This window comes from Geobacillus thermocatenulatus (genome assembly GCF_002217655.1).
GTDB classification, from domain to species: domain Bacteria; phylum Bacillota; class Bacilli; order Bacillales; family Anoxybacillaceae; genus Geobacillus; species Geobacillus thermocatenulatus.
This window is the reverse complement of record NZ_NEWK01000002.1, coordinates 1,376,361-1,607,046: the sequence shown is the minus strand read 5'-3', so window position 1 is coordinate 1,607,046 and position 230,686 is coordinate 1,376,361. Positions and strand designations below refer to the sequence as shown.

Here is a 230,686-nt window from a genome sequence, read left to right as displayed (position 1 = left end):
AAAGCAGTGATCAGCTTGGCTAAGCGGCGGATTGTTCCTGGACAGACGATCGGCATGATCGGTGGGGGCCAGCTTGGGCGGATGATGGCTTTGGCGGCGCGCGAGATGGGGTTTCGCATCGCCGTGCTTGATCCGACGCCTGATTCCCCGTGCGGGCAAGTGGCAGATGTCGAAATCACGGCGGCGTACGATGATTTGAATGCCGTTGAGGAGCTGGCGCAGGTGAGCGATGTCATTACGTACGAGTTTGAAAACATTGATGCGCGGGCGCTTGCATGGCTGGAGGCAAACGCCTATGTCCCGCAAGGAAGCCGGCTGCTGGCGGTGACGCAAGACCGGGCGCTGGAGAAAGCGGCGATTGTCGAAGCCGGGCTGCCGGTGGCGCCGTATAGGGAAGTGGACGGATGGGATGAGTTGGAACAGGCCGTTGCCATGATCGGCTTTCCGTGCGTATTGAAAACGCGGCGCGGCGGCTACGATGGAAAAGGGCAATATGTGCTGCGCGTCGAAGGCGATCTGGCCAAAGCGGCTGATTTGCTTGGGCTTGGCCCATGCATTTTGGAAGGCTGGGTGCCGTTTGTGAAGGAAATGTCGGTCATTGTCGCCCGCAACCTCGATGGTGAGACGGCTGTTTTTCCAGTGGCGGAAAATATTCATATTGAGAACATTTTGCATCAAACGATCGTTCCGGCCCGAATTCCGGAAAGCGTGCAAGAGCGGGCCATTCGCTACGCGGAAGTGTTGGCCGCATCGTTTTCGCTCGTTGGGACGCTGGCAGTGGAAATGTTTTTGACGGCGGACGGGGATATTTATATTAATGAGCTGGCCCCTAGACCGCACAACTCGGGTCATTATACAATCAATGCATGCGCGACGTCGCAGTTCGCCCAGCACATCCGCGCCGTCTGCAATTGGCCGCTCGGATCGACGGAGTTGTTGAAGCCGGCTGTGATGGTCAATATTTTAGGCGAGCACGTCGAGCCGGTCATTCGGCATATTGGTGCGTTCGACGGGGGGGCCTACGTCCATCTGTACGGCAAACACGAAGCGAAGCCGAAGCGGAAAATGGGGCATGTGACGGTACTGGCAGACGATGTCGAGGCGGCGTTGGCGCGAATCGAATCGTGGCAAATTTGGCAAGATCGGAGGCTGGAACGAAGATGATTGAACGCTACACGAGACCGGAAATGGGAGCCATTTGGACGGAGGAAAACCGCTTTAAGGCGTGGCTTGAGGTGGAACTGCTCGCGTGCGAGGCGTGGGCCGAGCTTGGCGTCATCCCAAAAGAAGATGTCCGCCGCCTGCGGGAAAACGCGTCGTTTGACGTCCACCGCATTAAGGAAATCGAAGAAGAAACGCGCCATGATGTCGTAGCGTTTACGCGGGCGGTTTCGGAGACGCTCGGCGAGGAACGGAAATGGGTGCATTATGGTCTCACGTCGACCGATGTCGTCGATACGGCGCTCGGCTACTTGTTAAAGCAGGCGAACGCGATTTTGCGGCGCGATTTGGAAAACTTCATTCAAGTATTGAAAGAGAAAGCGCGCGAACATAAATATACGGTCATGATGGGGCGCACGCACGGCGTCCATGCCGAACCGACGACGTTCGGGCTGAAGCTGGCGCTTTGGTATGCCGAAATGCTCCGGAATTTGGAGCGGTTTGAACAAGCAGCCAAGATGGTGGAAGTCGGGAAAATTTCCGGAGCGGTCGGCACGTATGCCAACATTGACCCGTTTGTCGAGCAATATGTGTGCGAGAAGCTCGGACTGACGCCGGCGCCGATTTCGACGCAGACGCTGCAGCGCGACCGCCACGCTTACTATATGGCGACGCTCGCGCTCATCGCGACATCGATTGAAAAGTTCGCCGTTGAGATTCGCGGCTTGCAAAAAAGCGAAGTCCGCGAAGTCGAAGAGTTTTTTGCCAAAGGACAAAAAGGCTCATCAGCGATGCCGCATAAGCGCAATCCGATCGGTTCGGAAAATATGACCGGCATGGCGCGCGTCATCCGCGGCTATATGGTGACAGCGTACGAAAACGTGCCGCTTTGGCATGAGCGCGACATTTCCCATTCGTCGGCTGAGCGCATCATTTTGCCGGATGCGACGATTGCGTTGAACTATATGTTGAATCGGTTCGCGAACATTGTGAAACACTTGCTCGTCTATCCGGAAAATATGAAGAAAAATATGGAGCGCACGTTCGGGCTTATTTACTCGCAACGCGTTTTGCTCGCCTTGATCGACAAGGGAATGACGCGCGAGGAGGCGTACGATTTGGTGCAGCCGAAAGCGATGGAAGCGTGGGAGCGGCAAGTGCCGTTCCGCTCGCTGCTTGAGGCGGATGAGCGGATTACAAGCCGGCTCACCAAAGAGGAACTCGATGATTGTTTTGATTATCGCCATCATTTGAAACACGTCGATACGATTTTTGCCCGCTTAGGATTAGAGTAAGTGGAAGCCGGCTGGCCCTCATGCTGGCCGGTTACACAAAAAATTTTCAATCTTCTGGATAACGGAGGCGTTCATCATGCCGACAAAACAACAGCTGCTGTACGAAGGGAAAGCGAAAAAGATTTACGCGACCGATGCACCGGGCGTGCTTTGGGTCGAGTACAAAGACAGCGCGACCGCATTTAACGGCGGGAAAAAGGCGACGATCGCCGGCAAGGGGCGGCTCAATAACGAGATTTCCAGCTTGTTGTTTTTGAAGCTGCGCGAAGCCGGGATCGCCAATCATTTTCTTGAAAAGCTGTCGCCGACCGAGCAGCTCGTCCAACAGGTGACGATCATCCCGCTTGAGGTGGTCGTGCGCAATGTTGTAGCGGGCAGCTTAGCGAAACGCATCGGCTTGGCGGAGGGAACGCCGCTTGAGGCGCCGCTTGTCGAGTTTTACTACAAAAACGATGATCTTGGCGACCCGCTGCTCGTGGAAGACCATATTGCGATTTTAAAACTTGCCAGCCGCGAGGAGATTGACCAGTTGAAACGCGAAGCGCTCAAGGTGAACGACGTGCTGGGCGCCCATTTTGCGGAACGAAAGGTGAGATTAATTGATTTTAAGCTGGAGTTCGGCCGCACGGCGGACGGGGCGATTGTTTTAGCCGACGAGATTTCGCCCGATACGTGCCGGCTGTGGGACGCTGACACGAACGCGAAGCTCGATAAAGACGTGTTTCGCCGCGATCTCGGCAGCTTGACGGACGCATACGAAGTCATTTTACAACGATTAGGGGGAGAATCGGCATGTACAAGGTAAAAGTATATGTGACGCTGCGCGAAAGTGTGTTGGATCCGCAAGGGACCGCGGTGAAAGGGGCGCTGCACAGCTTGTCATATACGGAAGTGAAAGATGTACGAATCGGGAAGTTCATGGAGCTTGTGATGGAAGAGAGCGGCCGCGACATCAACGAGCTCGTTCGCGAGATGTGCGAAAAGCTGCTCGCCAATCCGGTGATTGAAGACTACCGCTATGAGATTGAGGAGGCCGTCGCCCGATGAAGTTTGCCGTCATTGTGTTTCCGGGATCGAATTGCGACGTCGACATGTACCATGCGATCGCCGATGAACTTGGCGAAGAGGTCGAATACGTTTGGCATGACGAGGACGATCTAGACCGTTTTGACGCTATTTTGCTTCCAGGGGGGTTTTCGTACGGCGATTACTTGCGTTCCGGAGCCATTGCTCGTTTCTCCAAGGTGATGGCTGCTGTAAAAAAAGCCGCCGAAGCGGGAAAACCGGTGCTTGGGGTGTGCAATGGGTTTCAAATTTTGCTCGAAGCCGGCTTGCTTCCTGGGGCGATGCGCCGCAATCAAGGGTTGAAATTCATCTGCCGGCCGGTGCAGCTTGCGGTGGAAAACAATGAGACGATGTTTACGTCTGCCTACGAAAAAGGCGAAGTCATTACGATTCCGATCGCCCATGGCGAAGGGAATTATTATTGCGATGAACAGACGCTCGAGCGCTTAGTGGAAAACAAGCAAATCGTGTTCCGCTACCATGGGGAAAACCCGAACGGCAGCCTCATGGATATTGCTGGCATCGTCAATGAGCGGGGCAATGTGCTCGGCATGATGCCGCATCCGGAGCGGGCGGTCGACGCCTTGCTCGGCAGCGCGGACGGGCTGAAACTATTCCGATCGATCGTCAACTATTGGAGGGAGACGCATGTCGTTACTGCTTGAGCCGAGCGCGGCGATGATCAAAGAACAAAAATTGTACCGCGAGATGGGGTTAACTGATGAAGAGTTTGCGCGCATTGAAGCGATTTTGGGGAGACTGCCGAACTACACGGAAACCGGCATTTTTTCGGTGATGTGGTCGGAGCATTGCAGCTATAAAAACTCCAAGCCGGTGCTGAAAAAATTCCCGACTGATGGTCCGCACGTGCTGCAAGGGCCGGGTGAGGGTGCGGGCATTGTCGATATTGGCGACGGGCTGGCGGTGGCGTTTAAAATCGAAAGCCATAATCATCCGTCAGCGATCGAGCCGTACCAAGGAGCGGCGACCGGGGTCGGCGGCATCATCCGCGACGTCTTTTCGATGGGGGCGCGGCCGATTGCGCTGCTGAACTCGCTTCGATTTGGCGAATTGACGTCGCCGCGCGTCAAATATTTGTTTGAGCAGGTCGTCGCCGGCATTGCTGGGTACGGCAACTGCGTCGGCATCCCGACCGTCGGCGGCGAGGTGCAATTCGACCCGGCGTATGAAGGCAACCCATTGGTCAACGCCATGTGTGTCGGGATCATCCGCCATGAGGACATTCAGCGCGGCATTGCGACCGGGGTCGGCAACACGGTCATGTACGTCGGGGCGAAAACGGGCCGCGACGGCATCCATGGGGCGACGTTTGCTTCGGAAGAGTTGAGCGAACAGTCGGAAGCAAAGCGTCCGGCTGTGCAAGTCGGCGACCCGTTTATGGAAAAACTGCTGCTTGAGGCGTGTCTTGAAGCAGTCAAGTCCGATGCGTTAGTCGGCATTCAAGATATGGGGGCGGCAGGACTCACGAGTTCATCCGCCGAGATGGCAAGCAAAGGCGGATTTGGCATTGAAATGAATTTGGATCTCGTCCCGCAGCGTGAGGCAGGCATGACGCCGTACGAAATGATGCTCTCGGAATCACAGGAACGGATGTTGCTTGTCGTCAAGCAAGGGCGGGAAGACGAAATCGCCGCAATTTTTGCCAAATACGGCCTTGAGGCCAAAGCAATCGGCAAAGTGACCGATGACAAAATGCTTCGCCTCTTGTTCCGCGGCGAGGTGGCGGCAGAAATTCCGGTTGACGCGCTGGCAAAAGACGCGCCGGTTTACTATAAGCCGTCGAAAGAGCCGGCCTATTACCGCGAATTTCAGATGATGGCGCCGTACATTCCGGTGATCGAAGACTACAACGCCACATTGCTTGGGCTACTCGCCCAGCCGACGATTGCGAGCAAAGAATGGGTGTACGACCAATATGACTACATGGTTCGGACAAACACGGTCGTCGCCCCCGGATCGGATGCGGCGGTCGTGCGCATCCGCGGCACGAACAAGGCGCTTGCGCTGACGACGGATTGCAATTCACGCTACTTGTATTTGGATCCGGAAGTGGGCGGGAAAATCGCCGTCGCCGAGGCGGCGCGCAACGTCGTCTGCTCTGGAGCGAAGCCGCTCGCCATCACGGACTGCCTCAACTTTGGCAGCCCGGAAAAACCGGAGATTTTCTGGCAGCTCGAAAAAGCGGTCGACGGGATGAGCGAAGCGTGCCGGGCGCTCGGGACGCCGGTGGTGAGCGGCAACGTGTCACTGTACAATGAAACGAACGGTGTGGCCGTCTACCCGACACCAGTCGTCGGCATGGTCGGGCTCATTGAAGACCTTTCGCATATTACCACCCAAACATTTAAGCAAGCGGGCGACTTGATTTATGTCATTGGCGAGGCGAAGCCGGAGTTTGGCGGCAGCGAGTTGCAAAAATGGCTGGAAGGCTACATTTTCGGCAAAGCGCCGGAGCTCGATTTGGCGGTCGAAGCGAGACGCCAACGCCAGCTGATGGCGGCGATCCGCGCCGGGGTCGTGGCGTCGGCGCATGATGTGGCGGAAGGCGGGTTGGCGGTCGCGTTGGCGGAGTGCCTGATGGGAGCTTTAGGGCTTGGCGCCAAGGTGACGATCGGCGGTGACCTCGTCAGTGAACTGTTCAGCGAAACACAATCACGCTTTGTTGTCTCGGTGAAAAAAGAGCAAAAAGAGGCGTTTGAGCAACTGGTTGAAGCGAAACAAATCGGCGAAGTGACAGGCGACGGCATCTTGACAGTGAACGGGGGACAGGGCGAGACAATCATCCGCCTTTCGGTTGACGAGATGCGAAACGTCTGGAAAGGGGCTATTCCATGCTTGCTGAAATCAAAGGATTGAACGAGGAGTGCGGCATTTTCGGCATTTGGGGGCATGAAGACGCCGCCCGGCTCACATACTACGGGCTTCACAGCCTGCAGCACCGTGGGCAGGAAGGGGCCGGCATCGTTGTCGCGCATAACGGGAGCTTATCCGGTCATAAAGGGCTGGGGCTGGTGACCGATGTGTTTCAAAGCGGTACGCTCGATGCGCTCAAAGGGGCGGCCGCCATCGGTCATGTCCGCTATTCGACGGCGGGCGGGGGCGGCTATGAAAACGTTCAGCCGCTCTTGTTCCGCTCGCAAACCGGCGCGATGGCGCTCGCCCATAACGGCAACTTGACAAACGCCATCGAGTTGAAGCTCGCGCTTGAAGGGCAAGGAAGCATTTTTCAGACGACATCGGATACGGAAGTGTTCGCCCATCTCATCCGCCGCAGCCAAGCGCCGACGTTTGTCGAGCAAATGAAAGAGGCGCTCAGTCAGATCCAAGGGGCGTTTGCGTTTTTGCTGCTGACGGAAAAGGCGCTCTATGCGGCGCTTGATCCGCACGGGTTTCGGCCGCTGTCGCTCGGCCGGCTCGGTTCGGCGTATGTCGTGGCGTCGGAAACGTGCGCGTTTGATGTCATCGGCGCCACATACGAGCGGGAAGTGGCGCCTGGGGAATTGCTCATCATCAGCCGCGAAGGGGTGCGTTCAGAACGGTTCGCTTCTAGGCAGCCGCGGTCGATTTGCAGCATGGAGTACATTTATTTCGCTCGTCCGGACAGCCATGTCGACGGCATCAATGTCCATACGGCCCGAAAAAACTTAGGAAAGCGGCTGGCCTTGGAAGCGCCGGCAGAGGCCGACATCGTCACCGGCGTGCCGGATTCAAGCATCTCTGTTGCCATCGGCTACGCTGAGGCGAGCGGCATTCCATACGAATTGGGGTTGATTAAAAACCGATATGTCGGGCGGACGTTCATCCAGCCGTCGCAGGCGTTGCGCGAGCAAGGAGTGAAAATGAAGCTGTCGCCGGTGCGCGGGGTTGTGGCCGGCAAACGTGTTGTGATGGTGGATGATTCGATCGTGCGCGGGACGACGAGCCGGCGCATCGTCTCGATGCTCCGCGAAGCGGGAGCGGTCGAAGTGCACGTGCGCATCAGCGCGCCGCCGATCACCCATCCGTGCTTTTACGGCATTGATACGTCGTCAAAGGAAGAATTGATCGCGGCGAATCGCACTGTTGAAGAGATTCGGCGCTTGATTGGCGCTGATTCCCTCGCCTTTATCAGCAAAGAAGGGCTGCTTGAGGCCATCGGGCGTCCGGATGTCTCGCCGCAGCGTGGGCAATGTTTGGCGTGTTTCACTGGCCAATATCCGACCCGCCTCGGTCAAGCGGCGCGGCCATGTCTGACGATGAAATGATGGAGGAAGTATAACCGGTGCAGCTGACGAGTGTGGCAGCTCGTTTCCGCGAGAGAAACGCTGCGCAACATGAGGTCGCCTGGCGTCCTGAACGTGATGGGCGGCGAAAAGGAGGAGTTGACGTGGCAAAGGCATACAAACAAGCAGGGGTCGACATCGAGGCTGGTTATCAGGCCGTCGCCCTCATGAAAGAGCACGTGCAAAAAACGATGCGTCCCGAAGTGCTGGGCGGGATCGGCGGGTTTGGCGGCTTGTTTGATCTATCCGCGCTTGGTTACCGCCAGCCGGTGCTTGTCTCCGGCACGGACGGTGTCGGAACGAAGTTGAAACTAGCGTTTTTGCTTGACCGGCATGATACGATCGGCATTGACTGTGTCGCTATGTGTGTCAACGATATTCTTGTCCAAGGAGCGGAGCCGCTCTTTTTCCTTGACTATATCGCCTGCGGCAAGGCGGTGCCGGAGAAAATCGCCGCCATCGTCAAAGGGGTGGCTGACGGCTGCGTGGAGGCCGGCTGCGCCTTGATCGGCGGGGAAACAGCGGAAATGCCGGGGATGTATGATGAAAATGAGTATGATTTGGCAGGGTTTGCGGTCGGCGTTGCGGAAAAAGACCGATTGGTGACCGGGCAAACGATTCAAGCAGGCGATGCGCTTGTCGGCCTGCCTTCAAGCGGTCTTCACAGCAACGGCTACTCGCTCGTGCGCCGCATCGTGTTTGAACAGGCGAAATTGTCGCTTGATGAGATTTACGAGCCGCTTGCTGTTCCGCTCGGCGAAGAGTTATTGAAGCCGACGCGCATTTATGCGAAACTGTTGCGCTCTGTACGCGAGCGGTTTACGATCAAAGGGATGGCGCATATTACCGGCGGTGGATTGATCGAAAACATTCCGCGCATGCTGCCTTCTGGGCTTGGTGCGCGCATTGAGCGCGGCTCATGGCCAGTGTTGCCGATTTTTGACTTGTTGCGCCAAAACGGGGGGCTTGAGGAAGAAGAGATGTTTTCCGTCTTTAATATGGGCATCGGCCTTGTGATGGCGGTCAGTCCGGAAACGGCGGCGCCTCTTGTTGAGTGGCTTTCGGAACGAGGCGAACCGGCGTACATCATCGGCGAAGTGGCCGAAGGAGCAGGCGTGTCGTTTGTCAGGGGGAGCGGCGCATGAAACGGCTCGCGGTCTTTGCGTCCGGAAGCGGCACGAATTTTCAAGCGATCGTGGACGCGACCAAACGCGGCGATTTGCCGGCTCGTGTGGCGCTTTTGGTGTGCGACCGCCCGGGGGCGAAAGTCATTGAACGGGCGGCGCGCGAAAACGTGCCGGCGTTCGTGTTTTCGCCGAAAGAGTATCCATCGAAGGCGGCGTTTGAAAGCGAAATTTTGCGCGAGCTGAAGGAGCGGCGCATCGACTGGATTGCGCTCGCCGGCTATATGCGTTTGATCGGGCCGACGTTGCTTTCCGCCTATGAAGGGAAAATCGTCAACATTCATCCGTCGCTGCTGCCGGCGTTTCCGGGCAAAGATGCGATCGGCCAGGCGTACCGGGCGGGCGTTTTGGAAACAGGCGTCACCGTCCATTATGTTGATGAAGGGATGGATACCGGTCCGGTCATCGCCCAGCGCGCCGTCCCGATCGTGCCCGGCGAGCCGATCGAGGCGCTTGAGGCGCGCATCCATCAAGTTGAACATGAGCTGTATCCAGCGGTGTTGCGCATGCTGTTAGCCGAAGATGAGGTACAACAAGAAGAAAGGATCGAGAATGATGGCAGTGAAACGAGCATTGATCAGCGTGTCCAATAAGGAAGGCATCATTCCGTTTGCGAAGCAGCTGGCGGAACTTGGCATTGATATCATTTCGACCGGCGGGACGAAACGGGCGCTTGAAGAGGCCGGCGTTCCGGTCATTTCGATCTCCGATGTCACCGGGTTTCCGGAAATTTTGGACGGGCGCGTCAAAACATTGCATCCAGCCATCCATGGCGGCATTTTGGCGGTGCGCAGCGATGAGCGCCACCAAGCAGCGCTTGAGGAGCATGGCATTCGCCCGATCGATTTGGTCGTCGTCAATTTGTATCCGTTCCAGCAAACGATCGCCAAACCGAACGTGACGCTCGCGGAGGCGATTGAAAACATCGATATCGGCGGCCCGACGATGGTGCGGGCGGCGGCGAAAAACTATGCTGATGTCGCGATTGTCGTTGATCCAGCCGACTATCCAATGGTGATCGAAGAGCTGAAAACAACCGGTTCGATCCAAGCAAAGACACGGCAGCAGCTGGCGGCGAAAGCGTTCCGCCATACGGCGGCGTATGATGCGATGATCGCCGAATATTTGACCGGTCTCACCGGCGAGGAGTACCCGGAAACGCTCACCGTCACCTACACGAAAAAACAGTCGTTGCGCTATGGTGAAAATCCGCATCAATCGGCGGCGTTTTACGCCAAACCGCTCGGTGCGGCGTTCTCGATTGCCAAAGCGGCACAGCTGCACGGAAAAGAGCTGTCGTACAACAACATCAACGACGCCAATGCGGCCATCAACCTCATTCGCGAATTTCAAGAGCCAGCCGCAGCGGCGATCAAACATATGAACCCGTGCGGCGTCGGGGTCGGTGCAACGCTTCTTGAGGCATTTACGAAAGCGTACGAGGCCGATCCGGTCTCGATTTTCGGCGGCATTATCGCCGTCAACCGGGAAGTGGACAAAGAAACAGCCGAACGGATGCATGACATCTTTTTGGAAATCGTCATCGCCCCATCGTTCAGCGACGAGGCGCTCGCCATTTTGACGAAAAAGAAAAACATCCGCTTGTTGACGCTTGATTTTGCTGCGCCGGACGTTAAGGAAAAAACGCTCGTTTCCGTCAATGGCGGCTTGCTTGTGCAAGAGGCCGATAGGTATACGCTTGAAGACGCCGAATGGAAGGTCGTCACGAAACGCGAGCCGACCGAGGCGGAGCGCGAACAGCTTCGATTTGCTTGGAAGGTTGTCAAACATGTGAAATCGAATGCGATTGTACTCGCCAAAAACGGGATGACGGTCGGCGTTGGCGCCGGGCAAATGAACCGAGTCGGCGCGGCCAACATTGCCATTGAACAAGCCGGGGAGCAGGCGATTGGCGCTGTGTTGGCGTCCGATGCGTTCTTCCCGATGGACGACACGGTTGAAGCAGCAGCAAAAGCTGGCATTACCGCAATCATTCAGCCGGGCGGCTCGATTCGCGACGCCGATTCGATCCGCAAAGCGGATGAATACGGCATCGCCATGGTCTTCACCGGCGTGCGCCACTTTAAACATTAAGCGTGGCAAAGGAGAGGGAGACGATGAATGTACTGGTCATCGGACGAGGCGGGCGCGAGCACGCCATCGCCTGGAAAGCGGCGCAAAGCCCGCTTGTGGGCAAGCTGTATGCGGCACCGGGCAATCCGGGCATCGGGGAAGTGGCGGAACTCGTCGACATCGATGAGCTCGATATCGACGCGCTTGTGCGGTTTGCCAAGCAACACGCGATCGGTTTGACGATCGTCGGACCGGAAGCGCCGCTTGCCGCCGGCATCGTCGATCGGTTTCTGGCCGAGGGGCTGCCTATTTTCGGTCCGAGTCAAGCAGCGGCGCTGATTGAAGGAAGCAAAGCGTTTGCGAAGGAACTAATGAAGAAATACGGAATCCCAACGGCGGACCATGTGACCTTTACGTCGTACGAAGAGGCGAAAGCGTACATTGAACAAAAAGGCGCGCCGATCGTCGTGAAAGCGGACGGATTGGCCGCTGGAAAAGGCGTCACCGTCGCCCAAACGGTGGAAGACGCGCTGGCCGCGGCGAAGGCGGCGCTTGTCGACGGACAATTCGGCACAGCCGGCCGTCAAGTCGTGATCGAGGAGTATTTAGAAGGGGAAGAATTTTCGTTTATGGCGTTCGTCAACGGCGAGAAGGTGTATCCGCTCGCCATCGCTCAAGACCATAAGCGGGCGTATGACGGGGATGAGGGGCCCAACACCGGCGGGATGGGAGCGTATTCGCCAGTGCCGCAGCTGTCGGCGGGGACGGTCGAAACGGCGCTGGAGGTGATTTTGCGCCCGGCCGCCAAAGCGTTGGTGGCTGAAGGCCGGCCGTTTACCGGCGTGCTGTATGCCGGGCTGATCGAAACGGCAGCCGGGCCGAAAGTGATCGAATTCAACGCCCGTTTTGGCGATCCGGAAGCGCAAGTCGTGCTGCCGCGTCTGAAGACCGATTTGGTGGAAGCGATCTTGGCGGTGATGGATGGAAAAGAGTTGGCGCTTGAATGGACGGACGAGGCGGTGCTCGGTGTCGTGCTGGCAGCGAAAGGTTACCCCGGGGCTTACGAGCGCGGGGCCGAAATCCGCGGGTTGGACCGAATCTCCCCTGATGCGTTGTTGTTCCATGCTGGCACCAAACGAGAAGGCGGCGCATGGTACACCAATGGCGGACGCGTTCTCCTGTTAGCAGCCAAAGGGGAGACGCTCGCAAAAGCGAAGGAAAGAGCGTACGAGCAGTTGGCCGCGATCGACTGCGACGGGTTATTTTACCGGCGCGACATCGGTCGGCGCGCTATCGAACGCGCCTCCGCCGCATATACACGTATGAAAGGGCGATAATGCCGCCGATTAACGAGGCCAATACGAACGACATATCGGTCATATACTCGAGCAGCATGGTGGTTCACTCCTTTGTAGTCGAAGGTGTCCCAAGTATGGGACACCTTTTTTGATGATGTTTGGCTAGTCCACAATGCCAAGCCGCGAATCATGTTGCTTTCTTCTCTTTCGTTGACAGTTGGCACTCTTCATTGGCCGCTTCGATACCGCAACAGCACGCATCACTCACGATGCGAAAAATGTTGCCGAATGACGGTGGAATGGAAGACATCAGCAAAAGCGGTGTGCAACGTCGGACGGATGTCCTCCCTCATGTCGGATTGACGACCGCTTCCTTTTCCTCTTCAAGCAGCTGTCGGCGCTGCATATTGTCAAACAGGGCGGTCATCGGACAAAAACGGGTGATCCCTTCTCCGACTTTCATCGCCCCAAGCAAAGCGGCCCACAAATAGGATGTGCACCAAGGCCGCCGAGCTAGGCGGGCGGTGGCCCAGGCGATGAGAGTCAGGCCAACCGTGATGCGAATGAATGCGTTCACAATGCCGATATTCGCCATCGGTCTGTCCCCTCCTTATATTTTTTATTGTGAAAGTCGCTTTTGTGCGTTAGAATGGTTGTATGGAACGATTAGGAAACAAGGGACGGGGTGTCAATGGGCGAACAACGTTACCGATGGAAAGGCAGTGAGCTGCGGGAACAAGCAGCCATCATCGACGGCAAACAATCACCGACAAAAGTATTAGTGAACGCGACGTATTTGCATTCGTATTTTCGTGAATGGGTAAAAGGAAACATATGGATCCATGGCGATCGCATCGTGTATGCCGGAGAGCATCTTCCTGATCAGGTCGACGAGGCGTGTGAAATCGTCGACTGCCGTGGATATGTGCTCGTTCCCGGCTACATCGAGCCGCATGTCCATCCATTTCAATTATATAATCCCCATTCATTTGCCCGTTATGCAGCGGCGCACGGAACAACAACGCTCCTCAACGATAACTTGTTTTTGCTTTTGCAGCTCGATGATGAAGAGGCGCTTTTCCTTTTACAAGAAATGAATGCGCTTCCAACATCGATGTATTGGTGGTGCCGGTTTGATGGGCAGACGGAGCTCGAGCGCGAAGAGGAACAAGTGTCCAATGCTCGGATCAAGCGCTGGCTTGACCAAGAGGCGGTGCTTCAAGGCGGTGAGTTGACCTCATGGCCAAAAGTGGCGAGCGGCGATGACATCATCTTGTATTGGATGCAAGAAGCGCATCGGCGGCGCCGCAAAATTGAAGGGCATTTTCCGGGGGCGTCGGAAAAGACGCTTGTCAAGATGGCGCTCTTTGGCGCAGATGGCGATCATGAGGCCATGACGGGAAAGGAAGTGCACATGCGCCTTTGGCACGGCTATACCGTCGCGCTTCGGCATTCCTCGATTCGCCCCGATTTGCCGGTGCTGCTTGAAGAGATGAAAGCGCTTGGCATCCGGCATTATGATAAATGCTTGTTGACGACGGATGGCTCGCCGCCGGCGTTTTATGAGAATGGGGTGATCGATTGGCTGATCCGCATCGCGATCGAGCATGGCGTGCCGGTGATCGACGCCTATGCGATGGCGACAATCAACGCCGCTCGCCACTACGGCATCGAGCATCTTCACGGCAGCATTGCCACCGGCCGCATCGCTCATATCAACTTTTTGCGCTCGGCTCACGATCCGACGCCGGCGCAAGTGCTCGCCAAAGGTGAATGGGTGAAGCGTGATGGAGAAGCGCCGCCTCTCTGGCCGACGCCAGAATGGTCTCGGTTCGGCATTCGGCCGCTGTCGTTGTCGTGGGAGCTTGACTGGGATGATTTGCAATTTTCGATGCCGATGGGGCTGCGCATGGAAAACGCCGTCATTTTAAAACCGTATTCCGTGTCGATTGATACGTCGCGCGATCGTTTAGGTCATGATCATGATGAATGTTTTTTAGTGCTGCTTGACCGAAACGGGCGCTGGCGCGTCAATACGATGTTAAAAGGTTTTTCATCGGCGCTTGGCGGGCTGGCGAGCTCTTACTCGAACACTGGAGATTTGATTTTGATCGGCAAGCATAAGGAAGATATGATGCTTGCCTTCCGACGGATGAACGAGATCGGCGGCGGCATTGTTCTTGCTGAAGGAGGGGACGTTTTGTTTGAACTTCCGCTTCCGTTGGGCGGCATGATGTCCTCTGTGGAGATGAACGAACTGATGAAGGAAGAAAAAACGTTCGTCCGTTTGCTGCGCGAGCGCGGATATCCATTCGAAGACCCAGTGTATTCGCTGCTTTTTTTGCAGTCAACCCACCTGCCGTATGTGCGCGTTACGCAACGCGGGATTTATGATGTCATGCACAAAACGGTACTCTTTCCTTCGATAATGCGGTAAAATAAAAAAGAAAAGGTTGTGTGTCCATTGAAACATTGGCTGTTCGCTGTCAGTTGCGCGGCATTGTTGTTAGGCGGCTGCACGACCAAAAGCGAGCCGAAGCAGGCCGAACCGGCTCCTCGGCAGGAGCAGCCGTCCAAGCCTCCGGCGGAGGAAAAACAAACATTCCCGCTGACGGGGCTGCCGGCGAAAGGGAACATCCATCAACGGGTTGTCGGCGTGATGATCAACAACCACCCGAAGGCGCGCCCACAGTCGGGATTAAGCAAGGCGGATATCGTGTATGAGGTGCTCGCCGAGGGCGATATCACCCGCTTTTTGGCGCTTTACCAAAGCGAACGGCCGGAGCGGGTCGGACCGGTGCGAAGCGCGCGTGATTACTATATTGACTTGAGTGAAGGCTACCATGCCCTGTATGTATGCCACGGCTGGAGTCCGGAGGCGAAAGTGCGTCTTGAGGGAGGCGGAATCGACTATTTGAACGGATTGTTTTACGACGGCACGCTGTTTCAGCGTGTCTCGTTCCGCAGGGCGCCGCACAACTCATACATTTCATTCGCCAACATCGAAAAAGGAGCGAAACAAAACGGGTATGCTTGGACGGACAACGTTGCCCCGCTATCGTTTCGCACCGATGAGCCGAGAGGCAAGAAGGTCGAGACGGTTCACATCGCCTATTCGCATCGCGCCTATGCCCAGGTCGAATACCAATATGTTTCGGAACAAAAGGGGTATTACCGGTACAGCGGCGGCGAGCAGACGATCGATTACGATACGGGCGATCCGGTTGTCGTGCAAAACGTCATGATCATCGCCACCCGCCATCAAGTGATCGACAGCCACGGGCGGCGCGACATTGACCTTACGTCCGGCGGTCAAGGCTACTTGTTGCAAAACGGCGTCATCCAGCCGATTGAATGGAAAAACGTCGACGGCCGGCTGTTGCCGTACCATAACGGGGCTCCGATCGGATTTGTGCCGGGCAAGACCTGGATCAATATCGTGCCCAACTTGGAGATCGTTCAATGGAAATAGCGTCCCTCTGCTTTGTCCGTTGCAAGGCAAGGGGCGGTGGATTCGCAGATTGGTTGGCTACAACATTTTCCCGCCAAAACGCAAGGAGGAAGCAGCTATGCAAATTGACAAACTGCGCGGCAGAGAGTTGGATCAATTATTTAAAGCGATTTTATCGCTGCGCGATTTAGAAGAGTGTTATCGTTTTTTTGATGATTTATGCACCGTGAATGAAATCCAGGCGCTCGCCCAGCGGCTTGAGGTTGCCCGCATGTTGCGCGAAGGATATACGTACCATAAAATCGAAACGGAAACGGGGGCGAGCACGGCGACGATTTCGCGCGTCAAGCGCTGCCTCAACTACGGCAATGATGCTTACGCCATGGCGCTCGATCGCATTAAAGAGGAGCAACAGCAAGAAGAGAAAGAAGCCAACGAAGCGGTCACAGACTGATGCGGCAAGGAGATTCCTTCCATTTGCAAAGGAACTCCTTTTCTTTTTGCGGATTTGTTATAATGGAACAATGGAGAAATGAGTGGAGGGTTACCGCTATGGAGGAGATTCGCGCTTGGCGCCATGTGTTTAAACTCGACCCGAATAAATCGATCGATGATGAGCGCCTTGAGCGCCTTTGCGAGTCGGGAACGGATGCCGTCATCGTCGGCGGAACCGACGGGGTGACCATCGACAACGTGCTGGATTTATTGGCTCGCATCCGCCGTTTTTCGGTGCCATGCGCGCTCGAAGTCACCGACGTCGAAGCGCTGACGCCGGGATTTGACGTATATTTGGTTCCGATCGTGTTAAACAGCCGGCAGGCGGAGTGGATCATCGGCCGTCATCACGAGGCGGTGAAACAATACGGCGATGTCATGAACTGGGATGAGATTTTCGCTGAAGGGTATTGCATTTTAAACCCGGAATGCAAGGCGGCGAAGCTCACCGAAGCCGACGCCGGACTGAGTGAAGATGACGTTGTGGCCTACGTCCGCCTCGCTCAACATTTGTACAAGCTGCCGATCTTTTATCTTGAATACAGCGGCATATACGGCGACCCCGCCTTGGTGGAAAAAGTGAAGCAGGCGCTCAGCGAGACGCAGCTGTTTTACGGCGGCGGCATCACCACACCGGAGCAGGCAGCCGAGATGGCGCGCTGGGCGGATACTGTTGTCGTCGGCAACGCGATTTACGAATCGTTTGAACAGGCGCTGCTGACCGTGGACGCCGTAAAGCGGGCGAATGAGGCGAAATAGAACATATGGTGTATTGGTGGTGAAAACAATGAACTTTTTATCGGAACAGCTGCTCGCCCATTTAAACAAAGAGCAGCAAGAAGCCGTTAAAACGACAGAAGGCCCATTGCTCATCATGGCGGGAGCGGGCAGCGGAAAAACGCGCGTGCTGACGCACCGGATTGCCTATTTGATGGCGGAAAAACAGGTGGCGCCGTGGAATATTTTAGCCATTACGTTTACGAACAAAGCGGCGCGTGAGATGAGGGAGCGGGTGCAGGCGCTCTTAGGCGGGGCGGCGGAAGACGTGTGGATTTCAACGTTCCATTCGATGTGCGTCCGCATATTGCGCCGCGACATTGACCGCATCGGCATCAATCGCAATTTTTCCATCCTTGACCCGACGGATCAGCTTTCGGTCATCAAAGCGATTTTGAAAGACAAAAATATCGATCCAAAAAAATTTGAGCCGCGGACGATTTTAGCGACGATCAGCGGGGCGAAAAACGATTTGCTCACGCCCGAGCAATTCGCGAAGCGGGCATCGACGTACTACGAAAAGATCGTTGGCGACGTGTATCAAGAGTATCAACAGCGTCTTCTCCGCAATCATTCGCTCGATTTCGACGATTTGATCATGACGACGATCCACTTGTTTGACCGCGTGCCGGATGTGCTTCAATATTACCAGTATAAGTTCCAGTACATCCATATCGATGAGTACCAGGATACGAACCGCGCTCAATATACGCTGGTGAAAAAGCTCACAGAGCGGTTCCAAAATATTTGCGCCGTCGGCGATGCCGACCAGTCGATTTACCGGTGGCGCGGGGCGGACATTCGCAACATTTTATCGTTTGAGCGCGACTACCCGAACGCGAAAGTCATTTTGCTTGAACAGAACTACCGCTCGACGAAACGCATTTTGCAGGCGGCCAATGAAGTCATTGCGCATAATGTCAATCGAAAGCCAAAGCGGTTGTGGACGGAAAACCCGGAAGGGAAGCCGATCGTCTATTATGAAGCGATGAACGAGGTGGACGAAGCGCAATTTGTCGCCCGCCGCATTCAAGAGGCGGTTGAGAGCGGGGAGCGCCGCTACCGCGATTTTGCCGTGCTTTATCGGACGAACGCCCAGTCGCGCGTCATCGAGGAAATGTTTTTAAAAGCGAACATTCCGTACCAAATCGTCGGCGGCTTAAAGTTCTATGACCGAAAAGAAATTAAAGACATTCTTGCTTACTTGCGCGTCATCGCCAACCCCGATGACGATTTGAGCTTGCTTCGCATCATCAACGTGCCAAAGCGCGGCATCGGCGCTTCGACGATCGACAAATTGGTCCGCTATGCGGCCGAGCATGAGCTGTCCTTGTTTGAGGCGCTCGGCGAGCTGGAGATGGTCGGTTTCAGTGCGAAAACGGCCGGTGCGCTCGCCGCGTTTCGCGGACAACTTGAACAATGGACGCAGCTGCAAGAATACGTTTCGGTGACGGAACTGGTGGAAGAGGTGCTCGACCAATCGGGCTACCGCGAGATGCTCAAGGCGGAGCGGACGATTGAAGCGCAAAGCCGGCTCGAGAACTTGGACGAGTTTTTGTCGGTGACAAAGCATTTTGAAAATGTGAGCGACGATAAATCGCTCATCGCCTTTTTAACCGATTTGGCGCTCATTTCTGATTTGGACGAGCTGAACGGGACGGAACAGGCCGCTGAAGGAGATGCCGTCATGTTGATGACGTTGCATGCCGCCAAAGGGCTCGAGTTTCCAGTCGTGTTTTTGATCGGCATGGAGGAAGGCATTTTCCCGCACAACCGCTCTCTCGAGGATGATGATGAGATGGAAGAAGAACGGCGCCTGGCGTACGTTGGCATCACCCGCGCGGAGGAAGAACTTGTGCTGACGAGCGCACAAATGCGGACGCTGTTTGGCAACATCCAAATGAACCCGCCGTCGCGCTTTTTAGAGGAGATTCCCGCGCATTTGCTGGAGACAGCCTCGCGCCGCCAAGCGGCCGCCTCCCGTCCGGCCGTTTCGCGTCCGCAGGCAAGCGGCGCCGTTGGACCGTGGAAAGTCGGCGACCGGGCGAACCACCGGAAATGGGGAATCGGTACGGTTGTCAGTGTCCGCGGCGAAGGCAACGACCAAGAACTCGATATCGCCTTCCCGAGCCCGATCGGCATTAAACGTCTGCTCGCTAAATTTGCGCCGATTGAGAAAGTGTAAGAAAGGAGAACGGGTGAACGTATGGATCGCCAACAAGCCGAACGGCGCGCGGCCGAGCTGCGCGAACTGTTGAACCGCTACGGGTACGAATATTATGTGCTTGACCGCCCGTCTGTTCCGGATGCCGAGTATGACCGGCTTATGCAAGAGCTCATCGCCATTGAGGAACAGTATCCGGAGCTCAAAACGAGCGATTCGCCGACTCAGCGCATCGGCGGCCCGCCGCTTGAGGCGTTTCGCAAAGTGACGCATCGCGTTCCGATGATGAGTCTCGCGAACGCGTTTGGCGAAGGCGACTTGCGCGATTTTGACCGCCGCGTCCGCCAGGAAGTCGGCGAAGCGGCGTACGTATGCGAGTTGAAAATCGACGGCCTCGCCGTCTCGGTCCGCTATGAAGACGGCTATTTCGTGCAAGGAGCGACGCGCGGCGACGGAACGACGGGCGAGGACATTACAGAAAATTTGAAAACGATCCGCTCGCTGCCTCTCCGTCTGAAAGAACCGGTGTCGCTGGAGGCGCGAGGCGAAGCGTTTATGCCGAAAGCGTCGTTTTTGCGCTTGAATGAGGAGCGAAAAGCCCGCGGCGAGGAGCTGTTTGCCAACCCGCGCAACGCGGCGGCTGGCTCGCTCCGCCAGCTCGACCCGAAAGTGGCGGCGTCGCGCCAGCTCGATTTGTTCGTTTATGGTTTGGCCAATGCCGAAGAGCTTGGCATCGCGTCGCACAGCGAGGCGCTCGACTACCTACAGGAGCTTGGGTTTAAAGTGAATCCCGAGCGGCGGCGCTGCGCCAATATCGATGAGGTGATCGCCTTTATCAGTGAGTGGCACGAAAAACGGCCGCAGCTGCCGTATGAGATCGACGGCATCGTCATCAAGGTTGATTCGTTCGCCCAACAGCGGGAACTTGGCGCAACGGCGAAAAGCCCGCGCTGGGCGATTGCCTGCAAGTTCCCAGCCGAGGAAGTGGTGACGACGCTCATCGGCATTGAGGTGAACGTCGGACGCACGGGTGTCGTGACGCCGACCGCGATCCTAGAGCCGGTCCGCGTCGCTGGCACGACCGTGCAGCGCGCCACTCTTCACAATGAAGATTTTATACGGGAAAAAGACATTCGCATCGGCGATGCGGTCATCATTAAAAAAGCGGGCGACATCATCCCGGAAGTGGTCGGCGTCGTCGCCGACCGGCGCGACGGGGATGAAACGCCGTTTGTCATGCCGACGCATTGTCCGGAATGCGAAAGCGAACTCGTCCGCTTGGACGGAGAAGTGGCGCTCCGTTGCTTAAACCCGAACTGCCCGGCCCAGCTGCGTGAACGGCTCATTCATTTCGCCTCAAGGGCGGCGATGAACATTGAAGGGTTGGGCGAAAAAGTCGTCACCCAACTGTTTAACGCCGGCCTTGTCCACGATGTCGCCGATTTATATCGGCTGACGAAAGAACAGCTCATCGGTTTGGAACGGATGGGCGAAAAGTCGGCCGCCAACCTGCTTGCGGCCATTGAAGCGTCGAAGCAAAACTCGCTCGAGCGGTTGTTGTTCGGTCTTGGCATCCGCTACGTCGGAGCGAAGGCGGCTCAACTGCTCGCCGAACATTTTGAAACGATGGAGCGGCTCGAACGGGCGACGAAAGAGGAGTTGGTGGCCGTGCCGGAAATTGGCGAGAAAATGGCGGACTCGATCATCGCTTTCTTTTCCCAGCCAGAAGCGGCCGAGCTGCTTCAGGAGCTGCGGCTTTATGGCGTCAACATGGCATACAAAGGGCCGAAGCGGGTGGCTGAAGCGCCTGCTGACTCCGCCTTCGCCGGCAAAACGGTCGTCTTGACCGGCAAACTCGCGTCGATGTCGCGCAATGAGGCAAAAGAAGAGATTGAACGGCTCGGAGGGCGCGTCACCGGCAGCGTCAGCCGCAGCACCGACATCGTCATCGCCGGTGAGGACGCCGGATCGAAGCTGGAGAAAGCCCAGCAGCTTGGCATTGAGATTTGGGACGAATCACAATTTTTGCAAGAGATCAACAGGGGGAAACGATGAAACAAATCTCACTACTTCGCAGTTTGGTTGCCTGCCGTTGGACGAATCGGGCCCGAAAGCGGTTGGCCGCTGTCGGCCTCGCTTCGATTTGTTTGTTGTCTGCGTGCGCGCCGAAGTTTGACAAAAATGAGGAAGTCGTGCAAGACAAAGGCAGCAAACAGCAAGAAGCCGTCATTCCGAAATACAACATTGCCGACTCGTATTACCGCGTCATCCTTCCGTTCAAACCGTCCGGGGCCCGTGGGGAGGTCGTCAATGATGTAAATACGCGCCTTGATGTCGACGAATTTGAGACGGGGCTCATGCGCTTGGCCACTGAGCAGTTTCCGTCGGATGAGTACTTGTTCCAAGAAGGGCAATATTTAGACAGCGAGACAGTCGGAAAATGGCTCGCTCGCAAGAAGACGGATCGCCAGCTGAAGGAAGAGAAAATGAAGCCGGAAGACAATCTCGGCTTAAACCCACCGATTGGCGACACGGGAACAAATGAACAAAAAAACAAACAAAGCCCGATTTATTTGGCTAGCATTTTGGAACATGATTATTTGGTCAAAGTCGACAACGACAAAGTAAAGCTCGGCGGCATTGCCATCGGCCTGGCGTTAAACTCCGTCCACTATTATTCGACCGAGCAAGGCTATCCGCGCGAGGTCAAAATCAAAGACGATGTCATCGAACGGGAAGGAAAGCGGATCGCCGCCGAGGTGTTGAAGCGGCTGCGAAATATCAAAGGGCTCGGCAATGTGCCGATCACGATCGCCTTGTACAAACAGGCGCCGCGCTCGTCCGTGATTCCGGGCCACTTTTTCGCGGTCACCCATGTTGACGAAGGAAGCGCCACGATCGATGATTGGGAAGCGGTGAACGAGGAATATTATTTATTCCCGTCCGATGAGGCGGAAAAGAACCATCGCGATGACTGGCTCAAATTCAATAATTTTAAATCAGACGTTGAAGACTTTTTCCCGAACTACACCGGCATCGTCGGCAGAGGATTGTACGTCAACGATCAGCTTCAGAAGTTAACGATCAACATTACAATGCCGTTTTACGGCAAAGCGGAAGTAATCGGCTTTACCCAATACGTGACCGGCTTGGTGATGGAAAAATTCCCGGACTACATCACCGTTAATGTCTACATCGCCTCAGCCGGCCAGCCGGAAAGCCTCATCGTGCGCCAGGCGAAAGCAGACGAGCCGTTTGTGCATATTTATCAATAAGGTCGGCATCATCGCGTTATTTGGGATACGGCGAACGGAGTGATCCGAACATTTGATTCTCCAAAAATGAAGGAAGCGGAAAGGGCTGCAGCAGCGGCCCTTTTTTGCGCGAAAAGGCCGTCCGAACGATGGTGGAAAGAACAGGAAGAGCATTGTATAATGACGGTAGGAAAATGAGCGCAGCACTCGAAAACGGATGCAAAACGAGCAACAGGTTATGGCAGGAGGCGGGTGTGAGACTTGAAGGCGATTTGCGTGTTTTGCGGATCAAGCAATGGAAACGATGGGAGATATAAGGAAGCGGCGAAAGCGCTCGGAACGTTTTTAGCCCGAAGCGGCATTACGCTCATTTACGGCGGAGGGACACGGGGCTTGATGGGAGAGGTTGCTGAGGCGGCGCTGCGTCATCAAGGGCGCGTGGTTGGGATCATTCCGCAATTTTTGAAGGAACGGGAAGTGGCGCATAATCGGTTGAGCGAACTGTTGGTCGTCGATACAATGCATACCCGCAAAGCGAAAATGTATGAGTCGGCCGACGGGTTTATCGCCCTGCCAGGAGGGTACGGGACGTATGAAGAGCTGTTTGAAGTGCTCTCATGGTCGCGCGTCGGCCTCCACCAAAAACCGATCGGCCTGCTCAACGTGGACGGGTTTTTCGACCCCCTTCTTCATTTGCTTCGGCATACGGTCGAAAACGGATTTGCCGCGCCGGAAGACCTCAAGCTAATTGTCAGCGCCGAAGACGTTCTGACGCTGTATGAGCGGATGAGCCTGTTCCGTCATCATCGTCAACGGCGATGACAGGAGGTCTTTTTATGCGATCATGACGGTGCATTTGATCGTTCATGGCCAATCCAAACGATGGTGCCGGTTGCCAGTGGTTCGTCAAGCCTGTGCATTGTTCACTTCATGGGCGACGCGAATGCCGGATTCAATGGCGCCTTGAATCCAACCGTGGTGGGTGGAAGCATGTTCCCCGGCAAAATGCACTCGTCCCTCAGGAGACGCAATGTATGGCGACAGCTCTGTCACTTGATTCGGCTTCATCATCGTGAAGGCGCCGCCGGAGTACGGATAGCGCACCCAACTATGGCTTGTTCCGGTTTCAAATTCACGGTACACTTGCTCTCCATGGAGGATCGCTAAATTTTTCAGCGTATATTCCAGTCGCTCTTCATCACCCAAGCTGTCCCAAGGAATGGTGTCATCTTCCCACGTATAGCTCGCCAGTACGACGCCTGGCCCCGTGGTGCCAATGCCTTGGCTCGGATATTGTGTATACGTAATCGGCAGATCGGAAACGGTTCTGCCCCCAAACATGCCTTCCTTTTCCCAAAACCGCGTTTTAAACTGGATGCCCGTTTTCGTCGAACCGGCATAATGAAGTTCACGAATGGCTTTCCATTTGTTTTCGGAAAATGAATGGCGGGGTTCGATGTCGACAAACTGCAAAATCGAAAATGGGATGGTGACGATTGCTCGATCGGCGGTGACTTGAAACGGTTGAAGAATTTTGGTGTGCGTGGCATGGATGGTGACGCCGTTGGGATCCTGGACGATTTTTTGCACTTTGTGGCTGAAAAGGATATCATCTTTCAGCTGCGGCAAAAAGGCTTTTGGAAGCCGGTCGTTTCCGCCGACGATTTCGTAAAAACGGATGTTCGGGGTAAACAGCACCATCAATTCACGCAGCATTTCCAAAAACGACAGTTCTGGCAATCCTCCGAGCGAAAGAACGGCTTTGATCATATCGATGGCGCCGACGGACAACGACAGGCCGAACGGGTTGTAACGCAAATACGAGTCAAGCGAGTAGCGGTCGAGTTGTTCGATGACGATCGGCCAATGTTGTTCCGGATTTTGCTCAATGAATTGAACGACCGGACGAATCGCCATTTGCAATAATTGGGAAGCGGTTTTGCCCTGTTCGTGCGGGGCGACCGGAAAGCCAAAGAGGCCGGGATGCCGCTCATATTCACCAAGACGCGCCTTCACGCCGCGGAAATATAGAATGTCGCGCTGGGTGCTGTTGATAAACGGATGAAGCGGCAAGTTGAATTTTTTGATGTATTCCAACGTCAATGGATGGGTGTGGGGAATGCGCATCGCGCCGGCTTCGAGATACTGGTCGTCGCGAAAGTTGGAGCGGAGCGTGTAGATGCGGCCGCCGACCCGCTCAGCTGCTTCTAAAATGGTGACGCGATGGCCCGCCTGCTTTAGCAATGACGCCGCGACAAGCCCGGCCATCCCGGCGCCGATGATGATGATATGTTGAGGCGCCGCGGTTTTCTTTAAGCCGTGGCGAATAATTGAGATCATCGTTTCCATTGAAAGTTTTGGAGAAACATACGGATGGGACACGGTTGGACTCCCCCTTTGCCGTTTTCACCGCGCGAGGATAAAGGTGCGGTTATTCCATCTTATTCCGCGGCAAAGGGGAGTATGTGAGAATACATTCGCCAAGGGCTGGCGCGGCGCCTAGCGCGAGGGGCGCACAGTATGTGGGAATACAATGGCCGTCAAGGGCCAGATATGATGTACGCGGCGCCCTCGATTTCGATGCGGCGCTGCTCCTGCACGCCCACAAGCCGGCACGAAAACGGGCGCGTCGATGGATGACGGCGGTCAGCCTCATAGAACCGAATCGCAATGCCGCCGACAGCGAGCTCCGCGTATGCTCCCGCCTCATCGCGCCCGACATCGGGTTCGGGCAAGTCAAACAGCCGGCGATAGCCGTTGGCCGCCCGCTGCAGATCGAGGGTGTAGAGGCTAATTGACGAGAGCGAAACAGAGCCAATCGGGTGTCTCATGAGCGGCGCCAGCTCGTTCATCCGTACATCATCACGGTCACCCCACTGAATGAAAAACGGATAGCGAAACGCGCCGTCTGTGTCGTCTTCGATAAACTTTCATCATCATTCAATTATGAAGAAAACGGCTCGCTTTCATCCCACCCCTCAAGGAGTGGGCTTTCTCGCTCGCTGATCTGTAAATGATTCGTTCGTTGTCGACGGTGCGGTGGGCGATGAAATTCAAGTCGAGCTTGATGTCTTCGATTTGGGCGGACAATTGTTCGTAACGGGAGTCCATTTTTTGTTCGAGGCGGTCCACCGTTTGTTTCAATGAGGAAAATTCCCGGTGAAGCTGGTGGACGTCAGCGGCGAGAGCTTCCAGTTTGGCGTCTGTTTCATCTTGCCGGTGGAGGAGAGCAGCCACGATGCCGTTCAATTCCGTTTGCCCAGCGCGAAGCGAATCTTGTTCTTGACGCAGACGCTGTTGTTCCAAACGGATTTCCTGTTGTTCTTTTCGGATTTCTTGCTGTTCTTTTCGGATTTCTTGCTGTTCTCTCCGAATTTCTTGTTGCTCTTTTCGAATTTCTTCTTGTTCTTGACGAATGGCGATTTGTTCCCGCTCGAGCCGCTCTTGGCCTTCTACGAGCTTTTGCAGTGTGCCGTCCATGGTGTTCAGACGATCAAGCACTTGGGCGAGCAAAGCGTCACTCATCGTCATGATACCCCCTTTTTCGTCTGTTATGGCCATTATAGTACATATGTTCGTTACTGTCAATCGAGAAAATTTGAACATCCATGGCGGACAAACTCCTTCACATTCCTTGTTTGTCAACGGTTTATTCCATATCGATGCCCAACAATCCTCTTGATTTTTGTCAGAAACATCCAAAATATGAGATGTTCACATGGAAGCAAATACTTTTGGCAATGAGATGAAGAGCTTGGGAAAAATATGAGGGTAAATCGTTTCATCTTTATAGTGCACTTGCACTTGGTGAAACTTTTGATCTTGCAACGCATATTTTTCGACGGTCTCATGAACCGGATCGACAATCCAGTATTCTCTGACACCGGCTTGTTCGTACTTGTGAAATTTCGTAATGCGGTCGTGTTTGGCGGTAGATGGAGAAAGAATTTCTACGATAAGATCAGGCGCCCCATAAATTCGCTCATCACCAATTTTTTGTTTGTCACAAACAACAATTAAATCGGGAATATACCAATCTTTAATGTCATGAAGAGGAGTATCTTTTGTTGCGAATAAACATACATCGATCGGTGCGACAAATACTTCACACGAGGAATGTTGTAGAAAGTCGAAAAACTGTGCTGACAAAGCTGTCACGATACGTTGATGTCTTGGTGTAGGTGAAGGAGTCATAAATAGGATGCCGTCAGTTCCCTCATATCGTTTTTCCTCAGGGAAGTTTACGTAATCTGCATACGTCCATGGATGATTTTGATTTGGCAGCGACATGCAATTTCCCTCCTTGTGCTTTCATTTTATCGTATTTCTTTGAATAAAAAAAGGCGTCACGAGCGATTCCTTCCTGTGTCTAAAATAGGAGCTCGTCCTTTTCCTCCCATCAACCGTTTACTCATGCGTGTGCCATCCCATCGTGCGCTGTTCAGGAAAACGAAATATTCCTACATCAAACATCAAATCCTCCCGGTTTCACGCCTGCCTTCGCTATTGGGAGATGTTATGGAACGTTGTATTCATTTGCATCGTGAATATATAGATTGATTCTCGCCCAGAACACGTGGCAACGGTTGCTTCATTGGATAAAAGTTTGGTATCATCATGGTATTGTGATAGGTCGAACTCGTTGGAGGTGAAACTATGTCGCGAATTTCCATTGACCAAGTGAAACATGTCGCCGATTTGGCGCGGTTGGCGATTACGGATGAAGAGGCCGAGATGTTTACGAAACAGCTCGATGCGATTATTACGTTTGCTGAGCAGCTGAATGAATTGGATACGGAGAACGTTCCGCCGACTTCGCACGTGCTTGATATGAGAAACGTGATGCGCGAGGATATTCCAGAACCGGGGCTGCCGCGCGAAGAAGTGTTGAAAAACGCGCCAGATCAGCAAGACGGCCAGTTCCGTGTGCCGGCCATTTTAGAGTAAGGAGGGGGATTTATGTCGCTTTTTGACCATTCCGTGTCAGAATTACATACGTTGCTGAAGAAAAAAGAAGTGTCGATTTCCGATTTAGTCGACGAATCGTACCGCCGCATCGATGAAGTGGAAGAGAAAGTGCAAGCGTTTTTAACATTAAATGAAGAACAGGCGCGGGCGAAAGCGAAAGAGTTGGATAACCAGCTCGCCAAAGGCGAAGAAACGAACCCGCTGTTCGGCTTGCCGATCGGCATTAAAGACAACATCGTCACAAAAGGGCTGCGTACGACATGCGCCAGCAAAATTTTGTACAACTTTGACCCGATTTACGACGCCACTGTCATGGAGCGGTTGAATGCCGCAGGGACGATCACGATCGGGAAGTTGAACATGGACGAGTTCGCCATGGGCTCGTCGACGGAAAACTCCGGGTTTCAGCTGACGCGCAACCCGTGGGACTTAGAGCGCGTTCCGGGCGGCTCGAGCGGCGGTTCGGCGGCGGCGGTGGCGGCCGGCGAAGTGCCGTTTGCTTTAGGTTCTGATACGGGCGGTTCGATCCGCCAGCCGGCAGCGTTTTGCGGGGTTGTTGGCTTGAAGCCGACGTACGGACGCGTCTCGCGCTTTGGCCTCGTCGCGTTTGCCTCGTCGCTTGACCAAATCGGCCCGATTACGCGCACGGTCGAAGACAACGCGTATGTATTGCAAGCGATCGCGGGCGTCGACCCGATGGATTCGACTTCAGCGAACATTCCAGTGCCGAACTATGTGGAGGCGTTAACGGGCGATATCAAAGGGTTGAAAATCGCTGTGCCGAAAGAATATTTAGGTGAAGGCGTCGATGAAGGCGTGCGCCAGTCAGTGCTTGCGGCGCTTGCCGTGCTTGAGAAGCTTGGCGCGGCGTGGGAAGAAGTGTCGCTGCCGCATTCAAAATACGCCTTGGCGACGTACTATTTGCTCGCTTCGTCCGAGGCATCAGCGAACTTGGCTCGCTTTGACGGCGTCCGCTACGGCTATCGGACGGACAACGCGAAAAACTTGATCGATATGTATAAACTGACGCGAAGCGAAGGGTTTGGGGCGGAGGTCAAGCGCCGCATTATGCTCGGGACGTTCGCGTTAAGCTCGGGCTATTACGATGCGTATTACAAAAAAGCGCAAAAAGTTCGGACGTTGATCAAGCGCGACTTCGAAAACGTATTTGAACGATATGACGTCATCATCGGCCCGACAACGCCGACGCCGGCGTTTAAAATCGGCGAGAAAACGAGTGATCCGCTGACGATGTACATGAACGACATTTTAACGATTCCAGTCAACCTTGCGGGTGTACCGGCGATTTCTGTGCCGTGCGGCTTTGTTGATGGCTTGCCGGTCGGCTTGCAAATTATCGGCAAGCACTTTGATGAAAGCACCGTCTACCGCGTCGCCCACGCTTTTGAACAAGCGACCGACTACCATAAGCAAAAACCGGTGTTGTAAGGGAGGTTAGGTGATGAACTTTGAAACGGTCATCGGACTTGAGGTGCACGTCGAGCTGAAAACGAAATCGAAAATTTTCTCCAGCAGCCCGAACGCGTTCGGCGCGCCCCCGAACACGCAAACGAACGTCATTGACTTAGGGTATCCAGGCGTGCTGCCGGTGTTGAACCGACAGGCGGTCGAGTTTGCGATGAAAGCGGCGATGGCGTTAAACTGCGAAATCGCGACCGAGACGAAATTCGACCGCAAAAACTACTTTTATCCGGACAACCCGAAAGCGTACCAAATTTCGCAATACGATCAGCCGCTTGGCCGAAATGGCTGGATTGAAATTGAAGTAAACGGAAAAAAGAAAAAAATCGGCATCACCCGCATCCATCTCGAAGAAGACGCCGGCAAGCTGACGCATACGGGCGACGGCTATTCGCTCGTGGATTTTAACCGTCAAGGGACGCCGCTCATTGAGATCGTCTCCGAGCCAGACATCCGCTCGCCGGAAGAAGCGTACGCCTACTTGGAAAAATTAAAAGCGATCATCCAATATACCGGCGTTTCCGACTGCAAAATGGAAGAAGGGTCGCTTCGCTGCGACGCCAATATTTCGCTTCGCCCGCTCGGTTCGGACAAGTTCGGCACAAAAACGGAATTGAAAAACCTCAACTCGTTCAACTTCGTCCGCATGGGGTTGGAATACGAAGCGAAGCGGCAGGAGAAAATTTTGCTTTCAGGCGGCGTCATCCGCCAAGAAACGCGGCGCTTTGACGAAGCGACGAAAACGACCGTCCTCATGCGCGTCAAAGAAGGATCGGAAGACTACCGCTACTTCCCGGAGCCGGACTTGGTCATGCTCTATATTGACGACGAATGGAAAGAGCGTGTCCGCGCCTCGATTCCGGAGCTGCCTGACGCCCGCCGGAAGCGGTATATCGAGGAGTGGGGCTTGCCGGAATACGACGCCAAAGTGCTGACGCTGACCAAAGAAATGGCGGATTTCTTCGAAGCAACGGTCGCAAACGGCGCCGATCCGAAACTGGCGTCGAACTGGCTCATGGTCGAAGTATCCGGGTACTTAAACGCCGAGCAAAAAGAGCTCCATGACATCGCGTTGACGCCGGAAAGTTTGGCTGGGATGATCAAACTCATCCAAAACGGCACGATTTCGTCGAAAATCGCGAAAAAAGTGTTCAAAGAACTCGTCGAACACGGCGGCGACCCAGAGAAAATCGTCAAAGAAAAAGGGCTCGTGCAAATTTCCGACGAAGGAGCGTTGCGCAAAATTGTGCTCGAAGTGCTCGACGCCAACCCGCAGTCGGTCGAAGACTATAAAAACGGCAAAGACCGCGCGCTCGGCTTCCTTGTCGGCCAAGTGATGAAAGCGACGAAAGGACAAGCGAATCCGCCGCTTGTCAATAAGCTGTTAGTAGAGGAAATTGGAAAACGATAATGAAACAATAGGAGGCCTGCCCACCGGCAGGCTCTGTTTTCAATAAAAATTTTTGCACTATTAAAAAAATACAATTGACAAACGTTGTGATCGAATGATAGATTTTTTATAAGAAAAAACCAATTGATTTAGTAGGATATGAAATCTCGAAGGGTCAAAGAGGGGAGAGGAAACGATGAGCAATGAACAAACTTTCCGCCCGGAGACGCTCGCCATCCACGCCGGGCAAAAACCGGATGCGGAAACGGGCGCGCGGGCGGTGCCGATTTACCAAACAAGCTCGTATGTATTCCGCGACAGCGAGCATGCGGCCAATTTGTTTGGCTTGAAAGAGGAAGGGTTTATTTACACGCGCATTATGAACCCGACAAACGATGTCTTGGAAAAACGGATCGCGGCGCTTGAAGGCGGCATTGGAGCGCTTGCGCTGTCATCGGGGCAGGCGGCGGTGTTTTATTCGATCATCAACATCGCCTCGGCGGGCGATGAAATCGTCTCGTCGTCGTCCATTTACGGCGGAACGTACAACTTGTTCGCCCATACGCTGCGCAAGTTCGGCATTACGGTGAAGTTTGTCGATCCGTCCGATCCGGAAAACTTTGAGCGGGCGATCACCGACAAAACGAAAGCGTTGTTTGCGGAAACGATCGGCAACCCGAAAAACGATGTGCTCGACATCGAAGCGGTGGCCGACATCGCCCATCGCCATGCCATTCCGCTCATCGTCGACAACACGGTGGCCAGTCCATACTTATTGCGGCCGATTGAATTCGGCGCCGATATCGTCGTCCACTCAGCGACGAAGTTCATCGGCGGGCACGGCAATTCGATCGGCGGTGTGATTGTGGACAGCGGCAAGTTCGACTGGAAAGGGAGCGGCAAGTTTCCGGAGTTCACCGAGCCAGACCCAAGCTACCACGGGTTGGTGTATGTGGACGCCGTCGGCGAAGCGGCGTACATCACGAAAGCACGCATTCAGCTCTTGCGCGACTTAGGAGCGGCACTGTCGCCGTTTAATGCGTTTTTGCTTTTGCAAGGATTAGAGACGCTTCACTTGCGGATGCAGCGTCATAGCGAAAATGCGCTCGCTGTTGCTAAGTTTTTAGAAGAGGAAGAAGCCGTCGAATCGGTCAACTACCCAGGGCTTCCGAGCCATCCGTCGCATGAACTGGCGAAAAAGTATTTGCCGAATGGGCAGGGCGCGATCGTCACGTTTGAAATCAAAGGCGGCGTCGAAGCCGGGAAAAAATTGATCGACTCGGTGAAGCTGTTCTCGCATTTGGCCAACATCGGCGATTCGAAATCGCTCATCATCCACCCAGCCAGCACGACGCATGAGCAGCTGACCCCGGAAGAACAGCTGTCCGCCGGCGTCACCCCAGGCCTTGTGCGTCTGTCTGTCGGCACCGAAGCGATCGACGATATTTTGGACGACTTGCGCCAAGCCATTCGCCAAAGCCAGACGGTGGGGGTGAAGTAGAAGTAGCGAAGCGGATATAGGAAACATTTAGAAAATATAAAGAGTGTCCTAAGCGAAAAAACAGGGCGCTCTTTTTTGATTTGCGGAGCAAACCGTTCTTCTCCTTCCCATTGTTCACGGCTTTCACTTTTGCGCAATTCCGGCACGCAAAGCAGCATCCTGAGAGCTGGCTGGCAACGATCGTGCGGAGGCCAGCGAATACACGACGGGCAGCGGGCATCACCCCCGCTTCCTTGATAGAAACCGCATCGCCTTGGCCCGAGATCTTTCTTACGCGTATGATAGCATTTAAGTTGCATATAGTGATGCTAGTTGAACGCAGCGTTCCACTAGCATCACGGGTCAATGATTTTGTATAAGCATGGATAAAATCTTCTGTTCGAAATTTTTGGCTCTTCACCACAAGTTGTACTTGAGATTTTAAGATAGGTATGCATAGAGAAAATAGAGGGTACAAAAAATGCGAATTTTCCTGTATGGTAAAGGTGACCAAGCCAACCCATTGGAGGAAAATTCGCATGTACGCTCAGTTTATCAAAGAACTCATCGATTTACCAGATGTTTTGATTCAAAAGGTGCGAAAAGAAGAAGAACGTTGGATTTTCGAACTTTCTCCCACCGAACAATGCCCGTTATGTCCTGTCTGCTTGAAGCGTACGATCAAAATGACAGGCAAAAAGAAGCAATGGATGCATGGGTATGCTCAACGGATCGGCATCTTTTGGGTGGAACTCCCTGTGGAGCGTAGACGTTGTGGCACGTGTGGCATGACATTCAGCACTTCTTATCCCGGAATTTCCCCTCGAAGTGTAGCGACGGATGCGTTTCAGCAATGGGCAGCGCAATGTTGCATCGGAACCTCCATTCAGGCGGTGGCTCGAATGCTCCAGCTTCCTTACACGACCGTTGAACGTTGGTTTTATACCCATGCCCCTTCCTTCCTATCGAATGACATCCAACCAAAGGCAGTTTGTGTCGATGAGTTTGCGTTTCGAAAAGGACATGACTACGGAGTGGCGGTCATGGATGCCGAAACGGGAGAAGTGTATGCCATTGAAGCAGGAAAGAACGAGGAAGCCATTGGACGTGCGTTGGCTCATGTGTCTGATTCTGTTCAGTATGTCGTGAGCGATTTGGCTCCAGCGATGAAAAAAGCCATTCAAGGGATGTGTCCGGAAGCGAAGCATGTGGTCGATGATTTTCATGTGATTCAGTTGTTTACAGAAGCGTTGGATCGATGCCGCAAATCCTTAGGAAAAGAGGGCAAGAAACATGGGCATGTTCGGTATGTTTGCCGCTTCTTGACCCAGTGCCCCGAGAAACTCACCGAGGAGGAACGCCAAACGGTGCAGAAGTGGCAGAACGCTTGGATTCATCGATACTTGTTTTGTCCTTGTTCCGCTGTTCGTGCCATCGCAAAAGCACTTGTCAAACGAACAGATGAAATCATTTCATGCATATTGTCTCCTTATTCGAATGGGAAGATGGAGGGAACGAATAACAAGATCAAGCTGATGAAACGTCGGGGATACGGATACCGAAATATCCAGCGTTTTGCACTGCGGGTTCGGCTAGAAACAGCTAACATACTTTCATGACAGGTGCAAGTACATCTTTTGGTGATGAACCAAATATATACCGGCACATTAGAAAAACCTTAGAATTTCAATCTATTCTAAATGTGAAAAAGGAGTTTTTCAGCTTGCTCATTAACTGCTTGGTGAAAAAAGATGGAATCTATGATGTCTTTATACATCTTTCATCAAGTAGTTAATGATAGATATCAACATATGGAAAGGAGGGAATGAAGAATGGCAAAGTTGGATGATTTCGATTTGGACATTGTTGTCAAAAAACAGGACAACATTGTACAACCTAATATTACAAGTAAATCTCTTTGTACCCCGGGTTGCATCACAGGAATCTTGATGTGCTTAACGCAAAATTCTTGTGTATCTTGTAACTCTTGCATTCGATGCTAATAACTTATAATTATTAATTGGAATATGGAAGAGTTGGAAAATTCTAGGATGATTGATCACAAGACAGCTTTCCAAGGAAAATAAAAGGGATTTAGTGCTTGGATCCACCCTTGATCGACACTCGTCAAGGGAGAAAAGGAGGACGATCCTGCGTTTTCAAAATTTATTAGGGGAGAGGGGATCGAATCATGAAGGAAAAACTTAAAATGGTTACTACTTTGCTTGCTTTTATCTCATTCATTGTGGTAGGGGGAGTCAGCGCCGCATCTTATGTTACGTATGCTGGGGTTCTCCCTCGTTTTCAAGGCGATACGGAATTAGCAAGCGCCAATAAAGCGACAAACAGTAAAAGTAAAGTGGAAAATTCGGTTGTGGGCGCCGATTATAAAGCAAACATGTGGATTCAGCAAGGTTCCACGAAAGTGTCGCCAACCGCGCTGAATGTAACCGATAATGACACGCGTTATTTCACTGTCGACCAAAGTGCTGTTGGCAAAAAAGTTTCATTAATGGCGGAAAATGCATCCTTCACTTACGTTACAGTTGACATCGCAGGCAAATTTTATCCCGACAATTGATCGATTTATAGGTATGTTCAGTCAACTTGGACAAGAAAGAGGTTTTCTTGGTCGGGGCGGTCTTCTTCAATATCACAAAGAAGACCGTCCTTAACAGAAGAATTAGGAGATGATAGTATGTATATAGAATTGATCAAACTTTTGAAAAATAGGAACTTTTACATCAGCGCAGCCTGCCTGTTGCTGCTTGTCATCGGCGCCGTCGTGTTGGGGGTGAAAGATTATCGTGAAAATGTGCAGTTGCTTGAACGAATTTACCACGACAATCCAAATGTTTTCGCCTTGGCATCGCCTCACCTTGAATGGGTTGGTCTAGGAGGCTTCCGCTTTAACGTATTTTCATCTCTATATTACTTCCTTTTTCCATTATTGTTGTCGATTCCATTGGTGGATTCGATTGATCGTGAGCGAAAGAGCGGAAATGTTCATTATCAATTGACACGGATGGGAAGAAGCGCTTATTACTGGGGGAAATTTTTGTTTTCTTATATCAGCGCGTTTTTCTTGTTTCTCCTTCCTCTTCTTTTTGGCGTCGTGCTCGTCAACCTTTTGACCAACCATTGGGATTATTCGAGCTTTTCCCAGGCATATCGGCAATTGGTCAATGGCACGTTGCCGTTGCCGGACAATTCGTTTGAAGGGGAAAAGAAAAGCCTTTTTTCTCCTTTATTGGAGATCTCCCCTTATTGGTATGTTCTCGCGTATTATATCATTGGCGGATTGTTTGCCAGCGGCTACGTCTGCCTTGGGTTAGGATTTTCCTTGTTGTTGAAAAATCGGTATTTGATTACTTTGATGCCACAAATCATTTATATGGTTTGTTGGGCGGCGCTGACTATCACCAACCAATTGGCTTGGGATCCGTTTAATTTCTTAATCCCTTCACAACCAGTGGAAGGATTGTCCTATTGGAAAATCGTCATCGTGTTTGTCCTCCAATTGTTGATTGCGGTAGCGGTATTTTCATATGGAGTGAAGAAAAGTGAAGATGTTCTCTAGACAGAACGTTTTTTTTGTTTGGCAAGATTTGCTGTTGCATCGAACCGTCATCAAAATGATTTTGGGCGTCATGGCTTTGTTGATGGTGGCGGGCATCTTGCCGCTAGGAATGGTGGTGGTGGGGAAGTGGCACAGCCTCAAAGATTTTATCTTGCTTTATCGGTATGAATTTTTTCATCTCCCTGCTTTTTTGTTTCTTTTAGGTTCCGCGCTTCAAACCAATGCGTGGGTGGTGCTAAGAAGATACCGCACGCGGAGGCAAATCGGTCTTCATAAAGCGTTGCTGGTCGTCGTTCTGGCGGGGGGCGTGTCTCTTTGGGTTGCCGCAGTAGGCGGATTATGTACAATGTTTGTGAAATACGTCATCTATCCTAATATGCCAAACGCCCATGCGGCTTTTTTGTACGTGCCGCATAGTGGGGATAAAAGCTCGTTTCTCTATTTTCTTGTCATGTACTTTTTCGTCACCGCGATATACGGATTGTTGTTTGTCGCATTCATTGATTTTGGGGGGAACCGCTTTTTCGCCTTCGCTGCCGTCATCATACTGGCTGTATTGGATATGTTCACTGTGCACATGCTCCCTTATTTGTTTTACATAAGTGAACAGACGGCTCCCGTTTGGACAATCTTAGTTCTCATTGCGATGATGCTGGTGCTGGTCTATACCATTTGCCTTTCGTCAAGCCAAAAAAACTACTATGTTCAGGATGATCTTTTATGAAACCGATGCATTTGGAGTTTACCCTGATCAAAATGGATGTCAAAAGAATTGTCATCACCTGCCTCCTGTTCCCACTGTTGGGCACTTTGATGTCCAGCTGGTCAGAGGCGTTTTCTTCCCAATGCCTATCGGAGTTGTTCTCCCGCTTATTCGGAGCGGTGACGATCTCGAATTGGATGTATTGGCTGATGATTTGCTTCGGCTATGTGGTGTTGCTCCAAATCGTTTGGAAAAAGCGGGATAAATATTTTGAACATAAACTGTTCATTTTGTTGAGGGATACGACGTCGTACACGATGGCTAGGCTGCTGGCAGGTGTTCTATTTACATTGGTGTATGTCTTGTCGGTGTTTTTGATCGCTGGCGGCTTCGGTCTCTTTGTGTCGCATATGGCGTTTTCGTTTGACCGTTCGCTCGTGCTCATGTTCGTGGGCATCGCCGTGAATTTGTATTGGCACGCCAGCGTGTGGATGTTGTTGAACGTGTATGCAACCCATCACTTGGCGAATGTTGTCATTCTCGCTTTGTTTTTTGTGGGTGTCAAGATGCCAACGCCTTTTATTCCTTTGTACTACAGCATGGCGGATCTCGTGCGGAGCAGCTCGATGTTCTGGTCGGCGTTGATGGTGGAGCTCTTGTCGATCGTTGCGTTCGGGTATTGGACGATCAAGAGAGTGAAGAACGCGGATTATATGTAGGAGGTTTTCAATTATGAAGGCGATCGTCTTATCCAATGTTTCCAAAACGATAAAAGCAAGGGAAGTTTTGCGCAATATCAACTTAGAGTTGGAAAGAGGAAAGATTTATGGATTTGTCGGGCCGAACGGGTCGGGAAAAACGATGTTATTCCGAGTCATCAGCGGACTTGTGAAGCCGTCCAGCGGCACGGTGGCGGTATTTGGCCAGACGTTGCACCAAGATGTATCATTTCCGAGCGATATTTCTGTTTTGTTGGAAAAACCAGGTTTCCTTGAACAATACTCAGGATTCGATAATTTGCATTTTTTAGCCATGATTCAGAACAAAATCGGCGAACGTGAGGTAAAAGAGGCGATCGAGCGAGTGGGGTTGAATCCGCATGATAAAAGGCCGGTGAAAGCGTACTCTCTTGGAATGAGACAAAGACTGGCCATCGCACAATGCATCATGGAGAAACCGCAGCTGATGTTGCTCGATGAACCGATGAATGCTTTGGATGAAAAATCGGTGGACCAAGTGTACCAAATTATTCGGGAGGAAAACAAAAGAGGCTGCACCATTTTGTTGACGTCTCACAACAAGGTGGACATTCAGTCATTATGCCATGAAGTATATTCGATGAATGAAGGGGTGATTACGGGTATGACCCATATTACGGCAGAATGACTGTCATGTGTGTAATGTCGAAATTCGCGAGGGGGTGGCCATCTTGAACAACCAACTGTGCGAAGGTGCCGCTTCCGTGTTCATGGGACAATCAAAAGTGAACCAATAGCTTCCTGCATCTGAGGAGGATGCTGGGAGCTTCAGTGCAGCAGCTCTTCTTCGTTGCGCCACTCCCCCATCCTACTCTTGAACAGGAGAGCCGCCATGGAAATGCCAAGATGTTGTGTGTTTTGCTTGGGTCAACAACTCTTTGAGGCAATCCCCATAGCCATCAAGTGAAGCCTTGGAGCGAGTAGCTCCAAGGCTTCACTCTTCATCTTTGGAGGCTGTGACCGTGAGAATATATAAAGATAGGCATGCCAAATACACCTTCCCGATAGAAGGTTTTTTTCATGGTATGAGGCGGGAATTTCTTACGACACCGGCATGATGACCAAACTCTCGATAATGTCTAAAGCGCTCTTTTTTGTATAACGCCTTGATTTTTTTCCGTGTTGAGCGATGGGTGGAGACGACCGGCATGCGTCCGATGGGCCACGCCGAGAGCGTGATGAGCCGGTTTGCGCATCGGGTGAAATCCCGCCGCAGCTGGAAAGACCAAGGGCTTCGGGCGTTTCTGAGGGCGATGGCGGCCCGAATCGACGGGATCGGGTGGAGAAAGGGACGGTGGGAGGAGCAAGAGCCCCAGTCGGCCGTCTCGGCCTCAACAAAGTCCAAGCGGATCGAACAGGCCAAACGGAAGGCAGGACGGTTGTGGGCGGATGTGATGCGACAAAACATCCCGTATCTTCAGCAGTCATCCGGGACGCCGATCCATCAAGCGTTGTCGGCGCTCCGGGATGGTGGTTGGGTGTAAAAAAATGGAATATCGTATCATCGCCTCAAGATAAGGGATGAGAGTCCGAAAGCGCTTACGATATTAATTCCTGAAAATGGTTCGCTAACTAGTGATTGACAACGCCCGTAGTGAACCGAAAAAATGTTCTCCACAAAGTCTTGACTGACTCTGTTTTCTTAACTTGATGGCTATGGAGGCAATCCCATATTATAATCACAATAAATTAAAGAAAATTATAAAAAATATATACCAATACATTAGAAAAATCTTAGAATTTCGATCTATTCTAAATGTGAAAAAGGAGCTTTTTAGCTTTACATTAACTGCTTGGTGAAAAAAGATGGAATCTATGATGTCTTTATACATCTTTCATCAAGTAGTTAATGATAAATATCAACATATGGAAAGGAGGGAATGAAGAATGGCGAAGTTGGATGATTTCGATTTGGACATTGTTGTCAAAAAACAGGACAACATTGTACAACCTAATATTACAAGTAAATCTCTTTTGTACCCCGGGTTGCATCACAGGCATCTTAATGTGCTTAACGCAAAATTCTTGTGTATCTTGTAACTCTTGCATTCGATGCTAATAACTTATAATTCTCAACATCCATATTGAACCATGGAAGAGTTGGAAAATTCCAAGAGAATTGATCACAAGACAACTTTCCAAAGAAAATAAAGGGGATTTAACGCTTGGATTCACCCTTGATCGACACTCGTCAAGGGAGAAAAGGAGTCAGTATAAGGGCAAGGGCGGGAAGAAGCCCTTGTCCATTATTCGCTTCGCCGAATTTGGCAGGTCTTTAGCTCAGCGAGCTTGGGAGGACAAAAAAGCTAAGCCGCTTCTTGTTGGAGAAACTCTTGCGTCAAAGGGACGGGGATTTGTCCGTCGGACCATCATATGCGGAAGATCGGCGAGTTTTAGGATGACGCCGGAACCCAGCCCTTGAGTGCGCTGTGCATGTGCAGGAAGTTGAAATACACCACAAGCTGAAAATGCTATATACATGCTCATTGAAAAGTTAACCTTCGCATAAGTGGTGCCCACTCCGGTTATACTGCTCCTAAGGAAAAGCATGGAAAAGGAGCGGAATCAGACATGAAACGGCTGAAAATCACCCATGATCACGGATGGACGCCTCGGAAACTCCGCAAGCAGGAACGGAAGATCAAAAACGCTCATCTCCGCCAACGTGTGATGGCAGTCCGCCTTGTCATGGAAGGCTATTTGGGCAGAGAGGTTGCTTCCATGGTCAATGTGTGCCGCCCAACCGTTTCCCATTATGTGTCGCTTTTTAACGAAGGCGGCCTTGAACTCCTGCTTCATCGGGATTTTGCCCCTGGTAGCCGTTTCTCACCGAAGAACAGCAGGAAGAGATCAAACACACCTCGTGTTGACCACGACACCTGTGGAGCTGGGCTGGGACATCGCTTCGGCGTGGAATACGAACATCCTTCAATCCTATAAGGCTGGTGAAAAACAAGTTTTTTGCTCAAACCAGCGGTATTTGATCAGCAAGGAGAACAGATCTGACAAAGTTTCTCTAATTGAAAAAGAGTTGGGATGAGTTGCCTTTTTCATTAATTCACCGGCCTTCTATGTGTACCACCATTACAGCATATCCATTTCCCGCGAAGCATTACGAAAGCTCTTGCATCGAAAAGGGCTTTCTTGGACCCGGACGACCTACACGTTGGCGAAAGGAGATCCGGACCGGCAAAAAAACTTCGAGAAACAAATGGACCTGATAAAAAAACTTAATGGATTCGGATTTCATCCTGTTGTACATCGAATGAAACGCATATCCGGTCGTATCATGTGTTGCGTACGACATTGTCAGAGGTTGGCCGTCAAAAGCAAGTGCCTACGTTCGGCCATCATGCTCACATATCGCTGTTTGGCGCGGTCAACGTCCACGATGGCGAAACGGTTCTTCATCAAGCAGGGGCAGCCAATGCCACAACGTTTTTAGATTTCCTGCGAGTTCTCAAAGAGCGTTACTCGGACCGACTCGTCGTCTTGGTGCTGGATAACGCTCGAATTCATCACACCAAAATGGTGAGAGAATTTTTGCGGGAAGAAGGATAGTGTTTTCACTTCATTTACTTTCCTCCGTATTCACCGCAACGGAACCCGATCGAACGCTTGTGGAAATGGCTGAAAGATACTGTCATTGCCAATGTGTTTCACAAAGATCGAAACGATATCGCCCAAGCCGTTTTTGCATGTTTCTCAATTTAAAAAATATCGCTGGAAAGCGGTATTTTCAGTTAAAACACCGGCTCTCTAGAATATCAAGTGAAGCTTGTGCTTAAGAACCCACTATATAAATGAAGAAATTGTAATAAATATCATAATTACTACTAGCAACCTAATAAGTGTTGAGGTGAGCGCAACATCATCAACTAAAGAATACGAATTCAGTCAATGTCAAAAAATCGAGAAACATTTTATCCGGCTGTAGGACAGTTAACATTCGGAAGAAATCACTCAAATCATGAATACAGGTCCCTCCATACCTACTTTGCAACGTGGTTCAGGACAAATTCAGCACTGTAATTGGGTGCAGATCTTGTAAAAAGAGTCACGCAATTTACGGAAGATTGAGAATCATTGAGTTGGAGGCTTGATTTATGAAAGATCTTATCTTTAAAAACATCGATACGTTTATGATTCGAACACCGGTTTTATCAGTAGACAACTATTTAAGATTTTTTGATCAAAAATTGACTGAGGGAGAAATGAAAGAGCGTCTGTTGGAAATTTGTCATAACCCTGTATTTAGAGAGAGTATCTTAGTAGCGAGTAAAAGTTTATATAATAAAATGATTGATTTTTGCAACGGCAAGGAAATAAAAAAATACGATTATTTTATCAAAGCCATTTATAAGTATTTGATAAGAATTAGCACGAGACCAACGCCATTTGGTCTTTTTGCAGGAGTAGACTTTGGTGAATACACGGATGAAAATACATCAATAAGATATGGAACGAATAAATATAAGAAATTTGCTAGGCCAGATTTAGAATGGCTGATGAAGATTGTAAAGAAATTGGAACAAGAACAATATGAGCAATTATGGTTCACGGTGAATGACAGTATATTTTTAAAAGGAGAACGGGCATATTTACTACATTCGACACGAAAAGACGATGACAAGCGAGTCAATGAAATCAGCGTCAGAGTCACCCTTCCTTTTAAAATCACGTGTGAATTAGCTCGTCACTTGATCCATTACCAAACATTAAAAAAAGAATTAATAAAACAATTTCCAAATACGAGTGAGGAAAAAATTGAACGTTTTCTCAAGCAACTAATAGAAAACGAATTTTTAATTTCCAATCTCCGCCCACCATTAACAGTAATGGATCAGCTTGATTATCTGATAAAGCGATTGAAAGAAAGCCATATAGAAGAGTGGAGTAACGAATTAATTGATATTCAACAAAAGATTCGCACATATACCATGACTCCGTTAGGAGAAGGGGAGCAAATATATAAAGAGTTACATAAAAAAATGAAAAAGTTAGCCGATACCAAAAATGTGTTACAAGTTGATATGAAGTTAAACTTACAAGAAAAGAAACTGAACAAGCAAGTGATAAAAGATGTAAATGAACTAATGCACATACTTCTACCTTTTTCGATGACCTATCAACAAACAGATTCTCCACTTTCGAGGTACAAGCAAGAATTTATCGAAAAATATGGGGTGGACAGAGAAGTTCCTTTACTAGAAATGCTTGATAATGATCTTGGTATAGGAGCACCTATGGATTATACAAACCCGAAAAACGCAAGACTCGCTGTAGGTGTACCCCATCAATTGATTGATGAGCAGTTAAGAGAATATTTTCTTCATAAATATATCGAGGCGGTTAAAGACAAAAAAAGTATAACAATAACAGAAGACGAGATAAAAGAATTGGGTCTAGATGATTATGATTACCAAAGCATCCCGGATTCATTAGACATTAACGTCATTATAAAATGTGACTCGGAACAAGATCTTGAGCACAATCATTTCAAATACTATATTGGTCCTAATTTAGGATCGACCCATGCGGGGAAAAGTTTTGGAAGGTTTTCTTATATGATGGAAGGGGAAGAGAAACTCTTCGAAACGTTAAATAAAGAAATGTTGAACTTGAATAATGATAGTGGCGAGTATGTAACTTGTGAGCTTGTTTATTTGCCAAATGAAACGAGACATGCCAATGTGACAAGAAATATTCATAACAGCGAATACGAACTTGCGTTGTTTACTAACAACAGCAAAGATGAATATCATCGATTGAGCTTAAATGATATTTTGATCGGCATAGAGAACGATATGTTTTATGCCAAAAGCAAAACACTAAATAAAAAGTTGATTATTACTATGAATAATATGTTGAATACCCAAAATGCCCCGAATGCGATTCGTTTTTTGTATGATATAAGCTTAGATGGCAAAAAAATTTGGTGTAATTTCCCTTGGGATACAATCTTTCAAGACTATGCTTACATACCGGCAATTGAATACAAAAATTTCGTCATAGCACCGCGAAAATGGGTGATCAATAAGATTATTAAAACAAACGACAAAATTAGTTTTACGGAATTTGAAAAACGCTTTAAAAAATTTTGTTCTGATTACGATGTGCCGAAATATGTTTATTTGACTTTTGCAGATAATCGGATTTTGTTGAATACAGAGGATGAAAATTGTTTAAGAATTCTTCATCACGAATTTAACAATAGATACGGAAACATTATTCTAAGTTCTTATGAAGAGGCTGATCTTCATTTAGTTAAAGATGATGCCGAAAAAGAGTATGTTTGTGAATTGGTCATTCCGCTAGTGAAAGTAAAACAAGAAAATCGTCAATGGTATGCCAAAGCGAAAAAATCAAATCATATCCCAAGTTTTTCAGATATAAGAGTCAAGTTGCCTTTTGAAAATTGGCTTTATTTAAAATTGTACGGGGTCCATTCTAGAGCGGATGATTTCATCGCCTTTTATCTTTCAGAATATTGTCGCGAAAAATTGGCTAAAGGAGAAATTGAAAAGTATTTCTTTATACGGTATGCCGACCCGGAGCAACATATAAGATTAAGGCTGAATGCCAGTGAAGAGAAACTTCTGCAGATTTATCCGGATATGAAACAATGGCTGCGAACGTTAATCGACAAAAGAGTGGTGAGTCGTTTTTCCATCGACTGCTATGAAAGAGAAATTGAGCGTTATGGTGGAACAGAATTGATCGATCTTGCAGAAAACTTATTTTTCTTCGATAGCATAGTAGTAGAGGACATATTAAAGTTAAAACGTTTGAAACATATTCAATTTAGCGATGAAGTGATCGGAATGGTTTCCATCATTCATTATATGGAACAGTTCGGCCTAAATTATGAAAGTCAATTGGATTTCTTGCAACAGCAAGTCAACAAACAAGACTATCGTGAAGATTTTCAAAAGAATCGATCTGTTTACATGAAAGTTTGTAATACGGATAATGATTGGCAAGGGTTAAGAGACACTGATGAGGGGATGTTATTATTAAACGTTTTGAACCAAAGAAACAGAAGCATAAAAGAGTATGCAAGCAAGATCCAGGACGGTCTCGAAGCTTCTTCTGAATTATCTATTTTAGACAGTGTGATTCATTTACACTGTAACAGGCTATTCGGCATTGATCGAGAATTTGAAAAGAAAATCCGTACATTAGTTGCCCATACGTTATATGCATTAAAGTATATTAAAGCTCATGGATTAGTGTTAAAAAATTAAAGATGTTATCCATTTGTCCAAGCATTGGGGAGACGATATATAATGGACCCACGACTTGGACTTTTTTCAACAAAAGCTCGACAAGCTCTCTTTTGTGTATTCAGGTGAAAAAACTTTTATGACGGGAAGAAGATCTCATTTTAGCATGCGGGGATTGAAAATGTTATGAATATAAAAGAGTATGATGATCACGTTACTATCAAAGATATTGTGAAATCAATAAGGATAGTTCCCAAGACGCTTGTTCTTATAAAGAACGTCGACAAACAAAGTTTTTTTATCATTATTTTCTTAAGCTTATTAATGGGAGGCGCACCGATTGTTACATTGCTCGGTTCGCAAAACTTGTTGAATGCAATCGGGTCCCAAAATATTCATATTATTATATCGGCATTGATCTTTTATATTTCTGCTGTTTTACTCAGCGAGATCATCAGCAGTTTCATGGAATATTACCAAAATAAGTTTCAAACTCTCATCAACTACAAACTTAATTTGCAAATCATGGACAAGTGTACAAGATTGTCTTTACAGCATTTTGAGGATGCCGAAGTTTATGATATGTTGCAAAGAGTACAGAATGAAACGCCGTATAAACCATTTGAAGTGTTTTTATCCATATTAGGTGCAATATCGGCGATTGTAACCTTTTTTTCATCGATGATGATTCTGATCCATTGGAAACCGTGGGTGTTGATTATATTAATCTTCATACCACTCGTTTTTTCTTTTTATTTTTTCAAGATTGGCCAAAGAGAGTTTAATGTTAGTTGGTTGCGTGCACCGGAAAAAAGGAAATCATGGTATTTGTCTTACCTAATGACAAGAGACAACACGTTCAAAGAAGTCAAAATATATAACTTGGCAGGCTATATTTTGAACAAATTTAAAGAAATCAACAAAACGTTCGTCGAGCAGGATATCCATCTTTTTAAAAGAAGAACGGTTTTTACATTTATTTTTGAGCTCGTTGAACAAATATGTATCAATACCGTACTTGTTATCATCATCATTTCGGCGTTGGCAGGTGAAATCCTTATAGGTCACGTCGTAGGGCTTATTCAGGCCTTGAACTTAATTTCTAGCAACTCTAAGAAAATATTGAATATCATCCATTCCCTGTATAAAAACAATTTATATATCAACCAACTGTTTGAATTTTTGGGGTTAGACGAAGAAGTATTGGACAAAGGAGATCGATTCGTATCAGGGATAGACAAAATCGAAAATATTAAGATAAGAAATTTAACGTTTCGTTATCCAACGAAACCAAAAGTAGTATTGAAAAATATTAACCTCGACATCAACAAAGGGGAAAGAATAGCCATCGTCGGTGCAAATGGATCAGGAAAAAGCACCCTTATAAAACTTTTATTGAAATTGTATGAACACGATGAGGATAGCATTTTTTATAATGGTGTGTCCATCAATGATTTGGATACGGAACAATTGAGAAAAAACATTGCCGTGTTGTTCCAAGATTTTGTGAAGTATGAATTGAAATTAAGGGAAAACGTGGGGTTTGGCGATATTACGCGCATTGATCGTGACGGAGAATTAAAACAAGCCATGGAGAGGGCGAGAGTAAATTTTATCGAGGATTTAGATACTCAGCTTGGTTTATGGTTTGTCGACGGTGTTCAGCTTTCGGGAGGACAGTGGCAAAAAGTAGCGATTGCTAGGGCGTTATTTCGGGATGCATCCGTATATATATTGGATGAACCTAGCTCGGCACTGGATCCCATTTCCGAGAAAGAAGTCATTGATATGTTTATCAATATGACAAAAGATAAAATTGGTATCTTTATCTCACATCGTCTATCAACAGCTAAGCTTGCCGATAAAATCGTAGTAATGAATGATGGTGAAATTGTCGGTATAGGTACGCATTGGGAATTGTTAGCTACGAATGAGTTATACAGAAGAATGTATGAATTGGAAGCTTTGAAAAACGAGGAGGAGTATGAGCATCTCAATGAAAGCGCTGGTTTGTAATCTTGCGAAAAAATTGTCGGATTATGAGAATATGAAGCGAATCGTCAATCACCCAAGTAATTATATTAAAATTGGAAACAAGACGATAAATCCGTTTAATGAGTTAAGTTTAAGCCATGGGTTACCAGCCTTATGTGCGCTGTACGGCGAATTGGGCGAACAATATCCGGATGAAGGTTGGGATTTATTAGGGCATCAATACATCAAAAAAATCGGTGAACAAATGAATCAACACGGCTTCCCTTCTTTATCCATGTTTACCGGATTGGCAGGGATCGGCCTTGCTGCAGTATGTTTATCCAAGGGAGGAAAAAGGTATCAAAACTTTATCTCAACGATTAATCAAGCCATCGAAGAAAGAATCGGAGAAATGATCGAGTATTTGAAACAGAAACCGTATCCGAATATGGACGATTACGATGCTATTTCGGGAGTAGCGGGTATAGCGAGCTACTGCCTATTATTTCCGCAAGAGATGAAAAAAAGTATTACGTTAATCTTAAAATACATTATAGATTTATCTCAAGATAAACAAATGGAGGATATCAACGTTCCTGGCTGGTATATTCCCCCAAAGAATGCTTTTTCAGACACTGAAAGGAGAAAATGGCCATCGGGTTTCTTTAACATTGGGTTGTCTCACGGTATACCTGCTTTACTCATTGTCTTGTGCAATGCTAAAAAACTGAATATTTACGTAGATGGGCAAGATGAATGCATTCAAAGAATAGCTGATTTTCTTATGAAGTTTCAAATTAAAGATGAAAATGGCTCTTATTGGGGGACTCATGTTTCTCTAGAGGAATACAAAAATGGCTCTGTCCTAAACAAAGATACAAGGGATGCCTGGTGTTATGGCACGCCTGGTGTTGCTTATTCGTTACTTATAGCAGGTAAAACTCTAAATAATCAATCATACATTGATTGTGCTGTCAGCGGAATGAAACTGGCAAGCAAACGGCTTTACAACATTTTTTCTCCTTCCTTCTGTCATGGTTTATCGGGAGTTGCGTATATATGCAACAGATTTTATGAAGAAACGAATATCAGCGATTTTAAGGAAGCCGCCTGCAAATTAGTCGATGATATAATAAAATTTTATAATGAGGAATTCCCTTTTGGCTTTAAAAATATTGAGGAGAGCGAAGGAAGCACGAAATATTATGATTATGTGGGACTAATCGATGGAACAGCGGGAATTTTATTGACGATATTAGCTATACAAAACTCGAAAAAAACGCCTTGGGATTGTGCATTTTTATTATCTGAAGTTTAAATGTTGTTTATATACAATGGAAAAGCCGACTGATCGATGGTTAGAGGCAAGCCGCAGAGGGGGCTCCATCATACCTTGGCGTACCGATCGGTCGAACAACTCCCTAAAAAGGGTGTTGTTCGATCAACCGGTCATCGATCAAATATGTTGGAAAAGGTTCATAGACAAGAGGTGTCTTTCACCCGGGCGTCACTCAAGACGTGCGCATTTTTTAGTAAAAAGCAACAAAGAGTAAAGCTTCACATTGCACCTATGAACAACGCAACGGTGTTATGAGATTACCCCATGATATGGGGATGGAATAGGTTAAAATGCGATTCAACTGTATGGGGGATCAAAAGATGAATAACAAGAAAATTTTGGTCGTTGATGATGATGAAGATATTTGCTGCACCATTAAACAATATTTGGAGCTTCATCATTATCAGGTAGAAACGGTCCACAGCGGTGTAGAAGCGTTGAAGATGATAAACGACGATTTTGATTTGATTGTGTTGGATATCATGATGGAAGGAATTGACGGAATGGAGCTGTGTACAATCATTCGTGATCGGGTTGATTACCCTATTGTATTTGTTAGTGCTAAAACGCTGGAGGAAGATAAGGTTCAAGCTCTGGCGATCGGTGGGGATGACTACATCACCAAGCCGTTCAGCTTAAAGGAGTTAAAGGCGAGAATTGATTCTCATTTAAGAAGGGAAGAACGGATTCGTTCAAACGAGAGATATCTTTTGAGTTCTAAAAATATTACGATTGATCTTTTGGCTAATGAAGTCTTTTGTAAAGGAAAGAAATTACCGTTAACAAAAAAAGAATATGAGATTGTGAAGTTGTTGATGCTCAATAAAAAGGTCGTTTTCTCCAAAGAAAGAATCTTTGAACGAGTATGGGGGATTGACTCCGACAGCCAGTTAGACACGGTTACAGAAAGCATCAAAAATATTCGAAAAAAAATCAAGGACGTCGATCCAGAAACCTCTTATATTCAAACATTATATGGGCTCGGCTATAAATGGGATGTGAGCAATGAAAAACGATAAAACAATCAAACGAGATTTTTACTTGTTGGTTGTGAAGGTAGTGTTGGCAACAGTGATCTCTTCGGCCGTTACCTATTTATGCGTAATCTATTTGATTATGACATTAACCACGAACGATGTGGTGAAACCGACCAATTATTTCGTGAAGGATTTGGATTTGATTGAAAAAAAGGTGAAAGAAAACGAAGAGGCGATTTTCAAGGGGAGATTAATTCCCATTCATCGTTACAGTGAAAAGATACAGGGAGAAGTTGTAGACATCAGCGGTAAGCATCTGTATGGTGATCGAGAAATTATAGACGATCAAGTGGATATTAGTCAATCGATCAACCGTGAGATTGTAAAAGGAAGCTATGTGTATCGGTTCATTCCCCTGAAGCATGATAACGCCATTCAGGCGGTATATGTGTTGAAAGCGCCTTTTGGGTTCATCATTAACAATCAAAATCGCTTCGAAGCCGTGTTGATTTATGCTGTGATGTTTATTTCTCCGTTGATCTTTTTTATTGTCTATTTGATTTTCTTTACATCTAGGCTGTACAAATCATTGTTTCATAATGTCAAATTGTTGCTCCAGGCTTCTGATCACATTGCAAGCGGGAATTTTGATTTTCAAGTCTCGGGGTTGAAAAGAAAAGAGTTTATCAAGATCCAGGATTCCTTTAATACCATGATCAGTGCACTGAAAGAAATGGTGGAACGTTTAGCAAAGACCGATGACGAACGAAAAATGATGGTATCATCGATCGCACATGATATCAGAACCCCGTTAACGGTCATCCAAGGACAAATTGATTTGATTCAAGATTTGAGAAAGTTGGACCACTTTGATGTCACTCCCCATTTAGAGATTATTCGCAAAAACTGTGGGAAGATGACCATGTTGACAGATAATTTGTCGTTGCTCTATAAAGTGGAGAATGACCACTTCTCATTGAATGGAAAAGAAGTGGATGTAAGGCAAATCCTTGAGGAGAAAAAACTAGAGATCTCAACAATGGTTTACCATCAAAAATCGATAAACATTTGCTTTGATGTGAATTTGCAAAAATCACGTTACATACTTGATGAAGCGATGTTAATGAGAGTGTTGGACAATATTTTATACAACAGCCTGAGGTTTACAAAAAGCGGAGAAATTAAGTTGGAAGTCTATGATGAAAAAGAGGGGAATGAGTGTAAAATCTATTTTCGCTGTTCAGATACAGGAACGGGGTTTAAAGAAAACGATACGTCTTTGTTGTTCCAGCCTTTTTACCAGGATAAGCAGTATAAAAATCATGTTGGATTAGGACTGTATATTGCTAAAAGAATTGTGAATCATCATGGCGGTGAAATTTGGGCCTACAACAATGAAAAAGGTGGAGCGACGGTTGAATTTTATATTAAGGAGCTATCTGATTAATCATCCAATCTTATGGGCTTTCCGCCGTTATCGAGAGTGGAGAATGCAGCTAGGGAGGAATTTCTCTTTCCCTAGCTGACAGTCTCTAAGCCTTTATTTTCTTTTAGCAATCAAAAATTGGTGGTTCACCGTAACAGCTACTTCTTCATCTGGGTTTACGCCTTTGATGCTGTATACCCAGCCAAAGTTCAAGTGAGTTCGTTTTTCATCCGTTTGATCGGGAATGACTTCGATCTTTCGCAGCTCTTTTTTACTCAAGATTTGATGATGCTCATTGATGGTAATCGTCTCCGCTACTTTCCCGATCGGTTTGTTCAATTGATTCCGATCGACTTTTGCTGCTTGAATCATGTACGTTCGGCCTTGATAGTGAATTTCTTGCAAATTTTCTTTGTTCAACTCGTATTTTGGTAATTTCCGATCGATCTCCATATTTTGTGTGGCTGTCTTTTTTAAGTTACTGACAAGTGAACAACCTGCTATAAAGAGGATTCCAATCAACATGAGGAGTAAGATAGAGTTTTTCATCGTTACTCTGAAACCTCCTTTTTTACCATCCCATTGAGAGGGAGCAGTGAACTTTCATTCATGTGGTTGATTTCCTTCCCAACGATGAAACCAGATCGAACCGATGATGGTGACGATGATGAAGCTTAGAAGGGCATAGGCTATTCCTTCCCATAATGATAGCGAAAAGGAACTTAATAACTGCGCCCCCAAGGTTTGCTTTACTTCGGGCATCATAAGAATCGGAAATTGTGAGAGACGAACAGCCCAAGCCCAAGGAATATAGCTCCATACGTGATCACCTAAGGAAGTTGCGCCAATCAGGGCAGAAATGAGAAATCCGCCGCTTCCTACTGCGATCGAGGCTCCCATTCCAAAGGCAAAGCTGATGAACAGATGCAAAGAAAAAAGGATGAGTGAGCCCACGATGGAGAGCATGGCTCCTTGCAAAAATAACTGATAATGAATGTGCGCCACTTTGAGTACGTATTTCATTCCAAAGAGCATGAGAATCGTCGCTAGCAAGATGTCCGCGCATGCAATAAAGATGAGCAGCGTGAGTTTGCCAACATACCATTGAACTTTGGATACAGGACCGGTCAAGATGTTCATGAAACTTCCTGCTTTTTCTTCTTGATAGGACATCAGCCCAGTCAGTAGGGAGATAATGATCGGTAAGGAAACGGCCATTACTTCAAAAAATCCTTGATAGATTTTCATCTGCCAAAACGTAGAGGTACGGTAGTGCGAAAAATACCATACCATAAAGAGAGAATAAATGATTGGCGTGATGATGACCATCATCCGAATCGCTGTGCGTTTTGTTTTTATCCATTCGGATGACAGAAGGCGAAGAAACGACATGTCAATACACTTCCTTTCGCGCAAACCAAACGGCGGTTAAAAAAGATAACAATAGAAACATGACAAGGGCGATCGCCAGGCCTATTGGAATGACAGAAGGATCCAATAGCGGACTCCCTTTTTCCAAAGGAACACCGTTCGGATGAACCCCGACGATCGGGCACATCATCCTCATTCCCCAGCTCCATGGGATGAACAGCCAATACGGTTGTGCGGCCATGACTACCCCTAAGGCGAGGCCAATGACACTGACAATGATCGAGACTACCATCCCGAACCGCTCGGCCACAAATAATCCGATCGGGATATAGGCTAAAGAGGTCAACCAAATGACCAAGCTGGCGAATACGGCGACCGTAGCTGATGAGAGGCTGTTGGGAAAAAGCCATTTCAATAAAACAAGTAAGATGATCAGCTCTATTGTTGAGAGCAACATGTAATAGGCGATGACGGTGATTTTGCTCCACCATAGACGCACGATGCTAATGTCGTGACAACGCAACACTTTATCGTTTCCTGACTTTTTCTCCCTTACCGTTGACAAGGAAGCGATCAAGGCTGTTCCAATCGGAACAAAAATCAATGGCCACCAATTAAATACGGCATATTCAAAATAATTGTGTGTGGAATTTATAGTTGGCATGGTGATGATGGCGTACAGGACAAAGAAAAGCGGAGCGATGAATACAAGTTTTTTCGCAAACGTCCGCTTATATTTTAAACGTTCTGACTCGAACATATTGAGCATGATTTCCATCCTCCTTCATTACTCGTTCACTACATCGACAAAGAGTTTTTCGAGATCTTGGCTTTCGTCTATTTTCCCTTCGTACCTGAGTTTTCCGTTTTGGATAATGCCAATATAATCGGCTAATTGCTTAACTTCGGACAAAATATGGCTCGATAGAATGACGGTGATCCCGTTTTCGGTAAACGATTGAATGAGTTTTCGCAAGTCCTGTATGCCTAATGGGTCCAAGCCGTTTGTTGGTTCGTCGAGAATGAGCAGCTTTGGATGGTTTAAAAGCGCTTTGGCAATTCCTAATCGCTGTTTCATTCCGAGGGAAAATTGAGATGCTTTCTTTTTCCCTGTATTTTCTAAGCCGACGATGTTCAAAACTTCTTGGATCCGCGACTCAGGCAAATGAAGCAATTTAGCGTGAACAAGCAAGTTTTCATGAGCCGTTAGATTGCCGTAAAGAGCAGGGGATTCGATCAGCACACCGATATCTTTTAAGTCTTTTCTGCTCCAAGGATGGCCGTTGATCATGATTTCCCCTTTCGTAGGACGCAAAAGCCCTGTCAGCATTTTTAAAAGGGTTGACTTTCCGGCTCCATTTGGTCCGAGCAATCCATAAACCGTCTGTTTCTTGACTTTAATGGATACATCATCTACGACGAGTTGTTTCCCAAACGCTTTGCTTACATGATGGGTCTCTAACATATACTCTCCCATGTTCATTCTCCTCCTATATATAGAAAATTGGGTGGTGATGTTGCTTTTAGCTGGCATTAGCGAAAGGAGCGATGGCGATATCCGTGCTGTGTTTCATATTAATGGCTCAATGTAATGTTTTTATAAGAAAATGAGCACATGGATGATGTTTTTTACAGATTGGGCTTCGTACCTTGGTTTATCGTTTGCTGTTGCCGTGATCAGCGTTCTTCATTGATCAGTGAATGAAAATGATTGGAAATATCGATGGATTTGAGCGGTTAAGCTGATGTCACATGTGGTGAGGAAACAGAATGGTCAAGGGGGATGTTGTAGTTCGTACATAGGGAGTGGGAGGCGGTTGACTAATGAACAAAACATATCATTTGTGGGGTGGGAATCACCCAACCCACAATGATTTTCAAATCTTATTTATGGCAGCAAAAACTGGACTGAACTTCCTCCGTTTTGTATCCTTACTCAAATAATCATTGACAAGCATTCATTTTGATTAATACGAACGTCAGGGGTTATATCTATATAAATATTCTCGCCCGCTCCGGGGCGAGTAAGCAGGGGAGAGTGGTGTTCAAATTCTTGTTGGGGTGGCGCCAAAGGGCTGATTACAGCCCCTTGGGCGTCACTTTCTTTTCCACTTTGCGCAGCAGCCAGTCAAACACAATCGCCAACATGGCGGCTGGGATGGCGCCGGCTAAAATTAAGTTTTTGTCGGCGATGCGCAGACCGCGGTCGATCAAGTCGCCAAGCCCGCCGGCGCCGATAAACGTCGCTAAGGCGGCGACGCCGATCGTCAGCACCGTCGCGGTGCGCACGCCGGCCATAATGACGGGAAGCGAGAGGGGAAGCTCGACCATCCATAAAATTTGCCGCGATGTCATCCCCATCCCTCGTCCGGCGTCAACGAGCGTCGGGTCAACGCCGAGAATGCCCGTGTACGTGTTACGCAAAATCGGCAATAGGGCATAAAGCGTCAAGGCGATAATCGCCGGCAGTTTGCCGATGCCGAAAATCGGCAGCATAAACCCAAGCAACGCCAAGCTCGGAATCGTTTGGATGATGGCGGCAATGCCGATAATCGGCTCGGCGAGTTTGCGATACCGCGTCAACACCACACCGAGCGGCACGGCTATGACGATCGCAATGCTCATAGCGATGGCGGATAAGAGCACATGTTCTTGAAAGGCGATCCAAATATCATTCTTTCGTTCGATAAACGTCTGCAATAATTCCATCGTATCCCTCCTTGGCGGAAAAGCGGCAGCGGGTGGCTGCCGCTTGGTCATGGGCTGAGACCGAAAACTTGAAAAGGTTTTGGTTCACTAGCGGAACGAATCCCATCGGCAAGCCCGCTTGGAGCGGCCTTGTCTTTTCAAAATGAGACGTGTGATTCAGGCGGGGCGACGGCCGCGGCAACGTTTCTGGCTAGATGACAAGAAACGGGGCGGCATCGTTTTTTCAAGCCCCCATTCGCCCGTCTTCGTTGGCATTAGGCATGTTGCTGGAACGTCCACTCCGCGAGTGCGCGCATCATGCTCGAGCGCGTGATCCCGCCGACGAGCCGGTCGCCGTCCAACACCGGAATGATGCGCACATCCGGGTCTTGGAACAGGGCGGCGACGTTGGTGACGTCCGCTTCTTTCGACAACGTCGTCACATCGTAGTCGGCGATGTCGGCGACTAATAAATGTTCTTCTTGGTAGCGCTGTTCGATTTGTTTTAAGGTGACGATGCCGAGAAAGACCTGCTTTTTATCGACGACGACCAAACTGTCGACCTTTTTCGCTTTCATCAATCGGAACGCTTCGGCCAAGCCGCGCCGCGGCGAGATCGTCGCGACGTCAGCCGACATTAAATCCTCCGCCGTCGGCACGGCCGTATGGCGGATCCGCAACCGGTCTTCACCAATAAACTCGCGGACAAAGGAGTTCGCCGGCCGCCGAAGCATTTGGTCCGGCGTCGCAAACTGGACGATTTCCCCGTCTTTCATGAGCGCAATCCGATCGGCGATTTTAATGGCTTCATCCATATCATGGGTGACAAAGACGATCGTTTTGTGAATCTCCTCTTGCAAGCGGACGATGTCATCTTGCAGCTGTTCGCGGCTGATCGGGTCAAGAGCGCTGAACGGCTCATCCATCAAAATGATATCCGGTTCTGCGGCCAACGCGCGAACGACGCCGACGCGCTGCTGTTGCCCGCCGCTGAGCTCCGACGGATAGCGATGCTTGAACGTCGCTGGATCCAATCCGACGAGCTCAAGCAATTCGTCAACCCGTTTTTCATAGGCGTGTTTTTCCCACTTTTTTAGTTTCGGCACAAGTGCGATGTTTTCTGCGATCGTCATATGCGGAAACAGCCCGATTTGCTGGATGACGTAGCCGATGTTGCGCCGCAGCTCAACCGGGTCAAGCTGGGAAATGTCTTGCCCATCGATGTACACTTTGCCTGATGTCGGCTCGATCAAGCGGTTGATCATCCGCATTGTCGTCGTTTTCCCGCAGCCGCTCGGCCCGATGAGGGCGACAAGCTCGCCTTTGCGAATTTCAAGATTGATATTTTTTAAGGCGACAAAGCCGTCCTCATACTGTTTCGTGACGTTTTCAAATCGAATCATCCAAATTCCTCGCTTTCTAGTCGATCAGTCCTTCCGCTTTTAAGAAGTCAATCGCCACTTCACGCGGCCGTTTTCCTTCCAAGTTCACTTCGCCGTTTAGTTCCATCATTTTTTCATCGGTCAAAATGTTGGCCAACTTGTTCAGTTTTTCTTCGAGATCCGGGTTGGCATCCAACACTTCCTGGCGGATGATCGGCACGGCGTGGTACGGCGGGAAGTACTGTTTGTCATCTTTCAATACGACCAAATCATATTTTTTTATCCGGGCATCGGTCGTGTAGGCGGTGATGACGTCAATCTCTCCATTTTTCGCTGCTTCGTATTGCAAGTCTGGGTCGATCGTCACTTTTTTCTTGAACTGAAACCCGTACGTATCAACAAGCCCGTCATAGCCGTCGCTTCGCTCAAAAAACTCGGCGTCTGACCCAAAGGTGAGGGAAGACGAATGTTTCGCCAAATCGGAGTACGTTTTTACCCCGAGCTTTTCCGCCAAGTCTCTGCGCATGGCCAAGGCGTAGGTGTTGTTAAACCCGAGTGGTTTGAGCCAAGCGATGTTGTATTTTTCCTTATATAATTTCTTTGTTTCGTTGTAAATTTGTTCGGGCGTCTTTTTAGGATCGTACGGCTGTTTTAAAATGTTTAAATACCCTGTCCCCGTGTACTCGACATACATGTCGACATCGCCATTTTCAATGGCCTGCTGGAGCATAAACGCGCCGCCTAGACTGTCCTTCACTTCCACGTCCAAATCGGTGTTGGCCTTCACATACTCCGCCAGTAAATGCGTCAAAATAACTTGCTCGGTAAACTTCTTCCCACTGATAACAATTTTTCCTTTCGCATCACTCGTTCCGCTGCAGGCCGCTAGTCCAAATACAAGCCCGACAGCGAGCAAAGTCATCATCCATTTTCGCAACACAATTCCTCCTTCTTTTTCAGCTGATATCATACAAATGAACGGGGATAAAAAAAGCAGCAAAAGGACGCGGAGGGAGGTGAAAAAGCGTCACAAACAAAGGATACCGTAATTTGGGTGCGGCTGGCAAATTTGGTATCGGCCGATATGTTTGCTTCTCGCTTGCTCTCGCGGCGATGAGCGTTCTCTCCTCCTTGATCCTGAAAAATGCTCGGGAATGCTTGCGAATCCTCCTAGATGCTCCGAATTCGAGATGTTTGCATAAGCCTCGTGTTCATCCATCGATGCGCCAGCCAGGCATGACCCGCGCCGTTCATCGAGAGTGCGGGGTGATGCTACCACTTGCCGCGAGAAGGCCGGCGCCTTGGCAAATGGTCAAGGTGAAGGCTAATCGATAAACACTCGAACAAAAAAGGCAGCTCACGGCTGCCTAGTGAAAAGGGAATAGGTGTTGAACATTTCTCTGTGGGGAACGTGTTACGCATAAACAAGGCGATGAAGGGCGCTTTCCGTTTTGAAGACGCGGGCGTTTAAAACAGAGAGTCCCGCTTCATGTTCGGCGAGGGCAGGCAGCACTTTGTCTTCAAGGATGGATGTGATACGGGTGAGGTCGCCTTTCATATGATGAAGGTCGTGCGCCATCGCCTCGTATTTGGCGGTCAGCACTTCTTGCCCATGGCGGAGCGCTTCAACGATCGCCTTCGTTTCGTTCGTGCGCTCATCAAGCAGGTCGATTCGCCGTGCAAGCGTGTTCGTCTGTTCGTTCAGTTGGGCGACTTGGTGTTCGACGGTGCCCATGCGTTCGTTCAGTTGGGCGACTTGGTGTTCGACGGTGCCCATGCGTTCGCTCAGTTGGGCGACTTGGTGTTCGAGGTTGCTTGTCCGCTCGTTCAGCTGAGTGAATTGTTGCTCAAGGGCGCTCGTCCGCTCATTGAGCTGGGCCATTTGCGCTTCGAGAGCGCCCGTTCGTTCATTAAGGTTGGCCGCCAGCACTTCAAGGGCACCCGTTCTTTCATTGAGATTGGCCACTTGTCCCTCCAAGGCGCCAACCCGCTGCTCGAGCGACTCGACCGCCGTGCGCGTCGCTTTCACTTCATGCAAAATTTCCCGCAGCAACGCTTCCATTCGTTTCACCTCCTTTTCCCCTCTATTTTACAAAAAACGCGCGCCGATGGCGAGAAAAAATAGGAAAACGGTTTTTGCTAGAAAAAGAGCGGAGAAAATCGTTACAATAAACATAGGAAAAAACCGAAGCAAAGGTGGACGGAGATGGACGCCACGTGGTTGAAGCCCATTGTCGAAACAAAATATTTATCGACGGAAAACGCGCACCGCTACCGGGCGATTTTGCGCTATTTCTACATTCAGCACGAGCGGATGCGGCAATATTTGTTTCCGGAAGAAGTGTACGCCTTTTTAAAGCAGCACGAGGAGTTTGCCGATTACACTGAGGAAGAGCTGCAGCAAGACCTCGACCAGCTCGTCAAATGGAACAACTTGATCGCCCGTCAAGAGACTTCTCACGTGCGGACGATTGAAGAGTTTAAGAAAAAGCGGTTCCGCTATCAATGCAGCCCGTACACGGTCGAAATCGAACGGATGATCCGCACGCTCGAGCAGCTTGGGGATTCATTTGGGGGGTCGCTCGAGAGAACGCGGTTTGACCGTTTGTATGCCTCTCTTTCTCGCATGGAAACGATCATCGCCTCTGATTTTCAAGAGCAGCCGGATGAAATGCATCAAGTATGGGAAGAGACGTTCGATTATTTCAAAAAAATCATCCAAAATTCCGCCGACTATATCGCTTATTTGCACGGTGAAAATTTGGAAGAGCGGATGACATCGGAGTCGTTTCTCGTTTATAAAGAGCAGTTTACTGCTTATTTGCGCGATTTTATCGTCGCCTTGCAAAAAACGTCGATGCAGATTGAGCAATTGCTTGAAGACTTGCCGGAAGACGGGGTTCGGCAGTTCATCGAGCATGTCGTCGACTATGAGAGGTCCATCCCTCGCTTTGCCGATGCGCTGCCGCCGCGCGCTGTCCAGATTGAAGAAAAATGGGAGACGTGGCGCAGCCTGTGCGAATGGTTTTTAGGCCGCGATGGGCGCGAGAGCGAGCTTTCGTTTTTGCAATACCAGACGAATGAGGCGATTCGCCGCCTGACGCGCGTCGTGCAACGGCTTGGCGAGCGGCATCACCATTTTCGCAGCCGCAAAGGCGACTACTTGCATTTGGCCCGTTGGTTTTCCCGCCTTGAATCGATTGAAGAGGCGCACTGCCTGTCAGCGGTCGTGTTCGGTTGCTTCCATACGAAACATCTCGTCGCCGATTTCGGGGCGACAGACAACATATACCGCGACGTATGGGACGAGCCGCCAGCCGAGTGGGTGACGAAACCGCGCGTCCGCCATTATGGGGAAAAGAAAAAGCCGCAGGCGATTGAAGACAAAGAACGGGAGAAAGAAGAAGCGCGTCTTCGCTATTTGGAAGAAAAAGCGCGCGAGGAAGCCGAGCTGAAGCAATTTGTGACCGACGGGAAAATCGTGCTTGCCGACCTTCCTGAGGTGACCCCATACGTACGGAAAACGCTGCTCGGCTGGATCGCCAAAGCGATGGGGCGCGAGGGGCAAGCAATGAAGACGGAAAACGGGTGGGTTGTCAACGTGGTGAACAAAGAGGGGACGATTTGCCTTCGCGCAGAAGATGGAGAACTCGTAATGCCGAACTACGAAATTCATGTGCTTTCGCGAGGTGAGTGAGGATGGAAACGGCGTTTGACGACAAGGCGAAAGAGGCGCTCGCCGCGCTGTTCGAACAATTTTGGATCATTCGCGACAAAGAGCCGGATTTGTATCAGCTCGTCCGTGAGCGCGAACATGTGTTGAAAAAGTATGTGGAGGAGAAGTTTGGCTATCGGCTCATCGTTCACCGCTATTTTGCCAAGCTCGAGAAAATTCCCGCCGAACCGGAGCCGTGGATGGGCATCGAGTCGTTTCAAGAGCCGCTTGACTATGCGTTGTTTTGCTGTTTGATGGCGTATTTGGAAGGAAAAGCAGTGGAAGAAAAGTTTTTGCTTTCTGACGTATGTGAAGAAATCCGCGCCATGTACCCGGGTGATCTACCGGTCGATTGGACGAACTATTCGCATCGGCGCGCGCTCATCCGCGTGTTGAAAACGGCGGAACAAATCGGACTCGTCCGCCGGATGGATGGGGAGATTGAGGCGTTCGCCCAGCATGTGGAGGAAGAGGCGTTGTACGAAGTGCCAGTGTTGGCTCGTTATTTTATGCGCACGTATCCGAAAGATTTGTTGCAATATGAATCGATCGACGAATTGCTCGCCGAGGAGTGGAAAGCATCACCGCAAGATTATCGGCGCCATCGCCTGTATCGAAAGCTGTTTTTATCCCCGGCGGTGCACCGGACGGAAGGGGACGAGCAAGACTTTTACTACTTGCGCAACTTCCGCCATCGGCTGCGGGATGATATCGAAGCGCATACGCCGTTTCGGTATGAATTGTACAAAAACGCCGCCATGTTGACGCTTCCCGAACGGCAGGCGCCGTACACCGTATTTCCTGATCAGAAAGGAACGTCGGAGGTCATCCTTCATTTTGCCGCCTTGGTGCGCGAGCGGCTTGGGGAATATCCGCCGGATGAATACGGCCGCATACGATTGACGCCTGAACAATTTTCCGCCTGGCTTGCCGATTGCCGGCGCCGCTACGGGGCTGGGTGGGGGAAAACGTACCGCGACATGTCGGCTGCCGAGCTTGTCCGCGAAGTGCTTTCGGCGCTCAACGAATGGCGCATGGCCGATGTGGAGCACGACACCGGAATGATCGTCCTTTATCCCCTCCTCGGGCGGATGTCGGGACGGTATCCGGATGATTTTGACGCGAAAGAGGGAGGAGAACATGGCGAATCCATGGGTGCTTCATCGTGCGGGGCTGATTAATTTTTGGTATTACGACGAGCAGTATTTTCATTTCGCTGACGGTAAGCTGCTCTTGCGGGGAAGCAACGGGGCGGGCAAGTCGGTGACGATGCAAAGCTTGATCCCGGTGCTTTTAGACGGCAAGAAGACGCCCGATCGCCTCGATCCGTTCGGTTCACGGGCGCGGCGCATGGAAGACTACTTGCTTGGGGAAAAAGATGTCGTCAATCGCGATGAGCGGACCGGGTATTTGTTTTTGGAATATAAACGGAAAGAATCCGACCAATACGTCACAACGGGCATCGGCCTGCGCGCGAAGCGGCAAAAAAGCCTCGATTTCTGGGGGTTTGTCCTCTTTGACAACCGCCGCATCGGCTATGACCTTCAGTTGTATAAACAAGAAAAAACAGGTGAAAAAATCCCGCTGACCAAGCGGGAGCTGGCCACAGCGCTCGGCGCGGGCGGGACGGTCGTCGAGACGCAAAAAGACTATATGGAGCTCGTCAATAAGCATGTGTTTCGCTTTGAATCGCTTGAGGCGTTTCAAGAATTGATCGAGCTGCTCATTCAACTGCGCAGCCCGAAGCTGTCCAAAGACTTTAAGCCGACCGTGATTTATGAAATTTTGGAAAGCTCGCTGCCTCCGTTGACCGACGACGAGCTCCGCCATTTATCGGACACGATCGAAAACATGGACCAGGCGAAGCAGCAGCTTGAGCAGCTCGAACGCGACGAGCGGGCGTTGAAGCGTCTTTGCGATCAATACCGCCTTTACAACGAATATATGATCGCCGAAAAGGCGACAGAATACGTAAAAGCGGTCAAGCAAGCCGAACAGCTCGCTGCTGCACAACACCGCCTTCACGATGAAGAAGAGCAGGCGCGAAAGACGCTTGATGAGCTTGATGAGTCCATCACCCGCCTCCGCCGTGAAGAAGACGTGCTGCGTTCACGCGAAATCGACTTGGCTGGCCACGAAGTGTTCCAGCAAGCGGAGAAGTATGAACAGTTGAAATCGGAGAGGGAGCGTCTGCAGGAGCGGTGGGAGCGGCACGAGCAGACGATCGCGGAAAAAGAACGGCTGGAACGCCAACATCGCCGCCGCCTCGATGAATCGGAAGCGCGGCTGGATGACCTTGAACGGAAACTTGAAGACGAGTTGGCGCAGCTGCGAGCGGATGCGGAAGAAGGAGCCTTTTCTTTGCATGAAACGAACGAAGACGATTTTCACCGCCATCGCCAAAAGCAACAAGAGTTTTCGTTTGCCGCTTGGAAACAGGAAGCTGACCGCCATATCGAGCAGCTCGAGGAGTTGGCGCGCCTTTGGCGCAGGCATGACGATGTGAAACGACGCTATGAAGAAGCGAGCACCGAAGCGGGCGAGCGGCGGCGGGAAATGGACGAATGGCGTCATCAGCAACAGAAATGGGAAGAGCTGCTCGAGCAGGAGAAAGAGCGGTTTGAACAAGCCGTGCTTGCCTGGGTCGAGCAAGGAGGAATCGACGTTTCCGAAGCGGACATTCAGGCGTTTTTGCGACAAATGGGCGCCCTCTATGAGCTGTATTCGCTCGATGATCTGAAGCGCCCGTTCGTTCAAGCGTATTACGATGCCGTCGGTAAGAAAAAGGATGAGAAATGGCGGCTCGAACATGACATCCGTCTGTTGGAAGAGAAACGGGCAGAACGTGAGGCCGAACTGCGTCAATGGCGGGAACAACGCGACCCTGAACCCGAACGGGATGAACAAACGACAGCCGCCCGCTTGGCATTGGAACGGGAAGGGATTCCGTTTGTCCCGTTTTATGCCGCGGTCGAATTTGTCGACGATGTGCCTGACGATGTGCGCGAGCGGATCGAATCGGCGCTTTCGCACGCTGGGTTGCTTGACGCCCTCATTGCGGCCCGCGATGTCGACGTCGACTGCGACCGTGTGCTCATCCCGAAACCGGTTCATATGGTGCATACGTTGGCCGATTATTTGCGCCCAGATGCGGATGCCCCTGTGTCGGCGGAGCGGATTGACGAAGTGCTCCGAAGCATCGTGATCACCGATGCGGAACAAAAAGGCGGCATGACGATCGACGAAACAGGACGCTATTCGCTCGGCCTTGTCCGTGGCCATGCGCCGCGGAGAGCGCGGGCGATGTTCATCGGCCGTGCGGCGCGGGAGCGGTGGCGGCTTGAGAACATCGCGGCGCTGGAAGCCGAGATCGCCGCTGTGGGACAAGAGATCGACCGTCTACGTCGTGAGCATCAGGCGGTGGGAGCGGCCATCCAAGCGCTTGCCGACTGGTTTGTGTCCTTCCCATCGGACCGCGATGTGCGCACCGCGTTTGAGGAAGGGCAAGAAGCCCGCCGCCAAGCCGAAAGCAAAGAACGGGAATGGAAGCGGCAAGAAGAAAAAGCCGCCCTCCTCGCGCGCGAATGGAAACAAATCAAACAACAGCTCCATGACGAGTCGGCCGAGCTTGATTTGGCTTTTACCTTGGACGGCTGCGAACAAGCCCAGCTCGCCATGAAATCGTACGTCCGCCATTTGCACGAACTCGAAGTGCTTTACCGCGAAACGCGCCATACCGAGGCCATGATCGCCCAACAGCGCGAGCGGCTCGCGGCGCTGGAAACGGAGATCGACGAAGCGAAAGGCGAACGAAATCGGATTCGGGATGAAAAAGAGCGGATCTCCTTGGAGATCGTTGAGATGGAACGGACGCTCGCCCAAATGGGAGCGGATGACATTCGCGCGGAAATCGCCCGCATCCAAGAACGATTGGCGTTTTTGCGCCAAGAAATTCCGCGCCTTGTCAACGAACGGGCGCGGACGGAACAGCGCCTCATGCGCTTAGTCGAAGAGCGGGAAAAAGGAGCGCAACGGGAAGAGTTCGCCTGCCAGCTGGCCGCCATGTGGGAGCGGTCGTTTGCCGATGAAGCGGCGCTTGGGCTCGTGGATCTTGATCGTTCACGTTCGCTTTTGGAGCAGGCCAGAGAAGCGAAACAACGGTATGAAACAGTGTTAAAAGAGACGCGTTCCTCGCTTTTGGCGCGGCTGAACACCGTCTTCTTCCAAGAGTCGTCCAACTTGACCGAATACCGGGCGACGTTCGAGCGGCTGGCGGAACAAAAGGAGTCCGAATGGATCGCCGCCGCCCCAGACGACGAGATGGCGATGAAAGCGGCCGATTGGCGGGAAAAACAAGAACGGCATGTCATTTATCTCGACTACAAAGGCCAGCGTGCCACGCCGTTTGCCGTGCTCGCCGAGGTGGAGCGCGACATCGCCTTGCAGCACGAGTATATGAAGGAGCAAGACCGCGAGCTGTATGAGGACGTCATTTTAAAATCAGTCGGCCGCATTTTGCGCAGCCGCATCCAGCGCGCCGAGCGGTGGGTGAGCGATATGAACAAACTGATGGGAGGTCTCGACACGTCATCAGGGCTCGTGCTGTCCATTCAATGGAAGCCGAAAACGGCGGAGACGGAAGCGGAGCTGGATACGAAAGAGTTGGTCCGTCTGTTGCGGATCGATTCGCGGCTGTTGAAAGAGGAAGATTTGCAGCGGGTGACGAACCATTTCCGCTCGAAAATCGCCCGCGCCCGCGAATTGCTTGAGGAGCGCGGCCAAGGCAACACACTCCATCAAATTATTAAAGAAGTGCTCGACTATCGGAAATGGTTTGCCTTCACCTTGTACTATGAAAAAACAAATGAGCCGAAACGCGAGCTGACGAACCACCGTTTTTACCAATTCAGCGGCGGGGAAAAGGCGATGGCGATGTACATTCCCCTTTTCGCCGCGGCGTATTCGCGCTACCAAGAAGCGGGCGATGACGCCCCGTACATCATTTCGCTCGACGAGGCGTTCGCCGGCGTTGACGAAAACAACATCCGCAACCTGTTTGGACTTGTCGAACAGCTCGGCTTTAACTACATCATGAACTCGCAGGCGCTTTGGGGCGACTACGACACCGTGCCCGCTTTGTCCATTTGCGAACTCGTCCGCCCGCGCAATGCGTCGTTTGTGACCGTCATTCATTACCGTTGGAACGGCCGCGTCAAACAGCTGATGGTCAATGATAAAGAATGGGAGACGATCGAGACGTGAGCACGGCCAAGGAGGCGGCTGCCTTTTTCCGCTCTGAACCGGGCTTCCGCCGTCTGTTTATCGAGATGAAGCACAAGTACGAGTCGCTCGGCCGCGTCGGCGGTGCGGTGTCTTTAGAGGCGTTCACCGATGAAGAGCGGGAGGCGGTGGCCGCCTTTTTCGGCAAAGACGTCTCCCGCGTCTCCCTTATCGCGTTTGAAAAACAGCTCGGACAGACGAGGTTTGCGGGCGTTGGGCTTGTCGAGCTGCTTGAACAGTACTTCGGCGCCCCGCTTGTCTCAAACAAAGAACGGCGCCAGGCGGAGGAAGAGGAACGGGATCGTTTTTTTGCGCGTCTGACCGAGGAGCATCATTGGGTTGAGTCGGTCCGCCCTCAGCGCTTCGTCCAAACGGCGTACGAAACCGACCGCCGCAGCCTGGAGGAGGCCCTCCGCCTTGTCAGCGCCGCTTTGGGCCGCCTCCCGCTCCCGTCATACATGCGCCTCCCGCTCTTTGCCCAGCAAGTGGCGGGCGACCCGCACGCGTTCGATTTGTCCACGCTACCGGGGAGATTGTTGCTTTCGGCGTTGCAAGCGACCGTGCCTGGGGACTGGGACATGGCATCTGTAGAGAGCGTCAACGAGTTGCTCCAGTCCGTCGGCTTGCTCCGTGAGGATATCCTGAACTTTGTCACATGCGCCAACATTCTTGCTGAAACCAAGGACGGACCGCATCCTGTTTTCTCCGCTGCCTGGGAGACGAACACGGCGCTGAACATGCCGCTTAGAGATGTGCTATCGCTTGTCCGCGCCCGCCCTGCCCATGGGGGGACGGTGTACATTGTCGAAAACGCGGGCGTCTTTTCGACGCTGCTTGACACCCGCGCCCCGCTTGTCAGCACGAACGGGCAAATGAACTTGGCGACGATGAAGCTGCTCGATTTGCTCGCGGCCTCTGGCGCCAAGCTGTATTATTCCGGCGACTTCGACCCAGAAGGATTGGCCATGGCAGAGCGGCTGCAGGAGCGGTATGGACAGGCCGTCACCCTTTGGCGCTTTTCCGTCGAGGATTATAGGGCCGCCAACCCTGTCGTCGACCTCACCCCCGAGCGCCTCGCCAAGCTCGCATCCGTAACGTCGACGCCGCTGCAGCCGCTGAAAGAGGAGATGGCGGAAACGAAAAAAGCGGGGTATCAAGAGGCAATTATCGGGAGGCTGACAGAGGATATCAACGGGTAGTCCATCCACGAGCCAGAGAAGGAGCCCGGAGCGATCGGGTCTCCTTCTCCAAAACGTGAAATGGATGAGAAGGAATTCCGCCGCGAAGAGCGAATATTATATCGTGAATTCAATGTCGCAAGGAGGGAAAACGTGGCCAAACAGCGAATCGATCACGACCGGTTGTTCAAAGAGCTGCTGTCGACGTTTTTCGAAGAGTTTTTGCTTCTTTTCTTTCCCCACGTGTACGAGCACATCGACGTTCACCACCTTTCTTTCCTCACAGAAGAACTGTTTACCGACGTGACGGCCGGAGAGAAGCACCGCGTCGATTTGTTGGTGGAAACGAAGATGAAAGGGGAAGATGGGCTCGTCATTGTTCATGTCGAACACCAAAGCTACGCACAGCGGACCTTCCCCGAGCGAATGTTCCTCTACTTCAGCCGCTTGTTTCAAAAATACCGCCGCCGTATTGTTCCGATCGCCATCTTCAGCTATGATGAACACCACGATGAACCTTCCTCATTGGTCGTCCAGTTTCCGTTTTTGACGGTTCTCGATTTTCGTTACTTGACGGTGGAGCTCTGCAAACTGCCGTGGCGCGCGTACATCCGCCATGACAATCCCGTCGCCGCTGCCTTGTTAAGCAAAATGGGGTATAATGAAGAAGAAAAGGTCGAAGTGAAAAAAGAGTTTTTGCGCATGCTCGTCCGCCTTGAGCTCGATGAGGCGAAACAGCGGCTGTTGTTCGGTTTTTTTGAAACGTATTTGCGGTTGTCCGAAGCGGAGGAAATCCAACTGCGAAACGAGGTGAGCCAAATGGAGACGAAGGAAGCGAAACAAGTGATGGAGCTCATCGTCTCGTACGAACAGCGGGGAATGGAAAAGGGAATCGAGAAGGGAATCGAACAAGGGGTCAAACAAGGGATCAAACAAGGTATTAAACAAGGGCGCCAACAAGGGATCGAGGAAGGGAAGCTCGACGTGGTGAAGAGAATGCTGGCGAAAGGGTATGATGTCGACACGATCCACGAACTGACCGGACTGCCGATGGAGAAGATTGAAAGGATGAAGGGGTGAGACGGCCCTTCGCCGTCGAGCCCCACATTGTCGTCGACCCCCAATCGTGCAAAAATCCCCGGGGATCGACGACAATGTTCTTTTGCGCCAAAATCCTACAGCCAACACGGCCGAGCCATATTGACAGAATTTTTTAAATGTGATATTTTGGAAACAGCCTAAAGAGAAAAGCTTGATTTGATGCGCGTGGTTTGGGGTTTGTATCGTAACCTATGAGAGATTGAAACATTGAAGCAATCACCCAAATCGGAAGGATGGCGCGGTTGTATCGTGCCTATGAGGGATTGAAACGTGAAATTTACAAGACCTACCTTGATCCGCGCATCGTTTTTATCGTACCTACAAGGGATGAAAACGGAGGAATAGACATGTATGTTACAATTACCTTTCAAAACGACGCTCCCTGGGGGATTCCGGTTAATTACAACCATCTCGTACAAGCGGCGATTTACCGCCACCTTAGTCCTGAATTTGCTGATTTTCTCCATAATCAAGGGTATATTGTAGATCACCGACGATTTACTCTCTTCTCATTCTCGCGTTTGATAGGACCCTATGATTATATCTCTGCCTCTAAAATGTTGGTTTTTTCAGATAAGGTCCAACTTGTTTTGTCTTCGCCCATTGAGCAGTTTATACGGGAAATCACCCAACTGTTGTTTATGGAGGGAATGCGCATCGGAAGCCATTGTTTGCGTGTTGCATCCATCCAAACCGAGATTTTTAAAGTTGATCAATCTGTGATTGAAATAGAGACACTTTCGCCAGTGGTCGCCTATTCCACGTTATTGCGGCCGGATGGACGAAAATACACGAAATACTTTCATCCTGATGAAAAAGATTTTCAACGGATCATTTCTGAAAACTTGGTGAGGAAAGCAAAACTGATATATGGGGCCAATCTGTCGTTCGCGCCGGTCTCTCTTAAGACAATTGGAGATTTTCACAAGCAGATCATTCTCTATAAAAACACAATTATTGAAGCGTACAGCGGACGATTTGTGCTTGAGGGGGATTCTCGTCTGTTGCAAGTTGCTGTTGATGCGGGCCTTGGCGGCAAAAATTCATGCGGATTCGGATGCATTCGCCCGATCCGCCGTTGACCAGGAGGTGTCCGTTTATGAATCTGCCGCAGTTGACAGCGCATCTCGGATCGTTAGTGCCTGCGGATTATGACCCGCTTGAATCGAAGGTGAAATCGCTTAAAACGAAGATCAAATCAGAAGAGAGGGCGTATGCCGTTTTTTTAACGTTCGACTTAGAGAGACGGCTCATTCGGATCGAAGACCCTATTCCGTATTCTCAAGATATACTGTATGAATATGGGTACTTTGGGAATAATGATGCCGCCACCTTGCAAAGTCATGTCGTGAGAGAAGTGGAATCACTACACTATCTCTTGACGAGTGTATGGAACGATTTGCAACTAGCTCTTCGGAAACAGCACATGGAAGGTTCTCAATTGTCGAAATGGATCGCAAAAATGGAAGCGGCTGAATTGATTGTCACAGGCAATAAAAAAGGGAACGGAAAGGTGCGCTTGGATCGCCTTCAACTCCCAGGCTCTCTTGAGGGACAATCCGTCACTTTGCAGAAGGAGAATCAAAAGATTTGCGTTGGCTCCAAAGAGTTTAAGTATGAGGATTTTGTTCGCGCCATGCTGGAGCATGGAAATAAGAAAGACCGATTTGTGTTAGTGATCTCCGCTGTATTTGACCAAGGAGATCGTATTGTCCTGTCACAGTATGAAGACTATCGGAAATTGGTGCGAAAAATCAACAATTTGGAGTTGCCAGATGAGCGGGAGGAAGATTCGCTATCGGGTGAGCAGCGAGTGTGCTATGTGTGTCAACAGTTGAAGTATTCAGTGAAGAGTGAGTATACGACAAAATTTAGCCGAACCGGAATCAATAAAGTATTTACTACCACTACAATCAATTCGGCCCGGTATAAGACAGCAGGTTACAGTTATGATGACACTTATGCCATATGCCTTGAGTGTTACCGACATTTGGTGAACGGTGAGGCGTTGATTGAGAAGAGGTTTAAGGGTTCAATTGCTAGAGAGAGTGCTTTTTTTCTCCCGGAAGGACTGCTGGATGCATTTTCTTATGATAACATTGGCCGTATTAAAGACCAGTTGGACTTCGCGTTTCAGTGTCCGGAAGCTGAAGAATGGCTGAAAATGGTTGAGGCTGATGTTGATTGGATGCAGCATCCCTACTTTACTATTCACATTATTGTTTATCGGACAGACGGCACTTCTTTCACTGTGTTGGAAACGTTCGAAGATGTTCCTGCTTTGCGATTTATGCAGATTATGAGGACGATCAGGCAAGTAAGTGGACAACTAAAGCCATTTCTGCAGGGGATGTCGCTTGGCAACATATACCGTATGGTGCCAGTTCGTGAAACGAAAAAGGGAGAGCAGGTGAATGTGGGACGGATTTTATCGCTTTATAAAGCCTTGTTCTCCGGCTACCGCATCCGTTCGGAAACCTTGTTTGATTATGCCTCTGAAGCCTTGGATAAAGGGATATCGCAATTATCCAAAGAAAAGATTGATAACTATCGCAACATGGGGTTGGGCGAGTATCATCCAGACAAGGTAGATTTTTTTATCCAGCGCATGGTGATGCAGTACTTGGCTTTAATTCGAGTTTTGCAGGAGTTATCCATATTGGACAGGCCTGTTTTTACACCACCATTCAGAATGGAGGAGCAGGACATGCAGTTATATGAATCCGTGGAGGCGATTGAACAGTTTCTTGATCGCCAAGGATTCAGTTCAGAAGCAAAAGCTTTATTTTACCTTGGCTGCATGATTCATCGTGTGGGGGTTGAGCAGTATAAAAAAGGTCACAAAACGAAACCAGTGCTCAAAAAGATTCATTTTCAAGGGATGTCCGCATCGGAAGTATATCGTTTGTACTATGATGTGTTGGACAAGTTGCGCCAGTACGATGCGTTTGACTGGTACAGTGAAACGCTCATTGAAGGGTTTCATCGGCATTGCGGGACATTAAGAGAAAGAGAATGGTCATTGAGCGATCATGCCAATGTCTTTTATATCATGTCTGGATACGCTTATCAGGTGGGTGCTTTAGCTGGCCATAAAGGGAGGAAGCAGGACGGCAATGCAACAGAATCTGATCCTGCCTCTGCTATTGCCCAATTACCATGATAAGGAGAGGAGTTGTAATTTGATGGTCATTCGACAAAATAGCGATTTTCTGTTTCTCTTTGAAGCAGTCATGACCAATCCAAACGGAGATCCGGATCAAGAGAATAAGCCGCGCATGGATTATGAGACATCTACACTCCTAGTTACCGATGCACGACGCAAACGGGATTGCCGCGATTTTCTCAAACAAAAAGGGTTTTCCATTTTTGTGGACACGTTGGCTGATCGGAAAGTGCCGGTTTCACAAATGGTTGAGCATATCCGGAAGCAGTGGATGCAGGATACAGAGCGATTTCATAATTTGCTTGCCGAACAGCCATTGATCGCTAAGGCTTGGAATGAACTAGTACAATCGGATAGCGACGATATCCTTGCCTTGTATGACAAAGTGAAGGGGGATAAGAAGAAAAAACAAGCATTAACCGATTTCCACAATCTCTTTCTTACTGAAATCATCAAACGCTCGCTTATCGATATTCGTCTGTTTGGAAGTGCGATGGCGGTGGAAAATGTATCTCGCACTTATACGGGTCCAGTGCAGATTACTTGGGGATATTCACTTCACCCGGTTGAGTTGGTGAAATCCAATACGATTACGACGATCATGAACGATGACAGTTCTACTTTCGGGAAAAAGTACAAGGTACACTATGCCTGCGTCGCTCATTATGGCACTATCAACAAGTTTAACGCCCAACGAACGGGAATGAACGAACAGGATCGTGAGATTTTCCGCAAAGCGTTGGTGCAAGGAATGATGGCGAATCAATCCGACAGCAAGCAAGGGCAAACCCCGCTTTGCTACTTGGAAGTCGTGTACTCCCCGGCATTCGATGGATATCTAGGCGACTTGCGTCGTTTCTTGCGAGTCAATTCCGATGAAGGCAGGCCAATCCGCAGTCTTTCTGATCTACGTGTTGATTTTGCAGCCCTTGCATCAGTTCTAAAAGAGATGAAACAAAAAGGATATGTGGAACGTGTAATTGGCTGGATTCATCCGTTCGCGGATCGGCAATCACTGACGGAGATGCCGGATTTTGAACCGATTGACTTGTGGGAGCCATTGACTGTATTTGGAGGTTCGTGAGCGTGCAAGTGTTGGAACTTCAGCTTTGCGGCAAGATGGCTCATTTTCGACGTTACTATTCTAATTCCTCGGCACTGACCTATTCAGTCCCACCACGTACCACGATCATTGGCGTTTTGGCAGGACTGTTAGGATATGAGAGAGACTCTTATTACGAAGACTTTTCTTTGGACAAATGCCAAATTGCTGTGTCCAGCCATGCGCCGATCAAGAAAATGATTCAGAAAGTGAATTTGTTAATGGTGAAAAAATGGGATGACTGCAACGGGTCTCAGGAAAATCATAGCCAGACGGCGACAGAGTTGGTCTTGCCTCAGGACATCCGCAACGGATACCTAGATTACCGGGTGTACATCTCTCATCGCAATCCGAAGATTATGCAACGATTGGAGGAGCTTATGGCGGTTTCTACATCGGGAGGCTACGGTAGTCTAGGAATCTCTGTGGCGCTGGGCACCGCTTACAACTTAGGGTGGCTGCAGTATGGGGGCGTCTGGGAAGGGGAAGAGAGAAGAGAAGAGAAATCGGTGATGGTGTCATCTGTATTGCCTGTACACTCCGTGAAGAGCATTGACCTGGCGCCTGTGGCGGAAGGAGCTTATCGATTGGTTAAAGAGGACTTGCCTCTAGAATTTGACAGAGAACGGCGTCTGACGCTCCGGGGCAAAACGAGCGTGATTATTAACATGAACGATTCTCCTGTTTATGCGACCGTCAACACTTATATCGCTTTGAGCAACGGGTGCAATATTGTTTGGATGCAGTGACTTTAAGGACTGGATACGCTTGTTGCGTTCCGGTCTTACTTATCGAATATGAAATTATCGTCTGAGGGGATTGGGAGGGAGGCATTTTGGATGAAGTATTATGCTCACTACGACAGTGTGAGTGAAATAAGGCATCTATTGGCTGAACATCTCCATAATGTTGCTCAAAATGGACAACAATTGATTCCGCCCACTGTACGGTTTCCAAGTCTGGAAAATAGGGATGTGGGAGTTTTAGCGAAAATCATTATGTTTTTGCATGATATTGGCAAGTACACGGACTATTTTCAGTCTCATCTCATGGAAGGGAAAACGTCACTGCTGAGCAGCCATGCTCACATTTCCGCCTGTTTTGCACGAGCGCTTGCAAAAAATTGTTTGGATCATGTTCCCGATCCTGAAAAGCAGGTTTGGGCGTTCATTGCATATCTTTGTGTACGTTTTCATCACGGGAATCCTACCTTGAAAGAATTGTTTTCGAATGACATATGGTCGATCTTGGAGCAACAACATGCCAATCTCAGTCAAAAATGGATAGAAGTTTTAACTGACCTTGGCTTGCAAGAGGATGGAGACTTTCTCCAGTTGCCGCAACATGTTGATTTATGTCAGTGGCGTTCTGATACCCGCCATTTCCTGCACATGCCCCAGCATATGAAAGGGAGATTGCGGAAAGATTACTGGTTTTTTGCTCTATATTACTTTTTTTCTCTGCTCATTGATTCCGATAAACTAGATTCGGGAGGGATCTTGCCTTCTGTTGTGAAGACAGTCCCTGCTGCCCGAGTAACCGACTACATCGGTGCTAAGCATGGAGGAGAGATGTCTTCACCAATGACAGAGAAAAGGGAGAGCGCGCGCCAACAGATGCTATCTGTTTTGAAAGGGTTAGGGGATGAGCAAATTCGCAAGGAAAAATTTTTTACGATCACCGCTCCTACCGGGATCGGAAAAACGCTTGCGTCGTTGGAATGCGCCCTTTACCTACAGCAACGGATTGCTGAATTGGAGGGATACATTCCACGGATTATCACCGCAATTCCCTTCATCAATATTATTGAGCAGAGTCGATGGGATTATGAAGGGGTTTTTGGCAAGGATGCTTATGTGTTGACCCATCATCGCCTTGCTGATTTCAGCTTTTCCGCTGGAGAGAGCGAAGAGTTGCCGCTAGACCAACGCTTGCTACTAACGGAGGCATGGGAAGCCGATGTTGTCTTGACAACGTTCGTCCAACTGTTCCATTCGATCTTTACTAATCGGAACCGTCCGCTTAAGAAATTTCATAAACTGGCTGGAAGTATTATTATTCTAGATGAAGTGCAGGCGCTTCCGGAAAAATACATGCCGCTCATAGGGGCGGTAGTGAGAAAAATGGCAGAATACTACGGAACCCGATTCATTCTAATGACCGCCACTCAGCCTCAATTGTTGGAGCTTGGGGATCGGCTGCTTGGTCAATCGTTCCGCAAGCCTGTAGAACTGCTGCCTAGTCATAGGGAATATTTTTCTAGCTTAACTCGCACTAGGCTCATTTCACAAATCGGACGTGAAAGAAACGGTGAAGAGTTTTTCAACCTCTTTCTGGATACCTGGCAATCGCATCAATCAGCATTGATTGTAGTGAATACTATTCGGAGAAGTAAAGAGATTTATCAATTGTTGAAAAGGGCTCATTCAGAAGGAATATTGAGGAATGTAGAAATTTTTTATTTGTCGACCAATATCGTTCCTTGGCAACGAAATCAAGTGATCGAGGCAGTGCGGGGACGGCTGGATGATCCGAACGGAAATCCTGTGATTTTGGTGTCAACCCAAGCGATTGAGGCGGGGGTCGATTTGAACTTTGATATTGGATATCGCGATCTTGCTCCATTGGGATCGATTATCCAAACAGCCGGCAGGGTAAATCGCAGCGGAGAGAGAGGGGAACTTTGCCCAGTATACGTAATGAGGCTTGGTGATGATGCACAATATATATATGGCTCTCATCATCTCAATTGGACAAAGAAGCTATTGGATATGTATGAAGAAATCCCTGAACCGCTCTTTCCCAGTTTGCTGTTTGACTACTATCAGAAATTAGCAGAACATCTTCCAATGGATGCTTCGCGTGATCTATGGAATGAGGCTGTTTGTCGGCTTGACTTGGACAAACTGAATGAATTTCAATTGATTGAGACGGACGGAGTTGCTGATGTATTTGTTGAGTTAACGAAAGAGGCAACTAAGTTAGCTGATGAGTATGAGCGCGTTATGACAGCGGAAAATATGCCTGTTTACGAAAAAGAGGCAGTTCTCCGCCGTATAACAACAGCGATGAGCCAATATATGGTTCAAATAAGGGCTAATCGGTTGGTGAACAGCCAGCTAGCGGAGTTTGTGACTCGTGGAGGTGTCAAGGGGAATTTCTTTTGGGTGTCGCCCAATGAAGTGGATAAATTTTACGACATGCAGACTGGTTTCAAGGACGAAGGTGGAGAGGCGTATTTATATTAGGGGAGAAGGTAATGATTTAAAAGTTGTCTTATTGTTGTCGACCTCCAATCGCGCAAAAACCTCGGGGGATCGACGACAATGTTTTTTTGTGCCGAAATCCTACAGCCATCACGGCTGAGGCTGTATTGACAGAATTTTTGAAACGTGATATTCTAGAAACAACCCAAAGGGAAAAAGCTTGATTTGATGCGCATGGTTGGGATTTTTATCGTACCTATGAGGGATTGAAACATTGAGGGAGATGGAGAAAAAATCAATATCTTTATTGAGTTTTTATCGTACCTATAAGGGATTGAAACCCCACATGATCAGGTGGATCATGTGGGCTTTTTGGTGTTTATCGTACCTATGAGGGATTGAAACTACAATATAAGCAACGTACAACTCACATTTCGCACCCTAACAGGGCTGAGAGAATTTTTTATTTCGTTTTTTAGAATAACGTTTCGACCAACAAGACTGGCGATGAAAATCCTTTTTTTACCACCACGGATTGTTCCGTATGACGTTACACGTAAATACTCTCATCCATGCCCCCCTGCAAAATCTTCGCTGATCAGAGGCGAGCGGTTTCCCGAACGCGCGTTGGATTTGTCCATCTGGCAGCTCCAATAGAACGACTTTCACATACCAGAACAACTGAAAAATCGCTTGCTCGGTCGGTTGAGTCAGCTTCCGGCCTCCTGCGCCCTTTAGTGGGCGTTCGGGTGTGATGATCGGACGCCAATCGCACGAATTCGAACGTCCATGATGGGAAAACTCCTTTGCGTTCCTTGTGTTGCAAGGTTTATTCGACATGGAGATCAACAATTCTTCGATTTTGGTCGAGAGGGTGCGAAATGTAAGATCTACAGTAAGTGAAACAGAGAAGCATAGGACGCCAAACAGGCCGATTTGCCCCTTTTCCGTCTAACGACCCGTTGTTCTTGTGGGCCATTTTGATGGTAATCGCCCAGGGAGCAGGGACAAAGCGCAGAATGGATGCATTTTATCAGAAAAGGAAGATTGTTTTGTAGGGATTTTCCAATTAAAAAAGACTGGAGATGAGCAGTTTTTCGCAGTCCTTTAGTATCTAAAAGGATAAAAAACTTCCCTTTTATTAGAATAATCGGTATAATTTATATATTGATATAGATATATCTTCCTAACATTACATGAATAGGGAGAGGTGTAAGGATTGTATCATCATATTGTGATTACGTGTGGCGTATCACTGCTAAACAAGAGCGAAAACGTTTTTTCTATGAATCGTGATGAGATTATGGGGGAGATCCGGCCTTGGCTGAATGCGGTGAATATTGATGAGGAGAAAAAAAGGAAAATTGATCAATGGATTCGCCATGCTTGGCAGTTTGCTCATGAGGTTGCCCAGAACCCGAATCGTGTGTCTGCAGAATATTCGATGATGTATGAACTTCGCAGACAAGGGAAGCTGGCCGAGAGGCCGACGGTTGTCCTTATTGTGACAGAAACGGTCGGCGGATGGATTGTAGAAGCGATGTTGACGAGGTTGCTTGAGAAAGATTTTCAAGCAAATGTCCGCATCATGTACGTGGATGTGGATGTGAATAACCCGAGGCGGATGCAGGAGACGCTCGGGGAATATATGAAGACGGTGGCCGATGCCCTTTCGTGCGGAGAACCGTCGACAACTTGTTTCGCCCCAATCGGCGGGTATAAAGTGATGACATCGCTTGGCTACATCGTCGGCGCATTTTTGCATTACCCGACGGCTTATATGCATGAAGATGGACAAGTGTTGCATGAGATTCCCCCTGTGCCTATACATATTGATGAGCAATTTGTTCATGACCACTTTGATCTGTTGCGGAAATGCCAAAAAGACATGGTGGATTCAGCTTCGCTTTCTTATCACGAAAAACAATGCATTCTTCAATATCCGTTTTTGTTCCAGCAAGAGGATGGGCTTGTGTATTTAAGTGCATTTGGACAATTTTTGTTTGAACATGAAAAATATAAACATTTGTTTGCGACCACGTACTTTGTGTCTAAACAAGTGGCCAATATGCTGCAACACAATCATCACCAGTCGCTGTTTGTGCACCAACAAATGCGCGAACTGGTAAAGAAGCTGAAGCATCAAGAAGGAGACGTTGCGGTTTTGTATCACGAAAAGTCATTCAAAGCGATTGATGCCCGAAAAGTGAAATATCATTTGTACAAAGGAGCCAGCAACGGGCAAACGGCGTTCCGTCTCGCTTACCGATATGACGAAAAGGAAGACTGCTTGTACGCCAACTATTTATGGCTGGATCATAACCGATACGAGCGGGAGGCGGAAAGAGGAAAAGGGATTTATGAAGAGGATTCTGACTTTGTGGATATTACGAAACAATTGGCCGGAGTGGGGAGATGAACATGGGAAGAAGGGTGCTGTTGTCTTTTCTTGGGCTGAGCGATTATGAGTATTGTTATTACACGTACGGGGGCGTCACGTCTTCGTATACCCGCTTTATCCAAACCGCGGTCTATGAGTTGTTTCGTGGAGATGAACCGATGGATGTCGTCGTGTTCGCGACGAAAGAAGCCCGGGATCGAAATGGGCAAGATCGAAAAAAAGGGGACAAGCTCCTCGAAGGGATTGATACAGCGTTTCGCCGCATTGCGCCGGAAGCTAACGTGAAAATCGTCGAGATTGAAAGCGGCCAAGACGAGCAGTCGAATTGGCGGCTGTTTGACCGCATTATGGGTGAAATCGAGGAAGGGGATACGATTTATTTCGACATTACCCATAGTTTTCGCTCCATTCCGTTTGTGGCGCTCATTGCATTGAATTACGCCCGTTTGGTGAAACAGGCAGACATTGGGGCGATCGTCTATGGCTGGTTTGAGGTGCTTGGCCGCCCTGTTGATGTCGAGCAGATGCCAGCGGAACAGAGAGTAGCGCCGATTGTCGACTTGACAAGCATGGCGAGGCTGCTCGATTGGACGAACGGGGTCGATCAATTTTTGCGCACGGGGGATGCCTCCATCATCCAGACGCTAACCGCGAAAGAAAACAGCGCAGTGTTCCGCAATCCGTCTTCGACCCAGACGATGCGAAACGAAGTAAAAGAATTAAATCAGTTGACGAAGCGGCTTGATCAGACGGAAAAAGTGTTCCGCACGTGCCGAAGCTTGCAAATCGATGAGGAAGTGCAGAAATTTCATGAACAGCTCGCCCGTGTTCGGTCCTCATCGGTGGAAGCGATTAAACCGCTTGTCCCATTGTTGGATGTGATGGAGAAAAAGTATGCGATGTTTGATGATGACCCGATCATGAACAGCTGGAAAGCCGTGCGTTGGTGCTTGGACCACGGATTGATTCAGCAGGCGCTGACGATGTTGGAGGAAAATGCGGTGACAGCCGTTTGCCGAGTGTTGGGGTTTGATTTGCGGGATGAGAAAATTCGAGGCGATGTTCATTCGGCCATTGAAATTTTATTGCGAGATATTCCGAAAGAGAAATGGCGCGTTCGTTCTGTGGAACTGGTTGAACAAATAATCGATTTCTTATCTCCTTATAAGGGGGATTTGAAACCATTTAGCATGCTTAAAGAGCGGCGCAATGACATCAATCATGCTGGAGCGCGGCCGCAACCGCTAAAGGCGGAAAAGTTTTGGCCCGATGCGGAGCAGTCGTTCCGAGAGCTGGGAGTGTTTTTTGAACGTATGTCAGCGCTCGCAAAAACGATGCAAGTCGCAAAGGAGAATGCGTGATGGCCTATCAGGAAAGCGGGGCAACAGCTGTTGCTCAGTCGTTATATCCGCTTGTTCTCTTGACGCCGGCCGCCATTCACGGCGCTGATCCGAGGGAGAAGGCGGAGTTTCGCCTTCCGTCGTTGCGGGGGGTATGGAGGTACTGGTGGCGGACGCTGCAGGATGAACCTAATCACGAAAAGTTGCTTGCCAAGGAGGAAGAGTGGTTTGGCGGCACGAGGAAAACAAAGCAGCAATCGCCTGTCCATCTCACGTTGGCAAGAGCGATGGAAGGGACAATGAGAGAAAATATTTTGCCGCATCGTACGTCTCCAACGTTTGTTCCGGCGCTTCCTGCCGGCGGGGAGGTGACCGTGACGCTCTCGGTGCGGAAGCGTCATCAAGAGCGATTGGCGCAATATGATTGGCACTTTCAATATATGCTTCACCTCGCCAGCTTCGGACAGCGGTCGCGCCGCGGGTTTGGAGCTGTCCAATGGACGGGGCATCAATGGGATAACGTTGAGGAATACGGTGAGAGTTTGCGTATGACGCTAGAACGCATCGGGGCGGCGGATGCGTTTTCCTTTGCGGCGCACGGCCGCCTTGTGGCACGACGTGAAGACATCGCAACACCTCATCCGGTATTGTCCGCGGTGTGGGTTGGAGAAGGAAAAGAGAGCGCGGCGGAAGTGGTGAAGGTGTTTGGCAGGGCATCGCATGAAGCGAATCGTTATGGCAGCCTAGGATATATGAGAGGGAAAGAAGGAAAGCTTTCTTCCCCGCTATGGTGCACGGTGAGGAAAATCGGAGGCCGCTACTACCCGATTGTAACAGAAGTGAGAAACCATGACTCGTGCTACAGAGAGCCGCGCTATGAGCGGGATCGAAACCGGTTTTTAGAAATTGTTGGGGTGAGGATATGACCAATCGCTATGTTGTCATTTTTACGGTCGGACCTGTGCAGTCGTTTATCGCCTCGGCCCGAAAAACAGAAGATTTTTGGAGCGGGAGTTATATTTTGTCCTATTTGGTGAAAGAGGCGATCAAACGATTGTATCAAGTAAACGCCAACTGTGAAGTCGTCTATCCGCTCGTCACAAAGGAAGAGCTGCGGTCGCCGTCTTTGCGCGATGCTCGCATTGCGTCCATCCCGAACCGTGTGACGGCCGTTATGGAGGGAACAGAAGCGGAGGTTGGCGGTTGGCTGCGCGAAGTGGAACATGATGTTCGCCAACTATTTCTTGACTTTTGCTTTCAAGCGCTTCAACGTGTGTTTCCTCGGCTAAATGATGAAGAGCGAGAGCAGCTTGAGGAGATGATTGAACAACAAGTGCAGTCGTTTCTGGAAGTATACTGGGTGGCTGAGCCGTATGGGTCGTCTGATTCGTTTCGAGCCGTCCGGGAACGGGCCGAGCGGCGGTTGGGGGCGTTGAAAAACGAGAAACATTATATCCCCGTTTCCCAATCCGGCCTTGTTTGTTCCGTCTGCAAAGAAAGAGAAGCGCTGCGGCTCGCAAAGGTTGAGGAAGCGGATCATTTCGGCGACATCAAACGAAAAACGCTTCATCTTTGGAAACAACGTGCAGCGAAATTTCAAGGAGCCGAAGGGGAAGAAGACGACCGCCGCTCGGGACGGATCAAGGACAACGAATTTTTATGCGGCATTTGCTTAGGCAAACGGGTGGCGCGCGATTATTTCTCCACTTTGTTTGGCGCTTCTGTTTTGTCGTTTCCGTCTGTCCTCGAGATCGGAGCGGGCGATTATTACGCTGTGCTCATGATGGATGGGGACAACATGGGGAAATGGTTCTCCGGGGAGCGGAAAGAGGAGTATAGCGAAACGAGCCAAAAGTTGGCGCGATTTGCGAAAGAAGTCGTTCCTCAAATTGTCGAAGAACAATGCCACGGCAAGCTTGTTTATGCAGGAGGCGATGATGTTCTCGCCTTCTTGCCGACCGAGACGGTGCTGAAAGCGGCTGAGGAGCTCCGATTGGCGTTTGGTGATGAACGGAAAGGATTAGGTCATGGAGCGACCGCCTCGTTTGGCGTGGTCATCGCTCACAAAAAGTCGCCGTTCCATCTCGTTCTTAACGCTGTCAGAGCGTTGGAGAAAAAGGCGAAACAGTATTCCAACGACAAGACGGGGCAGCAAAAGGACGCCCTTGCTTTAGCGCTTCACACCCGCTCTGGTGAGATTTCGGAAGCGGTTCTCCCATGGATGATTGGGGGAGAGAAGGTTTCACAATTGTTGGATCAATGGATTAAGCTGTTGAAAACATCCCTGTCGCCGAACTTTATTTTTCATTTCGCTTCCGCGTTTGCCCCACTGCTGTATGAGCGGCACTGTCTTAAATGGGAGAATGGCGACATGCTCGCGACAGAGCTTCGGCGTTTGCTTAAGCGGTCTGTAAAAGAGGGAAGCCATCTGAGCGTCCAAGAGATCGCCCATCACACGCAAGTTCTTTTGTCTTTGCATGAAGCGGTTCGCAGCGGCTATGACTTTTTGTATCTGTTAAAGATATTGACCTTTTTCAAACGGAGCGAGGGGAACGGGCAATGACAAAATTAGTCTTGACACCGGTAGACACGTTTTTCTTTAAAAACCATCATGCGACGCAAGCGGGGGAGGCGACGGTGATGGAGTCGATATTCCCTCCGCGCCCGAATACGATTTACGGCGCGCTGCGGGCGGCGTACATTTATGCGTACAGCACGTTTGACGACTTTGCGACGGGCAGTGATGAACAGGTGAGGAGATGGATGGGCACCCCGACAGAGCGGGGGCAGTTCTATCTCCATTATTGCACGCTGGCGAAAGAAGACGTCTTGTTCTTTCCCCTGCCCTTTGATTATCAAGTCATAGAGGAGGAAAAATCGCTCAAAGCGTATCCATTGCAGCTTGTCCGAGACCGGAAGCTTTCGTCATCTTCTTCAATGTGGCGACTTGCTTCTTCACGGCGCGACAAAACGAAAAGTCCACAGCACTATTACGTCCCGATGGAGGAATGGAAGCAGGCGCTTCTGGAGAATAAGCCAATCTCTTCCCTTTGTTCATTGTCATCGTTCATCGCTTGGGAAGATAAGGTGGGAATTCAACTCGACACGTCCAGCCGAACAGCCCAAAAGGGGCTTTTATACCGGGTGGCGAAAGGGCGTTTTGTAGACGGGGCGTCCCTTGTCGCTTTCGTCGGTGATGGACCGGATTTCTCTGATGTCAAGTGGGCTCGGATCGGCGGGGAAAACCGGCCGTGGTCTGTCCGCCAGCAGCCGGAAACGCTTCGTATATGGAATCCGGACGAGAAAAAGAGGATTGAACAAGACATCGAGCGGACGAGGCTGGCAAAGATTATCTTTTTGTCCCCTGCGATTTTCGCCAACGGCTCTCGTCCGATTGCGATGGACGGTGATCGGTGGACATGGCCGAACGGAGCGGTGGTGACATGGCTTGCCGCTTCCATCGGACGACCGGAGTTGTACGGAGGATGGGACATCGTCCGACACCGTCCAAAACCGCGAAAATGGATGGTTCCAGCGGGTTCTGTCATTTATGTGAAGATCGAGCGGGATGATGATTTGCCCCATGTCTTTTCTGCCCTTGACGGTGTTCATTTCACTGATGAAGGAGCAGAGGAAGGGTTTGGGTTTGCGGTGATCACGAGTGCAAAAGAAAGCGAGGAGGAGTTGTAATGTATTCGATCGTACGGCCTTTTCTTATGCATGCCATTACGTCTGTCCATGCGGGGAGCGGGAGCGAGATTGGGTTTGTCGACTTGCCTATCCAGCGGGAGAAGCATACAGGATTTCCAAAAATCGAAAGCTCCTCGCTCAAAGGAGCGCTTCGGTATCATATGACAGAGTCGCTTCCTGAAGATAGGAAGAAGCTTGAACTGATTTTCGGCGCGGACAAAGGACAGGAAAGCGTCACACAAGCGAGCGCCATTGCTCTGAGTGATGCACGCGTTTTGCTGTTTCCGGTTAAATCGCTTCGAGGTGTATTTGCTTGGATTACGTGCCCGTGTGTGATTGAGCGGTGGAATCAAGAAATGAGCGTCCATCAGCAATCGATCGGGAAGGAAGTTCCCCTTCTTCCGGTGCCTGCACCGAACACGGTCAGCTCCGATCGGTTGATGGCGGTCAATGGACGCATTGTGCTGGAGGAGTATGCGTTTTCGGTCACCGTCTCTTCTGAAGCGAAACAGCTGGCGGAACAACTTGCCGCCCTCCTTGGGGAGCATTGCCGCCTTCGACTTGTAGATCGACTTGTTGTTCTCTCCGACGACGATTTCACTGATTTCGTCAAACTGTCGACGGAAATTAACGCGCGCATTCGCATTTCGCCGGAGACAGGAACCGTTGACAACGGTGCGCTTTGGTATGAGGAAAATGTTCCGCCAGAAACAGTTTTTTACAGTTTCCTCTACATTGGTGATGTACGGGGAGACGGAATAGACGGTCTTGAGAAGGCAGCGGATATTGAACGGTACTTTCTGAATGAAAACAAATTTCCATCCGTCTTTCAGCTTGGCGGGAACAGTACATTAGGTCGCGGAATGATGAGAACGATTTGGGTGTGAACGGAGGAGGAGCCATGGAAACAAACGTGAAGCGTGTGGGGATTGAAAACGGGCGAGCCTCATTTGCGTTTCAAGAAGTGAAGCAGGCAAAAGAACGATTGAGAGGAAGCTTCGAAAACTATCGTTCTTACGTTAAAAAAATGCCGTCCTTAATTCAAGTCAACGGTCTCGGACAAGCATTGGCGTTTTGTTTTCAAAAAGGGAAGGAATACAAGATGATTTATCAATCACTTGCAAAATGGATGAAAACACAGTTTCCTGATCAATTTTCGATGAAAAATCAAGAATTCGTCGAAGTTGTTGTAAACCTATCGAGCGCTGATTACCGGTTATGGACGATGGAAGCAATGGCGCTGTTAGATTGGATGCGCAAATTTGCCGATGGGATGGCGAAAGACGATGCAAAGGCGGAAGAGTAAGGAGGGGAGGGCATGCTTTTTCATCCAAAGGACACTCTAGAAGTCGTGCAAAAGGCCAATAAATCGATCGGGCATTTGGCGTACCATCTCCATTATTTTATTGAGCATCGGTGGAATGACCGTAAAAAAGTGTGGGAATCTTCGAAACAGTTGAAATCCGTCCCGATTCTCCCAGAGCTGAAAGAGGTTGGCGAGCAGCTACGGGCGCAGCGAGAACAGGCCATGGTGGAATGGGCGCAAACAGGGGGAGTCAAGAAGCTGAAAGCTCGCCTCTCTGGCCGAATTGTCCACGGATTGGGCGCGGGGCATGTCCGTGAGACGTCATTGACGATCCACCCCGTGTACGGCCTTCCTTACATCCCTGCTTCCAGTTTGAAGGGCCTTGTCCGCCATTGGTTCATCGAGGCGTATTGCGAAGGGGACGAGAAACGGCTCAGCGAGCATGAAGATGGATGTACGATTTTTGGGATACAAGACCATAAAGGACAGGTGCAGTTTTACGACATCTTTCTCATCGATGGCTTGCGGTTGGAAAAGGATGTGCTCGCTGTACATATGAAGGAGTATTATGAAGGAAAAAAAGCTGCGACAGATAATCAAAAACCTGTTCCCGTTTCGTTTTGGACGGTCATGGCTGCAGAGGTGGACATTTATTTGACGGCTCATGGCTTTCGAGACGATGAAAAAACTACCCGTTTGTTAGAGGCAGCATCGTTATATACCAAACAGGCGTTGATGGAATGGGGCATCGGTTCGAAAACATCGTCGGGATATGGCCGATTTTCTGAGGTGGACGATGTGACAGAAACGGAATTCCTCCCATTGGTGCAAAAAGAACGTGCCCGCCTTGAGCGCCAGAAAATCGAGCAGGAAATGCTGGAGCGGAAGAGACGCGAGGAAGAAGAACGAGCAAGGCTGGCCCTCCTCTCCCCCGAAGAACGGCTTGTGGCCGAAATTGAGCGGCTGACTGACAGCGAAACGGATAGGCAGCGAAGCAAGGATAGCCTTTACCAACAGGTGATCGAGCAGCAAAACAAACAAGCCGCCGTTGCGTTGCAGGCGTATTGGAAACGCATCAGAGAATGGGGAAAAGCCGTTAGCAAAAAGCAAAAGCAAAAAATGGACAAACTTCAACAACTGTTGGAGGAAAAGTGAGGGTCTTGCGATTGTCGTCGACCCCCAATCGTGCAAAAAAACCGGGGGATCGACGACAATGTTTTTTTGTGCCGAAATCCTACAGCCATCACGGCTGAGGTTGTATTGACAGAATTTTTGAAACGTGATATTCTAGAAACAACCCAAAGGAAAAAGCTTGATTTGATGCGCATGGTTTGGGTTTTTATCGTACCTATGAGGGATTGAAACGTAGAAACGGTGTGTGCAACGCCCTAGCGCCGCACGTTTTTATCGTACCTATGAGGGATTGAAACTAATTCGATTGACTGAAGAAACGAAAAATAAGTTTGTTTTTATCGTACCTATGAGGGATTGAAACTTGAAGGTACGTGGAAAGACATGTCTCCTAAAAGTGGTGGTTTTTATCGTACCTATGAGGGATTGAAACACGTATAAATTCCCCAACCAGAAAACCGTTGGGAAGGTTTTTATCGTACCTATGAGGGATTGAAACCCAACAGCGAAACGTCTTCATACACCTGTTTCGCCCGTTTTTATCGTACCTATGAGGGATTGAAACTCACCTACAAGCGCTCATCGTGACATACTCCCGCCACCTAGTTTTTATCGTACCTATGAGGGATTGAAACAATTTTTCACAGAACGAAGAACCGAAGTAAGCAAAAGTTTTTATCGTACCTATGAGGGATTGAAACCTTTCTCGACTTTTGCCAACTCTGCCGCCAACCAATCGTTTTTATCGTACCTATGAGGGATTGAAACAATTGGTGTTCTTCCGCATATCATGCACCGATCGCCGAGTTTTTATCGTACCTATGAGGGATTGAAACTATTCCGAAATCAACATCTATCTCAATGGATGTTTGTTTTTATCGTATCTATGAGGGATTGAAACATGCGGCTGAACAGTACCTCAAAAATGCCACAGGCGTGTTTTTATCGTACCTATGAGGGATTGAAACATGAAATCCAATCAATGAAAAGGGGTGCATGAACTGTTTTTATCGTACCTATGAGGGATTGAAACCGCCTGTAGGCGTCGAAGTGGGGGTTTCTTGTCGAGTTTTTATCGTACCTATGAGGGATTGAAACAAATCAAATCTCCAAGCCGTATAATGATGGATGAGGTTGGGTTTTTATCGTACCTATGAGGGATTGAAACTCGCAAACGCTCAAACAATGTTAAAGATTTAGGATTACGTTTTTATCGTACCTATGAGGGATTGAAACTCGGCCTCAAAACGTTTCTTGAGATACTGATGTTAGGCTTTCATCGTACCTACGAGAAATTGACCCTCTCCAACTCCCGTCTCCCACCCATATTTGAATCACGCTTTCATCCGCACAATTTTTCTCTTTGTGTGCTGTCTTCGCTGGCAATATGGAGAAGACCCGCCATCTTCCCTTGATCCTCGCCACGCGCAAAACTTCTTCTTCGTTCTGTTTTTCTCGCGGCAGCTTTGTTCGATGCGCTATACTTGATAGAAGGAGCAACATTTGTTTGCTTCCAGATGGGCGTTTGTTTTTGCCTTTTCACGATGGGTATAGCCAACAAAGGGAAGGGGAACGGTGATGCGGTGCAAGCTTCGCGATCTCGGTTTTTCCATCGGCACGCTTCCGACAGGGGAGCGCAATCAAATCACCGATGTGCCCGGGGTAAGGGTGGGGCACGTGACGATTCGGGAAGAGATGGACGAACGGACGGTGATCCGCACCGGGGTGACGGCGGTGCTGCCGCACGGGGGCAATTCGTTTTTGGAGAAAGTGCCTGCAGCTTGTTTTGTGTTGAACGGGTTTGGGAAAACGGTGGGGCTGGTGCAAGTCGAGGAGCTCGGGATGATCGAGTCGCCGATTATGCTGACGAATACGTTCAGCGTCGGGGAAGTTTGGCAAGGGACGCTTGAGCATATGCTTGCGATGACGCCAGAGATTGGAGATGTGACGAGGTCAGTCAACATTGTTGTCGGGGAATGCAATGACAGCTATTTGAACACGGCGCGGGTGATGGCGGTGACGAAGGAGCATGCGAAAGAGGCGATTGCCGCGGCGCGGGTGGAGATGGAAGAAGGCGCGGTCGGAGCAGGGACGGGGATGATGTGTTTCGGTTGGAAAGGGGGAGTTGGCAGCTCGTCGCGGGTCGTGAGCGGGGGATATACGGTCGGGGCGCTGGTCGTGAGCAATTTCGGACGGCGTGAGGAGTTGCGGTTCGTGCCGTATGTGCCGCCGTCGTTCGATGAACGGGATGTGCCGCCTGGGTCGATTATGATGATCGTCGCGACTGATGCGCCGCTCGATGCGCGGCAGTTGAAGCGGCTGGCGCGGCGGGCGGCGGTGGGGCTCGGTCGGACGGGAAGCTGTGTCCATCACGGGAGCGGCGATATTGTCATTGCGTTTTCCAATGCTTATACGATCCCGCATGTTTCCGATTCTGTACTGCAATCTGTTCCGCCGCTCGTCCGCGACGATGCGCCGCTGATGAACGAGTTGTTCCAAGCGGCGATTGAGGCGACCGAGGAAGCGATTTGGAATTCGCTCACGACGGCTGAGACGACGACGGGACGGAATGGACGGGTTGGGGAGGCGATGCCGTATTCGCTGCTTCGACGGATGGGGGAATGATGGACAACGGCCTGAAGGGGCTCCCCTCAGGCCGTTTTTTCATTGCCCTTGGCCGCGCTGTCAGTGCCGGATGTGAAGGCGGTGCGCCCAGGCGGCGATTTTTTCTTTCATTTCTTCACGCCATGCCCGGTCGTGGGCGGTGTATCCGACCAAAGCACCTGTGGCGATGAGGAGCAGCCCTGACAAGGCGAAAATGGCGGAAATGGACGCGAATCCTGCAATGGCCCCCGCTGCCGTCGGGCCAGCGAGGTTGCCGAGGAAGCGGGAGCTAGCCGTGACGCCGAACACCCGCCCTTGGATGCGGCGCGGGCATTGCGCGTTGATCAGCGCTTGAAGGGCAGGCCATACCCCGCCAATGACAAGCCCTTGCAAGAAGCGCCAAACGTACAATTCATAAAGATGATCTGTCCATACTTGCGGCAAGGCGAACAGGCCGGACAGAACAAGCAACATCGGCAGCATTTTCCCCTGCCCGATCCGGTCGCCGAGCTTGCCTAAATACGGCGCGCCGATGATGGTGGCGATCCCTGTGATCGAGGAGGCGAGGCCCGATAGAAATGCGAGATTGCGAGAATGGCCGACGAGCGATTGGACGAAAATCGTCATCATCGAGTTGACGCCAAGAACGGCGATTTGCACGAGAAAGGTGGCGACAAACAAGATGACGAGCGGCCGATGTGCGAATACTTCTTTGAAACTGGCGTGGTGCTCTTTCGTCTGCGGCGCGACGGGATCTTTGTCGAGCCAAAAGACGACAGGAAGCAATGTCGCCAAAATGCAAAACCCGGTCACGAGAAACACCGGGCGGAAACCGAACCAATCGGATAAGGCGCCGCCGATGAGCGGCCCGATGATGTTGCCGGCGATGCTTCCCGTCTGCAGCGTCCCGAGCGCTTCGCCGCTATGGTCTTTTGGCACGACGCGCGCCAAGTACGAAAACGAGACGGTGATGAATCCGGAGAAAAAGCCGACAAGGAATCGGAGGGCAAGCAACGCCATCGGCGAATGGGCGAATGCCATGCAGCTGGTGATCAGCCCCATGCCAATCCCCGCACGGATGAGGTTGGCGCGTTGGCCGTACTTGTCGGCGAACATGCCCCAAATCGGCGCCATGATGGCCGCCGACAAAAATGTCGCCGAAAAGACAAGACCGGTCCAGACGCTCAACGAATGATGCTCGGTGACGCCCATTTCCCACAACAGCAGCGACAAAAACGGAATGACCATCGTCATTCCCGCCGACACCATGAAATTGCACAGCCAGAGGATGCGGACGCTTCGTTTCCAGTTCACGGCAGGTCATCTCCTGTATTCTTTCGTCTCTCTAACAATTTTAGCACGATGGAAAAACAAAGGAAACGATTTTGCTTATCAATGGGGCAAGACCATGACCGTAAGGCATCATGCAGGCTTGTCGCGGGCTGCATGTGCTTTTGGCCGCCGCTTGTCCAAGGGAGTGAAACAAACGACTCCCCCTTGCCAACTCGGCAAGGGGGTGATCTATGTCAAAAGGGGGGAGGGGGCAATTAGGCGTTATGCGCTTGGGCGTCTTTCCATTTCGCCAATTCACGTTCCACTTCTTCTTCAAACGGCACAGGGGACAACACGGCGTTCGTTCCGAATCGGGCGGCTGCCGCTTCGGCTTCTAGCGCGATGACGCGCTCTTCCATGCGGGCGAATCCGCGCAGCGCCTCGTCGGCGGAAAAGGAGGCGAGCGCCGAGTCGATTTGTTTCAACGCTTGCGCGGCGTTGACGCGGGCGGCGAGCTCCAGTTGTTTGGCGGAAAGTTCGTCATACCGCTCGCGCAATTGGTTGAGCCGGTTGGCGACTTCCGCCGTTTTCGCTTTGATGGCGTCGTATTGTTGTTTGTACGCCTCCAGCTTTTTCTCATACAACAGCTTGTCGCGCAAAGCGAGTTTGGCGACGGCTTCTTCGTTGCGCTCGAGCGCCAGTTTCGCCTGGCGGCTCCGTTTTTCAATCGTCGCCTCCGCTTGGGCGATAAGCGTCTCGTAGCGCCGCTCGGCGACCCATTGTTGGGCGAGCGCCTGGCGTCCACGTTCGAGCTGTTCTTCAAGTTCACGCAAATATTGTTTCGTCATGGCGACAGGGTCTTCCCAGCGGTCGATTTGTTCGTTCACTTCAGCGAGAACGATCGTCTTCATTCGGCGAAAAATGCCCATTTGTTTGTGCCTCCTTTTGAATCGTTTTTTCCCATTCATCAAGCCAATCGGCGGAAACGGATGGCGTCGCTGGCATCAACGCATCAACGGCGGACGGTTTGCGCCCTTGGCGACGCCCCAAGGTGTACACCGCGGCCAGTGCGAGCAAAATCAACACCCATTTCGGCAGCAACGCCGCAATTCCGAGCGCGACGAGCACCCAGCCGATCCAGCGCTTCGACCGCGCCGCAGCGAGCCACACGACCCCGGCGGCGGCAAGCAAAAGAGGGATGAGCCACTTTAGGAACAACATCGGCATCATCCAGCCTTCACGCCGCTCCATGATGAACTCCCGATGGGGATGACCGAATCCATTCGGCATGCCGTCAAACGGAGCGCCCGGCCGCCCGTGCGCCATCACTTCATGCGGGGCGAGAACGTGAAACAGGCTGACCCCCGCAAGGGCAATAAGGGCGAGCAGAAAAACTGCCCGAGCTTTCTTCAATCTCGTCACCTCCTTTTGTGTGGTGGACTGGCTTACGGTTTGTATTGTAGAAGGGGAAGGAGAAAATTAGGTGAAAAGCGAATGTTTTTTGAAGGAATTTTGCGCATATCCTCCATTAGGGGATCCACGCAAGATAGACGGTGATGTTCGCATGACATGGTGGGGAGGAAGGAAAGACGTGGTTCGGTCGCATGGGATTGATGTGGTCGGCGCTTTGTTGGTGTTGTGGTTTTCCTTTTTGTTTTCTACGTTTAACGTGGGGTACTATGCGTACGGCTCGTTTCTCGCATTTGCCATCGGCTCGTTGATCGTCGGCCTGGCGAGAATTCGATGGCATCCGCAGGCGCGGTTCGGCGGTACTCTGATCGGTTCGCTCCTCCTCATCGCGGTGTCTGTCCTCATCATCCGCCTGTTTCCGATCGAAATCCGCGATGCCGGCGACTTGGTCATGCTGTATATCAACGCGGTCGTGAATGCGTTGATATATTTCGGCATTCTTCACTCCCTTCACCTGTTGCATCGCCTGAAGCAGGGTGACGTTCCGTTTGTGAAAAAACGTTGAAGTGTGGAAACGGCTTTTCATCTGGCCGCCAGAATCAAAAGGTGTCCCGACTCAGCTGGGACACCTTCTGTTTTAGAGGCAAAGTATGAACACGCCTTGCCGCCTGCCAATGGCAAGCGCGCCCTGCCGCCTAAGCAGGCAGACGGACGAGAAACTCCGTCCCTTGCCCGAGTTGGCTTTGGACGTGGATCGTGCCGCCGTGGGCGTCGACGATCCATTTGGCGATCGACAGCCCGAGGCCGTGGCCGCCTTGTTGGCGTGAGCGCGCTTTGTCGACGCGGTAAAAGCGGTCGAAAATGCGGCCGATGTCTTCCGGCGGGATGCCGATGCCGGTGTCTTTGACGGAAAGGAACACGTGCTTTGGCTCGGTGCGGATCGACAGCGTCACCTCGCCGCCTTCGGGGGTGTATTTGATCGCGTTGTCGAGCAAAATGTACAACAGCTGCGTCAATTTGTCCGGGTCGGCGGTGACGAGCGCTTGCTCGGGAGCGTGAAAATGCACCGTAATCTGTTTTTTCGCCGCCAGTTCCGACATGAGCTGGAACGTGCGCTCGGCGTGCGGGCGGAAATCGAACGTTTGTTTCGAAAGCTCCAGCGCGGCGTGTTTCGCATCGGCGCGGGCGAGCGTCAACAAGTCGTTCATCAATTTCGTGATTCGCTTTAATTCGTCACGCAGGCGGTCGAGCAAGCGGCGGGCAAAGTCGTTTTTCATCACATCCTCCTCGAGCGAAAGCGCCTCGACGGACGAGAAGACGACGCTCAGCGGCGTCCGCAGCTCGTGCGAGGCGTCGGCGACGAACTGGCGCTGCCGCTCGTACGCCTCTTCAATCGGCGCGAGCGCGCGCTTGGACATAAAGAAGCTGAGCGCGACGCCGACGGCGAGAAACAGCACCGCCAAGCCGATGAGCACAATGAGCAGCCAATGGAACACGCCGAAAAACGACGTGACATCCATGCCGATATACAGCATGCCCACGAAATCGCCGTGAATGACGAGCGGACGGGCGGCGGCGAGCACGCGCCAGTCGCGGGTCGCTTCGCGCGCGAGGCCTGGCATATGTTCCGGCAAAGAGACGCTCATGTAGGCGGGAGCGCGCTCATTTGCCTTGAGATGGGACAAGGCGTTTAAAAAATACGGACGCAGGCGCGGGTGGACTTCATCCCCGGCGAGCAAGCCCCCGTCCGGGCCGATGACGTAAAAAAAGAGTTGGTCTTCGCTTAACAAAATGACATTTTCATCATCAAACAAGTCGAAATTGCTTTGCTTGAGCAGCACTTGTTCGATCGTATTCGCCTCTTGCTCGGCGAGGCGGCTGATGCGCCGCTCTTGGTCAGAAGTGGCGATCCAGTAAAACAAGGCCGCGGCGATCATGACAAACAAGGCGAGAAACAACGTGAAAATGCCGCTGTAGAGCGCCGTCAGCCGCCAATGGGCGCGGCGGAACAAGTCGGCGCTTCCTAGGCGGCGCAGCCAGTCGCGCCATTCGCTCCAGTTATTTTTCAATTTTATACCCCACTCCTCGAACAGTTTGAATGACATCGTCTTTCAACTTTTTGCGCAATAGCTTGATCGTCGCGTCGATCGTTTTCATCGATACATCGGCGTCCCATCCCCAGACGCGGTCCAATATCGTTTCGCGCGGCACGACTTGCCCTTGGTTTTGCACGAGCAAATCGAGAAGCTGAAACTCGCGCGGGGTGAGGAAAATCTCTTCATCGCCGCGATGGAGCGTATGGCTTGTCCGGTTTAAGGTGAAGCCGTGAAACGCCACTTTTTCCTCTTGAAGCGGGACGAACGTGCGCCGGGCGAGCGCCTTGAGCCGTGCGACGAGCTCGTCGATTTCAAACGGTTTGACCAAGTAATCGTCCGCTCCCGCCTCAAGCCCGGTGACGCGGTCATGGACGGCGTCTTTCGCCGTCAGCATCAAAATCGCGCCTGTATAGCCGTTTTGCCGCAGGCGGCGGCACACATCGACCCCATCGCCGTTTGGAAGCATCCAATCGAGCACGACGACATCGTAAAACTCCGCCATGGCGTAATCGTACGCATCTTCCCCTTCCTGCACCCAATCGATATGGCCGATGCCTTTCTTTTTCAATAAATGAACGATCAGCTCCCCTAGGTGAAGATCGTCCTCGGCCAGCAAAATTTTCATCGCCATTCCTCCCGTTCTGTCTCTCTTCCTTCTTATCATATCAAATCGTTCGTGAAAAAACGGTGAAAACGCAGCCCATTCGCCGCGCAGAAGGCTGTTCTCTCAAAAAGAATTTTCACCATTTTTTCACCTTCCTTGGCTATCATGATGGACGAAGAGGAAAAGGAGGCAAACGGCGATGAGGAAAATGAGGAATTTGCATCTTTGGATTGGGCTGATCAGTTCGATCTTTTTGCTTGTTGAGGCGGTGACGGGGCTTCTTCTATCTGAGCCGTGGCTCATTGGCCAGGCGGAGCGCGGCGAGATGCACCGCGCCGCGCAGGAAGGAATGAACGCGTTCGGCGTGGGACAGGCGTCGGGAGCGGGGGCATCTACGGCCCCGATGGCGCCGCGCGCCGAGGGAGGCGGATCGTCGCTCATGATGTTCGTCCGCCAGCTGCACGAAGGGAGAATCGGTTCGCTTGACATCCGCTGGGCGGTTGATGTCGCGGCGGTGGCGATGATCATTTTGACCGCGACGGGGATTTTCCTGTCGATCCGCACGCTCGCAGCGGGACGGAGGCGGAAGCAGAAGCGGATGACGCCAGCGCCGGAGACGACATAACGTACGCAGGGAGGGATGAAACGATGCATCAGAACAACCGGAAGAAACAGCGACGCTGGTCTTCTCTTTATGCAAGGCCGATCGATGTCGGTGGCATCGTCGTATTTCGCCCGCCTTTTCACTGCTTGGGGGCTATTCGCGCAAAAATGCCGCATATGCGATTAGGAATCATGAAGGAGGAGATGACCCATGGACATGATGCCATTTGAACCAACCCCAACGCCAGAACCGAAACGCCGCGGCCGCTTCGTATCGTGGCTTGCCGCTTCCGTCGCAGGGGCGGTGATTGGGAGTGCGGCGACGTGGTATGTGGCGCCGAAATGGATGCACGGAGAAACGAATTCCCAAACGAAAACAGCGGAAACGACCGCAAAAAGCGAGGCGCTGCCATTGCAGCCGACGGCGAACGTCAACACGAACATGATCACCGCCATTAATAAAGTGGCGGATGCAGTGGTTGGCGTCGTCAACATTCAAAAGCAAGTCGACTTTTTCTCCGAACAAGCGCAAGATACGGAAGCGGGGACGGGGTCGGGCGTCATCTTTAAAAAAGAAGGCGATGCGGCCTACATTGTGACGAACAACCATGTCATTGAAGGGGCGAACAAAGTCGAAGTGGCGCTCGCGAACGGGAAAAAAGTGAAAGCCCAGATCGTCGGTGCGGATGCACTCACCGACCTCGCCGTCTTGAAAATCCCCGCTGAAGGAGTGACGAAAGTGGCGAGCTTCGGCGACTCGTCGAAGGTGGAAATCGGCGAGCCTGTCGCGGCGATCGGCAACCCGCTCGGGCTTGATTTGTCGCGGACGGTGACGGAAGGGATCGTCAGCGGCAAGCGGACGATGCCCGTCTCGACGTCAGCGGGGGATTGGGAAATCGACGTCATCCAAACGGACGCCGCGATCAACCCGGGCAACAGCGGCGGCGCGCTCATCAACAGCGCGGGGCAAGTGATCGGCATCAACAGCATGAAAATCGCCGAAACGGGCGTTGAAGGGCTCGGCTTTGCTATCCCGAGCGAGAACGTCAAACCGATCGTCGAGCAGCTGATGAAAGACGGGAAAATCAAACGCCCGTACCTCGGCGTCCAGCTTGTCGATGTGGCGGATCTGTCCGATGACGTCCGCACGAATGAATTGAAGTTGCCGTCGAACATCACAAGCGGGGCGGCCATCACGTCCGTCGAACCGTTCTCCCCAGCCGCCGAGGCCGGATTGAAATCGAAAGACGTCATCACGGCGATCAACGGGGAGAAAATCGACAGCGTCAGCGCGTTGCGCAAATATTTGTATACGAAAACAGCGGTCGGCGACCGGATTAACGTGACCGTCTACCGCGACGGGTTTGAGACGACCGTGTCCGTCACCTTAAAAGCGAGAGACAGCAGCCAGTCGTAGGAAGACATCGCCTCTTTTCCAGCGAATCGGCGGGGAAGAGGCGATTTTTTGTGGATGAAACAGAAGCGGGTCTGTGCCAGCAACACCGTTCCAGTGACTCAAAGGTGCCTTCGAAACGGCCGCATGTCCACAAGCAAGTGTGTACAATGGGAGCGCCCATGGATGAAACCGCCACGCCGCTCGGAAGGCTTTTGTGTTAGCAGGGCTTCGTCAGCTTTTGACTCAAGACAGCCAAGCTACAGGGTCGATGTTCCGAAGATTCTCTCACATCTGTGTACATCTCATATTTCGCACCATAGTAGAGGGGAGCGAGAGGATTTTTTATTCATTTTCCTGAATCCGTGATAAAGACGCGTTCAAAGCTGCCAAGAAAACTGGATCAATCAACAAAATATTGCACTCGGGGTTCTTCACCTAATAGGTGAACATTCGAAATGGAGTCGAAGTCTCGACACGATTGGGTTTCCCAGCATTTTTGATGCACTTCTGTCACGGATTCAGGCATCTCCTTTTGTATGAAAAATGATTTTGTTATGAGACCACATTTATCTAAAAATAATGAATCCACATGAGACTACTTTCATGCTTAGATGGGGAACGAAATCTTCTCATGAGCGTTTTTACAAAAATCTTCATCTCATATACTCAACAGATATAACTGCTAAATACACGATAAGACCAACAACTAGTATGACAGCTAACAAATTTCTATCAGATATGTCGTTTGTAAAATTTATCTTTATAATAATTCCCAATAAAAAAGCAAGTACCGTAGTAAGGATAATAGGAAAAATTGAAATGATATTGAACGTTTTTAGAGATTCATAGTGATTAATGCCCCACAATGTTACGAAATATAAACAAAAATAAAAACACGCGCTTATTATCGTAAACAATATAGCTTTTCGCATTATTCCCCCCCTTTTTTGCAAATGAAATTGCAATAAAAATTTCTGATTTTTCGTTTCCTCTGTTCTCTCTATACAAGTCGACTATAAATACAACACGGCAAGTGATCGACAGGATGTAAAGCAAAATGGCAACTTGTATAGTTCGTAAAATAATCATAAAAAAAAAAAATTATACGTCAACCCCTTTTTTAGAATAAATTGTATATAAAGAAACAAAAAACCACCCTACGATAAAGGGTGGCTCACATGAGAAGAAACGCGAATTGTTTGTTTTTTTGTTAGCTCTTCATCGACTTTTAACAGTTCTTTTTTCTCCCAGCTGACGAAGTAGTCTTCCCATAAGACGTGGCAACGATCGGCAGTCACTTCTAACACAATTCCTCTCGTTCCATCCGTATAGACGACGCAGTCTCCGATGTGAAACATGGCGATCACCCCAGACGGAAGACGATGCCGTAGCCGCCGCGTGGATATTCCCATTGAATGTTTTCATACGGACAGCCGATGCGACAGCTGCCGCACTCATGACACCCTTCATAGCCGACGTGCATCCGAACTTCTTCCCATTTATAGACAGACGCTGGGCAAAAAATCGTACAAATTTTATCCGGACATTTCGTTAAACAAATATTCGGGTCAAGCACGTGAAGATGCGATTTCGTATCCGCGTTAAAGCGGACTAAATATTGCTTTTCTTCGATCGTTTGCGCCTTCATCATTTCATCACCTTCCATGCTTTCATCATATCGCGCGCCAGCTTAAACTTCTGTTTCGTCGAGCCGAGGTCACGCCAAATTTTTTTCTGTTTTTCCCATTTTGATGCGCCGTCGACCGTAAACATTTGGCTTGCGGCGCGGTTCATCATCGGGATATATTGCTCAAAATATTGCGGGAATCGCTCAAAATGATGCGTCGCGTCTTTATATTTTTTCAAATCTTGCCCGATAAAGCTTTCCATCAACTTCATCCGGTACTGGTCAAGCATGCTTTCGGAAAAGTCGTTTTGCGCCTTCGCCATGATGATCGTTTCCGCTGCTAGTCGGCCAGATGTCATCGCCATATTCGATCCTTCGCGATGAATCGCGTTGACAAGCTGTGCAGCGTCGCCGACGACGAGCACCCCGTTGCCCGCAACTTTCGGAATCGAATGATAGCCGCCTTCTGGAATTAAATGCGCCAAATATTCGACCGGCTCGCTTCCTTGAATGTACGGACGAATCATCGGGTGATTTTTCACGTATTCAAGCAAATCATACGGTTTCATTTTATGCTTAATCAGCCCAGATAACAGCGTTCCGACACCAATGCTAAGCGTGTCTTTATTCGTATATAAAAAGCCCGTACCAACAATTCCTTTCGTCGCATCGCCAAAAATCTCGATCGTACAGCCTTGGTTTGGCTCGAGATTAAAGCGGTCTTCAATGACGGTTTTATCTAGCTTTAAAATTTCCATCGTCGCTAAAGCGACTTCATCTGGCCGCCATTCACGATGGAAGCCGAGCTGTTTTGCTAAAAGGGAGTTGACGCCGTCCGCTAATACGACGACATCGGCATAAATATCGCCATCTGGCCGATCCGTCCGAACGCCAACGACGCGCCCGTTTTCGACGATACATTCGACCGCTACGGTCTCACAAACGAGAAGCGCCCCTTGTTCCACTGCTTTTTCCGCAAACCATTGGTCAAACTTCGCCCGCAATACGGTAAAGTTGTTATACGGCTCACGCCCCCACTCCAATTCCTTTATAGCTGAACGTCACAGCCGATTCTTTATCCATCATCATAAATCGCTGCTCGACAATTGGGCGTTCGAGCGGTGCTTCTTTATAAAACTCTGGAATAATATCTTCCATCATTTTGCGGTACAATACACCGCCCATGACGTTTTTCGCGCCTGGGTATTCGCCACGCTCAAGCAATAGTACGTTTACCCCTCCTTTTGCTAGTTCATACGCACAAGCCGTACCAGCCGGACCTGCACCAACGACGATACAATCAAATTTTTCAGTCATTGGCAATCCCCCTCCTTCGCTCCAGCTGCCGCCTTTATTTTAGGAACTGTAGATGAGTACCTGAATCCGTGACAAAACATCTTTACAATAGTCGCAAACCATGGATACGATAAGGGAAAACGACGTTAACGACTTTTCATCAAGTAGGTGAATGTCATGAAAGATTTCCCGATTCGGTTTGTGTTTTCCAATTGGAAATCATAATAGTGTCCACCCCTTGGAGAGTTGTTTTTTTGGTCACTGTATATGATTTCCAAGGTGGTGGATTTTTATGTGCATTTATGCATTTGTTATGCGTTTTGCAACACGTTCTTTATGGTTTACTTTCGAACTAGGAAGTATTGCTTCTAACTCTTTTAAAGAAAGTATTTCTTTATCTGATACTGGAAAACGTTTTAACTCTAAAGAATTTTTTATAGAATCATCAAAAGGTCGCACCTTTTGATCCACGTATTCTTCAAATGCAAAGTAATATAATCCTTTATTTTTTTCTTTTATTAACCCCTCACTATTTAAATACTCATTCTTAAAATGGTGTACTACTTTCAAATCAAAAATTCCTTCGTAAGCATTAGCTTTTTTTTCAAAAAATTTATTATCTAAATATTTAACTATTTTATCGAGGAAGACTGGCTCACTATACACTTTTCATCACTTCTTTCCTTATACTTTATTTTAATAATAAAACAAAGTGATAATGTAATTAATTGAATAAATAGTGTAGATATTATTAAACCTAATTTCAAAACAACCCAACCGTATACCAAAGCAATTATAGGAGGAGGAATCCTTAGAGCCATTGATCTAAAGCTACTTATTTTTCCTATAAATTTTATATCAGTATCTCTTTGCATTATTGTATTGACAAAAATTAATGTCACACTAGAAAAGACTCCCGAGAGAAAAAAGAATAAAGACCCTAAGAACAGGTTTTTGAAGCAAGTGGCCAAAAAAACAAATGTGCAATAAAAAGTGATGTAATAAAATATTATAGATGAATCTTTGGATTTTTTTTTCAACTTAGGAGCAAAAAAAGCACCCAAAATTGAACCGATCGCAAGAGCTGTATTAAATACTCCTAAACCAAGAGAATCATACTCAGTTTTATCAGCAAGTATCGTCATTATTATACTTAATGGCGCCACTGAAAAATTAATAATAATAATATACCAAAGCGATTGTTTTAGGGTATTCGGAGCAGTTTTTAAATATTTCAAAGAATCTATAAAATGGTGAGAAATTTTTTTTGAAACAAGAGCTTGTTTTTCGTATGGAATTTCCGAAAGAAATAGTAATATTGCAGATATTAAAAAAGACAAGGCGTTAATTATAAATGAATTTACTATACCTAAGGTTTCTACCAAGATTCCACCCAACATTAGTCCAAATAATCTTGAGAAATTTCTAGAAAATTGAAACCAACTATTTGCATTGATAAGATCTTCCTTCCTAACAATTTGTTTGATAGTCGTTTGAAAACTTGGATCAAAAAAAGAAGAGAAAACAGATAAAAAAAACACAGTTATGTAAAGTAAAATTAGCTTACTATTGAACCCGAAAGACCAAAAAATAATCAAAAATAGTAATAATAAAAATCGTGCTATATCAGAGTATATCATTATTTTTTTTGTACTATATGTATCTGCTAAGACTCCCGAATAAAACGAAAAGATTATGATTGGTAAAAGTTGTGCCAAGGTTACTATTCCTAGTGCAATCGGTGACTGGGTAAACGAATAAACTCCCCATAGTACAGCTATAGACATAATTGAGTCTCCTATCCCTGATAATAAGGAAGCTGACCATATAAAAGCAAAATTTCGATTAAAAATAATTTGTTGTTTCATAAATGTTCACCTCTATAATAGAGTGAGAGTGTTTGCCAGCATGAAAAAAACCTGAATCCGTGACAGAAGTGCATCAAAAATGCTGGGAAACCCAATCGTGTCGAGACTTCGACTCCATTTCGAATGTTCACCTATTAGGTGAAGAACCCCGAGTGCAATATTTTGTTGATTGATCCAGTTTTCTTGGCAGCTTTGAACGCGTCTTTATCACGGATTCAGGTAAATTGATATTTTAATGATGTATTAATGCCATCTAGTTCCCATTTGTTATCATCAATGTTTTTTCTTAATGGTTGTACGTTTTTATCCTCATCTATTATTTTTACATCATGGATAATTAGAATAAAAAATTTTCACCATAGATACCTCCTGAGGAAGCAACGGGCTCGATGGCACTTTTCTCTGGAGAAACATAAGTGCTGTCTATGTACCTACTTACGAAGCAAACGTCAAGTTTGGGTGTTGCTCAACTATCCTGCTTAACACATTCTTTGGTGCCAAGCAGGATATATGGATAATGAAAAAATACGATTACTTTTTGACTCCATGATTATATTTAAGTTGATTATCTACTAAATTGATAGTGAAACGAACTAAAAACTCAACAGCAGAACCTTTTATAGCCCCTTTTACAGCTCCGGAAATTGGCTTTCCAGAAACTCTAGCTTCATTTATTCCATATCCTGTTCCAATAGCTGCACTTAATCCATAGGTATCTTCAAACGCTTGTTTAGCCGATTTTTTAACGATGTTCATCTCGTCTTTCCAACCTTGTTTAAACTCTTGACCTATGTGTCTAAGCTCATTACCTATTGATTTTAGATTCATAAGATCACCTCTTCTAAAAATATTTATTATTTACTTTTTATATTAAATTATATCATTTTTTGATTTTTGTAAATATTTTCATGTGGCATTTTTTTGTTGAAAAAAAGTATTTTTTCATCAAAAATAAACTTAAGGTTGTTAATAACAGGAGGGCAACTAATTTTATGCGTAAATTTGATTTTAGTAAATTTGATCTTAGCTTAATAGCTGCATTATTAATTGTTTTTCCTTTAGGAATATATAAAATTTTTTTTCAGAAAGAACATAAATTATATTCTATGATATTTGGTATCTTTTTAATTGCTATTTGTTTATATCAAGTATTTGAAATGTTAAAAAGACAAAAATAAACTCACTCCTTTTTCGGTACCGTCAAGAATTTTGTGTAATGTAAGATAGATAGGGTATCTCTGAAATGGATTTAGAACAGAGGGGGGGCTGTTTCCTCCACACAGGAGACTGAATATTCAGTCCCCTGTGTGGACAGAGGAAATCCCCTTTCTTTGCTCATTTGTTTATTTACAATATTTCGTTAATTGTAGCGTTCTTCAAACATTCGTTGCAGGGCTTCGTCAGCTTTTGACACAAGACAGCCAAGCTACAGGGTCGATGTTCCGAAGATTCTCTCACATCTGTGTACATCTCATATTTCGCACCATAGTAGAGGGGAGCGAGAGGATTTTTTATTCATTTTTTAGAAAAATTTTTAAACCAACACCACTAGCGATCGTATCCTTTTTTTACCATCGCTAGTGGTTCCTTATTTCATCAGACGTACATACTCTCGTCCATCCCTAATCCTTGCAGAATCCTTCGCATAAATAGCATGAATTCGAACGTCCATGGTGTGGAAACTCCTTTGCTTTCCTTGTGTACCAAGGACCTATTCGACATCGGGATGAAAAAATCCTCCCGATTTTCGTCGGGAGGGTGCGAAATGTGAGTTAGATGCGAAAATCAATGGAAAAAAACTGCAGTACGAACACATTGTTATTGATGAAGCGCAAGATTATAGCCCGTTTCAACTTGCGATTATGAAAGATTATGCGAAATCGATGACGATATTAGGCGATATTGCGCAAGGAATCTTTTCTTTCTATGGACTTGACCGTTGGGGAGAAATAGAATCGTATGTTTTTAAAGAAAAAGAGTTTAAAAGACTTCACTTGCAGACAAGCTACCGCTCGACAAAACAAATTATGGATTTGGCCAACAGGGTGTTATTAAATAGCAATTATGATTTTCCGCTTGTCATTCCTGTAAACCGTCCAGGGGACGTTCCTACGATTAAGAAAGTCGAAAGCATCGGTGAGCTTTATGATGAAATAGTAAATTCGATACGATTATTTGAAGAAAAAGGTTATAAAAAAATTGCGATTTTAACAGCGTCTAAACAAGGAGCCATTGATACGTATGACCAGTTAATGAGACGTCAAATTACGCAAATGGAAGTGATTACAGAAGGACACCAAGCGCTGAAAGAGAAAATTGTTATTATTCCTTCCTATTTAGTCAAAGGCCTTGAGTTTGATGCGGTGATTATCGAAGATGTAAGTGACGAGACATTTAAAGATGAAACGCAACATGCTAAGATGTTGTATATGTCTATTACTCGCGCTCATCACGACTTACATCTATTTTACCGTGGAAATATATCGCCACTATTGGAAGAGCGAGACCCTAGCGCGCCGCCAAAACCACGAAAATCATTTGCCGACTGGTTAATTACGGATATAAACGATCCGTATGTGGAACCACAAGTGGAAGCGGTAAAACGTGTGAAAAAGGAAGATATGATTCGTTTATTTGATGACGAAGAAGAAGAGTTTGTTGAAGAAGCGTTTGAAGATGACCGCGAACGATATTACGATTTCCATGCTTGGTTGAAAGTTTGGCGCCGCTGGGCGGAAATGCGAAAACAATTAGACGAAAAATCGTAAAGGTTGGGATGTAGTGTTGAAGAAATATTCCGGAGGGTTTACAGCGGAACACCTTTATAGAAATGAAATGAAAACCATTGTTCATTTACAACTACAAGGATTATCGAAAGAGGAAATAAAGAAAAAAGTTTTTGAAGAAAATTTACTTCATTGTCGCAGCGAGGCGGCAATAAAAGACCTATTTCCTCGCGTTTATCGACGAGCCGAAGTCCTTGATCAGCAGCTAAAGTTTTTTCTAATACATGGAGCACGTTCCGACCAAAACGCGCTCCTACTATATGCATTTTTAAAGCGTTTTACGTTTCCTCGTGATTTTGTTTTGGAAGTGATTCATTATAATATGAAAAAGTTTAAGTCAACGGTAACAGAAGGAAATATTCGCACGTTTTTTGAAGAAAAGGAACAGCAATATGAACAAGTGAGAAACTGGACCGATAAAACAAAATATAAACTAAAGCAAGTGATGTTAAAAATAATAGTAGATGCCGAATTGCTTAAGAAAAATGGAAACGAATACGAAATTAAACCGATTCCATTAAGCAGAGAGTTGCGTGATTACGTCGAACGAAATCCAAACTATCGTGATTTACTCATCTTAACATTGAACGAATAATATAGGAGGTTTACGGTGGAGATTCAAAAAAAATTAGATCGTTTTTTTGAAGAGATTCAAAAAGATGAATTTTTGCAGATGAGAGGATTAGGAAATGAAGTACCGTATTTCATTTTTGATTACGAACCGGAACATGAGTTAATTGTCCGTCAATCGATCCGATATTTTATGAATCGAACTCATTTAAACATTAAAGTGCTCAATTTATTGAAAATGGTTATTGAACTATTTGACGATATTGGATTAGAAGGGTTAAAACAATTTGAGGAAGAACAAGGAACGGAAGCTTTGTTTGACGCTTTGCGGCCAACGATCGAAGAAGAGGAGCTCGTAGATAAAATTGCCGAAGCGGCAGAACAAGCACAAATCATTTTTATCACCGGTGTTGGGAGTGTATTTCCATTAGTACGGGCTCATGAATTGCTAAATCAATTGCATCCGAAAGTAACCAACGTGCCAATCGTTATTTTTTATCCAGGAACATATACAGGGCAAGGCCTGAGCCTATTTAATCGTTTCGAATCCAACGGATATTATCGGGCATTTTCTATCTAATGGACAGAGGAGGGTTCGCAGTGTTACAAAACACATTTACTATTCAGGAACTGTTTAAAAAGCCGATTGACCGCGAAATTAATGGGGTAGTGCAAGCGGGACAATACGACGAAAAAGTGGTTCACAGCGAATTAGAAGAATATGTCATGACGAAAGAAATCAGCGAAAATATGAAGTATTTCTTTGAAAACTACACTTATAGTTTTGACCATCCGACGACAAAAATAGGGGTATGGATTTCCGGCTTTTTTGGTTCAGGTAAATCCCATTTTCTAAAAATCTTATCTTATTTGCTTAACAACGAAACCGTATATGGCAAACGAGCGGTTGATTTCTTTGCAGAAAAAACAGATGACCAAAAATTATTAGAAATGATGCAGCGCTCCGCTACGTTTGATAGCCATGCGATTTTATTTAACGTTGATTCCAAATCAGCGGGCGGTAAAAAAGAAAAAGCAACTATTGTAGAAGTATTTTTAAAAGTATTTAACGAATATCTAGGATACTCTCCAACGCTTTGGATTGCCCATATCGAGCGGCAATTGGCGGACGAAGGAGTATACGAGGAATTCGTAAGACATTTTGAAGAAATAGAAGGGAAACCGTGGAAGGAAGAACGGGCGCGGATTTTATTAAAACGCAAACCGTTCATTCAGGCGTTAGCTAGATTAGGATATGACGAAGAAACGTCGGCAGGCTTCTTGGACGCGGCTAAGAAAACGTTTGAAATCAGCTCAGAGGAATTTGCCAAAATCGTGGCCAAACACGTCAAAGAGAAAGGAGACAACTACCGCCTTACATTCCTTGTCGACGAAATCGGCCAGTATATTGGCGATGATCCGAACCTTATGTTAAATCTACAAACCGTTGTCGAAGATTTGGGTAACTATTGCCAAGGAAAAGTGTGGGTGATTGTTACTTCTCAAGAACAAATCGATGCCGTAACAAAAATTAAAGGCGCTGACAATTTTTCTAAAATTCAAGGCCGTTTCGCGACACGTATTCACTTAACGAGCTCTAATACGGACGAAGTCATTAAACGCCGTCTATTAGAAAAATGGCCGGCAGCTGCCGATCATTTAAAAGTTGAATTCGAACAAATCGGACAAAGTTTAAACAATACGCTAACGTTTGAAAAAGATACGTGCGTGCTTCAAAGCGGATTCAAAAATGAAGAAGAATATGCGGCGATTTATCCGTTCGTCCCATATCAAGTCGAATTGTTGCAACGGGTTTTTGATAAAGTACGCCGCCAAGGGGAGGCGGGGGCTCATTTAGCGCACGGAGAACGCTCCTTATTAAACGCCTTCCAGGAAGTTGCGTTGCAATTAAAAGACCAAGATACAAACCAATTGGCCCGTTTTTCCCAATTTTATGAAACGGTTAAACGATTTTTAAGCACCTCTGTTTCGGCGACGATCGCATCGGCAGCGAAACGCGAAGGCATCACAGAGTTTGACGTTGAAGTGTTAAAAGTGTTATTTATGATCAAGGGGATCGAGCAGATTAAAGCAACGGTAGAAAATATTACCACTTTGCTTGTCGACAGTGTAGACTGCATAAAAAATGATTTAGAAAAAGAAGTTCGCCGTTCGTTAAACCGTCTTCGCCGAAACATGTTAATTGCGGAAAATGCGGATAAAACGTTCGTGTTCTTAAGCGATGACGAACAAGAGATGAATCGCGAGATTGAACACGAACATATTAACGAAGCGAACGTCATTGATGAGTTGGGCAAAATATTTTTCGAAGATATCGTGCAAATGAAGTCATATCGTTATCAAAAAACACATGACTTTGAATTCAATAAAATATTTGATACGTACACTCGCGGTGGGCGAACGAATGAACTAACCCTTCAAGTATACACGGGAGATGTCACGGAAGAACAAGCGCGGGCCGAGGCAAACTCAGGCATTTTAGTCATGCATATTCCACAAGAATTTACCGAAAAGTTTTTTGAACCGATGGAATACGCGTTGAAAATCCGATCCTATGCAAATAAAAAAATTTCCACGAGCTTGACGGAAAGACAACGTAAAATACTGGATGAAAAACGCCAGCAAATCACCGAATTTGAAAAGAAAGCAAAAGAAGCGCTAGCCGAAGCGGCGGTGCATGCGACTTACTATGTGCAAGGACAAGAATACCGTTTTAACGGCAGTTTAGAAAATCAGCTGCAAAGCGCTTTTGAAATTCTTGTCCGTAATACGTACAGCTACTTAAGCTATATGGAAGAGCCGGTTCCTGTCAAAAACGCGAACGATACGATTTATGAATGGGCCACAAAAGGTCTTCCAGCGAAATTAGATGGAACGTTTGCCAACCATCTTGCGTATGACACGGTGTTTCGTTTCCTTGAACAAAGCCGCAATCGGCAAATGGTGACGATGAAATTGCTTGTAGAAAAATTTAAAAGCGCGCCTTACGGCTGGAGCGAAAACGATATTGCCGGATTAGTAGCTGCTTTAATGCATGATGGAAAAATAAAATTAACGTATTTAGGAGAAAGTTTTGATACGAGTCATCCACAGTTTATTTCTCGGATTACAAAAGCGTCTGAACGCGAAAAAGTAATGATTGAGGCGCAAATCGCCATTCCAAGCCACAAACGTAAAATCGTCGTAGAAATGATGCGGGAGTTATTTAACTTCTACGATGTTGGCGAAACGTATGATGAAATTGCAAAGAACATTCGCGTGCAAATGCAAAAACATTTCTTAGAACCAATAACAGAGATGCTGAAAATAAAAGAATATGAAGATCCGCAATATCCATATCCAGGCGGCATTCAGCTCGCGAAATTAAAGAATAGCATCGAGGAATTGTTGTCTTATTCCAAGAGCGAGAATCTCGTTGAGGAATTCATTGAGTTAGATGAAGACTTGGAGGAATGGTTAGAGAATATACAAACTTTATCTGCATTCTATAAAAAAACCGCCATTCGCTATTTTGACGAAAGCGTCCGTCTATTAAAAGAGCGTGCGGATGATCTGGATATCGCAAAAAATCAAACAGAAGTACAAAAAATTAAAAATCAAATTGTTTCCATCTTGACAATGGATCATCCTTATCGAGAAATTCCTAATCTACCAATCTTAAACGAGAAATTAAGAACAGAACTTACGAATTTTGTAAAGAAAGAACTGGGCGCTCAGCTCGAACAAATGGAAGAAATTCGCCGCAAGATGGAAGAGTTGAAAGAGCGGTACAGCATCGAAGAGATCAAAACAATGGTTCAACATGAATTAGAAGAGCTGCAAGCCCGTATAGAGCAGCTGAAAGATATGGACAGCATTTCCCGTGTCTACTCCTACACACAAATGGCGACAAACGATTTGCGTCGTTTGGAAGAAAAAGTGTATGAACTGTATGTACAATATCAGTCGGAAACGAGTGACGGCGATGATCGTCAAGTGGAAGTGCCAATCTCACGATTCATCCAAGTCATGATACCGTCCGGTCAAGTCGAAATTCGTACTGAAGATGACGTGGATCGTTTATTAGAAAAAATGAAACAGGAACTGCTAAAAGAAATTCAGAATGGAAAAGTTGTCGTCATTAAGAAGTAGAAGGAGTCAGGAGACAATGAACAAACGAGCATTAAAAGAATTTGCTGTTTATGCACGCAACGAACTACGCAATCAAATCGCCTTACGAGCACAAGCCTTTGGGATTACTCCCGAAGGCTCTCCTGTGCTTGTAACAGGTGCTGATTATGTTGAAATTAACGGCAAAAAACTGCCGTTATCTTATAAAAACGGTCTACAAAAACTGTTAAAAGAAATTGAAACAAAAGGCTATGACCAAGTGATTGAAGAAGTCGCGTACACATGGTTTAACCGCTTAATCGCGATTCGCTATATGGAAGTGCATAACTATTTGCCATCAAAAATTCGCGTTTTATCCAGCGAAACGAAGGGAAAAGTGGATCCGGATATTTTAACCGATTACCAATATGCGGACTTGCCAGTCGATAAAGAGGAGATTGCATCTCTTTTACAACAAGGAAAGCGTGAAGAAGCGTATCGGAAACTATTAATTGCTCAATGTAATGAGTTGCATCAAATTATGGACTTTCTTTTTGAAAAGATAGCAGACTATACAGAACTACTATTGCCTGAGTCGTTGTTGCATGCGGATTCGTTGATTAACAAATTAGGCAAAGAACTTGGAGACGAAAACTTCGAACATGTAGAAGTCATTGGTTGGTTGTATCAATATTATATTTCAGAGAAAAAAGATGAAGTATTTGCAGGGTTAAAGAAAAACAAAAAGATCACGAAAGAAAACATCCCAGCCGCAACACAGCTGTTTACACCGCATTGGATTGTCCGCTATATGGTGGAAAACTCACTTGGTCATATGTGGCTCGAGTCGCATCCGGAATCCAACTTAAAAGCGGAAATGAAATATTATGTAGAGCCGGCAGAACAAGAACCAGAGGTACAAGCGAAATTAGAAGAACTACGTAACTCAAATCTTTCACCAGAGGATATCACCGTCTTAGACCCTGCTTGTGGATCGGGACATATTCTTGTGTATGCGTTTGACTTGTTATACAAAATTTACGAAGAACGTGGTTATCCAGCTCGAGAAATTCCGTTTCTCATTTTAGAGAAAAACTTATATGGAATCGATATTGATGACCGTGCAGCACAGTTGGCGGCGTTTGCGTTAATGATGAAAGCGCGGGAAAAAACGAAAAAAGTATTCCGCCATCCGCCTGTATTGAACGTCATTTCAATTCAAGAATCAAATGATATTCTCATCGATCAAGCAGCAGAATTAATTGGTGAAAACGAAACAGAAGTAGCAGAAATCAAAGGATTATTACAAACATTTATCGATGCGAAAAACTATGGTTCCATTTTGCAACCGGAAAAAGTGGATTTTGATAAATACTTACGGAAAATTGAACAGTTGCAGCAATCAGGGGAGCATACACTTGAAACATTTGAAGTGTATGAGCAACTAGACAAGATTAAACAACTAATAAAACAAGCTAAATTGTTAGCATCCCAGTACGGTGTGGTAGTGACAAACCCTCCGTATATGGGGGCAAAAGGGATGAATACAGATTTAAGTAATTATTTGAAAAAACACTATAAAGATACAAAGTCTGACTTATTTGCTGTATTTATGGAACGAATGGAATCTTTAACAAAAGATTACCATGTCTCTGTAACAATGCAATCTTGGATGTTTCTATCTTCTTTCGAAAAATATCGTAAACATTTGATAAACAGTTATTCTATTCAAACTATGGTTCATATGGCAAATATGGTAATGGGAATAGCGTTTGGCACTGCTGCAACGGTTTTTAGGAAAAACATTTATGGTATGAAAGGTGTATACCAATATGTAAGTTTAGAGGATTTGGAAAATGGGATTCCAAAAGAATTTCCAGTAAGAAATGATAGATTTACAATTGTTGGGACACATCATTTTAATGACATCCCAGGTTCGCCGATTGCGTATTGGGTAAGCAGTAACGTTTTAAAGATTTTTAAAAATGGACAACCACTAGGGGAATTTGCTGAAGTAAAAAGGGGAATGACAACATCAGATAACAAAAGATTTCTTCGATTTTGGCCAGAAGTTTCAATTACAAAAGTTTACAAACATGCTAAGAGTCACGAAGAAGCACGAGAATCAAAAGCAAAATGGTTTCCATATAGTAAGGGCGGAGGATATAGAAAATGGTATGGCTTTAATGAATACCTAATAAATTGGGAAAATTCCGGTCAAGAAGTTATAGAATTTGCCAAAACAATAAATAAATCATTTACAAGAACAATTGTAAATATGAGTTATTACTTTAAACCTTCTATAGGATTTTCATATATAACTAGTGGACCCTTTAGTATGAGATGGATTCCAGAAGGATTTTTATATGATTCTGGTGGCCCTGGAGTTTTTGCTGAAGAGGATAAGAGATTATTTATATTGGCGTGTATGAATTCCAAACCAGCTCAAATACTATTAAAGATATTAAACCCAACAATTAATTTACAAATTGCTGATGTAGTGAGATTGCCGCTCCCAAATTATGAAAGCCTTATTGGCAATGTTCAATTTAATAAAAAGGTTAAAGAGCTGATTCATATTTCAAAAATTGATTGGGATTCATTTGAAACATCTTGGGACTTTAAGAAACATCCATTCCTCACCTATCGCGGGGAAGCGAAGACGTTAGAGGAATGCTATGCCAACTGGGCAGACCATGTGGAAAAGCAGTTCCAGCAACTGAAAAAAAATGAAGAAGAATTGAATCGTATTTTTATTGAATTGTACGGTTTACAGGATGAACTAACACCAGAAGTGCCGGATGAAGAAGTAACCGTTCGCCGTGCGGATCGCGTTCGTGATGCGAAGTCGTTCTTGTCTTACTGCGTTGGTTTAATGATGGGGCGTTATTCGTTAGATGTCGAAGGCCTTGCGTATGCAGGTGGTGAGTGGGACGCTTCGAAGTATAAAACATTCCAGCCTGATAAAGATGGCATCATTCCATTGACAGAAACGGCTTATTTTGAAGATGATGTCATCAGCCGCTTGCAAGAGCTATTAATTATCATGTTCGGTGAAGAGACATTAGCGGAAAATCTTCGTTGGCTAGCAGAGTCATTAACGATGAAAAACAACGAAACGCCGACAGAGCGGTTGCGTCGTTATTTCTTTGATGAGTTTTATGATGATCATTGTAAAATTTACCAAAAACGTCCGATTTATTGGATGGTTGAGTCTGGTTCGAAAAAAGGTTTCCGTGCGTTATTTTACTTACACCGTTACACGCCAGAAACACTAGCAACAATACGCTTTACGTATGTACAAAACTTACAAGAAAAACTTCGTCAAGAGCAAAAACGCCTCGAGCAAGACCTTATCAATCCGGATTTATCTTCTGCGATGAAGAAGCGTTATGAGAAGCAATTGAAACAAATTAGAACCCAGCAAGAAGAGCTCGTTGAATTCGATAAAAAATTAGCGGAACTTGCCAACCAACGCATTGCTTTAGATTTAGATGATGGAGTGGTTGTGAACTACGAGAAATTAAAAACGATCCTTGCGAAAATAAGATAACCGCTGCAAAATGGATAGGGGGAAGTCCCCTATCCATTTTTTTCACTTGTTATTAGATTGTCTTTCTTTAAAATAGGGAAAAGAAATACATTGAGAGTTGGTGTAAAGTATGGATATTGTTCAAGAGTTACTGCAACTATTCGAAAAACAGCTTACGGAAAATATTGGCGCGGATCGTGCAATTGTTTTTTGGTATGATGCGCAAAGTGAGGAGCGCGATTTAGCAGAAATAGAACAAGCGTTGAATGAAAAGGGAATCAAAGTTTGGAAATTAAACGATCACAATGCGTTCCAAACAAAAGTATTGTTGGAACTCGAGGACACGGAAAGTTCGTATTTAATATACGCTCCATTTGCCAAACCGAAAGATGAGGATAACTTTTTATTAGATATCCTTCTTTACAGCGGCAAATATGGAGAATTTCAAGCAGATGAAATCGCGATTATGATGAAAGAGCTTCGCATTGATCATTTAGCGATTCGACCGTTTATAGAGGAGCATTGGGCGTTTTTTAAAAACAAGCAACGAGTTGCCAAATTTAAAAAACTGCTTCCAAATAACCCAAATGCAAATGATGTGAAGCAAACGATGATGGCTGTATTATGTGATGCGAAAAGTATCCATCCACAGGAGTTATTGAAAAGCGTCGTCGCAAAAAAAGGTGGAATGTCGGATAATAATGAAGCACTAATGCAAATGAGCAAATATTTAGATGTAAATCTGTTTTTCGAGTTAATCGAAGATTATTTTGGCGTCTCACCGAAAGAAGAACACCGTCTATCTCATATTATCGAAACAATTGTTTACCAGCATGCCGTTTCTCATATCGATGAAGGGGTATTACAAGTTCATTATCCTTGTAGCGTTCCAAATATTTGTAAAGTATTTATTGATGATTGGTTGAAATCGGACGAACGTGAAGGATTAGAAACGATTTTGTTGGAACTGGAACAAAAGTGGAATGTGCCGCAATTAGTAGAAACGCATACATATGAAGCGTTCATTCGTTGTTTTACGTTCCCGATTATCGAACAAAAAGTGCTTGATGCTTTGCATGAATTATTATTAAATGAAACGGTTCTTGTGAATGAATGGAAAAGTATTTTGGCGGAACGAAGGAAAGGTTATTGGTATCAAGCGCATTTTGCACAAGAGTATGAATTGTTGGAGAAAATACTTGATTTTTATGAATGGAAAATCATTTTTGAACGAGATGATGCGCCGAAAAACGAACAAGAATGGTTCTCGTTGTATACAGAAAAGTATTACCGTATCGACCAACTTTATCGCCATATTTATCTTCTGTATAGAAAAGGAACGAATTTGGAGCGTTACGAACAATTAATAGAAAGAGTAACATTTTGGTATGAGAATAAATATTTAATGACGTTAGCGGCATATACAGATCATTTGTTGGAAACAAGACTCAGCAAACAATGGAACATTCCAAGTGTCATGCAGCAAAGAAATTTTTATCAACATTTTATACGGCCGTTGTTAGAGGCGACGCGGGAGCGTATTTTTGTCATTATTTCCGATGCGCTTCGTTATGAAATAGGAATGGAATTGTTAGAAGAGTTTCAGCAGCGTTTAAATACAGAAGTGAAAATGATTCCGATGCAGGCAACGCTTCCTACTTATACGCAATTAGGAATGGCAGCATTGCTTCCAGGAAAGATTACGGGAATAAAAGAAGATGGCACGATTTATGTGAATGATCTTTCTACGAAAGGCTTGCAAAACCGGAATAACATTTTGCAAATGTATGAAGTGGATTCTATTGCTTTAAAAATGGAAGACTTCATTCAATTAACTAAAGACGAAGGACAAGAATATATTCGCGGCAAGCGCGTTGTCTATTTGTATCATGATGCCATTGACGCGATTGGCGACTCGAGTAAAACGGAAGCATATACGTATGAAGCAGTCGAAAATGCGTTAGAACGGTTAAAAGCAGCCGTTCGCAAATTAACAGGTACGTATGAAGCTGTACGTATATTTTTAACAAGTGATCACGGCTTTTTATATCAAACTTCCCAAATCGAGCAATTTCAGAAGACAGAAAGTTTAAAAGGCGAGATTTATGACGGGAATCGCCGTTTTGCGATAGGGAAAAACTTGACGGTCCCTGCTGGCGCGATCAAAGTGTCTCTTGATTATTTAGGAATAGATTGTGAAGCGGTAATTGCGAAGGGGCTCAATCGCTTTACTGCCGGTGGCGGATTGCGGTTTGTTCATGGCGGTGCAATGCCGCAAGAAAGCATTATTCCGTTAATCGAATACCGGCAAATAAAAGGAAAAGGACGTAAATCTGAAGCGGAACGGGTAAACGTACGGGTTGCTTCGATTCAAAAAGTGATTACGAGTTACCGATTTATCGTTCCGTTTTTCCAAGAAGAAAAAGTCTCACCTGAGCGGCAACCACGAACGTTGCGGGCAGCGTTTTACCGCAATAACGAGCGAATTTCGAATGAGGTAACGATTACTTTTGATTCCACTGGAGAAGTTTCAGAACGGCAAATAGAAGTGGTGTTTCATCTTTTAGAAGACCGGTATCGAATGGGAGAAATATGTGTTTTACGCTTAGAGGACGTATCAGGACGTACCACAGAGCTGTATGCCGAAGAGGAATTTGAGTTGAAGTTGTATAGTATTGAATGATCAAGCAAGCCTTTCTGGTCAAATATACCCAGAAAGGCTGCTTTATTTTGCTATAATAAAGGAGAAATGGAGCAAACGTAGGGGGAGCAATATGATACAAGTTGGGGATATTGTCAAAGGACCTTTATGGCCGGAAGTAGTAGAAATAAAAAATTGTACGATGATTCAAAATCAATTTTATCAAAATGACTGTGTCATTACGTCCCTTTATTGGGCTGCGCGAGATGATGTCAGGGATCTTGTCATCGAGGCGGATTTTGATCTTGTGATTGTCGATGAAGCGCATAAAATGGCGGCATATACATCAGGAGTAAAGAAAAAGAAAACAAAGCGTACCAAATTGTATCAACTTGGAGAAATCATCTTGCGGCATAGCGATCATTGTTTATTGTTAACGGCTACTCCTCATAAAGGAGATGTCGAAAATTTTCGCCATTTAATGCGGCTTATTGACCCTGATATTTTTTCTTCCATCGGTATAAAAGAAACGTTGCGTGATAAAACAAATCCGTTTATTATTCGCCGACTGAAAGAACATTTAAAGTATTTTGATGGAACTCCTTTATTTCCAAAGCGAACAACAAAAACGATTACATACCATTTATCAGAACAAGAATTAAAACTATATGAGGCGGTGACTCAATACGTCAAAGAACATTTTAATCGCGCCATCAATCGGGGAAATAATAGTACGGCGTTTGCGATGATGCTTTTGCAAAGACGATTAAGTTCTTCTATTGAAGCGATTCATTTGTCGTTGGAACGCCGTTATCATCGATTGATGAATTTGCTGGAGGAAGCGAAGCAAAAACAAGTGATTCCATCGGAAGAAATACTTGTCGATGAGTATGAAGAAGCAACGTTAGAGGAACAAGAAATTTTCGAAATGAAAAGCGAGACGTGTGTGGATGCCATTGATCTAGCAGAATTAGAGTTAGAAATCGAGGAGCTAAAAAAATTAATAGCTTACTCAGATTATCTTCGCGAACATGGTGTAGAACGTAAATGGATGGAGTTAGAAAAGACTTTATTTGGTGCAGAGGGATTGTTGCAAAAAGGAGAAAAAATTCTCATTTTCACCGAGTCGACGGATACGCTGCATTATTTAGAAAAGAAACTGCGAGCACATGGAGTGGAAGTCGCAAAGATTATTGGAAAATTTTCGATGGAAGAACGCCGGAAACAAGTGGAAAGATTCAAACATGAATGTCCAATTATGCTGGCAACGGATGCTGGAGGCGAATCGATTAATTTGCAATTTTGCAATCAAATGATTAACTATGATATTCCTTGGAACCCAAATAAGCTTGAGCAACGAATGGGAAGAATTCATCGCATTGGGCAGAGAAACGAAGTATTTGTATTTAACTTAGTGGCTGGCAATACACGAGAAGGGGACGTTTTATTGACGTTAATGACAAAAATGGAACAGATGCGAAAAGATTTAGGTCATGATTTAGTATACGACTTTATCGGTGATCGACTGGAAGATAAAGTGGCAGATTTGCCAACATTAATGCAGCAAGCGATTCTTCAAAGAGAACGATTGGAAGATATAAAGAAAAGCATTGACGAAGTGTTGGCGGAAGAATATGCGGAGCTATTAAAAATAGCAAAAGAAGAACGTCTTGCAGTAGAAACGATCGATTTACCAGGAATGAAGAGGGAACAGTATGATCTCGCTGTGCAAAAAATCCCTGCGCGCGCTTATGCGCAATTTGCGATCAATACGTTAAGTCGTCATCGTGTAAAGGTATATCCTTCTCAAAACAATCATGTTTTTCGCATCGATCGTATGCCAAAATTTATTCGGGAATTTGCGAGAAAACACCATATTAGCTTAAAAGGAAAAGAAGAATCGTACCGTTTTACCGATATAGCGAAATATGCAAATGAAGAAGTTGCTTTGATGAAAAATGACCATCCGTTATTTGTTGTATCATTGCAATTAGTGAAAGAGGAAATCGAAGGGTTGGTGCTGCCATCTTTTGAAGCGAAAATTCCAATTCGTGAAGCACTAATGGTAGAAGCCTATGAAATTGGCCTGACAGATGGCACAGGGAGAGAATTATTTCAGGATATTGTCTACTTTGCGAGACGGAAAAACGGAGAAATCATAGAAATAGATTCCTACTGGCTCTATGGTTATTCATTGGAGCTAGTATCATTGCATTCTATTGAACAAAATGAATCTTCATTGCTTGCACACGCTCTCAACAAAGTGATGCAAAAACGGGAAGAGTTAGTTTTATCTAATGAAGAGCAATTAAATAAAAAAATACAGTTTCTTCGCCGTGCTTTTGATCATCAATATCAAGAAACGGTATTTAGACTGGAAAAATATCGCCGAGAGAACGATGCAAATCGGAATTCGGCACTAATCAATCAGATGAAAGCAAAATTAGTGGACATTGAAGAACGCCGCCAAGCCCGTTTAGAGGAAATCGAACGGGAACGAAATATAAATATCATTCCGCCGAAAAAAATTGCTTTGTTCACGTTATTACCTGACGACAAAACATCGTACCGCCTTTTTTCCGTTGATTATAAAGAAGCAGTCGAACGTTATGAACAAGCGAACGGTCGTAACCATGTAAAAATGTATCCTTCTTTATCTCTAGTTGACTTTATGAGCGAGGATGAACAAGGAAATCCGCGATTCATTATTTTAACAGATAATCCGGAAATGATATTACCAGAGTCTTATCTGGAAGATTTAGCAGAGCTTCAAGGAAGTGTGTATATGTATTTCGTTCGAAATGGAGAAGTAATAAATGAACGATTAATTCTCATTTAATACAAATATTGAATTCATCGGATCACAGAATAATGTAAATCTGTTTATGTTGCAAGTCTAGAGGGAGGTAAGGGTAAGTGATTCCTGACAATATAAAAAAGGATCATGTATTCATGGCAATTAAAGAGATTGATGAAAATGGTATACCAGCGAGTAGAAATTCAACGAAATTCCAACTTTCCTATAATAATAGACTGTATCCGCCTAAATATGTTTTATCCCTAGCAAATAAATATGCAAATGGAAAAGAGCTGCAACCTTGGGAATTTAGTGGTGGGGTAGAGACGAATAACTTCCTAGAGAAACTGGGGTTTAAAATTGTAAGTAAAGCGCCGTCTAAAATTAAGACCGGATCCGAAAAAGATAATAAAGATTGTCATGTAGCAAGAAGTAAAGGGGGGATGAAGAACAAGCATAATCATCGATGCAGCGAATGTAAAAATACGATAATCGATATGTTTAGAGCTATTTTCGGAAATGTCAAGATCGAACATAAGATGGAGATCAAAGCCCGGTTGGAGGATTATATCCATGAGAGTTATTATAAAGACTTAGCGGCTATTTATAATGCATTAAAGAATTACAGAGGTAATGAAAGTTTTGTTAGGAGCAAATTTCTAAAGTCTTCTGACCTATATATACCTCAGCCAGGATTTGTGGTTGAACTTGATGAATCTCAACATTTTTCCGAAGCGAGAAAAATATCGTTAACCCATTATCCAAAAGGGTTAAAAACAGGATTTAACGTTAATAAGTGGATTGAACAATGTGAAAAGATAATGTCTAAGGATAATAACCCTCATGATAGGGATGAACAAAGGGCCTGGTATGATACTCTAAGGGATTTTTTACCTTTGATTAAAGGGTTACAACCTACGGTTCGCATATCTTTGCTGGATTACACTTGGTGTGAACTTGATCCAAACAAGGAAGAGGATGTCGAATTATTCAAGTCACTAGTTTTAAATATTGATACTGTAGATGAGCAAATTCGCTAACATAAATTGACAATCAAACAAAAAAGGAGACATGAACCGGACTCCTTGGTTAGAATAGATGTGCTACCAACTACCCACAAAGAGGTTCATGTCCCATGAATAGATTAGCACATCACCAAGGAATCGACAAGTTTTTCTTCACTTTGGGGTTGACGCTGCAACTTTCCAAACCGGTCTTGAAGCATCTCGTTCACATTGTCGATGCCTTGACCACCAAGGGATTTTCGGGAACGTTGACCGATGTCCATCACTGAACCCTTCCTCTCGACGAATCTCGAGCCGTTTCGTAAGATAGGGGGTAGAGGGGACCGGGACGGTCCAACATCACAGGGAGACAGGGAGGAGATCCAGATGGATGAATCGATGAGACACGACATCGCTCTGTTTCGGTACGGGCTGATCGCTCCGTTGGTGAATGGGCAGGTGGAACCGAAGACGTATCTGAAAGAGGTGAGCGAGCGAGTGCACCATGTTCCCCACCAGGGCGACAAGCGAATCGCAGCCAAGACGATCCTCGATTGGTGCACCCGATACAAAAAAGGGGGCTTTGACGCCTTAAAGCCAAAGCGCCGTTCGGACCGCGGCCACTCAAGGCGTCTGTCGCCCGATGATGAGGATCATATTTTAGCCCTAAGAAAAGAACATCCCACCATGCCCGTGACGGTGTTCTACGAACACCTGATCGAGCAGGGGGAAATCCCAGAAAACCATACCTCTTACTTTACTATATACCACCCGTGGTGCTAGTTGAACTTTAACGCTCAACTAGCCCAAGAATGACGAGTGAATAAGCGAGTAAAATGCCATCCAAAGCTGATTCAAATCCAGAAACAGAGTTGGCTCGAATCTCCGTGATCCGGTACTGATCAATGAGAACGGAAAACACGGTTTCAATGACTTTGCGCTTTCGTTTCATCCACCGTTTCCATGCTTTCGATTGGTGGATCTTCTGGTTTTTCCGAACGGGCGTCCAAAAAGCGATCTTGTATTCATCATACAGCTTCTTTTGCAAGTCTTGGCTCATATATCCTTTATCACCAAGTGCGTACGGATGAGGAAGTTGGGTCATCACGGTTTATGCAGCTGTCCGGTCGTGGCAGGATGCTTCGGTGACGACATATCCCATCGGAAGCGCTTGGTCGGTGATCTGAAGATGAAGCTTCAACCCATAGTAAGCCATCTTTTTGGATGCACAATACCCAATATCGGCGATTCCTTGAAACCGTTTGACACGATACATTCGTGCGTGGTGGCAGAGTTCAATGGGTAAGCTGTCCACTACTGCATAAGCGTGATGTTGTCCGCGTTTGGCTAGTTGATGTCGTATCCATTTGATGGCAAAGCCAAGATCTCGACAGCGACGGTTATATCGAGAGCGTTCAGGAAATAAATCTTTCGAAAATAAGTTTCCGATCACAAATCGGTGCCAAGCTCGTTCGGATGTAAAACTTAACAACTTTCCAAGAACATGGACGGCGATGATGACCTCATCTTCTTGCTTCAACAAATGGCGATTTCGGCGTTGTAAATACATCTGAATTAAAGACAATTGTCCAGATACAAAGAATAAAATCGCTGCATATTGTTTTTGAATTTTCGCTTCGTCTGTTGTAAAATGAAAGTGCTCTTGCATGTGAACTCTCCTTTTGAATGTTTGGTAGCACTTTCATTTCAAAGGAGATCCTTCATGCAAGGGCTATTTTTATACTTATCTCATTTTATCTAGCACCACGGGTTTTAAAAAATATATATAATATGGTATATTGAGGAAGTGGGATATAAGTCCATTATTCAATGTGTAAACCTAGGAGGTTGTTTAAATGGAAATTATAATGATTACTTTTGTTTTTATAATTGTGCTGCTAATTAGTTCTATTATAAATATTCTTTTTAAAATGACAGAAAAGAAACATTGGATTATTTCATTATTATTAAGTGTCGTATTGGCAATAATCATTGTTGCAATTTTAGGAGTGTAAACCCGTGGTGCTAGTTGAGCGCTAGCGCTCAACTAGCCCGAGTGTTACAAGCGAATACACCAACAATATGCCATCTAGTGCCACTTCAAACCCTGAAATCGAATGAGCACGAATTTCTGTGATACGATACTGGTCGACGAGGACAGAGAACACTTTTTGTTTGAGCCATCTCTCCCATGATGCCGATGGGCGATGTTTCTGGTTTTTGCGAGATGGAGTCCAAAAGGCGATTTGGTACGCTTCATACAACTTTTTTTGCAATTCGCTACTGATAAATCCCTTGTCTCCCAAATTAAAGGGATGAGGAATTTGAGTCATGACGGTTTCAGCTGCAGTTCGATCGTGACAGGACGCCTCCGTTACCACGTATCCCATGGGCAGTCCTTGGTCGGTCACTTGAAGATGAAGCTTAAATCCGTAGTACCACTGGAAGACCGCATCCGGGCGCATGTGCTGCTCAGTTGGCTGGCCCTCTTGTTAGTTCGGATCGTAGAGATCCGGACTCATGAATCGTGGCCGAACGTAAGAGACGAATGTGAGCGTCTTATGCTTGGACATTTTTCTTCCAAAAACGGCGACCTTTTTCAACGAACCGAGCTGACGGCCAAACAAGCGCAACTCTTTACGGCTCTAGGGCTGGAGCCTCCTCCAAAGATCCTAAGCATCCATCCTCGCACCTAGATACACGCCCGAAGTGTGCCCAAATGCCTCCGATCCCTTTTGTATCAAGGGACGAGAGGCATTTTGTTTGCCTAGTGACTGTCGAACTCGGGTCTTAGTTTATTGCTGATTTTGAACCAAACAAAAACCACCTTATAGTAGGTGGCTTTTGTTACCCTTTATTCAATTATCATCTTTAAGAACGTAATAACTTCCTAAAGAACATCAGAATTATTCCGATGCAAATGGCGATAGCAGAAATCATGTGAACGGTGCTTAAAATACCTTCTGCATCTTCAGCATCTTTTTTCCATGTCAAGTTATAAATAGGTTCCAAAATATCAGTAAGTATTAAGTAAATTATCAGGAAAATGATTGGGCCCCCAACAATGATTGCTAATAATCCTAAACACCCCAATAATCACCCATCTGTTCGTCGTATTTTTCTCTGTCCGTTTGTCTAAGTGTTTTTTGCAAGCAAAAAATGCAGAGAAGTGCAAGAAAAAATACATAGGCTTGCCAGCTCAAGACTTAAGGTTCTAGACCGGGGGAAGAGGACGGCTGGATCGCGGAGAGAGCGTTCCGCAGTCGAAGGATCATATTCTAGCATTGAGGAAGGAACATCCCACCATGCCCGTGACCCTATTCTACGAACAACTCACCAAGCAGGGGGACATTCCCACCACCCTCTCATACTTTACTATATACCGATTGTTGAAAAAACACAACCTGGTGGGAAAAGAAATCTTGCCGATGCCGGAGCGAAAGCGTTTTGCGTATGACCAGATCAATGAGCTATGGCAAGGGGACTTATCCCATGGACCCACGATTCGCGTCCATGGGAAAGCCCAGAAAACGTTTTTGATCGCGTATATCGATGACTGCTCGCGGTTGGTGCCATATGCCCAATTTTTCCCTTCGGAGAAGTTTGACGGGCTGCGGATCGTCACGAAGGAAGCGGTGCTTCGTTGCGGGAAGCCGAAACGCATTTACTCGGACAACGGGAAAATTTATCGGTCCGAGGTGCTGCAGTATGCGTGTGCCGAGATGGGGATTACACTCATCCACACCCAGCCGTATGACCCGCAAAGCAAGGGAAAAATCGAACGGTTCTTCCGCACCGTACAGACACGGTTTTATCCACTGTTGGAGCGGAATCCGCCGAAATCGCTTGACGAGTTGAACGAGCGTTTTTGGAAGTGGCTTGAAGAAGAGTATCATCGAAAACCGCACGCCTCACTGGACGGAAAAACGCCGCATGAGGTGTTTCAATCGCAAGTGCATCTCGTGTCGTTCATCGAAGATGGCGATTGGCTGGATGCGATTTTTCTGAAACGGGAGCACCGCAAGGTGAAAGCCGATGGCACGATCACCCTGAATAAACAGCTATACGAAGTGCCGCCTCGGTTCATTGGGCAATCGATTGAGCTCCGCTATGACGAACGAGGCGTCTATGTGTACGAAGATGGCAAACGGGTGGCGGAAGCCATTCGGGTGCGTTTGGAGGACAATGCCTATGTGAAGCGCCACCGGTCGCCGTTTGCGGCGGTTTCGGCGAAGGAGGGCGAACAGGATGTATAAAACGTTTTATTCCCTCTCGCGGGAGCCGTTTGCGAAAGAAACCGACCCGTCCGAGGCGTATCAAGGGGCGGCGTTTCAAGAAGCGTTGCGGGCGCTGGAGTACGTGAAGCGAACCCGGGGGATCGGGCTGTTGATCGGAGAGCCGGGGGCGGGCAAGACGTTCGCCCTTCGGGCGCTGAAAGAGTCATTGAATCCATCATTGTATCATGTCGTCTACTTTCCGTTATCCACCGGAGGCGTGATGGATGTTTACCGTGGACTGGCCTTGGGATTAGGAGAGGAACCGAAGTACCGCAAGGTAGACCTCTTCCGCCAAATCCAGCAGGCGATCGAGCGTTTGTATCATGAACGACGAATCACGCCGGTGTTCATGTTGGACGAGATGCATTTAGCAAAGGATGCCTTTTTACAGGACATCGCCATCTTGTTCAACTTTGAGATGGATTCGACCAACCCATTTGTCTTGATGTTGGCCGGGCTGCCCCATTTACAGGGGAAGCTGCGGCTCCATCAGCACCGTCCTCTCGATCAGCGGATCATCATGCGATACCGGATGGGGCCGCTGGAGAAGGAAGAGGTGGCGGGCTACATCGAGCATCGGATGAAACAGGCTGGGGCGAAGCATCCGATCTTCACTCCATCGGCGTTAGAGGCGATTGCCCTGCAATCACGTGGTTGGCCCCGTGTCATCAACACGTTGGCCACGACGTGCCTGCTGTACGGGCATCAGCTGAAAAAGGACGTCATTGACGAAGAAGTGGTGCGCATGGCTGCAGAGGAAATGGGGTATTAGCACGAAAGGGGCCGAATCGGCCTCTTTTGTGCCTTCTCTTTTTCATCGGTCCATCAGGCGCGCTGGAAATCTTCATCTGAAAGAGCGTGCAAACATTCCGAAAGAATGTGCAAAATCCGGAACAATCCGCAAAAATTTTGCACATTATTTCAGAATCCATCTGAAATAATTTGAAAAAGTGATTCTGAAATAATGTGCTAATTTACAGACAAGTTTTTCTTCACTTTGGGGTTGACGCTGCAACTTTCCAAACCGGTCTTGAAGCATCTCGTTCACATTGTCGATGCCTTGACCACCAAGGGATTTTCGGGAACGTTGACCGATGTCCATCACTGGAGTTTTCATCCGAATCATCGAACCACGTTGAGCCACTTTTTCACGAAAAGCCCTTGGAACGAGGAAAGGCTGCTTGAGAAGCTTCAAGAGTGGATCCTTTGCCGGGTCGAACGCCTAACCAAACGGAAGAATCAGCCCCTTTTCATTTCGATCGATGATACGATTTGCCAAAAAACGAAGCCTTCGTCACGGGCAACGCACGCCATGCAAGGGTGCGACTGGCACTACTCGCACAAGGATCATCAATCGGTCTGGGGGCATTCGCTCGTTTGGCTGATGGTGCACACCTTCACGCAAGCGTTTCCGTTCGCGTTCCGCTTGTATGACAAGAAGGCGAGAAGAAGCAAAATCGACCTGGCGATCGAGATGCTTTCCTCGCTCAAGGTGAAGCTGAATCAGCCGGTGTATGTGCTGATGGACTCTTGGTATCCGTCCAAAACGCTCATCGAAGCCTGTCTGAAAAAGGGATTCCATGTCATCGCGATGCTCAAGACGAACCGGATTCTCTACCCGAAAGGCATCGCGGTCCAAGCAAAGCAGTTTGCCCGCTATATCGAGCCCAAAGACACCCACCTCGTCACGGTGGGTCAGGAGCGTTACCGCGTGTATCGCTATGAGGGGGCGATCCATGGCCTTGATGACGCGGTGGTGCTGCTGGCTTGGAAGGCGGATCAGCCGATGACACCGGAACATCTCCATTGCGTCTTGAGCACCGACCGGGAGCTCGGGGACGAAGACATCTTGCGTTACTATGCCCAGCGTTGGACAATCGAATGCTTTTTCCGGCAGGCGAAAGATCAACTGAAGCTGGATGGATACCGCGTTCGCCACATTCGGGCGGTGAAACGGTATTGGGCGGTGGTGCTGCTCTCCTGCGTGTACAGCATCGCCGAATCCCGACAAACCCTTTCCGCTGGACTGGAGCTTCTTCGATCGCGGAAAGGCCACAGCGTCGTCGAGTTCATTAGTAGCCCACGAGAGCAAGCCCAGCACTTGGAGTAATCGCTTCATCTGTCAACACAAACCGAATCGGGAAATCTTTCATGACATTCACCTACTTGATGAAAAGTCGTTAACGTCGTTTTCCCTTATCGTATCCATGGTTTGCGACTATTGTAAAGATGTTTTGTCACGGATTCAGGAACGTTACAATTAACCATATATTGTAAATGAAAATAAACAAAATAAGGGGATTCTCCCTTTCCCCACAGGAGACTGAATATTCAGTCTCCTGTGGGGAGGAAATCGGTTCACTATCCATTCCAAATCCATTTCAGAGATACCCTATCCATCTTGCATTACACAAAATTCTTGACGGTACCAGAGAATCTAAACGATTTTGGGAAACGAATTATAAAGAAGTGGTGGGTTATTGGGTCCCTGATGCATCTTCAGACCAAAGAGAGAAGGTCGTATCTTATTTACGTCAACAAATGGGTGAACCATATGACTGGAGCAGTTCTAAAACAAATTATGATGAGTGGTATTGTACGAAACTTCCTTATGTTGGTTATAAAGTGAAGGCGAGTATTGATATTGATAGTAATGGTGGTTACTGGGTCACGCCGGATAATATAGCCGACGATGAACAGACACATTTATTTATGAGGAGCGAAGGGTAAAATAAAGGCAAATAGGACACAGCTGGTGGCTGTGTCCTAAAATGTCATTAGGGAGGTATTTTTTATGAGAAGAACTTACATATCATTACTATTTTTTGTTTTTTTGTTGATCGCGATTTTGGCAGGAGGATATGTGTGGCTCAAATTAAAAGAGAGCTCGAGTGTTAAGGTTTCTTTTGATTCTGATCATCCAGATCTATTAATCAATACCCCCAATACCATCATTTTAATTGACGAGAATAATGGGATTTTGACTAAGCGTGCCATTTACAATGAAAGGTTTATGCACACTTCTGTTTACGATAAACGTACGAAAAAATTGATAGCTCCTACTTATTCGCCGGAATATCATTTTGCAGGGATAACCGAATTTTCTAACGGCCAAGCAAAATATCAAAAGGTAAAAGATTTTGGCCCTATGAATGTTGTTTCATACAATGGATATTTATTGATGGATTCATCCCTTTCATTGATCAACTCAGAAGGAATCCCTGTTACGAAGCTAGGATTGTATGATTTAAGGAAAAATAAGTTCGTCAAAGAATTTACAGTCAACGGAATCGTGCAATCCATGATGAAGGTTGGAAATAAAGTGTATTTTCCTTCAGTTTGTGAGAACAGTCAGTCAAATATTTATCGTTTTGATTTCGATACTTGGAAGCTGGATAAAGTTTTAAAAATGGATCAAGCTCATGTGCCAAATCAAATACTATTTTACAAAGATATGATGATTGGATTGGCAAATGAAGAGGCAGCTGGAGCTTCGTCTAATAAAAATAAACTCTATTATATAAAGAATGGTGTCATTTCGAAAGAGTTGAAATTAAAACAAGGAACGAAAGAAATGGCTATTTTGGATGATAAAATCATTATCTTGTATGAGCCTTATGATCGGAAATCCTTTATCGAAGTTTTAAAAATCGAAGGAAGTCAAGAAGCGGAAAAAGTCAAATTAGCGGATAACCCCACCAATATCACAACTTGGAATCAACATTTAGTCGTGATTGATCAATCCAAAAAAATCTTGATATATAATACAGAGTTTCAAAAAATCAATGAACTAGAATTAGGCATTGATTCTCAAGTGCTAAACATAACAAAAGCGAACTGACCGCAGCTGAGCGGGCACGATCCGAAAAATAGAGGGAGATCCGTCCTAAGAGTTATGCCCTTCTATCCCCCTTATCCCGCAATTTGAAAGCACTATTCATTATGAAGGGATGCTTTGTGGGTGCAGGCCAAATGTGTGTTGAACTTGAGCAGCCGCTCCCTCACGGAGGAAGGGAACATCGTTCTCACAGGAAGGAACTCTTTTGGTTCTCATCGAATATGGTCATCATGACGGATGAAAGGGGATTTGAAATGGGTCCGAGTGCGCCGCTATGGATGTCCGTGTTGTACGACATTATGTGCATGGCCACCTTGATTGTCGGTGTGGCGATGCTGGTGAAAGGAACGGTTCGCCGCTTGTATTCGCTCGTTGCGGTGATCGCAGTGCCGCTCTTTTTTCTCAACAACTTCCACACGATCGCCAGGGTCGGCGTCGATCCGTTCGCCTACTGGCAGCAATCCCTCATCGAGGGGCAATGGTGGGCGTGGCTGTCTCTTGCGTTGTTTCTTTACATCGTCTGGTATTGGGGATGGCTTGTCCAACGCATAGGAGGCCAAAAGGAAGGGCAGGCTTGGTGGAAGCGGCAACGATGGATATGGGTGGTGCTGGCGGCTGCCGCGCCTGTCATTGTGTATGGGGTGCAGAGTTTGGATGAGTCCGTCGTCTCCTCAGTGAGGACGTATGAGCCGTCTCAGGGTCGCTCGGCGAACGAACCGCCCGGGCGCATCTTCTTTTTGTATTCTCACCCGTTTGCGCGAGATTCGTATATCGTGGAGGCGGATGGACCGCACGTGCGCAACGTGGTGACGCTAGAAGCTGTTGGGGTGTCCCAACTTTCGCGTGGTTCATCAACGAAGGAACTGTTGTTGTGGTCAGATTATACGGGACGGCATATCTATCGGCTGAATCGCGACACATGGACATTGGTCGATCAAGAAGCGGTCTCCATCCCTCTTTCGTTTGCCTCGCTGGAGGGTGAGTGGGAGATTCGATCACTGAATCAAGATGTCAACACCCATAAACTAGAAGTCCGGAAAGGGGGAAAATTGCTGTTTTCGAAGCGGCTCCCTCCTTACATTCTTCAAGTTTTGCGCGTAGAGCCGCATTTCTATGTGTTTGCTGATGTGATGGAAAAGGAGCACGGTGTATTGTATGTGCTGGATCAGCGCGGTTCCGTAGTGAAGGAAATTCCATTGCCTACGTCCTTCGCGCGCTCCATGGCGGTTTTTCACGGCCGCCTTGTCATTGCCACGAAACCTCGCCTCACCATCGTGGATCCGCATTCATGGCAAGTGGCCTATTGGGACATGGGGCGAGAGGAGACGCAGTTCGATCAGCTTTACGTGAAGGGAGACACGCTGTGGGTAAGCTATGTCCAGAGAGGACAGTCGGGATGGCTTGCGCTGAACGATCAGTTTAAGGTGATGGAGAAGCATGAGCTGCCGTCGGTATACTGGGAAGCGCGGTTTCACGGCGACTATGTGTATGCATTGTTTGAGCCGAAGGAAGGGAACAAGGAGGACCATGCTGGAGAAATGAACATTTTCCATCTTCGTACAGGCCAACTCGCTGCTGAGTTTACCGTGCCGAAGCAAAAGCACAACTTGCAGACATTTCAGGTGATGGAGGAAATACAATAGGAGTAGGGGGATGATGGGACCGAGCATGACGTTATGAATGTCGGCCGTATACTGGGCTGTCGGCATCGCCACGTTCATCGCCGGTGCGGCGGCGCTCATGGCGGGAACGATTCGCCGCCCGTATTCGTTAGCGGCCGTGCTTGCCGTGCCGCTCTTTTTTCTCAACAATTTCCACACGATCGCCAGGGTCGGCGTTGATGAGTTCGCCTACTGGCAGCAATCCCTCATCGAAGGGCAATGGTGGGCATGGCTGTCGCTTGTGCTGTTTCTGTACATGATCGGGTACTGGGTGCTGCTCGTTCGCGGCATTCGCGAGCGGCGCGCCGCATCCGCTGAAGGGGGAAAGGGAGATGGAGTTTCGCGATTATGAAGAATTTTGGCCGTTTTACTTGACTCAACACCGGAAACGAGCGACAAGACGCTGGCATTTTGTCGGAACGAGCTTCGTGTTTTTGTTTGTGATCATTGTGATTGTCACGAGAAACGCATGGTGGCTGCTTGGCGCGCCAATCGCCGCCTATGCGCTCGCCTGGTTCAGCCACTTTTTCATCGAAGGAAACAAGCCCGCCACCTTCGGCCGTCCGCTTTGGTCGCTTCGAGCCGATTTTCGCATGTACAGGCTCATGCTTACGGGGCGGCTTGGGCGGGAGCTGAAGCGGCTGGGGATTTCAGAGGAATAGAGCGAAGAACGATGAAAAGACCTTCTCCCTGAAGATGTTCCAAAGTTTGGGGAAATGGGGGGCGGCAACCCGAATGATTCAGGGAGAAGGGGTTTGCCTTCTCATGGCTTCAATTGTTCAATCGTTTCCAGCGGCAGTCCGGTCAGTTCATGGATCGTGTCAGCATCAAATCCTTTTGCCAACATTCTTTTCGCAACATCCAGCTTTGCTTTCTCCATTCCTTTCTCCATTCCTTTCTCCATTCCTTTTTCCATGCCTTTCTGTTCGTATGACACGATGAGTTCCATGACTTTGGCAGCCTCCTTTTCCTCCATGGTCTTCACCTCATTTCGCAATCGGACTTCTTCTTCCTCCGATAACCGCAAATACGTTTCGAAAAAGCCGAACAACAGACGCTGTCTCGCCTCATCGAGCTCGAGGCGGACGAGCATGCGCAAAAATTCCTTTTTCACTTCCACCTTCTCCTCTTCATTATACCCCATTTTGCTTAACAGAGCGGCAGCGACCGGGTTGTCATGGCGGATGTATGTGCGCCATGGGAGTTTGGACAATTCCACCGTCAAAAAGCGGAAATCGAGAACGGTCAAAAACGGAAACGCAACGGTGAATGAAGATGGTTCATCGCGGATGGCATCATAGCTGAAGATGGCGATCGGAAGAATGCGGCGGCGGTGTTTTTGAAACAAGCGGCTAAAATAAATGAACATTCGCTCTGAAAACGAGGATTGGATGTAGCTTTGATGTTCGATGTGGACGACGATCAGTCCATCTTCTCCTCTCAGCTTCGTCTCGACCAATAAATCGACTCGATGTTTTTCACCCGCGGTGACATCGGTCAGCACTTCTTCTGATAAAAAGGAAAGGTAGTGAAAGTCAATCTGTTCGTGTACGTGAGGAAAGAAGAGGAGAACAAATTCTTCAAAAAAGGTGCTCAACAACTCTTTAAACAGGCGATCGTGGTCAATGCGCGTTTCTGACATGGTCTCCCTCCCGATATGTTTTTAGATTCGCATAGCTTGATTCGCCTTGCACTATGCAAAATCCTGCCGGTCTCCCTGCATTTTTTCTGCTGTTAGAAGAAGGAAATCAAGGAGGATTGTCGAATTTTGATGACATTGGAAAAATGATGAAACCAACCGTTGCCTCGCCCGTATCAATAGGTAAAGGCGAAAGGAGGGGAGGGGGGTGTGGTTCGGCTATCCGCCTGAAGTCATCTACGGAGCGGTGCTGGTGGTCAGTGCACTGTTGACGGTTTTGTATTTTTTCTTCAGCGATGTGCTTGACGGTTTGTTTGATGTGGCTGATCATCCGCTGTTTAGCCCGCAGCTCGTCTTATCGTTTTTCATTATTGGCAGCGCGGTCGGATTGCTGGGGGAATGGTACACAGACTGGGCATCGAGCTTGGTTCTGTGGCTTGCCATCGGCGTGGCGCTTGTGGCTGTGTTGCTGTTGCACTTTTTCGTTTTTTTGCCGCTCCGTTCGGCTGAGGCATCGCTCGGGTATACGGACGCTGACTTGGAAGGATCGCTCGCGAAAGTGATCGTCCCCGTGCCGCCTGATGGATTTGGAGAAATTCTCATCTCCCGCAAAAGCGGGGCGGTGGCGAAACCAGCGAAAAGCCTCCATCTTGAGGAAATCGCTGCGGGGGAAGAAGTCGTCATCGTGCAAATGGAAAACGGCGTTGCTGTAGTGGCGAAGTGTGATCCGTATCATGTTTTGATTTAAACAAAGAAAGGGGAAAAAGTGATGACTATTGCGCCATGGCTTGTCGTGATCGGCGTCGTCGTCTTACTTCTTGTCGGACTTATTGCCATTTTTATCGCCCGCTACCGCACGGTCGGGCCGGACGAGGCGCTCATTGTGACGGGCAGCTACTTAGGAAGCAAAAACGTTCATGTCGATGAATCGGGAAACAAAATCAAAATCGTCCGCGGCGGCGGCACGTTTGTCGTGCCGATTTTCCAACAGGCCGAGCCGCTGAGCCTATTGTCGATCAAGCTTGACGTGCAAACGCCCGAAGTGTACACGGAACAAGGCGTGCCCGTGATGGCGGACGGGGTGGCGATCATTAAAGTCGGCAGCTCAATCGGCGAAATCGCGACCGCGGCCGAGCAGTTTTTAGGGAAAACAAGACAAGATATGGAAAACGAAGCGAAAGAAGTGCTCGAAGGACATCTCCGCTCCATTCTCGGGTCGATGACGGTGGAGGAAATTTACAAAAACCGCGACAAGTTTTCACAGGAAGTGCAGCGCGTCGCGTCGCAAGATTTGGCGAAAATGGGGCTCGTCATCGTCTCGTTTACGATTAAAGACGTGCGCGACAAAAACGGCTACCTTGATGCACTCGGGAAACCGCGCATCGCCCAAGTGAAGCGCGACGCCGACATCGCGACAGCCGAGGCGGAAAAAGAGACGCGCATCAAGCGCGCCGAAGCGGACAAGGAAGCGCGCAAAGCCGAGCTCGAGCGGCTGACGGAAATCGCCGAAGCGGAGAAAATCAACCAACTGAAGCTCGCCGAGTTCCGCCGCGAACAAGACATCGCCAAAGCGCGCGCCGACCAGGCGTACCATCTCGAAGAAGCGAAGGCGAAGCAGGAAGTCACAGCGCAGCAAATGCAAATTAAAATCATCGAGCGGCAAAAGCAAATTGAGTTGGAAGAAAAAGAAATTTTGCGCCGCGAGCGGCAATACGATTCGGAAGTGAAGAAAAAAGCCGACGCCGAGCGTTATGCGATTGAACAAAAAGCGGCGGCGGAAAAGGCGAAGCAAATCGCCGAAGCCGATGCGCAAAAATATCGCGTCGAAACGCTGGCGAAAGCGGAAGCGGAGCGCGTCCGCCTCGACGGGTTGGCGAAAGCCGAGGCGGAGAAAGCAAAAGGGGAAGCGGAAGCAGAAATCATTCGCCTGAAAGGTCTCGCCGAAGCGGAAGCGAAACAAAAGATCGCCGAAGCGTTCGAGCGCTACGGCCAAGCGGCCGTGCTCGACATGATCATCAAGATGCTTCCGGAATACGCGAAGCAGGTGGCGAGCCCGCTTTCGAACATCGAGAAGCTGACGATCGTCGACACCGGCTCAGGAGCGGGGGGCGGCGCCAACCGCGTCACGGGCTATGCGACCAACTTAATGGCGAGCTTGCAGGAGACGTTGAAAGCGTCGACGGGCATCGATGTGAAACAGCTCCTTGAGAACATCGCCCAAGGGGGGGCACCCGCGTATTCCCAGCCGCTCGGCGCGCCAGCATCGTCTCAAGAGGCGAAGACAACAGAATAACGCCTATCCTCCAACAGCGCCCTTCCCTTGAAACAAGGGCGCTGTTTCTCTCCGCCTTGTTCACGACATTCGTCGGAGTTGCGCATCAAGCATTGTTTCGCTATGATGGGAACGGGTGGAATGGAAAAAAAGGAAGTAGGTTGAGAAGGATGAAACGAGCTCGAATAATTTACAATCCGACATCAGGGCGGGAGCTGTTTAAGCGCCATTTGCCTGATGTGCTCGTGCGGTTGGAAAAAGTGGGCTATGAAACGTCATGCCATGCGACCGAAGGGCCGGGGGATGCGACGAAAGCGGCGCGCCAGGCCGTCCTGCGGGAATTTGATCTCGTCGTCGCCGCAGGGGGCGACGGAACGATCAATGAAGTCGTCAACGGCATCGCCGATCAGCTGCATCGGCCGAAATTGGGCGTGATCCCCGTCGGCACGACGAATGACTTCGCCCGCGCCATCGGCGTGCCGCGCTCGATCGAAGGGGCGTGCGAGGTGATCGCCACGGGCGAGCCCGTCCCGATTGACATCGGCTGTGTGACGAACGAAGACAAAACACGCTATTTCATCAACATCGCCGGCGGCGGGCGCCTGACCGAGCTCACCTACGAAGTGCCGAGCAAGCTGAAGACGATGCTCGGGCAGCTGGCCTACTACTTAAAAGGAATTGAAATGCTTCCGTCGATTAAGGCAACAGAGGCGCAAATTGAGTATGACGGCAAATTATTTGAAGGCGACATCATGATGTTTTTAGTTTCGCTGACCAACTCGGTCGGCGGCTTTGAAAAGCTCGCGCCCGATTCGTCACTCAATGACGGCCTGTTTGATTTTATCATCGTCAAGAAAACGAACTTGGCCGAATTCATTCGCCTTGTCACGCTCGCCGCGCGCGGCGAGCATATCAACGACCCGCATATCATTTACACGAAAGCAAACCGGGTGAAGGTGCATTCGCCGATGCAGCTGAACTTAGACGGCGAATTCGGCGGCATGCTTCCAGGGGAGTTCGTCAATTTGTACCGCCATTTGGAAGTCATCATGCCGAAAGACAAGGCGGAACAAGTGAGAACAGGAAGATGAGCCTGTTCTTTTCTTATGCCTCTTGCTCAAGAAGGGAACTCTAAACTGTACAAACCGATCGGCAGAAAGGAGACGGACATGACGAAGCAGCAAGCACCGGTCGCCAAAAATGAATATTATGACGTCGTATTCACGGATTTGACCCACGACGGTCTCGGGGTGGCGAAAGTCGACGGCTTTCCCTTGTTCGTGAAACACGCGCTCCCTGGCGAGCGGGCGAAGGTGAAAGCGATCAAAGTGAAAAAAGGGTACGGGTACGGCCGTCTTGTGGAGTTGTACGAACCGAGCCCGGACCGCGTCGAGCCGCCGTGCCCCGTCTATCGCCAATGCGGCGGCTGCCAGTTGCAGCATGTAAGCTACGAGGGCCAGCTGAAAGCGAAAGAAAAACAAGTGAAGGAAGTGCTCACCCGCATCGGCAAGCTCGATGGGGTCGCGGTCCATCCCGCCATCGGGATGGCAAACCCATGGCGGTACCGAAACAAGGCGCAAGTGCCGGTCGGCGAGCGCGAAGGGGGCTTGGTCGCGGGCTTTTACAAAGAACGGAGCCATGAGATTATCGATATGGATGCCTGTCTCATCCAACAAGAGAAAAACGATGTCGTCGTTCAGACGGTGAAGCGCATCGCCGAGCGTTATGGCATTCCCCCGTACGACGAAACCACGCACAAAGGCGTTCTTCGCCATATTGTCGCCCGCTATGGCGCGTCAACAGGCGAGGTGATGGTCGTGCTCATCACCCGCACCGAGCATTTGCCGCATGAACAAGAAATCGTCCGCGCCATCGTCCGTGAAATCCCGGACGTGACATCGATCGTGCAAAACATCAACCCCGAGCGGACGAACGTCATTTTCGGCGCCAAAACGCGGGTGTTATGGGGGAGCGAATACATCACCGACCGCATCGGCGACATCCAATTCGCCATCTCGGCCCGCTCGTTTTACCAAGTCAATCCGGAACAGACGAAAGTGCTGTACGACAAAGCGCTCGAGTACGCTGAGCTGACTGGATCGGAGACGGTCATGGACGCCTACTGCGGCATCGGCACGATCTCGCTCTTTTTAGCGAGAAAAGCGAAGCATGTCTACGGCGTCGAAATCGTCCCTGAAGCGATCGAAGACGCCAAGCGCAACGCCGAGCTGAATGGCATCCAAAACGTCACCTTCGAAGTCGGCGCCGCCGAAGACGTCATCCCGCGTTGGTATCAAGAAGGCATCCGCGCTGACTGCTTGGTCGTTGACCCGCCGCGCAAAGGCTGTGACGCCTCGCTGCTTGAGACGATCATCGCCATGAAGCCGCCCCGCGTCGTCTACGTCTCGTGCAACCCGGCGACACTCGCCCGCGACTTGCGCATCTTAGAAGACGGCGGCTACGAAACGATCGAAGTCCAGCCAGTGGACATGTTTCCACACACGGCGCATGTGGAGTGTGTGGCGAAGGTGCGGTTGAGATAAGGCAACAGGCCGGTTGATCCGGCCTTGTTGTTTATCAAACACTGCCACCGTATTCTCCCGATCTTATAAGCTATGATGAACACTATGTTGAGCTTTCTTCATTTACAAAACGAATGACATTGTTTAGTCATCATGATAAAGATTTCATCCGCCTGCAAAACTGGGGATTGGATGATATCAATCCTATTGAGAATCCACACCACTTGCAAGAATTCCTCGAACGGTTATGGTGAACGACTCCCACTTCATAACAAAGCACAGTGGGAGTTTCTTTGTTCCACAAAGAAAGCCATTCTCCGTCTTTCTGAGCGTCAACCGGCATAAAACATATTTTTCTTCCCCTTTTTGTATCGAAAACTGTATATAATAGAGATTGGAAATCACAAGGAGGTACATAGAAGCCATGCTCACAGGCGAATTGCGCCATAAAGTCGATAAAATATGGGAAACGTTTTGGACAGGCGGCATTACAGATCAGCGAGCGAGAAAGCCCACTCCTTGAAGGGTGGGATGAAAGCGAGCCGTTTTCTTCATAATTGAATGATGATGAAAAAAAACGATATCATGTAATCGTCGCAAGGAGGTGAATCCATGCCCACGATCACACTAAAGCTGGACCTGTACAAGCCGACGAAAGTGAAACAAGATATGTATGAACGGATGACAGAAGTGAATACCGCGTTTGCGAATTGGCTGTTGAATCCAAGCTGAATCAAGCGACGAGCAAATTATTTAAAGCGTTTTCGTCGCAGCGGTTTCCTTGCGCCGTCGTGAATCAGACGATTCGAGAAGTGAAGTCCCAAAAGAAAAACCAGAAAACAAAGAAGTTCCGGACATTCTGGTGTTGCTTTAACAATCAAAACGTGAAGGTGGAAAAGAAAGGAGCGTTCTACACGGTTTCCTTCCCCACGCTGGAGAAGCGAATCGGCGTGCCGGTCGTCACGCGCCCCTATCAAGAAGCGTGGCTGAATCGGCTGCTCGATGGAACCGCCAAACAAGGGGCCGCCAAGCTTTATAAAAAGAGAACGAAATGGTACTTGGCTGTTGCGGTCACATTTGAAGTGGAACCGCGGCACGAAACAAAGGTGATGGGGGTTGACCTTGGGCTTCGCTATATCGCCGTGGCCAGCGTGGGAACGAAATCGTGGTTTTTCAAAGGGAACCAATGCGCCTTTGTACGTCGACGATATGCGGCTTTGCGGCGAAGGCTGGGCCAAGCCAAGAAGCTTCATATGATTCGCAAAATCGGCCGCAAAGAGTCCCGCTGGATGAAGGATCAAAATCACAAAATCAGCCGTCAAATCGTGAATGCTGCGCTCGCCAACGGTGTTGGCGTGATTCGGATGGAAGCGTTGACGGGGATTCGGAAACGGGCAAAGTCGGCCAAAGAAGCGGGGCGAAGCCTTCACTCTTGGTCATTTCACCAACTGCAAACGATGATCGCCTATAAAGCGGAAATGGCGGGCATTCGGGTGGAGTGGGTGAATCCAACCTACACGAGCCAAACGTGTCAATGTGGTCATCGAGAGAAAGCGAACCGAAACGGCATCCGCTTTCGATGCCAAAGGTGTGGATACACTCTCCACGCCGACTTGAATGGCGCGATCAACATCGCCAAAGCGATTTCGGGCTTTGCCGTCGAACCTAGCGCACGGGTCACAGGTGCGCCGCCCATTGGGGTACATCGTAACCCGATGGGACGGGGTGATGACACACTCCTGAATTTGGGCGTTGTCCGAACCAGAAATGGATGAGGACGCAAACGACCCAAGAATCCCACGCCTTTAGGCGTGCGGAGTGTCAATTTGTGAAAAATGGAGTCATGGACAAACGGGTGCTGCAGGAAGAGCCGTTCAAAACCGTCGGCAGCATTGTTGAACTCTTTCAAGACAACATGGACGATGCGCGGAGGATCATTCGCATTATCGATGAGATTAACAGAAATTCGGAAGAAATTGCGGGGGCGTGAGCGGTGGATGGCATCAACCGGGAAGAGGTTCTCGTGGGAATGGATCAATCGCTGGTTGTGATGGCACGGATGGAGAAACGCTGTCTTTCCTAGGGGCAGTGCACGATAAGGAGCGCTGAACGTGAGCATTTCGTCTCTCATTTTGCTTTTGTTGGTCGTGTCGATCGTGTTGTTCGTGTATGGCGTTGTCCAAAAGAGCAAAGCCGCGAAACGGATCGCCTTTGGCCTCTTCGTCGCATCGGTCGGATTAGCGGGTTTTGTCGTGTTTCTCATCGGCTATATGTAACAAAAGCCAAAGCCGAACACGTTGTTCTGTGTGTTCGGCTTTGCGCTTGCGGCGATTCAGATGGGGATCATTGGGGGAGATGGGGCCCGTGCTCAAGGTCTCAAGGATTGGGATCCTGCGGCGTGGGGAGACGACCGTTCGGATTCACCCGCCTTGCCTCATCCTATCATTTTTTGTTTGAAAGTTATTTTGAAAAAATATAGGAACAAACCATTTATTTTTTATACAAGGACAAGTGGGGTGATATAAAGAAAATGCAGAAAAAAATGATATATAAAAAAATTATTGAAGCCGAAATGTGTAATATTTTATAATATTATTTGGTTGTGTGTTATACAACAAAAGTAATTAGCTGGCATAGGAGGGATTGGGTTGATTGAAAAGCTCGTGGAAACGGTGAACGGGTGGCTGTGGAGCCCTTTCTTGATTGGTTTCATTGTTTGTTGCGGTTTGTATTTTAGCATTCGCACCCGTTTCCTGCAAATCCGCCACGTGAAAGAGATGATCCGGCTTGTGACGACGGGGAAAAGTTCTGAGGCCGGGGTGTCTTCTTTCCAAGCGTTGACGATGTCGTTGTCCGGACGCATTGGCGTTGGGAACGTGGCAGGGACGGCGACGGGGATTGCGTACGGGGGGCCGGGCGCGGTCTTTTGGATGTGGGTGATCACCTTTATCGGAGCGGCGACGGCGTATGTCGAGTCGACGCTGGCGCAAATCTACAAAGAAGAGCAAGACGGGCAATACCGCGGTGGTCCAGCGTTCTACATTGAAAAAGGCCTTGGCTGGAAATGGTTTGCGGTGGTGATTGCCACGGCGATCATTCTCTCCATGGCGGTGTTGATGCCGGGGATTCAAGCGAACTCGATTGCCGACGGCTTTTCGAATGCGTTTGGCATTCCGAAATTGGTGACGGGAATTTTCGTGATCGCTGTTCTTGGCTTTACGATTTTTGGTGGAGTGAAGCGGATCGCGAAAACGGCGGAAATTGTTGTTCCGTTTATGGCAATTGGCTATTTGTTGGTGGCGATTGCGATTATTGCGGTCAATATTGAGAAAGTCCCGGATGTGTTTGGCCTCATTTTCAAAAGCGCGTTTGGCGCTGATCAAGTGTTTGGCGGAATTCTTGGTTCGGCGGTGATGTGGGGGGTCAAGCGCGGCCTTTATGCGAATGAAGCGGGGCAAGGGACGGGCGCCCACCCGGCAGCGGCGGCGGAAGTGTCCCACCCGGCCAAGCAGGGGCTTGTGCAGGCGTTTTCGATCTATTTGGACGTGTTCTTGGTCGTGACGGCGACGGCACTGATGATTTTGTTTACGGGTCAATACAATGTGATCAATGAAAAAACAGGCGAGTCGATTGTGGTTCATTTGAAAGGAGTGGAGCCGGGCGCAGGGTATACGCAGGCGGCGGTGGACACGCTCTTCCCGGGATTCGGGTCGGCCTTTATCGCGATCGCTCTGTTCTTCTTCGCGTTTACAACAATGTACGCCTATTACTATATTGCCGAGACGAACCTCGCCTATTTGGTGCGCAGTGAAAAGAGGGGAACGGCCTTCTTTGCCTTGAAGCTCGTCTTTTTGGCGGCCACGTTCTATGGAACGGTCAAAACGGCGACGACGGCATGGGCGATGGGCGACATCGGGCTTGGAATCATGGTGTGGCTCAACTTGATCGCGATCCTATTGTTGTTCAAGCCTGCCTATATGGCCTTGAAAGATTACGAAGAACAGCTGAAGCAAGGGAAAGATCCGGAATTCAACGCGTCGAAATACGGGATCAAGAATGCGGAATTCTGGGAAAATGGATATACGAGAGTAGACGGAAAGAGGGAAAAAGCGTTATAAACCGTTATCCGTTGTAGAATCGCAGGTGTTCCGCGGCGTTCGGGACACCTTTTTTGTGCGTTCAGCACCCTAGAAGACTGGTGATTTAGTGAAAAGTCGCCGAAAACGGATTCTCTTCTCAAATTGAGAAATCCCCCAAAATCAACGCTTTTCGTTCATCTAAAAGCAACTGGTTCGGCGAAATCAGTCGGTTTGCAACGGCAGATATGGCTGTTTTGAAATCCTGTTAGGCAAGGCCGGCATTGGGAAGAGAGGTTTAGCGACAGGGGATGACGAGGAGGCGATTGATGAGCCGACAGGGATGGAAGTCCGAAAGATGGAAAAAGCGAAGAGGAGGAAGACGTTTGTTTCGTTCGTCAAAAAACCGGCCGTACGGCCGGTTTTTCATAGAATTAATGAGTTGTTCTTTTTATGTCACGGACAAGTTGGGTCAGAGCTTCGTGAATTCGTGTCACGGGTCTGCCAAGCAGTTTTTCCAAATCGTTGCTTTCGACTTCTAGGGAGCCTTCGCGGATGCCGCGTTGAATGTCCACGAGAAATGACACGAGCGGATCGGGCAATCCGGCCTTTCTCATGATATCAGCATAAGCGGCATCGTCGACTTGCTGCATCGGCACCTCTTGGCATAAGACACCGCCGAGGGCGGACGCGAGTTCTTCTTGGGTCATGAGGGGGCCGGAAAGTTCGTAAATGGTGTTTTCATGGCCATCTCCGGCGAGGACGGCAGCAGCGGCTTCTGCATAATCTTGGCGAAGAGCCCAGCCGACTTTGCCTGTCCCGGCTGATGTCACCCAAGGTGATCCGGTGAGGACGGCTTGAATGGTTCCAAGTTCGTTTTCCAAATACCAATTGTTGCGCAAGAAGGAGTACGGAATGCCTGTGTTTGCGATGGCTTCTTCGGTTACCCGATGCACTTCAGCCAAGGCGAGCCGGCTTTTGCTTGCATTCGCCAGGCTTGTGTACGCAATGAATCGGACTTGGGCGCGTTGGGCCGCTTTGACAGCATTCGTGTGCTGGCGGATTCTTGTCTCATTGTCCCCATCCGTCGAGATGATCAGTAAACGGTCGATGCCTTGGAAGGCAGTGTCCAGCGTTTCTGGACGATCGAAGTCTCCGTATCGAACATCGATTCCTTGAGCACGAAAATGTTCGGCTTTTTCCGGCTGGCGGACGCTGACGGCCAACTCGCTTGCCGGAACGGATTTCAACAGTGTTTCGACGACTTTCGTTCCTAATTTTCCGGTTGCTCCGGTGACCAAGATTTTCATGCGTCTAGACCTCCCTCTAGAAATGTTGATCTATCAAGGCTTTTCGGCCTCTCAGGGGTGTCCAAAAAATATTTTTCGACAAAATCCCTTACATCCTTTTTCAGTTTTGTGGATATCTTACAGACCTAGGGTGCGCGTTTTGTGTACAATTCATCTGAAGTCCTCCTTGGCATGATGGTAGGTGTTGTTTGACACCCCTGCATCATACCAAGAGGGCTTTTTTTGATCAAGTCCCCGGAAAAGCTCCTAACGGGAATGCTCCTTATTTGTTTTTGTTATAACCATTTTGGTTACAACTGATTTATAAATAAAAGCTCTGTTAAGAGCTTTTATTATTGAAATTGAGCGAGCAGCCAGCTGATCGTCGTTTGCGAAAGCCGCGCTTCCATCGCCGCCTGCGCTTCTTTCAGCTCGGCTTGCAGGACGGCCTCGATATTCCGTCCGACCGGACACTGAATGTTTGGATGTTCATGGATGCGAAACAGTTGATCGGTCTCCACGACACGGACGGCCCGATACACGTCCAACAGTGTGATTTGATCGGGAGGTTTGCGCAGCGAAGCGCCGCCGACTCCGGGGCGAACGTCAACCAACCCCGCTTTTTTTAACATGCCCATAAGTCGGCGGATGATGACGGGGTTTGTATTGACGCTCTGCGCGATGAAATCTCCTGTGCAGTCGGCTGGGCTGATCGCAAGCAGGCAAAGGATGTGAACGGCCATCGAAAACCGTGTGCTAATTTGTTTCATGTAGAACACCACCGTTGTAACCATTATAGTTATATCTTGCGAAAAAATCAACTTTGGTGCGGACTGTTTTGGATCAATCGTGCTTCTGTCTGGAAACAGATAAACCAATGCCAAAGGCGGAGCAGAGGAAAAGGGGCCGGCTCTATGACGGAAAGGCGCTTTGGATTCGTGTGCTGATCGTGTACAATACATAAAGGGTGGCAACATCGTTCATCTCGAGAGGAGGAAAGCCGTTGACAAATGGCGCAGAGCAATCATTTATTGCCCAAATCCATGAATTAGATAAAAAAGGAGCCGGACAGGCGGTTGTGTGGCATGGGCATGACGGAAAGCAAAAGAAGCTGAAAATTATCGTGCCATCTACCCTTCCTGGCGAGAAAGTGCGGGTCGTCGTCGACGAGCCGAAACGGCGCTGGGCGAACGCCCGCTTGGAGGAAGTGATCGAACCACACCTGGAGCGGCTCGATCCGCCGTGTCCGCACTTTGACCGCTGCGGCGGCTGTGTCTGGCAGCACTGGCGCTATGAGGGACAGCTGCGGCATAAGACTGAACAGGTGAAGGCGCTTCTTGCCCAGCACGGATTTGACCCTGGCGTTGTCCGCGAGACGATCGGCATGGAACATCCGTGGCATTACCGCAATAAAATGGAGTTTACGTTTTCGCCTGAAGGTTTGCTTGGACTGCACGAGCAAGGGAATTTCCGGCAAGTGATTTCGTTGGAGACATGTCTCATTGCCGGCGAGAAGATCGTCAAAGCTGCTATGGAGGTAGCGCGTTGGGCGCGCGACCATCAGCTGCCTGGGTATCACAAAGATACCCATGAAGGCCTGCTTCGCCACGTCATGGTGCGCGAGTCGTTTGCGACAGGAGAGGTGATGGTGGCGCTCTTTGCGACCGAGGCGCCGGAAGGGGCGTTGAAAGAAGCGGCGGCTGATTTGGCGGAGAGGATCACGAAGGCGCTCCCGGACGTGAAAAGTTTGCTTTGGCTTGAGAATCGGGCGTGGGCCGACCGCACCCAGGCGGAACAAACCCATGTGTTGGCCGGGCGCGATTTCATTTACGATGAATTGTGTGGGTTCCGTTACCGCCTTTGGTTTGATACGTTTTTCCAAACGAACCCGGTGCAGGCGGCCAAACTGGTTGAACTGGCGTTGGAGATGGGCGAGCCGCAGCCGCATGAGAAGATGATTGATTTGTTTTGCGGGGTCGGGACGTTTTCCTTGCCATTCGCCAAGCAGGTGAAAGCGTTGGCGGGCATTGAAATTGTGGAAACGTCGATCGAGTCAGCGAAACGCAACGCGAAAGACAACGGCATTGACAATACGTACTTTTTGGCTCGGGATGCGAGACGCGGAATTGATGAAGTGTTGGAACAGTTCGGGCGGCCGGAGCTGCTGCTTTTGGATCCTCCGCGCTCGGGGGCGGGGGGAAAGGTGATGCGCAAAATCGGTCGGGCCCAGCCGGAGCGGGTTGTGTATGTCTCCTGCAATCCGGAGACGTTTGTGGCTGATATTGCGGAGCTAGCCCCGTTCGGCTATGTGTTGAAAACCGTCCAGCCGGTGGACATGTTTCCGCATACGGCGCATGTCGAGTGCTGTGCGTTGCTTGTGAAATCCACATAATCAATCCAGAACGCCCGCTTCCTAATGGAGGAAACGGGCGTTTCGTATTTTCTAGAAAGAAACCGTGTCGCCTCGCCTGCGAAACAGCGATGATGGAAAAACCGGGAGAATAGGGGGCAAGCTGCCGACCTGCTTCACGATGGAGGAAAAGAGGCCGATGGCCCCTTTTGTCTTTTTCGTTCAGCTATGGCGCTGAATGAGATTGGCCAGCCGTTGCGGCAACGATGCGATATCGTTCGGCCCGTAGGTGAACCGGACAAACGTCTCGTCCATGTCAAGCGCCTCGGAAAGCAATCCAGCAAACCCGCGCGCTTTGCGGTCAATCTCTAAAATGGCTTCAACCCCATGCTCGGAGACAAAGAAAATGGCCTCCAGTTCGTCAAGTCGGCCTTTAAACGGTCCGCTTGCCGGCTTGAATTCAAACTCTTGGACAAACGGCAGCCGCCGTTGCCAATAGCGCGGCGCTTGTTCGCATTGCACATGGCGAAGGCGGAAACCTAATTGGTGGGCCGCCTCGAGAAACGCGGCGACAAGCGGGTGCGGCTCGATGGTGAGATAGTCGCGGTCTTGCGGGTCGAGCGCCATTTTTATGTCAAGGCCGGTCTGCAGCCACACTTTCGAGGTGCCGAGCGTAACCGGCACGTCGTACGGCAAGGCGAATTGAAACGGGATTGTTTTCATTTCATTCGGCCCGATCGTCAGCGGGCCGCTCACTTTGTATCGCCCCAGTACGGCTTTTTCTTCGAATTTCTTATCATCGATTTCGCGGATGTACGTTGTGACTAATGCCAAGTAAATTTCATCAATGTGCTGCTCGACACTGCCGCCGCGAACTTCAACGACTCCTTCGACGGTTTCGCCTTGGACGTATTTCGCTTTCACCAATTTCGTATCGACTGTCGCGGATCCGATGCCGATCGAACTTAACAGTTTTTTGAACAACAAGTTCTCCTCCTTGTCATCGATTTCAGTTGAGAATACGGAGCGCCTGGTGAAAAGGTTCCGTCCTTCTTAATTAAAAAAGCGGGAACGATGCCGTCCCGCCCCTTGCCTGTCATTTTTGACCTGACAACAGCCGATAAACGGCCGAAAAATCGTCTTGCCCCCAGCTGTATTGTTTGGCTAGGCCATACAGCTCTTTGGCCAAGTTCGCCAGAGGCAGGGTGATTCCGCGCTCATACGCCGATTGGGCGACGAGGTGCAAATCTTTGTGCATATGTTCGAGCGGAAACTCAGCCGGAAAGCGGTTGTGAATGATATAGTCTTTTTTCCCTTGTAAAAACGGTGCGGCAGTCGGCGTGTTGAGCAACATGTTCACTACCGTTTCTTTGTCAAATCCGAGCGCCTCGCCAAGGGATACTGCCTCGGAAAAGGCGGCCATCGCTTCAGCCAGCATCAAATTGACAACGAGCTTCATCATGGTTCCTTTCCCGTTTTCGCCTAAGTGATGGATGGCTTTGCCCATTACATGAAGCAGCGGACGGATTTCGTCGACATCTTCTTGGCGGCCGCCGACAAAAAACACGAGCTCTCCTTTTTCCGCCGGAAGTTTCGACCCAGCAACCGGGGCGTCGATAAAACGGATGCCCCGCTCCGCGCACTTTGCCGCCATTTTGCGTGTAAAGGCGGGGTCAACGGTGCTGCAATCAACCCATAGTTTCCCTGCCGACAAATAGGGTAGAAATCCATGTTCCTTGAGCGCCATCGTTTCGACTGCCTGCGGATTGGCAAGCATGGTGAAAATGACGTCAGACTGTTCCGCTGCCTCTTTTGGCGAGTTGGCCCACTTCGCACCTTTCTGAAGAAGCGGTTCCGCCTTTTCTTTCGTTCGGTTGTAGACGATGAGAGAATAGCCGCTATTGAGCAAGTTTTCCGCCATGCGGCTGCCCATAATGCCAAGGCCGATAAACCCGATCATGTTTTGCCCTCACTTTCCTTCATGGTTCTACTGTTGAGAGTAACATAACACCGAAAAGGGTTCCACTATTTTGGAAAACGGGGAGGTTTTTGACTCTTCACCCATAGCCATCAAGTGAAGCCTTGGAGCGAGTAGCTCCAAGGCTTCACTTTTCATCTTTGGAGGCTGTGACCGTGAGAATATATTAAAGATAGGCATGCCAAATACACCTTCCCTATAGAAGGTTTTTTTCATGGTATGAGGCGGGAATTTCTTACGACACCGGCATGATGACCAAACTCTCGATAATGTCTAAAGCGCTCTTTTTTGTATAACGCCTTGATTTTTTTCCGTGTTGAGCGATGAATATCGTAGCGTCGAACGTGTTAAACCGTGATTTTGTGGCCACTGCAGCCAACCAAAAATGGGTGACGGATATTACCTATGTGCCATTTCAAGGAACCTATTTGTATCTGTCTGCTATTAAAGATCTGTACAACAATGAAATCATTGCGTATCGCATCAGTCGTTCGAATGACTTAAAATTGGTGATCGAAACTGTCAAGGATGCCATCAAAAAACGGGATGCGCGAGGAGTCCTTCTCCATAGCGATCAAGGCTCCCAGTACACATCCCGCCAGTACCATCAACTGCTGAAGGCTCATCATATCATTCCTAGTATGTCCAGAAGAGGAAACTGTTTAGACAATGCCTGCATGGAAAATTTTTTCGGGCATTTGAAATCGGAAATGGTGGACCTTCCCACCTTTGAAACGGAAGAGGAAATGATCGAGGCGATCGATCAGTACATGTATTTTTATAATTATGAACGGTGCCAGAAAAAACTAGACTACCTCAGCCCAGTGGAATACCGAATTGCCTAAGCAGCCTAGCAGACGAACGGCTGAGAATGTCTCCTTCTTCAGCTTGCCAACGATGAAGTGGAATGAAGGAGACGTTGTCAAGTGCTTTCCTTGACAACGTTTCCTCATTCCACTATCCTAACAAGCAGCTGAAGAAGGTGGGTATTTTTCACACTGTCTACTTGACAGGGATATGTTCAGACATTATGAGGTCTTCAAAAGGATGGTCAAATCAGGCATATATTTATTCCTGTTTTCTTAACTTGATGGCTATGGACTCTTCACCACAACATGTACTTGACAAGCAATGCGGTTTCCTGACAAGGATAGGCAAAAAGTGCTGATGTTCCCTCACAAGCGTAAATAGGGGATGTTCAGAAAAAATCAAGTACAACTTTTGGTGAAGAGCCGAGTTTTTGCTACAATGGTTGGGAGATCGTAACAAGGAGCCGATCGTCATGAAACGAACCATCTATGTCGTCGGGGCAGCCATTCGCAATGAACGCGGGGACATCCTATGCGCCTTGCGCGCTCCCGATATGTCGCTGCCCAACGTGTGGGAATTTCCCGGCGGCAAAGTGGAAGAGGGGGAGCGGCCTGAAGACGCTTTAGTTCGGGAAATTCGCGAGGAGCTTGGCTGCACCATTTCGGTCGGTGAGTTGTTGGCCGATGTGTTCCATGAGTATGAACACGCCATCGTGCATTTGCGGACGTATGAAGCCCGCTTAGTCGATGGGGAGCCGCGGGCGCGGGAGCATGCCGAGCTTAGGTGGGTGCCGCTTCAAGCATTGCGCTCGCTTGAGTGGGCGCCGGCGGACATTCCGACTGTTGAGGCGCTGTTGGTCGAGGGGGCGCAGAAGGGCGTTTTGGATGTTCTGATGAGACCGAGATCTATCGCCGATTGAAGTGAAGAAAGCCTGGTTGCGGCCGTTTGCCATGTGGCCGCACCAGGCTCTTTTTGTGTCAGCATGTTAGCGGATGTCAAGTGGGTCGACTGCTTTACCCGTCACGGTGCACGTTTCGGCTAGAGCGAGATCGGCGGCGGCGTCTTCGGCGGTGACGAGCGTGCGCGCGTTTGGATGCTCGATTAAGCGGCAAAAGTCAAGAAAGCGCGCTTGGGCGATCGCTTCGTACCAGCCGTGGCGGTCAGAGAGCACCACGGTGCGCTCGTACGGGCGGCGCGGAGCGGCTGAAGGTTTTGTAGGCGGCAACAGCCGGTCGGCCGCTTGCTGCAGTTGTTCGATAGCGTCAGCCGACGGCTTTGTCGGGATGGCGTCAAGCCAGGCATCCATGCACGCGGCCTCCTCGTCAGAGACGAGGCCGGAGACGGATAGCTGAGTCGGAATCCAGCCTTCAAGCACGATGCGCCCGCGTTTCGTATGAATGTCCCAGTGCGTCGATTCCGAAGCGGCAGGGTCCATCGTAAAACCATGGTAATAATGGACAGGGATGCGCCGTCCGTTGCCTTGATGAATCACCGTGGCGCCGACGCGCGGCCGTGTGCCGTTTGTTTCCCTTAACGCGAACCCGTGCGCTTCGATGGCTTCGCCGAACCAGTCACGGCCGACTTCAAAAAAGTGGACGCCGTGCTCGATCAGGATGCCGCCGCTTTGCCGTTCATCCCAAAACCAATGGCCGTCTGCCACGCGGTGAACGGCGTTGTGAAGGCTTGCGTAGTCCACTGGCCCGAGAAGCGTGCGGTGGATGAGTTGCTTGACGGCTTCAGCGAGCGGGTGGTAGCGAAGGACAAGATTGACCGCCAACGCCCGGTTTTGGCGGGCGGCGAGCTGGATGTTCGCCCGCAGCGCCTCGGCGGTGAGGCCGCCTGGCTTTTCAAGGAGCACATGTTTTCCTTCCTCAAGCGCCCGCTCGGCAAGCGGGGCGTGCAAATGCGGCGGGGTGGTGAGAATGACGATGTCCACGTGTGGATCAACGATCAATTCTTCAGCTTCGCGGTATTCGCGCACGTCGCCCGCCTGCGGCTGACGGCGGCGATAGGCGTCGATGACGCGCTGGCGTTTTTCGGCCGTCCGCCCGGCGACAGCGGCGAGATGGAAGGAAGGAAGTGGAGCGAGCGCGCCGGCTAAAAATTCAGCGAACGCACCGGCACCGGCGATGCCGACACGGTAACGGAAAGATGAAGAAATCATGGCGTATTCTCCTCCTCCCTCACATATATATAGCATTAACGATATTGATTATACCGCAAAGAAAAAGAAGAACGAGAAAATGAAAGTTTCTAAACTTGTAGACATCAATAATGATTCATCGACACCGTTCGACAATCATTTCGCTTGCATAGGGAGAGGAATATTATGTATATTATTATTAGCAACCATCACAGCCGAGTGCTAGCAATCTATGAATCCTTTCATTTTCTCGTTCATCCGTCAAAAAAGGTGTCTATTTTTGTGAAAAAAAGATATGGAGGGATGACGAAATGAAAGCATTGTTGCTGGCAGGAGGATTAGGTACGCGTCTTCGTCCATTGACCGAAAACATCCCCAAACCGATGGCCCCGATTGCGAACCGGCCATGGCTTGAACACCTCATCGTTCATCTTCGCGACCAAGGAGTCAATGAATTTGTCATCGCCGCACATCATTGTTCAGAAGTGATCCGTCGCTATTTCGAAGATGGGAAGCGCTGGAACGTCAAGATTACATACGCGCTCGAACCGTTCCCGCTCGGAACAGCTGGGGCGATCAAAAACGCCGAGCGCTGGCTTGATGAACGGTTTCTCGTGTTTAACGCCGACATCGTGCATTTGCCGCAATTGATCCCGCTCTTGGACTTTCATCGCCAGCATGGCGGTTTGGCGACCATTGTTTTAACGGAAGTAGACGATCCTTCTTCCTATGGGGTGGTCGAACAAGACGATCGTGGGCAAATTTTACGCTTTGTCGAAAAGCCGCGCCGCGAAGAAGCGCCATCGAACCGCATCAATGCCGGCATGTATATTTTCGAGCCGGATGTGATGCGCTATATCCCGGCTGAGCGGGAAGTGTCGATTGAACGCGAAACATTCCCGTTGCTGATCGAGAAGAATGTCGGTGTATATGGCATCGTCAGCAACGGATATTGGCGTGATATGGGGACGCCGGCACGATATCGCCAAGTGCATTGGGATGCGTTGAGCCGGGAGTTTCCGATTCCGCTCAAAGGGCGTGAAATTCAGCCGGGCGTGTTTGTTGGCGAAAACGTGGAGATTGGGTCTGGCGTCTTGTTTGTGCCGCCTGTGCTCATCGGCGACCACGTGAAAATCGGTCCGCAGGCTGTCATCGGTCCGAATGCGGTCATCGGCGACCGTTGCCAAATTGGCGCCCGCGTCTATTGCGCGCAGACGATCGTCTGGGATCGCTCCGTCATTCGCGACCGCAGCCGGCTGCAAAACAGCATTTTCGGCTATCGGACGGTGACGCCGGCGGGAGAAGTGTTCGAAGATTCGATTATTAATCAGTTCAAGGAGGCGGTGCAAGCATGATTCGAATTGCCTACGTCAGCACGTACCCGCCGCGGCGGTGCGGGCTGGCGACGTTTACGGAACATTTGCGGAAAAGCATTGACGGTGTTCGGGGCCCGTCTGATGGCGACCGCGTCATCGTGTTGTACAACGACAGCGACGGCGATGACGCCTACCGCCACAACCCGGCGTATTGGCCGCTTCCAGCGCAAAACCGCGCCGCTTATGCCGAGATGGCCAAACGGGTGAATGAAAGCGACATTGACGTCGTTGTTCTGCAGCATGAGTTCGGCATTTTCGGTGGGGAGGCGGGCGAGTATATTCTCGATTTCATCACCGCGCTCAATAAGACGCTTGTGACGACGTTCCATACGGTGTTTGCCGACCCGCCGCTGCCGTACCGCCCGATTCAAGAAAAGATCGCGGCGGCAAGCGATGCGATCATCGTCATGAACCGGCAGGCGATCCCGTATTTGGTCAAAGCGTTTGGCCTGCCGGAAGAAAAAATTGTCTACATTCCGCACGGTGCTCCAGGCCCAAGCAGCGAAAATCGCGATTCGCTTCGCCGCCGCCTCGGATTCAGCGGCCGCAAAGTGATGTTGACGTTCGGGCTTCTAAGCCGCGGCAAAGGAATTGAATCGGTTTTAGCCGCATTGCCGGGCGTCGTGCGCAAGGTGCCGGAAGCGCTGTATGTCATTGCCGGACAGACGCACCCAGAAGTGAAAAAGCGGGAAGGGGAGGCGTATCGCGAGGAGTTGAAATCGCTCATTCACCGTTTAGGGCTTGAGCGCCATGTCCACATGGAAGATCGGTATTTCAGCGAAGAGGAATTGATCGATTATTTGACGGCGTGCGATCTATACGTCACCCCGTACCCGGGCATGCAGCAAATCACAAGCGGCACGCTTGCCTATGCGGTCGGCGTCGGCCGTCCGGTCGTTTCGACGCCGTATGAGCATGCGCGCGATTTGTTGCAAGGTTGTGAAGAGCTGTTGTTGCCGTATGGTGATACGGCCGCCTGGGAAGAACGGCTCGGGCAGCTGTTGGCCGACGAGGCGGCGCTGAAGCGATGGGAGGAAAAGGTGCGCCAAATCGGGGCAAACACGCATTGGCCGCGCGTCGGCGAACAGCATGTCGCCTTGTTTGCGCGCATGTGCGCCGCGAAACGTGGGGAGGTGAAGACCATTGGCACCGTCAGTCATTAAGTTCGACCATCTCGAGCGCATGACTGACGACACCGGGTTGCTTGAGCATAGCCTTGGCCGCATCCCGCGCCGTCGCGAGGGTTATTCGACCGATGACAACGCCCGTGCCATTTGGGCGTGCCTGGAATGGCTGGCGCTATGCGAGGACAAAGGAGAGAAAGAGCGATTGCACCGTTTGCTTGACCGGTATTTGGCGTTTTTGCTTTGGGCGCAAAACGATGATGGCACGTTCCATAACAACTTTTTCTTCGACCGGACAAAAGAAGAGGAAACGCCGTCAGACGACTGCTTCGGGCGGTCGTTTTGGGCGGCGGCGTTGGCTTACGTTCGCCTCAGCGATCCGGCGCGGCGCGAGGCGGCAGCAGATATGTTGCGGCGGGCCATGCCGGCGGCTTGGGAGCTTCGTTCGCTGCGCGGCGTCGCCTGGGGGGTGGCCACTTGCGGCGTCTTATTGACAGAAGGACGCCCACTTGGCGTCGATCAAGAGGAAGTGGCAGCTTTGGCTGCACGGTTTGAAGAGCGACTGCTTGCGGCGTATTGGGAGCATGCTGGCGACGATTGGCATTGGTACGAGCCGGAGTTGACGTACGCCAACGGGGTGATGCCGTGGGCGCTTTGGACGGCATATCGGCGCGCGCCGCGGGATGAGGTGAAGGAAGTGGCGGAAAAAAGCCTTGCTTTCCTTATTGAAAAAATGAGCGGACCGGGAGACATCATCCGTCCGATCGGCAACCGCGGCTGGTGCAGCCGCCGCTACCGCGCCGATTGGGATCAACAGCCGCTTGATGTGATGAAGCTCGCTTTGGCGGCGCGCGAAGCGTATTGGGCAACGGACGACGAGCGTTATCGCGGCGTCGTCCGCCGCTGCCTCGCTTGGTTTTACGGACAAAACGACGGCAACGCGCCGCTTGCGGACCCAAGCGACGGCAGTTGCTGCGACGGGCTTGGCCCGAACGGCCCGAACCCGAATCGGGGGGCGGAGTCAACATTGTCGTACTTGTTAACAGCAGCAATCGCTCAATCGATTTCGGTGGAGGTGGTTGTCGATGAATCCATCAACAACGAAACCGTTCGCATGGCCGGCACACGTGTTTAAAGAATACGACATCCGCGGACGAGCCGGTGAGGAGCTCGATGAGTCGTTCGCGTATTGGCTCGGACGGGCCTTTGCCGACATGATGCAAAAGGAAGGAGAGAAGAGGGCGGTTGTCGGTCATGACAATCGTCTGTCATCGCCTCTCTTGCATCGGGCGCTCAAAGATGGGCTGCTCGATGGCGGCTGTGATGTCGTCGATATTGGACTTTCGACGACGCCGATGTTTTACTACAGCTTATACTACACGAACATTCCATGCGGCATGATCATCACCGCCAGCCATAACCCAGGGGATGAGAACGGATTTAAAATCGCCATGGGGAAAACGACAATTTATGGCGAGCGCATCCAAGCGCTGCGACGGGCGATGGAGCGGCTCAGCCAGGAACAGCCGCGTCCTGAAACAGCGCGGGGGCGCGAGGAAACGCTTGACCTTGCTCCGGCATATATCAAGATGTTGAAGGAGAAAATTAAGCTCGGTCCGCGCAAGCTGAAGGTCGTCGTCGACTGCGGCAACGGCACCCCATCGATCATTGCGCCACAAGTGCTCAAAGAGTGGGGATGCGATGTCATCCCGCTTTACTGTGAATCCGATCCGACGTTTCCGAATCATCATCCGGACCCGGTCGTGCCGGAGAACTTAACGGACTTGATTGAGATGGTGCGCAAGGAGCAGGCGGATCTTGGCATCGCGTTTGACGGCGACGGCGACCGGATCGGAGTCGTGGATGAAACGGGTGCGATCCGTTGGGGCGACCAACTGATGGTGTTGTTCTGGCGCGAGATTTTGAAGCGCCATCCAGGAGCCGACGCGCCCGTCGAAGTGAAATGTTCGCAAGCGCTCGTTGAGGAAATTGAGCGGCTCGGCGGGAAACCGTTCTTCCATCGCACCGGCCATTCGCACGTCAAAGCGACGTTGCGTCGTCGTCCGGAGATCCCGTTTGCCGGTGAAATGTCTGGTCATTTGTTCTTCAATGATGAGTTTTACGGCTATGACGATGCGCTGTACGCCGCTGGGCGCCTGCTTCGATTACTGTCGCACGATGAGCGCCCGCTGTCCGAGTGGTTTGCCGATGTGCCGCGGTACACGGCGACGCCGGAGACGCGCGTTGCTTGCCCGGAAGAGAAAAAACCAGCTGCCATTGCCGCGGTGAAAAACCGGTTCGCTGGCCGCTATCCGGTTGTTGACGTTGATGGCGCCCGCATCCAGTTCCCGGAAGGCTGGGGGTTGGTGCGGCCGTCGAACACGCAGCCGATTCTCGTCTTGCGTGCAGAAGCCAAGACGGAGGCTGCATTGGCGGAGATTAAGCGACAGCTGGCTGATTGCCTCGCCACCCTTGAATTGCGCATTGACTGGTGACGCCTTTTCTCCGAATGGTCTGCGCTTGTTGCCCTCTGTCCGTTTCAAAAGATTTGTTCCGGCGTGGGTCGTCCGTAGGGCTCCCACGCCGGTTTTTTCGGTGCTCACAATTCCCTATAAAGTTTTGCTTATGAAATAATCCGAGAGTTTTTCGTCTTGATTTCCCATAAAGGGTTTGTTCATAATAGATAAGGATAAAATTGTGTGAAAATAGGAGAGTTGAGGGCGTGGCGATCGGTGAATTGTTGCAGTATGTTCAAGATGCGTATGCGGCATTGACTGGGTTGAGCATCATTATTGTGGATAAACAAGGGGTTCCCGTAACGAAGGTTTCGAATATGACCGAGTTGGCAGAACGCATTTTATTTTCAGGACAAGAGGAAACATCTTCACTTCTTCCTTCACTTGAGCTAACTAAGGACGGATGGCAACGGCCGTCGATTGTCCCAATGGGATCTTTCGGCATGAAAAGCATCGTTGCACCTGTGATCGTTGATGGGCGGATTGAATATTGGATTTGGGCCGGAGTATTTGTAGAAGAGGAGACGAAGTGCTTCGTTTGTGAACACTCTGTGGAAAACATTGATGGAGGTCCCGTTGCTGTTGAGCCAGTAACGTTTCCAGCTTGGACTGTGGAGGCAACGTTGCAAGAGATTGAAAAGATGGCGTCTGTATGTAGTGGATTGTTGAACAATGAGCGCCGCTACCAGCAATATGACCATTATGCTGCACGTTTACAGTCAAGTGTAACGAGCGGTCCTGTTTTGGTCGATGTCAATCAGTTGTTCACAGAGTTGTTTAAGCTAGACGACCGTATCGATATGGCTTTATACATTAAGAAGATGCCTCATGGCTGGAGTGTGTTGGCTGCTAAAGGTGCAAAAGTTGAGAGGTTATGCGGCAAGGCAATTGATGTGTTGTTTCCGCCGCTTTCGTCTTCTCCACCATTTCGTCCAACTTATATTCAAGGCGCCGCTTTAGATCCCCGTTATTCCTTTTTTGTTCGTCATAATATCCGCCCAAAGGCGATGATTGCTTATCCAATGATGTATGGGGAAATGATGGACGGATGGATGGTAATTGGCAGCGAGACGGCATTTTCGTTGCCTGCGGAACTCAGCCGAGTAGGAACCATCCTTGTACAATATTGGTTGGTCCTTAGAAAATGTATAGAGACAGATGGAAAAATTGACCATCATTTTATGCGTTTATCAATGCTAATGGAAATTGCAAGAGCTATGAGGGTTGTCAAAAACGAGGAAGAGATCATCCGTATGATGGTCGAATTTGCTGCCGAACTCGGGTATGGAGATTTTGTTTGTGCTGTGTGGTGTCAAGGTGAGCAATTGAAGGTTGTTCACAAAGGTACGATTGATGAGAAAACAGTAGATTGCTATCGAGATGACGTGCATCGTCGCTATGACCGAAATGAAAGAAGGAAAAATGAGGTCCCGACTCTCATTCAAGTTGTTGATAAGATCCTAATGGAGGTGCCGTTTTCTATCGATGATCAACGCTATGGCGTCCTTGCTGTCCATCTTAGAGAAATGAAGATGTCCAAAGAAGCAGAAGTATATATGACTGCACTGACAGTCATCGGTATGCTGATGATTGGCAACGCCGTGTGCCGTGGGGATGATGGAGCAATTCATATTGACATGCTGTCAGAGCAGTTAACAGCTCGTGAGATGGATGTATTAGAATTGCTTGTTCAAGGTTATAGCAATCGTGAAATTTCTGAGCGGCTGTTCATTAGCGTGCATACAGTAAAAAATCATATTACAAATATTTTCCAAAAGATAGGTGTCAATGATCGGTCACAGCTGATTGCGCTTGTCTATCAGTTGAACCGTCGGCAAAGCAGCCGGTAAAGGGACATCATGGACGATCAAAGTCATGATGTCCTTTTTTTCGTTGTGTAGGAAATTGGAATGAGATCCATTTTGTATTATAATAAAAATAGTAAATAAGAACTATTTGGGATATTCAAAGAAAGGGGACTGTATGCAAGCGTCGATCAGAAAAGAAAATTTTCAACTGACAGTGGAGCATGCAAGCAAAACGAAGATAGGAGAATGACAATGGAGCCCGTAATCATGATCCGAACAATGAAGATCATGAAAATAGCGGATATTTTAAAAGCAATGGATACCACAGAGGAGTTAGCAAAAGAGATGGGTTTTTTGCCGCGTGATTGTCTTTTCCTTCGATTGGCGACGGAAGAGGCGTGTACTAATGCCTATGAATACTGTAAAAAAGAGAGGCGTTTTCCGTTCAATGTATTTTGGAAGAGAGAGGGATATAAATTCAAAATTATTATTAAGCAAAAGGGAGGCTGCTTTTCTATAGAGCCATCTGATGTCGTGAATACGGGAATGCGAGGAAGGGGGTTGCAGCTGATCTCCCACATTGTCGATCATGTATACGTGAAGCAAGTAGGGAATGATGTCTTGTTTTGTATGTGTAAATGTAAAAAATATCTATCGGAGGAATGAATATGGAAACAAAACAAGAGGCGATCTTTACTTTGACTTGGACTGAAGATATTACTTTAAACAATATCGGTGTATTCAGGCAAGCCCTAAAACAATTACTATCAGAAGGGGCGGATCAGTTGATTGTTAACATGGAAGGGGTTAAATACATCAACAGCGCTGGGCTTGGTATGATTGCAGACTGCGTCATGACAGCAAGATCGAAACAAAAAGAATTGGTCGTTGCAGGTGTGACGGGCTCCCTTGAAGAAATTTTCCGTATTGTGAAATTTTCTTCTTTCATGAAATTATTCCCGACAGAGAAGGAAGCTATTGATTATTTCAGCGGAGAATGACGTTCTATGGTGGACGGATTCTGGGACGATGTGCAGCGGTATGACCACCAAGCTTGGCGAGGGTTGCTTCGTGAATTAGAGCGAATGAATGTATTCGCCGGGTTGCAAGATGATGTATATTGGGTAGCGGAACCGGAAAACGGACAAATTCTGTTCATCTCATCATCTTGTGAGCAGCTGTACGGATTGTCTCCCGACGATTTTTATGGTGATCCGAATGTGTGGATGAGAGTGTCTCATCCAGATGATCATGCCAAGGTGGTCGAAAAATGGCCGCTTTTTTCCTTGAAGAACACAAATATAAAAAAATATCGAATTATTAATCAGCGAGACGGTTCTGTTCGTTGGGTTATCGAGAAAATATTTCCTGTTTTGGATCGGATAGGAGAAACAAGATTGATTAGTGGTGTGGTTACTGATTTGACGTCAATCAAAAGAATGGAAGACGAACAGCGCCTAGCTAGGGATGTATACGATACAATTGAACAAGCAATGTTAGTAACTGATGAAAAATTTATCATACAGCTGATTAATCCAGCGTTCACAAAATTTACAGGATATGGATCGGAAATTATTGGCCAGCCTCTGACAATTTTGTATACAGGTTACTATGATGCATGGTTTTATGACTTCGTAAAAGGCGGGATAAAAAAGAAAGGGGAGTGGGGAGGGAGAATCCGATGGAGAACGAAAAACGGTTCGTCTTGTGTTAGGAAAACTATTGTGCGTGAAATTAGTGGCTCTATGGGAGAGACGGTCTTTTATTTATTTTTATTTTCTAGTCTTGCGGATGAGATGTTATCGATTGCATCCATAAAAGATGACCTGCGGCTGGCCCGCGAGGTGCAAAAGCGCGTGTTGAGCAAGCCGTTGTCAGCCAAAGGAATCCAGATTGCCGGAACGTACATCCCATCGCGGGAGCTGGGTGGCGATATGTACGCCTGGTATCCGATCGACAAACAGCGGTACGGCATTTTTTTAATGGATGTGATGGGTCATGGGGCAGCGGCTTCGCTCATTTGCATGTCGGTCCGCTCGCTCTTAAACGGCGTCATCCGCAAAGGGATCGTTCCGACGGAAGTGTTTCGCGAGTTGAACCGCCATATGCGCCAGTTGTACCACGAAAACGGGCGGATGACGTATTATTTCACCGCCGTATATGTTCTGGTGGATGTCAAGGAACGGATGATTGAATATGCATCAGCCGGCCATCCGCCGGGGTTTTTGTTCCAACCGGACGGAACGGTGGCGGAGTTGGACCGCGGCTGCGCGCCGATCGGGCTGCTTCCGCGCCTTTTTGTCGACAGCGGCCGGTTGCGCTACGAGCCGGGGGCGACGCTTGTGTTGTATTCCGACGGGGCGATCGAAGGGGAAACGGGCTCTGTCCGGCAAAAGATTGAAGCGTTCCGCGATGCGCTGGCGCCGCATATTTTATTGGACGAGCAAGTGCTTTTGGACCATCTGCGCCGCCATTTTGCGCAAAAAGGGCCGCTTCCAGACGATTTTTCGGCTGTGGTGGCGAAGCTGGGCTAAAGAAATGGCTGCAAGAAGATCGATTCCATCATCTTGAGCGTGTATGACAGGGGCCGCCGCATCGAAGCAAAAAATCGATGTGATGTCGAAAAAACCGATTTTCTTTTATACGCCATTTACGGTAAAATGAAGACAATTATACTGTTAATGGAGAATACAATATAGAAAAGGCAACAGGAGGGAAGGCATATGGCGGTGACAAATCCGGCTGGATTTTGGAAGCGGCTGTTGGCTAACTTGTTGGATGCGATTGTCGTCGGCATTCCGATTTCGATCATCGGCTATTTCATCACTGGCAGTTGGGAAACGAACTGGTTTACGTCATTAGCGAACATCCTTTACGCGTTAATCGTTCCGGCTGTTTGGTACGGATATACGGTCGGCAAGCGGATGCTTGGCATCCGGATTGCGAAAGTCAACGGCGGAAAAGTCGGCATCGGCACGATGTTTTTGCGCTCGTTCGTTGGCGGACTCGTATACTTTATCACGTTCGGCATTGGTCTCATCATTAGTGCGATTATGGTCGCTGCAAGAGAAGACAAACGCTCCATTCACGATTTTATCGCCGGCACGTATGTGACAACGGAAAAACCGGCGGTGTAAAGCGGAAAACAACAGGTGGTGCCCCAATCGAACGGGGCGCCTTTTCTTATTTTCTTCACCGATTAGAAGCGAGCAAAAGCATGATGTTTTCGAGCGGGTCCTTGTTAGATCAGAAAACTTTGCAGCTCCACAATTCATGATTAGAATCAGGAAGGAAAATGAACGGTCATTCACGAATCTATTTATGCGGCGAAGAAATAAGAAAGGCGTTTGCATCATGGCAAAAGGAGGAGAGCGTTTTGTCATTAGCAAGTTATATCATCCGCACCATGTTTATCGTCATTCCTGGCACGGCGGTGATCGGCGCTGCCGTCTGTTCATTCAATGACATTCATGGAGCGGCATTTTGGTGGACGATTGCAGCGACTATTCTATTTGGAGCACTAGTCGGTTTCGTTTCTGCAACCCTCAATTATCGGCGGTTTGTTGCCCCGATTGCCGTTATTAACGAACATTTAGGAAAGATGACAGGCGGAGATTTGACGGCGCGCATACCGCTTGATCGCGTGCAGCAACTGCGGTCGATTGCGGCGTCGTTAAACGATATGGCAAACGCTTGGCAAAGTGTGATGGGGCAAATTCAACATCATGCCGAAGAAGTAGCGCAATATTCTCAGCAGCTTGCCGCCGTCGCCGAACAGACGACGAAAGCGACAGAGCAAATTGCGACAACGATGGAAACGCTTGCGGCAAGTGCGGAGGAGCAGGCCGATGCTGTTCGCACCACCGCCGCGTCCGTGCATGATATTTCCCAAACATTGAGCGACGTCGCTTGCCATACGAAAGAAGTGGCGCACCGGGCTGAGAAAACATCGGCGAAAGCAGAGGACGGCAAGCAGTCAATCGGACAAATGTCCGAGCAAATGCAGTTCATTTACGATCATGTGCAAACGCTCGGCCAGGTGGTGAAAGGGCTTGGGGAGCGTTCCAACGAGATTGGACAGATTACGGAAGCGATCACTGGCATTGCGTCGCAGACGAATTTGTTGGCGCTCAATGCCGCGATCGAAGCGGCGCGCGCCGGCGAGCAAGGGAAAGGGTTTGCAGTTGTCGCGGATGAAGTGCGGAAGCTCGCAGAACAATCAGCGCGCTCAGCGCAACAAATTTCCGAGCTGATCGGTTACGTTCAAGAAGAAACGAAGCGGGCGGTTGCGTCTGTCGAACAGGTGATCTCCGAAGTGGCGAAAGGATTGAACGTGGCGGCGGCATGCGGCCAATCATTTGCCCATATTCGCGAGGAGGTCGGCCAAGTGAGCAAACAAATTGGACAAGTATCGTCCGCCATCGAGCAAATGACGGAGCATGCCCGCCAAGTGAACGACGCACTCCAACAGATGACCAATATTGTCGAACAGTCAGCGTCCGGTGCGGCCAACGTATCGGCAGCGACGCAGGAACAAATGGCTTCCGTCGAGGAAATCGCCTCTTCGTCGACATCGCTCGGTCAGATGGCGGACGAGATGCGGGCCATGCTGAAGAAATTTTCTGTGTGAGTGAGGAAAAGGACGCTTTCTTCGAGAAAGAGGGGCTTTCAAACGACGTGTGGGAGTCAACGTTTAGAATAAAATGGTTTGCATCTTTGCCAATTGCCTGATAAAATAAAGAAAAGTCAGTCATCATGGTGATACGCTTATCTGCTAGGGGAGTCCGAGAGCCGGGCTGAGAAAAGAACGCGATGAAGTTCTTTGACCCTTTGAACCTGATCTGGGTCATGCCAGCGTAGGGAAGCAGGCAGCGGGAACAGATGGACGTGTCTTGTTCATTTGGCCTTTTGCCTTCGATCAGGTTCCGGTGTCGGAACCTGTTTTTATTTTGAATCGGCCGCCATCGCCTATTCTCGTGTTTGCCCCGCTTCAGACGGTGTGGCTTCAGATCTGATCTTTCATAATTTTATGTTGAAAGGGGAAGCCACGCATGGAAAACATTCGCTCGTTTATGTCGTTTCCGGAAAGCCGCAAAGTGTACATCGAAGGGTCGCGTCCGGATGTGCGCGTGCCGATGAGAGAAATTGCGTTGTCGCCAACGAAAACGCCGCAAGGAATGGTGGACAACAAACCGGTGCGTGTCTACGATACGACGGGCCCGTATACGGATCCCGATTTTGAACCGGACGTGGAGAAAGGCTTGCCTTCTCTTCGTCGCCGCTGGATTGTCGAGCGCGGCGATGTCGAAGAAGTGAAGCCATCAGCGGCCGCCGGCGTCCGCCCGCTGCCGTTCGTGCGCCGTCCATTGAGGGCAAAGCCCGGAAAAACCGTGACGCAAATGCATTATGCCAAACGGGGAATCATCACACCAGAGATGGAGTTCGTCGCGATTCGTGAACAAATCGATCCAGAAATGGTCCGCCAAGAAGTCGCCGCTGGTCGAGCCATTATTCCGGCCAATATTAACCATCCAGAGAGCGAACCGATGATCATCGGCCGTCGTTTCCATGTGAAAATTAATGCCAATATCGGCAACTCGGCTGTTTCTTCATCGATTGAAGACGAAGTGGAAAAATTGCTTTGGGCGGTGCGTTGGGGCGCCGATACGGTCATGGATTTATCGACCGGCAAACACATTCATGAAACGCGCGAGTACATCATCCGCAATTCGCCGGTCCCCGTGGGAACGGTGCCGATTTATCAGGCGCTCGAAAAGGTAGGAGGGGTGCCGGAGAAGCTGACATGGGACGTGTACCGCGAGACGCTCATCGAGCAGGCTGAACAAGGAGTCGACTACATGACGATCCACGCCGGTGTGCGGCTTCATTACATTCCGCTCACCGCCAACCGGACGACCGGAATTGTCTCGCGCGGCGGCTCGATCATCGCCCAATGGTGTTTGGCCCACCATGAAGAAAACTTTTTGTATACGCATTTTGAAGAAATCTGCGAGATTTTGAAACAATATGATGTCGCGATCTCCCTTGGCGACGGCTTGCGTCCCGGCTCCATCGCCGATGCGAACGATGAGGCGCAGTTTGCGGAACTCAAGACGCTCGGCGAGCTGACGAAAATCGCCTGGAAGCATGATGTGCAGGTGATGATCGAAGGGCCGGGGCACATTCCGATGCATAAAATTCGCGAAAATGTCGAGCGGGAACAGGACATTTGTCATGGAGCGCCGTTTTATACGTTAGGGCCGCTTGTCACCGACATCGCGCCCGGGTATGACCATATTACGTCAGCGATTGGCGCCGCCATCATTGGCGCTTATGGGACGGCGATGCTTTGTTACGTAACGCCCAAAGAACATTTAGGGCTGCCGAATAAAGAGGACGTACGCGCCGGGGTCGTGGCCTATAAAATCGCCGCCCATGCGGCTGATCTGGCAAAAGGGCATCCAGCCGCTCAGCAGCGTGACGACGCGCTCTCGAAAGCGCGCTTTGAATTTCGTTGGAACGATCAGTTCAATTTATCCCTCGATCCGGAACGAGCCCGAGAATACCATGATGAAACATTGCCGGCTGAGGCGGCGAAAACGGCCCATTTTTGTTCGATGTGCGGGCCGAAATTTTGTTCCATGAACATTTCACATGAACTGCAACGGAAAATCAAAGAGGAGGGGATGAAAGAAAAGGCGCAACAATTTATTCGGCAAGGGTCATCGCTGTATCAATGACAAGAAGCGGGTTGCGATGCTCGGCATGGTGGCGAGGATATGGAAGTTCGATCAACGGAAAAAGCATGAGCTGGAAAACGCTCGGTGCTGATCGAAGCAGCGGAGGGGGGCGAATGTTCATCGCCCCTCTTGTTTGTTCTGCAAATTGGTGCGGTTCCTTATTATTTTAAAAATATATAATTTTTAAAAAATATATTTACAAATCGTTTCGAATTGATTATGATAATGGCATAAGGTGCAAATTTTGAATCATAGAATGATCATGCGGGGAAAACTGCGCAGTCTATCGCGGCGCCTTCGCCGGCGCTTCGCTTCCATAGACAGCGGCCAGTTGCGTCATCGAACCGTGGATGATGCCGGCCGCTTCTTTTTATGGCGAAAGGGCCGGGTTTCAGAAGGTTGATCGCGTTTTTCTCGCAGCTTCGTGAGAAAGCTTGCTTTTCGAGCAACAAGACTCTGATGATGTCTTGATGTGCGAAAGCCATTGGTATGATCAGCCGCTTCTTGAACGTGAGACGGGCATGAGGGCAATGTGCGTGCGCATAAACTGAAACGAAAGACCATGAGGAGGGATGGGATTGAACACATTTTCCGATATTGTGCAGACGATGCCGCCATATTTGTTCTCCCGATTTCAGAAGAAAAAAGAAGAACTGCTAAAGATCGGGGTCGATGTCATTGATTTAGGGATCGGCGCCCCCGATTTGCCGCCCCCTTCCTTTGTCATCGAAGCGTTGAAAGAAGCGCTCGATGCGCCAGAACACTATACGTATTCGCCGTATGGCGGCTGCAGGGAGTATCGGGAAGCGGTCGCGCGTTTTTATGAACGGGAATATGGCGTCAAGCTCGATCCGGAGACCGAGGTGTTGGCGTTAATCGGCTCGAAAGAAGGAATCGTCCATTTGCTGCAAGCCGTTCTCAATCCCGGCGAGCTCGCCTTAGTGCCTGATCCAGGCTATCCTGTCTACCGGACGGCCGTCCATTTTGCCCGCGGCCAGAGCCGATCGCTGCCGCTCGATGCGCAACATGGTTATATTCCTCGGTTTGATGCGCTTCCCTCGTCCGTTTATGACCAAGCGAAAATCATGTTTCTCAATTATCCGAGCAATCCGACGGCCGCCGCTGTCGATTTGGATGTATTGGCCGAAGCCGTTTCACTTGCCCGTCGGCACCGGATGTTCATTGCTCATGATGCGGCCTACTCGTTCGTGACGTTTGCCGGTTTTCAAGCGCCGAGCATTTTGCAGGTGGACGGGGCAAAGGAAGTGGCGGTGGAATTTGGATCGTTGTCCAAAAGCTATAACATGGCCGGCTGCCGCATCGGATATGTGGTCGGAAACCGGGACATGATTCGAGCGCTTTCGGTGATCAAGAGCAACACGGATACGTGCCAGTTTATTCCGATCCAGAAGGCGGCGGCGGCCGCTTTAATGAACGGACAGACGTTTATTCGAGAAAATAGCCGCATTTATGAACAACGCATGAATAGGATGGTCGAGAAACTCCGAGAACTGGGCATCGACGTGCAACGGCCGAAAGCGACCTTTTTCTTGTGGATCCCGGTCTATGACGGATACTCATCCGAACGATTTGCCGCCAAACTGCTCGAAGAAGCGGGAGTCATCGTCACACCGGGAACAGCGTTTGGACCCGCAGGGGAAGGATATGTCCGCGTATCGCTGTCAGCGCCGCTCGAGCGTCTAGAGCAAGCCGTTGAACGATGGAAGCAAGTGAATTGGGAGGAATCGGCGCCATGAAGCGAACGATGCGTCACATCACGGTGGCTCAAGCCATCGTCGAATGTTTCAAACAGGAACAAATCCGTTATGTGTTTGGTGTGCCGGGGGAAAGTTATTTGCCCCTGCTTGATGCCATCTATGATGAGCCATCCATCGAGTTCATCTCCGCCCGCCATGAAGGGGGTGCTTCCTTTATGGCGGAAGGGCATGCGAAAGCGTCGCAAAAGTGCGGCGTCGTGCTGGCTACAAGGGCGGTTGGCGGGGCGAATTTGGCGATTGGCGTCCATACCGCGAGGCAAGATTCCACTCCGATGGTCGTGTTTTTGGGGCAAGTGAACAGCCGCTTCCTAGGGCGTGAAGGATTTCAGGAAGTCGATATGGAAGCGTTTTTTCGTCCGATCGCAAAATGGGTGGTCGAAATTCGCGAAGCCGAGCGGGTGCCAGAGCTGGTGCAACGGGCGTTTCGCACCGCGAAAACAGGGCGGCCCGGCCCCGTCGTCGTTTCACTGCCAGAAGATGTCTTTTCCAAAACGATAGCGGAAGCAGTGATAGCCGAGACCGATGTGCCGAAGCCGGCACCAAGGCAAGAGGATATACGGAATATAAAGGAGCGGCTCGAGCGCGCCAAAAGGCCGCTCGTGATTGCCGGCGGCGGCGTCAAATGGTCGGGAGCGGAGCAGTTGCTGCGCTTATGGGCGGAAAAGTATGCACTTCCGGTCATGGCGGCGTTCCGGCGGCATGACGTGTTTCCCCACAACCATCCGTGCTATGTCGGACACCTAGGTCTAGGGTCGCCCAAAGCGGTCATCGAAACGGCCGAGCAGGCGGATGTGGTGATGGCATTGGGAACGCGGCTATCGGAAGTAACGACACAAGATTACCGTTTGCTCTCTCCCAATCAGACGCTGATTCACATCGATATTGACAGCGATGGATTCGGAAAAGTGTATGCACCGGATCTCGCGGTTTGGGCTGACTGTCAGGAAGTGCTGTCCCGTTTGCTCGATCTCGCGGTGCGGCCGTCTTGGCAAGAATGGGCGGCTGAACGGAGGAAACGGTACGAACAAACAGCCAGGCTGCCGGTGGAACATCGCAATCTCTATGAAGCTGTGATGGCAAGTTTGGCGCGCCATTTGCCAAAAAATGCGGTCATTACGAACGATGCCGGGAATTTCGCCGGTTGGCTCCATGCTTTTTTCTCGTTTGGGGATGGGCACACGTACATCGGCCCGACGTCAGGAGCGATGGGATATGGCATGCCGGCCGCCATTGGCGCGAAACTGGCCTTTCCCGACCGGACCGTCGTTTCTTTATCCGGGGATGGCGGCTTTATGATGACGGTGCAGGAGTTGGAAACGGCCGCTCGATACGATATTCCGATCATCAGCATTGTGTTTAACAATCATATGTACGGCACCATCCGCATGCATCAAGAATTGCAGTTTCCGGGGCGGGTCATCGGCACCGATTTAGGCCGCGTGTCGTTTGCCCGTTTGGCAGAATGCCTAAACGGCCGCGGGTTCCAAGTACAGACGGAACAACAGTTCACGGAAGCGCTTCTGTTGGCGCTTGAGGCCAAGAAGCCGACGGTGATTGAAGTATTGGCCGATCCGGACCACATTTCGGTGGCCGCCACGATCCAGGACTTGCGGGCCAAGAGGAAGTCCTGACGATCATCGCTCGGCGTTCAATGTATAAATTATCTCAATAAATCATCTAGAAAAATGGGGGAGTATACAGTGAAAATCCAAAACTATATCAATGGAGAATGGAAGGAGCCAAGCACCGGGCAATTTGCGCCGGTGATTAATCCGGCGACGGGGGAAACGATTGCCGAGGTGGCGATGTCCGGGCCAAACGATATTGATGAGGCCGTTCAGGCAGCCAAAGAAGCGCAAAGACAGTGGGCGCTCGTGCCGGCGCCGAAACGCGCGGAAGTTTTATATCGAGTCGGCATGCTGCTAAAGGAGCGGAAAGAACAATTGGCACGGCTGTTGACGATGGAAATGGGCAAGGTGATCGAGGAAGCGCGCGGCGAAGTGCAGGAAGGCATTGATATGGCGTTTTATATGGCGGGGGAAGGGCGGCGGTTGTTCGGCGATACGACGCCGTCTGAGCTGAAAGACAAGTTTGCGATGAGCGTCCGCGTGCCGGTGGGGGTTGTCGGCATCATCACTCCTTGGAACTTTCCGATTGCCATCGCAACGTGGAAGTCGTTCCCCGCGATTGTGGCCGGCAATGCGGTCGTATGGAAGCCCGCGCCCGAGACACCGATCATGGCGCAGGAATTAGCTCGCATTTTTGAAGAAGCGGGCTTGCCTCCGGGAGTGTTTCATGTGGTCCACGGTGACGGACCGACAGTCGGCAATGCGCTCGTCGAGCATCCGGATGTCAAGGTCATCTCATTTACCGGATCGAATGAAGTCGGGCGGATGATTGCGGAAAAATGCGGACGACTGTTGAAAAAAGTGTCGCTCGAAATGGGTGGGAAAAACGCGGTGATCGTCATGGATGATGCCGATTTGACATTGGCGGTTGACGGCATCATCTGGAGTGCGTTCGGCACATCAGGCCAGCGGTGCACGGCGTGCAGCCGGGTCATCGTCCATGAGCGGGTGAAACAGGAGCTTGAGCGGCGTCTGCTGGAAGCCGTGAAAACATTGAAAATCGGCAACGGGTTGGATGAAACGGTCAAAGTCGGACCCGTCATCCATGAAGAGGCGCTGCAAAAGATCGACCGCTACGTGCGCATTGGCGTAGAAGAAGGGGCGAAATTGCTGATTGGCGGTCATCGACTGCGCGAGGGCGACTATGCGCGCGGCTTTTACTACGCGCCGACGATTTTCACCGATGTCACGCCGAATATGCGCATCGCCCGCGAAGAAATTTTCGGCCCGGTTGTATCGATCATGTCCGTCCGCAGTTTGGACGAAGCGATCGCCGTCAACAACAGTGTCGATTACGGGCTGTCAAGCGCCATTTTCACCCGCGATGTCAACCGCGTCTTCCGAGCAATGCGCGATTTGGACACCGGCATCGTGTATGTCAACGCCGGCACGACAGGGGCGGAAATTCATTTGCCGTTTGGCGGCACGAAAGGGACGGGCAACGGCCACCGCGACTCCGGCGTCGCGGCGCTTGACGTCTTCACCGAATGGCGGAGCATTTATGTCGATTTCAGCGGCAAGCTGCAACGGGCGCAAATCGATACCGATGATTGAACCGGGCTGTCGCTTGCAACATGGCCGGCAAAAGAGAAGCGAAGATCAACGTGGAACCTATATCGTGAATCGAAGCGGCGGCCGCGGCAACGATGTGAAAACAGCGGCTGTCATGTAAGCGTATGGCAAACAATCGGTGACAGAGGGGGAAAGAACGATGAAAGTGCTCGTGCTTGGAGCGGGGCTGATGGGAAAAGAAGCGGCGCGCGATTTAGTGCAAAGCCAAGATGTTGAGGCGGTGACGCTGGCGGATGTCGATTTGGCCAAGGCGGAGCAGACGGTGCGGCAGCTTCATTCCGAAAAGCTTGCCGCTGTGCGGGTGGATGCCGGCGATCCGCAACAACTGGCAGCGGCCATGCAAGGGCATGATGTCGTCGTCAATGCCTTGTTTTACCGCTTCAATGAAACGGTGGCGAAAACAGCTATTGCAGCTGGCGTCCATTCTGTCGATTTAGGCGGCCATATCGGCCATATCACCGACCGGGTGCTTGAGCTGCATGAACAAGCCCAAGCCGCTGGGGTGACGATCATTCCGGATCTTGGCGTCGCGCCGGGGATGATCAACATTTTATCCGGCTATGGGGCGAGTCAACTCGATGAGGTGGAATCCATCTTGCTGTATGTTGGCGGCATCCCCGTCCGCCCCGAACCGCCGCTCGAGTACAACCATGTGTTTTCGCTCGAGGGGCTGCTTGACCATTACACCGATCCGTCTCTCATTATCCGCGACGGCCAAAAGCAGGAAGTGCCGTCGCTTTCGGAAGTCGAGCCGATTTATTTCGACCGGTTCGGGCCGCTTGAAGCGTTTCATACCTCAGGAGGGACGTCGACGCTCTCGCGCTCGTTTCCGAACTTGAAGCGGCTCGAGTACAAAACGATCCGCTACCGCGGCCATGCAGAAAAATTTAAGCTGCTCGTCGATTTGAATTTGACGCGCCACGATGTGGAAGTGGAGGTCAATGGATGCAAAGTCAAACCGCGCGATGTGCTGCTTTCCGTCCTGAAGCCGCTCCTTGATTTGAAAGGGAAAGATGATGTGGTGTTGCTTCGGGTCATCGTCGGCGGTAGGAAAGATGGAAAGGAAACGGTGCTGGAATACGAAACCGTCACGTTCAATGACCGCGAAAATAAGGTGACGGCGATGGCGCGTACGACGGCCTACACCATTTCCGCTGTCGCTCAGCTCATCGGCCGTGGGGTGATCACCAAGCGCGGCGTCTATCCGCCGGAGCAAATCGTTCCGGGGGATGTGTATATGGAGGAGATGAAAAAACGAGGCGTTCTTATCAGTGAGAAGCGGACGGTTCATAGCTGAACAGCAAGCGCCATAAGCAGGAGGATGGAAGCAGTTTCGTGAAAAAGGGCAATGCTTCGCCGCCGCGAACACGATGGCAAAATGGCTGCGGCCGGGAAGCGAATTGTGAACAACGCCCGTTCCCGTCTGGAACGGGCGTTTTCTGATTTTAGACGCGAAATGATTGTTATCGCCTGTTTTTTTTACGGCTATGCCGTTTTGGGTGCCGAAGTCTTGCGCTTGCGCCAGGAAAGGAACAGGAAGGCGATGAGCGCCAGCGCCATGGCCACCATAAACGGCGCTTTTGAAGAAATGGTGTGGCCGATGATGCCGGACAGCACCGGAGCGACAGCCGCCCCGAGCCAGCGGACGAAATTGTACGTGCCGGACGTCACTCCCCGCTCATATGGCGATGTTTCCATCACATAGCTTGTAAACAAAGCGTTGTTGAGTCCGGAGACGAGCCCAGACAAAATGATGAGCGTTACCATAAGCCATGTCGGCTTGGCGACTACAAGAAGCAGCAATAAGGCTGCGAACATCAGCAAACCGTATGGCAAAATTCCCCTTGGTTCATATTGTTTCTCAAGCTGATGGGCGAGCACCGCTGAGCCATAAGCAAGGCAGAGCCCCCAGCCGAAGAAAACGAGGCCGATTTGGATGGCCGACAGTCCAATGATCAAAGGCGAATACGCCAATACGACGAAAAAGCCGTAATAGTAAAGCATGCCGCCGACCGCCCCTTTTAAAAATGGCGGGAACGAAAGCAACCGCCGCATTTCTTGCAGGCCGACCGCTTTTTTCGGCTTTCCTTTGTTCGGATCATAGACGAAAAAGGTGACGAGTAAAAAGGCAATGAAAATCAAGACGCTCGTGCCGAGAAAAGGATAGCGCCATGAATGTTGGCCGAGCAGTCCGCCGACGAGCGGACCGCCGGCCATGCCGAGACCGATCGCTGCTTCATACAGGCCGACCGCGGTGCTTGCCTGCGGCGTCAACGCGATCAACAACGTCATGGCTGTGGCGAAAAATGTCGCATTGCCCAATCCCCAGCCGGCGCGAAAGAGCGACAGTTGCGGAATAGTAGAAGCAAAGCCGCACAACAACGAAAAAATCGTAACGAGGCCAAGCCCGATCACCATCATTTGTTTATCGCCGATACGGCTGACAACAAGACCGACCGGGATCATCATGACCGCCATCGTCAAAATGTAGGCGGTAAACAACATTTCGACTTGCCAATGGGTGGCGCCGATGCTTTCGGCGATGACCGGCAAAATCGGGTCGACGATCCCGATGCCCATAAACGCTAAAAAGGCGGCGGCGACGGTAATCCATCGCGCCCTTGTTTTTCTCCCTTCCTCCATTATTCTTCTCTCCTTTCTTGCAAGAGGGCGTCTACCCGCTCTGCCATTTGGTCCAGCTCTTGCTTCAGCATGGCCATCTTCTTCATTTTCTCTTCCAGCATGGCGATTTGCCGACGCAATCCAGCGCTGATTTGTTCCAGTTCACGCCGTTTTTCGCTCCCAGCGGCCGCATGTCGGTATTCCGCCCGATGCGTCTCCATCGTTTCTTTCAGCGCCAAAAAATGCTGCAGCTCTTGAAGCGAAAAGCCGAGCACTTCGCGCGCGGCAACGATGTTTTTCAGCCGTTCGATGTCCTCAGCTGTATAAAGGCGTGTGCCGCCTTCGCTGCGCGCCGGCGGCTTGATCAAGCCAATCTCCTCATAATAGCGGATCGTCCGCTTTGTTAGGCCGGTTGCTTTGGCGACGTCATCGATTTTGAATCGGTCCATTCGGGGCCCCTCGCTTTATCGTGATCACGATCATTTTTACAAATATAACATTAACGTTAACGTTATATTTTTGTCAATAGCTATTTAGAAGGCCGGTGAAAAACCGCTGTTTGCTTTGATCGATGGGTGAACGTGTGAAAGTAGGGGCTGATGCTACAAGGTTTTTCTACTTGAGAAGCGATTCCAGGAAGCTGTTGCCCTAGTAAATCACCGGCCTTTTCGATGAGATGTATACCGCATCAAAAAAGAATATCCCGATTGGGTTCGGGATCCCCATTGCTCGTCAAGGATCTGTTGGTTTTGCTTTTTTGGCTTCAAGCACTTCTTTGACCGCCGCTTCAATTTCTTGATAGCTTGTGCAGCGGCAAATATTCGACTCCAGCCATTCTTGAATCGTCGCCTCATCGGCGTTTGGGCGCCGCTCGATGAGCGCGTGGGCGTTCATAATGAATCCAGGAGTGCAATAGCCGCACTGAAAGGCGAAGTGGCGGACGAAGGCGTGCTGAATGGGGGCATCATCAAGCCCTTCGATCGTGGTGATGTCTTTGTCGACTGTCTCAATCGCGAGCATCATGCATGATTTGATCGGCGTGCCGTCGACTAAGACGGTGCAGGCGCCGCAGTCGCCGTTCAAACAGCCTGGCTTGGCCCCGGTCAGCCCCAGCCCATCGCGTAAAACAAACAGCAGCGTTTCGGATTGGCGAGCGACGATCGATCTTCGTTCTCCATTAATGGATAGCACAAGCTCCCGCTTTGTCGTTTCCTCCATGTCCACATGCCCACCTCCTGTTTAGACGGTTTCTCTGTCTCCGAGCTCACCAAGCATATCTTCAAGCAGCTGGGCGGCCACGAACAGCCGGTAGTCCGCCGAGCCTTCAATATCGTGCAAAATCGGGCGAGGGAAGGCGTCAACCGCCGCTTGGATTCGTTCACCAACTGGGCGGCTCCGGTCGTTTACATGCGCCTCGACTTCAGCGGAGCGGAACGGGAACGGACAGACGCCGCTTAGAGCAACGCGAACCGTCCCGTCTTTTTTCAGCGCTACAATCGTCACAAGCGGGTAGCCGACTTCCCCTTGTTTGCGGCGCTTGCGATGGAAATGGGGCAGGGTGGCGGCGGCGCGATCGACCTTAAATTGGACGACAAATTCACCGCGGCCAAGCTGCAGCTGTTGATGAAACAAGTCAAGGAAGCGGCATTGCCGAATGCCGTATGGCCCGGCGATGATGGCATCCGCCTCGGCGACGAATAGCGGCAGTGCGGTCTCACGGTAAAAAATTTGCCCGCAAATGTTGCCGCCGAGCGTAATTTGGTTGCGCGCTGTCCGGTCGGCAACTTCTCGCGCCGCTTTTGTCAATAACGGGAACGGATTTGCTTCTTCGAGCTCGGCGAGGGAGAGCGCCGCTCCAAGTACGAGAGAATCATGGCCGACATCAAGAGCCCGACATTCAGGGATCGCTTTTATATCAATGACGGCGGCGGTGCGGACAAGGTTCAAACGAGACAACGTGATGATCTCCGTGCCGCCGCCGTAGTAGAGCGGCCGTTTTCCGTCTCGCTCGAGAGCGGCAAACAGCGCTGTCGCTTCGGTGATCGACTGCGGCCGGTAGTAGGCAAAGTCAAACGGAACCATAGGAGTCTCCTTTCTGTGTCCGCCAAATGAGTTCCGGCACAAGCGGCAGTTTATTGAGCGGAACGCCGGCAGCGAGCGACAAGGCGTTGGCCAAGGCGGCGGGCATGGCGATTAGGCCGTGTTCGCCGATGCCGCGGGCGCCGTATGGGGCATCGATTTGCGGCGTTTCGACAAATTCAACGATGTACTCCGGATGTTCGCCGAAGCGGATCGGCCGGTATGTGCGCAGCTGCGGGTTTAAGACGCGTTGCTCTTTGTCAAACAGAAACCCTTCGCGGCTGGCAAAGCTTAGCCCCATGCTCATCGCTCCCATGGCCTGGCCAAGCGCTGCCTTTGGGTTGAGCACTTTGCCGGCGTCAATGACCGCATACGCTTTGACAATGCGATACGTGTAGTCGCGGCGGTTGAACTCAATTTCCACTCCTTCGGCGCATACGCCCCACTCTGGGCCCGGTTTGCCGGCGCCGGTCTTTGGATCAAGGGGGGTCAAGCGGCGCAAAATGTAGTGGCCGTGCCCGATCACTTGCCCGCCGATGGCGTTGCCATTTGGGAACTTGTAGCCATAGGCGATGTCTTTGATCGGAAGAAAGATGGCCGGGTCATCGCGCAAAAAGACGCGCCCGAACCCGACTTCCAAATCGTCCGGTGAGGCCCGCAAGACGCAGGCGGCGATGTCTTTTAACTGACGGATGGCATCATCGGCAGCGGCAAGCGCCGCGCGTCCGGCCATAAACGTCCCGCGGCTGGCAACCGTTTTCCAATGTTCGGGCGTCGTCTGTGTATCGATGTCCATTTTGACATGAACTTGATCGACATCCATCTTCAGCCGTTCGGCGACGATTTGTGCGAGCACCGTTTTTGTGCCCGTTCCGATTTCGACGACGCCGGAGATGACGTTGACACTGCCGTCGGAGTTGAACGTTAAAATGACGCCGGAACTCGCGTCGGTGTCGATTGTCGATGTTTTCCAGCCGGCGCCGATTCCTTTCGCTCTTACCGTATAGGCATCCACTTCGACGCGCTGCCACTCGTCCCAGTGCATCAGTTCGCGCAATCGGTCGAGGCAGGCTGGCATGTTGCCGACGTTGCTTTTGGTGAGCCGCACTTGCGTGGGCGTCGTGTGGCCTGGGTGGATGGCGTTTTTGCGCCGCACTTCCCATGGGTCAAGCTGCAGTTCCTGGGCCAGCTCATCGATGGCCCGCTCGATGGCAAAGGCCTGTTCACAATGGCCAAAGCTGCGAAACGGCGTCGCGTACGGGCGGTTCGTATAGACGCACAATGAATCACAAAAAACGTTTTCGACATGGTACGGGCCGGTGCAATCAACGGCCGCGGCGCGGCTGACATCGATCGCCTTGTCGGAATAAGCCCCGCCGTCAAATAGAAATAAGATTTCCATGGCCTTGAACAAGCCATCTTTTGTCGCGCCGATTTTGACGGTTGCCTCCAAACCAATATGGACGGGCGACGTGACCATGTCATGCTCACGGCTGTTCCAGACGCTCACTTTTCGGCCACCGACCGCTTTGGAGGCAAGGTAGGCAAGCAGCTCAAGCTGGACGGGCGCTTTTCCTCCGTAGGCGCCGCCGACAAGCGGCGTATGAACGATGACTTTGCCGGTTTCTTCTCCAAAATACGCATGAAGCAACTTCTTGATCATAAACGGTGACTGGGACGAGGCGGAAATATGGATCGTGCCGTCCGGCCAAATTTCCGCCGTGGCGCAGCGTGTTTCCATCGCGATATGGTCAGAAGGGGCGAACGATACGCTCGTTTCGACGATGACGTCGCTTTCCGCAAACCCTTGTTCAATGTTGCCTTTTCGGATTTTCGTCCGGTGGGCGACGTTTGTCCCTGGCTCAGGATGAGTCGTTTTGTTTTTTTCATAACGGTCGAGGTGTTCATGCAATAATGGAGCGCCCTTTTTCAACGCCTCGCGCGGCGAGCCGACGGCTGGAAGAGGTTCGTAAACGACGCGGACAAGGCGGGCCGCTTGTTCGGCCTGAGCGAGTGTATCGGCGACAACGACGGCGACGACTTCACCATAGTAGCGCACTTTGTCGACGGCGATCGGCGGGCGGTCGCGCATGTCTTCACCGGTGAGCGGAAGCCCTTCACCGACCACAACAGCATGGACGCCGGGGGCGGCGAGCGCGCGGCGTGCCTCCAGCGAGAGGATGCGCGCGTGGGCGTATGGGCTTGTCACCAAAGAGGCATGAAGCATCCCCGGTTCTTTGAAATCGTTCGTATATTTCGCCCGGCCGGTCACTTTGTCCCACGCTTCTTTGCGGATGATGCTTTTACCGACGGCCACGGTGGCGTCCCTCCTTTTCTTCTCGAACGATGACGGCATGTTTATAATCATCTTTCGTGTCAATGTCGAGGCTGGCTGTTTCGCCCCCTTCATACAAAAGGCCGCGCCAGTGGGGGTCGCGAAGGAGCGCACGCCCACCGGCATCGCCCTTTAGAGAAAGCAGGGAAGGAAACATTTGGTTTCCAAAAATGACTGGGGGCATCGGCGTGCCGAAGCGGGCGAAGGCGACGTAATCAGGACGGCGCCGGCGATAAAGGCCGGCCAGCACTTCGATCGTTTCAGACGTGACAAACGGCTGATCGGCAAGCAGCACAGCGGAGGCGTCGACCCTGCTAGCGACTGCTTCTTGCAGGCCGCAGACAAGCGAATGCGCTTGACCGCAGTGATGGACTGCGCAGCGGACGAAGCGGCACTTTTCATGATTCCGAAGTTCAGCCGGAAGCCACGCGAGCGCATCGTCTGGAGGGACGACGACGATGACGGGCGCAAGGCAAGAATGAAGTGCAGCCTGAAGGCCGGCAGCGCCCAGCGTGCTTTCCCCCCAAGGCAAAGCGCGTTTATCCGTTCCCATCCGCCGGCTTTTTCCAGCTGCCAAATAAATGCCGGCGATGGTTGGGCCATTCATGATCCCGCCTCCGTTGACCGCCTGCGAAGGATGCTGATCAATTCGGCGGTGATGCTGACGGCGATCTCATACGGACCGCGCGCGCCGATGGGAAGCCCTGCCGGTGAATGGACAAACGACGGAGCCGAGCCGGAAGGAAAGAGGCGGTCTGTGCGCTGCCGCGGGCCGAGAACGCCAAGATAGGCGAGCGGTTTATCAGCCAACAACGCGACGAGTTCGCGGTCGCGTTCAAATTGATGGGTCATCACGATGACAAAATCGCGTTCATTCAAATGGAGCATGGACACCGTTTCATGCGGAAAGCCAACCACCCATGCATCAGCGTCCGGCACATGGGATGGATGGCAAAACGCCGGGCGCCAATCGCTTACGATGACGGAGAACCCGGCGGCTTTGGCCGCTGAGACGAGCGGCGGCGCGTCTGGTCCGGCGCCGAATACGACAAGGCGCGGTTTTGGCCAAAAGTGCTGGACGTAAAACGTTTCCCCGTCCGCTTCGTACAAACCGCTTCGCCCTTGATAAAACGGCGTTTTTTGAAGCCATTCGCGCCATTCCGGCTGCGGCGTCCGGCGGCAACCGCCGAATTGTTCACCTGTTTCGCTTTGGAAAAACGGCCGCTCGTCTGGATACACGATGCTTCGGACCATCAGTACATGTTCGCCGCGGTCAAGGCAGCGCTTGAGCGCCAGCCAGACCGGTTTTGTGTCCCCCGTCACCGGCTCAAACCAAACACGGATGAGGCCGTTGCAGCCGGCGCCCTGCCCCCACGACCAATCGTCCTCGGTCCGCAAGTCAAACGAAACAGCGGCTGCCTGGCGGTTCGCCAATACGTCACGGGCGTAGGCCGCCGCTGCTTCTTCCAGGCAGCCGCCGCTCAGCAGCCCGACCGTTTCCCCGTTGGCGCCAATCCACATGCACGTTCCTTCTTTTTGGTACGCGGATCCTTGCACATTGATGATCATGGCCAATACGCCATCGCCCGGCGCGGCATTGATCGCTTCAAGAACCTCATGGTAGCTTTCCATGCTCATCCTCCTTCCGCATGGCGCCAACGGCGGCTGAGCTGCTGAAAGCGCGGCGGGACGATAAATAAGATTTCGCAATGGCCGCAAGCGGCGGCAGCAGGCGGGCCATTAGGCCGTCCCCCCTTCGAAAAAGAGCTCTGCTATCATTATATTTCTGTAAACAAATGACCATGACTGAAAAAGGAAAGAAGCCAGCCGTCATCGGCTAGCTTCCTTGTTTTGGATCGTTTTTTCCTTTTCCGAGCCGTCCAGCCCGCTTTGCCGCCTCCCGCAGCAAATACTCGATTTGGGCGTTGACGCTGCGAAACTCATCCTGCGCCCATTGCTCTAGTATGGCGTACAGGTCATAATCAATGCGCAAAGGGAATTGTTTTTTCGCTGCCATCGCACTCCACAACCATCAGTATAGACTGCCGGTATTGATCACCGGCTGGGCGGCGCGCTCGGAGACGATCGCCACCATTAAGTTGTTCACCATTGCGGCTTTTCGTTCATCATCTAACTCTAAAACGTTTTCTTTGTCAAGCTGTTCAATCGCCATGCGCGCCATCGAGACGGCGCCTTCGACGATCTTTTTCCGGGCAGCCAAAATGGCAGCGGCTTGCTGGCGTTGGAGCATGGCGCCCGCGATTTCTGGCGAATAGGCCAAGTGGGTGAGGCGCGCTTCCATCACGTCAACTCCGGCAATGCGCAGCCGTTCTTGCAATTCTTGGGCAAGCTCATCGGAAATGACATCCGCATTGCCGCGCAGCGTAATGTCGTTGTCGTCTTCAAACGTGTCGTACGGATATTTTGTAGCCACATGGCGGATAGCGGCTTCACTTTGAATCTCGACGAATTGTTCATAATCATCAACGTCAAACACCGCCTTGGCTGAATCGATGACGCGGAAGACGACGACGGCGGCGATTTCAATTGGATTGCCTTGAACATCGTTCACTTTCAACTTGTTGCTCGTGAAGTTGCGCACGCGCAGCGATACTTTCTTTCGAACGGTGAGCGGCACGGTGAAAAACAGCCCGCTGTCGCGGATCGTGCCGAAGTAGCGGCCGAAAAAAATGATCACTTTCGCCTGGTTCGGCTGGACGATCGTGATGCCAGTCGCCAAGAAGGCGGCAAGGGCGAAGCAGAAAACGGCCAATAAGAGCTGTGTTTGAATGAGGCTGACAAAACCAGCCAGAACGAAAAGAGCGATGCATCCGATGCCGATAAATCCATCCATGCGCCATGCTTCTTGTTCTCTCATCCCTATCCCCCTTATAATGTCGATTTGATATTTATATGATATCATATAATCAAAAAAATGGAAACAGGGATTGATCATGGTAAGACGAGAAGAGGGATTCGCCCATAGCTCGCCACGAGGCAGATGTTTCTAACTATTTTCCATCCAGAAGCATAAAGGGCGATCGTTCAGCCTGTTAATGTTTTAATGTGCTAAAAAATGGAAATTCATCATTGACATCGCTTTCATTGTCATCATACAATAGAAAAAAAGACCAATAGGTGTGTAGAAGCCATGGAACCAAGACAAGCGCGCATCGGCCGGCAGGCCTTGCTGCTGGCGATGCTGGACGAGGGAGAGGAAGACCTGATCCTCAACCAGCTTGAGGCGCTCGCTTGGCGCTATTGCCAAGGGCGGGTCGGGGCGATGGAGCCGCAAAAAATCGTGGCGGCGATTGAGACGGCGGCAAAGCGGCATGGAGTGGTGGACGGCGGCGTGTACCGCGAGATGCACGCCTTATACCATGCGATTTTAGAGGCAGTGCATGGCGTGACGAGAGGGCAGGTAGAGCTGGGAGATTTGTTGAGAACCGCTGGCCTTCGTTTCGCTGTGGTGCGCGGCATGCCGTATGAACAACCGAACGAAGGGGAATGGATCGCCGTTGCGTTGTACGGGACGATCGGCGCCCCGGTGCGCGGGCTCGAGCACGAGGCGGCGGGGCTCGGAATCAATCATATATAGGAGCGATCCATGCCTAGAGCGATGAGTCATGAGGAGGCGAATGCTGCCATATGGCAGGCGCCTCCTTTTTGATTTGCCTAGGCGTTCGATTAGAAAAACAAACGAAGGGGATGGAATGATGATCGTATTGACCGGACATACATTGACAATCGATGAGGTAAGACGTGTTGTCTATGAACGGAAGCGGGTGGCGGCTGCTGTGGAAAGCATGAGGGCGGTCGAGAAAAGCCGCACGGCAGTGGAACAAGCGATCTCCAGTGGACGGACGATCTATGGCGTGAATACGGGTTTTGGCAAGCTCGCCGATGTGCGCATTGAAGGAAGCGACCTTGAACAGTTGCAAATCAATCTTCTTCGCTCGCACGCCTGCGCGGTAGGCGAGCCATTTGCCGAAGATGTCGTGAGGGCGATGCTTCTTTTGCGGGCGAATGCGTTGTTGAAAGGGTATTCGGGCGTGCGTCCGGCGGTCATTGAGCAGCTGCTCGCGTTTTTGAACGCCGGCATCCATCCGATCGTGCCGCAGCAAGGTTCCCTCGGCGCCAGCGGCGATTTAGCGCCGCTCGCCCATTTGGCGCTGGCGTTTGCCGGCGAGGGAGAGGCGATGTACCAAGGGCGGCGGATGCCTGCCGCCCAAGCGCTTTCACAAGCGGGGATTTCACCGCTTTCCCTTCAGGAAAAGGAAGGGCTGGCGCTTATTAACGGCACGCAGGCGATGACAGCGGTCGGGGCGTTAGCCTGCTTGGAGGCGGAGCAGCTTGCGTATGACAGTGAATGGATCGCGGCGCTGACGATTGAGGCGCTTTATGGCATTGTGGACGCGTTTGACGCGCGCATCCACGAAGCGCGCGGATTTTCGGAGCAGGTGGAGGTGGCGGAACGGCTGCGCCGCTATCTAGAGGGCAGCCAGCTTGCCACAAGGCAAGGGGAGCGGCGCGTGCAAGATGCGTACTCGCTCCGCTGCATTCCACAAGTGCACGGGGCGTCGCTTAGGGCGCTTCGCTATGTGAAGGAAACGCTTGAAATCGAAATGAATGCGGCGACGGACAATCCGCTTATTTTTGCTGACGGGGCGGTGCTCTCTGGCGGCAACTTTCACGGCCAGCCGGTGGCGATCGCTATGGATTTGCTGAAAATCGCAGCGGCGGAGCTGGCCAACATCAGCGAGCGCCGCATCGAACGGCTTGTCAATCCGCAACTCAGCGAAGGATTGCCGCCGTTTTTAAGCCCAGAGCCCGGCTTGCAGTCAGGAGCGATGATCATGCAATATGCGGCCGCTTCGCTCGTATCGGAAAACAAGACGCTGGCTCACCCTGCCAGCGTCGATTCGATTCCGTCATCGGCCAACCAGGAAGACCACGTCAGCATGGGAACGACCGCCGCCCGCCATGCGTACATGATCGTGCAAAACGCTCGAAAAGTGTTGGCGATTGAGCTCATTTGCGCGTTGCAGGCGGTGGAGGAACGCGGCATCGAGCTCATGGCCCCGCTAACGCGGCGATTTTACCATGAGGCGCGCCGCATTGTTTCCTCCATTACAGCTGACCGCGTCTTTTCCGATGACATTGAAGCGGTGGCTGCATGGTTGAGCGAAAGGGCAAAACATCAATCCCTCCGCGATGAAGCGAAAGCTTAGAAGTCTAGTGAGAAAGAGCCAGGAAGTTGTGGAGTTGCAAGGTTTTTCAACTTGAGAAATACTGTTGGGGGACAGCATTTCCCCTTGAATCACCAGCTTTTTCAAGAAGGGCAAAGCATAGTGGGCGTAGAGGCGTGAGAGCGTTCAAGAATAGGTGTTTGAAAAAATGGTAGTTATAGACCTTGATCGTTTCGCTGTATACATGCAACATGAAGAGTTAACCTCTCCGTTATCCTGCACACCCTAAGCGCTGCAGCACTTCCTTCAAAGATCCTGTGGGCTCAATTTACAAGCTGAGCCATGGGGGAGGAAGTTAGTTGAAGGAGAAAGCAAATGTTAATTTTTCAATGAGCATGTATATAGAGATAGGGAAGCAGTCATCAGTGAAGATGGTTTGCTTCCTTCACTTTTTCTGCGAAGTTCGGGCGATGCAGAGAGCCTTTCCCATATTGGTTAGGGCGAGAGCACGGACAGACTATTCCACAGTTGTCCCCCAATCGAATTTGCAGTAAGATGAAGAAGAGAGACAAGGGGAAAGGGTGGGCATGCCATTGACGATTTCTGCCGCGGCGCTGTTGGCGTTATGGAAGATTATTGCGATTGACATCATTTTGTCGGGGGATAATGCGGTCGTCATTGCGATGGCGACGCGGCGGCTGCCGGACGACCAGCGGAACAAAGCGATCGTATGGGGAACAGCAGGGGCGGTGTTGCTTCGCATTTTGTTTGCGACGGTCATCGTCTTTTTGCTCAACATCCCGTTCGTTCATTTTGTGGGCGGCTTGTTGCTTGTCTGGATCGCCTATAAAGTGCTCGTTGAGCGGGAGGAGGAGGCCAACGTCCGAGCGGCAGACCGGTTGCTGAAAGCCATCATGACGATCATCATCGCCGATGCGGTCATGAGCTTGGACAATGTCGTCGCCGTCGCCGGGGCGGCGGAAGGGCATCTGGGTATGCTGGCGCTTGGGGTCGCCATCAGCATCCCGATCATGATTTTCGGCTCCAAAGCGATCGTCCATGTGATGGAAAAACATCGTTGGATCGCATACGTCGGCTCCGGCATTTTGGCGTGGACGGCCGGAAAGATGATGGCGGGGGATGAAGGGGTGCTGCATTGGTTTCACCTTTCTTACGGTCCGTTCGTCTACGTGGTTGCCGCCGGCGTGACGATTTTGGTCGTATCAGCCGGCTATATCACGAATAAAAAGGCCGAGCGTGAAGAAGGGACGCTTATTTGAGCGGTTGGGGGTGGTGTGATGCCATGAACATCCAACGCATTCTCGTGACGGGAAGGCTTTATGCCGAGCTTGCCGCCCTTCTTCCGGACAAGCGGCCCGATAAAGCGTTTCGCTTTGTGGCGGAGGAAGAACTGACGGACGATGATTTCGTCTGGGCGGATGCGTACGTCGGCTTTCGGCCGGCCGGGCCGTTTTCGCTTGCCAACTTGCACTGGGTGCATTCACTTGGCGCGGGCGTTGACGCGTTTTTATGGAAGCGGGAATGGAAGAAGGACGTGCTGCTGACGCGGACGGTCGGTTCGTTCGGCGAGCAGATCGCCGAATATTGTCTCAGCTACTTGCTGCGCGACGCCCAATGCCATGACGTTTATGCATGGCATCAAGAGCAGCGGCAGTGGAAGCCGTTCGCTCCGAAGCGGCTTGGCGAACAGCGGGTTGTCATTTACGGGACGGGTGAGATCGGCCGGCGCATCGCGGAAACGCTTCGTTTATTTGGGGTTTCCCCGATCGGCGTCTCGCGAAGCGGCCGAGACACGCCGCCGTTTTCGGCTGTTTACCGCCATGAAGAGGCGGGGGAAGCGCTCGCTCGTGCCGATTGGGTGATCGCGGCCCTTCCGCTCACTGAGGAAACGCATCATCTCTTTGATGAGACGTTTTTTGCCTGTTTGCACAACGCGGGCTTTATCAATGTTGGCCGCGGCGCCACGGTCGAGGAGACGGCGCTTGTCGGCGCGCTGGAAAACCGAAATGTGCGCCTCGCCGTGCTCGATGTGTTTGAAGAAGAGCCGCTTCCGCCGCACTCGCCGCTTTGGGTTCATCCGAACGTCATCATCACCCCGCATATCGCGGCGCTCACGTCAGCCGAAGACGCTGCCCAAAGCATCTTGGGCACGCTTGACCGCATCGAAACCGGCGAACCGCTTGCCAATGCGGTCGATGTCAGTCGGCAATATTGAAGGAAAAAGGTGTCTCAAAAACACAATGGGACGCCTTTTTTCTATAGCATCATTGTGAAAGGAAGAAGGAATGTTAGAAATCCTGTTGAAATTTACAGAAAAGGTCCATGGGCAGCACGCTTTGCCCTCCACCCGGGGATGAAAATCACGCGTCAGTTCTGCATTTTCACGGAAATTTTTCAAAGAGCAAAAAAGTATTATGAATCACGTTCTGGTACTGTAAATTAATGCGTTAAACAAAATGGCCTCTTTTTTGCAAGTCGGTTTTTGCGAGTTAATCTATACCCGTGGTGTTAGTTGAGCACTGACGCTCAACTAGCACCACGGGTATTAAAAATAAAACCACTAGGGGGATCGATAAATTAGGGTGACTTCGAGATATCTTTTTTATAAACTGACTTGGTGTTGATATGGTGATGAAAAATGGTGTAGAGGGGGGGAGAGTGAAGGTTATGTTTCACCCATTATATTTGAGACGATTGGTTATTTCACTGATTGTGTTCGTAGGAGGACTAGCGAGCCTTTTCATTTCAGGAGGCAGCTCGGCTGGAGCTTCTAACTTAGTGGTAAATCCTTCAAATGATGGTGATCTTGCTGCTGTGCAACAGAAAGTTGCTCATGCTTTAGAGGCCCGATGGCAGTTGATGATTGATCCACAGGTGAACGTGAAACAGTTTTATGATCCGAGCGTTTCCGAACAAGAGGAAAGCCAGGAGCGCGCTTACGTAAGAAGGCACTACTTGGAACCTGCTTATCGTGCTGGATTTCGATATACAAATGTGGAGATTCACCCTGTTTTCGAAAGTGTTGAGATCAATGGTAAAATGGCTAAGGTCCGGGCCTTGGTTTCTGTTGAGTATGAGTCCGTGTTTCCGGGATCGAATGAATCTGTGATCACCAAAGAGGCTAACATTCCTTATTCGGCTACATTGATCAAACGTGATGGAGATTGGCTGATTGTTGGGATGAACTACCAAGATACGTATTCGAAAAGAGGACAGGAAAACGTGCGGAAGGTTGGGGCATCGGGTTCAGAGACTCCACCTATCTCAATCGCTGGAGGCGATGTTGTCATTCAAGGTTTTTACACCTACTACTCTCGCCAAGGAGCTGTCAACTACGCGAATCGATGGTGGAATGGGCGTAACCCGAAATACCGATCTTTTTCGAATGACTGCGCTAATTTCGTGTCTCAGTCGTTCTACGAAGGAGGCTCCGCTCGGCAAGCTTGGGCGGAACCGTATGTTTGGTGGTACAATGCCAAAGGGACTTCGGGAACTGGAGATGATGCGTGGACTTACAGCTGGTCTGTGGCCCACGATCAAGCGTATCATCTTTCCCGCAATAATGAGACAGATGAGCATCGCGGCACATACGTTTCTAGGGCAACTGATCTGCAATTGGGTGACAGCATATATTACGATTTTGACGGTGATGGCATCTTGGACCACAGCGCTATTGTCGTTGAGATCAGGAATGGTCAACCGTATGTCAACTATCATACCAATGATACGTACCATCGCTATTGGGATTTGGGGGCCAAGACGACCCGGTTCCTCCATGTGACAGATTACTATTGGGTGAACTAAATGAGAAATCGCGATGGATGATCAATCCATTTGGCCGTCAACGGGCTAATTCCAAAGCTAGTATTCTACGGGAGGGGATGAAGTGCGTATAGGCATCCCGCTAGTTTTGCTCCTTGTCATGATTTTCTTTTCAGGTTGTGAGCAACAACAGACGGTCCCAGGGTATGACGATATTCCCCTGCACCCAAAGGCGAGTGACATTCGTTCGGTGGATGAACGGGTGGAGTTTGTTGTTGCGTCTTCTTCGGCGGAGGAAGTGGCTGACTATTATCTTGACGAATTGGAGAAACGTCAATGGACTCAAGTTGACCGGTGGGGGTCAGCTTTTGTGTATGAGAAGAAGGGAAGGCAGATTTTGCTGGTCGTTACGGATGTGAAAAATCACGCGAAAGTGTCTGTCAGTCCGTTCCATCCGAATTGATCAAGACGTCAAACCGTTGCGAACAACGACTTTCGCTGCATCGAAACCGGCGAACCGCTTGCCAGTGCGGTCGATGTCAGCCCGGCGATATTGACGAAAAACGGTGCCCGATGAACAAGGGGCACCGTTTCGTTTTGGTCAACGGTCGGTGACGACGATATACGCCGCTTTCATCGGCCCGTGGACGCCGACGACCAAGTTCATTTCAATGTCGGCCGAGTTGCTCGGGCCGGTGATGAAGTTGATACACGACGGGACGAGCTCGCCTTTTTCGATTTGCTCGTGAATGACCGCCGCCGCTTGCGTCATGCGCGGCACGACCGTGCTTTTCGGGACGATGGCGATATATGTTTTCGGCAAAAAGTGAATGGCCCGCCCTTGTTCATTGCGCGAAAACAACACGACTGTCCCTGATTCCGCGAGCGTGATGTCGCTGAAGGCGATGCCGACGTTCGCCTGCTCGGCGGCGTCAATGTTTTGGCGTCCAAGCGCCGGATTCCAAATATGGACGGTCGTTTGTTCCGCGGGCCATTCGTCGCGAAGCAAGGCGGACAGCCCGTACTCAGCAAAGCGTGGATCATCCGGCACGATGACCGGCCCGCCGCCATAGGCGGCCACTTGCCGCCTCAGCGCGCCGGCAAGTTCGGCGCTTGTCGTTTCGATGTAATCGGTATGGATCAATTCGCATTGTTTTTGCAGCACCTTCAATAAGTCGTCTTGGCTATAGCCGTCAAACACCGTCCATTGCGGCTGATAGCCCCATTGCGGCCGGGAGACGTCGGACAGGCGCGGGTTTCTCCCAAGGCGCTGGGCGATGGTTTGCAAAAACGCGTCACGGTTTTGAATGGTACCACGCGTCATAACGGGTTTCCTCCTTTTTGGCGGTCGCGGAACCAGTCGCGGAACCGCTCTTTGCTCGGCGCCGGAAATTCGCGGCTTTCCGTCCATGCTTTGAGCGGCCCGGGTCCTTTCGTAATGCGCCCGTCCTCCACAAACGGGGCGAAGGCGCTCGGTGCGAATTTCGTGCCGAAGCGGTACAGCGGCGATGAGGCCGTTCCAAGACGAAATGCCTTCATTGCCAGCTTTTCCGCGACTGGCGCTTTTCCTTCCCGCTCGACGATGATTTGGCGATGCTTGATGAGCAGCTCGTGAAGCGGGATTTTCACCGGGCACGCCTCCGTACAGGCCGCGCAAAGGGAAGACGCGTACGGAAGCTCCTTGTAGTCGTCGTAGCCGCCCAACAGCGGCGACAAGACCGCCCCGATCGGGCCGGAGTAAATGGAACCGTACGAATGGCCGCCGATATGGCGATATACTGGACAGACGTTGACGCAGGCCGCACAGCGGATGCATTGCAATATGGGCTGGAATTCCGTCCCTAAAATCGAGGAGCGCCCGTTGTCGACGATGACGAGATGGAATTCTTCTGGACCGTCAGCGTCGCCTTCATCGCGCGGACCGGTGAGAACGGTGATGTAGCTCGTCAGTTTTTGCCCGACGGCGCTGCGCGTCAGCATGCTCACCAGCACTTCCATCTCCTCAAACGTCGGGACGATCCGCTCCATCCCCATGACGGTAATTTGTGTTTTCGGCAATGCGGTCACCAAGTCGGCGTTGCCTTCATTGGTCACGAGCGTGATCGAGCCCGATTCGGCGATGGCGAAGTTGCAGCCGGTGATGCCGATGTCAGCCGTCAAATAGTCGCGCCGCAGCATTTCACGGGCGTGGCGCGCAAGCTCAACGGGGTCGGACGATTTCGTATAGCCGAGCTTCCGTTGAAAGACATCGCGGATTTGCTCTTTGTTTTTATGGAGCGCCGGACCGACGATATGCGACGGCGGGTCATGATCGTCGATTTGCAAGATGTATTCGCCAAGGTCCGTTTCGACCACTTGGCAGCCGATGGCCTCAAGCACTGGGTTTAAGTTGATTTCTTCTGTCACCATCGATTTCGATTTGACGATTTTTTTCGCTTGCTTTTCCAAAGCGACGCGGCGGATATAGTCGTTCGCTTCTTCAGCCGTCTGAGCGAAAAAAACGTGTCCGCCCCGTTTGGCAACGTTTTCACTGAGCTGCATTAAATAATAGTCCAAGTTTTCCAGCGTATGTTTTCGGATTTGTTCGGCAAGCGAGCGCCACTCTTCCCAATGGCCGAGCTCTTCGATGACGCCAAGGCGCCGCACATAGCCGCGGTCTTGCATGCCGGCGACCGCCTCGCGCATAAAATCATTTTGCAAGTTTTCTTCGACCCGCTTCCAAAACGGACCGTTTTCAATTTTCATCGGCATGTCTGGGATCCTCCTCTCTTACTTTCGTTGATTGAGCACTTCGGCGATATGCATGACGCGGATCGGTTTGCCGAGCCGCTCGATGCGCCCGCCGATGTTCATTAAACAGCCGCAGTCGGCGCCGATTAAATAGTCGGCGTCCACTTCTTCGATATGCCCGATCTTTTCATCGACCATTTGTTCGGAAATCGGCCCCATTTTGACGGAAAATGTGCCGCCGAATCCGCAGCACTGGTGGGCGTTCGGCAGCGGAACGAGCTCAAGCCCTTTGACGTTTTTCAATAGGCAAAGCGGCGCTTCTTTGACGCCAAGAAGCCTTGTCATATGACAGGATGTATGGTATGTTGCCCGCCCGTGGAGCGAGGCGCCGACATCTTCGACTTTTAGGACATCAACGAGAAATTGCGTCAATTCGTACGTTTTTGCCGCGAGCCGTTTCGCTTCCTCTTCCCATTCCGGGTCGCCGTGGAAAAGGTGTGGATATTCTTTTACCATCGCCGCGCACGAGCCGGATGGGGTGACGACGTAATCGGCGTGGGCGAACGCGCGCATCATCTGTTTCATTGCCTCTTTCGCCTCTTTGACATAACCGCTGTTATACGCCGGCTGGCCGCAGCACGTTTGCGCCTCCGGAAAATCGACCTCGCAGCCGAGCCGCTCGAGCAGTTCGACGGTTGCTTTGCCGGCATTCGTGTAAAAGAGATCGATGAGGCAAGTGACAAACAACGATACTTTCACTTCTTCTCCCTCCTGTTTTTTGGGGATGGGTGAGCAGGTCATCTGATGACTATATGTCTATTATAAACCATTTTTTCAGATTCGTAGCTCTTTTTTGCAAAAAACGCACTCAGTTTGGCTGCTGAGTGCGAACGTAGCGACGCAATACGTTTTCGACATTGGTCAAATGTTCAAGCATGCGCGCCCGGGCGGCGTCGGGATTTTGGTCGCGAATGGCTTCGAAAATCGCTTGGTGTTCGGTAAGCAGCTTTTCGGTCGTCGTTTGTTTCGAAAACAGCCAAATGCGGCGCGTTTCCCGCATCGTTTCAACGATCATGCCGGAGACGCTGTTCATGATGCTTGTGAGCATCGGATTTTGCGACGCCTCGGCGATGGCCATATGAAACGCCCAATCGGCTTTCTCCCCAAGTTCGCCGCTGCCGATGCCTTCTTTCATTTGCCGCAGCGCTTGTGCCATCGCCTCAAGGTCGCGCTCTGTCCGTTTGGAGGCGGCGAGCGAGGCGGCTCCTGCCTCAAGCAGCTTGCGCACTTCAAGCAAATGCCAAATATCTTCTTTGTTCATTAAGACCGCCATGGATAACGGAAACGTCATCATCGTCGGGTCGAATTCACGCACGTACGTTCCCTCCCCTTGTTTGAGTTCAATCAGCCCCATCGCCTTCAAAGCGGTGAGCGCTTCGCGAATGGCGGCGCGCCCAACTTGAAATTGCTCAGCGAGCTGCTGGACAGAATCAAGTTTGTCACCGGGTTTCAGCTCGCCGTTTTTGATCATATCAAAAATCGCTTCGGCCACTTCTTCATAGATTTTTTTCGTTTTGATCTGTTTAAATGCCAATGGTTCCACCTCAATGTTCGGAAGAATCGATTTCCCGTTTAAAAAAGTGATGCGTCTGCACTGTCTATTATGATACAGCATAAAGGGGAAGGACAAGCGCTTTTTTGCGGAAGAAAAGGAGATGGGGATAAGGGAAAAAGTCAGAAAAATGAAAAACTACTATTGTCTTTTTGGTTGAATACTTTTATAATGTGAGACAGACGGCGTTTTTGATCCGGTCATCTGATGACTAGAAGAGTGGAACACAAAGGTGAGCGGTCGATCATTTGCAAACGCCGATACGTCAGGCACAAAGGGGAGGAGAAAACCGTATGTGGAAGCAGGACTTTACGCCAATCGCCGACCAGCTTTGGCTATCGGCCATTGTGGCACTCATTCCGATTTTGTATTTCTTTTGGGCGTTGGCGGTCAAGCGGATGAAAGGGCATGTCGCCGGGCTGACGACGCTGCTGCTTGCTTTGGTGTTGGCTGTAATCGCTTACAGAATGCCGGCTGGAAAAGCGGTTATGTCAGTGACGCAAGGCGCGGTGTACGGGCTGCTCCCGATCGGCTGGATCATCATCACCTCTGTCTTTTTATACAAGCTGACGGTGAAAACCGGCCACTTTGACATTATCCGCAATTCGGTTGTCTCGCTCACCGAAGACCGCCGGCTGCAAGCGCTGCTCATTGCCTTTTCGTTTGGCGCCTTTTTGGAAGGAGCGGCCGGGTTTGGCGCGCCGGTGGCGATTTCAGCGGCGCTTCTTGCCGGGTTGGGGTTTAACCCGCTTTATGCCGCGGGCATTTGCTTGATCGCCAACACAGCTCCAGTGGCGTTCGGGGCGGTCGGGATTCCGATCATTTCGATGGAAGGGCCGACCGGTGTGCCGGCGATGGAAATTTCGAAAATGGTCGGGCGGCAGTTGCCGTTTTTATCGGTGTTCATTCCGTTCTATCTTGTCTTGATTATGGCGGGATGGAAAAAGACAGTGGAAGTGTTGCCGGCCATTATCGTCTCCGGTGTTTCGTTTGCGCTGACGCAATATTTCACCTCGAACTTTTTAGGACCGGAGCTGCCGGACATTTTGTCCTCGCTTGTTTCAATCGTCGCGCTGGCCGTCTTTTTAAAATATTGGAAGCCAAAAAGCACGTTCCGTTTCGCATCGGAATCGGAAGTGGCGGCTGCTGGGCAGGCCGCTCGCGCTGCGCACCGCGGCGGGGAAGTATTTCGCGCCTGGTCGCCGTTTCTTGTGCTGACGGCGTTGATCTCGCTTTGGGGCATCCCGCAGGTGAAAGCGGCGCTCACCGGCCATTATGAAGGAACGAACGGTTTGCTCAAGCTTGTCAATGCCATCGGAGCCCATTTGACGTTTATGCCGCCGGTGCCGGGGCTCAATAACCAAATTTTGAATGCGAGCGGCCAGCCGATCGCGGCGGTGTATAAGCTTGAGCTGCTCGGCGCGGCTGGGACGGCGATTTTGCTGGCGGCGGTCGTCACAAAGTTCATCATCGGCATCTCGTGGAAAGATTGGGGCCGCACGTTTGTGGAAACGCTTAACGAACTGAAATATCCGATTGTGACGATCGCTTCGGTCGTCGGCTTTGCCTACATTGCCAACTCGTCGGGCATGAGCACGACGCTTGGGATGGCGTTGGCCAAAACCGGTCCGTTGTTCCCGTTCTTCTCGCCGATTTTAGGCTGGCTCGGTGTGTTTATCACCGGTTCCGACACGTCATCGAACTTGTTGTTTGGCAACTTGCAAAAAGTGACGGCGACATCGATTGGCATGGATCCGGTGCTGGCGCTGGCGGCCAACTCATCCGGCGGGGTCGTCGGGAAAATGATTTCGCCGCAATCGATCGCGGTTGCCTGTGCAGCCGTCGGTTTGACCGGCAAAGAATCCGACTTGTTCCGCTTCACGGTGAAACATAGCATATTCTTAATTATCTTGATTGGTATTCTCGTGTACCTGCAATCGACGGTATTGTCGTGGATGATTCCGTAATGGCGGCAAAGGGGGACGAGTATTGTCGATTTGTTGCTCGAAACGGTCGAAGGAGCACAGGCGGCGAAGGAGAAAGAGCGAATTCGGAAAACGTCATAATGCGGCAATCTGACGTTTTTGCCGAATGTCGGTTGTTTGAAGCAAAAAAGAAGGTGTCTCGAAAGCAACGGGACACCTTTTCCATTATGACTTGTTTGGGGAAAACAACCGTTTGGATGTTGCATTAGCCCTTTAAGGTGGCGCCGCGATGCCGATGCAAGGCGTGCCAAATGACGACGCCGCCAAACGAGATGATTGCCGCTTCCGTTTTGCCGGCCCCTAAATGAACGACGACATTCGCGACCGGTTCACCGACCGGCAAATCTGCACCGATGGCGGCTGCGACGGGTTCCTCAATAAAATGAATATGCTTCGCCCCGCAATGTTTGGCGATTTCGTAAAAAGAGCGGCGCTCGACGGAGGTGGCGTGGAACGGGACACTCATGACGACATCTGGTTTTTTGAAAGAGGGGCCGAGCTGTTTGCCGGACTGTTTGAAGACTTGCTGCAACAGCGCCTTGGCGCGGTCAAAATCAGCGATCACGCCGTTTCGCAGCGGATACGTCACGTCAACATGGGGCGGAGTTTTGCCGATCATTTGTTTTGCCTTTTGGCCGATTGCCATGAGCTTGTCCGCTTGGCGGTTATAGGCGACTGCTGCTGGTTCGTCAAAAAGAAGCCCTTTCGCCTGGCTGAACAGCCTGACATTCATCGTCCCTAAATCGACGCCCAGCTGTGGGGAAGCGAACAACGGAAACACCTGCCTTTGCCAAAAATCGATGAACGGGCAACCCATCATCATCTATAACATTCGACAAGGACCACAGCTTTATGTCCGCCTTGTCGAAACGAGAGGGAGCGGCCGTTGTTGGCCGAGGACCATAAAAAATTTTTGGTTTTTATGTATAAAAAACGAAAAGGGAGGGAATGAATAATAGCGTAACGTTTTCCAAGTATTCCCCCGATCCCCTATGAAATATAGCATTGGGCTCTCCAGTTTTGGAGAGCCGCTTTTTTTTTTTGGCATCATAAAAACTCCCTGCCTATTAAGCGTGCTTAATATGACAGAGAGCTTCCCGATCAACCGTTATAGACGCTTGGCTCCGACATATCTTGTTTTCCAATAGCTGCTGTTTAAGCTGTCGATTTTGACGCCGCGGTACACCGCATGGATGACTTGGTTGTTGCCAATGTAAATCGCAACATGGGAGACGCCTTTTGTGCTCTTGGAAGTGTCAAAAAACACTAAATCTCCCGGCTGTAATTGGGACTTATGTACGTATGCACCTTCTTTGTACATTTCTCGCGAAGTGCGAGGCAGGATGACGCCCACTTTTTTATGGGTATAGTAGACAAATCCTGAGCAGTCAAATCCTTGTGGCGTCGTGCCGCCATACTGGTAAGGGGTGCCGATCAGCTTTTTCGCTTCAATGATGAGCTGTGCTTTGTTGGCGGCTGCATCCGAATTGGAAGTGCTTACAAAGAAGGAGGAGAATAGAACGATCATGGATACGAACAGGAGAGAACACCATTTTCTCATTTCCCCTAACCCCCGACAAAATCTTTTCCGATTCGACGTTTCACAACTAGAGTATAACAGAGGAAACGTGACTTGTTTTTTACAGTTGGATTAAATAATGTTACAGCGCCGTTACAAATATAGCACCTCGTCCTAAAGGCTTATACCAATAGATAGATATTTTCGTTTCAGCCGCCCTAGCTTTAAGTCCGTAAGTGTGGAAACAGTGTCTCATACCCGAGTCCTATGGCCAACAGATGAATGTCGTAAGCTGTCGAACAAATAGGAACGATAGAGGGAGGCGGTGCGAAGAATGGCCGTCTTATAATGAAAACAGAGCGTGGAAGAATCAGTGACGGTGATGGATGATGTCGAATCAACTGGAATATATCTTGTATATCTTTGGACTTTTTTTGACGGTCAGTGGCGTCTATGGATATGGCCATTGGATGGCAAAACGGCATTGGGGAGGCATCCCATGGCTGGCGGCGCCGAAACTGACTGCTCTGTTTGCCGCTGTTTCCCTGCTTTTTTTAGGGGCAGGGATGATCTATATCCATTATGCTGAAAAACAAGAACATCGTGAATATGAGGAAGCCGCAAAGCAAATCGCCGGCATGATCGCCGGCAATTTGGCCGCCATGGGGCACGAACGGCTCGATGAAAGGGCGGAACATTTGCCTGCGTATCACATGGTGATGGCGGTGCTGGAGCGTTGGCAACATTATGGCCGCGTGTTGAGTGTGTATACGTTAAAAAAGAATGAACACGGTGAGCTATATTTCGTGGCAGCGCCAGCGACGGACTACAATCGGAACGGCCGCATCGACGGCGAAAAGGAACAAGCTGTTCCACCTGGGACGGTTTACCACCGCCATTTTCCAGAGATCGAAGAGGCGTTCCACGGCCGGTTTGCGATGGAACAGCATCCAACAACAGATGAATGGGGAAGAAGCATCAGCGCGTTTATGCCGATTCGTCAACCGGACGGGACGGTGGATGCGGTTGTCGGCATCGATTTTGACGCCAAAACGTATGAGCAACATTTGCAACGAGGGCGGAAACAGGCGATGTGGACGATGATGGCCATGTTTTTGGCGTCAGCGGTTGCCTATTTGCTCGCTTTGCATCAACAAATGGAACGCAAGGCGTTGGCTGTCTATAAAAAAACGCTCGCATCCAACGAGCATCGGCTGCGGCGGCTGGCGGAAATGACGATGGAAGGGCTGATCGTCTATGCGCATGGGAAAGTCGTTGAGGTCAATGAAGCGGTGTGCCGTTTGCTCGGCTATTCAGAAAGCGAGCTGATTCATTTGCCGATCGGGGAGTTAGTTGTGGATGGGTCCATGAAACTGAATCGTCCGCATGAGGAACCGGAGCGCTTTGAAATCGAGCTGCGCCGAAAAGACGGCACCGCATTTCCAGCGGAAATCGTCCGGCGCTGCTACGATTATGAAGGGGAAAAAGTGACGGTGGCCGCCGTCCGCGACTTGACGGAACAAAAACAAAACGAAGAGCGGATGCGTTATATCGCCAATCATGACGAACTGACGGGGCTGCCAAACAAGGAGGCGATGTATAAAGCGGTGGAGCGTTGCCTTGTTGAGGCGAAACAGCATCGCCATGAAGCGGCAGTCATATTTTTAGAAGTGAGCGGGATGAAAACGATCAACGACTTTTATGGCTACGCAGTCGGGGACGAAGTGCTCCTCCATTTGGCGCAAGAGTGGAAAGAAAAGCAAGGAATGACCGTCGGGCGCTGGAGCGGGAATGAGTTCATCGCCTTGGTGCCAAACAGCACACATCAAAAGGCTGAAGAAATGGCGAAACAGCTTATTGAGGCGGCGGACGAACCGATTGTCGTCAATGGGATGGAATTGTATGTGACCGTGAACATCGGCATCAGCGTCTACCCAAAAGATGGGGAGGATGCCAAAACGTTGATTCGCAAGGCGGATATTGCTCGCTACGAGGCGCGAAAAAAAGCGGCGAGCGATTTTCTCTTTTTCACGGAGCCGATGGCGATTCGTCTCAATGAAAAGATGGCGATGGAACGCGACTTGCGGCGTGCGCTTGAACATGAGGAATTTGAATTGTACTATCAGCCGCAAATTCGGCTTCACGACCGGCAAGTGATCGGCATGGAGGCGTTGATTCGCTGGCGCCATCCAGAAAAAGGGATGGTTTCGCCGTCATGGTTTATCCCAGTTGCCGAACAGACCGGCATGATCATCCCGATCAATGAATGGGTCATCCGCACGGCTTGTGAGCAGACGAAGCAACTGCTTGATCGTTTTCCTGACTTGTCCGTTTCCATCAACTTATCGCCATATGAATTTGAAAGCCGCCGATTTGTGGATAAACTCGCCCGCCTGCTCGCCGACGCCGGGCTGCCGCCGCACCATTTAGATCTGGAAATTACGGAGCGGATGACCATGGATACAGAACGTGCGCTTGATATTCTCTCGAAACTGAAGGGGCTTGGTGTGACGATCAGCATGGATGATTTCGGCACTGGTTACAGTTCGCTCAGCTACTTGACGGATTTGCCGATCGATCGGCTGAAGATCGACCGTTCGTTCGTTCAGCATATTCAAGGAAAAAAAGATGTTATCTTGCCGGCGATCATCCGACTCGGGCATAATATAGGTGTAAAGGTGCTGGCTGAAGGGGTCGAAACGGAGACTGAAGCGGCTTATTTGCAAGGAAAACGTTGCGACGAGGCGCAAGGCTATTATTTTTCCCCGCCGCTTCCGTATGACGAGCTCGTCCGGTTCTTAAACGAGCAGCGCATGAGGCGGCAGGCGCAGGAGCTGACGTAACATGGACGGATTTTGGCGCATCGCGGAAGAGAAAATTCGCGAGGCGATGAAAAACGGCGAGTTCGACAACTTGCCCGGCTTTGGCAAACCGCTTGAGCTCGAGGACCTCTCCCGCATTCCAGAGGAGTTGCGGCTCGGGTATTTGTTGCTGAAAAACGCCGGCTATGTGGGGGAAGAAGCGGAGTTGCGCAAAGAGCTTTTGACGCTCGAGGACTTGCTTCGCTGCTGCGAGGATGATGAGGAAAAACGGGAGTTGGAGAAAAAGTGGACGGAAAAACAGCTTCGTTTTGCCGAACTGATGAAAAAGCGGGGGCAGACGAATTCGAAGGCGCTGCGCGACTATGGGCGGCGCATTGAAGAGAAATTTCGCTGAACGTTTTTTTCAAAATAAATGGGAGGATCTCGTTTTTGCGGGTCTTCCCATTTTTTATGCAAGGATATCCAAAAAATGGGCAAAATAGGGAGGAGTTAATAGTTGGAAAGGAGGCGGCGCGCAGAAGAGCAAAAGCGGTGATGGATCCCAGTTGTCTAGTCGTGGGTGGATCGTGAGCGAAAGGAAAAGAAGAGGAGTGAACATGGTGAGAAAAGTATGGATTGCCTTTTTTGCTTCACTCATGTTGGCGATGCCGTCATGGGTGGCTGCCGGCAGCCATAAAGGAGAGGCAGCCGATATGCAGCTGCCGGTCGGCCATATGTGGAAGCACGACGGGCTGAATGAGCAAAAGTGGATGGAGATGGTTCAAACCTATACGCCTGAACAGGCAGATGAATGGAAAAAAGTGCTCGACGAGCGGAACGCGTTGCGTCAGCAGTTGAACGATGAGAACGTGAAACAGGCTATCAAAGAAAAGTGCAAAAAGATGAAAAAAGAGCGTGAAGCGGCGCTTGATCGGCTCATTGACGAGCTGGCCAATCAAAAAATCACCAAAGAACAGTTTAAACAAGAGCTGAAACAGTTGCATCAAAAGAAACGGTGGATGACGAAGGAAGAAAAACAGCAGCTTCATCAGCTTCATGAACAAACGAGGCAGGCGATGGAGAACAACGATGCGGAGGCGATGAAAAAGCTGCTTCCGCAATGGCTTGAGCATATGAAAAAGAAAAACGAACGATTGTCCCAATGGCTTCAAGAAGTGAAACAAGGGTGATATAATCAAGGAAAAGGCCGTGTCGGATGCACGGCTTCTTTTTTTACCTTTTGGCTGGGAACGCCTTTTGTTTGCCAGCCAAGGCAGGCAGTCGGGGGAGATCGCGTCTGTTTGTGCGCAGAAAACGATTCAGTCTGCCTGATGATGTTGGAATGGGAGGGTTGCGCCGTGGGGTACCCGATTGTTCTTCATTTGCGCGGCCGCCGCGCGGTCGTTGTTGGCGGCGGGAAGGTGGCGGCTCGGAAAGTTTACGGTTTGCTCGAAGCAGAAGCGGACGTTGTGGTAATCGCCCCGGAGGCGGTGCCGGACATTGAAGCGCTCGCGGCCAAAGGAGAAATCGTTTGGCGTAAGAAGACGTTCGCTGAAGACGACTTGGCAGGAGCGTTTCTTGTCATTGCGGCGACAAACGACCGGAATGTGAACGAAGCGGTGGCGCAAGCAGCAACGCCCGGTCAACTCGTAAATGTTGTGGATGACCCGGAGCGGTGTGATTTTCACGTTCCCGCTGTCGTCCGCCGCGGTTCATTAACGATCGCTGTCTCGACTGAAGGTGCAAGCCCGGCGCTTGCCCGCCGCATCCGCCGCGAGCTTGAGGAACAGTATGGGGAAGAGTATGGGCCGTATCTTCAGTTTTTGCGGAAGGCCCGCGATATCATTTTGCGTGAGATGGCGGACGATGCCGCACGAAAGCAGCTGTTTCGGGCGCTCGCTGCTGATTCCTTCCGGCAGCGCGGCCGATGGGATGAAGAGTTGGCCCAGCTATTGGCGAACGAAAAAGAACGAAACGGGGAAAGAGGGAGAGAGTCATGAACATTCCGATGTATATTGTCGATGCGTTCACCGACCGGCCGTTTGCCGGCAACCCGGCGGCCGTCTGCCTGCTGCCGCAGCCGGCCCGTGCTGAGTGGATGCAGCGTGTTGCCGCAGAAATGAATTTGTCTGAGACGGCCTTTTTAGTTCCGCACGAGGGTCGTTACCGTCTGCGGTGGTTTACGCCGAAGACCGAGGTCGACTTATGCGGACATGCAACCTTGGCAAGCGCCCATGTGCTGTGGGAGCGTGGAGAGCGTCGCCCGGATGAAGCGATTGCCTTTTTTACAAACAGCGGGGTGTTAACGGCTGTAAACAACGATGGCTGGATTCGGCTTGATTTTCCGAATGAAGCGCCGGTGCCAGTCGAGTCACCGCCCACTGAGCTCATTAGCGCCTTGCCGGTTGAGCCGCTGTATGTCGGACGCAACCGGTTCGACTATTTAGTGGAAATGGGCCCGGAACAAGTGGTGCGTGAACTACAGCCGGATGTTCACCTGCTTCAAAAAGTGGCCGCCCGTGGCATTATTGTGACAAGCCGTTCAGCGGCAGAAGGAGTGGACTTTGTGTCGCGGGCTTTTTTCCCGGCTCTCGGCGTGCCGGAAGACCCGGTCACCGGTTCGGCGCACTGCTGTCTTGGGCCGTATTGGGCGGACAAGCTCGGAAAAACGACGTTAGTCGGTTATCAAGCTTCAGCCCGCGGCGGCATGGTGCGGGTGACGGTAGCGGGCGAGAGGGTAGAACTCGAAGGAAAAGCCGTTACTGTGCTGAAAGGGGAGTTCACGGCACAGGCCGCTTTTTAGTTGTACAACGGAAGTTGATAGCTGGTTCAGCGGCTCGATGGGGTTTCGGTGAACGCGGGAACAAGGTGTCCTCATCGGGATGGACACCTTGTTCAAGGCAGGTTAGGCAGGTCAATCATCCCAACGGTACGTCCAAAACCGCTCCGTTTTGAGCCAGGCAAGCGCATCGCCGCGCTTGGAGGCTGCCTGCATCAGCCCTTCGGTTTGCGAACGGTGGGCGCGGATGGCGGCCAGCTTCGTCTCGATCACCGGGCTGACATCGCGGATGACGTCTGGCTGGCCAAGGTCTTGTTCGCAGTTTTTCGCAAATGCAACGCAATGGACGGTTGGCCGTTCTTCTTTCGGCCAGCGCTTTAAGGCGCGGATGACAGCGGCTCCACACGCATCATGGTCGGGGTGGACGCTGTAGCCGGGGTAAAACGTAATGACAAGCGATGGATTTGTTTCCGCCAAGATGGCGGCGATCCGGTCAGCCAGTTCTTCTTCATCCTCAAACTCGACCGTCTTGTCGCGATAGCCGAGCAGGCGCAAATCATGAATGCCAAGAATGCGGCATGCTTCCTCCAGTTCTTGCTTGCGGATGTGTGGAAGCGTTTCGCGGTTGGCAAACGGAGGCACGCCCATATGGCGCCCCATTTCTCCGAGCGTCAAGCAGGCGTACGTCACCGGCGTGCCGTTTTGCACATGCTGGGCGATGGTGCCCGAAACGCCAAACGCCTCGTCATCCGGGTGGGGAAACACCACAAGTACGTGTCGTTCCTTCATCGCAAGCCCCTCCTTATGCGAACGGCGTGTCGCTCAGCTCAAGGGCGACAGCCAGTTTCCCTTCGTAATCATGTCCGGCCAACAACAACTGCCCTTCGTTCGTCCATTCCCAATGGGTGAGTCCTTCGGCGTACACCCAGCCGATTTGAAGCTTCAGCCCGACGCGATACGGCCCCGGGCCGGTGATTTTGCCGCGAGTGAAGCGGATGCGGACGTTGCGGATGTAAGCGCCGGCGGAAAAAAATCGTTCATTATGATGAGAGGCGTACGCCCCGTTCGTCGTTTCTAAATGGATGTATACGTCGCGATTGGCGAAGCGATCCAACGCCTCTTGAACAGCGGCGGCGTCAATCGGCTGCACGCGGGGTCCCTCCTTTAGCTGTTTTCTATTATTGTACATGACCAAGGCATAGGAACGGAAATATTTCGTCTTTCATTGTATAATGAAGAACGGACACATCTTGGACTCATCCGCACCTGAGAGGCGTTGAACAACGATTCAGCGAAAGGAAAGGTGAGGAGAAATGGGGTTTCAAGGCAATGGTGTCACGATGCTCAATTTTGACGGCACTTACCGGCCGCAAAAGCGATTGTTCCGCTTTCCGCATGAATGGATCGATCTGTCGGATGTGCCGGAGACGAATTTGTATTGCAGCGGGGAGGCTCTCGCCGAAATCGAACGGCGGCTGCGCCGTCGGCGGATGCGCGGAGCGGTTTTAATCGGGAACGGCAACTTCCATTATGTAAGCTATTTGCTCATAAAGGAGATGAAAGAGCCGTTTACGCTCGTCTTGTTTGACCACCATACCGATGCCGAAGGGGGGAGCGACCGCCTCATTTCATGCGGCTCGTGGGTGGCTTACGCACTCGGACATCCGCAGCTGCAAAAAGTCATCATTGTTGGTCCGTCATGTTCTCCAAGCCATCTTCGTTTATCTCCAAAGATTACAGTTCTTCCTTTCGATGATCACGATGAATGGCCGAAGGCGCTTTTGGACGCCATTCCGACCGGAAGCATCTATATCAGCATTGATAAAGATGCGCTGCGCCGCGAAGACGCCGTGACGAACTGGGATCAGGGGATGATGCCGCTTTCCCGGCTGCTCGCTTGTTTGCGCCTTCTGCTATTCGATAAAAAAGTGCTCGGCGTGGACATATGCGGCGAATACCCGCCCTCCGCTGTCGACATGTTCGACTCGCTTTGTCGCGAAGCGCGGGGAAAAAATGAGCAGGCGAACATGGCCATCTTGGCGACATGTTTCCACTATGCGGCGCCGCATTTGCGGCCGGCGTAATCGAGCGGCGAGAAGCGCGGGAAAGGCAGAACCGCTTTTGGTTGGGCGATCAGAAAAGCAAGGAAGACGCTGTCCCTGCGGATTTTGGCAAGCGGGCCGGCGCTTCTGCCGGCTCGATGGCCGAAAAAGCCGGGAAGGCCGCTGCTTGAGGGGATGAGCCTCGTTGTCAAAAGCCGCTCCCGTACATAATGCGAAATTGTTTTTCATCGGAGCGGACATCGCGCGGCTCGATGTGCATGCGGGCGACTTTGGCAAACATCGTTCCGGCTTCAATGGTGTCCAAAAAGAGCTGAAGGGCGCTTTCATTCCCCTGAACTTCCATTTCCACTGTTCCGTCATCATTGTTTTTCACCCAACCGGTCAGCTGCCGTTTGAGCGCTTCGTGTTGGACGAAGTATCGAAACCCAACGCCCTGCACGCGCCCTTCCACGATGACATGAACTCTTTTCACGCCGATGAGCCCTCCTTCATGACGGTTGTTCTGCTTCCATCATATAATAGGTGAGGCGGAAAGTACATGAAAAAAGGAGCTTGATGGTTCAAGCTCCTTTTTTTACGGATGATAGCGATAATATTTGTTGCTGAATGAGCAGCACAAGCCGCGGGTGACCGCCTAGGTAAGAGCATAAATGCCACTCTTTGTCGGAAACAGAGAACCCTTGCAACTTCCGTTCGATCGTTTTCATTAAGACGCCGGTAAACAATAAGTACGGGACGACAAACACGCGCCGATACCCCGATGCGTGGGCCCGTTCGAGCCCTTCATCAAGCGTCGGGCGGATGGCAGCGAGAAAACAAACGTCCACGTGCGGCACGTTCGTTTTTTCTTTTAAAAGCGCAGCGATGGCGGACATGTCGCGCTTCGCGTCGGGGTCGCTGCTGCCGCGGCCGACAAGAAGGATCATTGATTCGCCGTCAAGCGGTGCGGACTGTTCGCTGATGCGGTCGATCATGATGTCGATCATCGCTTCATGGACGCCGAACGGAGCGCCGCAGAGGATATCGACGGATGGATGGTGCCGTCTCGCGATGTCCAATGCCGCTGGAATATCGTGTTTGGCATGCCCTGCAGACAGAAGGAGAAGCGGAACGACGATGACGCGTGTCGCCCCTTGGGCGACACAACGGTCAACGCCGGTGACAATGTCCGGTTCTGCGAGTTCGACAAAGCATAGCTCTTGAATCGGAATGTCGATGGCCCTACTGCACTGTTCGACGAAACGCGCCGCTTCATGGCGCGCGGCAGCAATGCGGCTGCCGTGGCTCACATATAAAACAGCTTCCATCGCCATCGCCTCACGATGTTGCGCCGGCGGCCGCGGATGACGCGAGCAACTGCTCAAACCATTGAATGTTGGCGCGCAGCCGGACGACGTCTCCGATGATGACCATGCTTGGATTTTGAATGTTTTCTTTCACAGCGGCGGCAGCGATTGTTGCGAGCGTGCCGGTGACGGTGCGCTGAACTGTTGTCGTTCCCCACTCGATGATCGCCGCCGGCGTCTCTGGCGCTTTGCCGTATTTCATCAGTTGGCCGCAAATGTACGGCAAGTTATGAATCCCCATGTAAATGGCGATCGTATCGATGCCTTTGGCGAGGCTTTCCCATTTGATTTCGTCACGGCTTCCGTCGCGCCGATGCCCGGTGACAAAGGCGACGCTTGAGCTGAACTCGCGATGGGTGACGGGGATGCCGGCATAAGCCGCCGCCGCGATGGCGGAGGTGATGCCGGGAACGATCTCAAACTCGATCCCATGTTTGGCCAGCACCTCGGCCTCTTCGCCGCCGCGCCCGAACACGAACGGATCGCCGCCCTTTAAGCGGACGACCGTTTTTCCTTTTTTGGCATGCCAGACGAGCGCATGGTTGATCGTTTCCTGCTGCATGGCATGGAAGCCGGGCAGCTTGCCGCAAAAAATGAGTTCGGCGTCCGGCTTGGCATACGAAAGCAACTCTTCATTGATGAGACGGTCGTACAAAATGACATCCGCCTGCTGGATGCATTTTAATCCTTTGACGGTAATGAGTTCCGGGTCGCCGGGGCCGGCGCCGACAAGATATACTTTGCCCATCGTTGTTTCAGCCCCTTCGTGCATGATTCAGCCAGCCGCCGGTAAACGGCATGGATGCTCGGCTGCTTTTATTGTAAATGGTCTGCCTTGGGATGAAAACGACCTTGTCAAATGACCTCCCGTTCTTTTTTGGCAGAGGACGGGGGAATCAGTCTGTTTTCGCGGCCGGGATCATTCCTCGCTCGCGCAGGTAGGCGAGCACTTGCTCGACACATTCGTCAACCGAATAACGGTGTGTTTCGATCGTCAACTCCGGTGCTTCCGGCGCTTCGTACGGCGAGTCGATGCCCGTAAATTCACGGATTTCCCCGCGGCGCGCTTTTTGATACAGCCCTTTCGGATCGCGCTTTTCGCATTCTTCAAGCGGGCAATTGACGTAAATTTCGATAAACTCGTCTTCTTCGACTAAGCGGCGGACGAGCGCCCGGTCTTCGGCAAACGGCGAGATAAACGCCGTCAGCACAAACTGGCCGCTGTCGACAAACAGCTTTGCCACTTCACCGATGCGGCGGATGTTTTCTGTCCGATCGGCGGCGGAAAAGCCGAGGTCTTTATTAAGCCCGTGGCGGATATTGTCGCCATCGAGAACGTAATTTTGAATGCCAAGCTCAAACAGCCGTCTGGAGACGGCGTTCGCCACCGTCGATTTGCCGGAGCCGGACAGCCCCGTGAACCAAAGGATGGCGCTATGATGGCCGTTGCGCTTGCGACGATCTTCTTTTGTCACCGATGTATGATGCCAAACAATATTCGTGCTCATCGCGATCCCCCTTTAGCGCGCTGACGGGGTGACCGTTTCGCGTTGTTGCAGCCCTTTGATCAAAACGGCGGCCACTTCCGGACGGCTGAATGTGCTCGGGGGCACTTGGCCGTTGCGCAGCATTTCGCGGACTTTTGTGCCGGAAAGGACAACGTGATATTGCGCGTCGTGCGGGCATGTTTTCGTCGATGCCATGCCTTCGCATTTCGTGCAATAGAAGCTATGTTCGAAAAAGAGCGGCGTAATGCCGAGTTCTTCGGGCGTAAAGTTCAAGAAGATTTTTTGCGCATCATACGTGCCGTAATAATTGCCAACGCCGGCATGGTCGCGGCCGACGATGAAGTGCGTGCAGCCGAAATTTTTGCGCACCATCGCATGGAAAATCGCTTCACGCGGACCGGCATAGCGCATCGCAGCTTGGAAGACGCCGAGGAAAACGCGGTCTTTCGGGTAATAGTTTTCCAGCAGCACTTGATAGCTTTCCATCCGGATGTCAGCCGGAATATCGTCCGCTTTCGTTTCGCCGACGAGTGGGTTTAAAAACAAGCCATCAACGATCTCGAGCGCGCATTTTTGAATGTATTCATGGGCGCGGTGAACCGGGTTGCGCGTTTGGAAGCCGACAACGGTGTTCCAGCCGAGTTCGGCAAATTTTTTCCGCGTTTCGGCCGGGTCGAAATAAAACGACGCAAATTGGCCTTTGTCGGTTCGTTTCACGAGCGTCACCGCTCCGCCGACATACACGTCCGGCTTTTCAAACAGTTTGCGCACGCCTGGGTGAGCAAGTTCATCCGTTTTATAAACGAGCTTCGCTTCTTTCGTTTTGTCTGGGCGGTAAATGTCAGCAATCTCAATGACGCCGTAGACGTCGCCGCGATAAACGAGTTTCGCCTTATCGCCGACGGCGAGCTCTTTCGCTTTTTCTTCTGTTACCGCGAGCGTGATCGGAATGCTCCAGACGGTGCCATTAGAAAGGCGCATCGTTTCCACGACCGAGTCGTAATCCGCTTTCGTCAAAAAGCCGGTGAGCGGGCTGTAGGCGCCCGTTCCGATCAGCTCCAAATCGCTCAGTTCGGCATTGGAGAGCTCAATCGTTTTTGCCGCCTCATCGAGCGGATAGTCCGGATTCCAACGATTGATCAACGTACCGCCATGCGGGATGCTTAAGCTCATGTTTATAACCTCCTAGATTGATAGATGTTGTTAAATGCCGCCGCCATGCTCATGAATCGAGCGCTTTTCTTCGGCAATTGTTTTTTTCAAACTGATGACGCCAAGCGTCGCCAAGCAGACGCTTAAGATCGCGACGACCGTGTAGACGTCGCTGTCAAGCAGCAGCTTGACGAGGCTGTATGAAATCACAAGGGAAAAAATCGGCGAAACAAACCAAACTTTTAAGAGCTGCACGACGATTCGCTTTTGCCAGATGGACAATCCGCTTTTCGCCGTGCCGATGCCGATGATCGCTGATGTCGTAATTTGCGTGAGCGGCACAGGCAAACCAAACAGCGAGGAAATGATGACGAGCATCGCTCCTGTGCCGGAAATGGCGCTTCCCTCAAACGGGGAGAAATTTGTAATTTTTTTCCCGTTCGTTTCCAAGACGCGGTGCCCAAGCAAAAGGGCGCCGGCGGCGACGAACAAGCCGCCGAACATCGTCGCCGACCCGCTCTCGATCAGCCCGGCGCCAACAAGCGGTCCGACCGCGTTGGCGACGTTGTTCATGCCGGCGGAAAACGCCTCAAAAAAGCCGGTGACGATAAGAAGCGCCATAAACGTTTTTTGCCAACGGCCTTGTTCAAGCTGTGGATATTTGCGCTTGAGCGCCAAAAACCATTTGCCGACGGCGAACGTAAACGAAAAGGCGATGATCGGGATGATGATCCACGCCGAGACGATGAACAACAGTTTTTGAAAATACACCGCTTGGCAGGCGATGCCGACGCCGACGACGGAGCCAACGGTGATCTCGCTTGTCGACAGCGGGATGCCCATCATGTTGGCGGCAAACAGTGAAATGGCCGCTGCGGCTAAAATAATAACGACAATGTTGATGGTGAGAATCGAGGACGGGATAATGCCCGACCCGATGGTCTTCACTACTTCCCCGCCGCCGAGGCTGCCGAGGAAGACACCGACGCCGCAAAGAAGGAGGGCGACCGATTTTCTCGGAATGGCGCCTGACCCGTAGGCGACGCCCATAGAGGCCGCCGCGCCGCTTGCCCCGATGTTCATGGCGAAGAAAAAGGATACGATAAACGCAATGGCAAGGAGCATGTCAATGTTCTCTCCTTAGGCGAGATGGAGACCGCATTCCGTCTTTCCTTGGCCAGCCCAGCGCCCGGAGCGCAAGTCGTTCGGATCTGTAGCCGGAGCGGTGCACGGGGCGCAACCGATGCTCGGGTAGCCGCGGTCGTGGAGCACGTTGTACGGAAGGCCGTGTTTATACACGTAATTCCAAACGTCTTTCCACGTCCAATGAATGAGCGGACAAACTTTAATCGAACGGAACTTGTCGTCTTTATTGATGTACTCCACATGCCGCCGCGTCGGCGATTGCTCGCGGCGCAAGCCGGAAATCCAGGCGGTGACCCCGGTCAATACTTCCCGCAGCGGAATGACTTTGCGCAGCTCACAGCATTTGTTCGGGTCGCGTTTCCATAACTCGTCGCCAAACTGCGCCTTCTGTTCTTCCAACGTCAAGCGCGGCTGTTTCATCACGATGCGAAGCGACGGATATTTTTCTTTCACTTTCGCGATTGTATCGTACGTCTCTTGGAAATGCAGGCCGGTGTCCAAAAAGACGATTTCTGCATCCGGTTTAACTTGGGAAATCAGATCAATGAGCACGATCCCCTCGACGCCGAAGCTGCACGCGTATACGATCTCATCGCCGTATTCGCGATACGCCCAGGCGAGGACGTCAAGCGCCCCTTTTGTTTCATTATCGGACGGAAAAGACGGTTTTTCCGCCGTTTCCCATTGATCATACGTGAGCATCGGTTTCTCCTCCTCACAAAATCAAAGAAAATCTAGGTAATTAGTAGGATATATAGCGGCCAAACGGCAATTCGGCGGCAAAAATCCTTCCTTGCATGAATCAGAAAGAGCGGGAGAAAGGGTTCCCCTTATTTTACTTAAAGATCTTCTTTAGCTGGAATTGGCACTTTGCTATAGGCGGCGGGTTGTCGGCGTTCATTGAGCCAATTCCTCCCTCACTCCCGAGCAACGTATGCAACGCATGGCATTGAATTGAGTGAACTACCCACCACCTACGCTTCGCTTAGAGGTGGGGGCTTCAAGCGACTTGTGTGTGTTCGCCGAACGGTAAGCCACACACAAGACCCCTTTACGCTTCCCTTCATTCCAAAGGTGTCCGTTCTAGCCATATTCTATCATACTCGTTGGCTAACGCCAACCGACATTCATCTCCCACTTTCACTTCGTTTCGAAGTGGGAGACTTCTTTCGGAAAGATGTTAAAATTTTAACACAATTGACGATAATGTCAATCATAGTTTTTCGATAGGAGTTATTTTTACGTGAAACAGCTGCATTGCCTGCCTAGCAGCAGATGGGAGCGTTATTTTTTGCGCAGGCTTCCAAGCTCTTCGACAATCGCCTGCATTTCGCTTGGGCTGAACGTCTCGCGTTTCATCACCATCTCGTAAATGTCTCTCAATTCATCGTACCATTCCTCGGAAAAATGGGACGGCTTGATGGCATCCAAGTTCAGCACTTTCAACTTTTGCTTCAACTGTTCAATCATATAGGCGACGTTTTCCGCCGACCGTTTTGATAAATCCATCCGTTTGCTCCTTTCATGGCAAGTTATTATGTATTGTACCATAGGTGCAGGAAGAATGGGGAGAGATTGGATGGCTTGTTTTTCTGATGAAAAAACGGATGATGTGGTAAAATGTAGGTGCACATGCATAGCGCAGGTCTAAAACGTTGGGAAACACCGCGTTTTCTGCAAAATGGTTGTCGTGAACGTGTGCGCAAGCGTTGCTGGCCTATTCGCACAATCTCCTCGATGGAGTTGTTTTGTCGTGACATTTCCGTCCTTTTAGGGACAAAAAGGCTAGGTGATCAAGAAGGAAAACGAACGGTGGAAAGCACCGTGGACATGGAGAGAGGGGTGGCTGTTTGGATGGTGAAAGTGCTGTTTGTTTGTCTTGGAAACATTTGTCGCTCGCCGATGGCGGAAGCGGTCTTCCGTCATTTGGTGAAAGAGCGGGGGCTTGACGGTCTGATTGTCGTTGATTCGGCGGGAACAGGCAGCTGGCATGTCGGTGAGCCGCCGCATGTGGGGACAAGAAGGGTTTTGACGGAAAATCAGATCGACTACTCCGGCATCCGCGCCCGGCAAGTGAACCATCGTGACTTGGAAGAATTTGATTACATCATCGCCATGGACGCAGCCAACTTGAACGATTTGCGCCGATTGGCTGGCTCCCGTTCGAAAGCGGTGCTCGCCCGGTTGCTTGACTTTGTTCCCGACCGGGAAAAAGACGATGTGCCTGATCCGTATTATACCGGGAATTTTGCCGAAGTGTATCGCCTCGTCCGCTCAGGATGCGAGCATTTGCTTGAGAGGATCATCCGCGATCATCGACTTGGTGTGGAGGAAGCAAATTGACTTTGAGGGCGGCGCACCCGTCTGGGGAAAAGCGAGGAAGGAGGGGAGCCGATGGTCGTAAATTTGGCGTTCATCCGTGAGTTGGCCCGCCGTTTTACGGAAGATGAAATCCCGCGCTTGTCAGCGGAATTGGCGTATTACTTTCTTCTGTCGCTCTTTCCGTTTTTGCTGTTTTTAATGACGCTGTTGGCGTATTTGCCGATTCCGCATGAAGATGTGCTTGCGCTCGTGCGGCAATACGCCCCGAAAGAGGCGCTTCACCTCATCGAGACGAACGTTCATCGCCTCATCGATGAGCAAAACGGGGGATTGTTGTCGTTTAGCATCATCGCAGCCATTTGGTCAGCGTCTAATGGCATGAGTGCCATTATGAGGGCATTCAACCGCGCTTATGATGTGCAAGAAGACCGGCCGTTTTGGATCGTGCGTGGGCTGTCGATTGTGTTGACGCTCGGCATGATCGTTGTCATCATCGTTGCCCTCGTGCTTCCGGTCTTCGGGCGGATAATCGGGCTGTTTTTGTTCTCTGCTCTCGGGTTGTCGCAACAGTTTTTGAATGTTTGGAACGCGTTTCGTTGGGTGACGAGTTCGCTGTTATTGTTTGCCGTCTTTACTGCCCTTTATTATTTCGCGCCGAACAAACAGCTTCGCTGCGTCAACGTCATGCGCGGCGCGCTGTTTGCCACCGCCGGCTGGATTGCGGCGTCGCTGGCGTTTTCGTATTATGTCAACAACTTTGCCGATTACACGGCGATGTACGGCAGCCTTGGCGGAATGATCGTGTTGATGGTTTGGTTTTATTTGTCCGGCATGATTCTTGTCTTAGGCGGGGAACTCAACGCCATGTTTGACTGTGAGCGCGAAGGGAAAAGACGGCAGCGTTAGCGTGCATAAACGATGCCGAGGCGGGATATCGTAACAATGCAGGGGATCTTGGCATAGGGGGGATCAAGATGACGAAACATACGAAAAAAGATGGGAGCACGAAGCAAAAAGGAAAAAACAGACCAAAGCATAAGACGAGTGGCAGTGCCAACGGCCAAAACGGCTATCATTGAAAGAAGCGGTCTCAAAAGGTGGTTCTTCGTTCAACATAGCACAACATATTGTAATATTGTGCCCCGGCGGTCGGTTTATGTGTATAGATGGAAATCAAAAAAAGGTGCCTTTCCTTTTTTGAGGGCACCTTTCCTTTCATGCAAACACAAGCACATCGAGCGGCCGCCGCTTTATTCAACGATCTCTTCGTGATGGTGGTAATAGCGCTCATAAATGTATTCAATTTCTGCGTCTGTCATATAGGCGAGTTCCTCGCGCGACAATCCCCGCACTTTTTCGATAAACTCGATCATATTTTTCCGTTCCGTTCTGCTCATGATCGCCACTCCTTTATACTGTTTTAAAACACAAACTTGATATCTTGGTTTTATTATATAACAGAGAAAATAAAACGGTCAACGATTTTTTTGAAAAAATAAAAAATAAAAAATAAAAAACGGTCAAGCCGCTGTTTCCTGTTCCCGGCGGCTGACGAGGCAAATGGCCGGGACGAGGAGGACAACGCTGACCGCGAGGAAAAAGGCGCGACTAGAGAGAGCAACCACGCTGCCGGCAAGCGGCGGGCCTGTCATGCTGCCGAGGCTGTACAGCATCCCGCACAACAAATTACCAGCGGGAAGCAGCGCTTTCGGCAACAGGTCGGTCATATAGGCGATGCCGAGCGAGAAGAGCGAACCGGTAAACATGCCAGCAGTGAACAAACAGGCAGCCAATCCAGCCGTGGACGCACCGACAGTGAGGGCAATCAAAAAACAACCGGCGCCGGCCAAGAGTGCACCGGTGATGACACGGCGCCGTCCGAACCGGTCGCTGAGCGTTCCGAGCGGAAGCTGAAAGATGATGCCCCCAAGCGAGAAGCATGGCAAGATGAAGGCGATCTGCTCAGCGCTCATCCGCTCACGCAAGGCGTACAGCGGGAAGATGGAATGAACAGCCGCTTCTAAAAAACCGTACGCAAACGGCAACAAAAGCGCTGGCCATGCCTGTTTCCAAGCGCCAATAAACCGACCGGCCGCCGACGAAGAACGTTCAAGCGGCTTTGGTTTTTCGTTCGGCAGCCAAAGGACGCCGATCCAACCGGCGAAACTAAGGAGAGCAGCTAAATAAAACGGAAGCGCCTTCTCGACCGAAGCGAGTGAAGCCAACAGCGGGCCGATGGTGAAGCCGAGGCCGAACGCCCACCCATACAGCGACAGCCGCCGTCCGCGCTCCGCCGGCGGAGAAAAGTCCGTGATCCACGTTTGCGTCGCAAAATGAAGCATATGGTCGCCAATTCCGATGGCAAAGCGAAGAACGAGCCAAACGAAAAACGATGGAAAAAGTGGAAAAAGGATGAGCGCGCATATTACAATAGAAGCGCCAAGGAGAATCATCGGCTTATATCCATATTTGCTCAACGGCCGCTCCAAAAATGGCGAAATGGTCAAAACACCGATATACAGGGCGGCGGCGTGCGCGCCGTTCATCGATGAAGAGACGCCGTTTTCATCAAGAAGCACCGCCAAAAGCGGCAGCAACATCCCTTGCGACAGACCAGAAACGGCGACAATCCCGGTTAAGATGGCAAAACGCATCGTGCATCCCCATTTCAGTTGAAATCGCCGGCCGATCAAACAAGCGAGGCCGGATGTTTCCCAGGGCGAATGAATGCCCTTATCCATCGTACATAGGAACGGCGGTCAATGCAACGAAAACAATCAAGAGGAAAGGTGGAAGAGAAATGAACAAGGTGTTTGCTTGGATGACATGGATCGGCGTGCCGGTGTCGGTCATCGGCGGGTTTCTTCATTGGCCGACTGTCTTGATGTTCGGGTTGTACTGTTTGACGATCATTGCGCTCGCCAGCTATATGGGGCGAGCGACGGAAAGCTTGGCGATCGTCGCCGGACCACGCATTGGCGGGCTGTTGAACGCGACGTTTGGCAACGCGGTCGAGCTGATCATTTCCATTTTTGCCTTGCAGGCTGGACTCGTTGACGTCGTGCTCGCTTCCTTAACCGGTTCAGTGCTCGGGAACTTGCTTTTGGTGGCTGGGCTATCGTTTTTTGTCGGCGGACTAAAATATAAGCGGCAAGAATTCAACATTTATGATGCTCGTCATAATGCCGGGCTGCTGACGTTTGCCATCTTTATCGCTTTTGTCATTCCGGAAGTGTTTACCATGCATATGAATCACAGCGAACAAGTCGCGTTGAGCGTTGGCATTTCGATCATCATGATCTTGCTTTACGCCGCTGCCCTTTATTTCCGGCTTGTCACCCATCGCGGCGTATATCAGCATAAATCAGAAGAAGTGGAAGAACATGAAGAGCCCGAATGGGGCAAAGGGAAAGCGACCGCCATTTTGGCGCTGGCGACGGTTGCGGTCGCCTATTTATCGGAACGGCTCGTTCACACGTTTGAAACGGTCGCCGAGTCATTCGGCTGGAGCGAGCTGTTTATCGGGATCATCATCGTGGCCATCGTCGGCAATGCGGCGGAGCATGCTTCGGCTGTCATTATGGCATACAAAAATAAAATGAACGTCGCCGTCGAGATCGCCGTCGGTTCGACCTTGCAAATCGCCATGTTCGTCGCGCCGGTGCTTGTGCTCGTTTCGCTGTTGTTTCCGGAAAAAATGCCGCTTGTCTTTTCGCTTCCCGAGCTCGTCGCGATGGCCGCTTCGGTGCTATTGATGATCGTATTGTCCAACGACGGCGATACGAACTGGTTTGAAGGGGCAACATTGCTCGCTGCCTATACGATCATGGGCATCGGTTTTTATTTGCTGTAAGTGACTGCATCTGGGCGTTCGCCGCCTGGGTGTTTTTTTTGCGGGTTTGGGAAGTGGGGCGCCAAACGGGGAAAATTTTCGCCGCCGCGGATAAACGGTGCATTTTGAAGGAAACTAACAGTGAATAACGTGGGAAGAAAGGAGTGAAGACGATGAAAAAGTGGACTGTTTCGCTGTTTGGGAGCGTGCTTCTTCTTTATGCGGCAGCGTTTTCGGCGCTGGCGGCTGCCGGCAAACCGGCGCCCGGTGCGGTGATGGATATATCGAAAGAAAATACGTATCCGAACCCGACGCAAGATTTGCCGCATTTGGAACCGAGCTCGTTTACAAAACAGCTGTTAAGATCGGCCAATGTGAAAATTGAGAATCCCGAATTGATCCATCTCTTTAATGAATCTTCGGCGACCGACACGCCATGGGCCGTTGGCTATCGGGCGACGATTTATTTAGGCCAATGGCCGCTCAACTACCAGTCGATCGAAACGTCGACGAACTGGGAATATCAAAAGGTCAACACCAATTTCCTTGATAATCGCGGCGGCGATACGGCGCAAAAGTTGTACTATAAACAAGACATGCAAAAATACGTCCGCGGCGGCCTGACGGCGAAAGTGCCGAATGAAGAAGCGGTTAAGCGGATGATGTTACACAAAGCGATGGAAAAGACGAATTTGCCGCTTGCTTTCAGCACGGTTGTCGGCCTTGGCACGAAAAAGGATCAGCCGTACAACGTGCCGGCGAAAAAAATAGGTTATTTGTACGCGTACGCTCCGGCGGTGAATGAAAAAGGGAAAGTAACATACGGGGAAGTGTACGTCGTGCTCAAAGGAAACAAAAAGAAAATTGTCGTCAAAAATGTGACGACAAGAGGGGTTGGGGCGTGGATCCCGGTGCAGGATCGCCTGTACATGTCATATGTGGTGAGTGAACAGCCAAGATAAAACGTCAAGGAAAAGCTCCTTGACGTTTTTTATCGGCCAATGAGCGCGGACCGCTTCGTAAAATCGACGCCGCGGTAATATGTCTGCTTCACAAGGACGTTCGGTCCGAGGCAGCGTGCCGACGGGCAGTGGCAAAGAAGCTCCCTAGCCAGCTTTGAGCGCCGCCATTTGTCATACACGTCTGGCAGCGAATCGTGAATGATGTTGCCAAGCGGCGGCTCATCACCGAAATCGGTGACGATGACATCGCCGGTGAAAATATTGACATTGAGCCGTGAACGTCCGTCTGGATCGTTGCGCACGGTGACGTTTTTGCTTTCATACAGCCGCTTCAATAGGCGAAGATCGTCTTCATTGTCGCTGCACGGGTAAAACGGCAGCGTGCCAAACAACATCCAGACGTTTTCATCGCGAATGTCAAGCAAATGGTGGATCGCCGCGCGCAGCTCATCGAGATTTAGCGTCTCTAAGGCGCTGGCAAAATCGCTTGGGTACATCGGGTGGATTTCATGGCGCCGGCAGCCCATTTCCTCAACGACTTGGCGATGGATCGTTTCCAAATGGCGGACGGTCCGCTTGTTTAACATCGTTTCCGCCGATACCATCACGCCGGCATTGGCCAGCGCTTTTGCATTGTCAAGCATGCGCTGGAAGTATTTCTCGCGTTGGGCGCGCGTCGGCTTCCGCTCCATCATGGCAAAACCACCTTCGACAAAGTCGTCGATCGTCCCCCAGTTGTGCGAGATATGGAGCACATCCAAATACGGAATGACTGATTCATAGCGAGACAAATCCAACGTCAAGTTCGAATTCAGCTGCGTCCGCACCCCGCGCTCATGTGCATAGCGGAGAAGCGGAACGACGTATTGTTCGATGGATTTTAATGACAGCATCGGCTCGCCGCCGGTGATGCTTAATGACCGCAAATGCGGAATTTCCTCGAGCCGGCGGAGCAACATATCAAGCGGCAGCGCCTCGGGATCTTTCGTTGCCAACGTATAGCCAACAGCACAATGCTCGCAGCGCATATTGCAAAGCGTCGTCGTCGTAAACTCGACGTTCGTCAGTTCCAGCTTTCCGTATTCCTCTAGATCAACGTACGCTTCCCATGGATCGTACGCTGGTGTAATGGCCGGCATGGTCGGTGAACGCATGACCTTCTCCTCTTTCCATATTAAAATTCCAACGTCCATTATTAGCCGCCGCCTTCGGCTTGTCAATCGTTTTGATTCATTCTTGACACACTCATTTGTATGACGATGGTGCAGCCATCATGTTGTGGAAAATAAAGATTTTTAACACAACAAGGAAAAAGGGAGTATAATAGAGAAAGATTGGACAATGTATATGGATGAACAGGGAAAGGGGCGTGCAAGCTGATGGAAAAATTCCAGCAAAGCATGTATGACTTGATTGTCGAAACATCGACAAAGCTGCCGAAGGACGTCCGCCGAGCGATCGCTCGGGCAAAAGTGCGCGAAAACGCCGGCACGCGGGCGGCGATGGCATTGGATACGATCGTTGGCAACATTCAAATGGCGGACGAAAACGTATCGCCGATTTGCCAAGACACCGGCTTGCCGACGTTTAAAATCAAAGTGCCAGTCGGCGTCAACCAAATTGAAATGAAAAAAGCGATCCGGGCTGCCATTGTCGAAGCGACGAAAAACGGCAAACTGCGCCCGAACTCGGTTGATTCACTCACCGGCAAAAACAGCGGTGATAACTTAGGGGAAGGCGTGCCGGTCATTAAATTTGAGCAGTGGGAAAACGATTACATTGACGTCCGTCTCATTTTAAAAGGCGGCGGCTGTGAAAACAAAAACATTCAATACAGCCTGCCGTGTGAACTCGAAGGGCTCGGCCGCGCCGGCCGCGATTTGGATGGCATCCGCAAATGCATTTTGCATGCGGTGTATCAGGCGCAAGGGCAAGGGTGCAGCGCCGGCTTCATCGGCGTCGGCATCGGCGGCGACCGCTCATCCGGCTATGAGTTGGCAAAAGAACAGCTGTTCCGTCCGGTTGATGACGTCAACCCGATTGAAGAATTGCGCCAGCTGGAAGAATACATTATGGAAAACGCCAACAAACTTGGCATCGGCACGATGGGCTTTGGTGGCGAATCGACGCTGCTCGGCTGTAAAATCGGCGTTATGCACCGCATCCCGGCGAGCTTCTTCGTCTCCGTCGCTTACAACTGTTGGGCGTTTCGGCGCATGGGCGTGAAAATCGATCCGGCGACCGGTGAGATCATCGAATGGCTGTACCAAGACGGCGAAGACGTCGATTTTGCCAAAGAGTTGGAAAAATCGGAAGCAGCCGCGGCGCTTGAACAAGGCGACACGCGCGTCATCGATCTTGTTCCGCCGCTTTCGGAAGAACAAGTGCGAAAGCTTCGCGTCGGTGACGTCGTCCGCATCAGCGGCGTCATTTACACCGGCCGCGATGCCATTCATAAATATTTGATGGACCATGACGCGCCGGTCGACTTGAACGGGCAAATCATTTATCATTGCGGTCCGGTCATGTTAAAAGATGAAGAAGGCCGCTGGCACGCCAAAGCTGCCGGCCCGACGACAAGCATCCGCGAAGAGCCGTACCAAGGCGACATCATGAAAAAATTCGGTGTCCGCGCTGTCATCGGCAAAGGCGGCATGGGAGCGAAGACACTGCAAGCGTTAAAAGAACACGGCGGCGTGTATTTGAACGCGATCGGCGGCGCGGCGCAATATTACGCCGATTGCATCAAATCCGTGGAAGGCGTTGATTTGCTGGAGTTTGGCATCCCCGAAGCGATGTGGCATTTGCGCGTCGAAAACTTCACTGCTGTTGTCACGATGGATTCGCACGGCAACAGTTTGCATGAAGATGTGGAAAAATCGTCGCTTGAAAAGCTGGCCCAGTTCAAAGAGCCGGTGTTCAAGTAAGAGGGAGAGCTGAATTTCAAGCACATGGCTATTGGTATTCACAAGCTGATCCCGTTTTCTTCTCGGTCCCCAAAGCGCTCGCTTTTGGGGTCTTTTTTTGCAAAAAATGGCGCGCGTAAAGCAGCGCAGGGCGAAAACAATAAAAAAGAGGAAAAGACGGCGGCCAAGGAGGAATCAGCATGAGATGGCGTATTTCCCTCGTTTTAGCCATCGCGCTTTTTCCCGCTTCTGCGTTTGCCGCAAGCAATCAAGCGATCCATTGGGGATTCAAGCGGAGTGAAAATCACGAACCCCCGTCGGCGGGAAAAGAGCTCGATGAGCTGCTTGCCAAATTCGACGCGTTTTATTTAGGTGATACGAGTGAAAAAACGATTTATTTGACGTTTGACAACGGTTATGAAAACGGCTATACAGCGCAAATTTTGGACGTATTGAAAGAAAAACATGTGCCGGCCGCCTTTTTTGTCACCGGCCATTATTTGCAAACCGCGCCCGATTTAGTCAAACGGATGGCAGCTGAAGGTCATATCATCGGCAACCATTCATGGCACCATCCCGATTTAACAACCGCAAGCGATGAGCGGCTGCGGGAAGAACTGGAAAAGGTCAGGGAAAAGACAAAAGAGCTGACCGGGCAAAAAGGGATGATGTACCTTCGCCCGCCGCGCGGCATTTTCAGCGAACGAACGTTGTCTCTTGCCCGCGAGCTCGGCTATTACCACGTCTTTTGGTCGCTGGCGTTTGTCGACTGGCAAACCGACCGTCAGCGCGGCTGGCAATATGCTTACGACCAAATCATGAAACAAGTCCATCCAGGCGCGATTTTGCTTTTGCACTCCGTGTCCAAAGACAACGCCGACGCGCTGCCAAAGGTGATCGATGACTTGCGCAAACAAGGGTATACGTTTGCCAGCCTCGATGACCTGATGGCCAAAAAGGCCGGCCTTCATCCATGGCTGTTTCGCCCATAAGCTGCTTCATCACTTGAGCACAAGCGGTGCGAAACGTTGCCGGGCCATTCGCCCGCGCCGCGCTTTATCAACCCGAACGGTGTGCCGCCGCCTCGTCCTGCCAACAAGTTGGTTCGACGGGGCGTTTTTCGTTATAATAGGGGCACGGACAAATGAGCAAGGTGAGAACGATGTGGGAACGAATGATCACCGTGCCGGCGCCGTACGATTTCGCCCATGCCCTTGAGCGGCTTTCGCTCGACCCGCTGTTGGCCGTGGATCGGGAACGGCAGCGCATCACCGTGCCGCTTATGCTCAGTGATCTTTTTGTGCCGGTGACGGTTGAAAGCATCGGCACAAAAGATGATCCCAAATTTTCCGTTTCAGCGCCTTTTCCCGAGCGGCAAGGCGAGATTGTGGAACGGATTTCCCATCTGTTTCAATGGCGGACGCCGCTTGGACCCATTCACGAGCATTTCCGCCGCACTGAGCTGGCGCCGCTGTTTGCCCGTTATGAGGGGCTGCCGTTGGTGCTTGATTTTGATCTATATTTTTGCCTCATCAAATGTCTCATCCATCAGCAGCTTCATTTGAAAGTCGGCTATCGGCTGACGGAGCGGTTTGTAAAAACGTTCGGGACGGAAATGAATGGCGTTTGGTTTTATCCGCGCCCGGAAGAAGTGGCCGCCCGTTCGTACGATGATGTACGCGCCTTGCAGCTGAGCGGGCGGAAAGCCCAATATATCGTCGATGTGTCGCGCCTCATTGCCGAGGGGAAGCTGCGGCTTGATGAACTTAAGCAGATGGAAGACGGCGAGGTGATGGAGCGGCTGACTGCCGTGCGCGGCATCGGCCCGTGGACGGTGCAAAATTTCCTCCTTTTCGGCCTCGGCCGTCCAAACGTCTTCCCGCCGGCGGATATCGGTTTGCAGCGGGCGGTGGAAAAACAATTCGGGCTTCAAAAGCGGCCGACCGCCAAAGAGATGGCGGCGCTTGGCGAGCGGTGGAAGCCGTACGCCAGCTATGCGGCGCTTTATTTATGGCGAAGCATTGAATGAGAGGGACCGATATGGCAAAGCAACAAACGAACATCAAAATCAAAAAAGGCGACCAATTTCCCGTGACGATTCAACGGATCGGCATTAACGGCGAAGGGGTCGGCTATTTCCAAAAACAAGTCGTCTTCGTCCCCGGCGCGCTTCCAGGAGAGGAAGTCATCGTTGAGGCGACGGACATCCACCCAACCTACGCCGAGGCGAAAATCAAGCGCATCCGCAAGCGCTCGCCAAACCGCATCAAGCCGCCATGCCCGCTCTATGACCAGTGCGGCGGCTGCCAGTTGCAGCACTTATCGTACGAGGCGCAGCTCGAGGCGAAGCGCGACATTGTCATCCAGGCGCTCCGCCGCCATGCCCGGCGCCTCGATGTCGACAAGCTTGACATCCGCCCGACGATCGGCATGGACAACCCGTGGCATTACCGAAACAAAAGCCAGTTTCAAGTTGGAATGAAGGAAGGGAAGGTGCTCGCCGGGCTGTACGGCATCAACTCCCACCGGCTCGTCGACCTATCGGAATGCCGCATCCAGCATCCGCAAACGACGCGCGTCACGAACATCGTGAAAACAATTTTGCAGGACTTGTGCATCCCGATTTACAACGAGCGGACGAGAACAGGCGTCGTGCGGACGATCGTCGTCCGCGTCGGCTTCCGTACGGGCGACATTCAGCTTGTGCTGGTGACGGCGACAAAGGACATCCCGCGCCAACAGCTGCTTGTTGATGAAATTCGCCGCCGCCTCCCAGAAGTGAAATCGATCGTGCAAAACATCAACGGCGAAAAAACGTCGCTTATTTTCGGCGACGAAACCGAAGTGCTCGCCGGCGACGAATACATTCAAGAAACGCTCGGCGATTTGTCGTTTGAACTGTCGGCGCGCGCCTTTTTCCAGCTCAACCCGATCCAAACGGTCAAGCTGTACGATGAAGTGAAAAAAGCGGCTGCCCTCACCGGAACGGAGCGGCTCGTTGACGCCTACTGCGGCGTCGGCACGATCGGGCTGTGGCTCGCCCGCGATGCGAAAGAAGTGCGCGGCATGGACACGATCCCCGAAGCGATCGAAGACGCGCAAAACAACGCCAAAAAGCATGGTTTCACCAACACGCACTATGTCGTCGGCAAAGCGGAATATTGGCTGCCCAAATGGGTGAACGAAGGCTGGAGACCGGATGTCATCATCGTCGACCCGCCCCGCGTCGGCTGCGATCGGGCGCTGCTTGACACGATCCTTGGCGTCCGTCCGAAAACGGTCGTCTACGTCTCGTGCAACCCATCGAGCCTCGCCCGCGACCTCGACGCCTTGGCGGCACAATACCGCGTCGACTACATCCAGCCGGTCGACATGTTTCCGCACACGGCGCATGTAGAAAGCGTAGCTCGATTAGTATTAAAGTTGTAAACACAAAATAAACTCGTTCCATCACAAAAATAGCCGTTCATCACGAGAAAGAAAGTTGAGTATTGGAAGATGTTTGCTGGAAAAGGAAAACGCCCTCTTTCGTTCCAACGGATGTTCATGAAGAACAGAAGATTGGGCAAATTCCGTGGTGTTTGAGATCATGAGCGATTATCGCAACAGGACATTATTTCTCAGATGGTAACAAGCGAACAGCAGTGATGGTTGCATATTCTTTCCTAATGAAGAATGGCTATGAGTTAATGGTTTCGGACGATGAATTATTTGAAAGGTGTATCAAAGTTGCCAAAAAGGAGAGATGGGGATTGCTTACGGAACTGACAGTCATGCCAACATGGCTGTCAGTTTTATTTTTAAGGCCTTGCAAAATGAAAAATACGCCTCCAGTCGTAGACAAAATATATCTATGGAACATGATGAGAAACGGATTGTCCGCGGTATGATGGAAAACGAAAGGAGGCGAAAGGATGGGAAAAAAAATCGGGTTGCTGCTCGCCGGAGCCATTGCTGCGCTTGTTTTGCTGTTTCATCTTGGGCCGCTTGTCGGGTTGGCAATCACGCTGGCGGTGCTGTACTATGCGTTCAAGAAATGGTTGAAAGCCCCATCGACATTCGGGAAAGTGGTGTGGGCGCTCATTGGCTGTGCGGCGTTGGTGGCCAGCGCTTCGAATGTGCCGGCGCTCATCGCGCTTGTCGCGGCGTATGGGCTGTATGTCGTGTATAAGAAATGGAACGGAGCGAAAGATGAGCATGCCGTTCCAGAAGCAGACGACCCGTTTGTCAACTTTGAAAAACAATGGGCGGAGCTGCACAAGCATTATTAATAAAATTTATGGAAAAGGAGCGAATCGATGATGAGTGTGTTCTCTCGCTTGAAAACGATGATTGAAGCCGATCTCCATGAATGGCTTGATGAAAAAGAAAAGAAAAACCCGATCGCGCTTCTCAATCACTATTTGCGCCAATGTGAACAGGAAGTCGAGCGGGTGCGGCAGCTGCTCGAGCGCCAGTATGTGCTGAAGGAGCAATTTGCCCGCGAGCATCGCGAAGCTGAACAGATGGCAGAAAAACGAAGCAAGCAGGCGGGGGTGGCGGCGCAAGCTGGAGAAATGGAGCTGGCCGAATTTGCCCGGCGCGAACAAGCGCAATACGCGGAACGGGCGGCCCGTCTGAAACAGCTGCTCGAGCAAACGAGCCGCGAGCTGTTTGAGTTGGAAGCGAAATATGAGGAAATGAAGCATAAGCTAAAAGACATGCAGATGCGGCGCATGGAGTTGATGGGGCGGGAGAATGCGGCTCGGGCGCACTACCGCATCCATCGGGTGGTCAACGGGGACGCTGGCCCGGCGCTGGCGGCGTTCGCCGATGCGGAAGTCTACCTTGACCGCCTTGAGCAGCAAGTTCGTTCCGATTATTACCGAAACACGATCGATGCGCGCATCGCTCAGCTGGAAAAGCAGTTGCAGGAAGGAAACTAACCGGATATGCTAGAAGGTGTCCCGACAATCGAATGGGGCACCTTCTTTCATACCTATGTGGGCGCATGAAACATGCCCAATCCATAACATCTTGTGCCTTGGTGAGAAGAACAGAAAAACCATCTTTTGAGACAACGGTTTTTCATTTTAGACAACAGGTGGGATCCCCGCATGCTCGATCAACGGAAGAAAACGGATTATGTCAGTTGGGTTGCGTTGATGACTCTACTTCTTTTTGCGATTGAAATTTCGTTTTTTCACCCGGGCGTGCTGTTTTCGTTAAGTATATCGGTCTGTTTGATTTATGTTGGAAGGAAACAATGGCATCGACGGAAAGGAAAATGGCTGTTTTGGCTTGGCTGCATCATGTTGGCCATTCATGTGTTCACGATGATGGCCGCTCGTTTTGTCATGGTCGCGCTGTTGGGTTATGCCCTTTGGCAATGGTTCCAGTCAAAGCGCCATCCGACGGTGATCCGCCCGACTATGGCCGAGAACTCGTATGGGGGAGAGGAAATCGTGCGCCGTCAACCGCTGTTTCAAAATGTATGGGTTGGCCGGCAAGCGACCCCAGAGCAGGCATATGAGTGGAATGATGTCAATATCCAAACGGGGATCGGGGATACGGTTATTGATGTCAGCTATACTGTGCTTCCGAAAGGGGAAGCGGTCATTATCGTGCGCGGCTTGATCGGCAACATTCGAATTCTCGTTCCGTATGAAATGGAAACACGGCTCGTTCATTCCGCCATTTTCGGCGGCGCCTCGCTGTTTGGCAAGGAACAGGAAAAAATGTTCAACGAGACGCTCATTTATCAAACTTCTTCGTATGATCAAGCGGAGCAAAAGCTAAAAATCGTCACCTCGATGATCATTGGCAATGTCGAGGTGACACGCGTATGAACCGGTCGATACTCGCTTCTGTTTTGCTTGCGTTTCTGCTTGCTGCGGCGTTCTTGGTTTCCTTTTTCTATTTGCTTCCGCCCGGAATGTGGCCGTCTTTGTGGGAGCAAACCGTGATGGGATTGCCGTTTTTGTTGTTTGTGTTGGCCGTCAGCCTGTGTATGGGGATCGGTGTTGGATGGATGCTTGATTCCTTTTTTCGCAGGCAATGGCAAGCGGTTGTGCAGGCGCTCCGGCGCATTGAACAAGGAGAGATGGGGGAGTTGCATCGGGAAGAGCCGCCGCCGGAACTGCAAGACGTTTGGCAACAAATCGAGAAACTGCAAACGCAATGGCTCGAGCAAACGAAACGCGTGCAAAAATTGGCAGCGGAAAAGGCCGAACAGGAAGAACGGCTCGTTGAACGCATTCTTTCTGAAGAACGCACGCGGCTGGCGCGGGAGCTGCACGATTCGGTCAGCCAACAATTGTTCGCTGCTTCGATGATGATGTCGGCCGTCATGGAAACGATGTCGTCTGATGATGAACGGCAACGTAAACAATTGTCAATGGTCGAGCAAATGATTCATCAGTCGCAATTGGAAATGCGGGCGCTGCTTTTGCACTTGCGGCCGGTGCAGCTGAAAGGAAAATCGCTCCAAGAAGGGATGAACGAACTGCTTACCGAACTGGCGGGGAAAGTGCCGCTCGAGATGAAATGGAAAATCGAAGACATTTCACTGGATAAAGGAGTCGAGGACCATCTGTTCCGCATTTTGCAGGAGTCGCTTTCCAACACGCTGCGTCATGCGAAAGCGAAGTCGTTGGAAGTATTGCTCATCGAACGGGACGGGTTTGCCATTTTGCGTGTCACCGACGATGGCGTTGGTTTTGATGTGGAACGCTCGAAAAGCGGCTCGTACGGGTTGCAGCACATGTATGAGCGGGCGGCGGAAATCGGTGGAACGTTAAAAGTGGTCAGCTTAAAAGGCCAAGGGACAAGGCTGGAAGTGAAAGTGCCGCTTTTGGACAGGGGGGATGACCGTGATTAAGGTGCTGCTGGTCGATGATCATGAAATGGTGCGGCTTGGCGTGTCGGCGTATTTATCCGCCCAACCGGACATGGAGGTGATAGGCGAGGCGGAAGATGGAACAAAAGGGGTGGAGCTTGCCCTCCAGCTGCGGCCGGATGTCATTTTAATGGACCTCGTGATGGAACCGATGGACGGCATTGCGGCGACAAAGGAAATCATCCATGCGTGGCCGGAGGCGAAGATCATTGTCGTGACGAGTTTTCTCGATGATGAAAACGTGTTTGCCGCGCTCGAAGCAGGGGCGACGAGTTATTTGTTGAAAACATCGAAAGCGAGCGAAATTGCCGACGCCATTCGCGCCACGTTCCACGGGCAATCGGTGTTCGAACCGGAAGTGGCTGGAAAAGTGATGCGGAACTATCGGAAACAAGGAGAGCGCCTGCCGCATGAGCAGCTCACGAGCCGGGAGATGGAAGTGCTTTTGTTGATGGCGCAAGGGAAGACGAATCAAGAAATGGCCGATGAATTGTTCATTTCACTCAAAACGGTGAAAGTACATGTAAGCAACATCCTCGCCAAACTCGGCGTCCAAGACCGGACGCAAGCGGTCATTTACGCGTTTCGGCATGGATTGGTGAAATGACGGGATGAGCGGCGCAAGCGCGGTGCATGGAGAATGTGCGAGGTCGAACGCGATTCATTTTTGGATCAGGAATATCTGCTCTGTGAACGTGAAAACCGCTCCGTTTGCTCGGCGTAAAGCGAAGACCAAGAAGAATGATAAAACGGGAGCGGTTTTCGTTTGCGGTGGATCGGGACATTTGGGTTGATCGGCGAAAGAGGAGTTACGCTTGCTTGGCCAATTGGCGAAGTTTTCGGTCGTGATGGAGCACTTTCGTTGTCAACACTTCGACCGAGGCTTGTGTGTCTGTCAGTTCTTCTTCTAAGCGGTCGATTCGCTCATTCAGTTGTTGGTTCATCTGATGCATTTCTTCGCGAAGGGCGTCGATTTTGGCCTCAAGTCGAGTCTCAACAGCGTGGATTTCCGACCGCAGCTGCTGCCCCATTTCTTGCATCTCGCTGCGGAGTTGTTGTCCCATCTCTTGCATCTCATTGCGCAGTTGTTGTCCCATTTCCTGCATCTCACTGCGGAGTCGTTGCTCCATTTCCTGCATTTTCGAGCTGATTTTGTCAGAATGCTGTTCGAGCGCGTGGAGCACGGCTTGAATGATCGTGTTCTCTTCCATTTGTTTCACCTCCTTATGGCCATTATAGGAGAAACGGAACGGGAAGGAAAGAGAAAAGATGGCGGTTTTCGTCGAAGGAAGGCAAGCGGTTTTGGTTGAAGACAGCACGTTTTCGATTTATGATGCCGGCTGTCTTGCTGTACAATAAACGTAAAAGAACAGGCGTTGGCCGCAAAGGAGATGACGATGTTGGACGCAGGATGGAAGTTCGATAACAGTTATGCAAGGCTGCCGGAGCGCTTTTTCAGCCGTGTTCTCCCCACGCCGGTGCGCGCGCCGAAGCTCGCGGTGTTGAATCGTCCGCTGGCCGCGGAGCTTGGATTGAATGAGGAAGCGTTGCGAAGCGAAGAGGGAGTGGCGGTGTTCGCCGGAAACCAAATTCCAGACGGAGCGGAGCCGCTGGCGCAGGCGTATGCGGGGCATCAGTTCGGGTATTTTACGATGCTTGGCGACGGACGGGCGGTGCTCATCGGCGAGCACGTCACCCCAAGCGGGGAGAGGGTGGACATCCAGCTGAAAGGCTCGGGCCGGACGCCGTATTCGCGCGGCGGCGATGGGCGGGCGGCGCTGGGACCGATGCTGCGGGAGTACATCGTGAGCGAGGCGATGCACGCGCTTGGCATCCCGACGACGCGAAGTCTGGCGGTCGTCACAACGGGAGAGACGATTATGCGCGAAACCGAGCTTCCCGGGGCGGTGTTGGCCCGCGTCGCTTCAAGCCATTTGCGCGTCGGGACGTTTCAGTACGCGGCGCAGTGGGGAACGGACGAGGAGCTGCGCGCTCTGGCCGACTACGCGCTCTGGCGCCATTTTCCCGGTTTTGAGGAAGCTGAGAACCGCTATTTGTTTTTGCTTGAACAAGTGATTAAAAGACAAGCGGCATTGATTGCGAAATGGCAGCTTGTCGGTTTTGTCCACGGGGTGATGAACACCGACAATATGACGATCAGCGGGGAAACGATCGACTACGGGCCGTGTGCATTCATGGATACGTATGACCCCGCGACGGTGTTCAGCTCGATTGATACGCAAGGGCGGTATGCATACGGAAACCAGCCGTACATCGGGGGGTGGAATTTGGCAAGGTTTGCGGAAAGTTTGTTGCCGCTGTTCGATGCAGATGAAGACAAAGCGATCGCGCTTGCCCAAGGGGCGCTTGATGAGTATCCGAAGCAGTACCATCGCCATTGGCTTTCCGGAATGCGGGCGAAGCTCGGCCTTGCCGAGGAGCAGGAAGGGGATCGGGAGCTGATTGCGGACTTATTGCGGCTGATGGAGATGCATCGCGCTGATTATACGAACACGTTCCGGGCGTTGACGTTAGGCGAGTATACGGGAATGGCGCTCTTTGACGCTTCGGAGTTCCGCGAGTGGCATGAGCGCTGGCAGACAAGGCTCAGCCAAGAATCGGCGTCAAGGGAAGAAGCGTATGAGCGGATGCGCCGTCATAATCCGGCTGTGATCCCGCGCAACCACCGGGTTGAAGAGGCGTTGGCCGCTGCGGTCAACGGCGGCGACTACAGCGTGATGGAGCGTTTCTTGGAAGCGCTGGCCGTCCCGTACGCCTATTCGCCGGAGCAAGAGAAGTACGCGGAACTGCCCCCGCCGTCCGACCGCCCGTACCGGACGTTTTGCGGGACGTGATGGTATTTTGGTTTAGCGGCAAAGGAGAAACGAGATCGCCTTTTGCATCGTCTAATTTAGATAGAGGTGGTGTGAGTGAGGAGAAATGTTCCTTTTTTGGCCGCAGTGGGGATGTTGATTGTATGTGCTGCCGTCTTTCCTTCGCCATTGGCGGAGACGGACAAAACAACAGAACGACACGAGCCGTTTCACCAGCCTATCATCATCCGTGATTGGGTTGCCGACCCGCTTTTGCCTCATGTGAAACAAGCGGGGGCGATGGAAACCACGAGCGAGCCGCAGCTGCTGCCTAACGTCAATTTGAACGATCCGATTGTGATCACGAAGATGCCGCATAGGCAGAAAACGAAGGACATCGCTTTCAACCAATGAAGCAGCGATGGTTCGATAAGGGGCTCTGGGCGTGAGCTCTTTTTTCTTTTTTCTCTTTACTTTCACGTTGCGTCAAAGTTTATCATCATGAATAAGGGGGTGAGGGAAGTGGAGTACACGGTGCATGAGCTGGCGCGGCTTGCAGGAGTGACAAGCCGGACGCTTCGGTATTACGATGAGATTGGGTTGCTGAAGCCGGGGCGGTTGAGCGAATCGGGGTATCGGCTGTACGGACCGCGCGAAGTCGATCGTTTGCAGCAAATCCTTTTTTACCGTGAGCTTGGCGTCGATTTGGAAACGATCAAACAGATCGTCCATTCTCCGTCATTCGATGAACTTAAGGCGCTCAGGCAGCACCGGGAACAGTTGTTGGAAAAACGGCGTCATCTGGATGCGTTGATTGCGAACGTTGAAAAAACGATTGGCGCGAAAGAAAGGGGAATCATGATGAGCGACAAGGAGAAATTCGCCGCGTTTAAAGAGCGGCTGATGGAAGAAAATGAACAGAAATATGGGGAAGAAATCCGGCAAAAATATGGGGAGGAACAAGTGAATCGCTCAAACGAAAAACTGCGGAACATGACGAAGGAACAGTTTGATGAGGCAGAGAAGCTCAGCAAGGATGTGCTTGAGGCATTGAAAGAAGCGATGTTGTCCGGCGACCCGGGCGGAGAGGCGGCGCAGCGGGCAGCTGATTTGCATCGGCAGTGGCTTAGCTTTTGGTGGGATCATGATTCCAAAGAAGCGCACGCCGGGTTGGCGCGCCTATATGTTGAGGACGAACGATTCAAAGCGTATTATGACCGCGTGCACCCGGGAGCGGCGGAATTTCTCAAAGAAGCGATTTTGATTTATACAGGGATGAAAGATCGTTAAGCAACGGGCGGCTCGTTCTAAAAATAGGCGGGCCGCTGTTTTTGCTGATGATGGATGAAGGGGATCGGTTTGCGGTACAATCAAGATGGTGCATAGGGGGCGCACAAAGGTTGAACATGGTGATGAAAGTGTCACGCAGGACTATGGGGCATTCTTGGAGTTGCCTCCAATTTCAAGGTGTCCGTGGAAAGATGAAGGGAAAAGAAAGGGGATGGCTGGATGGAAACGCTAAGACAACGGCTGCGGTCGATCGACCAAAAAGGCTATAAGGCGTATAAAGCAATTGAAGGTACATATCGGTTTCCGGCGTTTACGCTCGCGATCGACCATGTGCAAGGCGATCCGTTCGCTGAGCCGTCCAAGATCCGTGTGATCGTGCCGCGGGCGAAAACGAAGCTGGCGCTGAAGTGGACAGATACGAGGCCGCGCCGCGTCCGTTGCGAAGATGTGCTGGTGCGCCGCGTCCATCATGAATTGCGGCAATGGCCGCTGCGGGCGCGCGGATCGGGAAAAAGCGGGCTCGTCTTGATCGATGCACCGGGGCAAAAAGTGCTGGAGCGGACGGCGGTGCAAGTGACGGACGAGACGATCACCGTTTGTTTGTCGGTCGGTTTGCCGGCGCACGGGCGGCGCATTTTGGCGAAAGAAGCCGAGGCGATCTTTTTTGAGCAAATCCCATCTGTCATCGAGCGGGCGGTGTACGGGCTTCGGGACGAAGACATCCGTCCAGCGGTGGAGCTGGCGGATCAGCAGCACGCCATTCGCCGTTATTTGTACGAGCATGGTTTGGTGGCGTTTGTCGCGAACGGTGCGATCTTGCCGCGGGAGAGCGGAGTGAGCGACAAGCCGCTGCAACGTGGAGCGGTGCCGTTTCAAAGTCCGCCGGAGCTGGAGATTGCGATCCCCGTTCCGCATCGCGCTGAACCGATCAAAGGCATGGGCATCCGCAAAGGGATTACGCTGATTGTCGGCGGCGGCTACCACGGCAAATCGACGCTGCTGCAGGCGCTGGAGCACGGCGTGTATGATCATGTCGCCGGCGACGGGCGGGAGTTTGTCATCACGGACAGCGGGGCGGTGAAAATTCGCGCCGAAGACGGCCGGAGCGTCGCCAGTGTTGACATTTCCCCGCTCATTGGTGCGTTGCCGTACGGCAAAGAGACAACGCAGTTTTCGACGGAAAACGCGAGCGGCAGCACCTCACAGGCCGCGAGCATGATCGAAATGATTGAAGCGGGGGCATCGGCGTTTTTGATTGATGAAGATACGAGCGCAACGAATTTGCTCATCCGCGATGGACGCATGCAGGCGCTTGTGGCGAAAGAAGCCGAACCAATCACGCCTTATATTGATAAAGCGCGGCAACTGTTTCATGACTACGGCATTTCGACGGTTCTTGTCGTCGGCGGGTTGGGGGATTACTTGGATATCGCGGATTGCGTGATCAAAATGGAGCAGTACGTCCCGTTTGATGTGACTGGGGAGGCGAAGCGGATCGCTGCAGAGATGCCGTCGGGACGGAAAGCGGAAGGCGGGGAGTCGTTCGGCCGCATTCACGAGCGCATTCCGCTGCCAGGGAGTTTAAACAGCCAAAAAGGAAAGAAAGCCAAAGTCGCCACGCGGGGGCGCCACGTCATTCAATACGGGGAAACGGATGTGCTCCTTTATGCGCTCGAACAGCTTGTTGATGACAGCCAAACGCGGGCGATTGCCGCGGCGCTGCTGTATATGGAACGAAAAGGATGGCTCGACGGAAAGAAAACCATCTGCCAACTGCTCGATGCGATCGAAGAGCAATGGGACCGTCAAGGGCTAGGCTCCGTTTCGTTCCGAAAAGGGAATCCGGGTGAACTTGCTCGCCCGCGCCGCTTCGAGCTGGCGGCTGCGCTCAATCGGCTGCGGACGCTCCGGTGTATAAAGCAGTAGCCATCTTGGAAAGGAAAAAGTCGGTTTGCTTGTTCTTGGCGACGTTTCCGTGCAGATTGGATGATGGTGTCATCGGGCAGGAAAAATGGCTTGATTTTGGTTTTTCCCAGCTGCAATAAAAAATAGGAGCACAGGATGTGAGGCAAGGGCGTTTGTTTTCCCAGCTGGCCAACGGAACAACGGACGCTCTTGTTTCAACAGAGGCGGCCGCGCGCCGGTATTAACCTAGGCGCGGCCGGTGCGAGGCCGCTGTTCTTGTTCCAATAGACGATGCCTCATGCCTCTGGCAAAATGCGAATGAATCCGCTTTCTGTCGGCGCCTTGCCCATTTTGCTCTAGCGCTATCCACCAATTACGGCTATAATAATGTTTATCAGTGCAACGTGGCGGATGGCGGCGAGAAGCCGCGGGTTGGTTAGGGGGATCAAGGCATGAACAAGTCAAAAGGTTGGATGGAATCGGAAATCAGCAAAGCGTTGACGAAATGGGAAAAAGATTTTCTTGGCCGCGGCTCGGTGTCAGTGAAAACCGATATTTTGCGCGATATGATCATCGTTTCCCTGCACGGCATCCTAACGCCTGCTGAGTACGCTCTTTGCGAATCGAAGGAGGGGATGCTGGCGGTGAAACGGTCGCGAACGAGTTTGGTGGAATCGGGAGTCGATGACTTGAAAGAGATGATTTTGGAAATCACAGGCGAGCAGGTGAAAAGCTTTCATACCGATTTAAGCACGCGAACGGGGGAGCGGATTATTGTCTTTAAGCTGTTCAACGATTTGGAGAAACAGTTGACAAAATGAATTTTTTCCATAGATACATCAACAAAGTTATTGTATAATTGAAACAACTTTTGTATAGTAAGTATAGAATAAAATCGTGAACGATGCTGTCGGGAGCCCTTCAAAAAACCTACGCAGGCTTAGGTTCGTTGAAGGGAGACCGACCGTCGTCTGCCGCGCGACAACGAACGGGAGATCTTCAAACAATCGAGCGATGATTGGTTGAAGGTAAACCGGCTATGGGCAATCGATAGGCAATGGAACGGCCTTTTTCGGCCGTCTTGCCTGATTGACATAGCCGGTTTTTCTTTTCTCTTGAACGATGTGCAAGCAGATGAGGGGAGGAGATGGAAATGGGGAATGAATGGTTCGCATGGGGATGGCTGGCGGCGATTGCAGCCGTTTTCCTAAGCGCGATCGTGTGGCTGTCTCCGCGCGTGTCGGAACGATATGTGCATGTGCACGTTTGGCTGTTGCTGTTGCCGGGAGCGGCTGCCTTGAGCGGGTGGATCGGCGCCGGTGGGGTCGACATTGGCCCGTGGCGGTTTGATGCAGTAAGCTGGCTGTCCGCCGTTTACATTTCGCTTCTCAGCTGGGCGATTCAGCGGTTTTCCACCCGCTATTTGCACGGCGACCGCCGCTATCGGCTGTATTTCTCGCTCTTGACATGGACGTCATTTGCTGCTTCGCTCACGTGGGCGGCCGGCGACTTGCGGTTGATCGCAGTGTGCTGGGGGCTGCCGCTTGTGGGGCTTGTGGCGTTGACCGCATTGAAAAAAGAATGGGAGCCGGCTCAGTTCGTTGCCCGGCAGATGGGTATGCTGTTTTTGGCAAGTTGGATCGCTGTGGCCCTCACCGTTGTTTGGCTTGGGGTGAGAGTCGGTGAATGGACGCTCGTCTCGGCGTTGTCGGCCGAACGTTTAGCTCGTCTCGCTCTATGGGAAAGGACAGTGATGAACGGATTGCTCATGTTGGCTGCCGTCATTCCAGCTGGGCAATGGCCGTTTCATCGCTGGCTGATGGAATCGGTTGTGACGCCGACGCCAGTGTCGGCGGTGATGCATGCCGGTCTTGTCAATGCTGGGGGGCTCTTGCTTTGGCGCTTTTCTCCGCTTTTTAGCGAAACGTGGGCGCATGTGGTGCTGTTTCTGATCGCTTTTGCCTCGATTTTGATCGGCACGGGCGTTAGCTTTGTTCATGTTGACTACAAGCGCCAGCTCGTTGGTTCGACGATGGCGCAAATGGGCGTCATGCTTGTGCAATGCGCCTTGGGCGCTTACGGGGCCGCAGTAGTGCATTTAGTGTTGCACGGGTTGTTTAAAGCGACGCTCTTTTTGCAGTCCGGGTCCGTCGTGTCGCGAGTCGGTCGGGCAGGATTGCGAAAAACAGGCAGTGCGTGGCCGGGCGGCATCATCCTCGGCGTGCTGCTTGGGTGGGCCTTTTGGCAGGCGGCTCCGCACGAACCGGCCCGGCTGTTGAGCGCGCTTTTGCTTGCGGCCTCGGCAACGGTTGCCTGGGGACGGCTGACGGATTTTCGCGAAGGTCGATGGCTGGGTTTTGCGGTTGTCGTTGCTTTGGCGTTGGTGTCCGAAACGGTGCGCCATCAATTTATGGTGCTGCTTCATAACGGGATGCCGTCCGCTTTTTTGCCGCCCGCTTCGTTCGAATGGCTTGTCTTCGCTCTGTTTGTTGCCGCGGCGCTGGTTGCTGTATGGATCGCGAATCGGCGCAGTTCCATGCTTGCCATTCACCTGTACATGTGGCTTGTTCACCTTGGCGAACCGCGTCCGGCGGCGACCGAAGCACACCCGCGTTATTTGGCGTCCTATCTAAAGGAGGGGATGGCACATGAGTAGAACCGTTGTATCAATCGAACGGTCGTCGTCAACAAAAAAAGGAGGCGCCCGCCCGCTCGCTGTCATGGTCAGCGAAGCGGCGAAGGTAATCGCTCCGCTTTGGCCGATTTCTGCGTTCATTGCCCGCCATCCATGGATGGGGATGGAAGACAAGTCGTTCGTCGACGCGGCTGACCGCCTCCAAGAAGCTTATGGCCTTGACTTGTATCCGCCAATGGCCGTTTTTCATGCGGCGCTATCCAAAGGGGAAATTGACGTTTCCTTCATCGAGCGGCGTCTGCAACGATGGTTGGATGACGAGCCGCTTCCTGCGCCGCGCCATGAAGCGGAACGGCTATGCCGCGCCCTCCTTTGGAACGATGCGGTGCCCGAAGAAGCGCTTCAGATGCCGAAACTGATCGAGTTGGCCGCCGCTATGCCGCTGCGCTCTGTTTCCATCCGCACGGGCTCCGTGCGCCTTGGTTTGGAAAAGCGGTTGGATCAACAAATGATCAAATGGTGCAAGCTGTTTTACGATCGGGGAGAGGCGGTGTGGGCGCTGCCGCACCGTGAACACGGCTTTTACGGGTCTTGGCGTCGCTTGGCGCCTCTTGATCCATCTTTGTCCAAGGAGGAGCGGAAACGGCTTTTCGATTGGCCTCACCATCCAGAGGAGGCGCTGCAACGGGCGCTTGAGCAGCTCGGGGTGCAGGATGAGGAGGCCGTGGCCTATTTAGAAGCGCATTTATTAGCTCTGCCCGGCTGGGCGGGGATGATGGTCTGGCAATCGCGCCGTGCAGGTGACGAAATCGGCGGGCTGATCAACTACTTGGCCGTTCGTTTGTCGCTGGAGTGGGTGTTCACAGCGCCCCATCTGCCGCTGAAGGAGGAAGAAAACGGAGACGATCGTGCGGTTGGGCCGCTGTTGGCCGCCTGGATCCACTGGGGCGGCATGACGCTGGACGACTGGCGGCGCCTGTCGTTCGAAGACCGCCAAGCTCGTCTGGTGTTCGCCGATCGGTTCTGGCGGATTGGCCGCCGTCATCTTTGGCTTGAGGCGTGGGAAGATACGTATGAAGCAAAGCTGAAAGAAGCGGTTCTCACCCGTCAACCTGAGGAGCCAAAAGAGCAGGCGGCAGCGCAGCTATTGTTTTGCATTGATGTGCGCTCCGAGCCGTTCCGCCGTCATGTAGAGGCGGTCGGCCCGTTTGAAACGTACGGTTGCGCTGGCTTTTTCGGCTTGCCGATCCAAACGCGCGTGCTTGACGGCGATGATGCCCATCCGTCTTGCCCGGCGATCGTCGCGCCGCAGCATGAAATCAACGAAACCGCTTCTCCCGAGATGGCGGCGCCGTACCGCCGGCGGCGCGATCTGTTCCGCTTTGTCGGCCAGACGTTTAAAAAGATCAAACAGCATATGTTGGCCGGCTTATTGCTTCCGGAAATGAGCGGCCCGTGGCTCGGTTTGCATACGATCGCCCGCAGCGCGGCGCCGGCTTGGGCCGGGCAAGTCATTCATCAGGCAGAAATGTCGGCGCAACAAAAACCGAAGACGACGCTGTCGCTTGATTGCCAAGGGCATGACGAAACGACTGGGCTGCCGATCGGGTTGACAAAAGAAGAGCAAGTGCAATACGTAAAACAGCTTCTCGTGAACATCGGCCTGACGTCTTCATTTGCCCCGCTTGTCGTCGTCTGCGGCCATGAGAGCGAGACGACAAATAACCCGTATGCGTCCGCGCTCGATTGCGGGGCGTGCGGCGGCGCGGCTGGAGCGTTCAACGCCCGCGTATTCGCCGCGTTGGCCAACTTGCCGCACGTGCGGGATGGATTGGCGAGAGAGGGAATCGTCATCCCGGATGAGACCGTGTTCGTCGCCGCTGAACATATCACGACCGTTGACGAGTTGCGTTGGGTGGAAGTGCCGCCGTTGTCCGAAGCGGCTGAGGCGGCGTTTCGACAGCTGAAGCAGGCGCTTGGCGAAGCGAGCCGCCGTGCGAACGCTGAGCGGATGGCAAAGCTCCCTCATGTCGGACAGACGCCGCGCGATCCGGTGGCGGAGGCGCAACGGCGCGCCGTTGATTGGAGCGAGATCCGTCCAGAATGGGGATTGGCCCGGAACGCTGCGTTCTTGATCGGCTGCCGCAAGTTGACAAAAGGAAAGGACTTAAACGGCCGGGTGTTTTTGCACAGCTACGATTGGCGCGAAGATCCGACCGGTGAGGCGCTGGCCGGCATCATCGCTGGGCCGGCTACGGTTGGGCAGTGGATCAATTTGCAATATTATGCTTCGACAGTGGCACCGCATCATTACGGAAGCGGCGATAAAACGACCCAGACGGTGACCGGCAGCATCGGCGTCATGCAAGGGAACGGAAGCGACTTGCTAGCCGGCTTGCCATGGCAGTCGGTCGCCGCGTCCGATCGCGAACTGTTTCATGCTCCGCTCCGGTTGCTTGTCATCATCGAAGCGCCGTCCTATTATATCGAGCAGCTGCTCGACAGAAATGAAGAGTTTCGTCGCAAAGTGCAAAACGGCTGGCTCCGTCTCGCCTCGATTGACCCAGCCAGCGGGGCGTGGGTGAACTGGGAGGCAGGCCGTCTTGCGTCAATGCAGCAGCGCTAAAAAGCAACGATTTGCCGCTTGCCGAGTTTGTTTGGCGGGCGGCTTTTTTTCGCTGACCGCCAAACGAGGCAGGGAAAATGGATGTACGCCGCGAAACAAGATAATAGTTGGTATAACAGCAACAAGAAAGACGAGGAAAGAGGGAAAGCGGATGAAAACGCAGTTTATCGCTGGTCATGCGCGGCTGCCGGCTGGAATGGCGGCGAAAAGCCTTTACGATACGCTGACGATCACGGCGGAAATTGATAAAAAATACGGGGTGATCGTGGAGGCATCGTGCACACTGGCTACTGAACATGGGCGCGATTACGTGGCCCGCCTGCTTCGCGGCCATTCGCTGCGCGATGGCATCGACGGTCTGCTCGCCGAGCTTGACGAAGGGTATTTAGGGAAAGCCCATTCTGCTCTGTGCGCGGCGCTAAAAGATTTGTACAAACAATATTGCAAAATGGAGGAGAAAGAGCCATAAGCCGCTGCCCCTCATCGGTTGATGGGGGCAGCGGCGTTTTGGTGCGGGTCAGCGGTTTGGCCGCCCATGATTTCGTTGGTGATTCAATTTTCAGCCGGCCGCCATGCCGGCAGCGTTTTGCGCAACGGTTTGTCTTGGCGGTAACCGAGCACATATTCGGCCTGCATGATCGTATGAATTTCTCGTGTTCCTTCGTAAATGACCGGTGCTTTCGAGTTGCGCAAGTAGCGCTCGACCGGGTATTCGTTCGAATAGCCGTAGGCGCCATGGATTTGCACGGCATCGTCGGCCGCCTGGTTCGCGTAGTCGCAGGCGATCCATTTGGCGAGCGATGTTTCTCTCGTGCAGCGCCGGCCTTCGTTTTTGAGAAAGCCGACTTTGTAAACGAGCAGACGGCTGATTTGCAAACCAGCTTCCATGCGGGCGATCATTTGCTGGACGAGCTGATGGCGGCCGATTTCTTTGCCGAATGTTTTTCGTTCGTGGCAGTATTTCACGCTCGCCTCAAGACATGCCATAATGAGGCCGACGGCGCCGGCGGCGACGGTGAAACGGCCGTTGTCAAGCGCTGACATGGCGATTTTGAATCCTTCGCCTTCTTCCCCGAGCAAGTTTTCTTTCGGGACGCGGACGTTGTCAAAAAACAGCTCGCCCGTATTGCCAGAGCGGATGCCAAGTTTCCCTTTAATCGGGCGCGACGAAAAGCCAGGCATCGTCCGTTCGATGATAAAGGCGGAAATGCCCCGGTGTTTTTTTGATTTGTCTGTGTAGGCGAATACGAGAAAATGGTCGGCGATGTCAGCGAGGGAAATCCATGTTTTTTGTCCATTTAAAATGTAGTCATCTCCATCACGGACGGCTGTCGTCTGGATGGAAGCGACGTCTGAGCCGGCATTCGGTTCGGTCAGGCCGAACGCACCGATTTTTTCCCCGCGCGCTTGTGGGACGAGATATTTTTGCTTTTGTTCTTCAGTTCCCCACTGAAGGAGCGTCAAACTGTTCAGCCCGGTGTGAACGGAGACAGCGGTGCGAAACGCCGTATCGCCGCGTTCGAGCTCTTCGCAGACGATGGCAAGCGAGTTGTAGTCCATGCCCATGCCGCCATATGTTTCGGGAATGCAGACGCCCATTAAATTGAGTTCAGCGAGCCGCTTGAAAATGTTGCGGTCAAATTCGCCCCGCTCATCCCATTCTTTGATATAAGGCATAATTTCTTTATCGACGAATTTGCGCACCGTTTGCCGCAGCATTTCTTGTTCGGGTGTAAAGTCGAAGTTCATCATCGTTTCCATCCCCCTATGGACGTTGTGTGAAAGGCGATTTTTTTGATGCCAGCGTTTGTTTTTGCACTGACAGGCGTTCAGCCGGCCATTGCAAAAAACGCTGCCTTTACCTTGGTCATGGCGACGGATTATCGCTGCTTTCGGCTGTTTGTCTGTTTTGCCATCCAACTAGCCTCGTCGTTATGCTCGCCGGCCAGCGGGGGCGGCAGCCGGTAAGAAACCGGTGTGTCAGACAGTTTCAGCGGGCTGGCGACAAGCGTTAACGGACCGATGACTGGATGGTGCACCGTGACTGTCATCTCGCGTGCCGCCGTTTGCGGATGGCGGAACAGTTCATCGAGCGTCTGCACCGGTCCGCATGGAATGCCTTTCTCGGCGAGAAGGCGCTGCCACTCGGCTCGCGTCCGCCGCTTGATTTCCTCGTTCAGCCGCCGGTTCAGCTCTTCGCGATGGGCGACTCGGCCGGGATTGGTTTGAAAGCGCGGATCGGTTCCAAGCGAGTGATCGGACAACAAAGAGCAAAGCGCTTGAAATTGTCGGTCATTGCCGACGGCGATGACGATCGGACCGTCGCTTGCCATGTACGTTGAGTACGGCACGATGTTCGGGTGTTCATTGCCGAGCGGCTTCGGGACGTCGCCGGA

At 50.5% G+C, this 230,686-nt stretch carries 198 protein-coding genes, 14 pseudogenes, 1 CRISPR repeat array and 1 riboswitch (2 of these 214 only partly in view); of the genes and pseudogenes, 146 read left to right on the top strand and 66 right to left on the bottom strand.

The window, feature by feature from the left end; genetic code table 11:
• The 12 genes from purE to purD form a co-directional block, all read left to right on the top strand.
• Nucleotides 1-23, top strand: partial view of a 5-(carboxyamino)imidazole ribonucleotide mutase gene (gene purE, locus B9L19_RS17080; protein WP_025948699.1) — the final stretch only. 466 nt of this gene lie to the left of the window's left edge; the window shows 23 of its 489 coding nt (coding positions 467-489); its start codon lies beyond the left edge, outside the window; its stop codon occupies nucleotides 21-23.
• The gene (gene purK / locus B9L19_RS17075) at nucleotides 16-1,164 is read left to right on the top strand and encodes a 5-(carboxyamino)imidazole ribonucleotide synthase (RefSeq protein WP_025948700.1); all 1,149 of its coding nucleotides are present in this window, start codon (nucleotides 16-18) and stop codon (nucleotides 1,162-1,164) included. Before purE ends, purK begins: the two co-directional genes overlap by 8 nt.
• Nucleotides 1,161-2,456 (top strand): adenylosuccinate lyase, encoded by a 1,296-nt coding sequence (gene purB, locus B9L19_RS17070; RefSeq protein WP_025948701.1) that lies wholly within the window; start codon nucleotides 1,161-1,163, stop codon nucleotides 2,454-2,456. Before purK ends, purB begins: the two co-directional genes overlap by 4 nt.
• A 76-nt stretch (nucleotides 2,457-2,532) precedes the next feature.
• Nucleotides 2,533-3,261, top strand: coding sequence for a phosphoribosylaminoimidazolesuccinocarboxamide synthase (gene purC, locus B9L19_RS17065; protein WP_047752374.1), 729 nt, complete (start codon nucleotides 2,533-2,535; stop codon nucleotides 3,259-3,261).
• The gene (gene purS, locus B9L19_RS17060; RefSeq protein WP_025948703.1) at nucleotides 3,249-3,503 is read left to right on the top strand and encodes a phosphoribosylformylglycinamidine synthase subunit PurS; all 255 of its coding nucleotides are present in this window, start codon (nucleotides 3,249-3,251) and stop codon (nucleotides 3,501-3,503) included. The genes purC and purS overlap by 13 nt, the downstream gene beginning before the upstream one ends.
• A complete protein-coding gene (purQ, locus tag B9L19_RS17055) occupies nucleotides 3,500-4,186 on the top strand; it encodes a phosphoribosylformylglycinamidine synthase subunit PurQ (protein ID WP_025948704.1) in 687 nt (228 codons plus the stop codon). Before purS ends, purQ begins: the two co-directional genes overlap by 4 nt.
• Complete coding sequence (gene purL / locus B9L19_RS17050; RefSeq protein WP_025948705.1) at nucleotides 4,170-6,398, top strand: phosphoribosylformylglycinamidine synthase subunit PurL; 2,229 nt, start codon at nucleotides 4,170-4,172, stop codon at nucleotides 6,396-6,398. The genes purQ and purL overlap by 17 nt, the downstream gene beginning before the upstream one ends.
• Complete coding sequence (gene purF, locus B9L19_RS17045; RefSeq protein ID WP_025948706.1) at nucleotides 6,374-7,786, top strand: amidophosphoribosyltransferase; 1,413 nt, start codon at nucleotides 6,374-6,376, stop codon at nucleotides 7,784-7,786. Before purL ends, purF begins: the two co-directional genes overlap by 25 nt.
• Nucleotides 7,787-7,908: 122 nt before the next feature.
• Complete coding sequence (gene purM / locus B9L19_RS17040) at nucleotides 7,909-8,949, top strand: phosphoribosylformylglycinamidine cyclo-ligase (RefSeq protein ID WP_025948707.1); 1,041 nt, start codon at nucleotides 7,909-7,911, stop codon at nucleotides 8,947-8,949.
• Complete coding sequence (purN, locus tag B9L19_RS17035) at nucleotides 8,946-9,581, top strand: phosphoribosylglycinamide formyltransferase (RefSeq protein ID WP_025948708.1); 636 nt, start codon at nucleotides 8,946-8,948, stop codon at nucleotides 9,579-9,581. The genes purM and purN overlap by 4 nt, the downstream gene beginning before the upstream one ends.
• Nucleotides 9,544-11,082 carry a bifunctional phosphoribosylaminoimidazolecarboxamide formyltransferase/IMP cyclohydrolase gene (gene purH, locus B9L19_RS17030; protein ID WP_047752373.1) on the top strand — a complete coding sequence of 513 codons (1,539 nt, stop codon included), beginning with the start codon at nucleotides 9,544-9,546 and terminating at the stop codon, nucleotides 11,080-11,082. Before purN ends, purH begins: the two co-directional genes overlap by 38 nt.
• 23 nt (nucleotides 11,083-11,105) lie before the next feature.
• Nucleotides 11,106-12,398, top strand: coding sequence for a phosphoribosylamine--glycine ligase (gene purD / locus B9L19_RS17025; RefSeq protein ID WP_047752372.1), 1,293 nt, complete (start codon nucleotides 11,106-11,108; stop codon nucleotides 12,396-12,398).
• On the opposite strand, the gene B9L19_RS19700 is transcribed toward purD, so the two are convergent.
• Nucleotides 12,352-12,456, bottom strand: coding sequence for an EYxxD motif small membrane protein (locus B9L19_RS19700; RefSeq protein WP_341864948.1), 105 nt, complete (start codon nucleotides 12,454-12,456; stop codon nucleotides 12,352-12,354). The genes purD and B9L19_RS19700 overlap by 47 nt on opposite strands.
• A gap of 252 nt (nucleotides 12,457-12,708) precedes the next feature.
• On the bottom strand, nucleotides 12,709-12,954 hold the full coding sequence (locus tag B9L19_RS17020; protein WP_047752371.1) for a YgaP family membrane protein: 246 nt from the start codon (nucleotides 12,952-12,954) through the stop codon (nucleotides 12,709-12,711).
• 96 nt (nucleotides 12,955-13,050) lie between these two features.
• On the opposite strand from B9L19_RS17020, the gene B9L19_RS17015 reads away from it, so the two are divergent.
• The 8 genes from B9L19_RS17015 to B9L19_RS16980 all read left to right on the top strand — a co-directional run bounded on the left by B9L19_RS17015 (nucleotide 13,051) and on the right by B9L19_RS16980 (nucleotide 23,322).
• Nucleotides 13,051-14,796 carry an adenine deaminase C-terminal domain-containing protein gene (locus tag B9L19_RS17015; protein WP_047752370.1) on the top strand — a complete coding sequence of 582 codons (1,746 nt, stop codon included), beginning with the start codon at nucleotides 13,051-13,053 and terminating at the stop codon, nucleotides 14,794-14,796.
• A gap of 27 nt (nucleotides 14,797-14,823) precedes the next feature.
• Nucleotides 14,824-15,831: a DUF3048 domain-containing protein gene (locus B9L19_RS17010; protein WP_025948713.1), complete on the top strand. Its 1,008-nt coding sequence runs from the start codon at nucleotides 14,824-14,826 to the stop codon at nucleotides 15,829-15,831.
• A gap of 97 nt (nucleotides 15,832-15,928) precedes the next feature.
• A complete protein-coding gene (locus B9L19_RS17005; protein WP_011229782.1) occupies nucleotides 15,929-16,264 on the top strand; it encodes a YerC/YecD family TrpR-related protein in 336 nt (111 codons plus the stop codon).
• 98 nt (nucleotides 16,265-16,362) lie between these two features.
• Nucleotides 16,363-17,064 carry a heptaprenylglyceryl phosphate synthase gene (pcrB, locus tag B9L19_RS17000; protein ID WP_047752369.1) on the top strand — a complete coding sequence of 234 codons (702 nt, stop codon included), beginning with the start codon at nucleotides 16,363-16,365 and terminating at the stop codon, nucleotides 17,062-17,064.
• 28 nt (nucleotides 17,065-17,092) lie between these two features.
• Complete coding sequence (pcrA, locus tag B9L19_RS16995) at nucleotides 17,093-19,267, top strand: DNA helicase PcrA (RefSeq protein ID WP_025948715.1); 2,175 nt, start codon at nucleotides 17,093-17,095, stop codon at nucleotides 19,265-19,267.
• 21 nt (nucleotides 19,268-19,288) lie between these two features.
• A complete protein-coding gene (gene ligA, locus B9L19_RS16990; RefSeq protein WP_047752368.1) occupies nucleotides 19,289-21,301 on the top strand; it encodes an NAD-dependent DNA ligase LigA in 2,013 nt (670 codons plus the stop codon).
• Entirely contained in the window at nucleotides 21,298-22,521 is a 1,224-nt protein-coding gene (locus B9L19_RS16985; protein ID WP_025948717.1) for a CamS family sex pheromone protein, read from the top strand. The genes ligA and B9L19_RS16985 overlap by 4 nt, the downstream gene beginning before the upstream one ends.
• Nucleotides 22,522-22,761: 240 nt before the next feature.
• On the top strand, nucleotides 22,762-23,322 hold the full coding sequence (locus B9L19_RS16980) for an LOG family protein (RefSeq protein ID WP_025948718.1): 561 nt from the start codon (nucleotides 22,762-22,764) through the stop codon (nucleotides 23,320-23,322).
• Between the two features lie 84 nt (nucleotides 23,323-23,406).
• Here B9L19_RS16980 and B9L19_RS16975 read toward each other — a convergent pair whose 3' ends face one another.
• The 4 genes and pseudogenes from B9L19_RS16975 to B9L19_RS16960 form a co-directional block, all read right to left on the bottom strand.
• Nucleotides 23,407-24,882 carry a flavin monoamine oxidase family protein gene (locus B9L19_RS16975; RefSeq protein ID WP_025948719.1) on the bottom strand — a complete coding sequence of 492 codons (1,476 nt, stop codon included), beginning with the start codon at nucleotides 24,880-24,882 and terminating at the stop codon, nucleotides 23,407-23,409.
• Between the two features lie 158 nt (nucleotides 24,883-25,040).
• A pseudogene (locus B9L19_RS16970) lies at nucleotides 25,041-25,427 on the bottom strand (VOC family protein); the annotation flags it as partial.
• A 13-nt stretch (nucleotides 25,428-25,440) separates the two neighbouring features.
• Nucleotides 25,441-26,031, bottom strand: coding sequence for a hypothetical protein (locus B9L19_RS16965; protein ID WP_241771929.1), 591 nt, complete (start codon nucleotides 26,029-26,031; stop codon nucleotides 25,441-25,443).
• A 183-nt stretch (nucleotides 26,032-26,214) separates the two neighbouring features.
• Complete coding sequence (locus tag B9L19_RS16960) at nucleotides 26,215-26,790, bottom strand: Uma2 family endonuclease (RefSeq protein ID WP_025948722.1); 576 nt, start codon at nucleotides 26,788-26,790, stop codon at nucleotides 26,215-26,217.
• 366 nt (nucleotides 26,791-27,156) lie between these two features.
• Here B9L19_RS16960 and gatC point away from each other — a divergent pair, with 366 nt between their 5' ends.
• The 21 genes and pseudogenes from gatC (at nucleotide 27,157) to B9L19_RS16840 (ending at nucleotide 49,824) form a co-directional block, all read left to right on the top strand.
• Nucleotides 27,157-27,447 (top strand): Asp-tRNA(Asn)/Glu-tRNA(Gln) amidotransferase subunit GatC, encoded by a 291-nt coding sequence (gene gatC / locus B9L19_RS16955; RefSeq protein WP_014194780.1) that lies wholly within the window; start codon nucleotides 27,157-27,159, stop codon nucleotides 27,445-27,447.
• Between the two features lie 12 nt (nucleotides 27,448-27,459).
• A complete protein-coding gene (gene gatA / locus B9L19_RS16950) occupies nucleotides 27,460-28,917 on the top strand; it encodes an Asp-tRNA(Asn)/Glu-tRNA(Gln) amidotransferase subunit GatA (RefSeq protein ID WP_011229791.1) in 1,458 nt (485 codons plus the stop codon).
• A gap of 13 nt (nucleotides 28,918-28,930) precedes the next feature.
• Nucleotides 28,931-30,361 carry an Asp-tRNA(Asn)/Glu-tRNA(Gln) amidotransferase subunit GatB gene (gene gatB / locus B9L19_RS16945; RefSeq protein ID WP_011229792.1) on the top strand — a complete coding sequence of 477 codons (1,431 nt, stop codon included), beginning with the start codon at nucleotides 28,931-28,933 and terminating at the stop codon, nucleotides 30,359-30,361.
• 175 nt (nucleotides 30,362-30,536) lie between these two features.
• Nucleotides 30,537-31,841 carry a homocysteine synthase gene (locus tag B9L19_RS16940; protein WP_011229793.1) on the top strand — a complete coding sequence of 435 codons (1,305 nt, stop codon included), beginning with the start codon at nucleotides 30,537-30,539 and terminating at the stop codon, nucleotides 31,839-31,841.
• A 518-nt stretch (nucleotides 31,842-32,359) separates the two neighbouring features.
• Nucleotides 32,360-33,439: an ISL3 family transposase gene (locus B9L19_RS16930; protein ID WP_011229794.1), complete on the top strand. Its 1,080-nt coding sequence runs from the start codon at nucleotides 32,360-32,362 to the stop codon at nucleotides 33,437-33,439.
• Between the two features lie 213 nt (nucleotides 33,440-33,652).
• Complete coding sequence (locus tag B9L19_RS16925; RefSeq protein WP_011229795.1) at nucleotides 33,653-33,823, top strand: gallidermin/nisin family lantibiotic; 171 nt, start codon at nucleotides 33,653-33,655, stop codon at nucleotides 33,821-33,823.
• 188 nt (nucleotides 33,824-34,011) lie between these two features.
• Nucleotides 34,012-34,401 carry a hypothetical protein gene (locus tag B9L19_RS16920; RefSeq protein WP_011229796.1) on the top strand — a complete coding sequence of 130 codons (390 nt, stop codon included), beginning with the start codon at nucleotides 34,012-34,014 and terminating at the stop codon, nucleotides 34,399-34,401.
• Nucleotides 34,402-34,518: 117 nt separating this feature from the next.
• The gene (locus B9L19_RS16915) at nucleotides 34,519-35,400 is read left to right on the top strand and encodes an NADH dehydrogenase (RefSeq protein ID WP_011229797.1); all 882 of its coding nucleotides are present in this window, start codon (nucleotides 34,519-34,521) and stop codon (nucleotides 35,398-35,400) included.
• Nucleotides 35,384-36,124 (top strand): hypothetical protein, encoded by a 741-nt coding sequence (locus B9L19_RS16910; RefSeq protein ID WP_014194784.1) that lies wholly within the window; start codon nucleotides 35,384-35,386, stop codon nucleotides 36,122-36,124. Before B9L19_RS16915 ends, B9L19_RS16910 begins: the two co-directional genes overlap by 17 nt.
• Nucleotides 36,121-36,822, top strand: coding sequence for a hypothetical protein (locus B9L19_RS16905; protein ID WP_011229799.1), 702 nt, complete (start codon nucleotides 36,121-36,123; stop codon nucleotides 36,820-36,822). Before B9L19_RS16910 ends, B9L19_RS16905 begins: the two co-directional genes overlap by 4 nt.
• 13 nt (nucleotides 36,823-36,835) lie before the next feature.
• Complete coding sequence (gene ccmA / locus B9L19_RS16900) at nucleotides 36,836-37,489, top strand: heme ABC exporter ATP-binding protein CcmA (protein ID WP_011229800.1); 654 nt, start codon at nucleotides 36,836-36,838, stop codon at nucleotides 37,487-37,489.
• Nucleotides 37,490-37,985: 496 nt separating this feature from the next.
• A pseudogene (locus B9L19_RS16895) lies at nucleotides 37,986-38,345 on the top strand (UPF0236 family transposase-like protein); the annotation flags it as partial.
• Between the two features lie 403 nt (nucleotides 38,346-38,748).
• The gene (locus tag B9L19_RS16890) at nucleotides 38,749-38,901 is read left to right on the top strand and encodes a gallidermin/nisin family lantibiotic (protein WP_011229803.1); all 153 of its coding nucleotides are present in this window, start codon (nucleotides 38,749-38,751) and stop codon (nucleotides 38,899-38,901) included.
• Nucleotides 38,902-39,432: 531 nt separating this feature from the next.
• Complete coding sequence (locus B9L19_RS16885) at nucleotides 39,433-39,801, top strand: helix-turn-helix domain-containing protein (RefSeq protein ID WP_011229806.1); 369 nt, start codon at nucleotides 39,433-39,435, stop codon at nucleotides 39,799-39,801.
• Nucleotides 39,802-39,934: 133 nt separating this feature from the next.
• Nucleotides 39,935-40,306 carry a winged helix-turn-helix domain-containing protein gene (locus B9L19_RS19485; protein ID WP_223812567.1) on the top strand — a complete coding sequence of 124 codons (372 nt, stop codon included), beginning with the start codon at nucleotides 39,935-39,937 and terminating at the stop codon, nucleotides 40,304-40,306.
• Nucleotides 40,189-40,575 (top strand): annotated as a pseudogene (locus B9L19_RS19480) (IS630 family transposase); the annotation flags it as partial. The gene B9L19_RS19485 and the pseudogene B9L19_RS19480, both read left to right, overlap by 118 nt.
• 392 nt (nucleotides 40,576-40,967) lie before the next feature.
• Nucleotides 40,968-44,108 (top strand): lantibiotic dehydratase, encoded by a 3,141-nt coding sequence (locus B9L19_RS16865; protein ID WP_014194788.1) that lies wholly within the window; start codon nucleotides 40,968-40,970, stop codon nucleotides 44,106-44,108.
• Between the two features lie 165 nt (nucleotides 44,109-44,273).
• Complete coding sequence (locus tag B9L19_RS16860; RefSeq protein ID WP_025038888.1) at nucleotides 44,274-46,103, top strand: ABC transporter ATP-binding protein; 1,830 nt, start codon at nucleotides 44,274-44,276, stop codon at nucleotides 46,101-46,103.
• A complete protein-coding gene (locus B9L19_RS16855; RefSeq protein WP_014194793.1) occupies nucleotides 46,084-47,379 on the top strand; it encodes a lanthionine synthetase C family protein in 1,296 nt (431 codons plus the stop codon). Before B9L19_RS16860 ends, B9L19_RS16855 begins: the two co-directional genes overlap by 20 nt.
• A 341-nt stretch (nucleotides 47,380-47,720) precedes the next feature.
• A complete protein-coding gene (locus B9L19_RS16845) occupies nucleotides 47,721-48,419 on the top strand; it encodes a response regulator transcription factor (RefSeq protein ID WP_004888808.1) in 699 nt (232 codons plus the stop codon).
• Nucleotides 48,406-49,824 (top strand): HAMP domain-containing sensor histidine kinase, encoded by a 1,419-nt coding sequence (locus B9L19_RS16840; RefSeq protein ID WP_011229815.1) that lies wholly within the window; start codon nucleotides 48,406-48,408, stop codon nucleotides 49,822-49,824. Before B9L19_RS16845 ends, B9L19_RS16840 begins: the two co-directional genes overlap by 14 nt.
• A 93-nt stretch (nucleotides 49,825-49,917) precedes the next feature.
• Here the strand turns inward: B9L19_RS16840 and B9L19_RS16835 are convergent, their stop codons facing one another.
• The 8 genes from B9L19_RS16835 to B9L19_RS16800 all read right to left on the bottom strand — a co-directional run bounded on the left by B9L19_RS16835 (nucleotide 49,918) and on the right by B9L19_RS16800 (nucleotide 57,306).
• On the bottom strand, nucleotides 49,918-50,352 hold the full coding sequence (locus B9L19_RS16835; protein WP_025039376.1) for a NisI/SpaI family lantibiotic immunity lipoprotein: 435 nt from the start codon (nucleotides 50,350-50,352) through the stop codon (nucleotides 49,918-49,920).
• Nucleotides 50,353-50,406: 54 nt separating this feature from the next.
• Complete coding sequence (locus tag B9L19_RS16830) at nucleotides 50,407-51,195, bottom strand: lantibiotic immunity ABC transporter MutG family permease subunit (RefSeq protein ID WP_004888811.1); 789 nt, start codon at nucleotides 51,193-51,195, stop codon at nucleotides 50,407-50,409.
• 1 nt (nucleotide 51,196) lies between these two features.
• Nucleotides 51,197-51,943: a lantibiotic immunity ABC transporter MutE/EpiE family permease subunit gene (locus B9L19_RS16825; RefSeq protein ID WP_008881432.1), complete on the bottom strand. Its 747-nt coding sequence runs from the start codon at nucleotides 51,941-51,943 to the stop codon at nucleotides 51,197-51,199.
• 18 nt (nucleotides 51,944-51,961) lie between these two features.
• Nucleotides 51,962-52,651: a lantibiotic protection ABC transporter ATP-binding protein gene (locus B9L19_RS16820; protein ID WP_008881431.1), complete on the bottom strand. Its 690-nt coding sequence runs from the start codon at nucleotides 52,649-52,651 to the stop codon at nucleotides 51,962-51,964.
• 602 nt (nucleotides 52,652-53,253) lie between these two features.
• Nucleotides 53,254-53,883: an ABC transporter permease gene (locus B9L19_RS16815; protein ID WP_011229818.1), complete on the bottom strand. Its 630-nt coding sequence runs from the start codon at nucleotides 53,881-53,883 to the stop codon at nucleotides 53,254-53,256.
• Between the two features lie 254 nt (nucleotides 53,884-54,137).
• Entirely contained in the window at nucleotides 54,138-55,265 is a 1,128-nt protein-coding gene (locus B9L19_RS16810) for a betaine/proline/choline family ABC transporter ATP-binding protein (RefSeq protein ID WP_011229819.1), read from the bottom strand.
• Nucleotides 55,266-55,281: 16 nt separating this feature from the next.
• Nucleotides 55,282-56,184 (bottom strand): glycine betaine ABC transporter substrate-binding protein, encoded by a 903-nt coding sequence (locus B9L19_RS16805; protein WP_014194799.1) that lies wholly within the window; start codon nucleotides 56,182-56,184, stop codon nucleotides 55,282-55,284.
• Nucleotides 56,185-56,658: 474 nt separating this feature from the next.
• On the bottom strand, nucleotides 56,659-57,306 hold the full coding sequence (locus B9L19_RS16800; RefSeq protein WP_014194801.1) for a hypothetical protein: 648 nt from the start codon (nucleotides 57,304-57,306) through the stop codon (nucleotides 56,659-56,661).
• A 144-nt stretch (nucleotides 57,307-57,450) separates the two neighbouring features.
• Here B9L19_RS16800 and B9L19_RS16795 point away from each other — a divergent pair, with 144 nt between their 5' ends.
• From B9L19_RS16795 to cas3, 10 genes are all read left to right on the top strand, one after another.
• A complete protein-coding gene (locus B9L19_RS16795) occupies nucleotides 57,451-58,941 on the top strand; it encodes a TIGR02677 family protein (RefSeq protein WP_014194802.1) in 1,491 nt (496 codons plus the stop codon).
• A gap of 2 nt (nucleotides 58,942-58,943) precedes the next feature.
• On the top strand, nucleotides 58,944-60,140 hold the full coding sequence (locus tag B9L19_RS16790) for a TIGR02678 family protein (RefSeq protein WP_014194803.1): 1,197 nt from the start codon (nucleotides 58,944-58,946) through the stop codon (nucleotides 60,138-60,140).
• Nucleotides 60,100-64,221 (top strand): TIGR02680 family protein, encoded by a 4,122-nt coding sequence (locus B9L19_RS16785; protein WP_047752361.1) that lies wholly within the window; start codon nucleotides 60,100-60,102, stop codon nucleotides 64,219-64,221. The genes B9L19_RS16790 and B9L19_RS16785 overlap by 41 nt, the downstream gene beginning before the upstream one ends.
• Nucleotides 64,218-65,438, top strand: a complete 1,221-nt coding sequence (locus B9L19_RS16780; protein WP_047752360.1) for a TIGR02679 family protein — start codon at nucleotides 64,218-64,220, stop codon at nucleotides 65,436-65,438. Before B9L19_RS16785 ends, B9L19_RS16780 begins: the two co-directional genes overlap by 4 nt.
• 132 nt (nucleotides 65,439-65,570) lie before the next feature.
• Nucleotides 65,571-66,497: an Rpn family recombination-promoting nuclease/putative transposase gene (locus B9L19_RS16775; protein ID WP_047752359.1), complete on the top strand. Its 927-nt coding sequence runs from the start codon at nucleotides 65,571-65,573 to the stop codon at nucleotides 66,495-66,497.
• A 254-nt stretch (nucleotides 66,498-66,751) separates the two neighbouring features.
• Complete coding sequence (gene cas6, locus B9L19_RS16770; RefSeq protein WP_082131153.1) at nucleotides 66,752-67,600, top strand: CRISPR-associated endoribonuclease Cas6; 849 nt, start codon at nucleotides 66,752-66,754, stop codon at nucleotides 67,598-67,600.
• Nucleotides 67,601-67,617: 17 nt separating this feature from the next.
• Nucleotides 67,618-69,681, top strand: coding sequence for a TM1802 family CRISPR-associated protein (locus B9L19_RS16765; RefSeq protein WP_053004368.1), 2,064 nt, complete (start codon nucleotides 67,618-67,620; stop codon nucleotides 69,679-69,681).
• Between the two features lie 22 nt (nucleotides 69,682-69,703).
• On the top strand, nucleotides 69,704-70,768 hold the full coding sequence (locus tag B9L19_RS16760; RefSeq protein ID WP_047752358.1) for a CRISPR-associated protein: 1,065 nt from the start codon (nucleotides 69,704-69,706) through the stop codon (nucleotides 70,766-70,768).
• A 2-nt stretch (nucleotides 70,769-70,770) separates the two neighbouring features.
• Entirely contained in the window at nucleotides 70,771-71,535 is a 765-nt protein-coding gene (cas5, locus tag B9L19_RS16755; protein ID WP_047752357.1) for a CRISPR-associated protein Cas5, read from the top strand.
• A gap of 90 nt (nucleotides 71,536-71,625) precedes the next feature.
• Nucleotides 71,626-74,034: a CRISPR-associated helicase Cas3' gene (gene cas3, locus B9L19_RS16750; RefSeq protein ID WP_167372791.1), complete on the top strand. Its 2,409-nt coding sequence runs from the start codon at nucleotides 71,626-71,628 to the stop codon at nucleotides 74,032-74,034.
• 508 nt (nucleotides 74,035-74,542) lie between these two features.
• Here cas3 and B9L19_RS19475 read toward each other — a convergent pair.
• Nucleotides 74,543-74,757: pseudogene (locus B9L19_RS19475) on the bottom strand (IS1634 family transposase); the annotation flags it as partial.
• A 454-nt stretch (nucleotides 74,758-75,211) separates the two neighbouring features.
• On the opposite strand from B9L19_RS19475, the gene B9L19_RS16740 reads away from it, so the two are divergent.
• The 9 genes from B9L19_RS16740 to B9L19_RS16700 all read left to right on the top strand — a co-directional run bounded on the left by B9L19_RS16740 (nucleotide 75,212) and on the right by B9L19_RS16700 (nucleotide 86,485).
• Entirely contained in the window at nucleotides 75,212-76,411 is a 1,200-nt protein-coding gene (locus B9L19_RS16740; RefSeq protein ID WP_047752354.1) for a CRISPR-associated protein, read from the top strand.
• 2 nt (nucleotides 76,412-76,413) lie between these two features.
• Nucleotides 76,414-77,754: a TIGR02221 family CRISPR-associated protein gene (gene csx2, locus B9L19_RS16735; RefSeq protein ID WP_047752353.1), complete on the top strand. Its 1,341-nt coding sequence runs from the start codon at nucleotides 76,414-76,416 to the stop codon at nucleotides 77,752-77,754.
• Nucleotides 77,754-78,659, top strand: a complete 906-nt coding sequence (locus B9L19_RS16730) for an RAMP superfamily CRISPR-associated protein (RefSeq protein WP_025948881.1) — start codon at nucleotides 77,754-77,756, stop codon at nucleotides 78,657-78,659. The genes csx2 and B9L19_RS16730 overlap by 1 nt, the downstream gene beginning before the upstream one ends.
• Entirely contained in the window at nucleotides 78,656-80,296 is a 1,641-nt protein-coding gene (gene cas10 / locus B9L19_RS16725; RefSeq protein ID WP_089113992.1) for a type III-B CRISPR-associated protein Cas10/Cmr2, read from the top strand. The genes B9L19_RS16730 and cas10 overlap by 4 nt, the downstream gene beginning before the upstream one ends.
• Nucleotides 80,293-81,423 (top strand): type III-B CRISPR module-associated Cmr3 family protein, encoded by a 1,131-nt coding sequence (locus tag B9L19_RS16720; protein ID WP_025948879.1) that lies wholly within the window; start codon nucleotides 80,293-80,295, stop codon nucleotides 81,421-81,423. The genes cas10 and B9L19_RS16720 overlap by 4 nt, the downstream gene beginning before the upstream one ends.
• Nucleotides 81,423-82,310 carry a type III-B CRISPR module RAMP protein Cmr4 gene (cmr4, locus tag B9L19_RS16715; RefSeq protein WP_047752350.1) on the top strand — a complete coding sequence of 296 codons (888 nt, stop codon included), beginning with the start codon at nucleotides 81,423-81,425 and terminating at the stop codon, nucleotides 82,308-82,310. Before B9L19_RS16720 ends, cmr4 begins: the two co-directional genes overlap by 1 nt.
• A 14-nt stretch (nucleotides 82,311-82,324) precedes the next feature.
• On the top strand, nucleotides 82,325-82,729 hold the full coding sequence (cmr5, locus tag B9L19_RS16710) for a type III-B CRISPR module-associated protein Cmr5 (protein WP_025948877.1): 405 nt from the start codon (nucleotides 82,325-82,327) through the stop codon (nucleotides 82,727-82,729).
• Nucleotides 82,730-82,741: 12 nt separating this feature from the next.
• On the top strand, nucleotides 82,742-83,884 hold the full coding sequence (gene cmr6, locus B9L19_RS16705; protein ID WP_025948876.1) for a type III-B CRISPR module RAMP protein Cmr6: 1,143 nt from the start codon (nucleotides 82,742-82,744) through the stop codon (nucleotides 83,882-83,884).
• A 180-nt stretch (nucleotides 83,885-84,064) separates the two neighbouring features.
• Nucleotides 84,065-85,096: direct repeats of the CRISPR family, unit length 30 nt; unit sequence GTTTTTATCGTACCTATGAGGGATTGAAAC.
• A 342-nt stretch (nucleotides 85,097-85,438) separates the two neighbouring features.
• Complete coding sequence (locus tag B9L19_RS16700; protein WP_047752347.1) at nucleotides 85,439-86,485, top strand: DmpA family aminopeptidase; 1,047 nt, start codon at nucleotides 85,439-85,441, stop codon at nucleotides 86,483-86,485.
• A 60-nt stretch (nucleotides 86,486-86,545) separates the two neighbouring features.
• Here the strand turns inward: B9L19_RS16700 and B9L19_RS16695 are convergent, their stop codons facing one another.
• The 3 genes from B9L19_RS16695 to B9L19_RS16685 form a co-directional block, all read right to left on the bottom strand.
• On the bottom strand, nucleotides 86,546-87,778 hold the full coding sequence (locus B9L19_RS16695; protein ID WP_025948874.1) for an MFS transporter: 1,233 nt from the start codon (nucleotides 87,776-87,778) through the stop codon (nucleotides 86,546-86,548).
• A gap of 233 nt (nucleotides 87,779-88,011) precedes the next feature.
• On the bottom strand, nucleotides 88,012-88,665 hold the full coding sequence (locus B9L19_RS16690; protein WP_025948873.1) for a PspA/IM30 family protein: 654 nt from the start codon (nucleotides 88,663-88,665) through the stop codon (nucleotides 88,012-88,014).
• Nucleotides 88,625-89,149 (bottom strand): hypothetical protein, encoded by a 525-nt coding sequence (locus B9L19_RS16685; protein ID WP_047752346.1) that lies wholly within the window; start codon nucleotides 89,147-89,149, stop codon nucleotides 88,625-88,627. Before B9L19_RS16685 ends, B9L19_RS16690 begins: the two co-directional genes overlap by 41 nt.
• 178 nt (nucleotides 89,150-89,327) lie before the next feature.
• Between B9L19_RS16685 and B9L19_RS16680 the strand changes: the two genes are divergently transcribed.
• A complete protein-coding gene (locus B9L19_RS16680; RefSeq protein WP_241771927.1) occupies nucleotides 89,328-89,711 on the top strand; it encodes a hypothetical protein in 384 nt (127 codons plus the stop codon).
• Between the two features lie 130 nt (nucleotides 89,712-89,841).
• Here B9L19_RS16680 and B9L19_RS16675 read toward each other — a convergent pair whose 3' ends face one another.
• Together B9L19_RS16675 and B9L19_RS16670 are read right to left on the bottom strand one after the other, a co-directional pair.
• Entirely contained in the window at nucleotides 89,842-91,215 is a 1,374-nt protein-coding gene (locus B9L19_RS16675) for a sensor histidine kinase (protein WP_082131151.1), read from the bottom strand.
• On the bottom strand, nucleotides 91,205-91,867 hold the full coding sequence (locus tag B9L19_RS16670; RefSeq protein ID WP_047752348.1) for a response regulator transcription factor: 663 nt from the start codon (nucleotides 91,865-91,867) through the stop codon (nucleotides 91,205-91,207). Before B9L19_RS16670 ends, B9L19_RS16675 begins: the two co-directional genes overlap by 11 nt.
• 166 nt (nucleotides 91,868-92,033) lie before the next feature.
• Between B9L19_RS16670 and B9L19_RS16665 the strand changes: the two are divergent.
• Nucleotides 92,034-92,471, top strand: a pseudogene (locus B9L19_RS16665) (PepSY domain-containing protein); the annotation flags it as partial.
• Between the two features lie 189 nt (nucleotides 92,472-92,660).
• Nucleotides 92,661-93,866 (top strand): S1C family serine protease, encoded by a 1,206-nt coding sequence (locus B9L19_RS16655; RefSeq protein WP_089113991.1) that lies wholly within the window; start codon nucleotides 92,661-92,663, stop codon nucleotides 93,864-93,866.
• Nucleotides 93,867-95,002: 1,136 nt separating this feature from the next.
• On the opposite strand, the gene B9L19_RS16645 is transcribed toward B9L19_RS16655, so the two are convergent.
• The 6 genes and pseudogenes from B9L19_RS16645 to B9L19_RS16620 all read right to left on the bottom strand — a co-directional run bounded on the left by B9L19_RS16645 (nucleotide 95,003) and on the right by B9L19_RS16620 (nucleotide 99,464).
• Entirely contained in the window at nucleotides 95,003-95,203 is a 201-nt protein-coding gene (locus B9L19_RS16645) for a hypothetical protein (RefSeq protein ID WP_025948821.1), read from the bottom strand.
• Nucleotides 95,204-95,208: 5 nt separating this feature from the next.
• The gene (locus tag B9L19_RS16640; protein ID WP_025948820.1) at nucleotides 95,209-95,511 is read right to left on the bottom strand and encodes a ferredoxin family protein; all 303 of its coding nucleotides are present in this window, start codon (nucleotides 95,509-95,511) and stop codon (nucleotides 95,209-95,211) included.
• A pseudogene (locus B9L19_RS16635) lies at nucleotides 95,493-96,789 on the bottom strand (FAD-dependent oxidoreductase). Before B9L19_RS16635 ends, B9L19_RS16640 begins: the two are co-directional and overlap by 19 nt.
• Before the next feature lie 279 nt (nucleotides 96,790-97,068).
• Nucleotides 97,069-97,434: a hypothetical protein gene (locus tag B9L19_RS16630; RefSeq protein ID WP_089113990.1), complete on the bottom strand. Its 366-nt coding sequence runs from the start codon at nucleotides 97,432-97,434 to the stop codon at nucleotides 97,069-97,071.
• Nucleotides 97,401-98,636: an MFS transporter gene (locus B9L19_RS16625; protein WP_089113989.1), complete on the bottom strand. Its 1,236-nt coding sequence runs from the start codon at nucleotides 98,634-98,636 to the stop codon at nucleotides 97,401-97,403. Before B9L19_RS16625 ends, B9L19_RS16630 begins: the two co-directional genes overlap by 34 nt.
• A 531-nt stretch (nucleotides 98,637-99,167) precedes the next feature.
• On the bottom strand, nucleotides 99,168-99,464 hold the full coding sequence (locus B9L19_RS16620) for a hypothetical protein (protein WP_025950577.1): 297 nt from the start codon (nucleotides 99,462-99,464) through the stop codon (nucleotides 99,168-99,170).
• A gap of 164 nt (nucleotides 99,465-99,628) precedes the next feature.
• Between B9L19_RS16620 and B9L19_RS16615 the strand changes: the two genes are divergently transcribed.
• The 11 genes and pseudogenes from B9L19_RS16615 to B9L19_RS16565 all read left to right on the top strand — a co-directional run.
• Nucleotides 99,629-99,814 carry a hypothetical protein gene (locus B9L19_RS16615; RefSeq protein WP_047753599.1) on the top strand — a complete coding sequence of 62 codons (186 nt, stop codon included), beginning with the start codon at nucleotides 99,629-99,631 and terminating at the stop codon, nucleotides 99,812-99,814.
• 606 nt (nucleotides 99,815-100,420) lie between these two features.
• Nucleotides 100,421-101,404, top strand: coding sequence for a 3'-5' exonuclease (locus tag B9L19_RS16610; RefSeq protein WP_341864967.1), 984 nt, complete (start codon nucleotides 100,421-100,423; stop codon nucleotides 101,402-101,404).
• A 13-nt stretch (nucleotides 101,405-101,417) separates the two neighbouring features.
• The gene (locus B9L19_RS16605) at nucleotides 101,418-102,017 is read left to right on the top strand and encodes a DUF1819 family protein (RefSeq protein ID WP_047753297.1); all 600 of its coding nucleotides are present in this window, start codon (nucleotides 101,418-101,420) and stop codon (nucleotides 102,015-102,017) included.
• A 15-nt stretch (nucleotides 102,018-102,032) separates the two neighbouring features.
• A complete protein-coding gene (locus B9L19_RS16600) occupies nucleotides 102,033-102,572 on the top strand; it encodes a DUF1788 domain-containing protein (RefSeq protein WP_047753296.1) in 540 nt (179 codons plus the stop codon).
• Between the two features lie 20 nt (nucleotides 102,573-102,592).
• Complete coding sequence (gene brxC / locus B9L19_RS16595; protein WP_047753295.1) at nucleotides 102,593-106,144, top strand: BREX system P-loop protein BrxC; 3,552 nt, start codon at nucleotides 102,593-102,595, stop codon at nucleotides 106,142-106,144.
• 16 nt (nucleotides 106,145-106,160) lie between these two features.
• Nucleotides 106,161-109,655 (top strand): BREX-1 system adenine-specific DNA-methyltransferase PglX, encoded by a 3,495-nt coding sequence (pglX, locus tag B9L19_RS16590; protein ID WP_047753294.1) that lies wholly within the window; start codon nucleotides 106,161-106,163, stop codon nucleotides 109,653-109,655.
• 109 nt (nucleotides 109,656-109,764) lie between these two features.
• A complete protein-coding gene (gene pglZ / locus B9L19_RS16585; RefSeq protein WP_089113988.1) occupies nucleotides 109,765-112,317 on the top strand; it encodes a BREX-1 system phosphatase PglZ type A in 2,553 nt (850 codons plus the stop codon).
• Nucleotides 112,310-115,114 (top strand): helicase-related protein, encoded by a 2,805-nt coding sequence (locus B9L19_RS16580; protein ID WP_241772001.1) that lies wholly within the window; start codon nucleotides 112,310-112,312, stop codon nucleotides 115,112-115,114. Before pglZ ends, B9L19_RS16580 begins: the two co-directional genes overlap by 8 nt.
• Nucleotides 115,115-115,191: 77 nt before the next feature.
• The gene (locus B9L19_RS16575) at nucleotides 115,192-116,112 is read left to right on the top strand and encodes a ScoMcrA-related endonuclease (protein WP_089113987.1); all 921 of its coding nucleotides are present in this window, start codon (nucleotides 115,192-115,194) and stop codon (nucleotides 116,110-116,112) included.
• Between the two features lie 95 nt (nucleotides 116,113-116,207).
• Nucleotides 116,208-116,363 (top strand): annotated as a pseudogene (locus B9L19_RS16570) (IS701 family transposase); the annotation flags it as partial.
• 100 nt (nucleotides 116,364-116,463) lie between these two features.
• A pseudogene (locus B9L19_RS16565) lies at nucleotides 116,464-116,844 on the top strand (helix-turn-helix domain-containing protein); the annotation flags it as partial.
• 22 nt (nucleotides 116,845-116,866) lie between these two features.
• Here the strand turns inward: B9L19_RS16565 and B9L19_RS16560 are convergent.
• Nucleotides 116,867-117,745: pseudogene (locus B9L19_RS16560) on the bottom strand (IS982 family transposase).
• Between the two features lie 367 nt (nucleotides 117,746-118,112).
• Nucleotides 118,113-118,520 (bottom strand): annotated as a pseudogene (locus tag B9L19_RS16555) (IS982 family transposase); the annotation flags it as partial.
• Here B9L19_RS16555 and B9L19_RS19695 point away from each other — a divergent pair.
• From B9L19_RS19695 to B9L19_RS16505, 9 genes and pseudogenes are all read left to right on the top strand, one after another.
• Nucleotides 118,518-118,772: pseudogene (locus B9L19_RS19695) on the top strand (IS1634 family transposase); the annotation flags it as partial. The pseudogenes B9L19_RS16555 and B9L19_RS19695 overlap by 3 nt on opposite strands.
• A 537-nt stretch (nucleotides 118,773-119,309) precedes the next feature.
• A pseudogene (locus B9L19_RS16545) lies at nucleotides 119,310-120,332 on the top strand (transposase); the annotation flags it as partial.
• Nucleotides 120,325-121,125 (top strand): ExeA family protein, encoded by an 801-nt coding sequence (locus B9L19_RS16540; protein WP_047752316.1) that lies wholly within the window; start codon nucleotides 120,325-120,327, stop codon nucleotides 121,123-121,125. The pseudogene B9L19_RS16545 and the gene B9L19_RS16540, both read left to right, overlap by 8 nt.
• A gap of 225 nt (nucleotides 121,126-121,350) precedes the next feature.
• The gene (locus B9L19_RS16530; protein WP_089113986.1) at nucleotides 121,351-122,463 is read left to right on the top strand and encodes an IS701 family transposase; all 1,113 of its coding nucleotides are present in this window, start codon (nucleotides 121,351-121,353) and stop codon (nucleotides 122,461-122,463) included.
• A 167-nt stretch (nucleotides 122,464-122,630) separates the two neighbouring features.
• On the top strand, nucleotides 122,631-123,083 hold the full coding sequence (locus B9L19_RS16525; protein ID WP_241771924.1) for a hypothetical protein: 453 nt from the start codon (nucleotides 122,631-122,633) through the stop codon (nucleotides 123,081-123,083).
• 64 nt (nucleotides 123,084-123,147) lie between these two features.
• Nucleotides 123,148-124,194 carry a hypothetical protein gene (locus tag B9L19_RS16520; RefSeq protein WP_047752313.1) on the top strand — a complete coding sequence of 349 codons (1,047 nt, stop codon included), beginning with the start codon at nucleotides 123,148-123,150 and terminating at the stop codon, nucleotides 124,192-124,194.
• 251 nt (nucleotides 124,195-124,445) lie between these two features.
• A complete protein-coding gene (locus B9L19_RS16515; RefSeq protein ID WP_047752320.1) occupies nucleotides 124,446-125,834 on the top strand; it encodes a hypothetical protein in 1,389 nt (462 codons plus the stop codon).
• A gap of 37 nt (nucleotides 125,835-125,871) precedes the next feature.
• Nucleotides 125,872-126,204, top strand: a complete 333-nt coding sequence (locus B9L19_RS16510; RefSeq protein WP_241771923.1) for a hypothetical protein — start codon at nucleotides 125,872-125,874, stop codon at nucleotides 126,202-126,204.
• Nucleotides 126,185-126,514 carry an Mpo1-like protein gene (locus B9L19_RS16505; protein ID WP_025951310.1) on the top strand — a complete coding sequence of 110 codons (330 nt, stop codon included), beginning with the start codon at nucleotides 126,185-126,187 and terminating at the stop codon, nucleotides 126,512-126,514. Before B9L19_RS16510 ends, B9L19_RS16505 begins: the two co-directional genes overlap by 20 nt.
• A 101-nt stretch (nucleotides 126,515-126,615) precedes the next feature.
• On the opposite strand, the gene B9L19_RS16500 is transcribed toward B9L19_RS16505, so the two are convergent.
• Nucleotides 126,616-127,494 (bottom strand): Rpn family recombination-promoting nuclease/putative transposase, encoded by an 879-nt coding sequence (locus B9L19_RS16500; protein WP_047752312.1) that lies wholly within the window; start codon nucleotides 127,492-127,494, stop codon nucleotides 126,616-126,618.
• 205 nt (nucleotides 127,495-127,699) lie between these two features.
• Here B9L19_RS16500 and B9L19_RS16495 point away from each other — a divergent pair, with 205 nt between their 5' ends.
• The 8 genes and pseudogenes from B9L19_RS16495 to B9L19_RS16460 all read left to right on the top strand — a co-directional run bounded on the left by B9L19_RS16495 (nucleotide 127,700) and on the right by B9L19_RS16460 (nucleotide 136,403).
• Entirely contained in the window at nucleotides 127,700-128,239 is a 540-nt protein-coding gene (locus B9L19_RS16495; RefSeq protein WP_025951312.1) for an NfeD family protein, read from the top strand.
• Nucleotides 128,240-128,260: 21 nt separating this feature from the next.
• Entirely contained in the window at nucleotides 128,261-129,784 is a 1,524-nt protein-coding gene (floT, locus tag B9L19_RS16490; protein WP_025951313.1) for a flotillin lipid rafts scaffold protein FloT, read from the top strand.
• Nucleotides 129,785-129,933: 149 nt separating this feature from the next.
• Nucleotides 129,934-130,854 (top strand): diacylglycerol kinase, encoded by a 921-nt coding sequence (locus tag B9L19_RS16485; protein WP_047752311.1) that lies wholly within the window; start codon nucleotides 129,934-129,936, stop codon nucleotides 130,852-130,854.
• Nucleotides 130,855-130,932: 78 nt separating this feature from the next.
• Nucleotides 130,933-132,306, top strand: a complete 1,374-nt coding sequence (rlmD, locus tag B9L19_RS16480; RefSeq protein ID WP_047752310.1) for a 23S rRNA (uracil(1939)-C(5))-methyltransferase RlmD — start codon at nucleotides 130,933-130,935, stop codon at nucleotides 132,304-132,306.
• Between the two features lie 591 nt (nucleotides 132,307-132,897).
• Nucleotides 132,898-134,060 (top strand): annotated as a pseudogene (locus B9L19_RS16470) (RNA-guided endonuclease TnpB family protein).
• Nucleotides 134,061-134,113: 53 nt separating this feature from the next.
• Nucleotides 134,114-134,275 carry a hypothetical protein gene (locus B9L19_RS16465; RefSeq protein ID WP_167372756.1) on the top strand — a complete coding sequence of 54 codons (162 nt, stop codon included), beginning with the start codon at nucleotides 134,114-134,116 and terminating at the stop codon, nucleotides 134,273-134,275.
• Between the two features lie 121 nt (nucleotides 134,276-134,396).
• Nucleotides 134,397-134,561, top strand: a complete 165-nt coding sequence (locus B9L19_RS19135) for a hypothetical protein (RefSeq protein ID WP_167372790.1) — start codon at nucleotides 134,397-134,399, stop codon at nucleotides 134,559-134,561.
• Between the two features lie 372 nt (nucleotides 134,562-134,933).
• A complete protein-coding gene (locus B9L19_RS16460) occupies nucleotides 134,934-136,403 on the top strand; it encodes an alanine/glycine:cation symporter family protein (RefSeq protein ID WP_025949027.1) in 1,470 nt (489 codons plus the stop codon).
• 392 nt (nucleotides 136,404-136,795) lie between these two features.
• Here the strand turns inward: B9L19_RS16460 and B9L19_RS16455 are convergent, their stop codons facing one another.
• Nucleotides 136,796-137,671 (bottom strand): SDR family oxidoreductase, encoded by an 876-nt coding sequence (locus B9L19_RS16455; protein ID WP_047752309.1) that lies wholly within the window; start codon nucleotides 137,669-137,671, stop codon nucleotides 136,796-136,798.
• A 332-nt stretch (nucleotides 137,672-138,003) separates the two neighbouring features.
• Nucleotides 138,004-138,420, bottom strand: coding sequence for an Rrf2 family transcriptional regulator (locus B9L19_RS16450; RefSeq protein WP_025949029.1), 417 nt, complete (start codon nucleotides 138,418-138,420; stop codon nucleotides 138,004-138,006).
• A gap of 233 nt (nucleotides 138,421-138,653) precedes the next feature.
• Between B9L19_RS16450 and rlmD (B9L19_RS16445) the strand changes: the two genes are divergently transcribed.
• A complete protein-coding gene (gene rlmD / locus B9L19_RS16445) occupies nucleotides 138,654-140,042 on the top strand; it encodes a 23S rRNA (uracil(1939)-C(5))-methyltransferase RlmD (RefSeq protein WP_047752308.1) in 1,389 nt (462 codons plus the stop codon).
• A 180-nt stretch (nucleotides 140,043-140,222) separates the two neighbouring features.
• Here rlmD (B9L19_RS16445) and B9L19_RS16440 read toward each other — a convergent pair whose 3' ends face one another.
• Both B9L19_RS16440 and B9L19_RS16435 read right to left on the bottom strand, forming a co-directional pair.
• Nucleotides 140,223-140,987, bottom strand: coding sequence for a sporulation protein (locus B9L19_RS16440; protein ID WP_198527143.1), 765 nt, complete (start codon nucleotides 140,985-140,987; stop codon nucleotides 140,223-140,225).
• Nucleotides 140,988-141,096: 109 nt separating this feature from the next.
• The gene (locus B9L19_RS16435) at nucleotides 141,097-141,960 is read right to left on the bottom strand and encodes an NAD(P)-dependent oxidoreductase (protein ID WP_047752306.1); all 864 of its coding nucleotides are present in this window, start codon (nucleotides 141,958-141,960) and stop codon (nucleotides 141,097-141,099) included.
• Between the two features lie 347 nt (nucleotides 141,961-142,307).
• Between B9L19_RS16435 and B9L19_RS16430 the strand changes: the two genes are divergently transcribed.
• A complete protein-coding gene (locus tag B9L19_RS16430; protein ID WP_276676084.1) occupies nucleotides 142,308-142,823 on the top strand; it encodes an IS3 family transposase in 516 nt (171 codons plus the stop codon).
• A 437-nt stretch (nucleotides 142,824-143,260) separates the two neighbouring features.
• Entirely contained in the window at nucleotides 143,261-143,707 is a 447-nt protein-coding gene (locus B9L19_RS16425) for a (deoxy)nucleoside triphosphate pyrophosphohydrolase (RefSeq protein WP_047752305.1), read from the top strand.
• Nucleotides 143,708-143,773: 66 nt separating this feature from the next.
• Here B9L19_RS16425 and B9L19_RS16420 read toward each other — a convergent pair whose 3' ends face one another.
• Complete coding sequence (locus B9L19_RS16420) at nucleotides 143,774-144,952, bottom strand: Gfo/Idh/MocA family protein (RefSeq protein WP_089113984.1); 1,179 nt, start codon at nucleotides 144,950-144,952, stop codon at nucleotides 143,774-143,776.
• A 290-nt stretch (nucleotides 144,953-145,242) separates the two neighbouring features.
• On the opposite strand from B9L19_RS16420, the gene B9L19_RS16415 reads away from it, so the two are divergent.
• The 16 genes from B9L19_RS16415 to B9L19_RS16345 all read left to right on the top strand — a co-directional run bounded on the left by B9L19_RS16415 (nucleotide 145,243) and on the right by B9L19_RS16345 (nucleotide 164,770).
• Nucleotides 145,243-146,286 carry a nucleotidyltransferase family protein gene (locus B9L19_RS16415; RefSeq protein ID WP_047752302.1) on the top strand — a complete coding sequence of 348 codons (1,044 nt, stop codon included), beginning with the start codon at nucleotides 145,243-145,245 and terminating at the stop codon, nucleotides 146,284-146,286.
• Nucleotides 146,283-147,470, top strand: a complete 1,188-nt coding sequence (locus tag B9L19_RS16410; protein WP_025949035.1) for a glycosyltransferase family 4 protein — start codon at nucleotides 146,283-146,285, stop codon at nucleotides 147,468-147,470. Before B9L19_RS16415 ends, B9L19_RS16410 begins: the two co-directional genes overlap by 4 nt.
• Nucleotides 147,451-148,566: a YyaL domain-containing protein gene (locus B9L19_RS16405; RefSeq protein WP_047752299.1), complete on the top strand. Its 1,116-nt coding sequence runs from the start codon at nucleotides 147,451-147,453 to the stop codon at nucleotides 148,564-148,566. The genes B9L19_RS16410 and B9L19_RS16405 overlap by 20 nt, the downstream gene beginning before the upstream one ends.
• The gene (locus B9L19_RS16400) at nucleotides 148,517-149,926 is read left to right on the top strand and encodes a phosphomannomutase/phosphoglucomutase (protein WP_047752298.1); all 1,410 of its coding nucleotides are present in this window, start codon (nucleotides 148,517-148,519) and stop codon (nucleotides 149,924-149,926) included. Before B9L19_RS16405 ends, B9L19_RS16400 begins: the two co-directional genes overlap by 50 nt.
• A 227-nt stretch (nucleotides 149,927-150,153) precedes the next feature.
• A complete protein-coding gene (locus B9L19_RS16395) occupies nucleotides 150,154-151,797 on the top strand; it encodes a helix-turn-helix domain-containing protein (protein ID WP_025949038.1) in 1,644 nt (547 codons plus the stop codon).
• Between the two features lie 210 nt (nucleotides 151,798-152,007).
• Nucleotides 152,008-152,421, top strand: a complete 414-nt coding sequence (locus tag B9L19_RS16390; RefSeq protein ID WP_025949039.1) for an ATP-binding protein — start codon at nucleotides 152,008-152,010, stop codon at nucleotides 152,419-152,421.
• A 2-nt stretch (nucleotides 152,422-152,423) separates the two neighbouring features.
• Complete coding sequence (locus tag B9L19_RS16385) at nucleotides 152,424-152,756, top strand: STAS domain-containing protein (protein ID WP_025949040.1); 333 nt, start codon at nucleotides 152,424-152,426, stop codon at nucleotides 152,754-152,756.
• A 6-nt stretch (nucleotides 152,757-152,762) separates the two neighbouring features.
• The gene (locus B9L19_RS19620; protein ID WP_025949041.1) at nucleotides 152,763-154,289 is read left to right on the top strand and encodes a SpoIIE family protein phosphatase; all 1,527 of its coding nucleotides are present in this window, start codon (nucleotides 152,763-152,765) and stop codon (nucleotides 154,287-154,289) included.
• A gap of 189 nt (nucleotides 154,290-154,478) precedes the next feature.
• Nucleotides 154,479-154,892 (top strand): RDD family protein, encoded by a 414-nt coding sequence (locus B9L19_RS16375; RefSeq protein ID WP_015373893.1) that lies wholly within the window; start codon nucleotides 154,479-154,481, stop codon nucleotides 154,890-154,892.
• A 239-nt stretch (nucleotides 154,893-155,131) separates the two neighbouring features.
• Nucleotides 155,132-156,385, top strand: a complete 1,254-nt coding sequence (locus B9L19_RS16370; protein ID WP_047752296.1) for a methyl-accepting chemotaxis protein — start codon at nucleotides 155,132-155,134, stop codon at nucleotides 156,383-156,385.
• A gap of 136 nt (nucleotides 156,386-156,521) precedes the next feature.
• A riboswitch (TPP riboswitch) is annotated at nucleotides 156,522-156,635 on the top strand.
• Between the two features lie 171 nt (nucleotides 156,636-156,806).
• Complete coding sequence (gene thiC / locus B9L19_RS16365; protein ID WP_047752295.1) at nucleotides 156,807-158,495, top strand: phosphomethylpyrimidine synthase ThiC; 1,689 nt, start codon at nucleotides 156,807-156,809, stop codon at nucleotides 158,493-158,495.
• 578 nt (nucleotides 158,496-159,073) lie between these two features.
• Nucleotides 159,074-160,252, top strand: coding sequence for an aminotransferase class I/II-fold pyridoxal phosphate-dependent enzyme (locus tag B9L19_RS16360; protein WP_025949044.1), 1,179 nt, complete (start codon nucleotides 159,074-159,076; stop codon nucleotides 160,250-160,252).
• Nucleotides 160,249-161,904, top strand: coding sequence for a thiamine pyrophosphate-binding protein (locus tag B9L19_RS16355; protein WP_047752294.1), 1,656 nt, complete (start codon nucleotides 160,249-160,251; stop codon nucleotides 161,902-161,904). Before B9L19_RS16360 ends, B9L19_RS16355 begins: the two co-directional genes overlap by 4 nt.
• Before the next feature lie 69 nt (nucleotides 161,905-161,973).
• Entirely contained in the window at nucleotides 161,974-163,455 is a 1,482-nt protein-coding gene (locus B9L19_RS16350) for an aldehyde dehydrogenase family protein (protein WP_047752293.1), read from the top strand.
• On the top strand, nucleotides 163,403-163,573 hold the full coding sequence (locus B9L19_RS19130) for a hypothetical protein (protein ID WP_157720891.1): 171 nt from the start codon (nucleotides 163,403-163,405) through the stop codon (nucleotides 163,571-163,573). The genes B9L19_RS16350 and B9L19_RS19130 overlap by 53 nt, the downstream gene beginning before the upstream one ends.
• Nucleotides 163,574-163,612: 39 nt before the next feature.
• Nucleotides 163,613-164,770, top strand: a complete 1,158-nt coding sequence (locus B9L19_RS16345) for a saccharopine dehydrogenase family protein (RefSeq protein ID WP_047752292.1) — start codon at nucleotides 163,613-163,615, stop codon at nucleotides 164,768-164,770.
• Nucleotides 164,771-164,958: 188 nt separating this feature from the next.
• Here the strand turns inward: B9L19_RS16345 and B9L19_RS16340 are convergent, their stop codons facing one another.
• The 10 genes from B9L19_RS16340 to B9L19_RS16300 all read right to left on the bottom strand — a co-directional run bounded on the left by B9L19_RS16340 (nucleotide 164,959) and on the right by B9L19_RS16300 (nucleotide 173,387).
• Nucleotides 164,959-166,116 (bottom strand): MFS transporter, encoded by a 1,158-nt coding sequence (locus B9L19_RS16340; RefSeq protein WP_025949048.1) that lies wholly within the window; start codon nucleotides 166,114-166,116, stop codon nucleotides 164,959-164,961.
• Entirely contained in the window at nucleotides 166,116-166,544 is a 429-nt protein-coding gene (locus B9L19_RS16335) for a MerR family transcriptional regulator (RefSeq protein ID WP_025949049.1), read from the bottom strand. Before B9L19_RS16335 ends, B9L19_RS16340 begins: the two co-directional genes overlap by 1 nt.
• 283 nt (nucleotides 166,545-166,827) lie before the next feature.
• Nucleotides 166,828-167,313, bottom strand: coding sequence for a (2Fe-2S)-binding protein (locus tag B9L19_RS16330; protein ID WP_025949050.1), 486 nt, complete (start codon nucleotides 167,311-167,313; stop codon nucleotides 166,828-166,830).
• 21 nt (nucleotides 167,314-167,334) lie between these two features.
• Nucleotides 167,335-168,177 (bottom strand): FAD binding domain-containing protein, encoded by an 843-nt coding sequence (locus B9L19_RS16325; protein WP_047752291.1) that lies wholly within the window; start codon nucleotides 168,175-168,177, stop codon nucleotides 167,335-167,337.
• Nucleotides 168,164-170,491 (bottom strand): xanthine dehydrogenase family protein molybdopterin-binding subunit, encoded by a 2,328-nt coding sequence (locus B9L19_RS16320; protein WP_025949052.1) that lies wholly within the window; start codon nucleotides 170,489-170,491, stop codon nucleotides 168,164-168,166. Before B9L19_RS16320 ends, B9L19_RS16325 begins: the two co-directional genes overlap by 14 nt.
• Nucleotides 170,478-171,116, bottom strand: a complete 639-nt coding sequence (gene pucB, locus B9L19_RS16315; protein WP_047752288.1) for a xanthine dehydrogenase accessory protein PucB — start codon at nucleotides 171,114-171,116, stop codon at nucleotides 170,478-170,480. The genes B9L19_RS16320 and pucB overlap by 14 nt, the downstream gene beginning before the upstream one ends.
• A complete protein-coding gene (locus B9L19_RS16310; protein ID WP_025949054.1) occupies nucleotides 171,113-172,141 on the bottom strand; it encodes an XdhC family protein in 1,029 nt (342 codons plus the stop codon). Before B9L19_RS16310 ends, pucB begins: the two co-directional genes overlap by 4 nt.
• Nucleotides 172,125-172,250: a hypothetical protein gene (locus B9L19_RS19615; protein ID WP_256363760.1), complete on the bottom strand. Its 126-nt coding sequence runs from the start codon at nucleotides 172,248-172,250 to the stop codon at nucleotides 172,125-172,127. Before B9L19_RS19615 ends, B9L19_RS16310 begins: the two co-directional genes overlap by 17 nt.
• Before the next feature lie 96 nt (nucleotides 172,251-172,346).
• Nucleotides 172,347-172,526, bottom strand: coding sequence for a type II toxin-antitoxin system antitoxin (locus B9L19_RS16305; protein ID WP_015373907.1), 180 nt, complete (start codon nucleotides 172,524-172,526; stop codon nucleotides 172,347-172,349).
• A 15-nt stretch (nucleotides 172,527-172,541) separates the two neighbouring features.
• Complete coding sequence (locus B9L19_RS16300) at nucleotides 172,542-173,387, bottom strand: SPFH domain-containing protein (protein ID WP_025949055.1); 846 nt, start codon at nucleotides 173,385-173,387, stop codon at nucleotides 172,542-172,544.
• 273 nt (nucleotides 173,388-173,660) lie between these two features.
• Here B9L19_RS16300 and hutP point away from each other — a divergent pair, with 273 nt between their 5' ends.
• The 6 genes from hutP (at nucleotide 173,661) to B9L19_RS16270 (ending at nucleotide 179,944) form a co-directional block, all read left to right on the top strand.
• Nucleotides 173,661-174,107, top strand: coding sequence for a histidine utilization transcription antiterminator HutP (hutP, locus tag B9L19_RS16295; RefSeq protein ID WP_025949056.1), 447 nt, complete (start codon nucleotides 173,661-173,663; stop codon nucleotides 174,105-174,107).
• Between the two features lie 118 nt (nucleotides 174,108-174,225).
• Complete coding sequence (gene hutH / locus B9L19_RS16290; RefSeq protein ID WP_047752287.1) at nucleotides 174,226-175,740, top strand: histidine ammonia-lyase; 1,515 nt, start codon at nucleotides 174,226-174,228, stop codon at nucleotides 175,738-175,740.
• Between the two features lie 545 nt (nucleotides 175,741-176,285).
• Nucleotides 176,286-176,978, top strand: coding sequence for a TerC family protein (locus B9L19_RS16285; RefSeq protein WP_172643484.1), 693 nt, complete (start codon nucleotides 176,286-176,288; stop codon nucleotides 176,976-176,978).
• A gap of 23 nt (nucleotides 176,979-177,001) precedes the next feature.
• Complete coding sequence (locus B9L19_RS16280) at nucleotides 177,002-177,934, top strand: D-2-hydroxyacid dehydrogenase (RefSeq protein ID WP_025949059.1); 933 nt, start codon at nucleotides 177,002-177,004, stop codon at nucleotides 177,932-177,934.
• A gap of 452 nt (nucleotides 177,935-178,386) precedes the next feature.
• Nucleotides 178,387-179,523 (top strand): amidase domain-containing protein, encoded by a 1,137-nt coding sequence (locus B9L19_RS16275; protein ID WP_033024040.1) that lies wholly within the window; start codon nucleotides 178,387-178,389, stop codon nucleotides 179,521-179,523.
• An 82-nt stretch (nucleotides 179,524-179,605) separates the two neighbouring features.
• Nucleotides 179,606-179,944 carry a hypothetical protein gene (locus tag B9L19_RS16270; protein WP_025949060.1) on the top strand — a complete coding sequence of 113 codons (339 nt, stop codon included), beginning with the start codon at nucleotides 179,606-179,608 and terminating at the stop codon, nucleotides 179,942-179,944.
• 138 nt (nucleotides 179,945-180,082) lie between these two features.
• Here B9L19_RS16270 and B9L19_RS16265 read toward each other — a convergent pair whose 3' ends face one another.
• From B9L19_RS16265 to B9L19_RS16250, 4 genes are all read right to left on the bottom strand, one after another.
• On the bottom strand, nucleotides 180,083-180,805 hold the full coding sequence (locus B9L19_RS16265; protein ID WP_047752282.1) for a LutC/YkgG family protein: 723 nt from the start codon (nucleotides 180,803-180,805) through the stop codon (nucleotides 180,083-180,085).
• Complete coding sequence (locus B9L19_RS16260; RefSeq protein WP_047752281.1) at nucleotides 180,802-182,232, bottom strand: LutB/LldF family L-lactate oxidation iron-sulfur protein; 1,431 nt, start codon at nucleotides 182,230-182,232, stop codon at nucleotides 180,802-180,804. The genes B9L19_RS16265 and B9L19_RS16260 overlap by 4 nt, the downstream gene beginning before the upstream one ends.
• A gap of 18 nt (nucleotides 182,233-182,250) precedes the next feature.
• Nucleotides 182,251-182,970: a (Fe-S)-binding protein gene (locus tag B9L19_RS16255; RefSeq protein ID WP_025949063.1), complete on the bottom strand. Its 720-nt coding sequence runs from the start codon at nucleotides 182,968-182,970 to the stop codon at nucleotides 182,251-182,253.
• A 109-nt stretch (nucleotides 182,971-183,079) separates the two neighbouring features.
• A complete protein-coding gene (locus B9L19_RS16250; RefSeq protein ID WP_047752280.1) occupies nucleotides 183,080-183,805 on the bottom strand; it encodes a FadR/GntR family transcriptional regulator in 726 nt (241 codons plus the stop codon).
• Between the two features lie 311 nt (nucleotides 183,806-184,116).
• Between B9L19_RS16250 and B9L19_RS16245 the strand changes: the two genes are divergently transcribed.
• Nucleotides 184,117-185,790: an L-lactate permease gene (locus tag B9L19_RS16245; RefSeq protein WP_025949065.1), complete on the top strand. Its 1,674-nt coding sequence runs from the start codon at nucleotides 184,117-184,119 to the stop codon at nucleotides 185,788-185,790.
• 256 nt (nucleotides 185,791-186,046) lie between these two features.
• On the opposite strand, the pseudogene B9L19_RS16240 reads toward B9L19_RS16245, so the two are convergent.
• A pseudogene (locus B9L19_RS16240) lies at nucleotides 186,047-186,580 on the bottom strand (rod shape-determining protein); the annotation flags it as partial.
• A gap of 336 nt (nucleotides 186,581-186,916) precedes the next feature.
• A complete protein-coding gene (locus tag B9L19_RS16235) occupies nucleotides 186,917-187,369 on the bottom strand; it encodes a C40 family peptidase (RefSeq protein WP_025949067.1) in 453 nt (150 codons plus the stop codon).
• Between the two features lie 344 nt (nucleotides 187,370-187,713).
• On the opposite strand from B9L19_RS16235, the gene B9L19_RS16230 reads away from it, so the two are divergent.
• The 5 genes from B9L19_RS16230 to B9L19_RS16210 all read left to right on the top strand — a co-directional run bounded on the left by B9L19_RS16230 (nucleotide 187,714) and on the right by B9L19_RS16210 (nucleotide 192,931).
• A complete protein-coding gene (locus B9L19_RS16230; RefSeq protein ID WP_025949068.1) occupies nucleotides 187,714-190,170 on the top strand; it encodes a putative bifunctional diguanylate cyclase/phosphodiesterase in 2,457 nt (818 codons plus the stop codon).
• Between the two features lies 1 nt (nucleotide 190,171).
• Complete coding sequence (locus B9L19_RS16225; RefSeq protein ID WP_047752279.1) at nucleotides 190,172-190,543, top strand: DnaJ family domain-containing protein; 372 nt, start codon at nucleotides 190,172-190,174, stop codon at nucleotides 190,541-190,543.
• Nucleotides 190,544-190,748: 205 nt separating this feature from the next.
• Nucleotides 190,749-191,318, top strand: coding sequence for a PX domain-containing protein (locus B9L19_RS16220; protein ID WP_047752285.1), 570 nt, complete (start codon nucleotides 190,749-190,751; stop codon nucleotides 191,316-191,318).
• A 168-nt stretch (nucleotides 191,319-191,486) separates the two neighbouring features.
• On the top strand, nucleotides 191,487-192,128 hold the full coding sequence (locus tag B9L19_RS16215; protein ID WP_047752278.1) for a precorrin-2 dehydrogenase/sirohydrochlorin ferrochelatase family protein: 642 nt from the start codon (nucleotides 191,487-191,489) through the stop codon (nucleotides 192,126-192,128).
• Nucleotides 192,125-192,931, top strand: coding sequence for a PhzF family phenazine biosynthesis protein (locus B9L19_RS16210; RefSeq protein WP_047752277.1), 807 nt, complete (start codon nucleotides 192,125-192,127; stop codon nucleotides 192,929-192,931). Before B9L19_RS16215 ends, B9L19_RS16210 begins: the two co-directional genes overlap by 4 nt.
• Before the next feature lie 111 nt (nucleotides 192,932-193,042).
• Here the strand turns inward: B9L19_RS16210 and bshB2 are convergent, their stop codons facing one another.
• Together bshB2 and B9L19_RS16200 are read right to left on the bottom strand one after the other, a co-directional pair.
• Nucleotides 193,043-193,696 carry a bacillithiol biosynthesis deacetylase BshB2 gene (gene bshB2 / locus B9L19_RS16205; RefSeq protein ID WP_025949073.1) on the bottom strand — a complete coding sequence of 218 codons (654 nt, stop codon included), beginning with the start codon at nucleotides 193,694-193,696 and terminating at the stop codon, nucleotides 193,043-193,045.
• A 13-nt stretch (nucleotides 193,697-193,709) separates the two neighbouring features.
• Nucleotides 193,710-194,057 carry a YojF family protein gene (locus B9L19_RS16200; protein WP_047752276.1) on the bottom strand — a complete coding sequence of 116 codons (348 nt, stop codon included), beginning with the start codon at nucleotides 194,055-194,057 and terminating at the stop codon, nucleotides 193,710-193,712.
• Between the two features lie 163 nt (nucleotides 194,058-194,220).
• On the opposite strand from B9L19_RS16200, the gene B9L19_RS16195 reads away from it, so the two are divergent.
• A complete protein-coding gene (locus tag B9L19_RS16195) occupies nucleotides 194,221-194,991 on the top strand; it encodes an arginase family protein (RefSeq protein ID WP_025949075.1) in 771 nt (256 codons plus the stop codon).
• Nucleotides 194,992-195,157: 166 nt separating this feature from the next.
• On the opposite strand, the gene B9L19_RS16190 is transcribed toward B9L19_RS16195, so the two are convergent.
• The 8 genes from B9L19_RS16190 to B9L19_RS16150 all read right to left on the bottom strand — a co-directional run bounded on the left by B9L19_RS16190 (nucleotide 195,158) and on the right by B9L19_RS16150 (nucleotide 201,631).
• The gene (locus B9L19_RS16190) at nucleotides 195,158-195,442 is read right to left on the bottom strand and encodes an acylphosphatase (RefSeq protein ID WP_011229915.1); all 285 of its coding nucleotides are present in this window, start codon (nucleotides 195,440-195,442) and stop codon (nucleotides 195,158-195,160) included.
• Nucleotides 195,443-195,530: 88 nt separating this feature from the next.
• Nucleotides 195,531-196,277, bottom strand: a complete 747-nt coding sequence (locus tag B9L19_RS16185; protein WP_047752275.1) for a sirohydrochlorin chelatase — start codon at nucleotides 196,275-196,277, stop codon at nucleotides 195,531-195,533.
• A 10-nt stretch (nucleotides 196,278-196,287) separates the two neighbouring features.
• Complete coding sequence (cobA, locus tag B9L19_RS16180) at nucleotides 196,288-197,064, bottom strand: uroporphyrinogen-III C-methyltransferase (protein WP_025949078.1); 777 nt, start codon at nucleotides 197,062-197,064, stop codon at nucleotides 196,288-196,290.
• A gap of 148 nt (nucleotides 197,065-197,212) precedes the next feature.
• The gene (gene cysC / locus B9L19_RS16175; protein ID WP_013146353.1) at nucleotides 197,213-197,824 is read right to left on the bottom strand and encodes an adenylyl-sulfate kinase; all 612 of its coding nucleotides are present in this window, start codon (nucleotides 197,822-197,824) and stop codon (nucleotides 197,213-197,215) included.
• A 12-nt stretch (nucleotides 197,825-197,836) separates the two neighbouring features.
• A complete protein-coding gene (gene sat, locus B9L19_RS16170; protein ID WP_025949079.1) occupies nucleotides 197,837-198,997 on the bottom strand; it encodes a sulfate adenylyltransferase in 1,161 nt (386 codons plus the stop codon).
• A gap of 30 nt (nucleotides 198,998-199,027) precedes the next feature.
• Nucleotides 199,028-200,101, bottom strand: a complete 1,074-nt coding sequence (cysP, locus tag B9L19_RS16165) for a sulfate permease (protein ID WP_047752274.1) — start codon at nucleotides 200,099-200,101, stop codon at nucleotides 199,028-199,030.
• A 15-nt stretch (nucleotides 200,102-200,116) separates the two neighbouring features.
• Complete coding sequence (locus tag B9L19_RS16160; RefSeq protein ID WP_025949080.1) at nucleotides 200,117-200,824, bottom strand: phosphoadenylyl-sulfate reductase; 708 nt, start codon at nucleotides 200,822-200,824, stop codon at nucleotides 200,117-200,119.
• Nucleotides 200,825-201,406: 582 nt separating this feature from the next.
• Nucleotides 201,407-201,631 carry a DUF1128 domain-containing protein gene (locus tag B9L19_RS16150; protein ID WP_011229922.1) on the bottom strand — a complete coding sequence of 75 codons (225 nt, stop codon included), beginning with the start codon at nucleotides 201,629-201,631 and terminating at the stop codon, nucleotides 201,407-201,409.
• Nucleotides 201,632-201,976: 345 nt separating this feature from the next.
• Here B9L19_RS16150 and B9L19_RS16145 point away from each other — a divergent pair, with 345 nt between their 5' ends.
• Together B9L19_RS16145 and B9L19_RS16140 are read left to right on the top strand one after the other, a co-directional pair.
• Nucleotides 201,977-202,465 (top strand): low molecular weight protein-tyrosine-phosphatase, encoded by a 489-nt coding sequence (locus tag B9L19_RS16145; RefSeq protein ID WP_025949081.1) that lies wholly within the window; start codon nucleotides 201,977-201,979, stop codon nucleotides 202,463-202,465.
• Between the two features lie 51 nt (nucleotides 202,466-202,516).
• The gene (locus B9L19_RS16140; RefSeq protein ID WP_025949082.1) at nucleotides 202,517-203,350 is read left to right on the top strand and encodes a YihY/virulence factor BrkB family protein; all 834 of its coding nucleotides are present in this window, start codon (nucleotides 202,517-202,519) and stop codon (nucleotides 203,348-203,350) included.
• A gap of 344 nt (nucleotides 203,351-203,694) precedes the next feature.
• Here the strand turns inward: B9L19_RS16140 and B9L19_RS16135 are convergent, their stop codons facing one another.
• Together B9L19_RS16135 and B9L19_RS16130 are read right to left on the bottom strand one after the other, a co-directional pair.
• Nucleotides 203,695-203,841: a BH0509 family protein gene (locus B9L19_RS16135; RefSeq protein WP_011229925.1), complete on the bottom strand. Its 147-nt coding sequence runs from the start codon at nucleotides 203,839-203,841 to the stop codon at nucleotides 203,695-203,697.
• A gap of 123 nt (nucleotides 203,842-203,964) precedes the next feature.
• On the bottom strand, nucleotides 203,965-205,098 hold the full coding sequence (locus tag B9L19_RS16130; RefSeq protein ID WP_047752272.1) for an MFS transporter: 1,134 nt from the start codon (nucleotides 205,096-205,098) through the stop codon (nucleotides 203,965-203,967).
• A gap of 146 nt (nucleotides 205,099-205,244) precedes the next feature.
• Here B9L19_RS16130 and cax point away from each other — a divergent pair, with 146 nt between their 5' ends.
• Together cax and B9L19_RS16120 are read left to right on the top strand one after the other, a co-directional pair.
• Complete coding sequence (cax, locus tag B9L19_RS16125; protein WP_025949084.1) at nucleotides 205,245-206,297, top strand: calcium/proton exchanger; 1,053 nt, start codon at nucleotides 205,245-205,247, stop codon at nucleotides 206,295-206,297.
• A gap of 152 nt (nucleotides 206,298-206,449) precedes the next feature.
• Entirely contained in the window at nucleotides 206,450-207,238 is a 789-nt protein-coding gene (locus tag B9L19_RS16120) for a YfkD famly protein (RefSeq protein WP_025949085.1), read from the top strand.
• Between the two features lie 29 nt (nucleotides 207,239-207,267).
• Here B9L19_RS16120 and yfkAB read toward each other — a convergent pair whose 3' ends face one another.
• On the bottom strand, nucleotides 207,268-208,392 hold the full coding sequence (gene yfkAB, locus B9L19_RS16115) for a radical SAM/CxCxxxxC motif protein YfkAB (RefSeq protein WP_025949086.1): 1,125 nt from the start codon (nucleotides 208,390-208,392) through the stop codon (nucleotides 207,268-207,270).
• A gap of 225 nt (nucleotides 208,393-208,617) precedes the next feature.
• On the opposite strand from yfkAB, the gene B9L19_RS16110 reads away from it, so the two are divergent.
• From B9L19_RS16110 to B9L19_RS16065, 11 genes are all read left to right on the top strand, one after another.
• Nucleotides 208,618-210,165 carry a fumarate hydratase gene (locus tag B9L19_RS16110; protein ID WP_025949087.1) on the top strand — a complete coding sequence of 516 codons (1,548 nt, stop codon included), beginning with the start codon at nucleotides 208,618-208,620 and terminating at the stop codon, nucleotides 210,163-210,165.
• A gap of 24 nt (nucleotides 210,166-210,189) precedes the next feature.
• Entirely contained in the window at nucleotides 210,190-210,348 is a 159-nt protein-coding gene (locus tag B9L19_RS19125; RefSeq protein WP_157720890.1) for a hypothetical protein, read from the top strand.
• Nucleotides 210,345-211,136, top strand: coding sequence for a delta-lactam-biosynthetic de-N-acetylase (pdaA, locus tag B9L19_RS16105; RefSeq protein WP_047752271.1), 792 nt, complete (start codon nucleotides 210,345-210,347; stop codon nucleotides 211,134-211,136). Before B9L19_RS19125 ends, pdaA begins: the two co-directional genes overlap by 4 nt.
• Nucleotides 211,137-211,306: 170 nt before the next feature.
• On the top strand, nucleotides 211,307-212,173 hold the full coding sequence (locus B9L19_RS16100; RefSeq protein WP_047752270.1) for a DNA-3-methyladenine glycosylase family protein: 867 nt from the start codon (nucleotides 211,307-211,309) through the stop codon (nucleotides 212,171-212,173).
• Nucleotides 212,170-213,573, top strand: coding sequence for a 23S rRNA (uracil(1939)-C(5))-methyltransferase RlmD (rlmD, locus tag B9L19_RS16095; RefSeq protein ID WP_047752269.1), 1,404 nt, complete (start codon nucleotides 212,170-212,172; stop codon nucleotides 213,571-213,573). The genes B9L19_RS16100 and rlmD (B9L19_RS16095) overlap by 4 nt, the downstream gene beginning before the upstream one ends.
• Nucleotides 213,574-213,740: 167 nt before the next feature.
• Nucleotides 213,741-214,034: a type II toxin-antitoxin system death-on-curing family toxin gene (locus B9L19_RS16090; RefSeq protein ID WP_081804116.1), complete on the top strand. Its 294-nt coding sequence runs from the start codon at nucleotides 213,741-213,743 to the stop codon at nucleotides 214,032-214,034.
• A gap of 24 nt (nucleotides 214,035-214,058) precedes the next feature.
• Nucleotides 214,059-214,415, top strand: coding sequence for a lmo0954 family membrane protein (locus B9L19_RS16085; RefSeq protein ID WP_025949091.1), 357 nt, complete (start codon nucleotides 214,059-214,061; stop codon nucleotides 214,413-214,415).
• Nucleotides 214,416-214,445: 30 nt separating this feature from the next.
• The gene (locus B9L19_RS16080) at nucleotides 214,446-215,069 is read left to right on the top strand and encodes a PspA/IM30 family protein (RefSeq protein ID WP_172643485.1); all 624 of its coding nucleotides are present in this window, start codon (nucleotides 214,446-214,448) and stop codon (nucleotides 215,067-215,069) included.
• A gap of 171 nt (nucleotides 215,070-215,240) precedes the next feature.
• Nucleotides 215,241-215,972 (top strand): cell wall-active antibiotics response protein LiaF, encoded by a 732-nt coding sequence (gene liaF / locus B9L19_RS16075; protein ID WP_025949093.1) that lies wholly within the window; start codon nucleotides 215,241-215,243, stop codon nucleotides 215,970-215,972.
• On the top strand, nucleotides 215,969-217,003 hold the full coding sequence (locus B9L19_RS16070; protein WP_025949094.1) for a sensor histidine kinase: 1,035 nt from the start codon (nucleotides 215,969-215,971) through the stop codon (nucleotides 217,001-217,003). Before liaF ends, B9L19_RS16070 begins: the two co-directional genes overlap by 4 nt.
• Complete coding sequence (locus B9L19_RS16065) at nucleotides 216,996-217,628, top strand: response regulator transcription factor (RefSeq protein WP_025949095.1); 633 nt, start codon at nucleotides 216,996-216,998, stop codon at nucleotides 217,626-217,628. The genes B9L19_RS16070 and B9L19_RS16065 overlap by 8 nt, the downstream gene beginning before the upstream one ends.
• A 202-nt stretch (nucleotides 217,629-217,830) precedes the next feature.
• Here the strand turns inward: B9L19_RS16065 and B9L19_RS16060 are convergent, their stop codons facing one another.
• Entirely contained in the window at nucleotides 217,831-218,232 is a 402-nt protein-coding gene (locus B9L19_RS16060) for a hypothetical protein (RefSeq protein WP_025949096.1), read from the bottom strand.
• A gap of 186 nt (nucleotides 218,233-218,418) precedes the next feature.
• On the opposite strand from B9L19_RS16060, the gene B9L19_RS16055 reads away from it, so the two are divergent.
• The 8 genes from B9L19_RS16055 to B9L19_RS16015 all read left to right on the top strand — a co-directional run bounded on the left by B9L19_RS16055 (nucleotide 218,419) and on the right by B9L19_RS16015 (nucleotide 228,759).
• Nucleotides 218,419-219,876: a protein adenylyltransferase SelO gene (locus B9L19_RS16055; protein ID WP_025949097.1), complete on the top strand. Its 1,458-nt coding sequence runs from the start codon at nucleotides 218,419-218,421 to the stop codon at nucleotides 219,874-219,876.
• Nucleotides 219,877-219,987: 111 nt separating this feature from the next.
• Nucleotides 219,988-220,248: a hypothetical protein gene (locus tag B9L19_RS16050; protein WP_241771919.1), complete on the top strand. Its 261-nt coding sequence runs from the start codon at nucleotides 219,988-219,990 to the stop codon at nucleotides 220,246-220,248.
• Between the two features lie 87 nt (nucleotides 220,249-220,335).
• On the top strand, nucleotides 220,336-221,124 hold the full coding sequence (locus B9L19_RS16045) for a MerR family transcriptional regulator (protein ID WP_047752267.1): 789 nt from the start codon (nucleotides 220,336-220,338) through the stop codon (nucleotides 221,122-221,124).
• Nucleotides 221,125-221,343: 219 nt separating this feature from the next.
• Nucleotides 221,344-223,050: an ABC-ATPase domain-containing protein gene (locus B9L19_RS16040; RefSeq protein WP_047752266.1), complete on the top strand. Its 1,707-nt coding sequence runs from the start codon at nucleotides 221,344-221,346 to the stop codon at nucleotides 223,048-223,050.
• 431 nt (nucleotides 223,051-223,481) lie between these two features.
• Nucleotides 223,482-223,850: a Na-translocating system protein MpsC family protein gene (locus B9L19_RS16030; RefSeq protein ID WP_013146330.1), complete on the top strand. Its 369-nt coding sequence runs from the start codon at nucleotides 223,482-223,484 to the stop codon at nucleotides 223,848-223,850.
• Nucleotides 223,851-224,182: 332 nt separating this feature from the next.
• The gene (locus B9L19_RS16025; protein WP_025949101.1) at nucleotides 224,183-225,685 is read left to right on the top strand and encodes an NADH dehydrogenase subunit 5; all 1,503 of its coding nucleotides are present in this window, start codon (nucleotides 224,183-224,185) and stop codon (nucleotides 225,683-225,685) included.
• Complete coding sequence (locus B9L19_RS16020) at nucleotides 225,678-228,290, top strand: DUF2309 domain-containing protein (RefSeq protein ID WP_025949102.1); 2,613 nt, start codon at nucleotides 225,678-225,680, stop codon at nucleotides 228,288-228,290. The genes B9L19_RS16025 and B9L19_RS16020 overlap by 8 nt, the downstream gene beginning before the upstream one ends.
• A gap of 151 nt (nucleotides 228,291-228,441) precedes the next feature.
• Complete coding sequence (locus B9L19_RS16015) at nucleotides 228,442-228,759, top strand: DUF3870 domain-containing protein (protein ID WP_011229948.1); 318 nt, start codon at nucleotides 228,442-228,444, stop codon at nucleotides 228,757-228,759.
• A gap of 83 nt (nucleotides 228,760-228,842) precedes the next feature.
• Here the strand turns inward: B9L19_RS16015 and B9L19_RS16010 are convergent, their stop codons facing one another.
• Both B9L19_RS16010 and B9L19_RS16005 read right to left on the bottom strand, forming a co-directional pair.
• A complete protein-coding gene (locus B9L19_RS16010; protein ID WP_025949103.1) occupies nucleotides 228,843-230,042 on the bottom strand; it encodes an acyl-CoA dehydrogenase family protein in 1,200 nt (399 codons plus the stop codon).
• Nucleotides 230,043-230,170: 128 nt separating this feature from the next.
• A protein-coding gene (locus tag B9L19_RS16005) for a CaiB/BaiF CoA transferase family protein (RefSeq protein ID WP_047752265.1) crosses the window boundary here: on the bottom strand, nucleotides 230,171-230,686 show its final stretch. The gene runs 651 nt beyond the window's last position; the window shows 516 of its 1,167 coding nt (coding positions 652-1,167); its start codon lies off the right edge, out of view — the gene reads right to left on this strand; the stop codon is at nucleotides 230,171-230,173.

What these genes read in the sequence shown, in the direction of transcription:
- purB (WP_025948701.1), top strand. Translation starts at nt 1,161, where the DNA reads ATGATTGAACGCTACACGAGACCGGAAATGGGAGCCATTTGGACGGAG.
- purC (WP_047752374.1), top strand. Translation starts at nt 2,533, where the DNA reads ATGCCGACAAAACAACAGCTGCTGTACGAAGGGAAAGCGAAAAAGATT.
- purS (WP_025948703.1), top strand. Translation starts at nt 3,249, where the DNA reads ATGTACAAGGTAAAAGTATATGTGACGCTGCGCGAAAGTGTGTTGGAT.
- purQ (WP_025948704.1), top strand. Translation starts at nt 3,500, where the DNA reads ATGAAGTTTGCCGTCATTGTGTTTCCGGGATCGAATTGCGACGTCGAC.
- purL (WP_025948705.1), top strand. Translation starts at nt 4,170, where the DNA reads ATGTCGTTACTGCTTGAGCCGAGCGCGGCGATGATCAAAGAACAAAAA.
- purF (WP_025948706.1), top strand. Translation starts at nt 6,374, where the DNA reads ATGCTTGCTGAAATCAAAGGATTGAACGAGGAGTGCGGCATTTTCGGC.
- purN (WP_025948708.1), top strand. Translation starts at nt 8,946, where the DNA reads ATGAAACGGCTCGCGGTCTTTGCGTCCGGAAGCGGCACGAATTTTCAA.
- purH (WP_047752373.1), top strand. Translation starts at nt 9,544, where the DNA reads ATGGCAGTGAAACGAGCATTGATCAGCGTGTCCAATAAGGAAGGCATC.
- purD (WP_047752372.1), top strand. Translation starts at nt 11,106, where the DNA reads ATGAATGTACTGGTCATCGGACGAGGCGGGCGCGAGCACGCCATCGCC.
- B9L19_RS19700 (WP_341864948.1), bottom strand. Translation starts at nt 12,456, where the DNA reads ATGCTGCTCGAGTATATGACCGATATGTCGTTCGTATTGGCCTCGTTA.
- B9L19_RS17020 (WP_047752371.1), bottom strand. Translation starts at nt 12,954, where the DNA reads ATGGCGAATATCGGCATTGTGAACGCATTCATTCGCATCACGGTTGGC.
- B9L19_RS17015 (WP_047752370.1), top strand. Translation starts at nt 13,051, where the DNA reads ATGGGCGAACAACGTTACCGATGGAAAGGCAGTGAGCTGCGGGAACAA.
- B9L19_RS17005 (WP_011229782.1), top strand. Translation starts at nt 15,929, where the DNA reads ATGCAAATTGACAAACTGCGCGGCAGAGAGTTGGATCAATTATTTAAA.
- pcrB (WP_047752369.1), top strand. Translation starts at nt 16,363, where the DNA reads ATGGAGGAGATTCGCGCTTGGCGCCATGTGTTTAAACTCGACCCGAAT.
- pcrA (WP_025948715.1), top strand. Translation starts at nt 17,093, where the DNA reads ATGAACTTTTTATCGGAACAGCTGCTCGCCCATTTAAACAAAGAGCAG.
- ligA (WP_047752368.1), top strand. Translation starts at nt 19,289, where the DNA reads ATGGATCGCCAACAAGCCGAACGGCGCGCGGCCGAGCTGCGCGAACTG.
- B9L19_RS16985 (WP_025948717.1), top strand. Translation starts at nt 21,298, where the DNA reads ATGAAACAAATCTCACTACTTCGCAGTTTGGTTGCCTGCCGTTGGACG.
- B9L19_RS16965 (WP_241771929.1), bottom strand. Translation starts at nt 26,031, where the DNA reads ATGACGATGAGTGACGCTTTGCTCGCCCAAGTGCTTGATCGTCTGAAC.
- B9L19_RS16960 (WP_025948722.1), bottom strand. Translation starts at nt 26,790, where the DNA reads ATGTCGCTGCCAAATCAAAATCATCCATGGACGTATGCAGATTACGTA.
- gatC (WP_014194780.1), top strand. Translation starts at nt 27,157, where the DNA reads ATGTCGCGAATTTCCATTGACCAAGTGAAACATGTCGCCGATTTGGCG.
- gatA (WP_011229791.1), top strand. Translation starts at nt 27,460, where the DNA reads ATGTCGCTTTTTGACCATTCCGTGTCAGAATTACATACGTTGCTGAAG.
- gatB (WP_011229792.1), top strand. Translation starts at nt 28,931, where the DNA reads ATGAACTTTGAAACGGTCATCGGACTTGAGGTGCACGTCGAGCTGAAA.
- B9L19_RS16940 (WP_011229793.1), top strand. Translation starts at nt 30,537, where the DNA reads ATGAGCAATGAACAAACTTTCCGCCCGGAGACGCTCGCCATCCACGCC.
- B9L19_RS16930 (WP_011229794.1), top strand. Translation starts at nt 32,360, where the DNA reads ATGTACGCTCAGTTTATCAAAGAACTCATCGATTTACCAGATGTTTTG.
- B9L19_RS16925 (WP_011229795.1), top strand. Translation starts at nt 33,653, where the DNA reads ATGGCAAAGTTGGATGATTTCGATTTGGACATTGTTGTCAAAAAACAG.
- B9L19_RS16920 (WP_011229796.1), top strand. Translation starts at nt 34,012, where the DNA reads ATGAAGGAAAAACTTAAAATGGTTACTACTTTGCTTGCTTTTATCTCA.
- B9L19_RS16915 (WP_011229797.1), top strand. Translation starts at nt 34,519, where the DNA reads ATGTATATAGAATTGATCAAACTTTTGAAAAATAGGAACTTTTACATC.
- B9L19_RS16905 (WP_011229799.1), top strand. Translation starts at nt 36,121, where the DNA reads ATGAAACCGATGCATTTGGAGTTTACCCTGATCAAAATGGATGTCAAA.
- ccmA (WP_011229800.1), top strand. Translation starts at nt 36,836, where the DNA reads ATGAAGGCGATCGTCTTATCCAATGTTTCCAAAACGATAAAAGCAAGG.
- B9L19_RS16890 (WP_011229803.1), top strand. Translation starts at nt 38,749, where the DNA reads ATGGCGAAGTTGGATGATTTCGATTTGGACATTGTTGTCAAAAAACAG.
- B9L19_RS16885 (WP_011229806.1), top strand. Translation starts at nt 39,433, where the DNA reads ATGAAACGGCTGAAAATCACCCATGATCACGGATGGACGCCTCGGAAA.
- B9L19_RS16865 (WP_014194788.1), top strand. Translation starts at nt 40,968, where the DNA reads ATGAAAGATCTTATCTTTAAAAACATCGATACGTTTATGATTCGAACA.
- B9L19_RS16860 (WP_025038888.1), top strand. Translation starts at nt 44,274, where the DNA reads ATGAATATAAAAGAGTATGATGATCACGTTACTATCAAAGATATTGTG.
- B9L19_RS16855 (WP_014194793.1), top strand. Translation starts at nt 46,084, where the DNA reads ATGAAAGCGCTGGTTTGTAATCTTGCGAAAAAATTGTCGGATTATGAG.
- B9L19_RS16845 (WP_004888808.1), top strand. Translation starts at nt 47,721, where the DNA reads ATGAATAACAAGAAAATTTTGGTCGTTGATGATGATGAAGATATTTGC.
- B9L19_RS16840 (WP_011229815.1), top strand. Translation starts at nt 48,406, where the DNA reads ATGAAAAACGATAAAACAATCAAACGAGATTTTTACTTGTTGGTTGTG.
- B9L19_RS16835 (WP_025039376.1), bottom strand. Translation starts at nt 50,352, where the DNA reads ATGAAAAACTCTATCTTACTCCTCATGTTGATTGGAATCCTCTTTATA.
- B9L19_RS16830 (WP_004888811.1), bottom strand. Translation starts at nt 51,195, where the DNA reads ATGTCGTTTCTTCGCCTTCTGTCATCCGAATGGATAAAAACAAAACGC.
- B9L19_RS16825 (WP_008881432.1), bottom strand. Translation starts at nt 51,943, where the DNA reads ATGCTCAATATGTTCGAGTCAGAACGTTTAAAATATAAGCGGACGTTT.
- B9L19_RS16820 (WP_008881431.1), bottom strand. Translation starts at nt 52,651, where the DNA reads ATGGGAGAGTATATGTTAGAGACCCATCATGTAAGCAAAGCGTTTGGG.
- B9L19_RS16815 (WP_011229818.1), bottom strand. Translation starts at nt 53,883, where the DNA reads ATGGAATTATTGCAGACGTTTATCGAACGAAAGAATGATATTTGGATC.
- B9L19_RS16810 (WP_011229819.1), bottom strand. Translation starts at nt 55,265, where the DNA reads ATGATTCGATTTGAAAACGTCACGAAACAGTATGAGGACGGCTTTGTC.
- B9L19_RS16800 (WP_014194801.1), bottom strand. Translation starts at nt 57,306, where the DNA reads ATGGAAGCGTTGCTGCGGGAAATTTTGCATGAAGTGAAAGCGACGCGC.
- B9L19_RS16795 (WP_014194802.1), top strand. Translation starts at nt 57,451, where the DNA reads ATGGACGCCACGTGGTTGAAGCCCATTGTCGAAACAAAATATTTATCG.
- B9L19_RS16790 (WP_014194803.1), top strand. Translation starts at nt 58,944, where the DNA reads ATGGAAACGGCGTTTGACGACAAGGCGAAAGAGGCGCTCGCCGCGCTG.
- B9L19_RS16785 (WP_047752361.1), top strand. Translation starts at nt 60,100, where the DNA reads ATGGCGAATCCATGGGTGCTTCATCGTGCGGGGCTGATTAATTTTTGG.
- cas6 (WP_082131153.1), top strand. Translation starts at nt 66,752, where the DNA reads ATGGCGCGGTTGTATCGTGCCTATGAGGGATTGAAACGTGAAATTTAC.
- B9L19_RS16765 (WP_053004368.1), top strand. Translation starts at nt 67,618, where the DNA reads ATGAATCTGCCGCAGTTGACAGCGCATCTCGGATCGTTAGTGCCTGCG.
- B9L19_RS16760 (WP_047752358.1), top strand. Translation starts at nt 69,704, where the DNA reads ATGGTCATTCGACAAAATAGCGATTTTCTGTTTCTCTTTGAAGCAGTC.
- cas3 (WP_167372791.1), top strand. Translation starts at nt 71,626, where the DNA reads ATGAAGTATTATGCTCACTACGACAGTGTGAGTGAAATAAGGCATCTA.
- csx2 (WP_047752353.1), top strand. Translation starts at nt 76,414, where the DNA reads ATGGGAAGAAGGGTGCTGTTGTCTTTTCTTGGGCTGAGCGATTATGAG.
- B9L19_RS16730 (WP_025948881.1), top strand. Translation starts at nt 77,754, where the DNA reads ATGGCCTATCAGGAAAGCGGGGCAACAGCTGTTGCTCAGTCGTTATAT.
- cas10 (WP_089113992.1), top strand. Translation starts at nt 78,656, where the DNA reads ATGACCAATCGCTATGTTGTCATTTTTACGGTCGGACCTGTGCAGTCG.
- B9L19_RS16720 (WP_025948879.1), top strand. Translation starts at nt 80,293, where the DNA reads ATGACAAAATTAGTCTTGACACCGGTAGACACGTTTTTCTTTAAAAAC.
- cmr4 (WP_047752350.1), top strand. Translation starts at nt 81,423, where the DNA reads ATGTATTCGATCGTACGGCCTTTTCTTATGCATGCCATTACGTCTGTC.
- cmr5 (WP_025948877.1), top strand. Translation starts at nt 82,325, where the DNA reads ATGGAAACAAACGTGAAGCGTGTGGGGATTGAAAACGGGCGAGCCTCA.
- cmr6 (WP_025948876.1), top strand. Translation starts at nt 82,742, where the DNA reads ATGCTTTTTCATCCAAAGGACACTCTAGAAGTCGTGCAAAAGGCCAAT.
- B9L19_RS16700 (WP_047752347.1), top strand. Translation starts at nt 85,439, where the DNA reads ATGCGGTGCAAGCTTCGCGATCTCGGTTTTTCCATCGGCACGCTTCCG.
- B9L19_RS16690 (WP_025948873.1), bottom strand. Translation starts at nt 88,665, where the DNA reads ATGGGCATTTTTCGCCGAATGAAGACGATCGTTCTCGCTGAAGTGAAC.
- B9L19_RS16670 (WP_047752348.1), bottom strand. Translation starts at nt 91,867, where the DNA reads ATGAAAATTTTGCTGGCCGAGGACGATCTTCACCTAGGGGAGCTGATC.
- B9L19_RS16655 (WP_089113991.1), top strand. Translation starts at nt 92,661, where the DNA reads ATGGACATGATGCCATTTGAACCAACCCCAACGCCAGAACCGAAACGC.
- B9L19_RS16645 (WP_025948821.1), bottom strand. Translation starts at nt 95,203, where the DNA reads ATGTTTCACATCGGAGACTGCGTCGTCTATACGGATGGAACGAGAGGA.
- B9L19_RS16640 (WP_025948820.1), bottom strand. Translation starts at nt 95,511, where the DNA reads ATGGAAGGTGATGAAATGATGAAGGCGCAAACGATCGAAGAAAAGCAA.
- B9L19_RS16625 (WP_089113989.1), bottom strand. Translation starts at nt 98,636, where the DNA reads ATGAAACAACAAATTATTTTTAATCGAAATTTTGCTTTTATATGGTCA.
- B9L19_RS16620 (WP_025950577.1), bottom strand. Translation starts at nt 99,464, where the DNA reads ATGAATCTAAAATCAATAGGTAATGAGCTTAGACACATAGGTCAAGAG.
- B9L19_RS16615 (WP_047753599.1), top strand. Translation starts at nt 99,629, where the DNA reads ATGCGTAAATTTGATTTTAGTAAATTTGATCTTAGCTTAATAGCTGCA.
- pglX (WP_047753294.1), top strand. Translation starts at nt 106,161, where the DNA reads ATGAACAAACGAGCATTAAAAGAATTTGCTGTTTATGCACGCAACGAA.
- pglZ (WP_089113988.1), top strand. Translation starts at nt 109,765, where the DNA reads ATGGATATTGTTCAAGAGTTACTGCAACTATTCGAAAAACAGCTTACG.
- B9L19_RS16540 (WP_047752316.1), top strand. Translation starts at nt 120,325, where the DNA reads ATGTATAAAACGTTTTATTCCCTCTCGCGGGAGCCGTTTGCGAAAGAA.
- B9L19_RS16525 (WP_241771924.1), top strand. Translation starts at nt 122,631, where the DNA reads ATGAAAATAAACAAAATAAGGGGATTCTCCCTTTCCCCACAGGAGACT.
- B9L19_RS16520 (WP_047752313.1), top strand. Translation starts at nt 123,148, where the DNA reads ATGAGAAGAACTTACATATCATTACTATTTTTTGTTTTTTTGTTGATC.
- B9L19_RS16515 (WP_047752320.1), top strand. Translation starts at nt 124,446, where the DNA reads ATGGGTCCGAGTGCGCCGCTATGGATGTCCGTGTTGTACGACATTATG.
- B9L19_RS16510 (WP_241771923.1), top strand. Translation starts at nt 125,872, where the DNA reads ATGTCGGCCGTATACTGGGCTGTCGGCATCGCCACGTTCATCGCCGGT.
- B9L19_RS16505 (WP_025951310.1), top strand. Translation starts at nt 126,185, where the DNA reads ATGGAGTTTCGCGATTATGAAGAATTTTGGCCGTTTTACTTGACTCAA.
- B9L19_RS16500 (WP_047752312.1), bottom strand. Translation starts at nt 127,494, where the DNA reads ATGTCAGAAACGCGCATTGACCACGATCGCCTGTTTAAAGAGTTGTTG.
- floT (WP_025951313.1), top strand. Translation starts at nt 128,261, where the DNA reads ATGACTATTGCGCCATGGCTTGTCGTGATCGGCGTCGTCGTCTTACTT.
- B9L19_RS16485 (WP_047752311.1), top strand. Translation starts at nt 129,934, where the DNA reads ATGAAACGAGCTCGAATAATTTACAATCCGACATCAGGGCGGGAGCTG.
- rlmD (WP_047752310.1), top strand. Translation starts at nt 130,933, where the DNA reads ATGACGAAGCAGCAAGCACCGGTCGCCAAAAATGAATATTATGACGTC.
- B9L19_RS16455 (WP_047752309.1), bottom strand. Translation starts at nt 137,671, where the DNA reads ATGAAAATCTTGGTCACCGGAGCAACCGGAAAATTAGGAACGAAAGTC.
- B9L19_RS16450 (WP_025949029.1), bottom strand. Translation starts at nt 138,420, where the DNA reads ATGAAACAAATTAGCACACGGTTTTCGATGGCCGTTCACATCCTTTGC.
- B9L19_RS16435 (WP_047752306.1), bottom strand. Translation starts at nt 141,960, where the DNA reads ATGATCGGGTTTATCGGCCTTGGCATTATGGGCAGCCGCATGGCGGAA.
- B9L19_RS16425 (WP_047752305.1), top strand. Translation starts at nt 143,261, where the DNA reads ATGAAACGAACCATCTATGTCGTCGGGGCAGCCATTCGCAATGAACGC.
- B9L19_RS16420 (WP_089113984.1), bottom strand. Translation starts at nt 144,952, where the DNA reads ATGATTTCTTCATCTTTCCGTTACCGTGTCGGCATCGCCGGTGCCGGT.
- B9L19_RS16415 (WP_047752302.1), top strand. Translation starts at nt 145,243, where the DNA reads ATGAAAGCATTGTTGCTGGCAGGAGGATTAGGTACGCGTCTTCGTCCA.
- B9L19_RS16410 (WP_025949035.1), top strand. Translation starts at nt 146,283, where the DNA reads ATGATTCGAATTGCCTACGTCAGCACGTACCCGCCGCGGCGGTGCGGG.
- B9L19_RS16400 (WP_047752298.1), top strand. Translation starts at nt 148,517, where the DNA reads ATGAATCCATCAACAACGAAACCGTTCGCATGGCCGGCACACGTGTTT.
- B9L19_RS16390 (WP_025949039.1), top strand. Translation starts at nt 152,008, where the DNA reads ATGGAGCCCGTAATCATGATCCGAACAATGAAGATCATGAAAATAGCG.
- B9L19_RS16385 (WP_025949040.1), top strand. Translation starts at nt 152,424, where the DNA reads ATGGAAACAAAACAAGAGGCGATCTTTACTTTGACTTGGACTGAAGAT.
- B9L19_RS19620 (WP_025949041.1), top strand. Translation starts at nt 152,763, where the DNA reads ATGGTGGACGGATTCTGGGACGATGTGCAGCGGTATGACCACCAAGCT.
- B9L19_RS16375 (WP_015373893.1), top strand. Translation starts at nt 154,479, where the DNA reads ATGGCGGTGACAAATCCGGCTGGATTTTGGAAGCGGCTGTTGGCTAAC.
- thiC (WP_047752295.1), top strand. Translation starts at nt 156,807, where the DNA reads ATGGAAAACATTCGCTCGTTTATGTCGTTTCCGGAAAGCCGCAAAGTG.
- B9L19_RS16355 (WP_047752294.1), top strand. Translation starts at nt 160,249, where the DNA reads ATGAAGCGAACGATGCGTCACATCACGGTGGCTCAAGCCATCGTCGAA.
- B9L19_RS19130 (WP_157720891.1), top strand. Translation starts at nt 163,403, where the DNA reads ATGTCGATTTCAGCGGCAAGCTGCAACGGGCGCAAATCGATACCGATG.
- B9L19_RS16345 (WP_047752292.1), top strand. Translation starts at nt 163,613, where the DNA reads ATGAAAGTGCTCGTGCTTGGAGCGGGGCTGATGGGAAAAGAAGCGGCG.
- B9L19_RS16340 (WP_025949048.1), bottom strand. Translation starts at nt 166,116, where the DNA reads ATGGAGGAAGGGAGAAAAACAAGGGCGCGATGGATTACCGTCGCCGCC.
- B9L19_RS16335 (WP_025949049.1), bottom strand. Translation starts at nt 166,544, where the DNA reads ATGGACCGATTCAAAATCGATGACGTCGCCAAAGCAACCGGCCTAACA.
- B9L19_RS16330 (WP_025949050.1), bottom strand. Translation starts at nt 167,313, where the DNA reads ATGGAGGAAACGACAAAGCGGGAGCTTGTGCTATCCATTAATGGAGAA.
- B9L19_RS16325 (WP_047752291.1), bottom strand. Translation starts at nt 168,177, where the DNA reads ATGGTTCCGTTTGACTTTGCCTACTACCGGCCGCAGTCGATCACCGAA.
- pucB (WP_047752288.1), bottom strand. Translation starts at nt 171,116, where the DNA reads ATGAATGGCCCAACCATCGCCGGCATTTATTTGGCAGCTGGAAAAAGC.
- B9L19_RS16310 (WP_025949054.1), bottom strand. Translation starts at nt 172,141, where the DNA reads ATGGAAAGCTACCATGAGGTTCTTGAAGCGATCAATGCCGCGCCGGGC.
- B9L19_RS19615 (WP_256363760.1), bottom strand. Translation starts at nt 172,250, where the DNA reads ATGGCCCGCCTGCTGCCGCCGCTTGCGGCCATTGCGAAATCTTATTTA.
- B9L19_RS16305 (WP_015373907.1), bottom strand. Translation starts at nt 172,526, where the DNA reads ATGGCAGCGAAAAAACAATTCCCTTTGCGCATTGATTATGACCTGTAC.
- B9L19_RS16300 (WP_025949055.1), bottom strand. Translation starts at nt 173,387, where the DNA reads ATGAGAGAACAAGAAGCATGGCGCATGGATGGATTTATCGGCATCGGA.
- hutP (WP_025949056.1), top strand. Translation starts at nt 173,661, where the DNA reads ATGGAACCAAGACAAGCGCGCATCGGCCGGCAGGCCTTGCTGCTGGCG.
- hutH (WP_047752287.1), top strand. Translation starts at nt 174,226, where the DNA reads ATGATCGTATTGACCGGACATACATTGACAATCGATGAGGTAAGACGT.
- B9L19_RS16285 (WP_172643484.1), top strand. Translation starts at nt 176,286, where the DNA reads ATGCCATTGACGATTTCTGCCGCGGCGCTGTTGGCGTTATGGAAGATT.
- B9L19_RS16280 (WP_025949059.1), top strand. Translation starts at nt 177,002, where the DNA reads ATGAACATCCAACGCATTCTCGTGACGGGAAGGCTTTATGCCGAGCTT.
- B9L19_RS16275 (WP_033024040.1), top strand. Translation starts at nt 178,387, where the DNA reads ATGTTTCACCCATTATATTTGAGACGATTGGTTATTTCACTGATTGTG.
- B9L19_RS16265 (WP_047752282.1), bottom strand. Translation starts at nt 180,805, where the DNA reads ATGACGCGTGGTACCATTCAAAACCGTGACGCGTTTTTGCAAACCATC.
- B9L19_RS16260 (WP_047752281.1), bottom strand. Translation starts at nt 182,232, where the DNA reads ATGCCGATGAAAATTGAAAACGGTCCGTTTTGGAAGCGGGTCGAAGAA.
- B9L19_RS16245 (WP_025949065.1), top strand. Translation starts at nt 184,117, where the DNA reads ATGTGGAAGCAGGACTTTACGCCAATCGCCGACCAGCTTTGGCTATCG.
- B9L19_RS16235 (WP_025949067.1), bottom strand. Translation starts at nt 187,369, where the DNA reads ATGAGAAAATGGTGTTCTCTCCTGTTCGTATCCATGATCGTTCTATTC.
- B9L19_RS16230 (WP_025949068.1), top strand. Translation starts at nt 187,714, where the DNA reads ATGATGTCGAATCAACTGGAATATATCTTGTATATCTTTGGACTTTTT.
- B9L19_RS16225 (WP_047752279.1), top strand. Translation starts at nt 190,172, where the DNA reads ATGGACGGATTTTGGCGCATCGCGGAAGAGAAAATTCGCGAGGCGATG.
- B9L19_RS16210 (WP_047752277.1), top strand. Translation starts at nt 192,125, where the DNA reads ATGAACATTCCGATGTATATTGTCGATGCGTTCACCGACCGGCCGTTT.
- bshB2 (WP_025949073.1), bottom strand. Translation starts at nt 193,696, where the DNA reads ATGAAGGAACGACACGTACTTGTGGTGTTTCCCCACCCGGATGACGAG.
- B9L19_RS16195 (WP_025949075.1), top strand. Translation starts at nt 194,221, where the DNA reads ATGGGGTTTCAAGGCAATGGTGTCACGATGCTCAATTTTGACGGCACT.
- B9L19_RS16185 (WP_047752275.1), bottom strand. Translation starts at nt 196,277, where the DNA reads ATGGAAGCTGTTTTATATGTGAGCCACGGCAGCCGCATTGCTGCCGCG.
- cobA (WP_025949078.1), bottom strand. Translation starts at nt 197,064, where the DNA reads ATGGGCAAAGTATATCTTGTCGGCGCCGGCCCCGGCGACCCGGAACTC.
- cysC (WP_013146353.1), bottom strand. Translation starts at nt 197,824, where the DNA reads ATGAGCACGAATATTGTTTGGCATCATACATCGGTGACAAAAGAAGAT.
- sat (WP_025949079.1), bottom strand. Translation starts at nt 198,997, where the DNA reads ATGAGCTTAAGCATCCCGCATGGCGGTACGTTGATCAATCGTTGGAAT.
- cysP (WP_047752274.1), bottom strand. Translation starts at nt 200,101, where the DNA reads ATGCTCCTTGCCATTGCGTTTATCGTATCCTTTTTCTTCGCCATGAAC.
- B9L19_RS16160 (WP_025949080.1), bottom strand. Translation starts at nt 200,824, where the DNA reads ATGCTCACGTATGATCAATGGGAAACGGCGGAAAAACCGTCTTTTCCG.
- B9L19_RS16150 (WP_011229922.1), bottom strand. Translation starts at nt 201,631, where the DNA reads ATGGATTTATCAAAACGGTCGGCGGAAAACGTCGCCTATATGATTGAA.
- B9L19_RS16145 (WP_025949081.1), top strand. Translation starts at nt 201,977, where the DNA reads ATGGTGAAAGTGCTGTTTGTTTGTCTTGGAAACATTTGTCGCTCGCCG.
- B9L19_RS16140 (WP_025949082.1), top strand. Translation starts at nt 202,517, where the DNA reads ATGGTCGTAAATTTGGCGTTCATCCGTGAGTTGGCCCGCCGTTTTACG.
- B9L19_RS16135 (WP_011229925.1), bottom strand. Translation starts at nt 203,841, where the DNA reads ATGAGCAGAACGGAACGGAAAAATATGATCGAGTTTATCGAAAAAGTG.
- B9L19_RS16130 (WP_047752272.1), bottom strand. Translation starts at nt 205,098, where the DNA reads ATGCGTTTTGCCATCTTAACCGGGATTGTCGCCGTTTCTGGTCTGTCG.
- cax (WP_025949084.1), top strand. Translation starts at nt 205,245, where the DNA reads ATGAACAAGGTGTTTGCTTGGATGACATGGATCGGCGTGCCGGTGTCG.
- B9L19_RS16120 (WP_025949085.1), top strand. Translation starts at nt 206,450, where the DNA reads ATGAAAAAGTGGACTGTTTCGCTGTTTGGGAGCGTGCTTCTTCTTTAT.
- yfkAB (WP_025949086.1), bottom strand. Translation starts at nt 208,392, where the DNA reads ATGCGTTCACCGACCATGCCGGCCATTACACCAGCGTACGATCCATGG.
- B9L19_RS16110 (WP_025949087.1), top strand. Translation starts at nt 208,618, where the DNA reads ATGGAAAAATTCCAGCAAAGCATGTATGACTTGATTGTCGAAACATCG.
- B9L19_RS19125 (WP_157720890.1), top strand. Translation starts at nt 210,190, where the DNA reads ATGGCTATTGGTATTCACAAGCTGATCCCGTTTTCTTCTCGGTCCCCA.
- pdaA (WP_047752271.1), top strand. Translation starts at nt 210,345, where the DNA reads ATGAGATGGCGTATTTCCCTCGTTTTAGCCATCGCGCTTTTTCCCGCT.
- B9L19_RS16100 (WP_047752270.1), top strand. Translation starts at nt 211,307, where the DNA reads ATGTGGGAACGAATGATCACCGTGCCGGCGCCGTACGATTTCGCCCAT.
- rlmD (WP_047752269.1), top strand. Translation starts at nt 212,170, where the DNA reads ATGAGAGGGACCGATATGGCAAAGCAACAAACGAACATCAAAATCAAA.
- B9L19_RS16085 (WP_025949091.1), top strand. Translation starts at nt 214,059, where the DNA reads ATGGGAAAAAAAATCGGGTTGCTGCTCGCCGGAGCCATTGCTGCGCTT.
- B9L19_RS16080 (WP_172643485.1), top strand. Translation starts at nt 214,446, where the DNA reads ATGAGTGTGTTCTCTCGCTTGAAAACGATGATTGAAGCCGATCTCCAT.
- liaF (WP_025949093.1), top strand. Translation starts at nt 215,241, where the DNA reads ATGCTCGATCAACGGAAGAAAACGGATTATGTCAGTTGGGTTGCGTTG.
- B9L19_RS16070 (WP_025949094.1), top strand. Translation starts at nt 215,969, where the DNA reads ATGAACCGGTCGATACTCGCTTCTGTTTTGCTTGCGTTTCTGCTTGCT.
- B9L19_RS16060 (WP_025949096.1), bottom strand. Translation starts at nt 218,232, where the DNA reads ATGGAAGAGAACACGATCATTCAAGCCGTGCTCCACGCGCTCGAACAG.
- B9L19_RS16055 (WP_025949097.1), top strand. Translation starts at nt 218,419, where the DNA reads ATGTTGGACGCAGGATGGAAGTTCGATAACAGTTATGCAAGGCTGCCG.
- B9L19_RS16050 (WP_241771919.1), top strand. Translation starts at nt 219,988, where the DNA reads ATGTTGATTGTATGTGCTGCCGTCTTTCCTTCGCCATTGGCGGAGACG.
- B9L19_RS16045 (WP_047752267.1), top strand. Translation starts at nt 220,336, where the DNA reads ATGAATAAGGGGGTGAGGGAAGTGGAGTACACGGTGCATGAGCTGGCG.
- B9L19_RS16040 (WP_047752266.1), top strand. Translation starts at nt 221,344, where the DNA reads ATGGAAACGCTAAGACAACGGCTGCGGTCGATCGACCAAAAAGGCTAT.
- B9L19_RS16030 (WP_013146330.1), top strand. Translation starts at nt 223,482, where the DNA reads ATGAACAAGTCAAAAGGTTGGATGGAATCGGAAATCAGCAAAGCGTTG.
- B9L19_RS16025 (WP_025949101.1), top strand. Translation starts at nt 224,183, where the DNA reads ATGGGGAATGAATGGTTCGCATGGGGATGGCTGGCGGCGATTGCAGCC.
- B9L19_RS16020 (WP_025949102.1), top strand. Translation starts at nt 225,678, where the DNA reads ATGAGTAGAACCGTTGTATCAATCGAACGGTCGTCGTCAACAAAAAAA.
- B9L19_RS16015 (WP_011229948.1), top strand. Translation starts at nt 228,442, where the DNA reads ATGAAAACGCAGTTTATCGCTGGTCATGCGCGGCTGCCGGCTGGAATG.
- B9L19_RS16010 (WP_025949103.1), bottom strand. Translation starts at nt 230,042, where the DNA reads ATGATGAACTTCGACTTTACACCCGAACAAGAAATGCTGCGGCAAACG.